The sequence below is a fragment of the Flagellimonas nanhaiensis genome, from assembly GCF_003382275.1.
Taxonomy (GTDB): Bacteria; Bacteroidota; Bacteroidia; order Flavobacteriales; family Flavobacteriaceae; genus Flagellimonas; species Flagellimonas nanhaiensis.
On the sequence record NZ_QTJX01000002.1, the window covers coordinates 634,387 to 865,072 of the forward strand.

A 230,686-nucleotide genomic window follows, 5' to 3' on the forward strand; every position below is an offset into this window, starting at 1 on the left:
ACCAAAAGTGGTGCGTTGTACGTGAACAGAATTGATGATCTGGAAAATTATATTGCCACCAAACAGTTGTTCAACAAGAAAACAAAAAGCACTAAAGATATGCCAGAATTGGAAGCAGAGTTTATTACTGGTGATCATGCCCTTAAAACTGTTGCGGATGAAAATTCGACCATTTTTATATTGGAAGATTTGCAGGGAAACGACCTAAAGGAGTTGGGGCGGGTTCCCTATAAGGGAATCATGTTTACCGTGCTAGATGAAGCGCTAAAATATATAGCCTACAACACCAGTTTTGAGGACGGTGCTGAAATTCACTTAATGGAAGTAGCCACAGGAAAAATCACCAAGCTCACACAAAATTGATCATCATGAATTTCTACAAAACAAAACGACTTTTTCTGTGTCTGCTATTTGGGATCATCTCCTATCAAATGTCGGCCCAACAAAAGGTCATGGAGCTTGGAACGGGAACTAACAAACTGTTGGTTCGCATCACAATGCCAGACAATTATTCTCCTACTAAAAGCTACCCCGTATTATTGGGGCCTGGATTGGATGGAGGAAATCTTGAAACAGGATGTAGGTTTTTTGGTCCAAATCCGGAGAAACATGGGTGGATTTTGGTGGAGAGCCTTGTTCATATGAAATCTAGAAAAATGGTCAATGTTCTACTGAACCATTTAGAGGCACATTACAAAATAAAAGCCACCGTCATTCTTGGATTTTCTGCTAATAGCGTTGCTATGTTTGAGATTGCCTCACAGTTCCGTGACCGCATACACGGAGTGGTGGGAATGCCAGGAAATCCAGCTATTGGAGCCTCCGAAAAACTGAAGCTGTTCGCTAAAACCAAAATAACAATGATTGTTGGCGAACGAGACACTTATTGGAAAAAAAGAGCACAAAAGGCCAACAAAGCCATGGATGAACTTGGAATTTGGAACAATCTTGTCATTGTGCCCAAAGGAGGGCATATTTTGGATGAATTTGCTGGAAAACCTCTTTTTTCGGTATTGAACAAGATGGTTTATGCAAAATGAAACGCCGCTTCACATTGCGATCCCTATAAATTATACATGGTGTTTTATTCAAAAAAAAGTAACCCTGTCCGAAATGGACAGGGTTACCAACCTTTAAACTTTATGTTTATCTGTTATTTTGCTACAACACGGTTTACTTAAAAAGAGCTTTAAATTCGTTGGTGGTGTACACGTGGCTTGCCACGAATCTGTAGTTAATTTCAGCTGCAACGTTTCCATCATAGCCGGGAGCAACAGCTGAAGCTGTGGCATCCTTTACAACTGCCACTTCAAAACCATCTTCAAGTAATTCTCTTAGGTGCGATTCTACACAAAGGTTTCCTGACATACCTGCCAAAACCACTTTGTCTATTTTTTGTTTTCTCAATTGAAGAGAAAGATCATTTTGCTCCGGTCCATAAACTTTGTGTGGGCCAACAACGGTTACAAAGTCCTTTTCGATATATTTTTTATACCGTGGCAACCAATCAGCGCCAGATCCTTCAAAACCTTTTTTATTCAATTGGTCACCACGGTCAAACATACCAATGTCGTGCATCAATTTTTCCAAAGCCCCTTCAAACTTCCATTTGTGGTCATGCTCATAATAATAATGTGGCGAAATGAATACTTTTACTCCATTGGCTTCTGCAATTTGAAACAAAGTTTCCAGATTTTCAACGGTCTTGTTTTTCATCACGCTTTCTCCTATCACGCCCCAGGTTACTCCATCTGGGCTTAAAAAGTCATTTTGGGGATCCGTGATTACAATTGCTGTGGTTCCATCAACTTCAAATCCAGGATCAGGTATTTGAGCAAACAATTCTGAACTTGAGCCAACAAGTACAGCTAGAATTAGTAAGGTTTTTGTAAGTCTGTTTTTCATCTTTTTTGATTTTGCGTTTTACTATATTTTTTTCGGTGTTTGATGGTTACTTGACATTTACTTCAGTAAAATGTCGTCCTACAAACATTACTTATTATATGATCCAAAAGTAGAGCTGGAAACTGGCCAGAATTGTGCAATCTTGGCCGGGATGTTCTATAATCGCTCTTTGATTATCATGTGTTTGGCATTGAAGTTGGGATGGCAAAAAACAATTGACCACCTAAGGAAAATCCAAAGGTGGTTTTTAAATAAAAGAATCAATTCTGCTATATTTTAAAGAGGCGAGCTTTTTAGAAAAGTAAGGTCTAAATGGCCAGTGCTATTCTCAAACAAACCAGCCATTTTCATCGCAATAGTATTCTGATTGGGTGCTGGGATCACAATAATTGCTGTTGTTGTAACTAGTATTTTTGCGACTGGCCGTCTTGAATCTGTTATGTAGATTTATTGCTAAGTTATTTGATATTTCCTTTATGATTCTCATAGTCTCTTATGCTGTGGTATGAAATAATTCCTTGATTAAGGCCTCTCGCTTATTTCTAAGTTATTTCCTTCTGGATCTTGAAACCAAGCTGACAAGCTACCATCCAAATTGAAAATCTTCTCTCCCTTGGCCTCAAAAAACTTTACTCCCTTGCTTTCCAGTTCCCCCACAGCTTCTTCAATACTTTCTACCGTAAAACTGATTGCTGTATGCTCCGCTTTGTTTTCATCATTCCTTTTGTATAGGAGAAATCTTCCATTATTGATTTTTGCCCAATACATTCCCATAGTTTCACTAAGTACTTCTAACTGAAACCCTAGGGTTTTCACGTAGAATTCTTTAGCCCTATTCACATCTAACACAGGAATTGCTGCAACAATTTCATTAATTTTCATGGGTTATTATTTTGATTTTCGTCTAATTCAGGCAAATGACACTATTGAACTTTGATTCATCAATGTGATTTTTAATACGCTTCATCAGCGGAGTGAAATCTTCATTGGTTTTGACCAATCTAAACTTGCTTTTGCTCATTCCGAGTCCGTTTCCATTGTACTTCATATTCTCTTTTTTTAAGATTGTTCTCTGAAGTTATGATGCAGCAAGCGTCATTTGCCGATGTGCTTTCCTAAATTTTAAGGGGGTTATTCCGTAACTGCTTTTGAATAATTGTGTAAAATGACTGGCATTGTCGCAACCAACACCCATACCCACTTGTATAATGTTATCCTCAGAGTATAACAGAAGCTCTTTTGCGCGTTGCATTCTCAAGCGCTTTGTAAACTGTTGTGGGGTTTCGCCAGTGGTTCTCTTGAACATTCTAATAAAATGGTGAACACTTAATTTTACCAATGACGCCAAATCGCTTGTACTAATTTGGTGGTCTATGTTTTCGGTGATATGATGCTTTATTTTTTGCATCTGAAATGGGGTTATGCCCATTTTAAGCTCTCCATTATTGGCCAGGTCCAGCGAAGTCTGCTTAACCAAATAATCAGTCATTGTGACTACCATATTCTCTAGATACCATTTATCATCAAGAGGGCGATACAAAAGTTCTTGTGTCAAATAAATGGCCAATTGGTTACTCAAGGCATCATCCAAAAAGGATTGCTTTTGAAAGCTGTCATAATCAAGGTCCAAGTTCATTTTTCCAAACACTCCATTGTACACACCAAGTACCAAAGGCCCATCCACGGTAACGCTCTCCGCAACGTCCAATTGGAAAATAAATTGATAGTCCTTGTTTCCAGAATTGAACTTTCGCTCGTTTTCCCTATTGTTTATCAGAAATAGAAAAACAGATTTCCTGTGAGCCAATGTCCTTACCCTTTGCTTCTCTTGTATAATCTCTTTAAGTCTCTTTACATATTCCATGGCAGTCGATTTATTGAATGTCTTGTTTATTGTTTCATTGACTCAAAACTAGGTTAGCTTTCACATCATTACTAGCTCAAGTATCTAAGCGTAGGTATTTTTCTAATAAGCGTGATAAGTGGTTGAAATCTCCAACAAACGGACCAAAATCAAGCGGTAATTCATCAAAATAGATCTTCTTAACGTAGCCGTTAAACTTCTTAACGTACCCATGTTTTACTATAAATTCACTACTTTGAAGTCTAAATAATACGCTATGATAGCGCCAAAAACCTTACATGTTGATCTTAGGAAAGATGCCCAATCCAACAGGGTTATTGTCGAAGAGAATTTGAATGAAGAAATTGGACCACATGCAATAGAAGCGCTAGAGAAATATGGTTTTTTTGAACTCACTTCTGCTCAGGACATAGCACTCTCCAATGGGAATAGACTTAGCTATACCGTGCCAGCTTACGATGAAAATCTGTTTTCACCTCCCAAAAACAAATCTGAATTTAGGTGCTTTCTGAATTTGGCGATACAGGTCACAAAGTCAATATCCGCGGTACACCAAGCTGGACATTGTTTTGGAATTATCAATGATGAACGTTTTTTAATTGATGAAAATGGAAATCTTGTTGTCATTGGGTTGGGGGCCATTAGAGAAGAATATGATGGGCTAAGCGTTACGGAATATGGCAGGTCTGCATACCGATATGTTGCACCCGAATTCAATTCAAGAACGGTCCATAAACCAGATCATAGAGCTGATTTTTATGGCTTGGGCATACTGTTGAATTTCTGGTTGACAGGAAGTTACTTCGTAGATGGAGCAGACGGTCAAGGAATAATGCATCAACATCTCACCAAAAATTACCAAGAACCCAAAAAGTGTCTTTGGAAGAATACAGGGATTTATGAGATAATTTCAGGATTGCTGCGAAAGAACCCTTCAGAGAGATATCAATCTGCCAATGGAATTATCAGGGATTTAACCACACTAAAGACAAATCAAGATTCTGGAAACAATTCCAAATTATCTGAATTGAGCATAAACCACAATCCTGGAATTTTAAGTTCAAACACATTTCTTTATGAACGGGAAAATGAATTGGCACAGTTAATCAAGTGCTATGAAAAGGTTCAAGAAGGTGCAGTTTCAATCGTATTCCTAGAATCGGACGAAGGACTGGGAAAAACAGAATTGGGGAATCAATTCAAAGATGCTGTTTCCGATTCTGACGGATCATTCAATTATGCCTGTTTAGATCAATTTCAATCCTCTGATTATTTAGCGTTTCACTTGGCGTTTCAGGATATAGTGAAGCGGATTTTCATGAAAACCGGTCGAAGTCATTCTGAATTGAGCGAGACATTTGAGAAAGGGGTGGGAACCGACCTGTCACTTCTCTTTGATGTTATCCCCGATTTAAAGGAGTTGACCGGATTTACCGATTCTCCAGAAAAATTGAATCCCATTGAAACGCAAAACCGTTTTCTAAATGTATTTGTTAGATACTGCAACACTATAGGCCTATTAGGATTAAAACGAGTTTTATTTTTTGATGATGCACAATGGTGTGATGAGCCCTCGTTAAAACTGATCAAGCATCTTATAAATTCAGAGGTTTCAGGGGTTATGTTCATTCTCTCCTACAACAAGAAATACCTGACGGCCAACCACCCTCTACAGGAATTTAAAAATGAAGTGCTAAAAAGTGCTAAGGATTCTTGTGTCATTGAATTGAAGGAGCTTTCAAAATCTGCCACACAAAAGATGGTTTCATCTATGCTCTCCGAGCAAAGTGAGTCCATTCACGATTTATCAGATATCCTTTACAACAAGACCCATGGCAACCCAAATCAAGTCAAAAACCTGGTGAAATCTCTTAGTGAAAGTGATGTTCTCTATTACAATCAAGATGAAAACAAATGGGATTATAGCCTGAACCAGGTGAAGTTGCAGGAAGTAACGGAAAATGTGGTGGGAGTTGTTGAGCGCCAAATTAAGCTGCAATCCTATCAAGCACAAGTATTGTTGAAGGTAGCAGCGTACAACAATGGCATATTTGATATGCCCCTGCTATCGGAAATTGGAGCTACCCCCCCACAAATCATAAATCTATTATTAGACGTTCTATCAGAAGCTGGTTTGTTGACCAAATTAGATCCAATTAAAGGTCCCTTTGTTTTCAATCACAAGAGAATTCAAAAAGTTGCTTTGGAGCTGCACATCCCAGAATTTGAATACGCCAGTAATCAGTTGCACCACAAAATTGCACTGTACAAACTGCAAAACGGCAACACCAGACACTCGGTTGAATTGAACCAATTGGTGCAGCATCTAATAAATTCAAGAGATCTGCTCACAAAACAGACAGCAGATAAATCGTTGGAACTCATAGTAAAAGCAGGAAACTTGGCCAATGCTTCCAATTCTTCTAATTCTGCAAAAGTGTTTTTGGAATTTGGGCTGGAGCTTGCGGAGAAATTCAAAATCCCCGCCTATAAGTTTAAATTGCTTTATGGCTTGGCCAAAGCGCACTTTTTAATGAATGATCTTGAACAAGGAAATGAATTCGCATTTCGAGCCAAATCTATTGCCAAGGACAACAATGAAAAAATCAAATTGTTGGAACTAACACTTGATTTTTACCAAGCTTTTGAGCTTTACAAGGAAAGTACAAATGCAGGTCTGGAGATACTAGCATTATTGGATGTTCCAATCAAAGAGAAGATTGTTGGAAACGACAAAGGTTTAACCCGTCTAATTGATGTCGAATACAAAATATTCAAAAGTAAAATCAAAGAAACGGATGTCTCAGAAGACCTTTTAAGGGAGCGGATGAATGATGAATTTGACACCACTCTCATGAGGGTGTTGGCAAATATGACAACCTCTGCAACCTATGTGAACAAAGATTTGTACGTCTGGACGGTGCTTAAAATGTCCAATCACACCTTAAACAATGGACTTACGGATTCCTCTTCATTTGCGTTGGTTCACCTAGGCTCAATTTTAATACACAGGTTTGAACAATTTCAATTGGGAATCAAGATTGCCGATGTTGGATGGAATATCATGAATCAATTGAAATCGGACAAATACCTCAACCGAACTGAACTTTGTTATTATGATTTGATTGGACATTTAAAAGAACCTTTTTCATCAATAGAGCAAGTATTGGAAAACCGGGTGTCTGTATTTGTGAGATCTGCAGACTACCTTTCTATAAATGCATTTTGTAGAATTAGTGTTCGAAACCAGCTTCTATCTGGAGTGGCCCTATTTGAAGCTTTGAACAATTGTGAAAAGGCCATCGAAGTAATGCCCTCAAATTATAGCGAATGTTTTGGTGCACAATTGACATTGATCAAAAATTCCATGACTTTATTAAAAGGTGAATACGACCATGAGAAGGAATTGGACGATGCCAACGCAATTGACTTATTACAGAAAAAGAAATGTTTCTTTATCCTATCCGAACAGTACGTTTTTAAGAGTCTGGTCTATTGTTTAAAAGGTGACTACGAAAAGGCGCTACACTTCTTAAAGACCAACGAAGAATTCATTGAGTTGGTAACTTCCCAGCCACAAATTGTTAGGCATAAAGTGCTAAGAGCAGTATACGAAATGATGTTGGAAATTTCCTCAAAAGAAATCCTTGTTAAGGAGTTGGAAACACTCCAAAAATCAATAGCACCATGGTCAGAACAAGCTCCAGAGAATTTTAAAGCCGAACATGAGCTGGTGGGCCTTTTAATCTGCTTGTGCAAAAATGATTTTAGAACTGCCTTTGTAAAACTTGAAGAAGGACTAAAATGGTCCGAAAAAGGTGGTCAATTAAGTGTAAAAGCGTTGTTGTGCGATTTGGGCAACAAATTAATGCCCCAAGACAGTTTTGGTTTCTTAACAAAGCATTTACGACAGGAGAGAAAAAGAATCTATAAAAATTGGGGAGCGCAAATTAAAGTCGAAGGTCCAAATGAAAAAACGAAACGCCTGACTCAAAAAGAGAAGTCAACATTAGCGAGTTTTGATACCCAGAGTCTTCTAAAAGCAACACAGGCAATTTCCGCAGAAGTAAATTTGGGAAGCCTCGTACAGCAACTATTGAATATTGTAATGGAGAATGCAGGGGCAGATAAAGGTGCGCTCATACTCATTAAGAACCAAATCCCTTATTTAGAGTCTTTAGTTAGCACCCATGATAAGAAAGCTTCAAACTTTTCTGAAATTGAATTACGTAAATGTAAAAACCTGCCCATTAATCTAATAGAGCATGTTATCTCTACAACAAAAGAGCTTAGCATTGATGATGTCAAAAAGACCAACTATCCAGAGGAAAGTTATTTTAGAAAGAATGGAATATCATCATTGGTCATTTTACCCTTGTTAAAGCAAAAGGATCTAGTGGGGGTGCTTTATTTAGAAAATTGCCAAGTTAAAGGGCTATTTACCGAAGGTGATCTTGAAGTACTGCGAATTATTGCATCCCAAGCTGCCATTTCAATAACCAACACAATGCTCTATGAACAATCCATGGAGTTAAATCAGGAGTTGTCGGCATCCAAAGAAGAATTGGGCAAAGTAAACGAAGTCTTGGAAGATCGCATTAAAAAAAGAACCGATCATTTACAGCAAGAAATCGAAATGAGAAAAGAGGCCGAGAAAAATCTGCTTTATGCAAAGAATGATGCAGATAATGCCAATAGTGCCAAAACACAGTTTCTCGCCAACATGAGTCATGAAATCAGAACACCGCTCAACGCTATTGTTGGTTTTTCCCAAATTCTTTTGAATCAAAGCAAAGACCTGGAACTAACTCAAAAATTTGAACGATATCTTAGCAATATTCACCAAAGTGCCGAATCACTATCGGAAGTGATCAATGATATTCTGGACCTTTCCAAAATTGAGGCAGGAAAATTTTCGTTAAGCAAAGAAGATGTCAATTTGAACCAAATTGTCACCTCTGTGTGCAGAATCAACAAAGGTTTGGGCAAGGTAAAGGAGGTCAGCCTCATAAGCAATTTCGATTCCAACGTACCTAAATATATCCACACCGATGGCAGCAAGCTTAAACAGATATTGATGAACATCATAGGCAACGCCATTAAGTTTACCCCTGAAAACAAGAAGGTTTATGTAGATGTAAGGCGTGAAGAATCTTGGATTGCGTTTTCAGTGGAGGATGAGGGCATTGGAATTCCGGAGGACCAACTACAACAAATCTTTAATCCATTTATTCAGGCAGATGCTGGAATAAATCGAAAATTTGGAGGAACAGGTCTTGGTTTGACCATTACCAAAAAACTGGTGGAAATATTAAAAGGAAAGATTGAAGTTAAAAGTCAAGTTGAAAAGGGCACATCATTTAGGATTTATCTGCCGTATCAGCAAGCTGAAAATTCATGGGGCGAGCACAAAGAACCATCAATTTCTGATTTCAGAATTCCACAATCCAAAAAAATCCTGGTGGTTGAGGATAATTCAATGAACCAAGAAATGATCCGAGCCCTTTTTGCAGAACTCGGTTCTGAAATAATATTGGCGAAAGACGGCAAAACAGGAATTGAAATCAGTAAAAAGTATAATCCTGATATTATTTTCATGGATATCCATATGCCGAATATGGATGGTTTTGAAACCGTAAAACGAATTCGAAAAATGAACGATAAAATTCCTATTGTTGGCCTTTCAGCTGATGCGTTTACCGAACATAGGGAAATTGCGCTCAATTCAGGGTTCTGCGATTACCTTACCAAACCAATTCAGTTTCCCGAACTGGTTAGGGTATTGAAAAAATATTTGGTAGAGGATATTGATGTGGGTAAGACTCAAGAAATTAAGCGACTGAATGAAGAAGAAAAACGCATAATAAAGGAGACAATCCAATCTCTTGGTCAACTGCCCATCTTTGAAACCGAAAAACTGGTTATTACGGCCGAACCGTTAAATTCAATTCTACCTCAGGATGAATTCAATAAACTAGAGGAAGCTATCTACTCTGGAGATGATGAAGCATTGAGAACACTCCTTTCAAATACAATAAATGCCCAATAACACTGCTAACATTTTGGTGGTGGATGATAACCGCCAAGTTCTGGAACAAGTCAATCACGTGTTGGCAGAAGAAGGATTTGACATCTCTTTTATTCCAAAAGGTGAATTCCTGTTCCAACGTCTGGAAAGACAAGATTTCGATTTAATATTGCTCGATGTGAACCTCCCCGGAATCAGTGGGTATGATTTATTACAAGAGCTCCGAAATCATGAGAAATACCATAATCTTCCTGTTATCATAATTACTGGCGAAGATGAGGACACCACACTGACCAAATGCTTTGCCCTGGGCGCACAGGACTACATTAGCAAACCTATAAACCATCTGGTCCTTAAGGTTCGTGTTTCGTCTGTAATCTCTGCTTCTCGATTTCACCAGAACCAATTAAAGAGTGAACGCGAGGAGGCCCTACAAGCACGAATGAAGATGTTATCCTCCCAAATGAACCCGCATTTCATTTTCAATGCACTTTCATCCATCCAAGAGTTCATCTTATCAAATGAAACAGACAAAGCCATTGATTATGTTTCTGAATTTGCAGGACTGATGAGACAAAATCTTGAAAATTCATTGGTTCCATACATTACTTTGGCAGAAGAATTACAATTCCTGGAAACCTATTTAAGGTTGGAACGAACAAGGTTCAACAATTCATTCGATTTTGAAATTATATTGGATATCGAGGAATATCAAGATATTATGGTCCCTCCAATGATCATACAACCTTATCTGGAAAATGCCATAGTCCATGGCCTTAGAAAGGTGAATCGAGTGGGAAAACTAACATTGCTGGTCAAAGAGCAGGATAACAAGATCCATTGTATAATTACGGACAATGGAATCGGTAGAAAGCAAGCTGAAAAAATCAATCCAACCAAACATAAATCAGTTGCTATGTCCAACATCGAGGCTAGGTTAGAGTTGTTAAATCTTGATGCAAAAATGAAAGAGTTCAAGGTAGAAGTCGAGGATATATACGAAGATAAAAAACCAACTGGGACTTCAGTATTGCTCTGTTTTCCGAACGATTTACATTAACCTTTTTAGAAATTTGTCCTTTTTACGGACCGAGACATCTACATTTGAACCATCTTTCATTATCACATAACCCCCTTTGCCCTTCACATATTTTACAATGTGGTCTAGATTGATCATGTGTGATTTGTGCACTCTAAAAAAATTGCAGGATTCCAACATATTTTCAAACTCGCCCAATGGCTTGGATACCAATATTTTTTTTCCATTTTGAAGGTAAAAGTTTGAATAGACCTGATTTGCTTCCACTCGAATTACATCTTTAGCTTCAACAAAATCGATTCCATCAGAAGACCTCAATGCTATTTTGGTTAAGCTCCTATCCTCCAATTGAATGTTGGATTTCAATGCCTGAATCTTTTCAATGTTTTCCTTGCTTTGCTTTGCAAGTACCTTCTCTGCCCTGGCCACCGCATTTTTTAATTCCTGAATGTTGATGGGCTTCAATAGGTAGTCCAATGCCGCATATTTTATGGCATTGATGGCATAAAGATCAAAAGCTGTAGTAAATATGACCTGAAACGGGGGTTCTTCAAAATGATCAAAGATTGTAAATCCATTACCCCCTGGCATTTCAATATCCAAGAACACCAAATCTGGTTTGTTTTCCTCAATCTGTGGTATTGCTTCACTTACGGAATGGGCATTTCCTACAACAACAATTCCGGGGCAAAAGTTCTTGAGCATTTTCCCCAGAATACTATGATGACGTTCCTCATCATCCACTATAACCGCACGAATCTCCACCTAATTTGAATATTTGAAATTTTTGTTTTTAAATATAAATTAAATAAAAGTATTATGTTAATTTAGAACTTATAATCAGAAGCTTACCATGGAATTAGGTTTGGAAAGCAAAGCCCCCAATTTTAAGGCTTTGACCACAAATGGACCAATTGATTTTTATGATTGGTTGGGGGAGTCCTGGGGCCTATTTTTTTCACATCCAGAAGATTATACTCCTGTTTGCACAACCGAATTGGGAACAGTTGCACAATTGGAACAAGAGTTCGACAAACGAAATGCTAAGGCAATCGCTTTAAGTGTTGATAGTTTGGAATCCCATAATGGCTGGAAGTTGGAAATAGAACAATCCATGAATGTCAAAATTGGGTTTCCCATTATTGCTGATGAAGGTGCTAAAATAGCACAGTTATATGGCATGATCCACAATGATAGTTCCGACAGGCACACCATAAGGTCGGTGTTCATCATTGGCCCGGACAAGAAGATAAAACTGCATTTGACCTACCCGATGTCCGTTGGCCGGAATTTTGACGAGATACTCCGCGTAATAGATGCCCTGCAGCTCAGCCACAACCACAAGGTTGTAACTCCCGCAAATTGGCGCCAGGGTGATGATGTTATTGTGGATGTTTCTTTGAGCAATGAAGAAGCAAAAAAACTATATCCGTATGAGGTTACGGATAACCCATCATACCTTAGGTATACTCCAAGTCCTTCCAAAGATTAGACTTGTTTTCCCTAAAGCAGTGTTTGAATTTTCATAAGTCATTCTTCCATTATCAAATGAGCAATTTTTTGATAGTTGAGCAGAATTCAAACGTATTGCCACCATTTATTTCTGGAGATTTGCTGTAGAAAATATTCGCTCAATAAAAAAAGCGCTTTACAATTGAGTTGCATATTAGTTTGAGTTAGTTGTTTGAATGGTTGTCCGGATAGCCAAATTATTTTACCTAAGTACTTGTTAATTAACCACTTGCGAACATGAAAAAACATCCTCTACCTCCTTTTAATAAGCAGAGTGCCCAAGAAAAAATAAAGCTTGCAGAAGATGCTTGGAACAGCCAGGACCCCTTTAAGGTCTCTATGGCCTATACTAAAGACAGTGAATGGAGAAACCGTTCAGAATTCATCAATGGGAGGGAAGAGATTCAAAGATTTCTTGCCAATAAATGGGAATCGGAATTGGAATATAAACTGAAAAAGGAATATTGGTCACATTCAGAGAATAGAATAGCCGTTCGATTCATATATGAATATAGAAATAGGTCCGGACAATGGTTTAGGGCCTATGGCAATGAAAATTGGGAATTTGATGAGGACGGCTATATGCGCAAAAGATTTGCGAGCATTAACGATTCACCTATTTCTGAAACCGAAAGAACTCTCTAAAACTTACAGGAAACAGAAAGACTACGTTTGCCAAAATGCAGGATGTTATTGACTTCCTGCATTTTTTGTTTTTGGCCTTCCCAATTTAACAATAATTCTTGTTGCAAAACCAGCCTTGTCAATCACATTTACCAGAAGATCAATTTAACAACATAACAGCACAATCAGCCAGATATGGGTTGCTTAATCTTCGGAGATTTACGGTATAGATATGAATTGAAAAAGTAAAGGTGATGTATGAAAATACTATTGTTCCGCTCATTTTTAGAAGTAGTGATAGCCAATTGTTTTACGAGTTTATTCTAAATGGGCAATCCGCTTCGATTGAATATCGATTTATTGATGAAACCCGATTGTTGCTTCTAAGAGCAACACGATCCAAATATCTGGGAGAGGAAGTAACATTAGCGCTCATTGAGCGCATAATTGACCACGCCCGCAGAATGGACTATGAAGTTTATGCCCAATGCCCGTTAATTCTCCAATATCTAAAAACCAATAAACGACTTGGAAAGTTCGTAGGAATCAAGCCAGTTGTTCGGCAACAATTCAGAGATACCTTAAATGAATCCAACATAAAACAATATCGTTCAAAATAAATCCAATAACTATGCAGATCAATCAATCAATTCAACAGTTAGAACCCCAAAATTGGGTGTGTAATCATAAAAGATACCTCCACAACGTAGCGTTTAAAAAACTTCCCCAAGATTTGGTGGAGGATATTGTCCAGGAAACCTTTCTAGCCGCGCTCAAATCGGCACATAGATTTAAGGGAAACTCAACTGAACGGGTTTGGTTGACCTCTATTCTGAAATTCAAGATCGCAGACCACTATAGGAGTGCTAGCAAAATGAAGAATTATCCGAAGGATAACCTAGAGGCCGCGTTGTCTTCCCCAAAGAACAAAAGCAGCTGGAGCGAATACACCTATGATCCCATTTTTGAAAGTATTAATGGGGACGACTTGAAATTGGTGCTCAATTCCGCAATGGGAATTTTATCCCCACGCGAACAGGAAATAATAAAGTTAAAAGAGGATGGGTATAACACCGAAGCCATTTGCGAAAAACTCCAGATCTCTAGATCTCATTGTTGGGTTCTACTCCATAGGGCCCGAAAAAAACTACAGCAACATCTGAGCAAAAATTGGTGAAATGGGTTTAAGTAACGATGTTATCTGGAAAACATGGTCCAACTTGCAATTATACATCTACTATGTGGGAATAAAGCTTATTGAACTTTTTCGCGGGATAAAGAAAAGATTAAAAAAAGTAAAACATTAGGGCAGAGGTTTTCTTCCAAAACTTGATTTCGCCAGGAACAACCTGTTTCCAGAATACAAAAAATCCCTCTAAACAAATATTTAGAGGGATTTTTAGTGGTCCCACCTGGGCTCGAACCAGGGACCCCCTGATTATGAGTCAGGTGCTCTAACCAACTGAGCTATAGGACCCGCAAAATTGCGGATGCAATATTAGTGTTTATTTTGCTATACCGCAAGGTTTTAACGCACCTAGCCTTCTTTTATTTCTTGGCAAAGCTCCACCAATACACCGTTGGTTCCCTTAGGATGCAAAAAAGCGACAAGTTTATTGTCTGCACCTTTTTTGGGTGTTTCGTTCAAAACCACAAAACCTTCTTCCTTAAGTCGAGCTATTTCCGATATGATATCTTCAACCGCAAAAGCAATATGGTGGATTCCCTCACCCTTCTTTTCCACAAACTTTGCAATGGGACTGTCAGGTTTTGTCGCCTCAAGCAATTCTATTTTGTTTGGTCCCGATTTAAAGAATGAGGTCTTTACGCCTTCGGATTCTACCTCCTCTACCTTATAATGAGGTGTGCCAAAAAGCTTGGCAAACAAAATATTGGATGTTTCCAAATCTTTAACGGCAATGCCAATGTGTTCTATTTTATCCATTGATATAAATTTTGTCTCTTGATGGTCAATTGTCCAAAATTACATACTGCATCGATACCAGATCATGAGGTTAGTCATTAATTCCCTTATTTTTGCATATATGGAAGAAACACAACGACAAAAAAAGATTGGAGGCATTATACAACAAGACCTGGCCGATATCCTTCAAAGGGCTGCCACGGATGGTGGCTTAAAAGGAACCTTGCTCTCTGTTTCCAAAGTATATGTCACGGTCGATCTCTCCATTGCAAAAGTTTACGTAAGCATCTTTCCAAATAAGGATGCGGGCACTCTGTTGGAAGGTATTAAATCCAATCAAGTGGCCATTAGGCACGAATTGGCCCAGCGTACCAAGAACCAGTTACGAAGGGTCCCGGAATTGGTTTTCTATTTGGACGATTCTTTGGAATATATTGACAAAATAGAGCAGTCTTTAAAGGGTGAGGAAGATCCCATTCAAAACCGAGACCTGCTTGATAAACGCAAGAAATCCTGATTTTGAATTTCCCCTTCTACATTGCCAGACGCTATTTAGTTTCCAAGAGCAATCAGAATGCTGTCAACATCATTAATTTCATTACTTTTCTGGTCATTGTAATCGGCTCAGCCGCCTTGTTTGTGGTGCTCTCTGCCTTTGCTGGCCTAAAAACATTCAGTCTTTCATTTACCAACACTTTTGATCCAGACCTTAAGGCTATTCCTGCTACGGGAAAGTACTTTTCATTCACTCCAAATCAAGAAAAGGAATTGCAAAATATTACAGGTTTGACCAGCTATTCCAAAGAGCTGGAAGAAAGAGCATATCTCACTTTCAGAGAAAAAAGTTGTATTGCCTATATCAAAGGGGTAGACGATAATTATCGCTCCGTTACTGGGGTCGACAGCACCTTGTATTTTGGCAACTGGGGTGTGGAGGAACCCAATACGGTCCTTGGCATCGGTATTTATAATCAACTTGAGGTTCCTTTGAACAACTATCAAAAGCCTATGACAATTCTGGTTCCCAAACCGGGAAAAGGCTCCATTACGCAACAAGGGTTCAATTCCAAGCCATACAATCAATTGAGCGTTTCTGTAAGTGGCGTTTATGCTGTGGAGGAGAACCTGGACAAAAAATATGCATTTGCCCAGCTTCCCTTGGTACAAGCTTTATTGGAAAAGGATAGCACACAGATTTCAGGAATAAATTTTAAAGTGGATAAGGGCGCTGATTTAAGTGAAATACAGGCAATCCTCAGAGATAGGATGGGGCCAAATGTCCTTGTGTTGACAAGGCAAGAGTTGAACAGTACTTTGTACAGAATGCTGAACACTGAAAACTTGGCCACATACCTCATTTTTACGCTCGTATTGATCATAGCGCTGTTCAATGTTGTTGGTGCAATCATCATGATGATCCTGGACAAGAGACAAAATTCAAACACATTGTTCAGTTTGGGCACCACCTTAAGTGAACTCCGAAGAATCTATTTTATTCAAGGATTGTTGGTAACCACCTTAGGCGGACTTATCGGAGTGTTGTTGGGTTCCTTGTTGGTTAGTTCACAGCTTGCCTTTGGTTGGCTCAAAATTACCCCGTCCCTGGCCTATCCTGTTGAGTACAATATCATGAATCTGTTGGTGGTGCTGGCCACGATTGTGGTCTTGGGTCTTATTTCTTCAAAGATTGCGAGCAGCAGAATAACCCGAAAGTTGATTGCTTCCTAAACAAATTGATGGTCTCCAAACTTCTGAAGTACCTCATCAAACGCAGCAAAAACATCTGATGATTCATCGCTGGTCACCATTTTCATACGATATTCCTTGAAGTGAGGAATACCCTTAAAATAATTGGTATAATGCCGCCTTGTTTCAAAAACGCCTAACTTCTCGCCTTTCCAATCAATGGCCATCTGTAGATGCCTTCTGGCTGCAATAACGCGTTCTTCCATGGTCGGCGGACTCAAATGCTCCCCCGTCTCAAAATAGTGTTTTACTTCTTTAAAAAACCATGGATTACCAATACTTGCGCGGCCAATCATAGCCCCATCCAAACCAAATTCATCCCTCATTTTTTCAGCAGCTTCGGGAGAGTCTACGTCGCCGTTCCCAAACACGGGAATATGCATTCTTGGATTGTTCTTTACCTCGGCAATTGGTTTCCAATCTGCAGAGCCTTTGTACATCTGCACCCTTGTCCTGCCATGAATGGCAATGGCTTGAATGCCCACATCTTGGAGTCGTTCTGCAACTTCCACAATTTTAATGGAATTGTGGTCCCATCCCAAACGTGTCTTTACAGTTACCGGTAAATTGGTGCGCTTAACAATAGCTTCGGTCAATTTTACCATCAATGGAATGTCCCTTAAGATTCCAGCGCCGGCATTTTTGCAAACTACCTTCTTTACAGGGCAGCCAAAATTGATATCAATTATATCAGGATTGGATTTTTCAACAATGTCCACGGCTTGCAACATAGAATCCAACTCTGCACCAAAAATCTGGATGCCCACGGGCCGTTCCTTCTCGTAGATATCCAGCTTTATGACGCTTTTGGCCGCATCTCTGATGAGTCCTTCGGAAGAAATAAACTCCGTATACACCACATCTGCGCCCTGCTCTTTGCAAAGGGCACGAAAAGGCGGGTCACTTACATCTTCCATTGGTGCCAGAAGTAGTGGAAAATCCGGGAGCTCTATCTTACCTATTTTGGGCAATTTCTTTGTTTTTAGGAATGCAAAATTACAAAATACCCCAATATCCGTTGATTACTCGTCGTTCTTGAGTCTCCCCCGCTCTCTCTTTTCTATGGTTCTTTGATTGTCTTGCAATCTAAAGTTTCCAAAATTATAGGTAAAGCCTATCCTTACAAACTGGGTTTCGCGACGTCTTCTGTAGAAATTATCTTGATTTAGATATCTTGATGTGTATGTGGGAACATATCTTTCCAAAATATCCTCTGAAGCCAATGAAATCACAGCTCTATTGTTGAACAGGGATTTTCTGAGACCTAAGGTCAAATTCAATTGCTCGTCTGAAACATATGACCCAAAAAGAAACTTTGATATATACGTCAACGCCACTTCTCCTGTTAAGGAACCATCTTTGGAAAGTGTCAGGTAATTTGCCAAATACCCATACAATCCATTTACTTCATTGGTATATTCCACATTGTTACTTTCCACTGCCAGAAAAGTTTCTTCTTCATGAAAAACAGAGGCGTTTGCAAACAAAAACCACGATGGCAATATGGTCTTGCTCACGGTGAAATCCAATCCATAGGATTTGCTCTCCAATACATTTTGCTTTAACTCCACCAAAGTCTGGTTCTCATTATCCTGAAAAACCAAATACGCAATGTTGGCGCCGTTATCTCGATAGTACAAATCAAAAAAATACTCGCTGTTCCAGGTATAGTTTAGATTAAAGTTGTTGCTGAAGCTGGGCGTTAATCTGGGATTTCCCTCTTCAAAATCATTTTCATTATAAAAAAAACGAAACGGGTTTAGGTCGTTGTACTTTGGTCTGTCCACATTTCTGCCATAATCAAATGAAAAACTATGTTTATCCGAAGGTGAATACAGCACATTAAGGGATGGAAAGGGTTCAAAGAAATCTTGCTTATTTATTTCGTTTAGCGTCAGGGAAGTTCCCGAGGCTTCTGTAAGCTCTCCCCTAAGACCTAATTTCATGGACCATTTTTCCCAGTTTTGTAGAAAACTGAAATACACTGCATAAACCTTCTCATCATATTTATATCTATCTGATAACGAGGGGTCAACTGTATTGCTGGAACCAGAAAAATTAAAAAAGTTCACATTACTTTCTGAATCAATGGATGAAATTTTTGCGCCGGTTTCCAGGGAAGCATTACCGATTGGAGTTGAGTAATCTACTTGCCCAGTAAAAATCTGGATGTCCTGTTCCGAGTCCGAATCGAACCCAAAATTCCTGAGGAAAGCTCCATTTCCATCAAGATATTCAGAATTTAAATTCTGAAAAGAAGTGCCATCATAATAGGTATAGTGGCCATTGAGAGACAGCCTTGCCCCAGGCTTTTTAAGCTTGTGGACATACAAAAGATCAAATGCCAAATTGGTGTTGTCCAACGTGGTATTATTGATGGTGGTAAAGGTGGAATCCAATTGACCGAGTCCATCTCTCATCTCATTGCCCAATCTAGTCTGTTGATCTTGGTCCAGATTAAACACCAAGTTTGATGTCAGGTTCAGCCGATTGCGTTCATTAAAATCATAATCCAAGATAAAATTAGCGTTTTGGGACTGGGACTCATCTATCCTTTGATATTGGGTGTCCCATTGGGAATAAATTTGGCTGTTGTTCTGAAAGTTGATTCCCTTAACGGTCTTAATAAGCTCTTTCCTGGGGCTTATGTTATAATTGGCAAACAGATTTAGTTTTTCCGTTTTATAATAATGGCTTGTTCCGGCGCTGAATTTAGGGAAAATGGCTTGGGTATAACTGCCATTTACGCTTCCCTTGTATCCGGGGACAATATTTTTACTGGTGACAATATTCAAGATGGGTCCCGTTTCGGCATCATACCGTGCAGGGGGATTAGCTATCACCTCCACAGATTTAATGTTTGTGCCCGAAAGCCCCTGTAGCAAATCCTGAACCTCCTGGCTTGACAGTTGTACCTTTCTATCATTCAAATAAACCGTGGCGTTCTGTCCTCGCACCATCAATTCGTCCTGGTTGACGATTACACCTGGAGTGTTTCTTAATATATCCCATGAAGTTCCGCTAGAGATTACTGTGTTTTCAACCGAAAAAACCAGTCTATCGGCCAACCGTTGAAGCTTAGGTCGTTGGGCCGTCACCACAACCTCATCCAGTTCGTTGGCCTGCAAGGGAATAATCAGTGCACCTAAAGAAATATCCTGAGTGATATCCAGAGCCAATGGCTTAGAGCCCCTGCCCACATAACTTGCCTGTAACAAATACAGGTCAGGCTCTACATCCTCCAAAACAAAAAACCCGTTGTCATCTGCAGAAGTTCCCTTAACAAAAGTGGTATCAGCAGCCTGAAGCAGTAAAATATTGGAAAAGGGGATTATCTCGTTCTGCTCGTCAACAACCTTTCCGGATATCTGATAGGTCTGTCCAACTAGTTGGTTAGATATTAAGAACAGCAAAGAGAGAACGTAGGTTATGCACTTCATTTGCAGATGGGGTTAGATATCAAATCTAAGAAAATATTTTTGAGCGAATAACCCCGCCTCTGTTCCATATTTTTAAAAAAGCCGGACTCAGGTGTTTAAAACAGCTATATTTGCAGATGCTTATTGGCCTTCGTTTAGGTTGAGCCACTGTTGTTATGGAGAAGATTAGGAATTTTTGCATTATTGCGCATATTGACCACGGTAAAAGTACCTTGGCAGACCGGCTGTTGGATTTCACGGGTTCTGTTTCTGAACGAGAAAAGCAAGACCAACTTTTGGACAATATGGATTTGGAAAGAGAGCGTGGAATCACCATTAAGAGCCATGCTGTCCAAATGGAATACGTACATAATGGGGAAACCTACATTCTCAACCTCATAGACACCCCCGGTCATGTTGATTTCTCCTATGAAGTTTCTCGTTCCATTGCGGCTTGTGAAGGGGCCCTTTTGGTCGTAGATGCCGCACAGAGCATACAGGCTCAAACCATATCCAACCTCTATTTGGCTTTGGAGAACGACCTGGAAATCATCCCTGTACTGAACAAGGTTGACCTTCCAAGCGCCAATCCAGAAGAAGTTACGGATGATATTGTAGATCTTTTGGGGTGCAGCCCAGAAGAGGTCATCCCCGCAAGTGCTAAAACAGGAATTGGTATAGGGGAAATACTATCGGCTATTATTGAACGAATTCCGCCACCGGAAGGAAATCCAAATGAATCTTTACAGGCTTTGGTTTTTGATTCAGTCTATAATCCATTCAGAGGTGTTGAAACATACTTTAGGGTGGTCAACGGAGAGATTAGCAAAGGACAAAAAATCAAGTTTGTGGCTACTGGCAAATCGTATGATGCCGATGAAATTGGTACCCTAAAACTAACCCAGGTTCCCAAGAATAAGATATCGACTGGCGATGTTGGATATCTGATAACCGGAATCAAAGATGCTCGTGAGGTAAAAGTTGGGGATACTATTACGGATGCTTCAAACCCAACACAAAATGCTATTGAGGGGTTTGAGGATGTAAAACCTATGGTTTTTGCGGGAATCTATCCTGTGGACACCGAAGATTTTGAAGAACTGCGCTCTTCTATGGAAAAATTGCAGCTCAATGACGCTTCCTTGGTCTTTACTCCGGAAAGTAGTGCCGCGCTTGGATTTGGTTTTCGTTGTGGATTCTTGGGAATGCTCCATATGGAAATTATCCAGGAACGCTTGGAGCGCGAGTTCAATATGACCGTGATTACAACGGTCCCCAACGTAAGTTACCACGCCTTTACCACCAAGGATAGGGAAAACGTGGTGATTGTAAACAATCCTTCAGACCTGCCCGATCCTTCAACCCTGGATAGGGTTGAAGAACCGTATATCAAGGCTACCATCATCACAAAATCAGATTTTGTTGGCAATGTAATGTCCCTCTGTATTGAAAAACGAGGACAAATAACCAATCAGACCTATTTGACCACAGAACGGGTGGAGCTCATTTTTGATATGCCCTTGGCCGAAATCGTCTTTGATTTTTACGACCGATTGAAAACCGTTTCAAAAGGGTATGCTTCTTTTGACTATACCCCAATAGGCATGCGAACCTCCAAATTGGTCCGAGTAGATATCTTATTGAATTCCCAGCCTGTTGACGCTTTATCTGCATTGGTTCATTTTGATAATGCACACACCATCGGAAAAAAGATGTGTGAAAAATTGAAAGAGCTCATTCCTAGACAACAGTTTGATATTCCTATTCAGGCAGCCATAGGTTCCAAGATTATTTCTAGGGAAACAATCAAAGCTTTGCGAAAAGATGTGACCGCCAAATGTTATGGTGGTGATATTTCGCGTAAGCGAAAACTGCTTGAAAAACAGAAAAAGGGGAAAAAACGAATGCGTCAAGTGGGGAATGTTGAAATCCCTCAACAAGCGTTTATGGCCGTCTTAAAGTTGAATGATTAAACCCTTGGAAATTACTTCTTCCATTATCTTTATTTAAAGATTATATCATCCGCTGCACAGGTCATTTCCTTTAATTCTTCAAAATTTACACCCCATTTTTCAAGTTCTTCGTAAGTAAGAAATTCTGTTTCCCCCATTGAAGACATACTGTATGTGCCGTCCCCATTATCACAAAACTTCACTCTTTGGTTTTGAATGATGCAAGAATCGCATTCTGGCGCATCTTCTTTACCACACCCCATCAAACATAATACACCCAACAATATTGGTATTACAATGGCCCTCATTGCCTCACGTTTTGGAATAAACCTATTACTCGTGAGGTAAAATTATATCCAACTAAAAGCTATAAAAGGTTACAATTGATATATGGCACCTATCAATTGACAAATACGGATTCTATGGGGACGAAGGTCATTTCTCCTCTGCTGTATTTAGGGCTTTGCCAAGGTACACAAGTTTGTAGCCTTCTCCTTTGGGATCAAAGTCCTTGCTGTTCGCCGGAATGATATCAATGCTCCCACTGGGCGATTTGGTAAACACAGGAACAATATCCCTGTCCTGTTTGGTGATGTCTATTAAGCTGTCATAATGTTTTTTATCCTTGAGGTCTATCTCATGGATTGTCGGATAGTTCCTGACCGTTTCCGTTAGTTTGATGAAATCGTCTGTATGGGAAAACAATCCTTCTTTTGGGTTTTTCTCAGGATTGTTCATTTCTTCAGTGTTCACCAACCTAAACGCCCCATTTTCCCCAAATTGTTTTTGGAACTTGTTGATGGCAAAATTATTGATGTCCGAGTTCCCTGTCAATGCCATTAAATATCCCATATCGTTCAATTCAATATTGTCCGTCAGAGTATCCGAAAAAACATTGGCGGTCATGGCCTCCAAACCTAGTTGTTTGGCCTTGTTCACGTTGGTCTGGTTGTTGTCAATCAACACTACGTGTCGTTTGTTCTTTTTCAAATAACTCCCAATTATCCTGGATAATCTTGATGCTCCAATAATCAAAATTCCCTCTGATTTTTTCAAGAAAACCCCAGCCACTTTCGCAAAAAGTCTGGCAGTTGTTGCGTTCAATAGAACCGTTCCCAGTACAATCATGAAAACCAAAGGAGTAATGTATTCGGCGCCCGGTTCTCCTTTTGCCAAAAGTTTAGATCCAAATAGGGAGGCAATACCTGCTGCAACAATACCTCGGGGGCCTACCCAGCCAATGAACAGTTTTTCATTAAATTTTAAGTTTGACCCCTGCGAACTCAGGAAAACCCCAAGGGGTCTAACCACAAATACTATTACTGCAAAAAGTATGGCCGAATTCCAAGTATAAATGAGCTTCATGTCATCAATATTGATATTGGCGGCCAATAGAATAAACAGAATGGAAATGAGCAATACACTCAGCGATTCCTTAAAGTAGAGGAGTTCCTTTAGGTTGGGAAGATTCATGTTGCCCATAACCATGCCCATAACCACAACTGCCAAAAGACCCGACTCATGAGCAAAAACATCAGATTCTACATAAACAAGCAGAACTACCGATAAAGACACCACATTTAAAAGATAATGGGGAATGAAATTCTTTTTTATGGCAAAAGCAAGGGCATGGGCAAACGTGAAGCCAAACGTGGTTCCAAACAACAAAATTTTACCAAACTCCACTAGTGCGGTTTTGGTGAAGGCCTGCCCTTCCCCAACACTTATAAATTCAAACACAAGAACAGCTACCAATGCCCCAATGGGATCTATTAAGATCCCCTCCCATTTCAATACTGCGGATACATCCTTTTTTAACGGAATGTTTCTAAGTATTGGGGTGATCACGGTAGGGCCCGTAACAATAATCAATCCAGAAAACAGAAATGAAATCTGCCATGTAAGTCCAAAAATGTAGTGTGCTGCAACCCCTGCCCCAAAAAACGTAACAAGGGATCCAATGGTAATCAGTTTTGTGATAACAGGTCCAACATTGGCAATTTCCGCTCTTTTGAGCGTCAATCCGCCCTCAAACAAGATGATACTAATCGCCAAGGAAACAAAATAATACAAGCCTTCTCCAGGGAAAAGTCCTTTTTCCCCATCCCAAATAGGTTCAATAAGCTTGGAACCATCCTCGGTAAACAATGTTGCAATAGGGCCAACCAATAGGCCTATTAAAATAAGAGGTAAAATTGCAGGCAGTTTAAACCTCCATGCCACCCATTGTGCAATAATGCCAAGAATAATGATTCCCGCTAGTTCAAGCATTGTTTTTGTTTTCTTGAAATTTACAGTTTTTCTTTTATATACCGTTCATTGTTCCTTTCCTGTTGCCCACTTTCCCCATTATGTGCTATATTGGCGCTCAATCTTTTAAAAAAGCTCCATTGTCAAAACCTTTTGAGACCATTTTATTTGGATTTGCCTTCTCACCTACCTTAAAGATGAATATAATGGAGACCTCAAGGATTGCACATTTTTTTGGGGCGAAGCTTATTTTGCTCCATGTGGGGGATAAAACACCCGATAAGGAAAATGAAATAAAGCAAATCCTAGCAAAGGTTAAACACCAAGGGGATAGAGTTTCAATTCAATGGAAACCTGGAAGGCCGGAAGCGGTGCTTCTGGAAACCTGTCAAGATTTGAAGGTAGACCTCTTGATTCTCGGTGCGCTCCAACATGAAAACCTATATCAATTCTATGTTGGTTCCATTGCACGCAAGCTCACAAGGAAGGTGTGTTGTTCAGTATTGCTTTTAATCAAACCATCCGAAGAAAGGATTCCATGCCAGCATGTTGTGGTCAATGGGCTTAAGGATGAGGACACTCCGCTTGCCATCTCCAATGCTTTTTATGTTTCCCATGCTCTAGGGGCGAAACAAATAACCATCGTAGAAGAAATTCGCTCTAAAGAAGTTGCCGTGGACATTAAAGACGACAGATCTCTTAAAAAAGCCACCATACTCAAGGAACGCCTAAAACATCGTGAAGAGTCGCGTGTAAACGGAATTTTGAAATCTGTCCCAAGAGAATTTGCTCAGGGAATCAAAGTTAAGACACAAAGTATTTTTGGAAAAAGAGGTTATTCCATTGGGCATTATGCCCAAGTTGCCAGAGCTGATCTATTGGTGATGAATGCCCCAAAGAAAACCGGACTCATAGATCGGGTTTTTCCACATGACATCGAATATATTTTATCTGATCTTCCAACCGACCTATTAATTGTACGAAAGAAAATTTGACGCCAAAAACCAACCATACCAAGCTTTTTGTTAAAGATCTGCCCAAAAACCTGTTTTCAGGTTTTGTGGTTTCGCTTGTGGCACTTCCTTTAGGTTTAGGGCTTGCCATTGCCAGTGATGCCCCACCCATTTCTGGAATTATTGCCGCTGTGGTCGGAGGTATGGTGGTTTCCCTTTTAGGGGGTTCTAATGTAACCATAGCCGGACCGGGAAATGGCTTGGTAATCGTTCTGCTTGGGGCCATAACATCCCTTGGGGCGGGCAACCTTTACCACGGTTATCTATTCACCTTAGGTGCAATCGTGGTTTCTGGGATTTTAATGATGTTGCTTGGCTTCTTAAAAATGGGTCGACTCGCCGATTTTTTCCCCGCCTCTGCCATTGAAGGCATGTTGGCCGCCATTGGATGGGGCATTTTTGCCAAGCAGTTTCATATTATGATTGGGCATAACAATGAGCACGGCAGCATTGTTTCGCTTTTGGCACAAATCCCAAATGGGATTATAGACTTGTTTCAGAATGGAAGCACAGAGGAGTTGGTAGCGGCCGGAATAGGCGTTGTGAGCCTCTTGATCATGGTCTTTTACGCAAAAATCAGGAACCCATTCTTTCATATGATTCCCGCTCCAATGTGGATTCTGATTCTATCTGTCGGATTCAGCTATTCCTTTGGGTGGCTCAATATTCCATTTCCAATGGATTCCTCCTATTTAATCTCTATACCCGAAAACGTTGCCTCCAATCTGGCCTTTCCCGACTTTTCAAAAATTTTGGAAAAGGATTTTATTATCAGTGTGTTTGCGATTACACTAATTGCCAGTATTGAATCCCTTTTGAGTATTAAAGCAGTGGACAAATTGGATTCTCAGGGAAGGCGGTCCAATGTAAACAAAGACCTTAAGGCCTTAGGGCTTGCCACTTCACTTAGCGGATTGGTAGGGGGGTTAAATGTTGTTACCGTTATTGCCCGAAGTTCTGTTAACGTGAACAATGGAGCAACCAATCGGTCGGCCAATTTTTTTCATGCTACTTTTTTGATCGTGTTCATCTTGCTGTTTCAAGAACAGCTTAAAAAAATCCCTTTGGCAGCTTTGGCAGCTATTTTGGTATACACTGGGTACAAGTTGGCAACTCCAAAGACCTTCAGAAAAGTTGCGAAGATTGGCAGGGAACAGATTATCATTTTCTTGACCACACTTTTGACCACGCTATTCACCAATCTCATTACTGGTATTGGTGTTGGAATCCTTACTACGCTTGTCATTCACATTATAATAAATAAAAGTGCTCTGCTTTTTCTGACCAATGTGTTCAAGCCCAATGTGCTTTTGTTCCAAGAGCATGAGGATAAAAACTACTACGTAAGCGTGAAGTACTTCTGTAGTTTTTTAAACTTCTACAAACTCAAGAACAAATTGGATGCTGTTCCTGAGGACCAAAACTTGATTGTTGATTTCTCTCTTTGCAGTTTTGTGGACCATACTGCAATGGAGGGGCTTGAGGCATATATGGGGACCTTCGAGAAAAAAGGAGGGAGTATGGAAATTGTCGGGTTGGACAAACACGGCGCAAAATCCAAACACCCCTTCGCCATCCGTAAAATAATTCCGCTGGAAAACCTGGGGCCTATAGAAAAGTACTTTACCAAAAGACAAAGTCATCTAGAAACAACAGCAAAGGAATATGATTGGTTATACACCCCAAAAAAAGATACCAATACAAACTTTCTTTCGGGGTTTATTTTTTTCAAATCCAGGGAAATAAGCTATCTGTACAATCGTCTTGAAGACCAAAATGGGGACACTTCCGTTTTCGACCTTGAGTTTACCGAAGGTGCATTTGTGGCCAAAGAAGTAATTAAGGCAACTGTTATGCATATTGAAATGAAAGAGGAAATTCCTGCTTTCACGCTGGATAAAGAAGGCCTTCTGGAAAGAATTTACAAACTGGCCGGATTTAAGGATATCCCGATTGATAACCATCCAGATTTCAATCGAAGATTCTTTCTGAGTGGAGAAAGAACCACTGAAATTCAGACCCTCTTTCATGATGGGCTCATTATGTTTTTGGAAAGCACGCCATATTACCACATAGAGTCCAATGGAAAATCCCTCTTCATTCTAAAAAAGGAGCGCCTGCTCAGTGTTCAGGAAATAAAGGCCATGATCTATTTTGGGCAACAGTTACAAAAATTACTGGAAAGAACGCGAGAGCCTCAAATATTGTTAAAATAGCCCAAATAAAACCCTATTTTATAACCAATTGCGTTGTGCTTTTCTTATTTTGCATGCCATTTGTTTTCTGAATGACAATTTATCCCATAGAGACAGGTAATTTTAAATTGGATGGTGGTGCCATGTTCGGCGTGGTTCCCAAATCACTGTGGAATAAAACCAATCCTGCTGACTCCAATAACATGATTGATTTGGCGGCCAGATGCCTACTCATTGAAGATGGTGAAAGACTCATTTTGATTGATAATGGCCTGGGAAACAAACAATCCGAGAAGTTCTTCAGTTATTATTATTTGTGGGGAAATCATTCGTTGGATAATTCTTTAAAAGAATTAGATTTTCATAGAGACGATATCACCGATGTTTTCCTGACGCACCTCCACTTTGATCATTGTGGGGGAAGTGTGCAATGGAACAAAGACAGGACAGGTTATGAGCCCGCATTTAAAAATGCCAGGTTCTGGTCCAATAAAAACCATTGGGAGTGGGCCATTGAGCCCAATGCAAGGGAAAAAGCATCCTTTTTAAAGGAAAACTTGTTGCCTATGCAGGAAAGTGGACAGTTGAATTTTGTTGAGAATTCCAACAATGCATACGTCGATAGCTCGCCGCTGGGTTTTGGGATTCTGTTTGTGGATGGGCACACAGAAAAACAGATGCTTCCTCATATCAATTACAAAGGCAGAACCATAGTTTTTGTGGCGGATTTGGTTCCCACTGTCGGACATATTCCATTACCCTACGTTATGGGGTACGATACCCGCCCATTACTGACCCTCCAAGAAAAAGCACAATTTTTGAATACTGTTGCGGAAAACGATTGGCTATTGTTCTTTGAACATGATGCACACAACCAACTTTGCTCTCTTAAGCAAACAGAAAAGGGTGTGCGCTTAAACGAATCGTTTTCATTCAATGAAATATTCAAACCACAATAAAGTTTTACATTTCTATAATACACATTTTATGAATCGAAGATATACCGGAATGCCTTTTGCTGCGCTAGCCGCATCATTACTGTTAATGGGTTGTGGTGCCACAACCTTAGTTTCTACTCCCGTAGAAAATATTGATGCTGTACCACTTAAGGTTTCTGAGCTGAGTGAATCACAGAAAAAAACCTGGGGCCATGCCGACCTTATTGCCGATACAATCCCTGGCATGAGTGTAGATAAGGCCTACAATGAAGTCATTAAAAATAGAAAAGGAAAGACAGTTATTGTTGCAGTGATGGATTCTGGTATAGATCTGGAACATGAAGATTTAGATGATGTGCTCTGGACCAACAAAGGAGAGCGACCAAATAATGGGAAAGACGATGATGGCAATGGGTATATTGATGACATACATGGCTACAATTTCTTGGGTGAATCCTACAATGAACAATTGGAATATGTACGTATGCTCAGGTTGAATGAGGGAAGTGCTTCGGATAGGGCCAAAGCTCGTTTAAAACTGGATGAAGAGTACCCAAAAGCACTTCAAAACAAACAACAGTATGAGCAAATACTTCAGGTAGTAAAAAATGCCGATGAGGTGGTAAAAAAAGAACTGGGCAAAGACCAATACACCAAAAAAGAGTTGTTGGCCATAGAAGCAAAAACTGAAGAGCTTCAGCAAAGCATTGCCATTCTTTCCCAAATGTTCGCCTATGGCGATACTGTTCATGGTGTAATTGATGAATTAAACGAGGGCATAACCTATTTTGCCGACCAGGTCAACTACAACCTCAACAAGGATTTTAATGGAAGATCCGCGGTAGGAGATGACCCATATGACATTACTGATAAAAACTATGGCAACGGAAACCCTAAAAACAGGGTGGATACCGAAAGTCATGGAACTCACGTTGCAGGGATTCTAGCCGCCGAACGAAACAATGGCAAAGGCGTAAATGGTGTGGCCAAAAATGTACAACTAATGAGCGTTAGGGTGGTACCCAATGGAGATGAATACGATAAGGACATTGCCTTGGGTATTCGCTATGCGGTGGACAATGGCGCCAAAATTATCAACTGCAGCTTTGGAAAATCTTTTTCGCCAAAGGCAACATGGGTTTATGATGCCATTAAATATGCCGCATCCAAAGATGTGCTGATAGTCCATGCCTCGGGTAATGACGGTAATAATCTTGACAATCCTGAAAACCCCAACTTCCCCAACGATCATATGTACGGGGGAAAAGAGATTTCAAACAATGTCATTACGGTTGGTGCCATAACCAGCAGCTATGGATCCAATATGGTGGCAACTTTTTCCAACTACGGTAAACAGAACGTAGATGTGTTTGCCCCAGGGGATGCCATCTACTCTACCCTTCCCAACAATAAATATGATTTTCAAGGAGGAACTTCCATGGCCGCGCCAGCAGTTTCAGGTGTGGCAGCTTTGATTCGCTCCTATTACCCCCAGCTTTCCGCGGCGCAGGTAAAGCAAATATTGATTCAATCCGGATTGCGTTCAAAGACTTCGGTAATCGTTGCCGGTGACACTGCCCAATCCACTACGTTTGATCAAATCTCAAAATCTGGAAAAATGGTCAATGCCTATAATGCATTGATTATGGCAGACAACATTTCAAAAGGTAAAATGACACTCAACAATAATGCAAAATAATATGAAAAGTCTTCAATCGCTCTTTGTTTTTTTCCTGGCCGGTGTCTCACTGCTTAGCGCACAAAACAACTCATACTGGCAGCAACATGTGGATTATACCATGGATGTGGCTATGGATGTAAAAACCTTTCAATATACAGGAACGCAAAAGTTGGTCTATACCAATAACTCCCCTGATGTATTGAATCGAGTTTACTATCATCTTTACTTCAATGCTTTTCAACCAGGAAGTGAAATGGATGCCAGGCTCCAGTCAGTAAAAGACCCTGACGGAAGGATGATGGACAGCAAGAAAAGTAGGATTGCTTCGCTCAGTGAAAGCGAAATGGGTTATCTGCATGTCGAAACATTATCCCAGGATGGACAAGGTGTGACGTTTAATGAAGAGGGAACCATATTGGTGGTCGATTTGGCAAAGCCAATTCCTTCTGGAGGAAAAACCACATTGGAAATGACCTTTAAAGGTCAAGTTCCGCTTCAGATTCGTCGCTCTGGTAGAAATAGCCGGGAAGATGTGGCCCTTTCCATGAGTCAGTGGTATCCCAAATTATCAGAATACGATTTTGAAGGCTGGCACCCCAATCCGTACATCGCTAGGGAATTCCATGGCGTTTGGGGAGATTTTGATGTGAAACTTACCTTGGATAAAAACTATGTAGTGGGCGGAACAGGTTATCTGCAAAACCCAAATGAAATAGGTCATGGCTATCAAACCCCTGGAACTCAAGTAAAGACCAAGGGAAAAACGCTTACGTGGCATTTTAAAGCACCAAATGTGCACGATTTTATGTGGGCAGCAGACCCGGAATACATTCACGATACTGTAAAAATGGCTGATGGCCCCACCTTGCATTTCTACTACAAAAACAATCCGGAAATTCTGGAAAATTGGAAAAAACTTCAGCCCAAAACCGAAGCGGCCATGGAGTTTTTCAGTAAAAACATTGGTAAATACCCATATGACCAATATTCCGTGGTACAAGGCGGAGATGGCGGAATGGAGTATGCCATGAGCACATTGATCACTGGAAACAGGGAGTTTCCCAGCCTTGTTGGAGTAATGGTCCATGAAATGGCGCATTCCTGGTTTCAGCATGTTCTGGCGACCAATGAATCCAAGCACGAGTGGATGGATGAAGGCTTTACCACCTTTATCAGTAGTCTGTGTATGAATGAAATTATGGAGCAGAATAAGGAAAATCCCTTTGAAGGATCTTACAAAGGCTACTACGCCTTGGTAAATTCTGGTTTGGAACTTCCGCAGGCAACGCACGCTGATCGCTATGCCACAAACTTTGCCTATGGTATTTCAGCTTATAGCAAGGGTTCTATTTTCTTATCACAATTGGGTTATGTTATAGGGCAGGATAAGTTGATGGAAACCGTCGGGAAGTATTATGAAGATTTTAAATTCAAGCATCCGGTGCCCAATGACATAAAAAGAACCGCAGAAAAGATATCTGGGATAGAACTGGATTGGTATCTAACCGATTGGACCCAGACCACCAACACCATCGATTACTCCATCAAAAGTGTGGAGGCCCAAGACAATAAGACCAAAGTGGTTTTGGAGCGAATAGGGCTAATGCCAATGCCGTTGGATATTTTGGTTGTTGGTGCTGATGGAAACCAAGAAACTTACTATATCCCTTTACGAATGATGCGTGGAGAAAAAGCCAATCCTTATCCATCCTTAAATCGAACTGTTTTGGATGATTGGGCCTGGGCCTATCCTACGTATGAATTTATCATCGACAAACCTTTGAATGAGGTACAGGCCATTGTTTTGGACCCATCCCAACTCATGGCAGATGTTAACGGTGAAAATAATGTATATCAGTCCAATCCGTAGGTAATCCTGCGGATTGCATCCCTTTTTTCCCGTAACTTGTCATAGACAAACTAATTTGTCCCCTTAAGGGGACATTTTACTTATTCCCGTGGATAAACCAAAGGACCTTAGCTTCCCAAAGAACGAAAAGCTCAAGAGCAAAAAACATTTTGATGCTCTTTTTGAGGAGGGAAAAAGTGTTCTGAAGTTTCCCTTGAAGTTAATTTATCTTCGTTCGGACTTTGGTGATGATACCAAGGTGAAAATTGGAGTGGCGGCACCCAAAAAAAAATTTGGTAGAGCTGTAGATCGCAACCATATAAAGAGGCTATTGAGGGAAACCTACAGGTTGAACAAGGCCTTAATTTTTAACAACATGGAGGGAAACTTTGCGTTCTTATTTTTATACCTTGGTGATAAGATGCCAAACTTCCAAGAAATGGACGGGGCCATGAAACAGGTTCTTGAGGCTTTTCTAAAAAAGGAATTCCATGAAAAAAATCAATAGAAAAAAGATTTTGGTGCCCGTTCTGGCACTTTTGGTGCTGGTAGGTGCCAGTAGTTTTAGAAGCGACTTTTTTGAGATTGCCAAACAGATTGAAATCTTCACTACGCTCTTTAAAGAGCTCAACATGAACTACGTGGACGAGACCAATCCGGCCGAGCTTATGGATTCTGCAATCAAAAACATGTTGGATGAGCTTGACCCCTATACTCGTTTCCTGAACGAACAGGACGTAGAGGCCTACAAAATCAACAATTCTGGTGAATATTCCGGAATTGGAGCTTTGGTAAGGTCCTATGAAAGTAAACTTCTCATTGTGGAGCCCTATCAAGGATATGCCGCAGATAAAGCTGGATTAAAAGCCGGTGACGAAATAATTAAGATCGGTGAGACCAAAGTAGCTGACTTTGACGATGATGCAGGTGAATTGCTCAAAGGTGCCAATAATACCAAGGTCAATGTCACCTTTGTAAGGCAGGGAGAAACAAAGACAACTACCATAACCAGGGAAGGTGTAGAGGTAGATGCCGTTCCCTTTTATGATATGGTCGATGACAAAACGGGTTACATTGTCCTCTCCAGGTTCAACAGAAAAGCATCTAGCCAAACAAAATCAGCTATGCAGGACCTAAAGGGAAGAGGCGCCGAAAAACTGGTCCTTGATCTACGTGGAAATCCGGGGGGCCTTCTTTCCGAGGCCATAAACGTTACCAATCTGTTTGTTCCCAAAGGGGAATTGATCGTAACCACCAAATCAAAGGTTAGAAAGTTCAACCAAGAATATAAAACCAAAAGTCAGCCCGAAGATCTTGATATCCCATTGGTGGTACTTGTAGATGGAAGAAGTGCTTCGGCCAGCGAAATTGTTTCGGGCGGATTGCAGGATTTGGACCGAGCAGTGGTCATGGGTGCACGGAGTTTTGGAAAAGGATTGGTTCAAAGGCCATTGAAGCTTACCTATGGCACTCAATTAAAAGTCACCATTTCTAGATATTACACCCCTTCCGGTCGATGTATACAATCTTTGGACTATTGGAACAGGGATGAAGAAGGCAACGCGGTGCGCAACACCAATAATCAAGAATTCACCACAAGAAATGGACGTAAGGTCTGGGATGGCGGAGGAGTTATGCCCGATATAGAAGTTGCTTCATTAAAGTCCAATTCCCTCATTGAGGCCCTGCAGGGTAATAATATTATTTTTGATTTTGCCACCGATTTCCATTTTGATCATAATTACGCTTCCGTTGATGATTTTGTTCTCACCGACGCTGATTACAACGATTTTAAAACGTACGCCCAAACTGAGAATTTTTCGTTTCAGACCGAAACAGAAGAACTTCTGGAACAATCCATCAATGCAGATGAGCATCTTCTAGGGCCTGAGGTACAGGAAAAGTACAAGGATTTACTTTTGGCTGTCAATAGAGGGAAGGTTAACGCCCTTGAAAATTATGAGCGGGAAATTAGAAAAAACCTGGAGGACGAAATCATCAAGCGATATTTCTATAGAGAAGGTCTGTACCAATACTATTTAAAACATGATGATGCCATCTTGGCTGCCAAAACCTTGCTGGCAGATAAATCAAAATATGATGGTATTCTTAAGTAGGCCATGCGTTCCTCGTTTCTCTTTTTATTGGCATGTTTTTCCCTTGTTTTTTTAAGGGCACAACACATTCCTGAAAAAGGTGTTGTACATGATTCCGTTCAGGTTCCAGGAACAAATGGGGAAACCTATGCGCTCTACCTTCCAAAGTCATATTCTGAGAATACCCTGAGCCCTATATTATTTATCTATTCTCCCAACGCTCGTGGGAGCGAAGGGGTCAAGACTTTTTTAAAGGCTTCCGAAAAATACGGTCTTGTTCTGGCCTGTTCCAATAATTCTAAAAATGGGCCATATGACCGCAATTTTGCTATTGCCAATAACCTTTTTAACCACATCTTTTCCTTTCTGAACATTAAACAGGATGAAATGTGGGTTTCAGGTTTCTCTGGAGGATCTCGCCTAGCGAGTGCCATTGCATCACTGACCAATCAATTTGCAGGGGTTGTTGGCTGCGGGGCTGGATTTTCGGAACATATGCCTTCAACACAGAACTTTTTGTATGTTGGACTTTGTGGAAACCGGGACATGAACTATGGCGAAATGATTTCCAACAAAAATTATCTGGATTTAATCAAATTTAAGAACACCTTGATCACTTATGACGCAGATCATCGCTGGCCCACTCCGGAGCACATCGTAAGGGCATTTGACTGGTTGTATCTCCAAAAGTTGAAACAAAAAAATCCGCAACCCGTAAATCAAATCCAAACGTATTACCAATCTGATACGGATTTGTTGAATGGGTTTCTCGAAAGTGGGGACCTCATCCTGGCCAATGAACAATATGAACGCATTTTGAAAGATTATGAAACAGTAATCCAGGTGGATAGTCTTAAGGAAAATTATAGGTTGTTTCAAAAATCAAAAGCATTCAAGGAACAAAAGTCCGCTCTTGACAATGCGCTGGGTATTGAGGAAAAATTTATGACAAAGTTGCGGTCCCGTTTCTCAGAAGAATTTGAAAAAAACACCAAAGTCCATTTAAAATGGTGGGAAAAAGAACTCAATAATCTGGAGGGCTTTAAAGCAAAAGATGATGTTGAATTGCAAAAAATGGTTGATCGTGTAAAGTTTGACCTTTTTGTAAGAGCCTATGGGCAAAGACGTATGTTGTTACAAACCAACGGTGCGGAGCAATTGTCTTCCGTGAATAGACTGATCAAGATTATCTATCCTTCCAGTACCCTTACGGAGTAAGACACGTATGGATATTGGTCAACCTAAATAGATGGTTCATCAATTGTACTACAGCTCCGTTCCCAATTTTAGTATCTTTCAATCAATTACAAATTCTCAAAACCTCCTTTCCAATGGAAAAAATGGATAGAGAGCACATTCAAATCATAAGCAGACATAGTAATTGGTCAAGAAATTCCGTGGCAAGGGCACTGGGTGATCATGTATACAATGATTCCAATGCATGGAAAAAGTTTCTATCCTGGTTTTTGCTTGGGGTCGGGATTTCATTTACCATAGCCGGAATACTATTTTTCTTTGCCTATAACTGGAGCCAACTTCATAAATTTTTAAAATTTGGTCTAATTGAAGCACTCATAGTGGTTGTTTTAGTCATAGCCATGCTTGCCAAAACAAAAGCGTGGGTGAAAAAGGTGTTGCTCACCTCGGCTTCTGTTTTGGTTGGTGTTCTATACGCTGTTTTTGGGCAGGTATATCAAACTGGGGCCAATGCTTACGATTTCTTCCTCGGCTGGACCATATTTGTAACATTGTGGGTCTTAGTCTCCAATTTTGCACCTCTTTGGCTGTTGTTTGTTGTGTTGATCAACACCACTATTGTCCTGTATTCCGAACAAGTAGCGCATGGGTGGTCCGAAATCTTTGTTTTTACCCTGCTCTTTTTATTGAATGCTCTTTTCTTGGTCCTTTTTTATATAGTGCCAAAAATCCTAAACCTAAAAAAAATTCCAGATTGGTTCACAAACCTGGTGGCATTGGCTGTCATATCTTTTAGCACTATTGGAATTACCATGGGAATCTTTGAATCAAAAAAGAGCGCTTTCCCCATTTTGGTGCTTTCGTCCCTATTTGTTTACGGCCTTGGGTTGTGGTTTGGGCTAAAGGCCAGACGGGTTTTTTATTTGGCCATTATTCCTTTCAGTATAATCATCATTATCTGCGGCCTAATGTTGAGGTTATCGGTGGATGCGGGTATGGTCTTTGTAATGGGATTGTTCATTGTTTCGAGTGTGACCTCGCTTGTTCTGCTTCTCATCAAATTACAAAAGCGATGGAAAAACTAAAAGAGCTGATACAACAAATTCATGTATCGGAAGGCGGCCATTTTATGGTCAATGAAGAAACGCTTTTTGCCGAATATGGGAGGAAAAATGACCAGCAATCCAGTTTGGCCATTAAGGTGCTCTCCATTTTTGGTGGAATTCTCGCATCTTTAACTTTTTTGGGGTTCTTGGCCATTGCGGGAATCTATGATTCAACAACAGGCTTGTTGGTTGTAGGAATTACATTCCTTATTTTGGCCATCTGGCTGAATAGGTTATACCAGAAAGTCCTTATTGATACTTTTAGTATCTGTGTTTACCTTATTGGTATAAGCCTCATTATTTTTGCGCTTGCCGATTTAAAAGTCAATGAAGATCAAATCGCACAACTCTGCATTTTTATTGCCCTGTGCTGTCTTTTTCTGTCAAAGAGCTATATGCTTTCTTTTATTTCGATGCTTATTGTCAGTATATGTTTTTTGGTACTCATAATTTCCAATGATGTATATGATTTCATTCACCTATATGTTTGGGTTTATGCATGTCTATTGGTTTATTTCTTTCTTAATGAAGCCGATTTAATTAAGTATAAGCTATATGACCCTGTTAGGGTTGGGTTGCTGTTTTCTTTACTGTTTGGTTTAATTGCTATAGGTAAAGAAGGCTTGATGCCTATAAATCCAGATTACATTTGGGTTTCATCCCTAGTTTCCATTATCTCAATTCTATATCTGGTGGGTAAAATTGTTGCACTAATGGAAGCTGACTCATTAAAATTTAAAGGTTGGGTTTATTTACTCACAACTGCGGCCCTGTTGCCTACATTCTTTGCTCCTTCAATTTCGGGAGCACTGTTAATTATGTTGCTTTGCTTCTTGGTAAATTACAAAACAGGGTTTGCCGTTGGTATAATTGCCTTGGTATACTTTGTTGCGCAGTACTATTACGATTTGAATTTTACCTTGCTCACCAAATCCATAATCCTGTTTTCATCGGGAATTGTGCTCCTTCTGTTTTACCTGTTTCTTACTAAAAAATTCAACGCTCATGAAAAAGTATAGTTGGATACTGATTTTGGCTAACCTTTTATTGCTTTTGGGGTTGTTCAATTACTCTATCATAAAAAAAGAGCGCATCCTTTCAAGTGGTGATTTGGTATTGCTTGAATTGGCCCCTGTAGATCCCAGATCACTAATGCAAGGGGATTACATGCGATTACGATATGCCATTTCACAAAATACAGCTGATGACCGTGTCTTAAAAAGAGGGTTCTGTGTCGTGAAATTGAATGCTAAAGGCATTGGTGAAAAAGTCCGGCTTCAAAAAGAGAACACACCAAAAAATGCGAACGAACTTTTGATAGAATACACCGCCGGAAGATGGGGAAGCATCAACGTTGGGGCAGAATCATATTTCTTTCAAGAGGGAGAGGGTGAAAAATATGAAAATGCCAAATATGGCGGCATCAAAGTGGATGACAAAGGCAACAGTGTTTTGGTGGGACTGTATGACGCCGACCTTAAAAAGATAGAATAATCCTATTTTTGAACATGCAACAACTCAAGGTGTGTGAACTCTTTGCGGGAGTAGGTGGTTTTAGATTAGGTCTGGAGAACACGGGCCATTATAAAGTGGTTTGGAGTAACCAATGGGAGCCATCCACCAAGACCCAGCATGCATCAATGGTCTATGAAACACGTTTTGGAGCAAAGAACCACTCCAACACCAATATTGAGGAAGTCGCTAGTGATTTAATTCCCGATCATGATATTTTAGTAGGTGGTTTTCCTTGTCAGGATTATTCCGTAGCCACATCGCTTAAAAACTCCAAGGGACTCTTGGGCAAAAAAGGAGTGCTTTGGTGGTCCATCCATAGGATACTTTCAGAAAAAGAAAAGAAGCCCAAATATCTTTTTCTGGAAAACGTGGACCGACTTTTAAAATCGCCTTCCGCACAAAGAGGAAGAGATTTTGCGGTGATGCTCCGCAGTTTATGTGATTTGGGCTATGCCGTAGAATGGCGTGTGATCAATGCCGCAGATTATGGAATGCCGCAACGACGACGACGTGTTTTTTTCCTGGCTTATCATGAATCGACCAATATGTACGGGTCCATCTCAAATGCCAATCCTTTGGATTGGTTATTGAAAACAGGTACAATTCCAACCACTTTTCCAGTTAATTCTGCCTCACAAAAGATGGTTTCATTTGATTTGGAAAAGGATTTGGTTTCCGTTTCGGATTCCTTCAATGCAGAAAAAGGATTGTCTCCCTTTCTAAGCTCAGGAATTTGTGTAGATGGTAAGGTTTCCACATTGAAAACCGAGCCTTCCTATGATGGAAAACGGACGTTCCTTTCAGATGTATTGGAAAACGGAACAGCAAGTCCCGAGCTTTTTATTCCCGACAGCGATTTGCATAAATGGGAATATTTAAAGGGCTCAAAAAAAGAAATCCGCAAAACCAAAGCTGGTTTTGAATATAATTATAGCGAGGGAAGTATGACGTTTCCCGATGCTCTTGATCAACCTTCCAGAACTGTAATAACTGGCGAAGGAGGAAAATCTCCTTCCCGGTTTAAACACGTAATCCAAACCTCCAAGGGATTGCGAAGACTTTCTCCCATAGAATTGGAACGGTTGAACATGTTTCCAGATAATCACACCAAATTGGATGGCATTTCTGATGCAAAACGCGCATTTTTTATGGGAAATGCCTTGGTGGTGGGTATTGTGGAACAAATAGGTTCCGAACTGTTTCGGAAAATATCACAACTTGAAGAGTAGCTTCAAATCAGATTTACAACAAGAAAAGCGACTTACCAAATTATTGGATTCTTACTACAAAAAGTATTTGGTCCAATACAGCTTTAAAAGAATCTCATCGTACAAAGAACAACTGCAAGGCATTGATCTGGTATTGATTCATAAAGGTTCACAAGTGGAATATTTTGTGGATGAAAAGGCACAGTTGGATTACATCAACGAAAGCTTGCCCACTTTTGCTCTTGAACTTTTTTATGAAAAAAATAGTGTACACAAACAGGGTTGGCTGTTTGACCAGAGGAAAAAGACCCAATTCTATTCCTTGGTCACCAGTATTTATTCGGATGAGGAAAATGTATTTACTTCTTGTAACATCACCTTTGTGAATAGGTCAAAATTGATAGAGCATTTGAACCTTTTGGGATTGACTTCGGAAAATCTACAAAACACCATCAAAGAAAATCAGGAAGTTCATGGTAAATTAATATTGGAGCAGCTTCATCCGAGAAAAGAAGGTTATTTGTTTTTTTCAACTCAGAACAAGGCCGAAAAACCAGTAAACCTTATTCTAAAATTGGATTATTTGATTGAGATTGGAGTTGGTAAAAAGTTTATCTAATCCTCCTTTTTAACCATGAGGATATGTGGTATACCATCCTCTAAATATTCCTCTCCCTTAGTTTTAAAACCGAGTTCTTTGTAAAATTTGATGAGATAGGTCTGGGCAGAGAGTTCAATGGGGATTTTTGGAAATTCGTTTTCAACAACCTTCAATGCGGACTGCATAATTAGTTTTCCATAGCCAAACCTTCTTTGGCTTTTAGGCACCACAACCCTTCCAATGGCAACATTTTCAAAATAGTCCCCTGGCTTAAAAATTCTAACATAGCCGACCAATTCTTCATTCATTTTGCCTAAAACATGAATTGCTTTTTGATCTTTATTATCCAAATCTTGGTATACGCAATTCTGTTCCACTACAAAGACTTCGCTTCGTAAGCGCATTATTTCATAGAGCTCAGCGTTGGAAAGTTGATTAAATGATTTGACGGTGGTTTCCATCAATCTTGTACAATTACGCTTTTGGAATCACATTTATCAAATTCTGGCTGAATATTGACATGGTTGATGCCGTGTTTGTGATACACATGTTCCTCAATCCTTTCCAAAATTGAATCAAATTCAGAAAGTTTAATATCCTCTTTAAAATCGATATGGGCCTCCATATGCACCTCATCTTCGTTAAGCTGCCAGATATGTACGTGGTGCACATTCTTAACAGGTTCTATGGTACAGATAGATTCCACTATATCTTGAATCACTATACTTTTTGGAGTAAAAAGCATTAGCACTTTAGTGGATTCTTTTAAAAGATCATATCCCATATAAATCAAATAAATACCAATGGCCATGGTCAATACGGCATCTACCCAGTAAACTTGATAAAACTTCATGAGAATACCACCTATCAAAACCGCAACTGAGGCCATCATATCGGTCAATAAATGTAAGTAGGCCGATTTCATATTCATATTCTCCTTAGAGTCCTTTTTCAACAATAGGACACTAAAACCATTGGCTGCTATTCCAATCAAGGAAAGCCAGATTACCAGGTTGGATTCTATTTCTTGGGGTTCCAACAATCGTTCAACAGCTTCCTTCATCAGGACCACCGCAACTACAATCAATGTAGCGGCATTGACAAAAGCCGCCATAATCTCCGCTCTTTTATATCCGAATGTTTTATGGCTGGAGGCTTTCTTTTTTCCCAAGAAAGTGGCGATATAACTAATAATCAATGAAAGTACATCACTGAAGTTGTGAAGTGCATCTGATAACAGCGCTAGACTTCCCGAGATAATTCCACCAATTACCTGGGAAATTGTAATAAGAATGTTGAGAAAGATGGATATTAAAAGGTTTCTTCCCTTTAAATCATTATGAGAATGTGAATGACCATGATGATGGTGATGGTGGGCCATTGTTATCTGCAGGGTATTTTCTCAATTCTACGTTCATGTCTACCACCTTCAAACTCAGTATTTAAAAAGGTTTCCACCATTTCCAATGCTTGGGGAAGTGCAATGAACCTGGCAGGTAGACTAAGAATGTTAGCATCATTGTGCTCTCTTGCCAAAGCTGTAATTTCTTTGTTCCAACACAATGCTCCCCTAACTTTTTGATGTTTGTTTATGGTCATATTTGCTCCATTTCCACTTCCACAGACCACAATACCTATATCAACATTCCCTTGTTCCACATCATTTGCAACCGGATGTACAAAATCTGGATAATCAACGCTATCCGTGCCATCGGTTCCATAATTAATAACCTCAATGCCTTTGGATTTTAAAAGTCCAACTATGGCAAGTTTGTAGTCAGTTCCAGCATGGTCATTTCCTATGGCAATTTTCATAAGTCTTGTTTTAAAAATGGTGCTTTACAAAGGTACGATTCTTTTTTATGGAGCCCTGTTTATAAAAATTCCTAATTAACTCTATATAATTAAATATTAGGTAATTATAAATTATGGTGTTTTGTTGATCATTTGGTGAAAAGTAAAAACAAATGGATTTTGTTTTTTGGTTTTAAAGTTCCATTAAGCAATTTTTCCAAATGCCAATTGATATTTCATTAAAAATTAATCAACCAATATGAAACATAAAATGCTTGAAATTAACATTAATCTTACTTTTAGTTTTCAATAAATTGATGTTGAAAACACTTTTCAAACATCGTTCATAAAAAATACAACTCCCTGATTTCTAATTTAATTTATAAATGAAAAATTGTGTACAAAATCCTGAAGGTGTTCAAAGCAATTTTTTTTGAAATAATTATTGAACATATTAACAAGCAATAACCATTACCATTTTTATTTAAAATTTTTAAAAGTAAAAAAGTATATAGTTGATTATTGTTGATAAAATGAAACTATGAATTCATAATACTCTCTTTAAATGAAAGGTCAAGGATTATAATTCGTACTTTTCAAAAAAATATATTGGTATAAATGTCCAAAAAGAAAAAGAGAGCTAAAGGTCAGCGGAAGAATGAAATTACCAAAGGCATTTTTACAGTACTTGAAAAGGAACCTAATAAAAGCTTCAACTACAAACAAATAGCTTCAAAACTTGGGATAACAGACACTCAGGATAGAAACTTGCTCATTAAACGATTGGGGCAGTTGAAAGCTACAAATAGGATTCAGGAATCAGAACGAGGCAAATACAAAAAGAAACCTTCCATACATACGTATTATACAGGAAAAGTCGATTTAACCACAAGTGGGAATGCCTATATTATCATCGATGAGCTGGAAGATGATGTTTTTGTTCCCTACAATCGTTTGAACAAGGCATTCCATGGAGATTTGGTTGAAGTGTTTTTAAGACCAAGAAGAAATGGTAAAAAAGCCGAAGGTGAAATTTCAAAGGTTCTTGAACGTAAAAAGACAACTTATGTAGGCATTGTTGATAAACAAAAGACCTTTGCTTTTGTTAGACCAACAGATCCTAGAATGTATACGGATATTTTCATTCCCATAGAGAAGTTGAAAAAAGCTGATGATGGGGATAAAGTTTTGGTCAATCTTGGAAACTGGCCCGAGGATGCAGAATCTCCTTATGGAGAGGTAACCGATATTTTGGGTACTCCAGGTGAACACAATACCGAAATACATTCCATTTTGGCAGAATATGGATTGCCTTATGAATTTCCATATGAAGTGGAACAGTATGCCAAAACCTTGGATACTTCCATAAAGGAAACTGAAGTGGCGAAAAGGAGGGATATGCGTGAGGTGCTCACTTTTACCATTGATCCAAAAGATGCTAAAGATTTTGATGATGCCCTGTCCTTTCAAAAATTGGAAAATGGAAACTATGAAATAGGAATTCATATTGCCGATGTTTCGCACTACGTGCAGCCAAATACGATATTAGATGATGAAGCGTATGATAGGGCTACCTCTGTATACCTTGTGGATAGAGTGGTACCTATGCTTCCTGAAGTATTGTCCAATATGGCTTGTTCCCTTAGACCAAATGAGGAGAAATATACCTTTTCTGCCATCTTTGAGATAGATGACAATGCACATCTTATCAATCAATGGTTTGGAAGAACCGCAATCAATTCCAATGAACGTTTTGCATACGAAGAAGCCCAACATGTTATAGAAACAGGGCAACATACAATTCCAAAGGATATTTCTATAAGAAATGGGGAATATGAGATTTCCGATGAGGTAGTCGAAGCAATTTTGACCATGGATAAATTGGCCAAGATTATGCGAAAATCAAGAATGGATGCCGGAGCTATTTCATTTGATAAAGTTGAGGTAAGATTTAATCTTACAGAAAACAATGAACCCGAGAGTGTCTATTTTAAGGAGGCAAAAGACGCGAACAAGCTCATTGAAGAATTTATGCTTCTGGCAAACCGTAAAGTTGCCGAGTTTATAGGAAGACAGAAAAAAACTTTTGTTTATAGAATCCATGATGAGCCGGATGAGGAGAAATTAATGGCCTTAAATGGCGTAATATCCAGATTTGGACATAGTATTAACCTAAGGGATAAAAAGAGCATTAACAGCTCTCTAAACAAGTTATTGGAGGATGTAAAAGGTAAAAAAGAACAGAACTTGGTGGACACCTTGGCCATACGTAGTATGAGCAAGGCAATCTACACCACGGAGAATATTGGCCACTATGGTTTGGGCTTTGACTACTATACACATTTCACCTCGCCCATTAGAAGATATCCCGATGTTATGGTCCATAGGTTGTTGCAACATTATTTGGACAATGAAAAGCAACCAAAGGCTATAGTTTTCGAAGAAAAATGCAAGCATTCCTCAGATATGGAATTGTTGGCTGCAAATGCTGAACGCGATTCTGTGAAATACATGCAGATAAAATTCATGGAAGACCATAAAGACCAAGAATTTTTAGGAGTGATTTCCGGAGTAACAGAATGGGGGATTTATGTAGAAATCATTGAGAACAAATGCGAGGGAATGGTTAGGATTAGGGATATTAAAGACGATTATTATGTTTTTGATGAAAGACAATATGCCATTGTAGGGGAAAGGTTCAAGAAGATGTACCAAATGGGTGATGAAGTATACGTGATGGTAAAAGAAACGGATTTGATCAAAAGACACCTTGATTTTTCGTTGATTGGTAAAAAATAATGATACTATTTTGGAACAAAGTTTGTTATTCTATCTGTAACCAAATTTTATAGTATGAAACCACTTACAATATTTTTGTTTCTACTTACAACACAACTGTTTTTGGCTCAGGAACAAAAGATAACCCGTGAACTTGGCGAATTCCATGAAGTGAAAGGTTTTGATGGACTGTCCATTAATCTGATCAAATCAGATGAGAACAAAGTTGAAATTATCGGAGCAAACACCCATAAAGTGGCCATAGTCAATAATGATGGTGTATTGAAGATTAGAATGGAGATTGATAAAATTTTTAGTGGATATAGAACTTTTGTTGACTTGTACCATTCTGGAGAACTTAAGGTTGTTGATGTTAATGAAGATGCACGGATTACCTCCTCAGAAACCTATGTACAGGAAATGATGGAATTAAAGGCACAAGAAGGTGGGGAATTGGCTATTAACTGTCAAACGGAGCAACTTTTAATCAAAGCGGTGAGCGGTGGGGAAATCAAGGCCACCGGTTTTTCCCACAACCAAGATGTTATCATAAATACAGGGGGGAGTTATGATGGAAAAGAGTTTAAAACAAAGTTTACTACCATTACAGTAAATGCGGGGGGAAATGCCGAAATTTATGCTACAGATTATGTCAAGGCGAATGTTAAGGCAGGAGGAGAGGTAAATGTGTATGGTGACCCTGTGAAAATGGATGAAAAGACGGTTTTTGGAGGAAAAATCAAAAGAATGGAATAATAGATTATGATCGAGGATATTCAGGCAGCGGTTCCGTTGGGTTTTCTATTGAGTTTTATGATAGGACCCGTTTTCTTTGTTTTGTTGGAAACCAGTGCCATTAAAGGTTTTCGGGCCGGAGTCAGTCTGGATATTGGCGTTATCATTGCAGATATTGTTTTTTTATTGATAGCGTATTTCAGTAGTTTTCAATTGCTGGAAAATTTGAGCAATCAACCTGGATTGTTTGTTTTTGGAGGCATGATTCTACTGGTTTACGGACTGGTGATTTTTATCAAAAAGGAATCAAAAAAAGCAAGTTTAAAAGCATCTACAGGAACTTATCTTGGACTCATTGTAAAAGGTTTTTTACTCAACTTTATCAATGTTGGTGTTTTGGCATTTTGGTTGGGACTTATTGTTATTGTAGGACCAAGTTTGGACAATGACCCCAATAGAATATTGGTTTTCTTCAGCACCGTAATTGCGGTTTACTTTATAACCGATTTGGTAAAAATCATTTTGGCCAAACAACTTAAAAGATACCTTACCAAAGAACGTATTGTACTCATAAAAAAGGGATTGGCCGTTGTATTGATTATTTGTGGGATTATATTGATTACCAAAGGATTTTTACCAAAGGAAAGATTTGATATCAAAGAAGGCTTGGAGCGTATAGGAGAAACAAAAAAACCCAACAAAAAGTTGGGTCTTTCAGAGGCATCGAGCGGATTCGAACCGCTGTACAAGCTTTTGCAGAGCTGTGCCTAGCCACTCGGCCACGATGCCATTTTGGAGGAGCAAATGTACTACTTTTTTTAGCTAACCCCAACCCTATTTGGGTCTTTCGGACTCTATAACAACCGTTACGCTTTCAACATCACCACCAATGGGAGGATTAATTTTTGAAACCTCTACTCTTACATACTTTACTTCGGAAGCTTCAATGAAAATACGATTGGTTATACGCTTGGCCACATGCTCCAAAAGATTGGATCTGATGGCCATTTCTTCTTTTACAATATTGTTGAGCAGAACATAGTCGACAGTTTCACTAAGCTTGTCTGAGGCAGAAGGTAAGGATAGGTCTGCAGAGACTTCCAAATCTACACGGTAGTCACTTCCAATAAGCATTTCCTCCTTGAGACATCCGTGATTGGAATGTACTCGAATATTGTTCAATTTTATTTTTCCCACGGTACCAAATTACGCGGCAAAAATAGGAGAAAAACCCTCAAATCAATACATGCACCTACAATTACTTATTCCTTGGAATAGATCCATACCCACGGTCAAAACATGGGTACCCGTACTGTATCCTAAAATTTCATTGGTAATTACCTGATAAGAGTAACCAAAATAGAAATTACTCTTCTTCAAACCTGCTATAGGAGCTATGTACAAGGGCTCTCCAAGCTGATCATTCAAGAATCGGTAAGTTAAGCCTACGTAGTAGTAGTCCTCAAAATCATGAAACCGGAATTTTGCATTCAAATCGGTAACGGAACGCCCATCACTTTCAAACCATTGGAAGAAAACCGAAGGCTCCAGTTCCAATTTACTGTTTTTGTTTTTGGAGATACTATAACCGGTATATATGTAATAGTTTCTGAGCTTGTTGGGCTCTATTTGCACAATGTCCGTATTGAATTTGGACAAGTCCTTATTCAAAATGTTTGAAGCATTCAGGCTTAGATAAAACTTATTGTACCTATATAGAACTCCAAGGTCAAAGTTGTGGTTTGTAGTGGCCTTGTCATCTGTTGGAAGCTGTCCATTGAAATCGGTAAAATTTTCAACGTCTACCCTAAACTGGTTGAAGTTATAAGATATTCCAAAGGAAAGGAAAATGTCGTCATAGCGGTCCAATATCAAATGGTGGGCAAAGGAGACCCTCGCCCCACGTTGTTTGGTATGTCCGTTACTATCATTGTATAACAACATTCCCAATCCGGATCTGTTTCCAATTCTGGCATCGGCGGCCAAGGTTTGGGTATCAGGGGCATCTTCAATACCCACCCATTGTGTGAGTCCGTTGAGGCGCACTTTAATGTGATCTCCAATTCCCGCATAGGTTGGGGACATCAAAAAAGGATTGTCCGCAATATATTGGGAAAGCTGGGGGATGGTCAGCTCTTGACCCTTAACTCCAAGGGCCAAGAGTAACAGAAAGACAGAGGGAAATATTTTTTTAAACATGGTTCAGCAGGTTAAGCGTCAATCTCGATATAGGGTAAAATTGCTGATAAACTCCCGGTCATCATTTTCGCCTTGCAGCTTAATAATGTACCAGTAATCACCAGTTGGCAGTTCGTTGTTGTTGTAAATGCCTGTCCAGCCAGCATCGCCATATTCCATGCGATAGAGCTCTCTACCATAACGATCAAAAATGATCATTAGTACGTTCGGGAAGGCTTCTAGGTTGTCAGGCAACCAGGTATCATTTATACCATCACCATCAGGTGTAAAGAAGTTAGGAATCTCTATGTCTATGAACTCCATAAAGATTTCCATAGTGACTTCACAACCGTTTTGATCTACCACGGTAACGGGATAGGTATCGGTTCGGTTGATGATGAAGGTATTATCGGTTCCATTGTTGATATCGCCAAAATAGAAGGTATAGTCTTCCAGACCTCCTGAAGCAATAGCTGTAATTTCGTTGATGTTGCTGTTTTCCAGTTCCAAAGTCAGGGGTTCAAAACCTTGAATGGTGAAATCAACTGTATTTATACAACCATTGGAATGTGCAATGGTCAAGAAATGGTCACCAGGAGCAATATTGGTAAAGTTTGATGACAACTGCATGTCCGCTGGATCGGTTGAATCCAAGGCATAAAGTACATCGGCCATTACATTGGTGTCCTCAAACACTACCTCAAGAGCATTTGTAGGTAAAATTCCTGAACAAGTATATATTGGCGTAACAGTTGCCGCAAGGTTCACACCTGGATTGATTTCCACAAAAACAGTGGTCTCACATCCTTGAGCATCCCTAACAAAGACCACGTGGGTACCGGCCGTAAGGTTTTGGAATGCAATCTGATCCTGAACGAAATCGGTATCAAGGTTAGAATCCAAAGCAGTTTCAAATGGAGCAGTACCTCCCGTGATGTTCAATTCAAAAGATCCATCAGCACTATCGAAACATACCTCATGCATCACATTGATTGCATTTGCTTGTAAAGGAGCAGGTTGTTCAATTTCAAATTGGAATGTCATAAAACAACCATTTCTATCTTGGGCAATTACATCATAGATGCCTGGAGCCAGGTCAGTAAATGTGCTTACCGTATCAAATTGGTCAAGGTTAGGAGTAATAGCATAGAAAATATCGCCGGTTCCTCCAGAAACTTCAACGGTAATGGTACCATCATCAAGACCCGCACAGGTTACATCGGTAAATTCTTCTCTGTCTATTTGCAAAGGAGTTGGATCTACAATAGGGATTTCTGCGGAAACCTCAACACAGTCTTGACTGGTAACCCGTATGTAGTAACTTCCGGCAACAAGACCACTGAAAGTACCATCATTTTGTGGTCCTGACACTAAGTTGGTCAGAGCGGCATCACCGAATAGTTCATAGCTATAATTGCCGAGACCTCCTGTAGCTTGACCAATAATGGTAGCCGAAGCTTCTCCAGTACAATTGATCATTGCTGCAGAATCATCCACAGAAATGGTCAGCGCAGGTATGGCATCAATACTCACTTGGTTTGAGATTTGTGCCTCACAACCAAAGGAGTCCCTTACGTAATATTGATATACTCCAACCCCAACAGTGAAAGTATGTGTATTACCACCACTCATTGGAACATAGACAACACCATCTACACTAAACTCATAAGGTCCAGTTCCTCCAACAGCCGTCAGTTCTGTTTGTGCCTGGTTGGCGCAGGTCATTGCGCTTACTTCTATTAATGAAGCCATTACATCCGAAGGCTCAGAAATTGTAACCTGAATGGTTTCCATACCACAGCTCCATCCGTCAGAAACGGTAATGCTGTAGATTCCGGCCCCTAGATTATCAAAAGCAGGATTGCTCTGGGCCCCAGAAGTGCTCATTATTGTAGTTCCTGTTGGATCGTAGTAATTCAATTGATATTGATAAACTCCCTCTCCACCCAAAACATTGATTGCAGTAACCGTTGCATTGGTGTCACCGTAGCAAACCAAAGTGGTAGGAGTTGCGTCTATGTCAGCAGTGATTGGCGTAGGCTGTACTAGCGTGATGGGTTCGTTGATAACACAACCTGCATCATCGGTAATTTGAACATCGAACAATCCAGCAGACAGATTTGGGAACACTACGCTGATTACATCAGTAGCATTGTACACCTGTCCCGTAGTGGTGTTCGTAAGTTGAATATCATATGGGGTAAATCCACCTGTTGGGGAAACCTCAATTTCACCAAGGTCATTGCTACAAGTTACATTGGCCACCTCAACCGGAGTAGCTGTCAAAGGCATATCTGGTGAAGCAATGGTTATGGTGTTGGAATCTTCCACACATAGTGGATTTCCTGTTTCCGTAACCCTTACGAAGTAATTTCCACCTGAGAAACCAGAAATGGTCATCGGATTGGTCGCAGTGTTACCAGAACCAGTTGTTCCAGTGGTAGTACCGTCTGCATTGAATACCTCATAGTTATAAGCACCTGTATATCCTGTGATATTGATTTCAAGTGCTCCATTGGTGTCACCAAAACAAATAGCAGGAGCAGTTGGGGTAGCTACCACCTCTATTAAATCATATGGCAAGATTTCATATGGGGCAGTATCCACATAACAACCTGTATTGGTATCGGTTACCCTAAAGGTATAACTACCAGGAGCCGTCAATTCAAACGTTGAGGTAACATTTGTAGGAGTACTTGTTTGAGTGCCCAATGGATTTCCAACAGGCAACAACTCAAACGTATACACATTGCCAGGATTGCCATCATCGGTTACTGTCAATAGCACCTCTTCTGGATTGGCACAGCTTATGGCAACGTTTTGCGTTACAGCCACCGTAAAGGTGTTTATTGGCTGAATAACTACCGCATCAGTATTGGAACATGAATTGGCATCTGTTACAAATACAGTTATGTTTTGAACGGCACCGGTATCCAAGACATCAAAAGTGTTTGAAGTTTGGAAGTTTACATTATCGATACTGTACAAGTATGGTCCGGTTCCGCCTGAAGCAGTCACGGTTATTGTTGAGGTGTTCACCGTATTGCCTGGATTACAGACAAAGGCTGTAGCCGAAGCAGAAACATTCAATACTGTAGGCTCTGTCACGGTTTGATCAAAGAAATCCTCACATGCTCTGGATGAAATCACACGTACTCGGTAATCTCCCGCAGGAAGATTATCAAATACTGGACTAGTCTGTGCAAAGCGGTATGGAGTCACCAAATTGGACATTTGATACAACTCGTAGGTATATATTGGGTCGACAACTGTTACCGGGTCTAACTCTACTGTCAAACTTCCATCAGCTCCACCGTTACAGTTAACTGGGTCTTCAACAACATTGGCAATTACGGGATCTACCTTGTCATCCAATTCTTGTGTAACTACGGCCGTACAAGGTGTAACAGTATCTCCATCAGTTATGGTAAATGTATAGATACCAGGCTGGGTAAGTCCAGTAAATACGCCTGTAGCGTTGCTTGCAGTTGTAAATCCATCAGGGAACAAGACATCAAAGGACAAGTTGGCAGATCCACCAGTAACATTTACAGTTACATGTCCTCCTGGGTCAAGGGTACAATCAATCGGTTTTACAACAGTTGTGGTTGCAGTCATGGCATCCAAAAGAACAACAGGACCTACGGTAGTTGTACAAGACCATTGATCGGCAATCAACACTTCGTATGATCCAGCACCAAGTCCTGAGAAAACCGTTCCGGTCTGTGGAGAACCAACATTGGAACCATTTCTTATCAGTTGGTAGGTATAATTACTATTCTGACCACCAGTTGTTCCAACAACCTCAATTTCACCTTGAAGGGCTGTACAATTATCTTGATTGATTTGTAGTGTAGCAGTAATTGCTGTTGGGTCGACTAGGTTTACGTTGGCCAATTGGTGTTCACATCCAAACTGGTCGGCTACCCATACCTGATAGTCAGTGCCAGCTCCGGGACCACCTGCAAGACCTGTGAACAAAGGCGATGCTTGATAACTTCCAGGATATGTAGGCGCTGGATTTGAAGCCAAATCCACAAAATAGGTATAACCTCCCCATCCTCCGGCGGCATTGATAATTTCAATGGATCCATCATTAAGGGTACAGGTTACCGGGGTTACTTGTGTGGCTGCAGAAATTCCAACACTAGGACCGTTAATGCTAAAGGCTATGCCATATACACATGCGGCGCCTGGCGGATTGGTATCTGTAACCTCAACGTAGTAGTTTCCTGCGGCAAGACCGGAGATAGTGAAATTACCATCTGCATCAGAACCTGGAGATGTTACATCATCGGCCAAGTTACCTGGTGTGTTGTTAATGTCATGGTATAACGTATAGCTAGTTGCACTAGCATAGGTAATACTTCCTGCGTCTTGAAGATCTAGCTCAACGGTGCCGTTGGCATCTCCAAAGCAAGTAATATTGGTGGTGTTGACCACAATTAAATTCAGTACTTCAGGATCAGCAACCGTATGGGATGTTGAAATAATACATCCTGTTACTGTATTTCTCACTTCAAAATTATGTGTGCCTACTGCCAATCCAGTAAAACTTCCAGACGCCTGGAATACTCCAGCAGGTAACAACCTGAACTCATAGTTGGCAGGTGTAGTAGTTGAATTGGTAATTGACCCTGTTGCGGTAATGGTGATATCCTCACCCGTTACGCAGGCAGCCACGGCATCAATGGCGATGCTTGCAGACAACAATTCATCAAACGGCGCAATGGTTTCTGTTGTGGAACCAAGACAGCCGTTGTCATCATAAACATTGATGATATAACTACCGCCAGCAGTATTTGTTTCTGTGTAAACATTGTTGGATCCTGTTTGAACCACAACATCATCACCAGGAGCTGCGGTACCCTGATCGTTGATAAACTCATAGATAACGTAAGTCCCACTTCCTCCTGTTATGGAAGCAGTATCTACAGTAATAGTTGCATTGTCCATATTGTTACCCGCAGAACACCCAAATTCAACCACACTTGTATTAACATTGGCGATTACATCTGGTTCATTAATGGTTTGAGTCAACGTGGAAGTACAACTGTTGGATGCTGTTATTTCAATAGTGTATGTTATACCGGCAGCCAATCCTTCTAGTCCACTGAACGTAGCGGTGGTAGCAGTATTGGATGATGGGGCAATTGGGAACACCGCAGAGCTGCCAGGACCTGAAATTATTTCAAAAGTATAAGGACCTGTACCAGTGTCAACTGCACTAACCGAAATTGTACCATTATCATCTCCATTACAAGTGACATCCGTGAAGGAATCTATGTTGAAGGAAGGCATGATAATAGCTGGAACATCAACCACAATGCTGCCTAAACAGTTAGGCACAGAGGTGTTGGTGTCGTAGACAGTCACAGTATACGAACCAGCTACACTTGCTCCCGTCCAAACGATGGAACTTCCAACAATGGCCGTTCTTGCTTGATCTACAGCACCAGGACCGTCAATTTCATAGTCGTAGCTTCCAGAACCAGCTGTAATGTCAATTGTGATTTCCGCATTGTTTGCTGGTGCAATATCACAATCCAACAAAGTGGTTAGGGTTGCATTGAACTGTAACGGGGGTTGTATATTAAAAGTCTGGGTGTCGATACAACCATTTAGGTCCCTTACCGCAATGGTCTGACCCATTCCAGAGTTCAACCCGGAAACTGTATACTGATTACTTCCATCGAAAGTGAAGTTCTGATAAGCGGTACCGTTCGTGCTAATTTGGAATGGTGCTGAGGCCGTTCCTGGATTGGTTAGCGTAACCAGTACTTCAAAAGTTCCCTCATCAACACATTCATCAACAATAGCTAGGGAAATTTGGGGACTTGGGTCTTCAAGAACCGTTATTGCCCTTTGGAAGATACAACCGTATGCATCCATAACATAAACGATGTAATTGTCTGCTTCTACATTCACAGAGGTGGTGCTTACCCAACCTGGAGATGCAGCAGTTGGTGCTGGATCGGTGCTCAACAAATATTGATATTGATAAGGAGCAGTTCCAAATCGTCCAGTTGCTGTAATCACTCCAGCATTTGGATTACAGTTATCGTTTTGTGGGCTAGCCACATCAAGATCCAAAGCGTTGGCGGATTCACGTATTGTGAATTCTCCTCCATTTACAGAACACCCGTTTACGGCACCACCTACTTCGGTGAGCAATAAATAGTATTCCCCTGGAGGCAATGTAGCAAAGTTGTTCACAGTGACTGATGCAGGTGGATTAACCGAAGCCGTACCAGTATGTCCTGTGGTTACATTGGATTGTCTGTTGAAAATTTCATATTGAACGTCAGTGGCTCCTCCATCAAATCCTGTGAAAGTAAAAGAAATGTTACCATCCGCAGACCCTGTACAACTAACATTATTCACCGCATCCAATGTTGCTGTCATCAAAGATGGGGTATTGATAGGCGCAGCTGCCTCTTCAAAGTAATAACAGTTGGTAGTTAAATCGTAAACCACAAAGGTGAACGTAATACCAGGAGTAAGTCCTGTAAAAGTAGCGGTATCTCCTCCAGGAACATCAGGTGCTTGATAGCCGCTAGAATAAGGAGCGGAATAAGTTTCCAAAATGGCAAACTCATAGTTTCCACTACCTACGGCAGAACCAACAGTTACAATTGCCGTACCACCCGAGACACAGTCGGCTGTGGCGGTAGTTACGTCAATATCCAAATCATTAGGAGGGGATGCAATGATTTCTGTTGTAAAAGAAGCACATCCATTGGCATCAACAACATCAATTTGATAGATACCAAACTCCAATACTGTAAATGTGTGATCTCTTGTTGCAGGAGTGGTAACATGCGTTTGAGGTGGAATACCATTGTTTGCAGTTAAGATGTAAGTGTACTCGGCAGTTCCTCCAGCTACTCCTGATACAGTAATGGAACCAGGATTGGTTACACCTGACATGGAATCACAAGTAATAGGCACATCAGAAGTAGTATAGGTAATAGCATTGGGTTCCGTAATAACTACTGGGAACGGAACTGAAACACAACCTTTATCATCAGTAATGGTCACCTCGTAAGAACCTGCTGGAAGCCCCGTAGTTTGTGTACCATAATTGGTAGGGCCACTTGTTTCAACCACATTGATGGTATAAGGCGCAACTCCAACTGAAGTATCGATTACAACATCTAGAACGCCGGTGCTTTCACCATTACAAAGGATGTTTGTTGGGGTCACACTACTAATTATTGGCGTATCGGCAGGGGTAACAACAATGCTGCTTGTTACTACGGTACATGCCGCTGGCAGGGTAGTATCGGTAATACGGAATTGATAGGTTCCATCTGTGTTTGTTGTAAAGACATTGCCCACAAATCCAACAGCGCTATACGTTGCTCCCGCATCATCAGACCATTCGTAAGTATAAGTACCTGAACCGCCTGAAGCATTAATGGTAATATTGGCATCAACCAAACAAGTAAGGTCGTTGTTGAGCACTGGGGTGGCCAACAATTGTGGATTAATGGTCACATTTTGAAGCGTTCCAGTACAACCAAATCCATCTCTAACATTGATTGTGTAGTTTCCAGCTGCAAGGTTTGTGAAGGTATGGGTTACTGCAGAAGCAGGTGTTGGAGTAATCCAAGGGCCTCCATTTAGGCTAAATTGGTAATCTCCGTTTCCGGCAGTTACATCTACTTGAATAGTTCCATCGTTGTTCCCGCTGTAACATGCGGTAGGGGTTGAAGTAAATGTTATAAGCGTTGGAGCAACTACTGTAAGAGCTACATCGATGGGGTCCTCACAAAGGTTGGTATCCCGAACTCGTACAATGTAATCTCCAGCAACAAGGCCTGTAAAAGTTGTAGATGGCTGATAAGCAGTAATCACACCTCCAACTCCATCTTCCAATTGGTATTCATAAGCCGGTGTTCCTCCAGTAGCGGAAGCTATGATGGTAGCCCCTCCGTTTACACACGTCATGGCTTCGGTTATTGAAGCTGAAGCAACCAAGGCATTGGGTTCAGCAAGTGTTTGGTTTAGCGTAATGCTACAGCTGTTATCCAGCACGTCCCTTACTTCAATAGTATAGTTTCCAGCAGTCAATCCTGATATGGTAACAGGGCTTGAAGTCTGTGGAGCAGAGAAACCACCACCGTTAACCTGGTATTCAAAACCGTTAACAGCATCGAAATTATCAACTTCAAAAGTGATGGAACCATCAGCTCCGGCATTACAGGTTATGTCTTGAAATGCAGTAACAGCCGCATCAAAAGCATGCCCATCTTCAATGTTGACATCTACCGTCATTGAGCTTGAACATACCTCTGGATTTTGAATAGCCTGAATATCATCAATAGCGATATCGTTACCGTTGATTACGGCAGAGTTAGTTCTAATTACAATATCAAGATTGCTATTTGCTCCAGGGTTAAGGGTAACCGAATAGTTGTGCCAATCATTGGCATTGTTGTTTTTGGGTACATTTCCAGTGGTAGTGCTTGCAATTACAGCACCCAGTCCATCCACCAATTGAATTTCAATTGAGGGATCACCTCCACCGGTACCATTTCTTAATAGGTTGAAAGCCCATAAGGATACGGTAATATCCCTGTTTGGAACTACTTCAACACCAGTTTTTTGATAAACAATTCCTCCTACCCCGGCAACTCCGCCAACATTGATGGCCAAGAACCGTCCGCCGGCATTTCCGGTATGATCATTGGGGTCTTGCCAAGATCCATAAGGACTCACAATAGATTGAGTAACGGAGTATTCCCCATCTTGGATACGATTATTAATTGCCCATCCGCAGGAATTGACAGAACCGTCTTGAGGTTCATAACAATAGGCCGGGTCAATTTCGGGAATACTAGTATTGGGACCAGAACCAAAGTCTTCAGATAATAGAATACTTGGAGCTGGTGGAATGTTACTGGTATAATTTACCGTGATAGTATGAGGCCCGACACCAACATTACTGAACACATTGGAAGTGGCAGGTGTATTTGGGGTTCCATCTAAGGCATACGTATAATCAAATGCAGCGCTGCTTGGTGTAATGGTTACGGTACCTTCTCCATCGCATTCGTAACTAACGGCTGTAGTTACATCTGGAGCACTGGGTTCTGGCTCAACTGATACAGACATGGGGAAGGTACAGTTGTTCGCATCCCTAATATAGACCGTGTGCGTTCCTGGTAACAAATAGCCAATGGAAGTGGCTGCATAATTGGAGCCTCCGTCAAAACTGTATTCATATGGAGCTGTTCCCCCTATGGCATTGGTAATTCTTACTTCTGCCCCTATTCCAGGATTACATTCTGCAAGCTGGGTTACGGCAGCAGATGCGGACAACGTCAACGGTTCTGTGATAGTATATATTTGAGTGATGTCACAATTATTGGCATCTCTAACTCTTATGTTATAGCTTCCCGCAGTTTGGTTTACAAAAGTGTTTGAAGTTTGATAGGTTGCCCCGTTGTTTATGCTGTATTCATAGGGAGCTTCTCCTCCACTAGCAGTAATTGTAATTGTTGCTTGAGCTTCTCCACTACACAAGATACCTGTATCGGACACTGAAAGAGATAACGCTGGGTCTTGAACTATGGTAATATCATAAGAAGCTTCACAATATCCAGCGCCACCATTGTTGTCCCTGACATAAACGTCGTAGTCACCGGCGCCTGTTACTGTTTCCGGATTAGTTGTGGAAAAATCCCCCGGAACAGGAGCAACCCCATCTGCTACAACTGCGTAGACATAACTGCCATCTCCACCAGTAGCTGTGATATTGATATCCGTATCTGTACCACAAGCTGTAATGTTTGGAGCGGATGCTATTACGCTTAACTCGGGATTTATCGTTATTGATGCAGAATCTGTACAATCGTTTCCATCCCTAACATCTATAGTATAGGTTCCAGAAGTAAGACCAGCAAATACATTGGTAGCTACAAAAGGACCTCCATTTAGACTGTACTCATAGTTACCATCTCCGCCAGAGGTTACATTGGCCGTAAGTGTTAGTCCAACAGCATCATCGTAGCAGGTATCGTTGGGCACAATGGCCAAAACGGGTGCCACCGCAGCACTTAGGGCAAAGGTAGTAGTAACAACACATCCATTGGAGTCGGTTACAGAGGCAGTATATGTGCCAGTTTGTGTTAAGCCAGTAAATAACCCTGTTGCGTTAGTGCCGAATGTCGTAGTATCTGGATTGGTAAGGGTAAACGTATTACCGCCCCATCCTCCAGTTGAGGTCAAGGTCACAGCACCATCAGCGATACAAGTTGGCTGTGTTTCGGAAGCACTTAAAGTCAATGCAGCTGTTGGAGCGCTGATAGTAACATTGGCAGTATCCGTACAATTAGTAAGGTTGTCGGTTACGGTGATGGTATAGGTTCCATCATCCAATCCGGTTAGGGAAACCGTTCCACTACTCTCATTGGTTCCTGAGAAAGTTGCAGGTCCTGTAACGGAGTAATTGTAGTCTGTATTAAAATCGGTAATAGTAAATAGCAGTTCGCCATCGGTATCATTAAAGCAGGTAACGTTGCTTATCAATTGCCCGGTAACATCAATTTCAGAAACAGGGTTTATGGTGAAGGATTCATCATAGGTACAACCCTTATCATCTGTTACACGGAATGTATAGGTTCCAGGGGATAAAGCATCAAAATCGGCAGTGTTTCCACTAGTAGAAGTTGCGGCTACTGGAGCTGGAGCAATAATCTCAAATGTAAATGGGGCGTTACCATCTACTGCGGTTACAGTAACATCTGAAGTAAGTGCAGGACAGCTAGGCGTTGTGGCGCTAAAAGTTAAATCCGAAGGAGGATTTAGAGGGTCGATGGTTATCGTATTGGTTGTGAACGTACAATTGTTCGCATCCCTAATGGTAATGGCATACGTACCGTTGGTCAAATTTGAAAAGGTTTCTGCCCCGGCGCCACTGAAAAAGTTAACGCCGTTTATGCTGTACTCATAAGGAGCGGTACCTCCGGCAACGTTCTGAGCTTCTATAATTCCATTTTGCAAACAGGTGTAATCTTGAAGCAACACAGCATCACCACTGATTCCTGATGTTGGTCCGCCAACAGTATAGGTTTCAAAATAATCACAAGAAGCACTTCCCTTTCTTTGGTTAAGTCTTACGGTATAGTCACCTTGGGGAAGGTTGGTGAATGACCCAGATGTATTTGTTGCTATTTCTACCCCATTGGAATCAATCAAGAAGAAGGTTACTTGATATCCATTGGTGTTGGTCATGTTGAAGGAAATTGTTCCATCATCATATCCAAAACAAGTCTCATCGGTGCTTGCAGTGGTATATTGCACCGCAGGCTCAAAGTAGATGGTTACGGTATTGGAAAACGCGTGACAATTGTTTCTATCAACGACAACAAAAGTATAATCTCCAGGGTCTAGGATATCAAAAATTACGCTTGTTTGATATTCACTTGGCGGGATATCATTTACAGATGGATACGAAGTAATGGTAGTCCCACTTTCGTTCACATAAGACCAGATGGCGTAAGTGTGAGGGGTTTGTCCGCCGGTAGATTCCATTTGGATGTTTCCTTCCCTACAAGTGATATGTTGTGATACACGGGCCTCTAAATCAAGGTCTGTAAGATCGTTAATGGTTACTTGTTCTGTATACGAACAACCATCATCTGTGGTTACCAAGACATCGTACACACCATCGTTCAAGTTTTCGAAGGTGTAATTATTATCGGCAGATGGACCAAAGGTATCCACCGTAGTGCCTCCTTGGGAGATTTCGTAGTAGTATTGTGGCTCTACATTTAGTACAGATATGGCTATTTCACCTAACCCATTGCAATCTGTATCCTGAGGAATAACATCAACCTGAAAATCTCTTTCCAATATCCCGATATTGTCCAAAATGAATACACACCCATTAGAAACGCCTTGTTGACGCATTTCTACAGTATAGGCACCATTGTTGGTGATATCAAAGCTTGGGTTGGAGTTGTAAGGAACCAACACATTGCCAGTAGCCTGATCTATTAATTGGAATTCATAGTTCAATGGCATGTTGGTCACGGTAATATTTCCATCGGTATTACAGATGATATCCCTACTAGTATATTGCGGATCTAGAGGGTTCTTGTAGATGTTGAAGTAAAATCTACTAAAACAACCATTTTGGTAGTTGATAACCAACCTGTACTGTCCAGCGTCCGAAGCCAAAAAGTCGTTTCCGGCACCTACGGCATTCCAAGTACATGAATTGTTGGTGTTGGCACAATCAGGTGTGGAAGCCGCACAACTTGATTCGTCCAACTGTTCCCAAACAATGCTGTCAGCATCAGGGATATTTACTTGAATAAGTTCAGTGTCATTTAATCCACAAAGGAATACTTCGGGTAGTTCACTACCATCATTTGGACACACTACAATTTCACCATCAACCGTATTGGAAACGTCATTGATAAGTGCAGTAATTGGGTTTGATTGTGTGGCACCAAAAAGCTCAACAGTAATAATCTCTTGAAAGCCTTTACATGGGTCAGCAACTTCTTTGTCTACAATGTAAATTCCCGTATCACTTACCAAAAGTGTACTTGGATCGTTGTCTGGATCACCATCATTCAATACGGTATCTCCAGCATCAATAAGTCCATCACCGTTGTTGTCCAGATACCAGGTATAGGCATCAAAATTATCTCCAGCATCCAGTAGAACGTCATCACCACAAAGCTGAACAGTTCTGTTGAAGTCACAGTTTTCTAGGTCATCCAAAAGAAAGTTGGTGGCTCCTGGTGTGGTAAATCCACAATTGTCAAAATCCGATACACTGGGGTCATCGGTTATTTGGTTATCGTTGATGATGCCTTCATATGTGGAATAGGCCAAATTTTCAATTTGGTCTGTACAGGCATCAATAAAATCAAAACAGTTTTGGGCAACCTGCACCCGCATACGGATTTCGGCAACCGGATCTCCTTCTTCCACTAGATTATCTGGAATGGAGAATGTTATCTCTCGAGATACAGCGTCATAAACGTAGGTAACTCCTGCAGGAACGGTGATGCTGGATTCCTGTAATGTTGTATTCGTAGGAAGAACATCTCGAATAGTATAGTTGGTGGCGTCATCATTGCCATTATTTACAAAGGACAGTACATAGTCCAAAAGTTGCCCCAGGTTTACACCAGCACCGGTAATATCATTACCTCCAATATCTTCTACACGTTTTTCAAGAACAATTTCAGGTTCAATGATTTCAACGTTGAATGAGTTGAAAAATGGATAGTATTGATCTCCGCTAGAGGTGAACCGAAAGGTAGCATCGGTTTCACTGTTCGGAATCACCGAGTTGAGAGGATTGCTCAACAAGAATATATCCGTGTCATATCCCAAGGTGTTGACGCTGTTCACATTTCTGTTGGTAGTGACAACCCCATCAAGGGTAATATTACTGTTAAAGAAGTTATTGGATGGGTTGGTGGTGTTACTAATAGTAGTAAATGAACCATTACTGGCAGCTCGTATTCTTACCCTATCTCCTGTAATTCTGTTATCTCCTTCCAAAGCCGCAACACCGATGTTTGCGTTCACGGGACCAGCTGGAATCGTATTGAATCCGCTGTAATTGATATCCACATTTGGGTTTGAGCTGTTTACACGAGCAAATCCGTCAAAAGTGGTAATAAGTTTTCCTGTTAGGGTTGGGTTTTCATAAACGATGATTAAGGTCCAACCTGCAGAAGCACCCCCTCCAGGAGAGAGTGAGCCGGTGACCGACCTAACATTGGCTATGGTATAATCCCCTTGAGGGTCTGCCTGGGCCGTTACCAAAGCGGTTACATCAGCATAACAGGCATAGGGACTATTTTGTCGCATAGAGGAATCACCACTGGTAAAGCCATCGTACAAGACCTCATCAGCGGTAATATCTACATAAGTTCCTCCAGGCACCATGAATTTTACCTGGTTGAAATCGTTTTGTCTGTTTGTACCTACCGCTTGTCCCGCTTGCTCACTGGGATAAGTCCCCGACCAATAAAGCCCTGCATATCGAATTAAGCTACAATTGGCTTGAGGATAGGTAAATGTTGCAGTACTGGAACTAAAAGTTGTGGGATCACTGTCCACGTCCACATATTGCATGTTCAACCAATCGTTATAGGTGGATGAACTTCCGGTTAAATCATAAGGGTCCTCAGGCTCTGTGGAACTTGTTCCGCCATCACGGTTAACTATGTTGTTGGCTATAAAAGTAAGGTCACCTTTGATATTGTTCTGATAACGAATATCAAACGTGTTGTACTGCTGGGATAGTCCTACAAATGAAAACAGTCCCAATGAAAGGAACAAAACCGTTTTAAGTATACGATTGGTCATTTTAGCTGTTGTAGTTTGGTTTCACACGCATGATCCACATTTCGTCATCATACGAAGCATTTAGTTTGGAATAATATGAGGTCAGGGCGTTGCTCCAGGTTTCATGTTTCTTGAGGTATACATACCTCAGATTATCCTCTGGATTTATGAAATAACTGGCACTTAGCCCCTTGGCATTTAGGTCTTTTACAAAACGGTTTGCATCGTAGGCTCTTTCAAACACATTGGCAATGATGTAATAGCCTTCTGGCAGACCGTTGATCCTATGTGATGCATAGGATACTTTTGGCACATTTCCTTTGGATTGAGCCACGTTTTTGTGAAGGATGTTGTCTCCATACTTTGATTTTGAACGACTCTTGACCGCCACAAAGTTGATGTGGGAGTCCATATTGTTCACGTTCATTATCCAAGCATCACCATGATAGTTTCCATCAAGTTGGGTCTGGTGTGCTACGATGGCGTCCTTTTTATCTTGATAGCTTTCTAAATAAACATAGTTGAGCCCATTTTTTGGGTTTTCAAAGTAATCGGCATTGATTCCTTGGGCATGTAGTTTATTCAAGAAGGCAGTAACATTTTCTGGGTTTCTGAACACATTGGCAATCAAGTAATGGCCGCTTTGAACCTGTGGAATACTAAATGTCTTGAAGCGTTTGTTGCGCTTGGTAGAATACCGAGTGGTTTTATCTCGACTAACAGCAGTGTTTTTGGCAACTTTTGTGTTCTTGGTATCGTCCAGTCTAATAACTTTTTTGGCCGAAGTGGTATTGGAAAGTCCGTGGTTAGCCAAAGGCTGGGTTTTTCTTCTGGCGGACATATCTACACTGTCCATGTTGGCAAAGTATACCTCTTTGGCTTTTTCCTCGAGTTCAGGCCTATCCCCGCTGGTCTCACGTCGGACCATTTTCATGACGTTTTCAAAGCGTCTTTCCAAGTCGTTTCTTCGGGTGCTTTCAATGGAATCTTGTCGCAACAATAGCTCATCCAAAATCGCATCGTTTTCGGCAAGTTTGTCCTTGAGTTCAGCTATTTGAAGATCTTTATCCGTAAGGTTCAAATCCTCTTCAGGTGTAGTATCGGCATCAACCAAATCTTCGTTTTCCTTTTCAAGGAGAACGCGGTCTTCAGTTAGGTTAGGCGTAAAGGAATAGGCCAGGGAAATTTCGTGGCTTACCCCAAAGTTTTCAAAATTATTGCTCAACCCTTTTTCAACCGTGTAACCCAAAGAAAGGTTTTTGTTCAGGTTGAAACCTAAACCAGCTGAAGCCCCGTAGAAATCGTCATAACCGGCTTGAATCCAGCCTAGTTTGGGTAAATCAAGAATAAGATTTCCTCCTAGCACAACGTCTTCTTCCCCTACTTTTCTTACTCTTGCAAGAGGCATTAATCTACCTTGTTCCAATATGCCAGCAGCATTTTTAAACTGATGGGTATATTGAAGGTGTCCAGAGTAGGTTTTTTCATTGAATTCCGTAACGGATTCACTGGTTTTAAGATTGTAGTCGAAAAGGTTTTCTGCAAAACCACCGATATCAAATTTCCCAAAAGAGATATTGAAACCGGGCTGGAATGTTATCAGAGAGCTGCTTTCCAAATCATTTAGGAAAGGATCTTCTTCCAGGGCATTTGCCCTATCTTGATTAAAGGCACTTTGGTAATACGAGAAATTGGCACCAAAGGTGAAGTTACTTTTGGGGCTCAATCGTACACCATACGCATAGTTTGCATGTACCCCAAAGTTGTTGAACAAGCCTTCCCTGTTGGTAAATAGACTTAGACCTACCCCACTTCTATCACTTACCCTACCACTATAGCTCAGAAAGTATACTTGATTGTTGTCATCAAAAGATACTGATTGGTTTCTGTGAAATAGATTGATATAGGACTTATCTTCCCTTACCGTGGAAAATGTTGGATTGATCAAAAACCTATTGAACTTCAACAGGTTTTGTGACGGAACATCATAATCCACATAAGGATCCTCTTCCTGGGCCTGAAGACCGGAGAAGATCAATAGCAAGATAAATAGTAATAGATGAGGTTTTTTAAATTGCATTCGGTCTATCTGATAACAGTTATGGTTCCTTGTTTTAAACTTGACCCTGCTTTAGTAATCTTGTAATAAAAGATCATGCTCGGCTTATTGAAGGCCGTGGTTGATTGGGGCCAATTGTTTTCGTAATTGGTCTGACTAAAGACTTCCTTGCCTCTTTCATTATAAATAGTGACCAAGATGTCGGTATGTCTTGAATAGGTATTTGGTAAAATCCATAGATCGTTTATTCCATCACCATTTGCAGTAATCACATTTGGAATGGCAAACGTATCCCTGAAGACTACTGTGATGACCCTGCTTATGGTACAGTTACCAAAGTTTGCAACCAACAAATACTCTCCTTCCTCTTGGAATCCGAAGGAATCCTGTGAGGAAATCAGGTTGTTGCTAGCATTGAACCACTCATAGGATTCTGCTCCACTTGCAGTAACGGTTTCAGTTTCTCCTTCAATAATAATCAAGTTTTCAGGCTTATCAAGTACCAGCAAGGACTCATCAAAGGCCCTAACAGTGATTTCATTTGAAACCAATGGACAATCGTGGGTAGTAATCGTAAGTCGGTATACCCCTACTTCATTGGCTGTTATACTTTCTGAAGCGGTTTCAATCACCTGTCCATCTTTTGACCATTCAAAAGTTTCTGTGCTAAGATCCATAGAGCTATTTAGCACAATAGGATCAGCCCCATCGCATAGAATAGTTCCGTTTGATGTAAGCTGCAAGGTTTCGTCAACAGGTAACTTTACCGTTAAGTTGTTGGAAGAAGTATTGAAGCTGTCCAGAGAACCATCCAATACATAGGTTCCGTTGTTTTCAAAGTTGGAAACGGTGATGGTTTTGGAATTTTCACCACTTAACGAACTTCCATTGTGCCTCCACTGATAAGAAAATGAAGATTGAAGTTCCGAGGTAACATCTGTTTTGGCTCCGGTATCACTAACGGCATTGATTACAGTAAGACTCAATGTGGCGTCCGAGCTTTGACAAGCAATGTAAGAACCTGCATATGCAATTACGAACTCAAAAGAATCGGGAGAAACAACAGCGGTGATTTCTGAATCAATAGGTGAACCAGTACATCCTCCACTAGTTTCCGTTACACGGGCGAAATAATCTCCAATCGCATTGATTTCCAACGAGCTACTGGTCTCACCAGAAATAGGACTACCATCTTTGTACCATTGAAAGGTTGGCGTTGTTGCTGAAGTGGTAACCGAAAGCGTTCGGGTTTGCGCAGGAAGCAATACAATGCTCGCTTCGTTTTGTCTTGTAACCTCAAAATCTCCTAGGTTTCTTATAGTAACGGCCGAAGAACGCTCTAAACATGCACCGGCTCCTTCCACCTCTACTTGATATTCTCCAGCAAAATCACTGGCGCCTGTGTTAATATTATAGGTATAGCCTTCAGAGGTTGGTCCCGCTATGGCAACACCATCTTTATACCAGGTATAATTCAGTCCCATACCGCTGATATTAGCTTCCAAAGTATGAGCGTCGCCGGCACATAGTCCAATGTCAGCAGAACCGTTTATGGCGATGCCCTGGCTAGTACCGGTGGTAATTTCAATAGTATTGGATAGTGTATTGGCCGACCCGGAACAAATAGAACCGTAGTCTAGCTCAACATAGTACATACCTGGAGTAGAGACAGTAATACTTTGGGATTTCTGTGCCAAAAGCGTTCCGCTTCTGTACCAGTTGTATTGATAAGTTCCCGCATTTGGAATGTTATGGGGGGCCAGGGTTACTGAAGCTCCTCCACACAACTGAAAAGTTCCGGATGGGGGAATACTACCGTTTCCATCTGGGCTTATTAGCAATGGGGAATTAAAATCAACAAAATGCATCGGATAAGGGTCAGATGGAGGGCTGGTCTTAGCTGGGCTAGTACTTCGCACCCTCATTCTGTAAGTTTCTCCCCTTACGTCATTGGGAACTGCAAATTGGAATTCAAAATCGAACTCGGTGTTTTTGTCACTGGCACGGGCCAGTTCTACGGGAGAACCAAAGTTTCCATTGGAATCGGAAAGCTCAAGAACGAATTCGTTATCGGAGTTTACCAATGGAGGGCTCCAAGTGAAGTTGACAAAATACTCGTTGAAATCAACGGACGCACAGGCTGCGGTCCATGCAGAACCACCCCCAAGATTGGGATTGCCAGTTGCAACCGGTTTGTTGAGAACTTGGGCTCCTAGGAAGGAGGTTCCAAGAAGCATACATGCGCACGTGAGGACAAGAATGCTATAGAGTGAACTTTTTTTCTTCATCAGCGTTAGTTTTAAGAGGTTGTGGGCAATAATGCCCTATAGTTTGTGCCCCTTAATGTTGTTCAGTTCGTTTTCGGTGCTTTTCACACCTTATTTTTCATATAGCTTTCCAATAACAAATATGATTTTATTTTCGACGAACAGAAAGATATTGTTGTGGGGTATACCAAAAGTGTTGTGAAATGGCTTACTTTGTATACACCGTTACTTTTAAACTGGCTATAAACGCTGGTTTTTACTACATTTGCGCTTCAAAAATTGGGTATGGAGGAAGAAGTTAAATCCTTGAATTTCATAGAGCATATTATTGAGGAGGATCTAGAGGAAGGATATACCAAAAACGACCTTCGTTTTAGGTTTCCTCCGGAACCAAATGGATACCTGCACATTGGGCATGCGAGCTCAATCTGCTTAAATTTTGGTTTGGGGCTCCGGTATAATGCCCCCGTGAACCTTCGTTTTGATGATACCAACCCCACTAAGGAGGAGCAGGAGTTCGTGGACGCCATAAAGGAAGATGTTTCTTGGTTGGGATATAAATGGGATACCGAATGCTACGCGTCGGATTATTTTCAGCAATTATACGACTGGGCAATTCAGTTGATCAAACAGGGAAAGGCTTATGTGGATAGTCAATCTTCTGAAGAAATAGCGAGTCAGAAAGGCACTCCTACTGAACCGGGAAGCGAAAGCCCTTTTCGAAATCGTTCTGTTGAAGAGAACCTGAAGCTGTTCGAAGGGATGAAGAATGCGGAGTTTGAGGAAGGCGCACATGTTTTAAGGGCGAAAATTGACATGTCCTCTCCAAACATGCTCATGCGTGACCCAGTAATGTACAGGGTACTCCACAAGGCACATCACAGAACAAATACCGATTGGTGTATTTACCCCATGTATGACTGGACACATGGCGAAAGCGATTACATAGAACAGGTATCACATTCTCTGTGTACTTTGGAGTTTTTACCACACAGAGAACTTTACGATTGGTTTTTAGACCAATTGGTAGATTCTGAGAAATTAAGACCAAAACAGCGAGAGTTTGCCAGAAGAAACCTGAGTCATACCGTTGTGAGCAAGCGAAAGTTGTTGCAATTGGTCCAAACTGGAGTGGTTTCTGGTTGGGACGATCCTAGAATGCCAACAATCTCTGGTTTACGAAGAAGAGGATATACTCCTGAGGCCATTAGGAATTTTGCTGATACGATTGGGATTGCCAAAAGGGAAAATGTTGTGGATGTTTCGCTATTGGAGTTTCATGCGCGTGAACATCTGAATAAGATTGCACCTCGTGTCATGGCGGTACTTAATCCATTAAAATTGGTGATTACCAATTATGAAGAGGGCAAGGAAGAATGGCTGGAAGCAGAAAATAATCCCGAGGATGAATCGGCAGGAAGCAGACAAGTTCCATTCTCTAGAGAGCTGTACATTGAAAAGGAGGATTTCAGGGAAGAGGCCAATCGCAAGTTTTTCAGATTAAAATTGGGTGGAGAGGTACGATTGAAAAACGGTTATATAATTAAGGCTGAAAGTTGCACCAAAGACTCGGAAGGCAATATCACGGAAGTACAGTGCACCTACGACCCTAAAAGTAAAAGTGGTTCAGGTACCGAGGAGAGCCTACGCAAAGTTAAGGGCACCTTACATTGGGTTTCTATTCCGCATGCTTTTGCTGCCGAGGTCAGAGTGTACGATCGTCTCTTTACTGACCCAACACCAGATGGCCATAAGGACAAAGATTTCATGGATTTCGTAAATCCCGATTCATTGACAAAGGTAACGGGCTACATGGAACCTAGTATTAAGGAAGCCAAAATTGGAGATAGATTTCAATTTCAACGCTTAGGTTATTTCAACGTGGATACAGATTCCTCAGAAGAGAAAATCATTTTTAACAGAACGGTTACTTTGAGGGATACCTGGGCAAAATTGGAGCAAAAAAAATAGAATAAGCAATATCTATTTTATCACAGAGCACTATTGATTCCGACTATTTTTGATAGCCTCACAAGAGCTCTTGTAATGCGATTTTTTTCAAAGGCAACCCAAATTCCATAACACTTCGGCCATAAAGGCACTGAGGGAGCTAAAAAGAAGAAATACGTAGTTGGAAATGAAATTTTAATGGAATAGCCGTTATTTCAGATTTGAGCATAAAAAAAGGAGACTTTAGGGCCTCCTTTTTTATTTTATCTGAACAGTTTGGACTACTCCTCTTTTTTGTTTTGTTGTTGCTTCATTGCTTCACCGATTTGGTTGCTAGCTGTAAAAGAGGCAACCATGTTGTTTAGCATATCACTTCCTGCTTGTGGAGAATTTGGCAACAGAATTAAATTGGTATTGGTTTCTTCGCCAATAGCCTGCAAGGTGTCATAATGTTGGGTGACCACGATCAAGGCGGAAGCTTCTTGCGAATTGATGCCCACTTTGTTCAATACCTCTACAGATTCTTCAAGTCCTCTTGCAATTTCACGACGCTGGTCTGCTATACCTTGACCTTGCAGTCTTTTGCTCTCTGCTTCGGCCTTTGCTTTTTCCACAATCAATATTCGCTGGGCGTCCCCTTCAAATTGTGCTGCTATTTTTTCCCGCTCAGATGCATTGATTCGGTTCATAGCCTCTTTAACCTGAGCATCTGGGTCAATATCGGTCACTAGGGTTTTAATGATATCATACCCATAGGCCAACATGGCATCTTGTAGTTCAGATTTTACGGCTATCGCTATATCATCTTTTTTAACAAAGACATCATCCAATTTCATTTTTGGGACCTCTGCCCGTACCACATCAAAAACATAGGAGGTAATTTGATCATGCGGATATTCCAGCTTATAGAAAGCTTCATAGACTTTGTCTCTTATAACAACGTATTGCACGGACACTTTTAGCTTAACAAAAACATCATCCAGGGTCTTGGTTTCCACGATTACATCCAGTTGCTGAATTTTAAGACTTAAGCGACCGGAAATACGGTCTACAATGGGAATTTTCATTTGTAAGCCTGAATTACGGATGCTTTGGAATCTACCAAATCGTTCTATGACCACAGCGGTCTGTTGTTTCACAATAAAGAAAAACTTGAAAAGGATAATCAGTCCTACAAATACAATAGGAATCAAAAAATAGTTGCCCATAGTTAATAGGTTTTATGTTAGAAAGGGAAATTACAAAACTCTACAACATATTTGTAGCCAGGAGTCAAGTTTTGTTACAAGTGTTCATTTGGATAAAGGCAATCTAAGTTGAATCCCAGTTTGAAGGTCGGGAGTATTATTGACCAACATATCCTGCTGTAGATAAATGGAAATCACCATTTGTTTTGAAAAGGAATAGATCAACGACCAGTAACTAGGGAATTTGTAGAGATGTCTTGCAGCTTCATGCCAGCGTGCTATCCTATCCTCTGAAAAAGGCACATAATAATCCTCTTCCTTTTTGTTGTTGTAGGGGGTTTGGATTCTGTAGTTTAGACCAAATGAATGAAATCCCCCTGTTCGATTTTTAATGGCGTATTCAAAGTGCCCTTCAAAGCTTCCAAAATAATTACTTGTACCCAAGTCACTTTGAGTGGTATTAAACTTGTGAATGGATTTTCGGAGAAGATTGACACCAAGCCCCACAGATAGTTCACTTAGGGATCTCAAATTGAACTTTTTAATTCCCGCCAATGATACTCCTAGGTCTAATGATGAATTGTAGGCACTCAAGTTTGTTCCAACATGAAGTCCATAGTTTAGATAGATGTGATGATTTTCTAATACGCTTGGATAATAATAATAGGCCACCTCAATTCCTGAAAAGACAAATTCTCCTGCTTTAATATCCAATGTATTACCATTACGGTCCACATAATTGACTCCGGATTGATTGGATGCATTCACTTTTCTTCCGAAAGGGTCTTCTCCCCCAGCTATATTGCTGTGGAAGTATTCAATAAATTGATCACTGGTGATGGTGGAAAACGGAAACTTTCCATCTGTCAACAAAAAGGAACGGGTGCTTAGTCTGATATCACTTTTTTTGCCCAATGGAAAAGAATAGGCCAGCCTGATGTCCTTGATTACACCATCATATTGAAAACTGTAAAATTCGTGTTCACTCTGGGAAGGGTCAAATTCAAATGTTCTACTAAAAAAGTCTATGTTTTGCATCCTTTCCCTTTCCGTAGCCCCACTGGGAACATAGGTTAGCACAGGTTGTCCCCAAATGTTCCCACTGCTTATGGATAAGTCTAAAAAGGGTTTGCTTTCGGCATGCGAATTAAAATTATGTGGCAGAGTGTAGAACAGTATCCCAAATGGATGGGTGGCCAAAGTGTTTGGTTTGGTTATGCCATTTTTGGTGGTTGTCAAGTCTTGACTCTGGGATTGGACAGTATGGAATGCAAAAAGCAGAAAAAAGCAGAAACAACAAATCTGATGGCGAAAGTAACTGGCCATGAGGAGGTTAATAGGTTGGTTGACCTATTAAAAATAAGAAATTAAGTTGATTTTTCCTTTAGCTTAGATTTGCTAGCGCATACTGGATTCTGCCGATGGCCTCTTCCTTTCCCAAAAGTTCCAAAATATCAAAGAGGTGTGGACCTTTCATATCGCCCACAATAATAAGACGTAAAGGGCCCATGATTTTTCCAAAGCCCAACACATTGGAAGTAATCCACCCCTTTACTGCGGTCTCAATGGTTACGGAGTCAAACTTCTGGACATCGGATAGGATTTTGATTACCTCTTCCATCAGTTTTGGAGTGTCCTCTTTCCATTGTTTCTTCACCGCTTTTTCATTATAGGAGCTGGGAGCTTGAAAAAAGTAATGCCCTAAATCCCAGAAATCCTTAACAAAGTCTGCACGTTCCTTAATCAAAGAAACAACGGTTTCCAGGTAATCCAGGTTGAAATCGGGGCTATCTTCGCTCAGGTGATTTGACAGGCCCTTGGCAAAGAGCGCTGTAAGTTCAGAATTGTCTTTAGCTTGAAGGTACTGGTGATTGTACCACTTTGTTTTTTCTGGATCAAAACGCGCCCCAGATTTATTTACACGCTCCAGACCAAAGGAATCCACTAATTCATTTAAGGAGAACAGTTCTTGCTCTGTGCCTGGGTTCCATCCTAAAAGAGCCAAAAAGTTGACCACTGCTTCCGGAAAATAACCAGCTTCACGGTATCCTTCTGATTCTTTCCAGGATAGAGGAAAAACGGGAAAGCCGCCTTTTTCCCCATCACGTTTGCTCAATTTACCCTTGCCCACAGGTTTCATGATCAAGGGGAGATGTGCAAATTGCGGAGCTTGCCACTCAAAGGCATCATATAGCATTTGGTGCAGGGCCAAAGAGGGCAACCATTCTTCACCACGAATTACATGGGAAATTTTCATTAAATGGTCATCAACAATATTGGCAAGATGATAGGTGGGCATGCCGTCACTTTTAAAAAGGATTTTATCATCGAGTACGTTAGTGTCTATTTTGATTTCTCCACGAATCATATCATTTAACTTAAGTTCTTCATCTTGTGGAGACTTAAACCGGATTACATAATCTGCACCACTTTGTAATTTTTTCTCGACATCCTCTTGAGTTAAGGAAAGGGAGTTGGAAAGTTTTAGTCTGTTATGCCAGTTGTAAATAAAGGTCTTTCCTTTTGCCTCGTGGTCCTTTCTATGAAAGTCCAGTTGTTCAGGTGTGTCAAAGGCATAGTATGCCTTCCCTTTTTCTACAAGCTCCATGGCGTATTCTTTGTAGAGGTGCTTGCGTTCACTCTGGCGATAGGGACCATATGAGCCTTCCTTGCCAGGGCCTTCATCAAAAGGAATACCGCACCAATTCAGAGCTTCAATTATATAGTCTTCTGCTCCTTCCACGTATCTATTTTGATCGGTGTCTTCAATCCGAAGCACAAAATCACCATTATGTTTTTTTGCAAATAAATAGTTGAAAAGGGCGGTACGTACTCCGCCAATATGAAGTGGTCCTGTTGGGCTGGGGGCAAATCGCACCCGTACTTTTTGACTCATGCTTTAGCTCTTGAGCGGCAAAGATACGGTGCATTATTAGATGAAAAAAGGTATTTGCTATGTAGCATTTTTCATTTCAGAAGGAATTCTGGGATTCATGATTTTAAACCACAAAGGAGGTAGAAAGGAAAGGACCATGGAGGTGGGATAGCCGTAGGGCATTTGAGGTGATGAATCATGGCAATCCAATAATTGATATTTTTTAGAGGACTTATAATGGTGGTCGCTGTGGCGCGTTAGCTCGTACAAAACAATTCTACCAATAATGTGGTTACTGTTCCAGGAATGGCTTTCCCTAACACGTTCATATCTTCCGGAGGAAAGCTTTTTTCGGACCAACCCATAATGCTCAATATAGTTTACGGTTTCGAGCAATAAAAATCCTATTAAGCCTACTGAAAGTGCAAAATAGAGGGTGTTGAGTCCAAGAAACAGGTAGACTAAAATAGCATAGCAAATCTGAAAAAGGGTATACCACAACATGTCATTTTTTAAACTGATAAAACCTTTTTGTTCCCGTTTCAGTATTTGGGATTGCAACTTCCAGGCGCTGAAATATTGACCCACAATTGAGGTTATCCAAAAGGAATATAGACTCTGATTGTACTTTGCTGTGGCAGGATCTTCTTTGGTGGCGGCATTGGCATGGTGACCAAAATTATGCTCAATGTAAAAGTGCATGTAGAAAGAAGGCAACAAAAGAAGCTTTCCCAGATGGCGTTCATTGGACGATTGCCTATGACCTAGCTCATGGCCCACGTTTATGCCATTTACACCTAGGACTATGCCCACTGAAAGGGCCATGCCAATTGTTTCAGAAACCCCGTAGGTGTGCGATGAGATATCCCAAAGTGCATAAAAGAGTATGGAAAATACAATGGGAATGTTGACGTACAACACCCAGTCAAAAAACCGATTTTGTGATTTACTCGAACGTTCTTCTGAGGTCAGATTGGAAGGGTCCTGAGGGACCAGGAGTTCCAAAATGGGTATAATAACAAATGCATAGATAGGGGTGAGGTAGCTCCAGAATCCCTTGAGGTAGATACTGACAACAGCCGCTATGGGGATGGTCATTGCTGCCAAATATTTGAAATCTTTCATCATGGGTTTTAACAAAAAATTTTCAGCCGAATTGGCTGGTATCGGGTATCTTGGTAATAAATATAGTGGAATTTGGATAGTTATCAGAAAATCCTGGACAAGCTTAATGGCTTCATTAAGAAGTATTACACCAAGCGTTTGGTGAAAGGAATCCTACTTTTTTTAACGCTTGGATTACTTTTTTGGATTGCTGTTACGTCAATGGAACACCTCTTTTGGCTAAATCAGAAATGGCGTTTGACACTCTTTGTGCTTTTCCTTGGCGTGGAGATATACTTGCTGTACAAGTTCATTGGTGAACCGTTGGCATATTTGTTCAAGCTAAAGAAGGGCATAACACATATGGAGGCTTCCCGATTGATTGGGTTGCATTTTCCCAAGGTCAACGACAAGCTTATGAATTTGATGGAGTTTGCAGATGACAGTGATAAATCGGAACTCTTATTGGCCAGTATTGACCAAAGGGCCAGGTTACTTGGTCCGGTACCTTTTACTGAGGCGGTTGATGTTAAGGAGAGTCTCAGATATGCAAGATATCTGTTAGCACCGCTAGCAGTCTTTGGTTTGTTGATGCTTTCTGGAAATGTTGCTTCGTTCTTTGAATCGCATCAGAGAGTATTGAATTACGATATGGCATACGAACGCCCTGCACCTTTTAGCTTTCGTTTGCTCAATGAGGACTTGGAGGTTTTGGATAATGAATCGCTTACGATAGCAGTGGCAGTTGATGGAGAAATGCAACCAGAGAATGTTTATATGGTGGTTAATGGTGAGCAGTTGTTGTTACAAAAGAATGAAGGGGTATTTTCCCATAATTTCAGTGCCCCGGTAGAAACAAGCTCATTTTATTTAACGGCCAATGGGTGGGATTCAAAAACCTATTCAATAGTGACCCATAGGACTCCGAGGCTGGTTGATTTTAAGATGCAACTTAAATATCCATCTTATCTCAATCGGGAGGCTGAGATTATTTCTGGATCTGGGAATGCGGTTGTTCCCGAAGGTACCAGGGTGACTTGGAACGTAAAGGGAAATAATGTGGAGGAGATTGGTATTGCAAGCAAGGATACCATGAGTTTATTTGAAAAAGACGATAGTGATTTTACACATAGCCAGAACATTTATGCTGATCTACGTTATGAGCTTAGAACATCCAACGAGTTTATAAAAGATTACGAGAAACTTTCTTATTCCATCGATGTTGTTAATGACGATAGGCCGACTGTTGTGGTGGAACAGTCCCTTGATTCTTTGAGACCCAATCAATCTTTTTATAGAGGAGAGGCAAAAGATGATTATGGAATTAATCGTCTTCATTTGGTATGTTATCCCGTTGATGACCGAAGCAGTAGTCAAAGGATTTTGTTGGAAACACCAGGTTCAGATTTTCATCGGTTTTATTATACGTTCCCTTCGGGATTGGACTTGGAGGAAGGAAGAAGCTACAGATTGTACTTTGAAGTGGTTGATAATGATGGACTTAGAGGTGGAAAAGTGGCTAGAAGTAAGGAGTTTGATGCAAACTATTTTGATAATAACCAACTGATTAAGAGAGAGTTAAGCATTCAAAACAGTGTGGTAAAGAGTTTTGAGGGAACACTAAAGAAATATAAGGAGCAGAGCAAAACGCTTAAGGAAATACAAAGGGAACAGAAGGAGTCCAAAGCTCTCAATTTCGAGGATAAGAATCAAATTAAGGATTTTATTAAGAAGCAGGAGCAGCAGGACGAACTTATGGAGAAGTTCAGCCAACAATTGAAAGAAAGCTTGAGCCGAGAGAGTGAGAATGAGGAAACGAGGAAAATGCTTCAAGAGCGACTGGAACGTCAAGAATTGGAAGCGAGAAAAAATGAAAAACTGCTAGAGGAATTGAACAAACTTACGGAGAAGATAAATGAAGAAGAATTTAAAAAGAAGTTGGAGGAACTTGGAAAGAAACAAAGCTCAAATGCAAAGAGTCTTGAACAAATTTTAGAATTAACAAAGAGGTACTACGTTACTGAAAAGGCTTCCCAATTATCGAAAGAATTGGAAAATATGGCCAAACGCCAGAAGTTGTTATCTGAGCTTAAACTTGGTGAAGACTTTTCGGATAAGGAACAGAAAAGGTTAAATGAGGATTTTGAGGAATTGTCCAAAGAACTTGATGAATTAAAGAAGGATAATGAAGGCCTGCAGAAACCCATGGATTTGGAAATAGACAAGAAAAAGTCTGAGGAGGTTAAACAGGACCAGAAAGACGCCTTGGAAGAAATAAACAAGCATCAAGGAAGTGAAGAATCATCTACGAAGGATGAAAAGAAGGAAGCTGGTGATAAGGCGTCTAAAAAACAGAAATCAGCTGCTGACAAGATGAAGGAAATGAGCGAATCTTTAAAACAGGGGGCCATGGGCGGTGGAGGCTCCAGCATAACAGAAGATGCTGAAATGTTGAGACAGATTTTGGATAATCTGGTTACATTTTCATTCAAGCAAGAAGCTTTGTTTGATAAAGTGGAGAATATAGACATTGATATTTCACAGTTTTCAAGAACCGTTAAAGAACAGAAGGAGCTTAGAAGGTTGTTTGAGCATGTAGACGATAGTTTGTTTGCACTTTCATTAAGAAGAGCGGAGCTTTCCGAATTTGTAAACGAACAGATTACAGAGGTGTATTACAATATTGACAAAGCCTTGGAGAGTATTGCAGACAATCAGGTTTTTCAAGGGGCATCCTATCAGCAATATGTTATGAACGCCACGAATTCACTTGCTGAATTTTTGGCTGATGTATTGGATAATATGCAGCAAAGTATGAATAAAGGACAAGGCAGTGGTTCAGGTTCGGACTTCCAACTTCCAGATATTATCCAAAGACAACAAGACGTGCAAGAAAAAATGAATGGTAAGGGTCAGCAGGGGCAGAAGGGCGGTCAAGAGGAGAAGGGATCTGGAGAGGGCAAAGAAGGTGAAGGTGAGCAAGGCAAACAAGAAGGTGGCGGCAAAGAGGGCGGCAAGAAGGATGGCGAACAAGGAGGAAATGAAAGTGGACAAGGGTCGGAAGGCAATGATGGTTCTAGTGGCTCTGAAATGGGATTACAGGAGGTATATGAAATATATAAAGAGCAACAATTTCTAAGACAGCAGTTGGAGAAACAGTTGGAAGATATGATTAATAATCAGGAGAGAAATTTGGCCAAGAAGTTGGTCAAGCAGATGGGGGATTTCGAAAATGACTTATTGGAAAATGGGATAACAGAACGAACAAAGAATAAAGCAAATTATATACAGCATCAATTACTCAAACTGGAAAATGCTTCGCTACAACAAGGCGAAACAGAGGAAAGAAAGAGTGACAACAGCCAGGAACTTTTCACTAATCCTATAACTACAAAACCGGAGATCTTTGAGGATTATAAAATTGATGTTGAGATTTTAAATAGACAAGCACTACCTTTGCGCCGAAATTATGAAAAGAAGGTAAAGGTCTATTTCAAAGATGATTAGTTTCCATTTCGAATCCGACTATAGAATTCTGGATTTGTCCGAGTACTCCGATTGGGTAGCTAGGATTATTGAGTCTGAAGGCTTCACTCAAGGGGACATCAGCTATATCTTTTATACTGATGAAAAACTTTTGGAGCTGAATCAGGAGTATCTAAAGCACGACACATTTACTGATATTATCACCTTTGATTATTGTGATGGCAAGGTGGTTTCGGGGGATATTTTTATATCCACAGATAGGGTCAAGGATAACGCAAAGACTTTTGAAGTGCCTTTTGAGATGGAGATGAAAAGAGTTATGAGCCATGGTTTGCTCCACTTGTTGGGGTACGGCGACAAGACTGATGAAGAGACTGTGGTTATGAGAGCAAAAGAGGAAGAAAAAATTAAAATGTTCCACGTGGAACAATAGCTATGTTTGAAAAGGAGTATGACGTTATTGTAGTTGGGGGAGGTCACGCTGGAGCCGAGGCTACTGCTGCCGCAGCCAATATGGGTTCACGGACTTTGTTGGTTACCATGAATCTGCAGACCATTGGGCAGATGTCGTGCAACCCCGCCATGGGAGGCATTGCCAAAGGACAGATTGTGCGAGAAATTGATGCTCTTGGCGGATATAGTGGGGTCATTACGGACAAGTCTGCTATACAGTTCAAAATGCTTAACAAGTCAAAGGGTCCCGCTATGTGGAGTCCAAGAGCACAGAACGATCGTATGCGTTTTGCTGAAGAGTGGAGGTTGGCTTTAGAGAATACACCCAATGCTGATTTTTATCAAGAGATGGTGTCTGGTTTGTTGGTGGAAGGAGAAAAAGTTGTCGGTGTAAGAACATCACTTGGCATAGATATTCGGGGTAAGGCAGTGGTGCTTACCAATGGAACTTTCTTAAACGGACTTATCCATATTGGAGAGAAACAATTTGGTGGAGGTAGAGCGGGTGAAAAGTCAGCAACTGGAATTACGGAACAACTTGTTGATATTGGTTTCGATAGTGGCCGTATGAAAACCGGAACACCTCCTAGGGTGGATGGTCGCTCTTTGGATTATTCCAAAATGATTGTACAACCGGGCGACGACAACCCTGATAAATTTTCGTATTTGGACACCCCTGTTCTTAAAGAACAGCGCGACTGCTTTATGACGCATACCAGCAATTTGGTGCATGATCTTTTGCGAGAAGGGTTTGATAGGTCTCCAATGTTCAATGGAAGGATTAAAAGTATTGGACCCAGATATTGCCCATCTATTGAGGATAAAATACACCGTTTTGCGGATAAGGACAGGCATCAGATTTTTGTTGAACCAGAAGGATGGCATACCGTTGAAGTTTATGTGAATGGTTTTTCAACTTCACTTCCAGAAGATGTTCAGTACAAAGCTTTAAAGTCTGTAAAAGGATTCGAAAATGTGAAATTCTTTCGGCCTGGATATGCCATAGAGTATGATTATTTTCCACCTACACAGTTGAAGCATACCCTAGAGACCAAACTATTGGAGAATCTCTATTTTGCCGGTCAGATTAATGGAACTACAGGATATGAAGAAGCTGCCTCTCAGGGTTTGATGGCGGGAATTAATGCCCATCTGAAAATTCAGGAAAAGGAAGCTTTTGTGCTGAAAAGGGATGAGGCCTATATCGGCGTTCTAATAGATGACTTAATTACAAAGGGCACGGAAGAACCATATCGCATGTTTACCTCTAGGGCTGAATATAGAACTCTGTTAAGACAAGATAATGCGGACTTAAGACTTACCCCAAAGGGGTATGAACTTGGCCTCGCCAAAGAAGAACGCATGCAGAGAATGGAGCAAAAACAGGAAAAATCTAAAAACTTTGTCGATTTTTTCAAAAAAACAAGCTTTACCAAAGAAGAAATCAATCCAATTTTAGAGTTGGTTGACTCTGCAAAGGTGACACAATCCGATAAACTTTTTAAGGTTTTTTCCAGACCGAGGGTCACCATGGATCACATGCTTCAAATTGACTCCGTAGCAAATTATGTTGAAGAAAACAAACTAGATTCTGAGGTATTGGAGCAAGCGGAAATTCAGGTTAAATACTCTGGATATATTGAAAAGGAAAAAAACAATGCTGATAAATTACACCGCTTGGAGAGTGTGAGAATCCCGGACAACTTCGATTATTCTAAACTGAAGTCGCTTTCATTCGAGGCCAGGGAAAAATTGGAGGCCATAAGGCCAGTGACTATATCCCAAGCGTCAAGAATTAGCGGAGTTTCACCTGCGGACATTAGTGTTTTATTGGTTTTTCTCGGGAGATAATCACTTTTTGTTCCACGTGGAACAAAACCCCAGTTAAATTTATGTTGTGGTCTGATTTTTGATTTGAAATGTCAAACCAAAAATCAATGAAAAAAGCTTTATTGCTCATCGGAATGCTTGCTGCTTTTCATTCCTGTATTCCAATTCGAATTGCTCCTAAAATTCAAGACTACAAAGTTGTCAAAGGAAAAAGATTTAGAAGAAGTTTACCAAAAAAGACCGTGTTCGTCTTTGAAGACCCAAAAGATGCCAATGAGTTTTATAATTACGTCAACACCAAATTTGGACTGCAAGATTATTATGTAGATGTTGAAGTCCCTTTTATTATAGATCAGAAAGAATATTTCTTTTCCTTCTATGAAGTTGAAATACCCAACAAAGCTTTAAATCTGTTTCCCTTTATTTTTGATGCTGCATTTAGTGCTGCGGTTGGAAATGATGGAGTTGAACCTATTTTATCTGATGATGCGGAATCTGTTATCCGGGTTGGAAGTTGGTATATTGCAATTGAGGTTTTCAGTGATTCGGAGAAAGACTGCCTACACGAAGATTCTATTTCAAGGGACAAAGTTTTGACATATCTTCGAGAACTCAAAAACGAATACTTGTCCACACAGAATTATAATGAAATTGTTTTTAAAAACTAAAGACTTTTCAGTATCAGGTGAATCCTTTGAATTGCATTGGGATGAGGAGTTTCAAATGCTTCGTACATCTCCAGTACCGGAAAACTTGGAGGGTTACTACGATAGCGACAACTACATTTCCCATACCGATTCCAGCACCGGTTTGGTAGATCAATTATATCAAAAGGTAAAACGCCTAAATCTAAAGAAAAAGCTTCAACTGATTGATAATCAGATAGATATATCCAGAAATCTACTTGATATTGGCGCAGGAACAGGGGATTTCCTCTTATATACCCAGGAGAACGGCTATACTATAACTGGAGTTGAGCCAAATGAAAAAGCAAGAACGCTTGCCAAGGATAAAGGATTGGATTTGAAACCCGGACTGAACAATTTGCGTGGACAGCAATATGATATCATTACGTTATGGCATGTGCTGGAACACCTCCCAGAATTGGAAAAACAGATAGTAAAGATTGAAGAACTGTTGGCAGCGAAAGGAACCTTGATTATAGCCGTTCCAAATTTTAAATCTTTTGATGCAAAACACTATGGGCGATATTGGGCGGGTTATGATGTCCCCAGACACTTATGGCATTTTTCAAAGGAGTCAATTGCAAAACTTTTTAAACCACATAACTTAGAGGTGGTCCAAATACGTCCCATGTGGTTCGATGCATTTTACGTTTCATTGCTCTCGGAAAAATACAAAGGCAATAAGTTATATCTCTTAAGTGCTTTTTTCGTAGGACTATGGTCAAATATTAAAGCTTGCTTTACAAAAGAGCACTCTTCCCTTATTTATGTGCTCAAAAGAGCCAAATAATCCATTTGATGACGCCTAAGGAACGTACTACGCTCTTCCTAATGGGTTTGTCATAGTGTTGGAAAAACGCTGCTCACAGGGCGTTTAAAAAAGCCGTTTTTTATAAATAAATCAAATCAATGAGTACAATCCATATAAATTTTTCTTATGGCTTAGTTTATTGACTTTTTTGGCTTAATGGAATGATAATGACAACCATTAGAAAAGCTTTCCTATTTTTGCGCATCATTAAAAAGAGAAACATGAAAAAAATACTAGTGTTGGCAATCGCAATGGTTGCTATGGCATGTCAGCAAAACAAAATTGGTTATGTAGACAATGTGAAGTTGTTGGATGGGTACCAAGAGAAGATTGATGTTGAGGCCAAGTTCAAGACCAAAGCTGATGCACTGGCAAAAAAGAGAGACAGTATTTCGCAAGCTTTTCAATTGGAGCTGCAGGAATTCCAGACCAAAGCTCAAAAGATGTCCCAAAAGAGTGCCCAGGAGGAATATTCGCTTTTACAACAGAGAGGACAGTTTGTTGGTCAGCAGTTACAACAAGAGGAGCAACAGTTGCAACAATCAAGTCAGACTGAAATAGATTCTTTGGTAAGTAAAGTGAAGAAAGAAATCAATGACTATGGAAAGGCAAACGGATATACCTACATACTTGGAGGTGGAGATGGTGGATCCGTTTTATATGGTGAGGAAACACAAAACTTGACAGATGCCATTCTTAAAATCTTGAACGACAAGTACAAAAAGTAAGCAAACTGTTTATCATATATAAAGGGGACAATTCTAAAATTGTCTCCTTTCTTTTTGGATAAATATTGAATAATATGGTTTACTGGAATAAGTAAATCAGGAATAGCGTGGGCATAAAATAGATAACAATGGTCCTGGCACCATCATAATCCTTGGCCACTCTTTGTCCAAAGAGCAACAACAACAAAGTTATGGCAGAGAGAATCGCACCATAAAGTCCCATGTCGGTTTTTCCATCAAATACCAATTGAAAAATTCCAACAGCACAAAGAACACCCGAAATCATCTCCAGGAACAAGACCACTCCCAATAGAACGGGAACCGTACCCTTGAAAAAGGTTTTGGAAAAATGGTCATTCAGCCAACCAACGTTGCCTTTCCAATCAAATATTTTGTCCAATCCACTCTGTAAAAAGGTAATCGCCAGAAAAGCTAAAAGCAAAATCTGCGCGGTGTGTGCCATAAAGTTTTCCATAGTTGATATTTATGCGGCCTTGGCATGCAAGAGCCGGGTGAGTTTAATAGACAAATCCGTAAAGATGAGCTTAGAATTTCCATTTCGTTCCACATGAAAAATCGCTGTTTCCAATTCTTCCACAATGTCCTCAATATTGTTTTCATGAACAAATGGCGCAAATTTTTTCAGGTCAAAACCTTCAAGATGAATTCTGGCATAGACCAGTTCCTCCGCCTTATAATTTAGCAGCAAGGCTTGTCTCATCATGGCGAGGCAGTAGTTTAAGAACTGTTTCTGCACCTCTCTTCCCGTTTTGGCCACCTCATCGCTCCATAAGATCAATTCTTGAACGGCCCCTTTGTTCCCCTTGGCCTTAAAAGCACTTCTGACCCATTGCACAAACCAACGTTCGAACACCAGGTCTTCGGAGTCTTTGTTGAGCAAGTCCAATGCCTTGTTAAAGTTGCCGTTGGCTTCTTGAGCCATCGCATGGGCTTCCGAGGTTTTGACTCCCCGCTCCACCAAAGCTGCAGAAATATCTTGTTCAGATAGCGGTGGGAAATGCAAAATTTGACATCTGGAACGAATCGTATTGATAATCTGTTCTTCCTCTTCGGCCAATAGCAACAACACTGTTTTTGGGGGAGGCTCCTCGATCAATTTCAAAAGCTTGTTTGCCGAGGAAATGTTCATTTTTTCGGCCATCCAAAGTATAAGGACCTTGTACCCTCCCTCATAAGATTTAAGGGATAATTTTTTAACGATGTCCTGGGCCTCATCTACACCTATTTGGCCTTGTTTTTTTTCAATTCCAATATATCGGTACCAATCAAACAGATTGCCATAAGGCTGTTCCTTTACAAAGTGGCGCCATTCCTCCAAATAATTATCGCTAACAGCATGTGACTTTACCTTATCGGAATTGGAAACCGGAAAAGCAAAATGAAGATCAGGGTGTGTGAGTGAATTACACTTAGCATTGCAGTCAACGTTATCTCCTTCATTCTCTCCACTACTGTTTCCACACAACAAATATTGTGCGTAAGCTACTGCCATGGGCAAGATGCCAGACCCCTCCGGACCCACAAACAATTGGGCATGTGCCACCCTTCCGGTTTCTGCTGTGGTAACCAGATGATTTTTTATATGCTCAAGCCCTAAAACATTTTTGAACAGCATGCACCAAAGATACAGTTTTTAGGTTCCAAAACTTTTACGCCTTTTTTTGTTGAAACCCTAAAAATATAACGATAGCTTTCAAGGCAAAAAGCAGGAAATCTTTACATTTGAAGTCTCATAAATACAGGCGAATGAAAACTATAGATGACTACAATTTCGAAAATAAAAAAGCACTGATCCGTGTAGATTTCAATGTACCGTTAGATGGTGATTTTAATGTAACCGATACCAGCCGGATTGAGGCTGCAAAACCTACAATCTTAAAAGTTCTGGAAGACGGAGGATCTGCGGTTTTAATGAGCCATTTGGGAAGACCAAAAGGCAAGGCAAATCCAGATATGTCCCTTTCCCATATCTGTGATACTGTTTCCGAAATCATTGGAGTGCAGGTGAAGTTTGCTGAAAATTGTGTTGGTGATGCCGCCGAAACTGCGGTTTCAAACTTGGAAAATGGAGAGGTATTATTGTTGGAAAACCTTCGGTTCCATGCAGAAGAAGAACAAGGGGACCAGGACTTTGCAAAGGCGCTTTCAAACCATGGGGACATTTATGTGAACGATGCTTTTGGAACAGCGCACCGAGCACATGCTTCAACCACCATTGTGGCCCAGTTTTTTCCAGGGAACAAATGCTTCGGGTATTTGTTGGCCAAGGAAATAAAATCCATCGAAAAAGTAATGCAGACCGGGGAAAAGCCAGTAACTGCCATTCTTGGAGGGGCCAAAGTGTCCTCTAAGATTACCATCATAGAAAATATTTTGGACAAGGTGGACAATCTCATTGTAGGAGGGGGAATGACCTATACTTTTATCAAGGCCCAAGGAGGAAAAGTTGGGGATTCCATTTGCGAGGATGATAAGATGGAACTCGCCCTAGAGATTTTAAAACAAGCAGAAGCAAAAGGAGTCAAGGTACATTTACCTGTTGACGTATTGGCCGCTGATGATTTTGACAATAATGCAAACACCCAATATGTGGATGTAAACGAAATTCCTGATGGCTGGCAAGGACTGGATGCAGGTCCAAAAACGCTGGAAAATTTCAAACAGGCAATTTTGGACTCCAAGACCATATTGTGGAACGGTCCCGTAGGTGTTTTTGAAATGGAAAATTTCGCCAAAGGCACTATCTCGGTCGGAAATTACATAGACGAAGCTACCCAAAAAGGAGCCTTTTCATTAGTTGGTGGAGGCGATTCCGTAGCGGCAGTAAAACAGTTCGGTTTTCAAGACAAAGTGAGCTACGTCTCCACAGGAGGAGGGGCAATGTTGGAGAGTCTTGAAGGACGCACACTGCCGGGCATAGCGGCAATATTGGACTAGACGGGACGTTATCAATTAGTGGGAGTTACCCACAGATTTTACTGTTTTGGGCCAAAAAACTTTACTATTTCGGAAAAAAACATGATTTTAGCTGGTCCCTACAGCCAAATCCTCTATCCGAATGAACCAAAAATTGAACATAGCCGTCTGTGCAGTATCACTCTTTGTGGTAAGCATTTTAGGTGCTCAAGAAGCTAATGAAACTGCTACCCTTACCAAGGATACGATCAGTATAACCTCACCACAAGAATTAAATACCGAACCTGCGTCACAAGCTCTGGATGGAGGCATGGTGACCTTGACCAAGAGTTCCGAAGGGAAGTACCAATTAAATGATCTGGAAGCAGCAGCGGAATATGACCGTCTTTGGTTGAAGGAACTCTACGAAAGTGCCCAGTTGTTCAGTGATATGCAATTGGAAATTCAATCTCCATCGGCGGTGGAAGATGTTTTGGTTGAATTGCCCACCGATACCTTAAAGGCAAGGTTGGCCAGAATGGATGAAAAAACCCCGTTCAATATTTCCTATAACCCTTCTTTGGAAAGTGTGATAAAATCTTTTTTGGTGCGCAAGAAAGACCTAATGCAGCGGATGATAACTGCAAGCCAGTTCTATTTTCCACTATTTGAACAGGAATTGGACAACCAAGATATTCCACTTGAAATCAAGTATTTGGCCATAGTGGAATCTGCTCTGAACCCAAGGGCGCGATCACGGGTTGGGGCCAAAGGACTATGGCAGTTTATGTACAGTACTGGAAAAATGTACGGTCTGGATGTGAGCAGTTATGTAGATGAGCGTCACGATCCTATTATGGCCACTAAGGCCGCAAGCATGTACCTATCCAAACTCTATGACATTTTCGATGATTGGGATTTGGCCCTGGCGGCATACAACTCAGGTCCGGGAAATGTAAACAAGGCCATCCGTAGATCTGGCGGTTACAAGAACTACTGGAACATTAGACCATTTCTTCCACGTGAAACAGCAGGCTATCTTCCAGCATTTTTGGCTACCATGTACATTTTTGAATACGCCGAAGAACATGGCCTTCAGTATAAAAAAGCTGAAAGACCTTATTTTGAAACGGATACAGTACATGTTAAAGACCTGATCACTTTTGATCAGATTTCCAAACTGGTAGATGTGAGTGTGGAGGAATTGGAAATGCTCAACCCAGCATATAAACTGAATATTATCCCAAAAATTGAGGGCAAGAACTATGCCTTGCGATTGCCAACTTCCAAAATTGGGAAATATGTGGCCAACGAAGAGGCAATTTATGCCTTCGTGAAAAAGGAACTGGATTCCCTTGAGAAACCCCTCCCGGAACTGGTGCAGACCAAAAATCAGATTCGCTACAAAGTAAGAAGCGGGGATTATCTGGGCAAAATTGCGGAACGCTATGGGGTTGGGGTTAGCCAAATAAAAAGATGGAACGGATTGCGAAGCAATAATCTAAGGATAGGACAGCGATTGACCATCTTTCCAAGAAAACCGTACATTCCCAAAAAGAGTACATCAAAACCTAAGGACTCCAAATCATCTTCAGGAGCGATAGCAAGTGGTTCAAAGGTACATACGGTTCAAAAAGGAGATTCTTTATGGACCATTTCCCAAAAATACCCTGGAATTTCCGTTGAAAATTTACGAGAATGGAACGGTCTTAGTGGCAATAATCTTAAACCGGGCACAAAACTTAAATTGTGCGATTGTTCTTCGTAAATTTAACTCGTATGAAAAAAATTGGAACACTATGCTGCACCATACTTTTAATGGTGCTATGGTCCTGTAAGGATTCCGGACCAAAACCGCGATTTCTCCCACCTTCCACTGGAGGCATTAATTCCCTAATGGTGGTCATGGATACTGAACTTTGGAAAGGCACTGTTGGAGATAGGATAAGACAACATTTTGCCGCACCTGTATTGGGACTTCCACAAGGAGAACCCAAGTTTACCATCACCCAGATTCCACCTCAGGTGTTCAGGGGAGCAACAACCTATTCAAGATCTGTTCTGTTTGTGGAACAGGATTCGGCATCACTAGCACATATTAAAACGGATGTGTATGCCAAACCGCAAAAGGTAGCGGTGGTAAAAGGGGTTGAAGATACAGATTTGCTCAATGGGCTAGATTCCTTAGCTTCAATGGCCATTTCCTCCTTTAAAAAGGTGGAGATTGCTGAAGCCCAAAAACGATTTACAAGATCCTTGAGCAAGGACAAGGCGTTTCAAGAGGAATTTGGCATCCAACTGAAGGTGCCTTCGCTTTACACCGTAGGGAAACGGGAGAAAAACTTTGTTTGGATGGACATTCAGATTCCCAAGGGAACCATGAACATTATTGCGTACACCATGCCCAAAAACAGTTTCTCCAATGATTCCACTTTTGTGGAGGATATTGTGAAAATGCGAGATTCCATCGGAAAGAAATACGTTCCCGGACCATACGAGAATACGTTTATGATGACAGAGAAAGCTTTTGCCCCTTATGTTTTTCCTGCCAGAATAGGAGGTAAAAAGGCGGCAGAAGTACGAGGTATATGGGAAATCAATGGTTATCCCATGGCGGGCCCGTTTCTTACCTACATCATAAATGATGAGGAGAACGACAGAAAATTAATTTTGGAGGGATTCACCTTTGCTCCATCAGAAGAAAAAAGAAACTATATGTTTGAGCTGGAGGCAATATTAAAAACAATAGATTTTAACAGCCAACCCGAAGGCTGATTTTGTATACAAGCAACAAAGCAAAAAAGCCCCTGTGCGCGCTCAGTGCACGGGGCTTTTTTGTTCTTTAAATGCTTAATAAGGGTTCGTTAGTTTTCAATCGAATGCAAATCCAGTTGCTATTCTGTATATAAAGGCGTAGAGCACAATAAAGAACATTACGAAGCTAAACCATGCAAATACTTTAAAGTATTTTTCTACTATAACATGGCCCAAATTTCGAAAAGCCTCAATATAAATTTCTTTTACAAGTAATAGTTTTTTCATAAGTCAGATTTTAAGATTTAAAGACAAGACAAAGATTATCTTTAGCGGGGAGCATGAAAAAACAATGGGACAAAGGGGATGAAAAGAAGGATGAAAGTTTATTTTATTGTTAGATTTCCATGAAGCGATTATTTTATTCGATATAACACACTTTGCAATGTGCAGAACATCGAACCCAATACTCGACGAAAGGTAGTTTACACTTATTAAAGGGTATAAAAAAACCCCTCTGAAGGGGTGTTTTGTATGATTTGTGTTTTTATTGCGAAACAATAATGAACTCGGATCGCCGGTTTTCTTGGTGTTTACTCCGTGGGCAGCGATTACCGTCTGAGCAATTGTTCAACAAGCGCTCTTCTCCATAACCTATAGCACTTTCTATCCTGGAGGGGTCTATACCTTTAGATATAAGGTAGGCCCTAGTGGATTTTGCCCTTTTATCGGACAGATATTGATTATAAGCCTTTTTCCCAATGGCGTCTGTGTGCGATTCAATCTTAATGACCATATTCTTGTATTCGGTCATAACAGCAACCAACTTGTCAAGCTCCCGGGCTGCTTCGGGTCTAATGTTGAATCTGTCAAAGTCAAAGTAGATGGTCTCAGTTTCAAGTTTGAGAATGCCTTTGTCCTCAACAATGATTTCCTCTAAAGGCTTTATGGATTGGGTTATTTCAACACCCACGTTGCTCTTTGTCATCACAGGGGAATTGGCCTCAAAATAACCTTTTTTAACTGTTCTAATCGTGTATTTGGACTTGGGCATGAGCTCCTTGAAGACAAATTTACCATCTGCAGAAGTCCGTGCCTCTGCAACCTGTATTTTGTCCTTATCAAACAACAACACCTGAGCATCCGCAACTGTCTCCCCATTGGTCACATCCTCAATAACCCCCGAAATGGCGTTTAAGTTCTGAAGATACTTAAAGGAATAGATGTCATCATCTCCCCTGCCTCCTTTTCTGTTAGAAGCAAAGTAGCCTTTTTCTCCTCTTGTATCGATAATGTATGAGAAGTCGTCCCTGTTGCTATTGATAGGTTCGCCAAGATTTATTCCAACCCCAAAAATGCCTTCAGCATGATCGGCCTTATAAATGTCCAATCCGCCCATACCCATACTTCTGTTTGATGAGAAATAGAGAGCATCTTCCGTGATATAAGGGAACATTTCCTTTTTGGAAGTATTTACCGTTCTACCCAAGTTTTTCGGTTCGGTAAAATTACCATTGTCTAAAATGTCGACTACGTAGATGTCGGTTTCTCCGTATCCCCCTGGTCGGTCCGAAACAAAATATAGTTTCTTACCATCCGGACTGATGGAGGGGTGCCCTGTGGAATAATCTTCGCTGTTGAAGGGAACTTCCACTGCTTCTGTCCAATCACCATCAACAAAGTTTGAGCGGTATATTTTTAGATGGTTGATTCCGTTCTTACCCCGCTTGAGTCTTTTACCATAGTTGTTTCTTGTAAAGTAAATGGTTTTCTCATCTGGTGAAAATGCCACGGAAGCCTCATGATACTTTGTATTGATGGTTTTTGAGAACTTTTTGGGATTTGTTAGGTCCTCACCTTCGTTTTTTGCATCGGCTACATAAAGATCCAAGAAGGGTTGATTTGTCCAACGGTATCTGCGTGTAGTGATAAAAGCGGAATCGTGGGCCGAGGCAAAGACAATACTTGAGTCTTTGTGGAACATGGGGGAAAAATCCGAATACTTGGAATTGATAGCCATATTCTTGATTTCAACCAGGGCAGGACCTTTCCAGTCATCACCAGCTAAAGCTCTTTTATTTGAAGGAACCCCGTTCTTTTCCTGAAATAACTGGGTAAGCTTGGCCGCTCTTCTATACCGACCGGTACCTTTTAATGCATGGGCATATCTAAAGAACTTATCTTCAGTAATTTCGTTTTTGTAGGTTTCATAGAGCTCATGGTACCATTTAAAGGACTTTTCCAAGTTACCGCTGTAGTAATGGGAATCCCCTGCCTGGGACAATAGTCTGTAACTATGATCTGCTTCGGTCTTTTCAAGAACAATGTCATAAACCCTTGCAGCTTCTGCATACCACATCTTGTCAAAGTATTCATCCGCCATTCTAATAAGCTTTGCGGTTACTCCTTTCTTTCGCACATATTGCATCAGCTTTCTGTTGCTGAGCCCTTCAAGATGTTTGATGTAACTATTGTTCACAGCAGTACCACCCTCGTCATTTGAACTAGTGAGATGAGTTTCATCATCACTAAAATCCAAAAGGGTTACTTCTTGGGATTTGATTCCAAGGGAAATTAAAAGAAGAGAGATTAGTATCAGTCTTTTCATTATAACTCTAGCTGCACAAAAAATCACCATGTGATTCATTGGAGGCTAAGCGATAAGAGCCTAACGTCTGTTTCAAATGCTAAAATAGGATAAGACTAAGGGGAGAGTAATTTTTTGTTGTGAAAGGGGAAATTTATGGCGTGTACGCTATAAAAATGTGGTTTTTCATCGAGAAACCCTTTGAAGATGGGGGATTGTTGGCGTAAGAAAATACCTAAACAAGAACCGATTTAAGATTCGGTTTCCTTGCCTCCCTCCAATTTTTCATCTTCCTTGGAAGCATCTTTGAACTCCTTGATTCCACTCCCAAGACCTCTCATTAATTCAGGAATCTTTTTGCCACCAAATAACAAAAGGACTACCACTACAATGAGGACAATTTGCCATGGTCCGAGCATTCCAAGTAAAATAGTTTGAGCAATCATAAGAACAAATGTCTTTAAATGAAACGTAAAATTACTAAAAAGAACCTTAAACGACTGTGCTATTAACGAAAATTAGCAAATCTAATTGCCGGTAGGGCACAAATAGAGCGTGTATTTTAAAAAGCTTAACACCTTAATTAAAATCTAAGGTTATCTTTGTTGATTATGGCAAAGGACAAGAAAAAACGTAAAGAGATCAAGCGCAAGCTGTTGCACAAGTATCGCTTGGTCATTCTCAATGAAAGCACTTTTGAGGAGAAAATATCCTTTAAGCTTAGTAGATTGAACGTTTTTGTTACCGGCACACTTTTTATCATTGTTCTTATTGGGCTTACCACGCTTATTATAGCTTTTACCCCACTTCGGGAATATATACCGGGATATTCTTCCACCAGATTAAAGCGACAAGCCACGGAACTGACCTATAAAACGGACTCTTTGGTCAACGTTTTGAATTATACCAATGGGTATTTAGAAAATGTCAGAATGGTACTCAGAGGAGATGTTGAGAATAATGAAGCCAATAGGGATTCTCTTTTTGAACAATATAAGTTGGATCCTTCCACTGTGGACCTGACTCCAATCCGAGAAGACCTCCTATTACGGGAAGAAGTAGAGTTGGAGGATAAATACAACCTGTTTGAACGAAATATTGAAGGTCTTGGCAACTTGTTGTTTTCGCCTGTAAGTGGAACCTTGTCCCAAACATTTGACCTTAAGAAGAAACACTACGCTGTTGATGTGGTAGCCCCAAAGGATACTCCGGTAAAATCAATTGCTGATGGAACGGTCCTCTTTTCGGAATGGACCTCTGAAACAGGATACGTAATCATAATTGAACACCAGGAAGGGCTAACATCGGTCTACAAACACAATGGTTCTTTGAGCAAAGTTCAAGGAGACCGGGTCAAGGCTGGCGAAGTTGTGGCCTTTATCGGAAATACTGGGGAACTCACTACCGGGCCCCATCTACATTTTGAATTGTGGAAAAAAGGACAACCCGTGAATCCTTTGAATTATATTGACTTTGATTGATAATGTCTTTAAAAGCATTTGCAGCAAAAATTTTTGCCAGAACTATTGCCCAGAAAACCAAAAAATGGGCGTCCAATCCTATTGAAACACAAAAACAGGTTTTTAAAAAGCTTGTTTCTGAAGCCGAGTCTACCCATTTCGGAAAAGACCATGGCTTTGATCAGATAACCTCCTATAAAGAGTTTGCCGAAAAAGTACCTATTAGGGACTATGAAGAAATTAAGGCTTACGTCCAAAGAATTTTGAATGGGGAAAGCAATGTTCTATGGCCTGGAAAACCGGTTTATTTTGCAAAAACCTCGGGCACAACTTCAGGTGCCAAGTACATTCCCATAACAAAGGTTTCAATTAAGAATCAGGTAGAAGCTTCCCGAAATGCCATCTTAAATTACATTCATGAAACAGGGAATGCAGATTTTGTGGATGGAAAAATGATTTTTCTACAAGGAAGTCCCATTTTGGAAGAAAAGGGAGGAATAAAACTGGGAAGGCTTTCAGGAATATCCGCGCATTATGTTCCCAATTATCTACAAAAGAACAGATTGCCTAGTTGGGAGACCAATTGCATAGAGGACTGGGAAACCAAGGTAGATAAGATTGTGGAAGAGACGGAAAATGAAAACATGACCGTTATCGCCGGAATCCCCTCTTGGGTACAGATGTATTTTGAGAAGCTCAAAGCAAAATCTGGAGAGAAAGTTGGTGAACTTTTCCAAAACTTTCAACTTTTCATTTATGGAGGAGTGAACTATGAGCCGTATAGGGCCAAGTTTGAAAACCTTATTGGGAGAAAGGTAGATAGCATAGAGCTGTTTCCGGCCAGTGAGGGATTTTTTGCTTATCAAGACAGTCAGCAGGAAAAGGGAATGCTGCTGTTGTTGGATGCTGGAATTTTTTATGAATTTGTAAAAGCGGATGAGTTTTTCTCTGAAAACCCAAAACGGCTGACGATAGCGGATGTTGAACTCGATGTGGACTACGCAATGGTCATCTCGACCAATGCAGGGCTTTGGGCCTATAATTTAGGAGATACCGTTCGGTTTGTTTCAAAAGATCCGTACAGGGTGATTGTTTCAGGTCGCATTAAGCATTTTATTTCAGCTTTTGGCGAACATGTAATAGCCAAAGAGGTGGAAGAAGCACTAAGAACTGCGGTAGAACAATCAGATGCTTTGGTAAATGAGTTCACCGTAGCACCGCAGACCGATCCGCAACAAGGAGAATTACCTTATCATGAATGGCTGGTGGAATTTGAAAAAGCTCCTTCTGATCCCGAAGGATTTTCTAAAGATATTGAGGAAAGTATGAAGCGGCAGAACAGCTATTATTTTGATCTAATAGAAGGAAACATTCTTCAGCCTTTGAAAATAACCAAGATCAAACCCAATGGTTTTCAAAACTACATGAAGACCATAGGTAAATTAGGCGGACAGAACAAGGTGCAACGACTCTCCAATGATCGTAAGGTGGCCGATGGGCTGCAATCCTTTAAAGTATAGAGCGGAAACCAGTTCATCTTTCTTAAGAATTCCTGTATTTTTGCCAGAACATATGATGGCAACCAAAGTAAAACAGACTACAAGGGCCCAGGAATCCACTAACGCAATTGAGCGCTTGTACATTACCATGAGGCACCTACTAAACCGTGGGTTCTATAAACCCTCTGGTGTTTCTGGCAATGCCCTAAGAAACGCATTATTGTCGTTGCAACCAGAAATTTATGGGACCGTCGCAGAGGACAAGGCCGAACTCAACGGTCTTATTTATGTGCTTGAACGGTTACCCCAAGGGATTGAAGAGTGCCGGTTCATAAACCTGACCTCCGATGAAGGATTTTCCAAATCCCATTTGAAGGCAATTGTCCCACCAAAACGAAGAAGAAACTGTTATCGAATAGATGACGAGCAAATGAACATTGAGATTACTCGGGGTAGAAGTGATATCTATGATATCCTTACCCACCTTACCTTTTTGTTCATCGAATCCGGAAAAATATGCAAACGGGTCTTGGTAGAGGATGGAAATGCAACGATCAGGGATTGGGACAAACTCACAGATTTTGTTCAGAGCGAAGAAAAGAATCATGCCGAAAGAGAGGTCGCATTGATCCATGCCGCAAATATCTTGGGAAGGACTTTTGATGAGGTGGTGGAAATGCAGGATAAGCTTAAAACCACAAAAGACCCAGACCGATTTTTAAATGTCATCTATTGGCTTGGCACATTGGCCATTCAAGAAGAAACCACCGGAAACAAAAGGACCATTACTTTTAGTCCGCTGTTACGGGAAAGATTGGGACACCATATTCATGGCGAGCGATGGGCAGATAACATAAAGCGGACTCTGATTAAAAATAATCTCCATCAGAGACCTATTCATATCATCAGCGCAAATATGCACAGCGTAATGAATTCGTTGTTTGCAAAAAAGGCATTGGTAAAGGAATTTCCGAATGTCAAATCCTTGGAGATTTATGAAGAGTTGAGTTCTTCTAAGAACGAATCGCTCAGAAAGAAAATTGAGTCTGTTGGCAAGAAAAACGGGATGATATTTTTGGATGATGAATCTGGGGCCAACATTGACGTTCAGATTTTTGATTCCGCCAAGTTTGGTAAGGATGCCTGTTGTTATGATTTACCTGAAAGCACCTCCGAGGAAAAGAAACCCATTATCTTTGTAATGGACTATGCCTTTGGAGAACAGGCCTATGAGACCATTGATGAACTGTTGAAACCACTTGATGTGGACGGACAGAAGAGGTTTTTGAATGTTGAATCCCTCTCTATTATGGGTAAAGCAGGAATTTTGGAAGGAGGCAAAGGAGACTTGATGATTCCCTCGGCACATATTTTTGAGGGAACCGCAGATAACTATCCCTTTAAGAACGAGCTTTGTGCTGCGGACTTTGAAGGATATGGATTAAAAGTTATGGAGGGCACCATGGTCACAGTATTGGGGACCTCTCTTCAGAACAAGGACATACTACGGTTTTTTCATGAATCAACTTGGAACGTCATAGGCCTTGAAATGGAAGGGGTTCATTATCAAAAAGCCATTCAATCGGCCTCTAAAATTAGGAAGAGCATCAAGAAAGATGTAAAAGTACGGTATGCGTACTATGCATCGGACAATCCTTTGGAAACTGGGAGTACATTGGCTTCTGGGGGGTTGGGAACAACAGGGGTAAAACCCACTTATTTGATTACGGACAGGATTTTAAAACAGATATTCAATTCATAAAGGTATGTCAAACCAACCAACAAATCAGAACACCTCGGATGAGATAGATTTGGGACAGTTGTTTCAGGTTATCGGTAAAGGATTTCAAATTTTTTTCAATTTTATTGGCCGTATCTTTAAAGGGCTTTTTCACTTGCTCATTCTTCTTTTACTTTTTGTCCAGAAGAATTTCCTGCTTCTTGCGGGAGCCGTATTGGTCGGTGGAGTTGCTGGGTATTTTTTGGATAAATCACTGCCGGAAAAGTATATTTCCAAAATGGTTGTCGAACCCAATTTCAATAGTGTACAGCAGCTATATAACAACGTAGACTTCTATAACGACTTGGCCAAAGCAGAAGATTCCACAGCATTGGCAACAGCCTTGGACATTACTGAACGGGAAGCTGCTAGCATCAAGGAAATATTTATGGATTCATATTCTGATGAAAACCAAAAAATCAAACTTTTTGACAATTTCATAAAAGAGTTGGATACGACAACAATCAAGACCATCGATTTTGAGAATTACCTTAAAAACTTCAATTCTTTGGACGCCAGATTTCATCAGGTTTCAGTGATCAGTACGGACAATAGCGTTGCAAAAAAAATGCAGTCGGCAATTATCAATTCCATTTCCGTAAATGATTACTTCAAACTGCAAAAGAAAATAAACGAGGAAAACATGGCATTGCAAGATACCATTTACAGACAACAATTGGCGGAAATAGATTCGCTACAAAATCTATATAGGAGGGTATTGGTAAAAGAAGCGGACAAACCCATGCAGGGAACCAATATCAATCTGGCCGAAAATGGGGAATCGCAAAACAAGGAGTTGGCTTTGGTACAAGAAAGGGATGCTATTAAGGAAAAATTGGTAGAACTGAATGAAGAAAGGGCCAATAAGTCAGCGATTTTGAACGTTATCAGTGATTTCCCAACAAGAGGGGTTGAACAAAAAGGTTTTTGGAAGAGTTATAAGTTTGTGTTGCCTTTGGTTTTATTAGGGGTTGTGTTCTGGGCATTGTTGATGCTCCAAATAAATCGTTTTTTAAAGAATTATAATAAGTAAAATAAAAATACTTATTACTGGGAGGGGAGATTTCATGGTTTCTCCATGGGATCTGTAGGCCGGTGAAGTATTATCTGGCATTCTATTTTTAGCTTAGATGCCCTAAGTCATGTGAAGTATATTCTTAAGGTAGTTCATAACAAAAACCCAATTACAACCTGAGGATTTAACAATAAAATTTAGCGGTAGCTTGGACTATCAGAATAAATGAAGACCGCCAAATACTATAGTGTGTTTATAATGAAGTTATTGAGGAACCTATTCTTCAAGAACGTATTAAAAATATTTACAGGAACTTTTTTGGCCCAACTTATTATGTTGGCAGGGATGCCCATAATAACAAGAATCTACGAGAAAGAAACTATTGGCTTATATGCTCTTTTTATCTCAACGATTGGAATAACGAGTTCTTTTGCATCATTGGCCTATGACAATACCATTGTATTGCCAAAAAAAGACAAGCATGCCTTTGTTCTGTTGAAAATAACTTTGACAAGTGCTTTTGTAATGTCTTGTTTAATAGGTCTGGTCCTAAAAGTACCCATTGGATTTTTTGATGAGTATAGGGAAATTGCATTTTTCGTTGCAATCGCCACCTTTGTTCAAGTATTTATCATCTCACTAGGGTACTGTAAAATAAGATTCAATGATTACAACAGACTAAGTTGGTCCAAAGTGCTCAGAAATTTAGTGTTGATTTTATTACAGATCGGGTTGTTCTATGTTACCCCATATGGAATGGAATGGGGTTTTATAGTCTCCGGCTTGGCAGGGGTGTTCTTTTTGATATATAAGGACCAAAAAATATTGAATGGTCTGTTCAGTAAGGTATCAAAGAAATCAATAAGGAAAGAACTTTTGAAATATAAAGAGTATCCTAAGTTTTTCTGTTGGTCAAACTTGGTGTTGGCGCTTTCCGCAGGCATGCCTATTTTAGTATTCACGGAATATTATTCCTTGGCACAAGTAGGGGTCTATTCAATTGCACTGAGCTTAATAGTTCAACCGGCCAGTTTAATATCATCTTCAATAAGGCCAGTATTGCTCTCCAAATTGGCACAAAAGAAAAACAACAACAAGACCATTGTCCCTATTTACAACAAAGCATTTGTGACCCTAATGGTTGGCAGTATATTCATATCAATTGGAATATTTGTTTTTTTTCCACCCATTGTTGAATTTGTATTTGGAAAGGACTGGTCGCAAAGTGGGGTTTTGACGCGATATCTGATTCCCATATTTATATGGTATTTTATTTCCATACCTTCTTCCGTATCCATGAAAGTATATCCGTTTCAAAAATATGCCTTTTGGTATACGATGGTCAGTTTTGTTTCCATTACTTCCATGGTCTTGATAAGTTCCTATTATAATTTCACATTTCATAATGTTGTTTTGTTGTACGCAATAGCATCCTTGAGTTTTTCTTTGATAAATCATCTATTGGTAAAAAGAAAAATTTCAATATTTGAAAAACTACAGATAAAACAGGTTGAGTATGATTCAAAGATTGTTTAGAAGTATAAGATTAAGGGCACTATCCCCCAATTCATTTGCAAAAAAGGAAGGGGTTAAGTTTGGTAAGAACTGTGTTTTTAGAACAAGGTTTTTCGGTACAGAACCATATCTGATAGAAATAGGGGATAATTTTGCAACGGCCCCCAATGTACATTTTATTACACACGATGGTGGGCTTCATGTAATTAGAAATCTTAAAAAAGAGTATCGGAATATCGATCTGATTAAAAAAATTGTTATTGGCAACAATGTTTTTATCGGATTGAACACCATAATTCTACCTGGCAGTGTAATTGGGGACAACATAGTAGTGGGCGCCGGAAGTATCGTAAAGGGTGTTCTGGAATCCAACTCCATCTATGCCGGTTCACCTGCAAAACTAATATGTAGTATTGAAGAATACTTTGAAAAAAACAAACCAGATTACGACTTTGTCTATGGAATGGAGTTATCAGAAAAAAAGGAATATCTTGATAAGAAGTTCAGAAATCAAGACTAGTACATCCATTTCTACTTTCAGTTAAGAGAACATAACGATGACGATTCAACCAAGACTGGCCATAAAAAAATACAATGTTGTTTCTTTATTAACCCTATTGGTTAGTCCCTGGCTTTCGGCACCGTTCATTTTTTTTGGTGTTTTTAAAAAAAGTAGGGGCGCATTAACTCTTTTGGCCATTTTTTATGCGTTACTGAGCTATCATATTATTCCTTTGGAAACCAATGATTTGGCAAGCCATTATCGTTTTTTTGAGCAGATTGAACAAATGAACCTTGATCAACTTGGGGTTTTATTGGAATCAAGAGCAGATTCTATGTTCTATATTCTGATGTTCGTTTTTTCCAAACTGGGACTTTCTGCTCAAGTTTTATTTGCCTTTATAACTTTCTTAACCTTGGAAAACTTTTTTAGGGTTTATTACAGCATGTTTAAGTATAGCGACAAAAAAACTTACGGTATTGGCATTGTTTTTCTACTACTTTCATTTTTATGGTCCTTCATTTTTTTGGGGGTAAGGAATTATTTTGCCTTTTCTTTTGTATTGGTGGCTTTTAATCAAGGAGTTTTTAAGAAAAAGCACTTACAAGGGTATTTATGGCTTCTTCTTTCAAGCACAATCCATTTTAGCTCAATAGTTTTTTTCCCCATATATATGGCATTGCTATACGGTAATAATAATCGAAACTATGCGAGAAATATGTTTTTGATATCCCTCCTATTTGTCTTTTTGACTAAAAAGACATTATTGGGAATAGCATTGTTATTGCCATTCCCTGAGCAGATACAGGAAAAGCTTCTTTGGTATCTGACTGGTAAGGACATTGTTGAAATTGGGATTGAAAATTCGATTTCGGGTAGAATTTTATATATCATTTTAGGTTTGTGGATGTATTTGGGTTACATATACTTGTTCGTGACAATTCGAAGAAAATCTATTTTAAGAAACCTGACATACTTCCTTTTTTTTTTATTGAACGTGCTATCTGTTGCACCCGATCCACAAAAAAGGTATGCATATATGGCAAGGCCCATCCTTCTCTTTTTGGTGGTATATGAATACGGCATCTACAAAAACAAATTATTTATTTATTTGTTCATGGTCGCAATGCTTTTGTTTTCTCTTGTGGACATCTATGTAACAAAAAACATTTATATGGAGAGTTTTTTAAATTTTGGCTCACTGACCACCATCGGAATACTTAGCAAACAAATTGAAATAGTAAATTAAATGGCTACAGAAGTCTTAAAATTAGGTTTGGTGATACCTACATTTAAGCAGGGAGGTATGGAGCGGGTAATGAGTGAACTTGCGGACCATTGGTCGGAAAACAACCAATGTATTAGTTTAATATTTTTGGTGGACCATGAACCTTTCTACAAAATAAATGACAAAATACAGAATGTGTTTTGGCCAAATTTCACATATAATCCAAACGTTCTATCAAAACTCGGTTATAAGATTAGGCTGTTTTTTCATCTTAGAAAAGTGTATAAAGAATCTGGAATAAACACCTTATTGAGTTTCGGGGAGGGGTATAATGCCTTTGTAATATTGAGCACGATCGGCACAGATATCAAGGTCTATGTTTCTGATCGAAGCAATCCCTTAAAAAAAGTCTCATTTTCCAGGCATATTTTTCGAAAAGTGCTATATCCCAGGTCTAGGGGCATATTGGTCCAGACCTCTTTGTCTAAGCAGGAGCTGTTCAAGAAGACCAAGCACCCAAATCTTATTTTAATGCCCAACCCCGTCAAAATTATTCCTAGAGAAGAAGTTCCAAAGGAAAATATCATAGTGAATGTAGGAAGATTGGTCCCGGAGAAAGATCAAATTACCTTAATAAGGATTTTTGACAAAATTGACAACGAAGGATGGAAATTGGAAATCATTGGGGAGGGGCCACTTACAACAGTACTGGAAAAGGAAATAGCTGAAAGAAATTTAGAGGAAAAGGTAAAACTTTTGGGAAGTAAAAAAAATCTGAGCCCACATTTGTCCAAAGCAAAAATTTTTGCTTTTACCTCGATATCGGAAGGCTATCCCAATGCATTGTGCGAGGCCATGGCCTTTCCACTTCCGTGTATTAGCTTTGACTGTGATGCAGGCCCAAGGGATGTCATTGATGATGGGGTAAACGGGTATTTAATTGAAAAAGGCAACACGGAATTGTACAAAGAAAAACTGCTTAAACTTATGAATGACAATGCCATCAGGGATCTTTTTATGGCCAATTCGGCCAAATTGGGAAAGGAACAATCTACAGAAGTCATTGCACAGAAGATTTTAAACCATTTAAACGATTGATAACCAGGCACAAACACAAATTCATTTTTGATGCACAAAGCTAGTTTGTTAAATATAGAAGATTCCCGAAAAATCATTGAACCATCCTCTATTCTTGGTGCACTGTTTTTCCTATTACCATTTGGAGGGAAAATAGTTCCCCCGGTAATAATCCTTTTGGTGTTAAGTGTACTGGTTTTTTCTAACAAGAGGAACTGGATGGCGAAAATAGCAGAGAGAAAAAGTTTCTATTTGCCATTGCTTGTTTTTTTCCTTCTTTACATAGTAGGTGTTCTATGGTCCAGCAACATAAACAGTGCTTTTGAAAGGATTGAGCATAAGATGGTTTTTATGGTTTTGCCGATAATTGTTCCTTTGATAAAATTGGATAAAGGACAGATTTTAGGGATGTTCAAGATTTTCACCTACAGCTGCCTTTTGATTTTGACCCTTTCATTTATCGATTTTGCTATCGTTAGTTTAACCCATGATGAATATATTATATTAGGTGAAATCCCAGCAGGGAACAGACCAGGGTCAGTATATGAGTATATGAGCCAACAATTTTTGATAGTCGATGTCCATAGAACCTATTTTTCACTCTACTTGATTATCTCACTGTCATACGTCTTATCTTATTTCTCGGATTATATAAAGTTGCGCGGCAAATCGGCAAATTGGATAGGATACCTTAGTTTGTTGTTGATCATGTCCGGGTTGATCGTAATTCAATCAAAAACAGGCTGGATATTGGCCCTAGGAGTGATTTTCAGTTTTCTTTTGGTTAAAAGTAAGCACAAATTGAAGTCCACTATTATATTAACGGCTGCACTGACCTTGATTTCCATTGCCCTCAAACCATTTATGGAATATAGGCTGGCGCCTTTGGTGGAGGAAATCCAAAATATTGCATCGCCTGGAACTGATAAGGAAAAAAGTTTTGCCATAAATCTTCGCCCCGGCAGTGCGGAAATTCGATACATGGTGTATAAATCTTCCCTTCAATTAATAAAAAAAAGTCCGTTTTTGGGATATGGAACCGGAGATGTCAAGGATGTATTGAGAGCACAAAACGAGCAAAATGGGTTTAAAAGTATCGCACATTTGAATTATGGCCCCCACAGTCAACTCTTGGATGTCTTTTTATCCTTTGGAACGGCAGGGGCATTGGTTTTCCTATCGGTATTTCTATTGCCCGTAGTCGATTTATTGAGGAACAGCAATTATTTTGCTGCCACGGTACTCCTAATGATTTTGTTGAGTTCATTAATCGAGTCAGTTCTTTCTAGGCAGGAAGGCATAATACCCCTAGCTTTGCTAATTACAGTTTTTGGAAAATTCATAGGGAATTCAAATTGCAGTAATGGGCACATTGAATAATCAACCTAAAATGGGTATTCCAATAGTTGTAGGAATTGACGCGACCAATATTGGCGGCGGCGGCGGGATAACTCATTTGAAAGAGGTTCTTAATTCATTTGATCAAGAGTTTTTCAAGGATAAAATAGCAAGCATTGTTGTTTTTGCCTCAAAGAACACTTTAAACAGGTTGCCAGAACTAGAGGTTCTTCAAAAAAAGACATTTAAAAACCTAAATGGGAATTTGCTCAAAAGGGTGTTCTTTCAAATCAGGCATTTTGATACACACATCAAGGAGTCCGGAGTGGACGTTTTATTTTCAGTAACGGGCGACTATATCGGAAATTTTGCCCCGGTTGTGGCTATGTCTCGTAACATGTTGCTCTATGAGAGAAAAATATGGAAGGACATCAATTCCATCAAGGAGATTGTTCGTTTCTGGTTAAACTATAAAAAGCAAAGGAGATGCTTTAAAAATGCAAGTGGGGTAATATTTATTTCCAACCATGCTAAAACCGTCATATGTGCAGATTTAAATCTAAAAGAAAAAAATATTGTGACCATTCATCATGGTTTATCCTTGAAGTTTTTGAAGGAGCCGCGTGCTCAAAAGGAGATATCGGAATATTCCTTTGAAAAACCCTTCAGAATGCTTTATGTATCAACGGTACATGTATACAAACACCAGTGGAATGTAGTAAGGGCCATAAATGTCCTTAGGCATAAAGGACTGCCCGTATGTTTGGATTTAATTGGGGGAGTCATTTTTGAACCTGCAGGAAAAAGACTGAAAAGCACAATACAACAAGTTGACCCAGAGGGCAACTTTATCCAATACCATGGACATGTAGATTATGACATGATTCAAAATATTTATAGTATGGCAGATGGTATTGTATTTGCATCAACATGTGAGAACATGCCCAATATCCTACTGGAATCAATGGCATCCGGTCTTCCAATAGCCTGTAGTTCCACTTTGCCCATGCCCGAGTTCTTAAAGAACAATGGTTTTTATTTTGACCCGCATAATGTGGACTCCACTGTAAACGCAATCGAGTGCATGCTGGTCAATAAGAGCCAAAGGGAAAAAATGATCAAAGAGAATATTGAGGAAGCGAAAAAGTATTCATGGAACAAAACAAGCAAGGACACTTTTTTAAATTTAATTGAAAATTATAATCATATATAAAATGTTTGAAGGGAAAAAATTATTGATTACAGGCGGGACAGGATCATTTGGAAACGCTGTACTTGAAGGGCTTCTGAACTCTGAAATTGAAGAAATTAGGATTTTTTCAAGGGATGAAAAAAAGCAAAACGACATGAGGACCCAGTACCAGAACGATAAAATAAAGTTTTATATTGGTGATGTAAGGGATTTTGACAGCGTGAACATGGCCATGAAAAACGTGGACTTTGTCTTTCATGCGGCGGCATTGAAACAGGTCCCATCCTGCGAGTTTTTCCCGTTGGAAGCCACAAAGACCAATGTTCTTGGAACGGCAAACGTAATCAAGGCCGCAACGATCAATCAGGTAAAAAAGGTGATATGTCTGAGCACGGACAAAGCAGCGTACCCCATAAACGCCATGGGAATATCAAAAGCATTAATGGAAAAAGTGGCGGTTGCCGAATCAAGAAATATTGGTGAGGGCGGAACGATTATATGCGTTACAAGATATGGTAATGTAATGGCCTCAAGGGGCTCAGTAATCCCTTTGTTTTTTGATCAGATTAAAAATGCGGACAACATGACGGTAACCGACCCGAACATGACCAGGTTCATGATGTCCTTGGAGGAAGCCGTTGATTTGGTATTATATGCCTTTAAACATGGGAATCAAGGCGATTTATTTGTTCAAAAGGCCCCAGCAAGCACTGTGGGAGACCTGGCAGTGGCCATCCAAGAAATTTGTAGGGTTAAAAAAGAGGTGAAAATTATTGGTACCAGGCACGGAGAAAAGCTTTATGAGACACTTTTGACCAAGGAAGAATATGCAAAAGCGGAAGATTTGGGAGACTACTTTAGGGTGCCGGCAGACAACAGGGACTTGAATTATAGCAAGTACTTTGAGAAGGGAGACCAAGCTTTTTCCCAAAATGATGAATATCACTCACATAATACGGAGCGATTGACAATAAACGAGGTGAAAGAAAAAATTTTGAAACTCTCCTATTTTAGCCAGCTCAATGAATATGTGGGAAAACAGTAACCCTAAACTAATAAAAGGGGGCATACACCAAGACCATAGGGGTTCCATTTCTTTTGTAAATGATTTTTCATTGGGAAGGATAAAAAGATTTTACACCTTGTCGCATCCCAACACATCCATTGTTAGGGCATGGCAAGGGCATAAAAAACAAACTAGGTGTTTTCATGTGACTAAAGGTGTTTTTTTCGTAGCATGTGTCAAGATTGACGACTGGGAGAACCCTTCAAAAAGTTTGCAGGCAGAGACATTCATTCTTGACAGTAAGGAACCTTCGGTCCTATTTGTTCCAAAAGGATATGCCAATGGAATTAAGGCGCTCCAGAACGATTCCATACTTTTGTCATTCAGTGAAACCGCCTTTGACGACAAGATAGAAGATGACGAATTCAGATATGATAGTAATCTTTGGGTGGATTGGAAAAGTATAAATTAATCGGATATGATAAAAGTGATGACCCTTGTGGGCACAAGACCGGAAATAATAAAATTGAGTGAAGTTATCAAAGAACTTGACAGGCACACCGATCACATATTGGTGCACTCCGGACAGAATTATGACTATGAACTAAATGAGGTTTTTTTCTCGGATTTAGGGATTCGGAAACCTAACTACTTTCTGAATGCGTCTGGACAAACGGCCATAGAAACTATTTCAAATGTGATTTCAAAATCGGACGAGGTGATCTCCAAGGAAAATCCGGATGCCTTTTTGATTTATGGAGACACCAACAGTTGTCTGTCGGTAATCGCTGCCAAAAAACGTCAAATCCCCATTTTTCACATGGAAGCGGGAAATAGGTGTTTTGACCAAAGGGTCCCGGAGGAGATTAACCGGAAAATAGTGGACCATTTGAGCGATATAAACATGCCATTGTCCGAACATGCAAGACGTTACTTGGAGAATGAGGGGATTAGACCGGAAACCATCATAAAAACGGGATCTCCAATGAAGGAGGTGTTGTCTAAAAACATGGAGAAAATAGAGGCATCCACTATTCTTGATGATGAGAACTTGGTAAAAGATGGTTATTTCATTGTAAGTATCCATAGGGAGGAAAATGTTGATTATGCCGAAAATTTCAATGCACTATTGGAAACCCTTACCGTCATTGTTGAGAAGTACAAAAAGAAAGTTTTTATATCAACACACCCAAGAACCAGGAAAAAGCTGGAAGCCATGGGGTATGTCAATGATAATCCATTGCTCATGTTTTCCAAACCCTACGGGTTCCATGATTATATCAAGCTACAAAAAAATGCTTACTGTGTAATTTCCGATAGCGGAACCATTACAGAAGAGGCATCCATCTTGGATTTGCCCGCCATTATGATAAGACAGGCACATGAGAGACCCGAGGGAATGGATGAGACAACCGTGGTCATGTCAGGACTTAAAAAGGATAGGGTACTGGAAAGTATTGATTTGATCAGAGGACACAATACTACCTTGGATAGGGAATTTGATTTGATTGAAGATTACAATACCACAAATGTTTCAAAAAAGGTGGCACGAATTATTTTATCATATGCAGATTATATAAACAGAACGGTTTGGAAAAAGAAGATCTAAAAAAAAACGTATTGATCATTGGATCATCTGGGATGCTTGGACATCAGGTATATAGACGGTTTAAAATCAATGAACATAAATACAATGTCTGGGATATTACGCGATCAATGCCAAGATCTGAAGACAGCATTGTTTTGGACGTAATGGACAAATCCAAGCTAGAGGAGACCATTCTTCGGCTTAAACCAGATTTCACCATCAATTGTGTTGGAATTTTGATCAGTAAATCCTACTCGGATATTTCCAGTGCCATTTATGTGAACAGTTATTTGCCGCACCAATTGGCCAAAACATGCTCCCTTATCAATTCGAAACTCATTCATATATCAACGGATTGTGTTTTTTCTGGGGAGAAAGGCCAATATAGAGAACTGGATGAAAAGGACGGAAAGGACAACTATGCAAAAACAAAAGCCCTTGGAGAAGTAGGCTACGGAAAGCATTTAACAATCAGAACCTCAATCATTGGCCCAGAACTCAAGGAGCATGGAGAAGGTCTACTGCATTGGTTCTTAAACCAAAAGGAAGATGTAAATGGATTTGCAAATGCAATTTGGTCAGGGGTCACTACTTATGAACTTGCCAGGTTCATAGAAAAGGTTATTCATAATGATTTAAGCGGGATCTATCATGTGACGAATAATCAATCCATCAACAAATATGAACTTCTGAAGCTTTTTGCCGAGCACTTTAAAAAAGATGTTCAAATAAACAAAGTTCCTGGAAAAAACGTGGACAAAAGTTTTTTGGACACACGTAAAGAAACGGAATACGAGGTCCCCGGTTATGGAGAAATGGTCCAAGAGATGGCAAAGGACGTTGCCGCAAATTATGCAGAGTACGCCCATTACAACTTGTCGTTATGAAAATCCTCATACTTGTCGATGATTTTTTGCCCGACTCCATTAAAATAGCGGCAAAAATGATGCACGAGCTGGCCATGCAATTTGTTAAAGAAGGGCATAAGGTTACAGTCATGGCGCCGGGCAAAAGAGAGTTGTCAACCAAAGAGGGAAACCTAAGAGTGATCAGATACAATGCGGGCAGGATTAAAAATACTTCAAAGTTGAGAAGGGCGCTCAATGAAAGCCTTTTATGGATTAGGGCCCTGCCCATTTATTTCTTTGATTTATGTAAGGATAGGCACGATTTGATTATTTATTACTCTCCCACCATATTTTTCGGTCCATTGGTACAACTCCTTAAACGTACATGGAAATGTCCAAGTTACTTGATTCTTAGGGATATTTTTCCGCAATGGGCCATCGATCAGAAAATTCTCAAAAAGAAATCTCTGATAACATCTTATTTTAAACTTTTTGAGAAAATTAATTATGCCGCCGCCGATATCATCGCATTACAATCACCTAAAAATCTCGAATGGTTTGGAGCGCACTTCTCAACCAATAAAAAGTTGAGTGTTCTCTATAATTGGACCAACGTTTTGGAAAGGAATAATTTGCCGGAAGATTCTAACAAGTACCGGAAAAAATTGAAATTGGAAGGAAAAACCGTGTTTTTTTATGGGGGCAATATGGGAAAGGCCCAAGATATGATGAACTTGATTAGACTTGCTAAAAACATGTCACAAAACACAAATGTTCATTTTGTTTTTGTTGGATTAGGAGATGAAGTGGACCTGGTAAAAAAGGCGATTATTGACTATGGACTGACAAACACAACCTATTTGGGGACTGTTGATCAATCCGAGTACTTAATATTGCTGAGGGAATTTGATGTAGGAATGTTTAGCCTGCACAAATCACATGCGAGCCATAACTTTCCCGGCAAATTATTGGGCTATATGCAAAATGGGTTGCCGATATTGGGAAGTGTAAATCCCGGCAATGATGTTAAGGAACTTATAAACAGCCATAGTGCAGGTTATATTGCAATAAATGGACAAGATGAAGAACTGGCATCTTATGCTCAAAAGCTTTCAAGTGACCCAATCTTACGGAATAAGATAGGAGATGCCGCCAACCAGCTTTTAAAATCTCATTTTTCAGTACAGCACTCCACCAAAAAAATTCTTGAAGAAATTAGGGAGTATTGAGCAGTAAAGAAATTTTAATGAATCAAATGATAGGATTCTTCGACCTAATGTTTACCTTTCGATAACTTTCAGCACCCGAGATGAGGGTTTATTATATTCCGCCATTTTGGGTTTAATTTGATTTGAAATCGACATGAACTTTCTTGAAACTGCAGTGGTTATCTTCATAGGTTCATTCCTATTGGTCTATCTTACAATACCAAAAATAATTGGGGTGGTGGAGTATAAACGACTTATGGATGACCCCAACCATAGAAGTTCTCATTTAAGAAAAACACCAACCCTCGGTGGAGTTTCTTTTTATTTTACAATGATTATTGCATTGTTCTTCATCAAGAATTGGCATGGCCACTCCGAGGATATTTATATCATCCCTGGGCTGACAATATTGTTTGTCATTGGACTAAAAGATGATTTGGTTGTGCTGTCTCCTGGAACAAAGTTAGTCGCCCAAATTGTTGCAATCGTATTTGTTTTGGTTAATCCGAGTTTCACGATAGAATCATTGAATGGATTTCTGAACATTTATGAAATCCCGTATTTTTTGTATTTGGCCATTGCCGGCTTTGTAATGTTGACAATTATTAACTCCTACAACCTGATTGATGGGATTGATGGTTTGGCTTCAATTGTCGGCATAGTGATTATGATAATCTATACCACAATTTTTTACTTATCTGGTGAGTACTTTTTTGCTTTGATAAGCATCACGATGAACGCATGCTTAATGGCCTTTTTTGGGTTTAATATATCATCGGACAAAAAAATTTTTATGGGAGATACCGGGTCACTGATAGTAGGGTTCATTATTAGTGTTCTTACCCTAAAATTCTTGGCGTTAAAACCAGAATCTTACGAAGGACTTCCTTTTTTGTTGGAAAACGCACCTCTTATCGCAATAAGTATTTTGATTGTACCACTTTTTGACACGGCCAGAGTGTTTGCTATTCGCATTGCGAATAAAAGGGGGCCATTTTCTCCAGACCGGAATCATGTGCACCATGTGCTAATAGATTATTGGGGTCTATCCCATAAACAAGCAAGCTTCATCATTGGATGTTTTAATCTCATTTTTGTAGTACTCTTTATTATTTTGGGGAGCAAGGCAAAAAACTTAGGAATGGTCATTATGTTGGTGAGTGTGGTAATTCTTCTCAGTTATATTTTCTTTAAATACAACTACAATTTCACCACCTTGAAGCAAAAAATATTGCTGCGACGGAAAATTGACTCGTTGAAGAGAAAAACAGATACACCTTCGCAAAAAAAGAAAAAAAATAAAGATTGAAAAAAACCCTAATAACAGGAGCGGCTGGCTTCCTTGGCTCACACCTTTGCGATAGGTTTATTGCAGAGGGACACCATGTCATTGCCATGGATAACCTCATCACTGGCGATCTTAAAAATATTGAGCATTTGTTCCCTCTAGAGCGCTTTGATTTTTATCACCACGATGTAACCAAGTTTGTTCATGTGCCGGGGAAAATGGACTATATTCTTCATTTTGCATCACCTGCCAGCCCAATAGACTATCTTAAGATTCCTATTGAAACCTTAAAGGTAGGTTCTTTGGGCACTCTTAATTTGTTAGGGTTGGCCAAGGACCATGGAGCCCGAATTCTTGTGGCTTCCACATCCGAGGTGTATGGAGACCCATTGATACATCCTCAAAACGAGGACTATTACGGCAATGTTAGCCCCATAGGGCCAAGAGGGGTCTATGATGAGGCAAAGCGCTTCATGGAATCCATTACCATGGCTTATCACAGACATCACGGTCTGGACACCCGGATTGTTAGGATTTTTAATACCTATGGCTCAAGAATGCGTCTGAATGATGGTCGCGTGGTACCCGCTTTTATGGGACAGGCCTTAAGAGGGGAGGATCTGACCGTTTTTGGGGACGGCTCTCAGACGAGGTCCTTCACTTATATTGATGATCAGATTGAAGGGATTTATCGGTTGTTGATGAGTGACTACGTTGAACCCATCAATATTGGAAACCCAGATGAAACAACTATTCTGGAATTTGCCCAAGAAATCATCAAACTGACCAAGACCGATCAGAAAATTATTTTCAAGCCATTACCACAAGATGATCCGTTGCAAAGACAACCTGATATTTCGCGAGCAAAAGAAATATTGGATTGGGAACCTAAGGTGCATCGTTCCGAAGGACTTAAAAAGGTGTTTGAATATTTCAAATCATTATCACCGGAAGAGTTGCATAGAAAGGAACATCGTGATTTTTCACATTTAAACGGCAAATAAAAATTGATATAGGGCACCAGATGCCCTAATTGGATTATTTTTGCCAAAATTTCTTCCATGAATATTCTTGTTTTGGGGTCCGGCGGACGGGAACATGCCATTGCCCTTAAAATTTCAGAAAGCCCAAAAACTACCCATCTTTTTGTTGCCCCTGGTAATGCTGGGACCGCTTCAATTGCCACAAATATTGAAATAGGTGTCAATGATTTCGGGGCTATTAAGGACTTGGTCCTCAAAGAGGACATCAAATTGGTGGTTGTAGGACCGGAAGATCCTTTGGTAAAAGGCATCCATGATTTTTTTCTAAACGATTCAAGTCTTAAAGAGATTGCGGTAATAGGGCCGCAACAATCTGCTGCGGCATTGGAAGGAAGCAAGGAGTTTGCCAAGGAATTTATGATGCGCCATAATATTCCTACGGCGGCATACCAAAGCTTCACAGCGGAAAACTTGGAAGAAGGATACGTTTTTTTGGAAACATTGACTCCTCCTTATGTTCTTAAGGCCGATGGGTTGGCTGCCGGGAAAGGAGTTTTGATATTGGAAGACCTGGATCAGGCCAAGGAAGAGCTGAAATCCATGTTGCTGGATTCAAAATTTGGAGATGCGAGCACCACCGTGGTCATAGAAGAGTTCTTGGATGGTATAGAACTGAGCTGTTTTGTATTGACTGATGGTACACATTATAAAATCCTTCCTACCGCAAAAGATTACAAGCGTATTGGCGAAGGAGATACCGGGCTGAATACGGGAGGTATGGGAGCCATTTCGCCTGTTCCTTTTGCCGATTCAGCTTTTATGGATAAGATAGAGCAGCAAATCGTAATTCCAACGGTAGAGGGCCTAAAAAAGGATAAGCTTCCCTATGTTGGCTTTATTTTTATTGGTTTGATTAAAGTAAAAGGAGAACCTAAGGTAATTGAATACAACGTTCGTATGGGGGATCCCGAAACCGAAGTGGTGATGCCACGCATTAAGACCGATTTGGTTGAGGTTCTTGTTGCCATGGCCGAGGGGAAACTCAACGAAATTGACCTGGAAATCGATTCAAGGGCTGCGACTACGGTAATGGCGGTATCTGGAGGTTATCCCGAAGCATACGAAAAAGGAAAGGAGATTTCAGGAACAGAAGCCATAACCGATTCACTGGTTTTTCATGCTGGCACTAAATCAACAGATGGAAAAGTGCTTACCAATGGAGGTCGTGTTATTGCAATCACCTCCTACGGCAAGGATTTTAGGGAAGCCCTGCAAAAATCCTATCAAAATATGGAAAAGCTCCATTTTGATGGAATGTACTACCGAAAAGATCTTGGATTTGATCTATAGATAAGAATGGGAGCTTATGCTCTTGTCTTCTTCGCCACGGTCGTTGAAAAGTTTCAACTCTTTCATCCAATAAATCATGGCGACAAAACCGATAACAAAGAAAATCCAGTTTACTGAGTTGGAAGACCACCAATTCTCCATAAAACGGAAAAAATCATAGGGTGCAAACAGGTAGTTTACAAATAAGTCTTCAATGCCGTAAAAAAACTTGCTCATCTTATGCTATATTTACTCTGCAAAAGTAGCAAAAGATAGGATGTTTTCAAGCTTTTTCGGAAAAACAAAACCCATAAACTATATTGTCCTATCCGTTTTCTTGTTTCTTTTCTATTTACTGGACTTACTTTTTCAGGTTGATGGTAAAATAGGGGAAGTGGATATTGCCGTTGAACTGATGGCTTTTGTGGCATTGCTTCTATCGATTTTTGTCATCAATCAAATTGTGAGAACGGAAAAGGTCACGGACTTTAATTCCTATGCCATGCTGTTCTTTGTATTGCTCATAGTGGCGTTCTCGGATGTCCTTATGGACAAAAAAGCAATTTTCGCAAATCTGTTTTTGCTCATTGCAGTCTGGCGCTTACTTGCGATAAAATCAATTCGCAATGTAAAACACAAGGTTTTTGATGGGGCATTTTTAATAACAGTGGCAAGTCTTTTCTACGATTGGGCCCTAATATTCATGATTCTTGTCTTTGTGGTCATCAACGTGTACGATAGAAAGACTTTTAAAAACTGGCTTGTTCCCTTTTTGGCCATGATTACGGTTTTTATTTTGTCCTTTACCGTACTTAAGCTTTTGAATGCCCTTTCCTTCTACAAAGAACATTACCGGTTTACATTTGACTTTTTAAATGATGGATTTTTCACCAGACCGGATATTATTAAATTCCTGATCTATGCCTCGTTGATTTTTGTTGTGGTCTTCTTTGTTTTTCTTAGAACCAGAAAAATTGGTGGGGGAAAATTGATTGTGTTACGTCTTGTTTTTCTGGCTTTTATATTTGCCACTACCATTACTTTGTTCAAGTCCGGAAATGCTTCTCCCGTATTGCTCACCTTCTTTCCCGCTTCGGTTTTTTTGGCCAATTATCTTGAAGGAATCAAGAGGGCCAAATTACAGGAATTGGTCACGGGATTGTGCCTGGGCATTTCGTTGTTGCTTTTTCTTCTGGAGCTCAATCTTTAAGACAGAATGCAATATCTTTGTTTAAAATATTTGTGCCCATGTTCAGTTCGTTTGCCTTCAAAATTTTTCAGGAAAGTATAGACACTTATCATATCAAGGATAATGTTTCCCAAGAATTCTCAAACCCTTATCCGAAGGATAAAGTAGAGCACTTGCTTTATCGAAAAAATTGGATAGATACGGTACAATGGCATTACGAGGATATTATCAGGGATCCAGAAATAAATCCTGATGATGCTCTGGAACTTAAGCGAAAGATTGATGCAAGCAATCAGGACAGAACCGATTTGGTGGAATACATAGACAGCTATTTTTTGGACAAGTACAAGTCTGTTGAGATTAGGCAAGATGCCACGATCAATACAGAAAGCCCGGCTTGGGCCTTGGACAGATTGTCAATTTTAGCCCTGAAGATTTACCATATGCAAGAGGAAGTAGATCGAAAAGACGCTTCACCAGAACATATTCAAAAGTGCACGGAAAAACTGAATGTGTTGTTGGAACAGAAAAAGGACCTTTCGTCCGCTATTGATCAATTACTCAAAGATATTGAGTCGGGGAGCAAGTACATGAAAGTCTACAAGCAGATGAAAATGTACAATGACGATGAATTAAATCCCGTTCTCCGTGGACAAAAAGGGTAAAGCCGCCCGTGTTTTGGTCATTCGCCTATCTGCCATGGGCGATGTCGCTATGATGATTCCCGTGTTGCGGGCCCTTACCGAAAAATATCCTGGTCTTCAACTGACCATACTTACCAAAAGACTGTTCTTGCCCATTTTTTCCGGATTGGAAAATGTGAATGCCATTGAGGCTGATGTAAAAAATGCACATAAGGGATTGGTGGGTCTTTGGCGATTGTATCAGGAATTAAAAAAACACCAATTTGATGCCGTAGCAGACCTGCACAATGTGTTGAGAAGTCGAGTGCTGAAAAAGTACTTTTCCCTAGATCGAATTGCTTTTGCCCAAATTGACAAAGGGCGGAGCGAAAAACGTGCACTCACACGAAGCCGAAACAAGAAATTTGAGCAATTAAAAACTACCCATGAGCGGTACGCCGAGGTTTTTACAGCGCTTGGGTTTCCTGTGGAGTTGTCAGGTGCAAAACTGCTGGAAAGAAGACAACTTTCAGATAAAGTACTTCAGCTGGTAAAACAGGATGCCAAAAAATGGATAGGAATTGCACCTTTTGCAGCTCATGAAGGTAAAATGTATCCGCTTCACCTCATGAAAGAGGTCATAAAGAACCTAAATAATACCGAAAAGTATAAAATACTTCTTTTTGGAGGAGGTAGCAAGGAGGTTGTGCAGCTAGAAGAGTTTTCCGGGGAATTTGACCACACTTTGAACATGGCAGGAAAACTCAACTTATCGGAAGAACTGGAACTGATTTCCAATTTGGACATTATGTTGTCCATGGATAGTGGCAACGCGCATTTGGCAGCCAATTATGGGATTCTTGTGGTAACGCTGTGGGGAGTTACCCACCCTTATGCTGGCTTTTATCCGTTTGGTCAACCCATGGATTATGCATTGATGGCCGATCGGGAGAGGTTTCCCTTGATTCCCACCTCGGTTTATGGAAATAAGATGCCAAAGGATTATGCAATTGCCATGGAGTCTATTGAACCAAAAGCGGTCGTGGAAAAGCTTCAACATATTTTAGAGGCCTAAATTACGGGTGCTTGCTCGGCGATAATTTTAAAATATTGCTTTAACTGTTGGATGTACTGGTATTTCAATTGCCTATTGGAACTTCCCATCAACAAGGACCGCATCCCCAAGTAAGAAGCAATGATATAGGTGGCCACACCTTCACAGTCTACATGTCTGGCAATATGCCCGTCCACTTTTCCGCGTTTCAGTACAGATACCAGATTAACTTCCCAGACATTGAGAATATCTTTTAAATATCTGCTTATCTCTGTATTGCGTTTGTTGAACTCAGTTAAGAAATCATTGAGCATGAAACCATAGGCCATCTCATTTCCTTTTCCGGGTTCCAATGCGTTTTCGAGACTTTCCGCAATAATTGGGAGTGGATTGTCATGCGTGTTCAATGGTTCAATGAGCAAGGCATATACCTTTTGCACAATAAGATTTTGAATAATGTTAATGAAGAAATCTTCTTTTGATCTAAAGTGATGATAAAATGCTCCTTTGGAAAGGGAGAGTTCCTTTAAGATATCATCCAGACTAGTGTTGTGATACCCTTTGGCGTGGAATACCTCCAGGCCTTTGGCACATAGTAGGTGCATGGTCTCACGTTTTTTTAGTGTGGTTTGCATAAGATTTGGGTTTTGGGTTCAATTAGACCGTTAAGTCTGTTACAAAGATTTTCCGCTTTTGACTCGAAATGAAGAATTTGGGACGTATTTGTAAGAAAAATCGGTGAAAAACCTAAAAAGAGCCAAAAATGCCCATCTCAAAAAAATAAAACCGACTCGGCGGTCGGTTTAAGCGATGGTTTATTGGGGTGAAATACATATCAATCCAAAACCATGATTTGTCAATTTAACAAGAACTTCTACATAAAACACTGCAACTTTATCCATATATGGAAATTAACCATTGAATGATTGATAGAGAGACAGCAAAAAAAGAAGTTGAGGAGAGTTGTGGTAAAGGTTGGCTAACTTTAGTAGAGATTCTTTATGATAATATTCCAACCGAAGTTAGTATAACAGAAATATTTCAAAAGTATGGAAAGTTAGAAATTAGATATGAAGGTGAAAGCAAGCACTTTGAAGAATTGGCTAGAAACCTAAGCTATATAAGTGAAAAAATCTGTGAAATTTGTGGAAAAAGTGGAGGCTATTCAATAATAGATGGGTGGGAAACGACGCTTTGTGATTTCCATTTTAATACTTCAAAGGCAAAAAAGAAATACAGGAAACAGGAATAATGCCTTGACATTTTGGCAAACAACAACCTAAATGTATCCAAACTTCTTTTATTTGGCACTCTTATGCCACCGTCCCTTGGCAACTACTCCCTGCTCCAGCAGTACAACCATAACAATGTTGGGAGATAATGATATTTCTATCGTTTAAGATGTCCTCATTATAGTCCTTAATGTGTTTCACCTTGCTGGCCACCTTTAGGTCCAGCATTTGGTTAAAGTCACAGTCGTACAACCAGCCATCCCAACTCACCGAAATGGTATTGGTACACATAACATTGGAAACAGCAGCCGGATTATAGGCTTCCACAAGGGCGTACATATAATCTTCATAGTTATCTGAGGCAATCAAGTAATCCAAAAATCGTGATATGGGAAGATTGGTAATCGCAAACAGATTATGAAAATCAATATCGAAATCTTCTTTGAGCGCTTTTTTAAAATCTCGTTCCATGGCAGCTTGATCTCCTGGCAAAAATGCACCTGAGGGATTATAGACCAAATCCAGTCGCAAACTACTGTCTGGCATGCCGTAGCCCACCGCATTCAATTCTTGCAAGGCTTTTATGGATTTATCGAAAACTCCATCACCACGTTGTTTGTCCGTTTTTCCACGGGTATAGTGTGGCATGGATGATACCACATGCACGTTGTGCTTCTTAAAGAACTCCGGGAGATCATAGTATTTTTTGTTTGCTCGAATAATGGTCAAGTTGGAGCGTACAATGAAATCTTGGATTCCCGCTTTAGCGGCTTCCTCCACAAACCACCTGAAATTAGGATTCATTTCGGGAGCACCTCCGGTGAGGTCCAAGGTATGGGCTCCGGTGTTTCGGATGACCTCTAAGCACTGTTCCATGGTTTCCCGGGTCATGATTTCCTTTCGGTCCGGTCCCGCATCCACATGGCAGTGTTCGCAGACCTGGTTGCACATATACCCCACATTGATCTGCAGTATCTCCAACTTTTGCGGTCTTAGGGGAAACTGACCGATTTCAGCGATTTTATCCTTGAAGAAGGGCAATTCGCCATCCGCGAAGATTCCTCCATTGAGGATTTCAAGTTGTCTACTGGTTTCAGCCAACTCGTTCTCTCTGGATTTCAGTGACTTTTTTGCAGCTTTTTTTATTTCGGGCAAAATACTTTGTTCCATAGTCTACATGGATAATTTGTTGTACTTGTTCATCATTTGTACGCCGTGTACGAGCGTGGCGCCACTTTCAATAGCGGCCCCAGCATGGACGGCCTCCATCATTTCTTCTTTGGTAATACCTTTTTGTAGGCCATCTTTAGTATAGGCGTCTATGCAATAGGGGCATTTTACCACGTGTGAGACAGCGAGGGCAATCAAGGATTTTTCACGCGCGCTTAGTGCGCCTTCCTCGAAGACTTTACCGTAATAATCAAAGAATTTGTTACCAAGTTCTTCGCTCCATTCTGTGATTTTTCCAAATTTTCTAAGATCCGCAGGATCATAATATGAGTTTGCCATTTGTAATGCTTTTATGGTTGTGATAAATAGGCTATGGATTGCTTCAATGGAATCAATAGCTAAAAAATTGGATTGTGAGAATCCCTTACTAGATAGAATTGGAAATGGCAAAAGGAGACCCTTTGTTGAAAGGAACCTGTTTAAGAATTTGAATATGCACCTCTAGGGTACGGGTAAGAATTTCTATGTTTTTATGCCACAGACCGGAGAATAATGAAATCCAGCTTTTGGACAATGTTCGGATATAGTTGGAAAGTAATTTTACATCTTCAATTGAGTCGATGTCTATTAATCTATCCAGTGTATTTACAATACAGCCGTTGGACCTGAAATAGCTTAATGTTTCCTGATAAAGATTGACCGTTTGCCAGGGAAGGGCCTCAAAAGAAACCTTGTCAAAATGATTGTAATGGATGCCCAACAAATAAAACCCGCCATCCAAGGTTGGCCCCAATACAATATTTTCCTTTGATAGTTTTTGTTTTGCAAGTAAAAGATGCTTCACCGTCAAATGAGGACTATCATTACCAATGGAAATAACCTGTGAATATCCCGAAGAGAAGACTTCTTGTATAGCATTGGAAAAGCGTGCTGAAAAGGTAGCTCCATACTGATTCCTTTCCGTTAGAAGGAAATAGGGCAGTCCGCTGGCCTTGACAGTTTCCAGTGTTTGCTGGGTAAGTCGGTCGAACAAAGCGGAAGACCCATCAATTCTTTTGACATGGGCATCCTTTTCTGCAGAGTTTGCAAAAATGAGGACGGCTGTATTTTGGACTAGACTTGTTTGCACAGAAATTATCAATTACCCTAAACTTACAACAAAAAAACAGTATACATTTGGTCGATTGTTGACCATTACGATTACAAATTATTTCATTTAATGGCAATTTTAACATTCCGACCCGCCGGTCGGTTTTGAAAATGAGGGGACTATCTTTTAAAGGATTAAAATCGATAAGACATCGATAAGTTGTAAAAAAGAAGTGATTTTTTAAGGATTCCAGACCCGGGAGTCTGTTTTGATGCATGAAAAAGTGGGTTCAAGATTGTACTTTTTAAGACGTTCACTCTAATTTTGCATTGGATTTTGCACGCCTCAATGAAACCATGAATATTTCCGAAGCAAAAAATATGGGATTGGTGCTCTCCGGAGGGGGAGTTAGGGGAATGGCCCATATTGGCCTGATCAAAGCCATACAAGAATATGGCCTTAAGGCAGACTTTGTGGCCGGCTCTAGCGTAGGGGCCCTTGTGGGAGCTCTTTATGCCAATGGGAACAGCATTGAAGAAATGTTACAATTTTTTAAAGAGACCCCGCTGTTCCAGTACAGTTTTTTTGCCATCAACAAGCCTGGGTTTATAGACACCGAACGCTATTTCAAGATTTTTGAAAGGTATTTTCCGCAAAATTCCTTTAAAAGCCTGAAAATGCCCTTGTGTGTATTGGCGACGGATCTTTTGAAGGGTGAGGAAAAGGTTTTTCAAGAAGGGCCTTTAATTAAGCCTTTACTGGCATCAGCAGCTTTAACACCGGTTTTCAGTCCGGTTGAAATTAATGGGACCTTGTACGCAGATGGAGGAATTATGAACAACTTTCCGAAGGAATATTTGGAAGACAAAACGGATTTCATCTTGGGAAGTAATGTCTCCATAGCCGCGGAACTTCAAAAAAAGGACCTAAAAAACTCCTTACAGCTTGCAGGAAGGGTCACCGGATTGATGATCTATGCATCAAGCCACAAAAAACTTCACGAATGTGACCTCTTTATTGAGCCCATGGAACTGGAAGAAATTGGTGTGTTGGACAAAAAAGGTATTGAAAAGGCATTTGCCATTGGCTATGACCATGGGCGCTCCATGCTGGAAAAGGCCTTGGCTTAAAATTACCAACCCAGTTTAGACATCGTCATAGTCTACAGTAAGTGTTGGGGTCAGAGGATGTGCCTGACAAGTTAAAATCAAACCTTCTGCAATTTCCCCATCGGTCAAGATTTGATTTTTCACCATTTCCGCTTTTCCTTCCTTTATTCTGGCAATGCAGCTACTGCAGACCCCACCTTGACAAGAGTAAGGCGCATTAATATCTTCCTTCAAGACTGCATCAAGAACCAGTTGTTTTTTGTCCATGACCAATGAAAAGGCTTCATCATCTACAATAACCTCTACCTTGGTTTTACCTTCTAGGTCGTCGGCAATGGTATCCTCTTCGGATGAGCTGGTAAATAGCTCGAACAGTATTTTCTGTTCCTCTACGCCGATTTTCTTTAAACTGTCTTTTACGGTCTCGATCATTTCCTCAGGACCACACAGATAGAAAGCATCAAAAGAGGTGTCCTTGAACTTGTTTTTGACGACATAATTAACCGTTGAGGTCTCTATCCGTCCAAAAAGAGCTCCTTCTTCTTGAGATCGGCTATAAAGACGTTGAACAAAAAACCTATTGGTATATTTATCGTGGAGGTCCTGAATCTCTTTTAGGTACATGGTTTCTGAGGGAGTCTGGTTCCCAAAAACCAGAACAAACGTACTTTCTGGATTGCTTTCCAATACGGTTTGGGCAATACTCATTATGGGAGTGATACCACTTCCTGCTGCAAAAGCGGCTATGTTTTTTGGAGTGGAATCATTGTTGAAAACAAAACGTCCTTCGGGTAGCATCACCTCTAAAGTGTCTCCCGTCTGTAATTGCTCGTTGGCGAATACAGAAAAAGTACCATTCGGCATTTTCTTGATTCCCACAGTAAGCTTTTCTGAGGATGGGGCAGAGGAAATGGAATATGCCCTTCGAACCTCCTCACCATTGATGGTATGTTTTAGGGTAATATATTGGCCTGGGACAAAAGAAAATGTTTCTTTAAGATTTTCTGGGATTTCAAATGTCAGGGCAACAGCATTTGGTGTTAAGGAGTCAACAGCAGAGATTTTTAATGCGTGAAATTCGCTCATGAAAACAATTTTGGTGCAAAACTAAGGATTCGGAATATCTTTTTCATTCGATTTTAAAACTTTGGCCTTTATAAACTTCGTTCTACACCAATCAAATTCAAAAACTACCATCTACAGTCAGTTTGAGGTATAAAAAAAGCACCGCTATGCGGTGCTACAATTTTAGATTATCAAGGTTTCTAGAACATAGCAGAGGGATCGTAAAAGAACTGGGCCTTTTTGATTTTCCCACCTTCTACTTGATACATACAAAACTCTTCCATGTTGACTCTTCCTCCTTGTTTGAAGGTGACATCGCTGGTCATGGGCACCACAAAGTGATTGCCGACTACCATGGGGTCTCCAACAGTTCCTCCGTGGGCTTCTTCAATGTTACTGGCCCATTGGGCATATCCTTGAATAATGTTCGGCAGGCCTTCGGTACGTTCGTTGGGTACACCGGGCATTTCCATGCTTACTGCATCATCTGCATATAGGCCATATGCTTCTTCATATTTACCTTCTCTACAAAGGCTTACCAATTTGTCTGCGACTTCTTGTGTTGTCATTTTAGTTGCTGTTTTTATGATTAATAAATAAACTCTTGGGTCAATTGAATGCTTGGTTCAGATAGGCGTTCAGTGGTTTTATTGCTTCAAAATGAACCATAATTTCTTCACTTAGTCCATTGCCATTGTAAAAAGGTTCCAAAGGAAATTCGGCCATGGCATAAAACTGTTTGTTGTAGATCAAATCCGTTTTTTCAGCAATGGGCAAAAAACCCTTGTCCAATCTTTTGGCTTTTTCACCTCGGAGCCTTCCAAAATTTTGTACAAAGTTGGTGGCCTCCACTATGTTGTTTATTTCTTTCGGGTCGCAAGAAATAAGTTCACGTATCTTCTTAAGTTCTGGTCCGCGTAACATAAACAGCCCACCACCCACATGGATATTGGCGGCATCAATCCCCAAATAATATCCAGGAAGGACGGATTTCTTACCAAATGGTGAAAACCCAGCTTTTACGATAGTGTGGTAAGGCGTTTTGTCTTTTGAAAATCGGATATCCCGATTTATTCTGAACATGGCCTTTTTGGGATCGGGGAGAATTCTTGAATCCCATTCACAAAGGCTGGGCAATAATTCTTCCAGTAAATTCAAAAACGGAGTTTTTAGCTCATTTTCGTATCGTTTTTTATTGGCTTGAAACCAATCTTTATGATTGTTTTTGGCCAGGTCCAATAGAAAGGAACTAAAATCCTGGGTAATCATGATGCTCTCATTATTTCGGTTAAAGCCACCTGGGTCAGATTGTCCCAATGGTGATGCTGGCCAAAACCAACCTCATACCATCCTGAAAGCGGTTTCTTGCTCTTAAAAGGACTGAACTCGGTCATTTCCATATCAAGCTTGTCAACTGGGTACTCTTTTCCCAATCTAAAAACCATATTGTTGGTTCTGGAATAAAAGGCAAAAACCTTTCCTTTATAATGTATGGCAGGTGAGCTCATCATTTTCCCTTCTGTCACAAATTCGTGCTTTATGCACATGGTTGACCGTATTTCCAAAAACTTTTCGTATTCCATTTGTTCCAAAACTACAAAAGAGGAAAAAGCACCGTAAAGGGCAAATAAGACACTTTTAAGGGTTGATTCTGCCAAGTTTTACCGCTACATTTATACCTCTAAAACCGCTGATAATGAAACATGTAAGCATATTAGTCCCTAAAGGGAATGCCATTTTAAGTAATGTTGTGGGGCCATTTAAGATATTGATGGCCGCCAACCAGTTTTTAAAACAAGCGGAACAGAGGACAGATGATTCTTATGACATTCATTTAGTTGGGTTGGAAAAAGAATATTCCCTTTACAACGGAATGTTCAGCATTCACTGTGAGAAGAGCCTTGATGATATTGAAAAAACAGACTTGGTATTGATTCCGGCGTTAAGGCCCGATAAAATGATTGAGGACCTGGATGCAAACAATGATTTTATTCCATGGATTTTAAATCAGCGCAACGTGCATGGCGCAGAGGTGGCCAGTATGTGCATGGGTGCGTTCCTGTTGGCACGTACAGGTTTGGTTGATGGTAAACAATGCGCTACCCACTGGGCAGGAATGGAAATGTTCAGAAATATGTTTCCCCAGGTCAATCTGGTGTCGAATAAGATTGTAACCGAAGAGGACGGCATATACACCAGCGGGGGCGCCTTTTCATTTTTGAACCTTATGCTGCACCTTATAGAAAAATATAGCGGGAGAGCTGCTGCAATTTATATCTCCAAGTTTTTTGAAATTGATATGGACCGGGTGGACCAAAACCAATTCGCCATCTTTCAAGGTCAAAAGGATCATGGAGACGAAGCAATAAAAGAGGCGCAGAAGTATATTGAGAGCAATATCCAACACAAGATATCCGTGGAGCAATTGGCAAAAAAATATGCCATAAGTAGTCGCAACTTTGTCCGAAGATTTAAGAAAGCCACTCAAAATACTCCTTTGGAGTATATACAACGGGTAAAAATAGAAGCCGCTAAAAGAAGTTTGGAATCTACCCAGAACAATGTCAACGAAGTCATGTACCAAGTGGGCTATGCCGACCAGAAAGCCTTTCGTACGGTTTTTAAAAAGTATGTAGGGATATCACCTGTTGCTTATAAGGCAAAATACAACCGGAGCAGGACAGTTTTTGAACGTCCCACTGCCTGGTAAATATCCGTAAATGTCCAATGTTTCTTCTGGTAGGTGAAAAAATTGCATTTTATCGATGAGCCTTATAATATTCTGGATGTTTTTTAGTTAAGGTTAGATACGATCAGCAATAGTTTTGAAGCTTCAGCATAAAATTTTATCGGTAGTTACCTTATCAACCTTGATTCTTGGTTCCTGTTCCACTAAAAAGGATGCCTTTATCAATAGAAATTGGCATGCTCTCAATACCAAGTACAATACCCTATATAATGGTAACATAGCCTTTGAACTAGGACGCGAGGAATTGAATTCCAGTTATCGTGATGACTACTGGGAAGTGCTTCCCGTGGAACGCCTTCAGGTAACGGATGAGATTAAACTGGATTCTGAGGACAATAACCCCAACTTTATACTTGCCGAGGAAAAGGCCACAAAGGCCATCCAAAAGCACAGTATGGACATTAAAGATGAAGAGCGCAATCCACAAACGGATGAGGCCTTTCTTCTTTTGGGCAAGGCACGGTACTTTGACCAACGCTATATTCCGGCACTGGAAGCCTTTAATTACGTACTTCGAAAATATACGGAGAGCAACAAGCTGAACGAAGCTACCATCTGGAGGGAAAAGACCAATATGCGTTTGGACAATCCAGAAGTGGCGATCAAAAATCTAAAAAGGCTTTTTAAGTTTGAATCACTCAAGGACCAGGAATATGCAGATGCAAATGCGGTTTTGGCGCAGTGCTTCATCAACCTTAAAGCTCCAGATACTGCAATTCAAAAACTAAAGATTGCCCAGGCATACACCAAAAAGAGCGCGGAAAAGGGAAGATACCTATTTATTATAGGGCAATTGTATAATAATTTGGGGTTCAAGGACAGCGCCAATTATGCATATGACAAAGTAATTGCCCTGAACAGAAGATCTCCAAGGGTCTATATGATCAATGCGCACCTCAAGAAAATTCAGAATACCGAGATTACTTCAACCAACAAAGAGGATTTGTTGGAGTATCTGACGGATTTGGAAGAAAATCGAGAGAACAGGCCCTTTTTGGATAAGATCTATAGGGAAATTGCCCAATTCCATTTGGCGAACCAATCAGATAGTATAGCATTGGCCTATTACAATAAATCTCTTAGGGCCACTCCTCAGGAAGAACGAAAACTAAATGCCCTGAACTATCAGAGTCTTGCCGATTATTATTTTGACAAGGATGAATATAAAACCTCAGGAGCATACTATGATAGTACATTGACCAATCTTGTTGTAAACAGCAAGAAGTATAGGAACATCAAAAAGAAATTGGACAATCTTGAGGACGTCATCAAGTATGAGGATATTGTCCAGCACGCGGATAGCGTAATCACCATTTATGAAATGCCCGAGGCAGAGCGCAAGGCATATTTTGAAGATTATATTGCCGAACTAAAACGCAAACAAGAAGAGGAAGCAGAAGCAGAATTGAAAAGAACCAACGCAGGGTTCGCGGCTTTTGCGGAAAGCCAAGGGGGCAAACAGAACAAGGGAAAGTTCTATTTCTATAATATTACCAGTTTGGGATATGGAAGGAATGATTTTAAAACCCAATGGGGAGACCGAACACTGGAAGATGATTGGAGATGGAGCAATAAAGCTCGTACTTTGGTTTCCGAGGCAACCGGAACAGAAGTAACATCTACAGGTCAGAATGTGGAAGACCTTACCGATGACCAAAAATTCTCTTTAGATTTTTATCTGGAACAAATACCTACCGATGTAGCAGAGATCGACAGTTTAAGGACCGAAAGAAATTTTGCGAACTATCAGTTGGGATTGATTTACAAAGAAAAGTTTAAGGACAATCTTTTGGCAGCGTCCAAATTGGAACGAGTATTGGCCTCAAATCCAGAAGAACGATTGGTTTTACCATCAAAATACAACCTTTACAAAATTTATGAGGAGTCGGGCAGTCCATTAATGGACAATATGAAACAGGACATTATTGCCAATCATCCTGACACAAGATATGCAGAGATTCTTCTGAATCCACAGGCAGTTTTGGAAGGAAATACGGACAGTCCCGATGCGCACTACACTTCCCTCTTCAAGCTATATCAACAACAAGAATACCTGCAGGTAATAACAGGTTCAGAAAATTATATCAGCAGATATACCGGAGACCCCATTGTTCCTAAGTTTGAAATGCTAAAAGCAAATTCCATAGGTCGCCTACAAGGGTATGAGGCCTTTAAAGAAGCCTTAAACTATGTAGCATTGACCTATCCAAACAATCCGGAAGGAAAAAAAGCGGAAGAAATGGTTTCGGAACAATTACCAAAATTGGAGAACCAGCAATTCTCACCAGAGACCGACACCGCTTCCAAAGGAAATTGGAAAGTAGTGTTCCCATTTAAAATAAGGGACAACGAAAAAGCGTTAGAACTAAAGAAGCGACTGGAAGAGGTCGTTAAAGATCTAAACTATAAGAACATAATTTCAAAGGATATCTACAACCTGGAAGATCAGTTTGTTGTAGTGCACGGATTTAGATCTAAAGACTTTGCCCTGGGCTTTGCGGAGCTCATAAAAAACAACAGGGATTACCGGATCAAAGATGAGAATTTTGTAGTTTTATCAAACAATTACAAGATCATTCAGGTCCATAAAAACTTAAAATCATACAAAGCACAAATTTTAACCCCAAAACCCTAGAACACGATGTTTTCTGACAACAAAAAACCACGACCTATGACAGAATTTGGAGGACAGCCCAACAGAATAGAGAAGAACACAAAAATAAAAGGTGATATTACTTCAGAGGCTGATTTCAGGATAGATGGCAAACTGGAAGGCAATGTAACCACTTCAGGCAAGGTGGTCATTGGCAAAGATGGCTATATCAACGGAAAAGTTGAATGTGTAAATGCAGATATTGAAGGAAAGTTCAATGGAGAACTTCATGTTAAGGACCTGCTTTCTCTTAAATCCTCAGCTGTTATTGAAGGCACCGTGAGTGTGTCCAAATTGGCCGTGGAACCGGGTGCAACCTTTAATGCGGCCTGTACCATGGGCAAGGGAGTTGGCGCTCCTACCCACAAAATACAGCCCTCTAAAGCTAATGAACCAGCAAAAGTCTCCTAAGAACAGCGGTTTCAAGAACGCTGCCATTCTTTCGGGCATCGCGTTTGAAATGGGCATCATAATCTATTTGTCCGTTCAGGGAGGAAAATGGCTCGACGCTGAATATCAAAACGAGAAAAATATTTTTACGGTAATTGCCACTCTGTTAGGGGTGGCAATTTCAATTTGGGTAGTTTTGCAACAGTTAAAACGGATAAAATACTGATGTCAAAACTCAATTTGCTCACCAAGTTCATTCTACTTCTTATTGTATTGCTGACTATCTCCTTTGGAGCCCACCTTTTTGTAATGTCGGCAAAAGGCCTTCCCCTTTTTGAAAACCTTATTGTTAGATCCTATGTGGTCAATGGCATTTTGGCCGTGATCATTTATGGGCTGTTGTATCGTTTTCGCGAAAAATTCAAAAATCAGATTGGATTTTTGTTCATGGGGGGTAGCTTTATAAAGTTCATCTTTTTCTTCCTGCTTTTCTACCCTACCTATAAGAGCGATGGAGAAATGTCCAGTCCCGAATTTGCTGCTTTTTTTGTTCCTTATGCAATTGCACTTTTTTTGGAGACCTATTTTACTTCTAAAATGCTCAAAAGCCTAGAGGAATCCAATAAAAAATAAAGCACTCAAGATCCTCAAAAATAAAAGTTTGAAAGCTTTTTTCTTTTTAAGAGAATGGCTTACATTTGCACCGATTTTGAGAGACCGATATTTTTGAGCGAAATGCGAAAAACTTTTTTTACAAGATTTCTTCTTGTCGCCGCACTTTTTTTGTCCCAGACCACTTTCGCCAGTGAAAAAGAAAACGAGCACAACGAACACGGCAAGGATTTAAAAACAGAAATTAAGGAATACATCGCCCATCACCTTCAGGATGCACATGATTTTTCTTTGTTTTCCTACACCAAAGAAAATGGAGAACACAAGTATGTTGGTTTTCCGTTGCCTATTATTTTATGGGACAATAATGGGTTAAAGGTCTTTTCCTCTTCAAAATTCCATCACGGTGAAACTTTGGCTGAAGTTGATGGCAACTATTACAAGCTTTATCATAGCAAGATATATAAAACAGATGCAGAAGGGACCATCCATTATGATGAAGACCACCATGCTACCAATGTAAAGCCTTTGGACTTTTCCATAACTAAAAACGTGGTGATGATTATCGTGACCGGCTTGTTGATGTTGTGGTTGTTTTCCAGTTTGGCAAAATCCTATGGCAAGAACAACGGTATTCCAACTGGAGCTGGCCGTTTCTTCGAACCCATAGTCCTATATATAAGGGATGACATTGCAAGACCCAACATTGGGGAAAAACGATACAAGAAATATATGCCCTTCTTGTTGACCATCTTTTTCTTTATCTGGTTCTTGAACATTTTTGGGTTAACACCACTTGGGGTCAACGTGACAGGAAACATTGCCATTACAGTTTCTTTGGCAATCATGACTTTCTTGATTACCAATTTTACAGGAACCAAGGATTACTGGATGCACCAGTTCGATCCTCTTGGAAAGTCATTGCCCTGGTATGGTAAAATCCCATTGTATATTATTTTGGTCCCAATAGAATTGTTGGGGTTGATTATTAAGCCGTTTTCATTATTGATACGTTTGTACGCAAACATGCAGGCGGGACACATTGTATTGATGAGCTTGATTGGTTTGATGTTCATATTTAAAAGTTGGATAGGTAGCCCGTTGTCCTTTGGATTGGCATTTGCCATTTCATTGATTGAAGTATTGGTGGCCTTGTTGCAAGCTTATATTTTCACCATGTTGTCCGCGCTTTACTTTGGATTTGCCTCCGAGGAACATGAGCACGACCATGAACATGAGGCAGAGGTTGCCCATTAATTAAAAGAATGTCACCCTGAGCTTGTCGAAGGGTCTAAATATTGAATATTTAATTTTTAAACTAGATAGATATGGAAATTCCAGTAATGGTAGGTGCAGGTTTGGTAGTAATTGGTGTAGGTCTTGGTATCGGTAGAATCGGTGGTTCTGCTATGGAGGCTATCGCCCGTCAGCCTGAAGCTTACGGAAAAATCCAAACAGCGATGTTGATTGCAGCAGCGTTGATTGAAGGTATTGGTTTTGCTGCCCTATTTGCAGTATAATCAGACCCACAAAGTAAAGGCTGTAACGGTTGGTTACAGCTTTTGCTTGGTTTAAGAATTCAAAGTATAAAAGCACAGATTAGATTATGGAAAAGTTATTGGAAGAGTTTTCGTTGGGATTGTTTTTCTGGCAGACTTTATTGTTCGGACTATTGTTGTTCCTACTTTGGAAGTTTGCATGGAAACCAATTCTCAATGCCATCAACGATCGTGAGGAAGGCATCAAAAATGCCTTGGATGCTGCAGAAGAGGCCAAAAAGGAAATGCAGAACGTTACGGCCGATAGCGAAAAGTTATTGAAAGAAGCAAGAGCGGAAAGGGAGTCCATGCTCAAGGAAGCCAGGGAAATCAAAGATAAGATTGTTGCCGATGCCAAAGAGCAGGCCCAGGTAGAAGGAGATAAGATGATCAAACAGGCCCAGGCTACCATAGAAAGTGAAAAGAAAGCCGCAGTTGCCGATATTAAGGAACAAGTGGCCAATCTTTCCATTGAGATTGCTGAAAAGGTGATTAAAGAAGAACTGTCCGACAAGAAGAAACAACAGAAGTTGGTGGATGATATGTTGGGCGACATCAAATTGAACTAAGAGCACATGAACCAAAATAGGGCAGCCGTACGCTACGCAAAAGCAACCTTGGATTTCGCTATCGAAAAGAAAGCAGCAGACGCTGTTGAAAAAGATATGCGTGACATTGCTGCTGTGATCACGGATAACGCTGATTTGCAAAATCTTTTGGAAAGCCCCGTTGTAAAGGCCGAAGTGAAGAGGAATGCATTGATGGAAGTGTTTAAAGGGTGCAATGAAATTTCAAAAGGCTTGATCGGCACATTGACCGACAACAAAAGAATTGGAATGCTTCAAGAAGTAGCTTATAAGTACATCATTCTTCATGAAAAACTTAAGGGAGAAGATGTGGCCTATGTGACCACGGCAGTTCCCTTGACGGCGGACCTTGAAAAGAAAGTACTGGCCCAAGTGGCCAAAATGACAGGGAACAAAGTCTCTGTTGAAAATAAAATTGACGAGAGCATCATCGGAGGATTTGTGTTGCGTGTAGGAGATTTGCAATATGATGCAAGCGTCTCGAACAAATTGAACGGATTAAAAAGAGAATTTACAAATAGTCTATAAAAATGGCAGGAGTAAAAGCCGCTGAGGTATCAGCAATTTTGAAAAAACAATTATCTGGTTTTGAAGCTACCGCTTCATTGGACGAAGTAGGTACCGTATTGCAGGTGGGTGATGGTATTGCCCGTGTGTATGGTCTTTCCAATGCACAATACGGAGAGCTTGTGGAGTTTGATGGCGGAATGCAGGGAATTGTTCTGAACCTTGAAGAAGATAACGTTGGTGTGGTTTTGTTGGGTCCGTCCAAAGAAATTGTGGAAGGCGCAACGGTAAAAAGAACACAACGTATTGCATCTATTAATGTTGGAGAAGGCATTGTAGGTCGTGTAGTGGATACTTTGGGTACTCCCATTGACGGAAAAGGACCAATAGCCGGAGACACATTTGAAATGCCATTGGAACGTAAAGCTCCTGGGGTAATTTACCGTCAACCGGTAAACGAGCCATTACAGACTGGAGTTAAAGCTGTTGATGCAATGATTCCGATTGGTAGAGGACAGCGTGAGTTGGTAATCGGTGACCGTCAGACAGGTAAGACAACGGTTTGTATCGATACCATTTTGAATCAGAAAGAGTTTTTCGATGCTGGTGAGCCAGTATACTGTATCTATGTTGCAGTTGGACAAAAAGCATCAACTGTTGCGGCCATTGCCAAGACTTTGGAAGATAAAGGTGCTTTGGCCTATACCACAATTGTTGCGGCTAATGCTTCTGACCCTGCACCTATGCAGGTATATGCTCCTTTTGCCGGTGCAGCGATTGGAGAGTACTTCAGGGATACAGGTCGTCCAGCTTTGATTATCTATGATGATTTATCAAAACAAGCGGTTGCCTATCGTGAGGTATCCTTGTTGTTAAGAAGACCTCCAGGACGTGAAGCTTACCCTGGTGACGTATTCTACCTACACTCAAGATTGTTGGAGCGTGCTGCCAAGGTCATCAATGACGACAATGTGGCAAAAAACATGAACGACCTTCCAGATGCGCTGAAATCCAAAGTAAAAGGAGGAGGTTCACTTACCGCACTTCCAATTATTGAAACACAGGCAGGTGACGTATCAGCATATATCCCAACCAACGTAATTTCCATTACCGATGGTCAGATTTTCTTGGAGCAAGATTTGTTTAACCAAGGTGTTCGTCCTGCAATTAACGTAGGTATCTCCGTTTCCCGTGTGGGTGGTTCGGCTCAGATTAAGTCTATGAAAAAAGTGGCAGGTACCCTGAAATTGGACCAGGCCCAGTTCCGTGAATTGGAAGCCTTTGCCAAGTTTGGTTCCGATTTGGATGCTGCGACCTTGAACGTAATTGAAAAAGGACGTAGAAACGTTGAGATTTTGAAGCAGGCCCAAAACGACCCATACACAGTTGAAGATCAGGTTGCGATTATTTTCGCTGGATCTAAAAACTTGTTGAGGGATGTTCCTGTAGACAAGGTAAAAGAATTTGAAAGAGATTTCATCGAGTTCATGAACGCTAAGCACAGAGGTATTTTAGATACGCTAAAAGCTGGTAAATTGACCGATGAGGTTACTGATACGTTGACCTCGGTTTGTAAGGACCTTGCAGGGAAGTACAAAGCATAATAATTGTCATTCCCGCTGTCATCCTGAGCGTAGTCGAAGGAAAGCGGGAAATCCATAACAAAAAAGATTCCGCATCAAGTGCGGAATGACAAAGTAGAATATGGCAAACTTAAAGGAAATACGAAATAGAATAGCTTCGGTTTCATCAACGATGCAGATTACCAGTGCCATGAAAATGGTATCTGCTGCCAAGTTGAAAAAAGCCCAGGATGCCATTACGGCCATGAGGCCCTATGCTAATAAGCTTACCGAACTCTTGCAGGGATTGAGCGCAAGTTTGGATGGTGACGCAGGGAGCAAGTTTGCTGATAATAGAGCCGTCAACAAAGTGCTGATTGTTGCCATTACCTCCAACAGAGGTCTTTGTGGTGCCTTCAATTCAAACATCATTAAACAAACGAATGCATTGGTAGAAACTACCTATGCAGGCAAGCAGGTTGATGTTTTGGCCATAGGCAAGAAGGGGAACGATATTTTGGCAAAGAGGCATAATGTTGTTGCCAATCACAGTGAAGTTTTTGACGACTTGACCTTTGACGTGGTTTCAGAGATTGCCAAGGACCTTATGGAACATTTTACCGAAGGTAAATACGATAAAATAGAGTTGGTCTACAACAAGTTCAAGAACGCGGCTACACAAATCATTATGACAGAACAGTTTTTACCGATTGTTCCTGTTGAAGGAAACACTTCCGGTGCTGCCGATTATATTTTTGAACCATCCAAACCTGAAATCGTTGAGCAATTAATTCCGAAGTCGTTAAAGACCCAATTGTACAAGGCGGTGCGCGATTCGTTTGCCAGTGAGCACGGTGCACGTATGACAGCCATGCACAAGGCAACGGATAACGCAACAGAGCTTCGAGATCAATTGAAGTTGACCTATAACAAAGCAAGACAAGCAGCCATTACCAACGAAATCCTTGAAATTGTTGGTGGTGCTGAAGCGCTTAACAATTAATAAGAAAGTAAAATCATATAAAAAGGGCCGCTTCTTTAGAAGCGGCCCTTTTCTTTTGGCACAATCAAGCACTTTTATACTAAAGGGTTTTACGTAACTTGTAACCACCTTTAAGGCATACCTATTTGAATCCGTTAAAAAAGCTTTTTAAACAAACCTTTATCTATGGCCTGGCCACGGTATTGCCACGGGTCATTTCCTTTTTCTTGCTTCCCTTGTATACTAGTGTTTTTGAGAATGCGGCAGGATATGGGCAGTATACCAACATCTATGCATGGATAGCAATCTTCAATGTGTTTTTGGCCTATGGTATGGAAACTGCCTTTTTCCGTTTCTACCATAAAAGCGAGGACAAAAAAAGAGTTGTTTCTACTTCATTGATTTCTTTACTAGGGAGTTCCTTGTTGTTTTTGATTTTGGCACTTTTGGTCCAGGAAAGCTTGGCCAATTTCACAAATATCAATCCTGATTATATAAGGTTTACTACATATATTTTGGTATTGGATGCTTTGGTCATTATTCCTTTTGCCTTGTTGAGAGCAAAGGAAAAACCAATGAAGTATGCAGTGCTAAAGACCATTAATGTGGCCATAAACCTAACTTTCAACGTTTTCTTTTTACTTGTTCTGCCCAAAATGGCCCAAGAATCCGATGGAAGCTTTTTCAGCTCCATTTACAAAGAAGGATGGGAAATCCAGTATATTTTCATATCAAATATCATAGCAAGTGGATTCACGCTGTTGATCTTACTGCCAACATACTTTAAAGTTTCCTATAAGTTCGATGCTGCGTTATGGAAACAAATGATGAAGTACGCTGGTCCGGTCATGATTGCGGGTGTTGCTTTTACCGTTAACGAGGTCTTGGATAAAATCTTACTGACAGAAATATTGCCTTCGGATATAGCGGAGACCGAAGTGGGCAAGTATGGAGCCTGCTATAAATTGGCCCTCTTCATGACCTTGTTCGGAACAGCATTTAGAATGGGTGTTGAACCCTTTTTCTTCAGCCATGCCAAAACCGAAAAGCCACAAAAAACATATGCCCAGATAACCAATTACTTCGTTATTCTTGGAAGTGTAATATTGCTCGGAGTGGTGGTATTCATCAATCCACTGGGAAAACTTCTTATTAGAAATTCTACATATTGGGAAGCATTGGAAATAGTTCCAATAATTTTATTGGCAAGCTTCTGTCTGGGAGTTTATCACAATCTTTCGGTTTGGTATAAAATAACAGACCAAACCAAATTTGGGGCTTATATTTCCTCAATAGGGGCATTGATTACTTTGATCATCAACATTGGCCTTATTCCCACTATAGGATATATGGCATCAGCCTTAGCTACTTTGGCAGCCTATGGTAGCATGATGGTTTTGTCCTATTACTTTGGAAGAAAATACTATCCCGTGCCCTACAACATGCGAAAAATAATCTTCTATTCCTCGGTTTCCATTGTGTTTTCTGCTCTTTCTTTCTACGTTTTTAATAGAAATTTAATAGCTGGTGGCCTACTACTTTTGTTATTTTTGATGTTAGTTTATAAAATGGAAGGAGATAAACTGAAGACCATACTGTTACAACGTGAAAATTAAGATCATAAACAAATCAAGTCATGCTCTACCAGGCTATGAAACCATTGCCTCTGCTGGAATGGACCTAAGAGCAAATATAGATACTTCAATAACCCTAAAACCTTTGGAAAGGACCATTGTACCTACGGGACTATACCTGGAACTTCCTGTAGGTTATGAGGCCCAAGTACGCCCCCGAAGCGGATTGGCGGCCAAAAAAGGAATTACGGTGCTCAATGCCCCAGGAACCGTTGATGCCGATTATCGTGGCGAGGTGGGCGTAATATTGGTCAATCTTTCCTCCGATGATTTTGTTATCGAAAATGGAGAACGGGTGGCCCAAATGGTCATAGCCAAACACGAACGGGCCGAGTGGGAAGAGGTAGAAGCCCTTTCAGAAACAGATAGGGGTGCTGGTGGATTTGGAAGCACCGGTAAAAATTAACACATTATGAAATACTTTTTTCTGATTTTTTGTGTGTTTCTAACCAGCGCAAATTCCTTTGCGCAGAATCAAATTGAGCAAATCTCCAAAGAAGCATGTCCATGTATTGGTGGAATCAGCACAGGTATAAAGGAAAAGAAGAAATTCAAAAAAATAAAAGAATGTATTTCATCATCAATTTTGACCGTACAGATGAAAAATAGTCTGTTGAAGATGACTTCAAAAGTAAAAGATACGCTTGACCATTACGCTTCGAGTGAATTACCAGATTCTTTGCAAATTAAAGATGAGAACAACATCATCATTGAGATGGATAAGGATTACGATGAGGTAGAAGAACACCTTCTTCGCAATTGTGATGCTATGAAGACTTTAATGGCTTCCAGTGATGTTGAAAGTAGAAATTCAGTTTCAAATAAGAAAAATGCTAAAGAGCATTATGATAAAGGTCAAATGTTTTTTTCAGAAGGAAAATATGCCATTGCAATTGAACACTACAAAAATGCTGTTGAAGAAGATTCCAAGTTTGCTTTTGCATGGGATATGATAGGGTACAGTTATAGGAAACTTGAAGAATATGATAAAGCAATCCACAACTATGAAAAATCACTCGAAATAGACCCTAAAGGAAAAATGCCGTTGATCAATATTGCATATGCATATGAATATAAAAATGACTTGGACAATGCAATAAAAGCAATGAACAATTACATTGAGGTTTATCCAGATGAAGCGGAGGGATACTATGGGAGGGGACGGTTATATCATCTTGAGGGAGATTATGAACAAGCTCTGGATGATACTATGAAAGCCTATATAATATATTCTAAAATGAACTCACCATATGCTAGGGATGCGGAACATAACCTAGGGATGTTCTATAATGAACTCAAAGAAGCAGGAAGACTAGAAATTTTTGAAACAATTGCGAAAAAACATAATATCCAAATCAATTAAAATATGAAAATAATTGTCCCGATGGCGGGAAGAGGTTCCCGATTGAGACCACATACCCTAACAGTACCTAAACCATTGATTCCGGTTGCGGGCACACCCATTGTGCATCGTTTGGTAAGCGATATTGCCAAGGTCTTGGGAGAACCCATTGAAGAGGTGGCCTTTATTTTAGGAGACCCCGCCTTTTTTGGCGATGATGTGGTGAAAAGTTTGATGAACCTCGCAGAAAGTTTGGGTGCCAAAGGATCCATTTACAGACAGGATGAACCTTTGGGAACCGGACATGCCATTATGAGTGCTAAAGAATCCTTGAGCGGACCTGCAGTAATTGCCTACGCGGATACTCTGATTAGGGCCGATTTTGATTTGGACAAATCTGCCGACAGTGTCATTTGGGTAAAACAAGTTGAAAACCCAGAAGCATACGGGGTAGTCAATTTAAATGCAGAAAAGGAGATTGTGGAATTGGTAGAGAAGCCCAAGGAGTTTGTTTCTGATTTGGCGGTTATAGGCATCTATTATTTTAAAGATGTTGGAGTATTGAAAAATGAACTACAATATGTATTAGAAAATGATATTACCCATGGCGGAGAATATCAGATCAATGATGGAATCAAACGGATGATGGAGAAGGGCATGAAATTTGTGCCTGGAAAAGTAGATGAATGGATGGATTGCGGTAATAAGACTGTGACCGTGGAGACCAATCAGCGAATGTTGGAATTTTTGGAAAAAGATGGAGAAGATTTGATTGCAAATTCCGTTATAAAAGAGAATGCCAATATTATTGAGCCCTGTTTCATAGGGGAGAATGTAGTGGTCAAAAACAGTACCATAGGACCCTATGTTTCGGTAGGAGCAAGTACGGTAGTTGAGAATTCCACGGTCAAGAATAGCTTGATCCAAGCCAACACCAAAATCTCCAATGCCAATTTGGACAACGCCATGATTGGCAACCATGTTGTTTTTGATGGTAACTTTGAAACCATAAGCATAGGAGATTATAGCGTTTTGGAATAGAGAATACTAAGTCATGAAAAAGAGGTTTCTTCTTTTGGGATGTTTGGCCTTATCAATATTGGTAGGACAGTCACTTTATGCCCAAGAAGAACAGAGCGCTGAAGTTTTTCTAGAAGAATATACCGATGAGTTCCAAGAGAATTTTTTTGAAGCACTCAAACAAAAAGGAATTCAAAACTACGACCGCGCAATCAATTTACTGATAAAATGCAAGCAGCTAGAACCCTCAAATAGTGTAATTGATTACGAACTGGGCAAGATGTATTGTCTGGACAAACAATACATCAAAGGTGAAGAATACGCCATTGAAGCCTTGATAGCTCAACCCACAGATTTTTGGTACTTGGAGAGCCTCATCAATGTCTTGGAAAAACAAGGAAAACCCTTGGAATCAGTCCAGGCAAGTATTCCCTACGAAAACAGGAAACTGAAAGAAAACTTGGCCGTGGTTTACTTCAGGAAAAAGAATTACGATGACGCCAAAAAGGTATTGCTCGAATTGGGTAAATCTAAGTTTACGGACCAATTAACGGCCAAAATCAATGATTCCATACAACAAAAAGAAAAGAAGCTTGTTGTGCACCCAACTAAACAAGACCCGGGTATTGCCAATGAAGATGACCCTGTTGCTGACTATAGTGGCAGGATAGAACAAATGCTTTTGGAATCTGATTATGAAGAAATGAAGGCCATTTCCAAGGAAGCTTTGGATGCATATCCTTTGCAACCGTATTTTTACTATGCTTATGGCACTGCGCTAAATAGAACTTCGGACGCAACTAAAGCAATAACCGTTTTGGAGAGCGGGTTGGATTATTTGTTGGATGACGGCCAATTGGCCAATAAAATATATGGGGAACTTTCCAATGCCTACAGAAGTATCGGGAATGCAACAAAGGCTAATGAGTATGCCAATAAAATAAAACAAGGACTATGATCATGGACCGATTTATGCCGAACATAGGAACATGGATGCGATATATTTTGATAGTAGTATTGGTGGTAGTGCTTGGTGCTTGTAAAAGTGCAAAGACAGTTGTCGGAGGCGAAGTTGATTCTAGACTGTCCGTAAAAAATATTATTGAAAGTCATTACACTAATCAATCAGATTTTAAGACGTTACGGGGAAGGGTGAAAATTGACTATTCAAATGGCAAGGAAAACCAAGGAGTGAATGTGAGCCTTAGGATGGAGAAGGACAAAGTTATTTGGATGAGTGCTCCCCTCGGCATGGTAAAAGCACATATTACACCCCAAAGGGTTTCATTCTATAACAAGTTGCAAAACGAATATTTTGACGGGGATTTTAGCTATTTAAGTCATCTCTTGGGGACAGAACTGGATTTCGACAAAGTGCAAAACCTTTTACTGGGCAATGCTGTTTTCGATTTAAGAGAAGAAAAGTACAATTCGGATATAAGTGATGGGAACTATCAGCTGAAACCGAAAAGACCAATGGAATTGTTCAAGACACTGTTCCAATTGGAGCCCAAAAATTTTAAAATTGCGGCCCAAGAAATCTCGCAGCCAGAAAATGAAAGGCAACTATCAGCTAAATATACCTATCAGAATATTTCAGGAAACGTCCTTCCCGAAGAAATTCAAATTGTGGCGGCTGAGAATGGCGACAAGACTACTATTGAACTCAGTTTTCGTAATATGGAATTGAACCGAGCATTGAGTTTTCCGTACAAAGTTCCCGAGGGTTACGATAAAATTGTATTAAAGTAATATGAAATGTAAGGCTTCATATTTATTTTATTTTCTTCTACTTACATTATTTGTAACCACTCCACTGTCTGCACAAACTAGCGAACAAAAAGCTTTAGAGGCCAAAAGGGCACGTTTACAGGAAGAGATCAAAGAAATTAATAGATTATTGTTTGCCGAACGGAAGGAAAAAGGGAATGTATTGGACCAAATGGAGGCTTTGGACCATAAGATCAATGTGCGTCAAGAGCTAATCCGAGTCACCAATCAGCAATCGAATTTGCTTAACAGACAGATTAATGTCAATATCAGGAGTATTAGTAAGCTTCGTGAAGATCTTCGGATTCTAAAAGAGGATTATGCTAACCTGATTCGAAAAACATATCAAAACAAGTCACAGAACAATAGATTAATGTTTCTTCTTTCGGCCGACAATTTTTTTCAGGCGTTTAAGCGTTTGCAGTATATGCAGCAATATGCAAAACACCGAAAAAAGCAGGGAGAGGATATCGTCAAGAAAACCGATGAGTTGACACAATTGAATCAGCAATTAGTGGAACAACGAAAGGTCAAAGAGCAATTGTTGGCTGAGAACAAGAAAGTAAAGGAAGAGCTGTACAGTGAAATTGAATCGCAGAAGACCTTGTTGAGGAGTATTCGACAAAATGAGACCAAATACACCCAGGCTATTTCCAAAAAACAAAAGGAGGCCAGAAAAATTGATAGGGAAATTGAGCGGTTGATCAAAAGCGCTATTGCAAGCACCAACAGAAAGGCAGGAAGGTCCGGAAGTGCCAAATTTGTGCTTACACCCGAGGCCAAAATGGTGGCAGACAACTTTTCGGCCAATAAGGGGCGCCTTATTTGGCCTGTGGAAAAAGGAATAAAAAGTCAGGGCTATGGGGTTTACAATGATAAATTATACCCTGGAATAAAGCACCGCAACAACGGTGTCACCATTACTACAGATGAAGGAAGCCAGGCCCGAGCAATTTTTGAGGGTGAGGTAATAGCAATTTTATCGGTACCAGGGGGAAACAAGGGCGTACAGATCAAGCATGGAAACTACATTAGCACGTACTACAACCTATCCAAGTTGTATGTAAAAAAAGGAGATAAGGTTGTTGTTAAAGAGGTCTTGGGCGACATTAATACCAATCGGTTTGATGGAAGTACCAAACTGAAGTTTTACCTTTATAGAGATTCCAATCGTTTGAATCCTGAGGATTGGATTTATCAACTTTAGCACATGAGAAAAATTACAGATTTACAAGGGACCTTTGAGTTGAACAACGGGGTCCAAATGCCCTATTTTGGCTTGGGAGTATATCTCTCAAAAGATGGCAACGAGGTAATTAATGCAGTAAAGGATGCCTTGGACCATGGGTATCGCCACATCGATACTGCTGCTATCTACAACAACGAACAAGGGGTTGGAGCAGGAATCAGGGAGAGCAATGTGGACAGAAAGGACATTTTTCTGGTCAGTAAGGTCTGGAATACGGACCAAGGATATGACAGCACCTTAAAGGCATTTGAAGCAAGTCTGGAGCGCCTGGGCACCGATTACTTAGACCTTTATTTGATCCATTGGCCCAAAGGTGAGATCTCTAAAGAGACCTGGAAGGCGATGGAAAGACTGTATGCTGAGAAAAGAGTTCGGGCCATAGGGATCAGTAACTTTATGAAACATCATATAGAGGATTTGCTAACTACTGCAGAAATTGTTCCCATGGTCAATCAAATGGAATTTCATCCGTATCTGGTGCAGCAAGATTTGGTTGAGTTCTGCCATAAAAAAGGAATCCAATATGAGGCTTGGTCACCCTTGATGCAAGGAAACGTATTTGATCTTGATGTTATGAAGCAATTGGCGGCCAAATACGGCAAAACCATTGCACAGCTAGTTCTTAGGTGGGATTTACAAAAAGGAGTGGTCACCATTCCCAAATCATCTAAAAAAGAACGCATCATTTCCAACGCCGATCTTTTCGACTTTGAAATTAGCCAAGAGGATATGAATTTGTTGGACGGTCTGGATAGAGGGCAGCGTTTTGGGCCCGACCCGGATAATTTTGATTTTTAACAGGCTACACCGTAAACACTTTCTACTGGGAAGATTTAGAAAACCCTAAAAATTTTAAGATAAACCCCATCCGTCAACCCAAACTTGGCATTCATCAAGTTAAGGGTGAATAGGTAACGCTAAACACTGAAATTGTCTCTCAATAACATAAAAATGAGAGATATGGAAAAAGTTTTAAAGTTTGGATGCGTGCTTATGATGGTTTCAACATTGGCTGTGACTTCTTGTAGTGGCTCCGATGACAGTGTTCCGGACAATCCTAATACATGTACAAAAGAGACCTTTTATTTGGATAGTGATGGAGATGGTTTTGGTGACCCAAACAGCACAAAATCTGAATGTACCCAACCAAACGGGTATGTAAAAGATAAGACCGATCCCGATGACGGTAATGCCTTGATCTTTCCTGGTTGTGAAGCAAAATATTTTGTAGATAATGATGAGGATGGCTTTGGAGATGCAAACGGAGCAACATCTTGTGTTCTTTTGGACGGCTATGTGGACAATGATGATGATTTGGACGATGGGAACGCCTCAATTACAACTTGTACCGAACCCATGTATTTTTTGGACAGTGACAATGATGGGTATGGAGACCCGTCTGTGCCTTCATGCACACAATTGGAGGGATATGTTATGGACAACAGCGATTGTAACGACCAAGAACAAAATATGAATCCAGGGATAATGCTCATATATGGGAGGGATTTTGATGAGGATGGATTTCCAGGAGATGTGGATACCGTCGAAGTTAATGCGTGCGATATAGAATCCGTTCCCAATGGCTATTATTTGATTTGGGAAAATTTGGATTGTGATGACCAAGATTCATACTTTGGAGGGGTTCAGTTTTTAATGGGGAAGGATGCCGATGGAGATGGCTATGCTGATCAAACAACTGTCCTATACGTCAGTGAGTGTGATTTTCAATACTATTACAACGACCTTCAATATGTAGAGGTTGATTATAATAACCCCATTTTCGATTGTAATGATAACGATGCGGAAGTTTATCCTGGCAGCGGTTGTTGATTTGTTCCTAAAATGACTATGGTTAAGGGCCTTTTTGGTCCTTAACCCATATTATATTGTTATTGTGCCAGAAAAAGAGCCTTCAATTCTGTAGCATCCGAAGGTTTCATTTTTCCGGCCAATACCAAACTCAACTGTTTTCTTCGCAAGGCCGCTGCAAACCCCCAATCCGGATAATTTTGATTTCTGACATTACCTAACATTTATTTAATATTAAAGGATGCCACCAAATGAAACCGAGGGTATCTATTGAAGCATGAATAGAACTGTTTTTACTTTTTTCTTGGGCTTGCTCCTAATTTCTTGCGAGCTCACCTATGAAGATAATAGGCGTCTCTTGCTGAGAGGCAATATCAACGATCCAGAGGAAAGTACCATGCCCGATCTACCCGTTGAGGTTTATGCTTCAGGACATTTCATTACTCCTTTGTTCTTTTTCCCTTTTGTAAATGGAACAAAAGAAGATGTGGACCTAATTGGGGCTTCTAAATTGTATCCAGACGGCACATATAAAATAGTGACAATTTCCCCAGAAAATGAGAGCAATATTTTGGTGATCGTCAACAGGCAAGGAAATGAAGATTATAAGAATGACTGGCCCTCTCTTTTTATTAGTGGAGCAAACTATCTTCCTTTGGAAGATTCCACCTATGATTTACCACAGGTTGAATTGGACAAAATAATACAGACAAAGCTCACCATCACAAGGCAAACAAACTTAACGGACACCTTATATTTTAATATCAACTACAATTCATCCTATAAAGAACTGGATTTAGGGGAGGCAAAGGGCCTTTACCATCCTTTGCCAGAGTATTCATCCACTATACTGGATCCAGATGAAGATGAGGCGGTGATCACTTTCAAGAACATTAAAAGTGGAACAGTACGGGCATCATATCAATTGGTGAACAAAGGAATTGTAGATGAAAAGATTTTTGAAATGGAGTTTGACCAAGAGCAAAATGGCTATGAATTCAAGTTTTAGAAATTGGTTTTGGCCATTACTGTGTTTTTGTTCCATGTTGGTTCGTGGGCAGAAAGAAAAACCAGTGTTTGATGACGATATACTTGGGGAAATAGGAGTTTCTTATGTGCTTCCACAGGCCTGGGGCGATAATTTTGTTTCTAAGGGGTACGATCTCAAGAATGGATTGAATGTGGAAGGCCTTGTTTTGATCACCAAAAAATGGCAAGTAGGGGCACAATATGGCTATTTTAAGGGGAATGTCACAAATATTGATGCTGTTGGGGCAATTCTTAGTAGTAGGATAACACATATACACGCCGTTGGGGGGTATTCAATTTTGGGAACTACCAAATTTGGAATAAGGACAGGATTGGGTATTGGATACGCCAAATACAATCACAAGCAGAGCACCACTAAACTTATGGATGACGGTTTTTCCATTGCCACGAACGTTTCGTTCTCTTATAGACTGGGAAATTCAATGGGAATTTATGCCAAATTGGACCACTATTGGGATTTTTTGAGCATAGATACGGCCCCAGAGCTTACTGATTATTTTAGAAGAACACAGATTTTTGCCCTCTCAATTGGGATAAAATTCTACGTTTTTTAATCGCCTACGAACAAAGTCCTCAATTCTGAAGCGTCCGAAGGCTTCATTTTTCGGGCCAATTAGTGAAATTCTTATTGAGTGAGCTTGTCATTCCGAACCCTGTCCTGAATGAAATGAAGGAGCTGAGAGGAATCTCTCGATCATAAGATTTCTCGTCGCTCGTATCTCGCTCTGTCGAAATGACGAAGACATTGGTGCCAATTAGTGAAATTTGTGTCCAACCCCTAAACCCGCAACTTTTTCATTTAGGGTAAGGTTGGAAAAGGCAAAGACATTCGTGTCAATTAGTGGAATTCGTGTCAAAACCCCTAAGGGATTTTCAAAAAATTAAACAGGAATCAACCCATAAACAAGGCCTTCAATTCTGATGCATCCGAAGGCTTCATTTTTCCAGCCAATACCAAGCTCAGCTGTTTTCTGCGCAAAGCTGCTGCAAACCGCTCCTTTTCAAGTTCGGTTTCCGGCTCCAAGGGAGGTACTTCGGTAGGCTTTCCAGTATCATCAACCGCTACAAAAGTGTAAATGGCCTCATTGGCCTTGGAACGTTCCCCTGTGAACCGGTCTTCGATCCAAACATCGATAAAGATTTCCATGGATGTTTTAAAAGCCCGAGAAACAGAAGCCTCTACAGTTACCACACTTCCTAAAGGAACCGCCCTGTTAAAGGCCACATGGTTCACAGAAGCTGTTACGGTAATCCTTCTGCTGTGTCTTCTGGCCGAAATACTGGCCGCCCTATCCATTCTGGCCAAAAGTTCCCCACCAAAGAGGTTGTTCAATGGATTGGTCTCGCTGGGAAGAACCAAATCGGTCATTATAGTTCTGGATTCACTAGGAGTCTTAGCGCGCATAGCTATAAATTTTGCGCAAAGATATTGAAGCAAAAAATGGTTTTAAAGAAAAGGAAGTTATTTCTCAGATAACAACCAAGCATCAGCAGATTCAGTCGCTTTAACCTTTTTTAGAAAGACCAAAGCCTCTTTTGGATCCTCAAAACTGTCAAAGGCAACTTGATGGAGGCCATATTTGTTTGTACCAAGATAAAAGGCACTATACCCTTTCTTACGAAGTTGGGCCACCTTTTTTTCGGCATTGGCCTCAATTCGGAAAGCACCTGCGATTACATGGTGTTTTCCAAGTTGTTTTTTGGTGACATTGAGATTGATGGCTGGAAGCTCCAAAGGCGCACTTTCAAAGAAAGTAGCTTCCTGAATCAAACGTGAAACCTCTTCCTGGGCATCTTTTTGAACGGCCACTTGTTTTTTCTGAAGGTCTCCATAAGTTCTATAAGAAGTAATCCCAATAGAAACCGCCAATAATAGGACGGCAGCATACTTTAACCAAGGACGAAACGAGGATTGTTCCCGTTTTTCGGGAGTAATGATGAATGGAATTCGCTCTTCCATCTCCTCAACCTCTTCTTTCAGAACTTCTCGCTGAACCGGAGTCGCCGAAAAAGTGGAGAGTCCAAAGGAAGAGGTCAGATAGTTGACCTTGTTCTCAGGTTGAAATTGGATTTTGTTCTCCTTGTTCTTCCAAAGTTTCCCAATGTTGAAAAGCTCAATACTTTCACCATCCCACATTCTTTTTTTCCAAGTTTCAGAAACTTGCTCTACTTCCGATAACAATTCCTCATAAGCCAGATTCTTTTCCTTGGCAATATGCGAAACCAACAACCCATCATTCTTGGATAATTGGGCATTAAAGGAAATGGTTTTGGAAGGTGGAATCAAAGTATTGGTCACGGTATCGATTTCTGCCGACTTCCCATGTGCCAAAAAAGCCCCAAATCCTGGGACAACCACACAGTTATAATCGTAAAGCAGTTTTTCTATGTAGAAATCGATACGCATAGCCACAAATATTGTAAAAAAAGCAAGAGAACAAAATATGCGACATAACTTTTTATTAACATTTGAAAATCTGTATTTTGTGAACAACTTTGAGTCCCAAATCAAATGACTGAAACTGAAATTATTGCAGCACTTCGGCTGCAAGCCATTCCAAATATTGGAGATGTTACTGCTAAAAAATTAATCGCCCATTGTGGTAGTCCAACGGCAGTTTTTACGGATAAAATCCACCACCTTCTAAAAATCGATGGAATTGGAAAGTTCACTTTAAAAAATCTTCATGACCCGGTTTATCTTGATGAAGCTGAAAGGGAATACGTCAATGTTCTCAAGAAATCAACCCGGATTTCTTATTTCATGGATGAAGATTACCCCTCCTATCTAAAACATTGTATTGATGGGCCTATTTTACTTTTTCAGAAGGGAAACATCAACCTCAAGCAAAAGAAAATAATCAGCGTGGTGGGTACTCGGAACATTACGAGTTACGGTTCTGCGTTCTGCGAAGCATTTATTGAGGAAATCTCTCCTATGGACCCTATAATTGTAAGTGGTCTTGCCTACGGGGTTGACATTGCCATTCAAAAAGCCGCGATGGAAAAAGGACTACAGACCATAGCATGTTTGGCGCATGGTCTTGACCAGGTGTACCCCAAAGCACATAAAAAATATGCCCAACAAATGGAGGAAAACGGTGGATGTATTACAGAATTTTGGAGCGGGAGCAATCCAGACAGGGAAAATTTTTTAAAACGCAACCGAATCATAGCTGGAATAAGCGAAGCTACCGTGGTAATTGAATCTGCTGAAAAAGGGGGGAGTTTGGTAACCGCTGACCTTGCCAATAGCTATAACAGGGACGTGTTTGCGGTACCCGGGAGAAATACAGACAAGTTCAGTAAGGGTTGCAATGATCTGATTCGACAACAAAAGGCCCATTTGTTGACCTCGGCGGCCGAGTTGGTTTATCTATTAGGATGGGAAATTGAGGAAAAACCAGATCCAACTCCCGTTCAAAAACAACTGTTTGTGCAATTGGATGATATAGAGCAACAGATATACTCCTATCTGCAATTAAACGGAAAGCAGTCTCTTGACACTATTGCTTTGGAATGTAAACTTCCTGTATATAAAATTTCCTCGGTCCTTTTGAATATGGAAATGAAAGGAGTGATGCGCCCATTGCCCGGCAAATTGTTTGAAGTGGTTTAGTACCCCAATTTCTCACGTACTCTTCCAAGTACCTCTATGGCTACTTTTTTGGCTTTTTCCGCTCCTATGGCCAAGGCTTCGTCCACCTCGTTCAAATGGTTCATGTAGTATTCAAATTTTTCACGGGGCTCTTCAAACTTGTTCAGAATAACTTCAAACAAAGCTTGCTTGGCGTGCCCATAACCGTAGTTTCCTGCTAGGTAATTGGCACTCATCTCTTCAATCTGCTCCTCAGTGGCCAAAAGTTTGTAGAGCGCAAAAACGTTGTCTGTGCTAGGATCTTTAGGTTCTTCCATTGGGGTGCTATCGGTTACGATTCCCATGACCTGCTTTCTTAGCTTTTTGTCCGGTTGAAAAATATCGATGAGGTTCCCCCTGCTTTTGCTCATTTTCTCACCATCGGTGCCCGGCACGTACATGGTGTCTTCATGGACCTTGGCCTGTGGAAGCACAAAGGTATCTCCCATTTGATTATGAAAACGGGAGGCCACGTCCCGTGTCATTTCCAAATGTTGCAACTGATCTTTTCCTACGGGAACAATATCGGCATCATAAAGAAGTATATCAGCGGCCATCAACATGGGGTAGGTAAACAATCCAGCATTTACATCCTCTAATCTATCGGCTTTGTCCTTAAAGGAATGTGCCAATGTCAATCGTTGGTATGGGAAAAAGCAACTGAGGTACCAGGCCAGCTCAGAGGTCTGGGGAACATCACTTTGACGGTAAAAAACAGTCTTGTCAATATCAAGACCAAAAGCGAGCCATGCAGCTGCAATGGCATGGGTGTTTTGGCGCAACAATTCCCCATCTTTGATTTGGGTAAGGGAATGCATATCCGCAATAAATAGGAAAGACTCGTTATCGGGGTCTTGGGCCATTTGTATTGCTGGGACAATAGCTCCTAAAATATTTCCCAAGTGGGGTGTACCTGTACTTTGGATTCCGGTCAGAATTCTGGCCATGCTAAATTTTTGCCCGTAAAAGTAATCATCCGTTGGGGATAAAAAAAGAATACGAAGCGGCTATTTTATGTTGCTTTTCCTGGTAAGTGTTATTTCTTGAAAAGCCCCGCTAAAAATAGAATTAAGACGGCACCAATAACACCGGTCAATAGGTCCCCAATGATTCCAGTCCCGATATGAATGCCCAGTAAATTGAATACCCAGTTGCCCACAATACCGCCCACAATACCTAAAATTATATTCAAGAGTGTGCCAAAGCCCCCACCTTTCATAATTTTTCCGGCTAACCATCCCGCTGCGGCGCCTATCAGTAGTGCATAAATAATACCCATAATTTGAAGTTTTAGTGGTCAGTTTACTAAAGATATTCAAAAATTCTACTTTTGGCACATGCTTTCATTCTTAAAAAATATGGGCCATGCCATTTACAGGGTCTGGTTTTATATATTGGTGACCCTTCCCATTTTTTTATTCATGCCGTTTTTGATTCTTGCCACACTTTCGGAACGCACGTACCATCAGTTTTTTTGGTTGGCCAGAAATTTATGGGCAAAAATTATTGTTTACGGTATGGGCTGTTTCCCAGTGATTAAAAGGGAACAGCGCATGGAAAGGGGAAAGAGCTATATGTTGGTTGCCAATCATACAAGTATGCTGGATATTATGTTGATGCTCATTGTGAGTAAAAATCCTTTTGTATTTGTTGGAAAAAAAGAGCTTGTAAAAATTCCCATTTTCGGATTTTTCTATAAACGTGTCTGCATTATGGTGGACCGGGATGACATTAAAAGCAGAACAGGGGTTTACAGACGGGCACAAAGACGTTTGGACCAAGGGTTGAGCATATGTATATTTCCCGAAGGGGGAGTACCTGAAGAAGAAGTTGTGCTAGATGAATTTAAGGACGGGGCTTTTAAAATGGCTATTGCGCATAAAATTCCTGTAGTGCCGATAACCTTTCTGGATAATAAAAAACGATTCTCTTTTACTTTTTTTAGTGGAGGCCCTGGAAGGCTTAGGACCAAGGTCCATCGATTTTTTGAAACCGGTATTTTGGCCGAAGAGGACAAATCTACCCTTCGTGAAGAAGTGAGGGAGGTAGTTTTAAAAGAACTTAATAATTGAGATTGGGCAATCTTAAGGTAATTTCCCTGATGCCTGAAGAAATCTCATCTGAAAACGACAATCTTTTTTCTTGGGGATAATCCTTGGCTGTGTTGAGCAGTTCAATATGATCATACCACTGTAGAATACTGTCTTTGAACATTAATCTCTTATCAACCTCAGGCTCTCTGGTTTGTTGGTAGCGTATTGAAAGAATGACAGTTACCTCGGAGACATTGAATTCAATGTCAAAATGTCTTTTCTGTTCTTTACAAAACACATAATACTCAATAATGTTTTCCAAAAGAGTCTGGACCACAAAAGATGGAATACCTGCTTCTTCTGCTTTTAAGGAATTTTCATTGAATGAAATGGCATAATCAAATTTGTCGTCATACCGGAGCTTTTGTAGTTTCAGGTACCAATGTAGCATTTCAACTTCCGCCTTTAACCCAACAACTTCATTTTCAAGATGTTTTAAATAATAACGGATGAGTTTGCTGAACATGGACAAATATTCCAAAGCCCGTTTCTTTTTCTCTGACGTGATAAAATACTGAATGGCGTTCAAAGCGTTGAATACAAAGTGAGGGTTTAATTGGGAATTTAATGCCCTTAACTTAAGTTCCAACATTTCCTCCTTAATCTTGAAAAGCCTTTGCTGTTCGTCCATAAGCGCTTTGTTGGCACGTACACTCTTAATTTTTATAGCACAGATGGATGCAATGGCAGAAAGCATCCTAAGATGATGATTGGTAAAGAAGCCTTTATTGGGATGTTCGCAATCTATGACACCATAAATGGTGTTCTCATGAGCTATGGGAACGCAGATTTCAGAAAGACGCAAATCGTCATCCTCTATATATCGGGGGTCTTTTGAGGTGTCGTTAACAATTTCTGGAACTCCAGTTTTGGCCACATAGCCCGAAATCCCGTCTCCCACCAATATTTGTACAGGATTATATAATGTTTTGTCCTTAGGGCTCTTTGGCCCATATGCTGCTTTTTGGACCAATAGTTTGTTTTCATAATCTATTAGATAAATTACGCAGTCAACAAAACCAAGTTTAGCAATGCAGTTTTTGGCCAAATCCCAGAGAATATCCTCCTCGTTTTCTTTTCCAAGAAGGGATTTGGAAAAATAAATCAAAATGTCTTCAAATTGTCTGTTTTTCAACGAAGTACTGTTTTGTTTTCGGGTGTAAAATAGCAATTTTTGGAAAAACCTCTTTTTGGATTGACTGAAATGGTTATTGAATGTGCAGAGAAGGAATTAGCACAAAAACACCCCGCTTTTGAGCGGGGTGCTTAACTGATTGCCTAAAGGGGCAATCTTCCTAACCAACTTCTTTAATCCTAGAACTTAAAACTAATGCCGCTATAAACACCGACCGAGAAAGGTCTGAATGAACCTGAGGTTTCGGAAAACGTGTTCATTTGGTATTTAAAAACGGGCTCAAAGTTCAATTGGACTTTTGGAGTGAATTTATAATTGAGGCCAAGACCCACATTGGTACTAAAGTTTAAAGAGTTTGCATTGTTTGCCTCGCCTACTTCGGTTATTAGGTCTTGAGACTCAACAAGCACAGAGTTGTCCACAAGGAAGAGAGAACTGACCCCGCCAATTAAATCAACACCAAACTTCTTGTCAATCAACGTGTAATTAAGCTCCAAGGGAACTTCTATGTATCCCAATTGTTGGATCATTTTTCCTTCTAGAGCGGAAGCTTCATTGGCAGTCACTTCAAAAGAGGCATCGTTGGAAGATTTTCCCAGTGTCTCATTCTTGCTTTGTACTACCAAGGTCCTTGAGGTTCTACTATAATCTATGTTGTCAATCAACTCATCGGAAGATGCACGTAAGGAAGAAGAAAAGACAACATCATCGGTATCGTAACCATATTTTACCTTGTGTACCCCTGATCGTATTTTTAATCGTTTTCCAAGATCATAAGCCACAGTAAGACCATAGCTCAGGTTTACGTTCCCTGATTTTGAATTGGAGGCAAAACTAGAATGGATGGGTGAGCCGTCTCCCGTTGCATTGAAATATACCGGGGCCACTGATGGCCCTACCGACCATTTCCCTTTGGAGTTTTCAGCAATTTCAATTTCCTCCTCTTGCTCTTTGATTGCATCAAAAATGGATTTCTTTTCGAGTCCGTTTTCTTTTTCCTGAACTTCAGCAACTGCAGTATTCTCCTCATTGAGAGGCGATTCTAACTCAGTTTTTGTTTCTGCAACAGCTTCATTACTTTCTATTTTATCTAAAGCGACCTCATTCTCATTGCCAGTTGCAATCTTGTCTGCTTCTTTTTGATTTTGGGCATTCCCAGTTTCAGCAATCGCCAGAGCACTCTTGTCATTTTTCCCGAGTATGTCGGTTTTTTCGACATTGTTTCCGCCACTGATATTTTCTTTTTGGGCATTCTCACGATCAGCAACTGCCTGCTCGGTTTTTAAACTTTGGTTGATGTCAGTGAAGTTTTGAGTGTCTTCACTTTGATTGCTTTCGGTATTTTCTGAAGATTCAACTAGAGCTTCGGTACTCGTTTCTCCTAAAGGAGTACTATCCACTTCACTTGGTTGTTCCACATTTTTGGAAGGCTCGTCCTTGTTTTCAACCTCAGTAACTATAATTGATTCATCGGTTGGTGTATTTCCGAAAGGATTAACAACATAAAAGAGGATGGCCAAAAGAGCTGCCACACCTCCCAGACGCCACCAAATTGGAATGATGCGCCTTCTTTGTTTCTTTTTGTCCAAAGAATCTTCAATGGATTTCCAAACACTTTCGTCAGGAATTTCTTGAAAGTCCTTAAATTTTTCCTTGAACAATTGCTCTAAATTCTTTTTCCCCATTATTGAAATGATTAGGCAATGTTTATGTTTTCTTTTTCTATTTTCTCCCTCAAAATCATTTTAGCCCTGGCCAGATTAGATTTTGAAGTTCCAGTGGATGTCCCCAACATCTCACTTATTTCTTTATGGCTATAACCGTCCAATACATATAGATTGAATGTCAATCTATACTTGTTTGGCAGCTCTTGGATGTATCCCAGAAGCGTTGAAAGACTAATGTTCGTCTGCTCTATGTCTACATCCATTTCTTCTCCATAATTTTCGGAAACCACATTAAGGTGTTGTTCCTTCCTATATTTTTGGAGAACCGTATTTACTGTAATCCTTTTGATCCAACCTTCAAAAGAACCTTGAAAACCATACTTGTCTATTTTGCTGAAAATGGTCATAAAGCTATCGTGGAGGTTGTCCTCGGCTTCAGCCTTATTCCTGGAATATTTAAGGCACATACCGAAAAGAATACCGGAATATCTCCGGTATAATTCTGATTGGGCCTTTCTATTCCCTTTTTTGCAGTTATTTATTAGTTCCTCAAGATCCAAATGTTGGTCAATTTTGGATTGTTGATTTCTAGTTTGTAGGGTCAACCTCTACAGGGACCGTATATTCCAAATATATTGGATTTTCATTTTCATCCTGTCCGGCATAAAATCTAAAATTATAGTCTTCGGTAAAAATCACCTGAAAGGGCAACGTTGCCACAACCTCTTCAATCGCTTGCGTACAAGCGGTATCCTCATCAGTTATAACCGTACCAATAACGGCCACATCACGATCAGTTTGCCCAACTTTGGAGATATCAAACCCCTCAAAGTAAGTACAGCCGTCCGGCCTAATGTACGTAACGTCAATATTATACGTCCTGTTCAGCTCAAAAGACTCCGGCAATGAGGCCTCAACCACATTCAATGTTGTAAAATGAAAGTTTGGCGATTCATTGTCCAAGTCACATGAACTGAAAAGAAAACACACCACAAGAATTAACATGGGCATTCTCATCTTCCTCATCACTTAGCTACTTTTAACCCCTAGATGAGCAGGAAAGACAAGGGTTGCGTAAGATTATCACAACCTTTTGGCAATAGAATGTGGTTTAGGAATTTATTGCAGCGATTGCTTCCTTGATTTTCCCTTCCAATTCTTCAGAAAGTTCGGGGTTGTCCATAAGCAAAGCTTTTACTGCATCTCTTCCCTGTCCCAGCTTTGTATCGCCATAACTAAACCAAGAACCGCTCTTTTTGACGATTTCATAGGCCACTCCCAAATCCAATATTTCCCCAATTTTGGAAATACCTTCGCCATACATAATATCAAATTCCGCAGTTTTAAAAGGAGGGGCAACTTTGTTCTTGACCACCTTTACACGGGTTTTGTTTCCTTGGACATTTCCGTCTGTATCCTTGATCTGTGTAGATCTACGGATATCCAAACGAACGGAGGCATAAAATTTAAGGGCATTACCACCGGTAGTTGTCTCAGGGTTGCCAAACATTACACCAATTTTTTCACGAAGCTGATTGATAAAGATTACCGTACAATTGGTTTTACTGATTGTGGAAGTAAGCTTTCTAAGGGCCTGGGACATCAATCTGGCATGCAGTCCCATTTTGGAGTCCCCCATTTCTCCTTCAATTTCACTTTTCGGAGTTAATGCCGCAACAGAATCCACAATGACAATATCAATTGCTCCAGATCGAATCAAATTGTCAGCAATTTCCAGAGCTTGCTCCCCATGATCAGGTTGGGAAATGATGAGATTATCGATATCTATACCCAGTTTTTTGGCATAAAAACGGTCAAAGGCATGCTCTGCATCTATAAATGCTGCAATACCACCTGCTTTTTGCGCTTCGGCAATTGCGTGCAATGTCAACGTGGTCTTACCGGAAGATTCCGGACCATAAATTTCTATGACACGACCTCTTGGATAACCTCCAACACCCAAAGCAATATCCAGCCCAAGAGACCCTGAAGGTATGACCTCCACATCTTCAATAACACTGTCACCCATTTTCATTACGGCACCCTTGCCATAGGTTTTGTCCAATTTGTCCAGCGTTAATTTTAGGGCTTTTAGTTTTGCTTCTTTTTCGTTGCTCATGGTTAAAAATGTTAGGAAGGCTAAAAATACCATTTCTTTCTACATGCGACAAAAGCGACGCAACCTTTTTGCAATAATGAATCTTGGAGGTACTAACTCAAACTCTATATGCGGATTTGTCCTTAAGAATCCGCGAGTTCAGGGAATGGGAAAGAATGCGCTGTGAAAGCATTGGAAAGTTATGAGGGCTACATTAAAAATGTGGCCTTTTTTTGTTCTTGGACATCTCTGTGCGAACAAATTGCTGGTCAGGCTTTTACCTTGATTCCAAAAAAGACATATTTCAATGCTGCCACAAATTGTGCTATATTTACATCTAATAATTTTATGAACCCTTTTTAAGGAAATCGTGTTTTTTCCTTAAATCAAGATATTAAATATGGCATGTAGCAGTTGTTCAACCGGCAAGGATGGACAACCGCGGGGTTGCAAGAACAATGGTACTTGTGGCACAGATGGTTGTAATAAGCTCACAGTCTTCGACTGGCTTTCCAATATGTCGCTGCCCAATGGTCAAAAACCTTTTGACTGTGTTGAGGTGCGTTTTAAAAATAGCAGAAAAGAGTTTTTTAGAAATGTGGATAACCTTCCGTTGTCCATTGGGGATATAGTAGCTACGCAAGCCAAATCCGGACATGATGTGGGCATGGTGACCCTTACCGGGGAATTGGTGAAGGTGCAGATGAAACGGAAAAAAGTTTCCCCCGAGGATGATACAGTTCCAAAGATTTATAGGAAGGCCACCCAACGGGATATAGATGTTTGGCAAAAATGCCGAAACAAGGAGGAAGAGATAAAAAAGCGTTCCCGTGAAATAGCCATTGCCCTAAAATTGGAAATGAAACTCAGTGATGTTGAATTCCAGGGCGATGGATCTAAAGCCACCTTTTACTACACCGCGGAAGAGCGTGTAGACTTTAGGCAATTAATCAAGGATATGGCAAAGGCCTTCGGAATCCGGATAGAAATGAGACAGATCGGATACCGACAAGAAGCTCAAAGATTAGGAGGAGTTGGCTCTTGTGGGCGTGAGCTTTGCTGTTCTACATGGTTGACAGATTTTAGATCCGTAAGCACGGCTTCTGCCAGATATCAGCAGTTGGCCCTGAACCCTCAAAAATTGGCAGGGCAATGCGGTAAGCTCAAATGTTGTCTAAACTATGAGTTGGATATGTACCTGGAAGCACTAAAGGATTTTCCTTCCCAAGACAGTAAGCTCTTGACCAAAAAAGGAATCGCCTTTTGTCAAAAAACAGATATTTTCAAGGAAACTCTCTGGTTCTCGTACAAGGATGATCCAGCAACATGGCATGCACTCAACAAAGAGCAGGTTTTGGAGATTTTAGAGAAAAACAAGAAGAATGAAAAGATTGCCAGTCTTGAAGAATATGCCGAGGAAAACGTTGTTGAAGAGAAAATGGTTTTTGAAAATGTGGTTGGACAGGATAGTTTAACACGTTTTGATAGGCCCAAGAAGAAAAGGAAGAAAAAACGACGCAAGAACAGATCCAAAACCACATCAAATGCTTAAAAAAGTTTCACTTGTTTTGGTGTTGATTGTCGGATTGGAATCGTGCAACACCAATTTGGTTTTCTCGGAATTTAAATCAATGAAAGATGCAAAGTGGGACATGAGTGAGTCGGTCCATTTTGAGTTTTCAGGATTAGATTCCATTGCTGTCCATAACATGTTCATCAATGTTAGAAACGACAACACCTTTCCCTTTAGCAACCTTTTTTTGATCACTGAACTTGAATATCCCGATGGAAACACCATAAAGGACACTTTGGAATACAGAATGGCAGAACCCACCGGGGAATGGTTGGGGAAAGGCTTGGGAAGCATCAAGGAAAACAAGCTTTGGTTTCAGGAAAAAATCGTTTTTCCGGATTCTGGCGTATATAAAGTGAGCGTTGCCCACGCTATGCGCCGGAATGGTGAGGTAGGGGGCATAAATATTTTGGAGGGCATTACCGATTTAGGTTTAGAAATAGAAAAAAGTACCCAATAAAAAATGGCAAGGAAAAAACAAAAGAAGGAAAAAAGCTTCTTCCCCTTTATCAAATGGTTTTGGATTCTTTTTGGGTCCGGTGTAGTATTTGTTGCATTGATTTTCCTTCTGGCCTCATGGGGCGTGTTCGGAGAGATGCCAACTTTTGAACACTTAGAGAATCCTGACACGAACTTGGCCACAGAAATTATATCCTCTGATGGTGAGACTTTGGGCAAATTTTATTTGGATGACAACCGAACTCCTGTAGCCTTTGAAAACCTGCCCAAGAACCTGGTAGATGCCTTGGTGGCCACAGAAGATGCCAGATATTATGATCATTCTGGAATAGATGCCAGAGGAACGATACGTGCCTTTGCCTATTTGGGCACAAAGGGAGGAGCAAGTACCATATCACAACAGCTTTCAAAACAGCTTTTTACCGTAGAGAGAAATGTTGGAATAGTTAAAAGAGTGATTCAGAAGGCAAAGGAATGGGTTATTGCAATTAGATTGGAAAAGCAGTATACCAAGGAGGAAATCGTTGCTATGTATCTCAACATCTATGATTTTGGATATGCAGCAGATGGTATCCGGTCCGCTTCCCGTATTTATTTTGGAAAAGAACCTTCGGAGCTTAAGATTGAAGAATCAGCCGTATTGGTGGGAATGCTGAAAAACTCTTCACTATTTAATCCTATCAGGCGTCCCGAAAGAGTTTTGAATAGAAGGAATACGGTTTTGGGTCAAATGGCTAAATATGGATATATCTCGGAACAAGAAAAAGACTCACTCCAAAACCTTGAAATGGACCTCAACTTTAGTCCAGAATCGCATAGGGAAGGATTGGCAACCTATTTTAGGATGTATGCGCAGCGATGGCTCAATGGGTGGGTAAAGGAAAATCCGAAACCAGATGGAGAAAAGTACAATATCTATTTGGATGGGTTGAAGATTTACACCACGATTGACTCCCGAATGCAAAAAAATGCAGAGGAAGCGGTGGAGGAGCATATGAAAAATCTCCAGGCCGAGTTTTTCCATCAAAACACACCAAAGCGCAACCCAACAGCACCCTTTTTGGACATAACCAAAGGTGCTATTGATACCATTATGCGAAGTGCCATGAGACGTTCTGCACGTTGGCGAAGTATGTCAAGACAGGGTAAGTCTGAAGAAGAAATCAAAAAATCTTTCCATGAAAAAATTGAGATGACAGTTTTTGACTGGAACAGCGATTCCTATGAGAAGGACACCGTGATGACTCCAATGGATTCCATCCGATATTACAAAACATTCCTAAGAACAGCTATGATGTCCATGGAGCCCCAAACAGGGCACGTAAAAGCTTGGGTTGGAGGAATAGATTACAAGCACTTTCAATACGATAACGTAATTCAGGGAGCGCGGCAAGCAGGATCTACTTTTAAACCATTTGTGTACGCGGCAGCTATTGATCAATTGAGATATTCGCCCTGTGACTCGTTACCGGACAATCAATATTGTATTGAGCCTTTAAAACATGGAAACATGGAGGCGTGGTGTCCCAAAAACTCAGATGGGAAATACTCTGGAAAAAACCTGACCCTTAAAAATGCTCTTGCCAATTCGGTAAATACAGTTACTGCACAATTGATTGATAAAGTAGGACCAAGATCTGTAGTGGCCATTGCTAAAAACATGGGATTCTCTCGTGAAATTCTTGAAGTACCTTCCATTGCATTAGGAACCATAGATTTTAATGTTTATGAAATGGTCGGGGCCTATGGCACCTTTGCCAACCAAGGAGTCTACGTAAAGCCCATAATGGTCACTCGTATTGAGGATAAAAATGGAACGGTACTCTATGAGTACACTCCTGAGACCAAAGATGTTTTGAGCAAGGATGTCGCCTATGCTATGGTAAATCTAATGGAAGGGGTTACCCAAGGAGGCTCTGGAACAAGATTGCGCCATACTTTTGCCAAGGAGCAAACAGTATACAAGGATATTATTACGGGATACCCGTATCAACTCGCTAATCCCATAGCTGGAAAAACAGGGACCACACAAAATCAAAGTGACGGTTGGTTTATGGGCATGGTGCCCAATCTGGTAACTGGAGTTTGGGTTGGAGGAGATGACAGATCTATACATTTTAAAAGCCTTCTATACGGACAAGGTGCATCCATGGCCTTGCCTATTTGGGCACTGTACATGAAAAAGAATTATGAAAACGATGAACTTGGGGTCTCCAAAGAAGCTTTTGAAGAACCCGAGGAATTGTCCATTAATGTGGATTGTACCAAAATATTGCAGGACCTTCAAGAAGATCTTGATACCGAAGACGATTTAGATGATCTGGATTTTTGATCTAAATAATAAACCATAGAAGTGGCCCCAAGTGTAAATATCTCTTGGGGCTTTTTTATTTAAGTCGTAATTTCAGTCCATCATAAAATGGTGCTATATGATTAATAAAACAGTGGCAAATGTTGCAGAGGCCGTAGAAGGGGTTGCTGATGGAATGACATTCATGTTGGGAGGTTTCGGGCTATGTGGAATTCCGGAAAATGCCATATCGGAGTTGGTCAGACTCGGCATAAAGGATATTACCTGTATCTCCAATAATGCCGGAGTGGATGATTTTGGACTCGGACTGCTTTTGCAAGAGCGGCAGATCAAAAAAATGATATCCTCCTACGTAGGTGAAAATGACGAGTTTGAACGGCAGATGTTAAGTGGTGAGTTGGAAGTGGAACTGACCCCTCAAGGCACCCTGGCCGAAAAGTGCAGGGCCGCGCAAGCTGGTTTCCCTGCTTTCTATACTCCTGCAGGATATGGTACCGAAGTGGCCGAAGGAAAAGAAACCCGCGAATTTAATGGTAAAATGTATGTGTTGGAGCCCGCCTATGAGGCAGATTTCTCTTTTGTAAAGGCATGGAAGGGAGATGAAGCCGGCAATCTCATTTTCAAGGGAACCGCCAGAAACTTTAACCCTTGCATGTGTGGAGCGGCTCAAATTACAGTGGCTGAGGTTGAAGAATTGCTTCCGGCCGGTAGTTTGGACCCGAATGAAATTCATATCCCCGGAATTTTTGTACAGCGAATTTTCCAAGGAGAAAACTATGAAAAGCGAATTGAACAAAGGACAGTAAGGCAAAAAGGGTAAAGTATGCTGGATAAAAACGGAATAGCAAAACGAATTGCAAGGGAGGTTAAGGACGGATATTACGTGAATTTGGGAATTGGGATTCCCACTTTGGTCGCCAACTTTGTACGTGAAGATATAAGTGTGGAATTCCAGAGTGAAAATGGCGTTTTGGGTATGGGTCCATTCCCTTTTGAAGGAGAGGAAGATGCCGATATCATCAATGCAGGCAAACAGACCATAACGACATTGCCAGGAGCCTCATTTTTTGACTCTGCCCTGAGCTTTGGAATGATTAGGGGCAAACATGTTGACCTTACAATTTTGGGGGCAATGGAAGTAGCAGAAAACGGCGACATTGCCAACTGGAAAATACCGGGGAAGATGGTAAAAGGTATGGGAGGGGCCATGGATTTGGTTGCCTCGGCTGAAAACATCATTGTGGCGATGATGCATACCAATAAAGCAGGTCAATCCAAATTGCTCAAAAAATGTTCGTTGCCCCTAACCGGGGTGGCTTGTGTCAAGAAAATAGTGACCAATTTGGCAGTGTTGGAAGTTACTCCTGATGGCTTCAAATTATTGGAAAGGGCACCTGGTATTACGGTTAATGAGATTGAAAAGGCAACCGATGGCAGACTAATTGTGGAAGGGGAGGTTCCGGAAATGGAAATTTGATAAGAACTTTCTTTTGACTTGTCTTTTGCACAAATTTTTATAAACAATTATTTAAAGATACTTGAACACCAACAAATACTTTAAATTATCACTATTAGATGGGTTAGAATTATTGGATGCCAGAAACCATACATTGGACTTTCCTTTTCACACCCATGACTCCTATAATATTTCATTAATATTTAAAAATATTTTCAATATAAAACTAGGGGATAAAACATTAATGGCACCTAGGGGGTCAATTGCAATAACAAATCCTTCCGAGTTACATGCAACTCCTTGTGACCCAATTCATGGAACATCTTTTTTTACATTTTACATTCCTACGGATATCATAAAACACCTTAATGATAATCGCCCAGTTTTCTTTCGCAATAAGATTATTGAAAACCCCTCCATATTTAACCAGCTGTATTATTTGTCATTGAATCATCAAAATAACCTAATTGATTTTGAGAAGAAGCTTTTATTCATATTAAAAATTTTGATTCAAAAATATTCGCTAGTGGAAGAATTTTGCAGAACTAGTGTAAGATTATTGAATGATTGTATTGAAGAAATAGATATATGCGATAATTTTTCACTCGAAAAAACCGCTCAAAAATTTGGAGTAAACAAATTCAAATTTCTTAGATTATTTAAGCAGGAAACCGGATTAACCCCAACCAATTTTATTCTGCTAAAAAGAATCAATAGAAGTAAAGAACTGTTACTGAAAGAAGAGAGTATTTTAGACGTAGCAATTGCATCTGGCTTTTACGATTCTTCACACTTTCATAGGAATTTCATCAAATACACTGGCATTACACCTTCAGAATATCACAGAGTTGTTAAGTTGTGCAATAACGTACAATAGCCCAAACTACAATAGCAATACTTTTATACTTCAAAAATTATCCCCAGTGTTCGACCACTTGGGAAAGTTTGAACAGATTTCAATTAAATAGAGGTAAACTGGAAAACAGATTTTGCACAATTGCTTTTTATTTCATTAGCGTGCAAACCATAATTTTTAAAGCAGACAACATGAAGCTATTCAAATTTAATGACCTAAAACTTATTTCAGGATTTGTATTAGTATTCACTTTCACTTTTTTGGCATGCCAAACAGATAAGGAGGTACAAACCAACAAATATGATACATTTCTTTCTCAGGTATACGGACGAGGGCAGTTTAATGGGAATGCTCTTATACTTAAAGATGGGAAAATTGTATTTCAAGGCGCTTATGGTATAGGAAATATTGCCCCTATAGATTCATTAAAATTAAATTCTGTTTTTAGAATTGGATCCGTAAGCAAACAATTCACAGCAATGGGAATAATGATACTAAAAGATAAAGGAAAGTTATCCTACGATCAAGATATTAGAGATTTTATTCCTGAACTTCCATATGAGGGTATAACGATTAGGCATCTTTTGAACCATGTTTCTGGACTACCTGATTACACTGGGATGATGAACAAGAATTGGAAAACAGAATTGAAAAACAACGACCCCCAAAAACTAGTATCGGGGAATGATGACTTAATTAGGATGTTTGCCCAAGAGAAGCCAGAAGTGTACTTTAAGCCCGGAGAAAAATGGGAATACAGCAATACCGGATATGTGTTGCTTGCAACTATCGTTAGTCGTTCTTCAGGAGTTTCTTTTGGGCAATTTCTAAAAGAACACATATTTAAACCAGCGGGAATGGAAGACACATCGGTTTATAAGTATATTCCCGGTAGCGATCCACAAATGCCCATGCGAGTTTATGGATTTAGAACAGAATTGAATGGTGTTGATCGAGTTTCCACGGATTATCATTATTTAAACGGAGTGGCTGGAGATGGAGGAATATATTCCACATTAGCTGACCTTCTAAAATGGGATAGAATATTATACACGGAAAGACTTGTTTCAAAAAATACACTAAAAGAAGCTTTTGATTCTACAGTGCTTAATAATGGTGAAATCGAAAATTATGGTTTTGGATGGAGAATTACCCAATCGCCCAACGGAAAAAAAGCAGTTTATCATTCTGGTGGTTGGGTAGGATTTAGTTCTTATATCTACAGAGAAATTGAAGAGGATAATTGTATTATATTCTTGGCTAACAACTCTACTAAATATTTATGGGGAGTTACAGATCCTCTTATCAATATGCTTCATGATTTACCTGTTGAAATGCCAAAGTTGTCGATTCGAGAGGTTATAGGTAAAACTATTTTTAATACCGGTATTGAAGCAGCTATCAAACAGTATAAAGAGCTGAAGGACAATGAACCAGAGTCCTATGATTTCAAAGAAAAACAGCTTAATTTTCTAGGGTATCAGTTACTTCAAATGGATCTTATTAATGAGGCGGTTGAAATATTTCGCATTAATAAGGATGAATATCCGCAATCAGCGAATACATACGATAGTTATGGAGATGCACTACTGGCCAAAGGAGATGAAGTTAATGCGCTAATAAATTTTAAAAAGGCGTATGAGCTAGACCCTACTTTAAAAGAAACGAAGGAAAAAATCAATAGCATTGAAACTTCAATCACTAACAAAAAAGAAAAATAACTTTAAGAAAATTGTGAAATAGAATAAACACAATTTTCAGAAACAGACCAATCAGTCGGTTTTACAACAAAACAAGGCGGTTTTACAACAAATATTTTAACACATAATAATGTGTGTTAATTTTGTTTTTGTAGATTTTTTTACCCAAATTAACACCATAAAACAACAAACAACATGGCACCCGAATTAAACCGCACCACTATGGATGAAAATGTGCAGATTTACAGGAACGATTTCTTTGCTGGATTTGTACTTTTAGTGAAAAAGCTGTTCATGCTTTAGCAAACCAAACACTATCAAAAAAATTTAGGGCCTACAGAATTGTAAGGCTCTTTTTTTTGTGATATTCCGAACAACTAATGACATCCGTATCCTTTAAACGTTGCAAAGACTCTGATTTGGAAGCCCTGGTAAAAATTGCCAAGGAGACCTTTGTAGCGGCATTTGAAAAGGACAATGATCCAAATGATTTCAGGGATTATATTGAGAAAGCGTTCAGCAAGACAGCGTTGGAGGCGGAGCTGAACAATCCCGGGAGTCTTTTTTATTTTGTATTTGACAAAGAGGAACTGGTAGGCTACTTCAAATTGAATCTGGGCGCTGCCCAGACCGAAATAAATGATGATTCTTCAGTTGAATTAGAGCGCATCTATGTTGTTCCAGGAAATCAAGGAAAAAGTATTGGTCATCAAATGCTTCAAAAAGTATTGGCTTTGGCCAAAGAATTAAACAAGGCCTGTGTTTGGTTGGGGGTATGGGAGCATAACCCGGGAGCCATTAGGTTCTACCAAAGACAGGGGTTCAAAAAATTTGGGGAACACCCATACTTTATTGGAGAGGATGAACAAACCGACTGGTTACTACGTTTAGAACTTCAGTAGTCCATTTAAATATAACATGTCTCCTTCTGCCCTGAGCCGATAAGCAATAGAGTTTTCGTAAGCAGCATGTATCAGCAATAGAATGGCATTTGCGTTCACCTTTGTCAGGCTGTTGGTTCTATAGACCACATCACGTATTGTGGAGAAACTCACGTTGCTCCTGATGGCAATATTGGCGTAGTCATTTTTGTTGACGTTTCGTCTTAGAGCTTCAGAAAGCTTTTCACTGATTGGCTTTCCGTAATCGTCCTCTTGGAATATGTCTTCCGGCTTTAAAACTGGACCAAGGTTTTTAATTGTACCCATTTCAAATGTTTGAAGGTTAACTAATGTTTATTGGGGTCTGGTCCATTTTTCTATATTTGGCTTGTAATCCAATTACAGAAATGTGGTGGACTGCTGCGAAAAGCATTAAATGTGTAATAATATTACACAATATAGTAATTTTATGTACATACTTAAGCAATTAAGGCGTAAAAAAAATATCAGTCAAACAGATTTGGCAAAAGAAATTGGGGTAAGCCTTCGAACCATACAGCTGTATGAAAAGAAGAATGCCAATATTCCAATCAAAAATCTCACTAAGATTGCTGACTATTTTGAGATGACCATAGCCGAGCTTTACCTCTATGAGGTAAATGACTTTGAAGAGAGTTACATAAGAAAACAGCCTTTTGCCAAACATGGTAGCATCTTTTATCCGCTACAGCATGGTAAGTATTTAATTATGACGCCCCTGGTGCTTACGGAACATTACACGGAGTACATAAGGAATATTGATCTGACCAATAAAAAGATTCCCTTTAAAACGGGGTTTGTTATAGATTCCTTGGAAGAAGCACCTTGCATGGCCTTTGAAGTTTCGGGAGACTCTATGAACGATCAAACAATCAAGGCCATACCCAATAAGACCATTGTTTTGGGAATTGGTTTGGAGAAAGACCAATTTTCTAACACCAGTATGGAACTTTTGAACAAACCCTATGTGTTGGTATGTAAGGACAGGATTATTTGCAAACAGATTTCTGGATATGACGACCAGAAGAAGTCGGTGCGATGTCATAATTTGAACAAATCCCCGGAATATCAAGATTTCGACCTTCCTTTAGATGAAATTCTTCAGGTCTTTAAAGTTCTGAAAAAGCAACTTTGACCCTTTCCAGGTGGTCCAACACTTGTTGAAGGCAAGAATCAAGGTTCTTTTTTACCTCACCTTCCCAAAACCTAAAAACTGTATACCCTAAGTCCTTCAAACCAAGATTAACTTCTTGATCACGCTGAATGTTTCGTTCAATTTTTGGAATCCAAAATTCGCGGTTGGTCTTTATTTTATGCTTTCGTTCCTCCCAATTGTGACCATGCCAGAATTCGCCATCAATAAAGATGACTGTTCTGTACTTTTTTAGCGCGATATCCGGCTTTCCTATCAGTTTTTTATAATCGATGCGGTATCGGTACCCTGCCTGCCACAACGCCTTTCTAAAAGCCAGTTCTGGTTTGGTGTTCTTTCCCTGAATCTTCCCCATGATTTTGGAACGCTCAGGCGTAGTGTAAAAGCCTGATTCCTCATTAAATCTTGGCACTTTGATACGCTCCTGGGGATAATATTTGTCTTTTTCGCTAGTCATATGCCTGGTACAGGACCACCAAATCGTCCGAATGGTTGTCAACATTGATAGTAAAACCATCCGAATTAAAAGTGGTAACGCTGGCCGTGGTCAAACCCAATGAATCACCATTTTGGTTACCGTACCGGATACCTACGCAATGTGAACTGGATGCGTATCGGGAAATATCATTAATGGAATTTCCAGAACCTCCAATATAAATACTTTGTTGAACCACCGAACCGCTATCATCGCGGGCAAAACCATTAGCCGTTCCAAAAGAGTTGGGGAGGAACCTGTTATTGTTTCCAACGCCATTGTCAGAGTTCAGATTGTATGACTCCACATTGGCATGGGCTACAAAACTGATCTGCGAAGGTTGAAAAGGTAATCCGTTGATGGTTTGGTTTCCTGTTGAAGAGATAATAAAGGCACCAAAGTATACATTAGGCGTGTTTGATGCTGCAATTTCGCTCCAGTTGCTTCCGTTAAATCGGTAAACATTCTGTGTATCCGTTGCATAGGCCAAAGCTCCTTGCTGAGCATCGGTTATGGCGGTTATCTGTGCCAATGTTGCAGTTGGTAGGGTAAAAACAGAATTAGCGTCGAGTTGGGAGTGTAAGCAAATAGTGAATAGAAAAAATAGGGGTGGTATAAGAAGGTTTTTCATAAGCGGAGGATTTAGATAAAAATAAAAAAACCTGCCGGGGTATTGGCAGGTTTTTCGATATAATGTGTAGGACAATTAGCCTTTGATACTGGCAGAAAGGTATTCTCTGTTCATCCGTGCAATATTGGTAAGGGAAATACCCTTTGGGCATTCCACTTCGCAAGCACCGGTATTGGTACAGTTTCCAAAACCTTCCAAATCCATTTGCCTAACCATGTTCTGAACACGGTCCGCTGCTTCAACCCTACCTTGAGGTAGCAACGCGAACTGTGAAACTTTTGCTGAGGTAAATAACATTGCACTTGCATTTTTACAGGCTGCAACGCATGCACCACAACCAATACAAGCGGCGGCATCCATGGCTTCGTCCGCAGCATGTTTGCTAATAGGAATGGCATTGGCATCTATGGTATTACCAGAGGTGTTTACAGAAATAAAACCTCCAGCTTGCTGAATTCTGTCAAAAGAGCTTCGGTCCACGATCAAATCCTTGATTACAGGAAATGCTTTGGCCCTGAAGGGCTCAATTACAATCGTATCACCATCATTGAACTTTCGCATGTGCAATTGGCAAGTGGTGATCAATCTATCCGGGCCATGTGGTTCTCCATTGATTTGCAATGAGCAGGTTCCGCATATACCTTCTCTACAATCATGGTCAAACTCAACAGGTTCCTCTCCTTTGGACACCAATTCTTCATTAAGGATATCCAACATTTCCAAGAAAGACATGTCTCCTTCAACCCCATCAAGGGTATAGTCTACCATTTTACCTTTGGACTGTGCGTCTTTTTGACGCCATATTTTTAGATATAATTTCATAGCTTTCTATTTGTAGGATCGTGTCTTCAATTCGATGTTTTCATAAACCAAATCCTCTTTGTGGAGTTTGGCATCTTTTGGTTCTCCCATATATTCCCAAGCGGAAACAAACTTGAAGTTTTCATCATCCCGAAGGGCTTCACCTTCTTTAGTTTGATATTCTTCCCGGAAGTGACCTCCACAAGACTCATTTCTAAGGAGGGCATCTTTAGCAAACAGCTCACCCAATTCTAGGAAATCAGCAACCCTAGCGGCCTTTTCCAATTCTTGGTTCTTGGAATCCATTGTGCCTGGAATTTTTACGTTTTCCCAGAAATCTTTACGAAGCTCGGCAATCTCCTTGATGGCTTCTTCAAGATCCTTGGCGTTTCTGGCCATACCACATTTGTTCCACATGATCTTACCCAATTTTTTGTGGTAATGATCCACAGAGTGGATTCCGGAGCCGGACATCAATTTTTCCAATTTCTCCCTAACTTCTTTCTCAACGGCTTCAAACTCTTCCGCCTCTGTTGATATTGGTCCTGTTCGGATATCATCGGCAAGATAATCCCCGATGGTATAAGGAAGCACAAAATAGCCATCGGCAAGTCCCTGCATAAGAGCGGAGGCTCCTAAACGGTTGGCGCCGTGATCACTAAAGTTGGCTTCCCCGGCACAATAGCAGCCTGGAATGGTGGTCTGAAGGTTATAATCTACCCAAAGACCTCCCATGGTATAGTGTACCGCTGGATAGATCATCATTGGGGTTTTATACGGATTCTCATCCACGATTTTTTCATACATCTGGAAAAGGTTACCATATTTGGCCTCAATGACCTCTTCACCTAATTTGATGATTGTAGACTCATCGGGATTTTTAATTCCTGAGGTCATGGCCTTCTCCTTTCCATAGCGATGGATGGCTGCAGCAAAATCCAAGAATACGGCTTCTCCGGTCTTGTTTACACCAAAGCCGGCATCGCAACGTTCTTTCGCAGCCCTTGATGCCACATCACGAGGCACAAGGTTACCAAAGGCAGGATATCTTCTTTCTAGATAATAATCGCGTTCTTCTTCTGAAAGTTGCGTAGGCTTCAATTTTCCTTCTCTAATGGCCACAGCATCTTCTTTTCTCTTCGGCACCCAAATACGTCCATCATTCCTCAAGGATTCCGACATCAAGGTCAGTTTGGATTGGTGCTCTCCAGATACTGGAATGCAGGTTGGGTGGATCTGTGTAAAACAGGGATTTGCAAAAAAGGCCCCTCTTTTGTGCGCTTTCCAGGCAGCCGTTACATTACTTCCCATGGCATTCGTGGAAAGGAAAAACACATTACCATAACCACCAGTGGCCAAAACCACGGCATGGGCAGCATGTCTTTGAATTTCACCAGAGACCAAATCGCGGGCTATAATTCCCCTGGCTTTTCCATCTACCAAAACAATATCCAGCATTTCATGACGGTTAAAGGCCTGAATCTTACCACGATTGATTTGCCTGTTCATAGCAGAATAGGCGCCCAACAAAAGTTGTTGCCCTGTCTGACCTTTTGCATAGAACGTTCTGGAAACCAATACACCTCCGAAGGAACGGTTATCCAAAAGACCACCATATTCCCTTGCGAAAGGAACACCTTGGGCCACACATTGATCTATAATATTTCCTGAAACTTCAGCCAAACGATACACATTGGCTTCTCTTGAGCGATAATCACCCCCCTTAATTGTATCGTAAAAAAGACGATAATCACTATCTCCATCACCTTGATAGTTTTTTGAAGCATTGATTCCACCTTGAGCTGCAATGGAGTGCGCTCTACGTGGGGAATCTTGGTAGCAGAAAGTCTTTACATTATACCCAAGTTCGGCCAAGGTTGCTGCAGCAGCACCTCCCGCCAATCCAGTTCCAACAACAATGATATCTATGTTTCTTTTGTTGGCAGGGTTAACCAGGTTAATGTCATTTTTATGTTTAGTCCATTTATCGGCCAGTGGCCCCGATGGAATTTTAGAGTCCAATACTGCCATAATTAATGTGTTATTGGGTTAAGGTGATGATATATTGCGATGAATACAAAGGCCAAAGGAACGACCACTGCAAATATTTTTGCGAATTTCTTGAAACCTTCCGTGTATTTGTTGTTCACTCCCATAGACTGAAGGGAGGATGCAAAGCCGTGCCATAGGTGAAGGCTAAGCAATACAAATGCTATCACATAGAGTATGGTTCTCCAGAAAGGCTCAAATTTTTCAACTGTTTCAGCGTAGTACCTCGTAGGGTCTTCTGGTTTGACCTCTACATATTTGTAGGCCATTTCATGAATCCAAAAATCATAGAAATGAAGGAATAGAAATGCCAAAATCACCAAACCGGAATAAATCATGTTTCGTGATACCCAAGAGGCATTTTCACTCCCCTTGTATTTTACATAGGCCATTCCTCTTGCATTTTTGTTCTGAATCTCAAGAACAAATCCCATAACAAAGTGTACAATTACGCCTGCAACCAGAATAGGTTGCATAAGAAACTGAACAATTGGGTTGTACCCCATAAAATGGGAAGCTTCGTTAAAGAAGTCCGGTGAAAATACGGACGCAAGATTAATTGTTACGTGAAGTACCAAAAAAATGACCAAAAAAAGACCCGAAAGTGCCATGACAACTTTTCGGGCAATTGAAGATTTTATTAATCCACTCATCAGTGCTGGTTTTATCAGCAAATTTACAGCACAGACAAGTTTTTAACAAACTTTAAATAAGGGAAAGGCTCTTATTTAGAAGGGTTATGATCAAGGAGTTTTAAAGGGTGGTCAATCCCACTGCAAATGGAAATTACCGCGCAATTGAGAAGAGTCGGGATCAAACCGAATAACATACCATTGACCACTTATGGAAGCAATGATCGGTTCATTGGTCAAAGTCCCTTCATAGTAGGAATGTTCATCGGTATTGGGTATATCCTGGGGGTTTGCATCCTCGCAATAGGTACAATAATGCATGCTGAAGGTATTTCCATCAAGAGACCAAACCCCAACTCCTTTGGAACCGGCCACCCCTATAATTTCTACCTCCAAGGTCCCGTCTTCAAATAACCAAAACTGTCTATCGTAATCGATTTCATCAGACATGGGATCATTGTTATGTCCACCCGACCAGAAGGAATCCTTAAGGACATTGTTCAGTTCAAGACTGGTTTCCCAGCTTTTTTCACCGCTGATGGCATTGACTACAATTTCATGGGTGCCTAGGGGCAAGTGCCTTTCTATTTCTATGGCTCCGGTATTTTGATTTATGCTAAGTCCTTCCAAGTCTTCTTTCAGGGAAAAGGTGCCTTTATCCCCTGGCCACTCCATGGTCGGGGCTTGTAATGTAACCGTAGACCTGAATTCCACCTCAAAAACGTCCGAGGCATAAGCGAAGGTTACCGGTGGGTCATTTGCATCCTTGGAGCAGGCTGTACCCAAAAGAAATAGAAGTCCAAAAAGGCATAGTATAGTTCTAGAGTGATCTTTTTTCATAACTGATGGCGTATTTTATGTTAGTTCCACTTAATCCGGTAGATCTAAAATCAAAGGACAGAAGATTGCCCTCCCCATCCCGGATCTTGTTTTGATATTGATAATTATAATCCCCTATTTGGACTGCTTCAAGGTCGTTTTGATTGAAAAAATACAATTCGTAAGGAGTATAGAAAAAGAACAAGCCATTCCACAGGGACAAGGCGGGTTGAAGTGCCATATCTGCAAAGATACCCCTACTGTTTTCTGAGGTTTCCAATTGTATGTGGTTAATTCCTATGTACATCTCTGTTAGGTTGTTTTCTGCATCAAAACGGCACGAAGTGGGCAGGTTGCCCAAATCGCCATTCACACCATATATCAATTGATCTTCATTGTAAAAAACCGTGGTTTCATGCGCTGTGGCATTTATTTCCATATCTATTCCGGTTATGATATTGTTGCCTCCATAGGTGAAGAAAATGTCATAACCGATTCCGTTCAATACATCTTCCGTGAGCACTTGCATCAATTGCCCTTCGGGGCTATAATGAAATTCCGATTGCATGTGGGACACATCACCATTGGAGTTTCGCTGTTGGTCGATAAAGGATATATTGTTGTTCAAATCATAGGAGAGTTCATACTCTATAGTTTCTCCAGTGTCGTGCTGCAACGAAATAGTCTTTGGAAAAAAGCCTCGTTCCATTTCTGGGACCGTGCTGTTACCGCCATCGTTATTCTTGGAACATTGCACTATGATTGTAAGGGCAGCGCAAAGGAATAAGAACTTCAAAATTTTCATGATTTCTACGGATAGATTTTTCTTTTACTTCAATGTAAAAATGACTTCAATGTCATATCGAATGGCACCCAAGGGTTGGTCATAATAAACACTGACCTGTTGTGGAATGTTTATTTGATTATTATCTGTAACCTGAACAATTTCAAGGTGATTTTTTCCTTGAATCTTCGCTATTACCATGGCCTTGCTCCTTGCATTTTGGAGTGCGTCCTGCATCAAGTTTTGTGCCTCGTTCTCCTCTATTACAACAGTTGCCCCATAGGTGAGCCGTTGCACTCCCCTAGATTTTGTGTTCAAAAACCGACTAAATTCTTCAAAAGAGGATGATCTGTACTCGTATATAGTACCTTCCTTTTCATGGCCAAGGATAATATAGGCCGTCTGGTTTTCCGTAAGCATGTCAAGAGATAAGTTGTTCTTTTGGAGAGCATTATTGTATTTGCCCTTCATCTGATCCAGTGTCATGGCATCTTCTGGGTAACTGGAATAGGTTCCGCTCACTGTAACCGAACCATAGAAATCCGGAGTGCTATCTATGTGCATGGCCCTACCCAAAACCTTAATGGTCAATGGTTCTTGAGCATGTAAACAACAAGCAAGGAATAGTGATATGATTGGAATGATCTTCATGGTAAAATGGGATTAAAAAATAGGTATTGAATTGTATTGCAGTCATCCGCTTATTTAATGTTGCATAGGGATGACTTAAAAGAAATCGAAAGACGACAAAAAGTAGTTCCCAGCCATTTGACCGGGAACTAATGGGTTCAATTATTCTTCGAAATTGAAGTGTTTGGCAACTTGCTCATAGGTCATTTTTGAATAATCTACAGCTTTGCTGCCCAAGCCTCCAGGAGGTCCTGAGGTTACAGGAGTTCCACCAGGAATGAGAACATATCGATATTGCTCCAAGAAAGAACCATCACCTGCGGACTCGCCTTCTTCATTGGTAGCGACCGAAATTCGAATTTCTCCATCCTGAGCTCTAAAATAGTACGATTGTTGTCTGGCTGCTCCGAATACTACAGGAAGGGGATATACCAAACTGCCTAAGGATACATCTGTTCGTCTGGCGTAAACCAGAATAGTCCCGAAGTCCAACATGTCTTCGTCTATGTCGGGAGCGTCAATCACAAAAGAGGCAGATGCACCAACTATGTTGTTTCCCAATTCCGTATCTATCCAATCTGAATACATCACATTGGCTGTTCCAGGATCTCCCTGCTCTCCTTGTTCTCCCTGGGCACCATCAGCACCGTTTGCCCCAGCTGGGCCTTGCTCGCCTTGTGGCCCTTGAGGACCAGCGGGTCCTGTTTCACCATCCTCTGCTGAACAGGAGGCTATTAATGAGCCAATGAACAAGATGGCCAATGTGTAAATAAGCTTTGTTTTTGTCTGCATAACGTAATGAGGTTTAAATTTATAGCCCCAAAACTAAGACCGGGCTGGAGTTGAGATGAATGTATAGGTATGACACGGTTAAACTATTTTGTTGCTCTACACTTTTAGTGTGTGAACTGTTTTTTTTCAGGTAAAAAGGAATTTTTGCATGCTATACATCAAAACAGCGGTTTATACACTAAATTGATCAGTCCATAACAAATTGGACATTCCCTCTTTAACAAGGATGTAATTTGTTCTAAAGATCAACCTCATGATAAAAGCGATCATAGTAGATGACGAATCTGCAGCTATAAACAGCTTGTCCTGGGAGCTTCAGAAATTTCCGGAAGAGATTAAGATCATAGAAACATTTACTTCGGCTACTGAGGCCATATCCGGAATCAACTACTTAAAACCGGATTGTGTTTTTTTGGATGTTGAAATGCCTGAGATGAATGGGTTCACATTACTTGGGAACCTCTCGTATCGCAACTTCGCCATTGTCGTCACCACGGCCTATGATCAATACGCCATACAGGCAATCAAGGAAAACGCATTGGACTATGTCCTGAAACCTGTGGATGAGGAGGACATCAGAACCATAATTGAAAAACTGAAAAGACTTAGTCTTTCCAACAGCTTTCAAGAACAGTTTCAAGAAACCTTAAATGCACTGACCAAGGCCAGTACCAAACAAATGGTGCAGTTTCCTGTTAACGGCAAAATACTTTTTGCCCGGGTAGAGGATATTATCCATTGTGAATCGGATGGGAATTATACCAACATTTTTTTGGAGTCTGGCAAGAGCTTTTGCGTTTCCAAAAAATTAAAGGAGATAGAAGGATTATTGCCAGAATCCATTTTTTTCAGGGTTCACAATTCCTTTGTCATCAACACCCTAAAAGTAACGGAGTATATCAAGTCCGAGGGATATGTGGTTTTGTCCAACCAAAAACGGATATCAGTTTCCCGAGTAAAAAAAGATGCTTTTCTAAAGAAAATGGCCCAGTGCTAGAAAGGTATGGAGGCTAGCGGGTCAGTGCTCCGGTTTTTGGAGAACAGTAGTGAAAATGGATTGGGGTTCTTGGTGGTCGTGGTCCTTTTTTACCTTTTTATCTTTTTTTTGATACAATACTTTCAGCACAAGAAACTGTTTTTCTTGCTTTACAGCCTGTACACTTTCGTAGTGGGATTGGGCCTATTACGTTTTATAAAGGGCGTTTTCTTTTCTGGTTTTTTTGAATCTACTGCAGGAAGGGCATTCATCCGTTTTATCCACTATCCTTCACAACTGTTGGGAACCTTGCTGTTCACCTACTTCATTATCAACATCATGAAGTTGGGCAAGAAACATCCCAAATCAATAAAAATAATAAACCATTACTATGTCATCACATCAATTATTTATCTGATACTATGGGCGGTACAGGTGGCTTCGCCAAGGTCTTATCTCATTGATTACTTTCATGGTTTTGTATACATCCCTACGGGCTATGTTGTTTTTTTCTGGGTGTTTTTTCTGGTCTACAAGCAAAAAATGGTCATTAAGAAGTACATATTCACTGGCATGCTTGTGCTTGGGGTTACCTACTTGTTGATTTTTGTTTCAACCATAAAGAACATTCGAGTAAATGACGATTACCTCTACATACTTTATATTGGAATCTTGATTGAGAGCCTGTTGTTTGCACTGGCCATTGGGTTGGAGCAAAAACTGGTCTATGATGAGAATACCGAAATCCAGAAAAAATACATTTCACAGCTTGAGGAGAATCAAATCATAAAGGACAGTATAAACAGAACACTCTCCGAGGAGTTGGCCCAGACCAAGACCAGCGTTGTGGAGCTCACCGAGGAGGCTAACCGGGAAAGAACCGAAAAACTGACCATTGCCTTTGAAAATAAATTCTCCCAATTACGTTTGGACGCCCTTCGAAGTCAAATGAGTCCGCATTTCATTTTCAACGCAATGAATTCCATTAAATCCTATTTTATTGAGAACGAAAGGGAGAAGGCTATTTATTTTCTGACCAAATTTTCCAAACTGATCAGAAACATCTTGGAAAGCAGCAGGAAAGAACAGATTACTTTGGCTGAAGAATTAAAAATTCTGGAGGTTTATGTTGAGATTGAAAGCAATCGATTCAAAAATGACATTCAATTTTTGATTAATGTGGATAATGACGTGGACACGGAAAAGATTATGGTCCCGCCATTGTTTTTACAGCCGTTTGTGGAAAACGCCATTTGGCACGGGTTGTTGACCAAGGAAGGGGAGAAGCTCTTAACAATCAATGTCACTCGGGGCAATGGCCCCAAAACCATTGAAATCCAAATTAAGGACAATGGAATTGGAAGGGAGGCATCCAAACTAAAAAATACCAAGAATGTATTCAAAAAGGAATCTCTTGGGTTGGTATTGACCAAGGACAGACTGGATCTCTTCACCAAAAAACTTGGAAAACCCCACTCTTATGAGATTCGGGATTTGACCGAAAAAAAGAGTGGACAATCAAGGGGCACTTTGGTTGTAATCCATGTGCCTGAAGTGGGATAAAATAGAGCTTCTCAAAAAAGATATTGCAATATTGACATAAGCCAACCTCTTAAATCCCAATTTTTATCCGATATTACGGAGTAAATCTTAATCGGTCCCTGTCAGGTATGGACATTGCAATTTTATCGGTTAGTCTTGCGGTACATTCTACACGAAGAATTGTTGAGGAGGCACAAAATGCTGGACACTATGTGGAGCTCATTGATCATACCAGGTGCTCAGTGAAGCTTGGTGAAGATAAACCCCAAATCTATTTGGGAGAGGAAAATGTCACGGATGAATTTGATGCAATTATCCCGAGGATAGGTACCAAAGTAACCCGTCATGGTGCTGCCATTGTAAAGCAGTTTGAAATGAACAATGTTTTCAGCACCGCACGATCATTGGGAATAACCAGGGCAAGAAACAAAGTGCGGACCCTTCAGATAATGGCCAGAAAAGGCATTCCTATTCCCGAAACTGTTTTTTCGATAAATCCAGATAATATTGAAGAGCAAATCAATCTTTTGGGAGGGCCGCCGGTCATCATCAAATTGCAAGAAGGTACGCACGGCCAAGGGGTTATTTTGGCGGAAAGCAGAAAATCTGCTAAATCCATCATTGATACCTTCTACAAAATGGATACCAGCATTCTTTTACAGCGATATATAGAGGAGGCACATGGAGAGGACATTCGGATTATAGTTGTTGGGAACAAAGTAGTGGCCAGTATGAAAAGGACCAGTGACCTGGACGACTTTAGGTCCAATGTGCATCGAGGAGCGCAAACCGAAGCCATAAAGCCCACGGCCAAGGAACAGTACATAGCTTTGAACGCCACAAAATATTTAGGCCTGGGAGTAGCGGGAGTAGACCTGATGCGGTCCAAAAAGGGACCCGTTCTGCTGGAAGTGAATGCCTCTCCCGGATTAAAGGGGATAGAGGCCGCGACCAATGTTAATGTAGCCAAGCACATTATTAAGTTTGTTGAACGAAATGCGTACCGAAGAAGAAAATAAGACCATTTATATTAGTGGAGAGGCCATTGCCCCAGGGGAACAAAAAATGGTGCAAATCAATATTGCCCGGATTCCTACGGGGACTTTGATTGATATTCCGGTTCATGTGTTCAATGGAAAAAAACCGGGCCCAACAGTTTTGGTACAAGCGGGATTGCACGGTGATGAAATAAATGGAGTGGAGACCTTGCGAAGAATGTTACAGGAAAATCTCTTCAACATTAAAAAAGGAGCGGTTATAGTAGTTCCGATTCTCAATATTTTTGGATTTATCCATTTTTCAAGAGATGTCCCGGATGGCAAAGATGTAAACCGAAGTTTCCCAGGTAGAAAAACAGGTTCGTTGGCCAGTAGAATCGCACATACCTATACTTCTCAGGTACTGCCACAGGTAGATATTGGTATTGATCTTCATACCGGAGGTGGTCAGAGGCATAACCATCCTCAGGTCAGGTATACTGCAGATGACCCCAAAAGCAAAGAATTGGCAGAGGCCTTTGGTGCGCCATTCCATTTTGCATCCAGGCTGATATCTGGCTCCTTCAGGAAGACTACCTTTAAGATGGGGATCCACACCGTGGTGTACGAAGCAGGAGAGAGCATGCGCTTTAATGAAAAAGCCATTGAAAAAGGGATGAGTGGCATTCAAAATATTTTGGTGTCACTGGGAATGCTTCCAAACAGCCAATTTTTAAAACCCAAAAAACCAATCCATTTGGAATACGCCAGATGGGTGAGAGCTCCCAAAGCGGGAATGTTCATTCCGCAGATCAATAATGGAGAAAAAGTGGTAAAAGGCAAAATCTTGGGGCTTATTGCCGATACGTATGCCAAGAAAAACAAAAAGATAAAGGCTCCGTTTGATGGTTATGTGTTCTGCATCAATCACCAAGCGGTGGTCAATCAGGGTGATGCATTATTCCACTTGGGCCGCTAGGCTAGCTTTTTTATCGCTGATTTTTTCCAAGCTCCATGTAACGGCCTCTTCCAAATTGGAGAATTGCCTAATGTTGTTTCGGAAGAACATTCGCTCCAAAACAATACTGGAAAAACCACTTTTGCTATGGGCTACAACAGAGTAAAATTCCAACTGGTGCCTATTCTTATAAAACTTTAGCCAATCAATGGGGACGACGGAGTAATTATTCACTCTATTTGAAATATAGGCAATAGGCGTATCCCTACCAATTACTTCATAGGCAATATCAATAATTTTTTTGGCCATGCCCCAGTTGAAGACCACTCCTTCGCCAATTTCAGAAATGACCAACCCATCAAAGAAGTAGAAAATGCCAAATTCGCATTCCCGAATCTCCTTTATGTTCTTAAAAAAGTCTATGTCCTTTACCCGTTGCATGCCAAAAACAAAATATCCCCTATTTAAAATTGGAGGGATGTAAAAATACTAATATTAAGTTGTTTGGATTGTAGGAAATTATGACTACAGGGCAATTTTAACGTCAGTTTTCCATGTTTTTCAGTTGGATTCCGAGGGCTTTTGTGGAAAGTTGAACCTCTAAAAGTGAGAGAATTAAGGAGATCACCAAGAACACCAGGCTTATGCCAAATACTATATTGGCCCAAACATTTACTTCCACATAGATCAAGAACATGGTAACTGCGGCCAATAAAAAACTGATGATTGCAGTGGCCTGCATATTTTTAATGATTCCCAACCGTTTTCTAAGTTGATTGATTTGTTGTTTCAAGGGTTGGGCAGAAGTTTCTTCAAATTGCTTGTGAAGTTGCCTGATGAGGGCAGCGATGGCCAAGTACCGTGCATTGTAGGCCAACATGGTGAGTGATATGGCCGGAAACAAGAGGGCTGGGATGCTTAAAGAAAGTTGCAAGGGCTAGGAATTTTCAATTATGGCGTTTTCAGGATCAGAGATATAGTTGAACCAACCGTTGAACCTTCGTATTACTTCCTGACCGCCAAAATCGTCATTTTTATCATAAACAAAATAATCCGTGCCACCGGCTCTTAAGGTCATTTTCCCATGAAGGGTCTCCCAAAAAGAGTAGGTCACGAACAAATAGTTGTCGTTGACCAGAAATCCCAACATGTTGGGCATATGGTCATAGTGGTAGAGTTGGAGTTCAGAACCGGCAACAGAAAACTCTGGAATGTGCAAAGCTGCATTTTCAATTTGTTCCGAAATGTCCCCAACCGTTCCAAATCGTTTAAAATCGCTGTTCTGGTTTTGGACTTTTGGATCCAGTAGTGCTACTTGCACCTTGAACTTGGTCCTATTGGCCACCATGGAATCTGCATCATTCTCGTTGAGTAGTTTGGCAAGAACGTTGGTCCAACCAATTCTTCCAGCCACCCCAATATATTTGATGGAAACGTTCTTTTCGTTCAAAACAATAGCCAAGATGGAATTGTACAAATCTCCGGCCTCAATAATATTGAGTGTGGCTTTTTCTTCAATTGCTTTTTCGTAGACGGTAAAGAGCATTTCCATAAGAATAAGCGCCAAAACCAAAATCATCACAGTATATGTGGTCTGTTGGATACTGGCAGGCATGAATTCCGTAGGAATCGACTCCAACAGTAGGGCTACGAACATAATGATATATGCTATGGGCTTCTTGGCAGCTTCGTACCCCTCCTTTAATCTTTCTAAGAATGTCTTTTTATCTTCTGGCGCTGGCATTTGGTCTGTTATTTTTAAGGTTATTCAATCTTAAATTGTACACTAGCGGTATTTCCGTTTCCTGATATCTCCACCACATAACTCCCTTTGGGTAGATAGGTCTTTCCGTCTTGTGCCTCCGTCAGTTTCATCTTGTTCTTTTTAAGAAAATTGCTCTTTCCTTTTTTGGAAAAGGCCACATCATAGGATAGGATGTTAAGGCCCTTTTGGGCATCAATAACGGTGGAGCTTACCTCAGTGCCGTTGGCTGTGGTCACTTTGGCTGTATAGCTGCCTTGGGTGCTACTAAAAAAGTGGACGTCCAGACCTGGAGTTTGTGGTTTGTCCCAGGTATAACTGCTGTTTCCCCATTTGGGCGAGTGTTTAATATTGTCGACATCAAAAGCAACAAGGTTTTTGGAGAATACATCTGTGGTCATTTGTTGCAGAATTGAGATGTCGGCTTTATAGATGCTTCGCCCATGGGTGCCTACCAACAGGTCTTTGGCTTGGGGCTGAACCACAAGATCGTGTACCGCAACATTGGGCATTCCATTTTGGAAAAGCTCCCAGGTTTCCCCACGATCAAAACTCACATATAGCCCGTTATCGGTGCCAACAAAAAGAAGGTTTTGATTTTTTGGGTCTTCTACAAAAGCGTTTATGGGAGAGTCGGGGATGTTGTTAGAAATGCTCTTCCAGTTTTTACCATAATCTTCACTCATAAATAAATATGGCGTAAAGTCGTCCCAACGATATCCATTGAGAGCAACATATACCCGTTCCTTTTTGTGTTGGGATGCGGCTACTTCACTTACCCATAAATCTTTGGGAAAAGAGGCCGATATATTTTCCCAACTTCCACCTCCGTTATGGGAAACATGAACCAAACCATCATCACTTCCAACGTAAAGTAATCCAAATTTGAATGGCGATTCCGAAATTGTAGTAAGGGTGCCGTAAGCAACGTTACCCTGCTTCCCTCCTTTGGTTAGGTCTCCTGAGATGGCTTCCCAATCTTCCCCTTGATTTAGAGAACGATGTAGTTTGTTGCTCCCCAGATAAAGAATGTCCTGATTATGTTTGGACAACAGGATAGGTGTCTGCCAATTGAATCGATATGGAGATTCACCAAGTTTATGTTTTGGTTGAATGGCGGTGGATTTACCTTTGCTTAAATCCAACTTGTAATAGTTGCCAAACTGAAATCCAGTATAGACCGTGTTGGAATTTCTGTTGTCTATCTGAACCTGCATCCCATCACCTCCCATGATACGTTGCCATGGATTTTTCCCCGTTTGAAGCCACTGACTGTTTTCTACGTTGTTGTGAGCCCCTTTCCAAACACCATTATCCTGAAGGCCTCCATAAACATTATAGGGCTCTTCATTATCCACATTGATGGCATAAAACTGCCCAACTTTTGTGGAGTTATTCTTGGTCCAATGCTTGCCATCATCGTACGTAATGTTGATTCCGCCGTCATTTCCATTAATAAGATGCCCGGGTCGTTTAGGATTTATCCAGAGCGCATGATGGTCTGCATGTACATTCTCCTTGCCAATGCTTGAAAATGTTTTTCCGCCATCCGAAGAGGCCAATAAAGGTACTCCGGCAATGTAGATTTTTTCCTTATCGGAAGGATCTACCCTAATCTGAGCAAAATAGTAACCATAGCTATAAAATAGATCATCAATGTACTTTGCGTTCATTTTCTTCCAAGTGGTTCCCGCATCATCGCTTCGGTAGACCTCGGCACCGACTACTGGGGTGTCAAATAAAAGGGAGTTGGCATTCTCAAGATATTTTGCTAGGTCAATGGGTTTTACAGCTCCATCCCTAACCATGTTTTTTACATTTTCTGCGCGGTACTTCTCCTGGAATCCATTTGTTTTAAGATAGTCGTTCAATTTTTTGTTGTCCAAAGCCAAAAAAGAAGCTTGGTCCATGGTCTTAAAATCGTCTTTGGTAAGCTTGTCCTTTTTTACTTCTTGCTTCTTTTCTCTCCTAAACTGACTGTCATGGATGGCGTAAACCGTGTTGTCATCAAAAACAGCCAATCCTATTCTGCCCACACCATTGCCTGTGGGGAATCCACTTTGTGGGGTGGTCACTAAAGTCCAGCTGCTACCACCATCCACACTTTTGTATATGCTAGAAGCAGGACCATTGCCAGAAAAGTTCCAGGCTTTTCTGTCCTTTTCCCAGGCTGCCGCATACTGAATGTTAAAGTTGTCTGGTGCAGAAGCCATATCAATAATACCGGTGGTGCCGTTTACAAACAATGTTTTTTGCCAGGTGTTACCACCATCTGTGGTCTTGTAAACACCTCTTTCTTCATTTGGAGAATAGAGATGCCCGGTCACTCCAACCACAACTTCGTTGGGATTATTGGGATTGATTAATATACGACCAATATGGTGAGAGTCTTCCAGTCCCATATTTTGCCAGGTCTTTCCACCGTCAGTGGATTTTAGGATTCCAATACCAGCATAAGATGAACGGGAAGAGTTATTTTCCCCGGTTCCTACCCAAATGATATTGTTGGACCAGTCCACAGCTATATCCCCAATGTTCTGGGTGTTGGAATTATCCAATATTGGTGTGAACGATGTACCATTATTAGAGGTGTGCCATAACCCCCCGGATGCGTATGCCACATAAAACTCTGTAGGGTCAGTTGGATTGACATCCAGATCTACAACACGACCGCTCATTATGGAGGGGCCAATATTTTCCAAGACAATGTTTTTTACCACTGAATTTTCGGCCATCTCCTTCTTTTGTTTTAAACCTTCCAAAACCTGCGCTGAGGTTGTTGGGGCATGTTGGGCGAAAATGGTTTGAAGGATTAAAAACGAGCAAAAGAATAAGGTTTTTTTCATCAAGGATAAAGTTTGGTTCTCCTTGGTCAAGGTATGAATAAGTAATTACTGGCGCAAACCCTAAATAAACTTTGTAAAATTTGTCAGAATGAAACCCTTGAAACCCGTTTTTTGTTTGTAGTGCGATGGCCAAATACCTACATTTGGGGAAATATAATTTCGATGAAGTACGACCAAATCAATAACCAGCTCTTTATCAAAAACCGTAAAAAATTTACGGAACAGATGAAGCCCAAAAGCATTGCGATATTCAATTCCAACGATATTTATCCGGTAAGTGCGGATAGCACCATGCCTTTTGAACAACATCGAGATATCTTTTATCTGAGTGGGGCCGATCAGGAAGAAACCATTTTGTTGCTTTTTCCAGATGCCATGAATCCAAAGCACAAAGAAATTTTGTTCGTGCGGGAGACCAATGAACATATTGCTGTTTGGGAAGGGGCCAAACTCACCAAAGAACAAGCAACTTCTGTTTCGGGAATAGAGACCATTTATTGGCTTTCTGATTTTGACAAAGTGTTTTTTGATTTAATGACCGAGGCAGAAACCATTTATTTCAACACTAACGAACATTATCGTCAGGCTGTAAGCACCCAGACCCGAGAGGACCGTTTTATCCTGAAGTGCAAACAAGATTTTCCGGCCCACCAATGGGCAAAGAGCAACCCTATATTACAGCAAATAAGAGGTGTAAAGGAACCTGAAGAACTTGAGTTGATGCAACAGGCCTGTGATATCACGGATAAAGGATTTCGCAGAATCCTGGAGTTTACCAAACCCGGAGTTTGGGAGTATGAGATGGAAGCGGAATACCTTCATGAATTTATTAGGAACCGATCTAAAGGGTTTGCCTATACTCCAATCATTGCGTCTGGAAACAATGCCAACGTACTTCACTATATAGAGAATAACCAACAGGTGAAAGATGGAGATTTAATCTTGATGGATGTTGGAGCGGAATATGCCAATTACTCAAGTGATATGACACGGACCATCCCTGCCAACGGAAAATTCACCGAAAGACAAAAAGCTGTTTACAATGCTGTTCTTCGAGTAAAGAATGAAGCGACCAAAATGTTGGTGCCAGGAACAATCTGGGCAGAATACCACAAGGAGGTTGGCAAGATTATGACTTCTGAGCTATTAGGGTTGGGATTGTTGACCAAGGGCGATGTGCAAAATGAAAACAAGGATTGGCCGGCCTATAAGAAATACTTTATGCACGGGACGAGTCATCACATAGGGTTGGATACCCATGATTATGGAGAACTTAAGACTCCAATGAAACCCAACATGGTCTTCACTGTGGAACCGGGAATTTATATTCCTGATGAGGGAATGGGAATCCGTATTGAAGATGATGTGGTCATTCAAGAAACCGGGGAACCCGTTAATCTGATGAGGAACATTCCCATTGAGGTAGAGGAGATAGAAGAACTTATGAATACTTGATTTTATGGGATTATTAGCAATACTTCAACAACCAGATATTGAAAAAAAGATACAAGAGGCACCGGACAGCTCCTATGAAATAGGAGTGGTGATTGGAAGCTATCTACCATTTGTGGCGTTGGTTGCCATTGCATACGGAATCTATTATTACAACAAAAAGAAACGGGGATCAGAGTAAACAGATTGTGTTTTAAAAAAGCTTATGTCAGAAGAAATGAAACCTTGCCCAGTTTGTGCATCGCCATATGGTTATGCAATGGGCAACCATTTATATGTATGTCCAGAATGTAGACATGAATGGAATCCTGCTGAGTTGGAAGAAGAACTAGGCTTGGTTGTAAAGGATTGCAATGGTAATCGATTGAGTGACGGGGATGTTGTAGTGGTCATTAAGGATTTGCCAGTTAAAGGAGCACCAAAACCGGTGAAGGCAGGAACCAAGGTCAAAAATATTCGGTTGAGAGAAGGAGAACATAACATTGACTGCAAAATAGATGGTTTTGGAGCTATGGGGCTTAAATCAGAATTTGTGCGAAAGGCGTAAGCTGTTAAGCACACCATCAAAATATCGACTCAAGCAATATCATGGAAAATAAAATAAGAAGTTTAGAAGAACAACGAGAAGAATTCTCAAAGGGAAAATTTTTGGCCACGCCACTATCGGGATTAATAGTTTGGTTGTTGGTAGGTGTGGCCGGACTGTTTCTATCAGCACGGATTACAGTTTGGGTACTGTTCATTGGAACAGGCAGCATAGTTTACCTAGCCTTGTTCCTTTCAAAATTCACGGGAGAGAATTTTTTGGACAAGCAAAAACCAAAGAATGAGTTCGATAAACTTTTTTTCTTTACGGTTGGTCAGGCTGTTTTGGTCTATGCCATTGCCATTCCCTTCTTTATAATTGACTATACCTCATTGCCCATGACAGTCGGAATTTTAACCGGAACCATGTGGCTGCCCTTTTCTTGGATAATAAAACATTGGGTGGGGGTGTTTCATGCCATAAGCCGGACGATAGTTGTAGTCTTGCTTTGGTATTTATTTCCCGAACTACGCTTTGTGGCCATTCCTTTTGCCATTGTATTGATCTATATTTTGACCTTGGTGATTTTAAAAAACAGAAAAGGTTGATATCCCTGCCTGAGCTTCAAAAAGGATGAGGCTTACAAAACTAATTTCCCATATATTCCCCAATAAAGGAAAGCATATTCATAATTCCATGTGCCAAAATGAGAGGCCAAAGGTTTCTTCGAAACTTAATGTATAGAAAACCGAGAACTAAGGAGATACTAAAAATAATCAAGGCCCCAACAATTCCCCGGTTGTAAAAATGAACCAGTCCAAAAAGAAATCCTTGGGATAAAACTGCAACGGTAGTCGGGTATTTGAAATTTTCCATTAGTTCTTCAACAACATTTAGTACAAACCCCCTAAAAATCATTTCTTCCAAGAATGCTCCAACCACCCAACTAATTAGAACCCATTTTATAAACATGGGTAGATTGCCCTCCATCCCTTCAAAGCGGGATTGATCTGGAATGGGATCTCCAAAAACCATTGAAAAAAGATAAGAGCTGCCGGCAGCGGCCAAAATTGTTAAAACAAAAGTCATGGGTACTTGCCAAAGCAACCTAATGGGTTTTTCCATTTTTCTCAAACCAAAGTCGGACCACCCCATTTTGTTTTGTGCCAGTATCCATGTACAAATTAAGGCTATGCAAATGGCTGTAATTGGACCAGCGTAATCTTGTGTTAATTGGTAGGTTGTGAAATTAATTATGGCACCTGCTATAATTACAAATAGAATGCTTGTTCTAGAGAACACTTTAATTTTTAACATGTCTAAAAAGTTTTATTAGATGCGATAAATCATGGGTTTTCTTATGAGTGCTTTTTTTGCCTTTATCAAAGATTCAAATAGGTCTACGCCAATTTCATCGAATAGATCTTTATAGGCAATTTCCGCAGAGGCCATTACTTTTTCAAGTCGGGCCACTACCTTTTCACCTTCTTTGGTTAGCTTGTAAAGAGTCCTTCGCCCATCCCTTGAATCGCTAATCTCATGGATATACTTTTCTGATTTCAATGGCTTAATGCGATGAGCGATTAACTGATGGGACATGTTCAAAAGACTTCCTAGCTCAGTCACACTCAAAGCTCCTTTTGTTTTGAGTAACATCAAGGTTGATGCAGTTCGAGATGGGATGTTAAGCTCTTCGCCACCTATCATTTGGTTTCCTTGCTCATTGATTATGCTGAGAAGTTGATATAGCTGTAAACCTAAAAACGAAAGGCCAAGCCCATCAATGGATTCGTTGGAGAGTAATATTGTTTTCTTCATTAATGCAAATATATGCGCAAATTTTTACATATTAATGAATGATAATTCCCAATCAAGATGATTAATGTAATCCTTAGATTACTCTTTAGCTCTCCCGGCTAAGTTTCCTACTATAAAAATTACCAAAGTGGGGAATGCCCATCCCATTCTAATTTGTTATTTCTCTTAGTCGTCATCTACCATTCAACATCCGATGGACTTATATGAAATTTAACATGCATATTAATATCATTTTTAATGTTATTATATGAGGGTTCTTGGATACATCAATTGATAAACTGTATTCATCAATCAGTATTAGATTTCCATTTAGAATCTCATTTGTTTTGATTATTCATTTAATCAAACTTGAGAGAAGATGTTCTTAAAAAATATAATTCCAGGAAACTTTAAAGAGAAATACAACAGGTATAAAACAAGGGAGGTGGAGCAGATTTACAAAGGGAATAAAGTTACATGTCCCATTTGCAATTCTAGCTATAGTGAGTTTGGCACTTTTGGAAAACGAACAAGAAAGAATGCAAAATGCCATAAGTGTGGTTCTTTGGAGAGACATAGATTAGTTTGGTGCTATCTCAATAAAAAAAGAATTTTAAGAGAAGGAATGTCAATTTTACATTTTGCTCCTGAAGAGGTTTTCTATAATATATTTTCCAAATTAGATTATATAGAATATTTTCCTTGTGATCTTAAACCTGATAGTTTTACCTTTGAAGGCAATATACCAATTGCCAAGGTAGACATTACTGATATTCCATATAAGACCAATGCCTTTGATTTTATTCTATGTAATCATGTATTGGAGCACATACCAAACGATGAACGAGCCTTATCTGAATTATTCAGAGTAATGAAAGAAGGGGGATCTGGTATTTTTCAAGTTCCAATAGATTACTCAAGGGAAACAACCTATGAAGACTTTTCAATAAAAACAAAGAAAGGAAGAATGAAAGCATTTGGGCAACATGACCATGTAAGATGGTACGGAAGAGACTATGTAGATAGACTGTCCAATGCTGGCTTCATGGCCGAAGAGGATAATTTTGTTCAAGAATTTTCTGAAGAAGATCAATTTAGAAATGGCTTTGAAAAATCAGAAAGGATATATTTCTGCAGCAAACAAAAGACCAATCAATAAGGATTGGGATATGTTATAATCTTTTGTGTCCAATTTTTTCTAACAAATCAAGTTCACCCTTTAGGCCTCTCAGCCAAGTTTCCCACAATAAAAATTGCCAACGCAGGTAAGACCCATCCCATGTGATATTCCCTTAAGGGAATCCATTGGGTATATGCAGCTATACTTTCTCCATGACCAAGACTACCAATAAAGTCAGGAATACTGAACAGGATAGTTATATGCACCACTAACCTAAACACTTTTGGAGAGGCCCACTTGTCAGGAATTACATTCAACAGAATCAAAATAATGGTTATTGGGTAGATGAACATTAAGGCTGGCAGGGCCACGGCAATAATATAACCTACATTGAATTGCCCAACCAGTACGCCCAAAATGCATCCAACCAACGCAGTGATGCGATACGCCAATTGCGAATCGTTGAAACGACCTTTAATAAAATCGGCGGTACCAGTAACAATTCCAACGGCAGTGGTAAAGCAGGCCAAACTCACCAATATACTGAGTAGCACAGTGGCGTTGTTACCTAACGTCTTCAAGCTAATGCCCGTCAAAATTGCAGTTCGGGAAATATCACTTTCAAATGAATCACTGAACAAAGCCCCAGTCAAAATGAGCCCAGCGTAGACAGTGAACAGCCCGAGCCCTGCCAAAATACCTGCTTTTCCAATAACACTTTTCTTGGTCTCATAAGAGGCGGACTTTTCTTTTAAGTTGATGGAGATTATTATAACACCACCCACTACCACGGCCCCAATGGCATCAAAAGTTTGATAACCTTCCAGAATACCATGGCTGAACGGACTCTTGAATTCCGAAGGCCCAAAGTTAAAATCCAGAGAGAAAACCGCAGTGGCCACAATCAAAAGAAGAATAATCAATATGCCAGGAGTGAGGAATTTACCCACTACATCTAAAATCTTAGATCGGTTGATGACAAAAATATAGACCAATACAAAGTAGATAAGACTGGTTACCAATGAGGAGGAATCCCAAAGAGGCTCAACGGCCATTTCATGGGTAACGGATGCAGTTCTTGGGGAGGGAAGAGCTATGGAAATAGCATATACCACATAGCAGTAGACCAGACTAAAGGTGGGGGATACCTTTTTTCCAAAATCATACATGGTGCCCTGTAGTTTAGCGTGGGCCAATATTCCCAATATGGGAATTAGTACTGCCGATAAACAAAACCCAAGGGCGACCCACCACCACAGATTTCCAGATTTAAAACCCAATTGCGGGGGTAAAATAAGATTGCCGGCACCAAAAAAGAGAGAAAACAGGGCAAACGCGGTAACTGCAGTGATTTTTTTGTTCATAAGGTGTTGATAATTATTTCCTAAAGTAGTATATTTCGAAGGTGAGTTTAACGAAGAAACACAACTTTTAGCTGAGAAACATGCATTTCATCGAAAATTTTTTTTTGTCGGGATGTTTTCAAAAATAAAAAGTTATTAACATTCGTTGTTTTATTAACCATTCAACTAAAACTAAACGTATAAAGAATAATTACCAGTAACTGTTTTGCATTCTTCGATCCCCAAATCGTATCAATGCCTCCCAAACAACAAGACCAAACTTATGAAGACATCCTCTACGCAACATGGCAACAAAATCACTTCCCTATTCTGCAATGTATTTGGACATCATTATGTAGTCTCCAAAAAAGTAACAAAGCATATCAAGGAATACAAATGTATTCATTGTCAAAAGCAGGTCACCACGGACGCCAGTGGAAAACTGTCCGAGTTGACCCCTCAAATGCAGGAAATTAACGACACTTTGGAAGACATGTACCAAAAAAGAAGGAGCAGGGTTGTACAACACGTGGCTTAGCCCCATCTTTCGGTTTTATTAAGAAGTTTTAGGTTTATCCCGAAAACTTAAGTTCGTATCTTATGCTATGCGTCGCGTGCCCCAAGACCTACTAGTGAAGTTGCGCTTGATTTTCGGGATTTTTTATTGAATCCCATCAAAGGAGTTCCATCCTTGTGCTTTTAAAGGAATCTTTGTTTCTGCCCGGGTAATCAAATGTACACCTTCCTCTTTAGAGGTTATATGGCCAATGACCGTTAAGTTCGGATTTGCTTTGATTTTTGGATAATCAGCTTGATCTATAGTGAACAAAAGCTCATAATCCTCACCTCCGCTCAAGGCAATCATGGTAGAGTCCATTTTAAATTCCTCTGCTGTTGAAATCACGGTTGGGTCCAACGGAATTTTATCTTCAAAAAGATTACAGCCAACCCCACTGTTCTTGCACAAATGCAAAATCTCGGAAGAAAGACCGTCACTGATGTCGATCATGGCAGTTGGATGCACCTCTAATTTTTTGAGTAGATCCACCATATCTTTTCGGGCCTCGGGCTTTAACTGTCGTTCCACGATATAGGAGTAGGGGTCCAAATCGGGTTGACTGTTTGGGTTCACCTTAAAAACTTCCTTTTCTCTTTCCAGGACCTGTAAGCCGAGATAGGCTCCGCCAAGATCTCCGCTCACCACTAATAGGTCGTTGGCCTTGGCACCATTTCGGTAGACCAAATCATCTGTATTGGCAACACCAATGGAGGTGGCACTGATCAACATTCCGGTTTTGGAGGAAGTGGTGTCACCACCTATCAAATCTACGTTGTAGAATTCACAAGCTGTTTGTACACCAGCATAAAACTCTTCAAGAGCTTCCAAGGGAAAACGGTTGGAAACTGCAATGGACATGGTGATCTGTGTGGCCACGGCATTCATGGCATAGATATCAGAAAGGTTTACTATGACAGCTTTGTAACCCAGATGTTTCAATGGCATATAGCTCAAGTCAAAATGAACCCCCTCCACCAACATGTCCGTTGAAACCACCACCTTTTTATCCTTAAAATCAAGAACGGCAGCATCATCTCCAATTCCTTGAATGGAGGTTGATTGCTTCAGCTCAAAATTTTTGGTGAGGTGTTCAATAAGGCCAAATTCACCCAGTTCTTCCAATGATGTCCGTTGCGGATTCTTGTCTTCTAGCATTTGGCAAAAGTAAACAGGATAATTATAAATTGTATCTTTAGTAGAAACTTAAAATTGCCATGCTATGAGGAAATTAGGCCTTTTGGTACTCCTTTTTTCTTTTCTTTTTTTAGGATGCTCTAGTGACAATGATAGTCCCCCAAATGGAGATAACGATAACAACACCCCTCCAGACAATGAACCCAACATAGGAAATGGAGCTGTAACCAATGGATTATCCCCTTGTGAAAATGGAAGTGCGGCGGGCTTTCCATGTCAAGGGTACGACCTTCTTTTTCAAATGGATTTACAAGCTTTTGCAGGAAATGCTGGGAATGATATTTGGGGTTGGACCGATGCATCTACCAATAGGGAGTATGCCATAATCGGTTTGGATAATGGAACGGCATTTGTGGATATTACGGACCAAGCAAACCCTGTTTATTTGGGCAAATTATTGACTGCTACCGTTCCGAGTGGATGGCGCGATGTTAAAGTTTATTCAGACTATGCACTCATTGTTTCCGAAGCGGATAACCATGGGATGCAGATTTTTGATCTTAAAAGACTTAGAAATGTTGCCGATCCGCCAGAAGTTTTCTCTTCAGATGCTCGGTATACTGGAATAGGAAATGCCCATAACATTGTAATCAACGAAAACGAAGGTTTTGCCTATCCCGTTGGAACAGCACGGAGCGATGCCTTTGGCGGAGGAGTTCATTTTGTAAACATTCAAAATCCGCTAAACCCGAATGGGGTTGGAGGTTATGGGGCCAATGGCTATACTCATGATGCCCAGGTGGTCACATACAATGGCCCCGATGCCGATTATACCGGAAGGGAAATTTTCATTGGAGCCAATGAAGACCAGATTGCCATTGTGGACATAACGGATAAGAGCAACCCAACTGAGATAACAACATTGACCTACTCCAACATTGGATATACCCATCAAGGGTGGTTTACTGAAGATCATCGTTATTTTATTTTGGGGGATGAGTTGGATGAAACCGGTTTTGGCTTTAACTCAAGAACGCTGATTTTTGATTTTAGTGATTTGGATAACCCTACTTTGCATACCACCTATTTGGGACCCACGGCAGCTATTGACCACAACGGATATGTGGTAGGAGATGAATTTTTTCTAGCCAATTACACTGCCGGCATGAGAGTACTTGACATTTCAGATATTGAAAATGAAAACATAGCAGAAACAGCATTTTTCGATTCGTATCCGTCCAATAACACTGCTGGATTCAATGGCGTTTGGAGCGTCTACCCCTTTTTTGAAAGTGGAAAGATCCTTATCAATGACATCAATTCAGGATTGTTCGTCGTTCAAAAATCCAACTAAGCAATGAAAAGAATCATACTGTTTTTGTTGCCTTTTGCTTTTTGGTGCTGTTCCGAGGATGCCATCTCAACTGACACTTTGGATCAGATTACTTTTTTGGGAGAGATAGAATGGGTCAAAACCTATGGAGGAAGTGGTGAGGATACAGCCCAGTCCATAATCCAAACTTCTGATGGGGGCTATGCAGTTTTGGGATATAGCAATAGCATTAATGGAGATTTGATGGGAAAGACTCAAGAGGTAAACGATTATTGGCTCCTTAAACTGGATGCAAATGGAGATTTGGAATGGAGCAAGACCTATGGAGGCAGCAAGGATGACAAAGGTCAATCGGTTATCCAGACTTTAGATGGTGGTTATGCCATTGTTGGCTATGCCATGAGTGATGATGGGGACGGAACTAACAACCAGGGCTTTCATGATAACTGGATTTTACGACTGGATGCATCTGGAAATATTCTTTGGGAAAAGAGTTTTGGATTTGCCGGACATGATCATTCCTATGATGTTGTGCAGACACCAGACGGAGGATTTTTCTTTGCAGGATTCCTCGACGTAACCCTATCCAATGGAGAAGGAAATTTTGGGAAAGGTTCTTATCTGACCAGACACGGAGTAGGGGAGTTTTGGGGCACCAAGTTAGATGCCAATGGCAATTTGCAATGGCGAAGATATTTTGGAGGAACCAATAATGACCGGGCCCATGGAGTAGTACAGGCTAATGACGGTGGATTTGTAATGGCTGGCTTCTCAGAAAGTGATGACTTTGATATTTCAAATACCAAAGGGAGCTACGATTTTTGGGTAGTTAAAGTCGATAGTTCAGGAAACATGCTGTGGGAAAGGTCTTTTGGGGGCACCGGGATAGAAATTTCCTATGACATTGTAAAGACCCAAGATGGTGGGTATGCCATAGCAGGCAACACTTTTAGTACAGATACCGATGTATCAAAAAACAACGGGGAATCTGATGTATGGCTTATCAAAATTGATGATAGTGGTAATTTGCTTTGGGAAAGAACTTTTGGGGGCACCGGATTTGATGCTGCAAGGGGACTGAGTACAACTTCGGATGGAGGTTTTGTACTGGCAGGAAATTCTAAAAGCTTAGACGGGGATGCCTCAGAAAGCAATGGAGAAAATGACCTTTGGGTAATTAAAACTGACGCCCAGGGCAACCTTACCTATCAGCAATCTTTTGGAGGGGCAAATCTCGATTTCGGATTTGATGTTCTTGAAAATTCAAATGGAAGTTTGGTGGTGGTCGGAGAAACAGCAAGCGATCTGTTTCAAGATATTGGATCCAAAGGAATGACCGACTTGGTCATCATCAAAATAAAATAGCTCTTCCTGTCCATAGAAAACCCCTATGGAATCATTCGTTATTATAATGTTAGGAAATATGGTAAAACCCTACAGATAACCTATATTTGTACGCTATTTAGAATAAATCCAAGTAAGAATGATTAAAGTTTCGGAGACTGCCAAGAAGAAAGTGGTATCACTTATGACTGAAGAGGGCTTTGACGCATCCACAGATTTTGTTCGGGTGGGAGTAAAAAGTGGAGGCTGCAGCGGATTGTCCTATGAGTTGAATTTTGACAAGATGGCCTCTGACACGGACAAAGTTTTTGAGGATAATGCAGTGAGGATCATTGTGGATAAAAAGAGCTTTCTGTACCTGGTAGGGACCACCTTGGAATATTCTGGAGGATTGAACGGTAAGGGTTTTGTTTTCAATAACCCCAACGCTCAAAGAACATGCGGTTGTGGAGAGAGCTTCTCGCTGTAATGATACAAATGTTGCCAATTGACTAACTGAGAACACATGGCTTACACAGAAGAAGAGTTAAAAAAAGAACTGGAAACCAAGGAATATGAGTATGGTTTCTACACAGATATTGAGTCGGATACCTTTCCAAAGGGATTGAACGAGGACATTGTTATTGCCATTTCAAAGAAGAAGGAAGAACCAGAATGGATGACGGAATGGCGGTTGGAAGCCTTCAAGGTTTGGAAGGAGATGGAAGAACCAGAATGGGCCAATGTTACTTACGAAAAACCAAATTTTCAGGAGATATCATATTATTCAGCCCCCAATAAAAAACCCAAATACGATAGTTTGGATGAGGTGGACCCGGAATTGTTGGATACGTTCAAAAAGTTGGGCATACCGTTAGAGGAGCAGAAAAAATTGGCCGGAGTTGCTGTGGATGTGGTCATGGATTCAGTTTCAGTAGCCACTACGTTCAAGAAAACCCTCGCAGAAAAAGGGATTATTTTCTGTTCTATTTCCGAAGCGATCCAAGAGCATCCTGAACTGGTCAAGAAATACATCGGTACAGTGGTTCCACAAAAGGACAACTTCTATGCCGCGTTGAACTCGGCTGTCTTTTCAGACGGATCTTTTTGTTACATACCTAAAGGAGTTCGTTGTCCTATGGAATTATCCACCTATTTCCGAATCAATCAAGCGGGAACAGGACAGTTCGAACGCACCTTGGTCATAGCCGATGAAGGAAGCTACGTAAGCTACCTGGAAGGTTGTACCGCGCCATCACGTGACGAAAACCAATTGCACGCCGCAGTGGTGGAACTTATTGCTTTGGACAATGCCGAAATCAAGTATTCCACAGTACAAAACTGGTTTCCTGGAGATAAGGAAGGTAAAGGAGGCGTTTTCAATTTTGTGACCAAAAGGGGAATTTGCGAAAAGAATGCAAAGATTTCCTGGACACAGGTAGAGACCGGATCAGCCGTTACTTGGAAATACCCTTCCTGTGTTTTGAAAGGAGACAACTCAATAGGAGAGTTTTATTCCATTGCTGTTACCAACAACTTTCAACAAGCAGATACTGGCACCAAAATGATTCACTTGGGAAAGAACACCAAGAGTACGATTATTTCCAAGGGAATTTCCGCAGGACAGTCACAAAATAGTTATCGTGGATTGGTGCAGGTGAACAGTAGGGCCGAAAATGCCAGGAACTTTTCACAATGTGATTCTTTGTTGATGGGTAATCGATGTGGAGCGCACACATTCCCGTACATCGAAGCCAAAAACAAAACGGCTCAGATTGAGCACGAGGCCACCACCAGTAAAATTGGAGAGGACCAGATTTTTTATTGCAACCAACGAGGTATTGATACAGAAAAGGCAATTGCCCTCATTGTTAATGGATTTAGTAAAGAGGTCTTGAATAAACTTCCGATGGAGTTTGCCGTAGAGGCCCAAAAATTATTGGAAATAAGTTTAGAAGGTTCAGTAGGATAACCAAATCATTCGAAATAATATCGCAAAAAAATGCTAGAGATTAAAGATTTACACGCAAGTGTTGAAGATAAAAAAATACTGAATGGGATCAACCTTCAGGTGAACCCCGGCGAAGTACATGCCATTATGGGTCCAAATGGTTCCGGAAAAAGTACCTTGGCCTCGGTGATTGCCGGAAAAGAGGATTTTGAGATCAAAAAAGGGAATATTTCCTTGGACGGAGAGGACCTAGAAGAGCTGTCCCCAGAGGAAAGGGCACACAAAGGTATTTTCCTTTCGTTTCAATATCCTGTTGAGATTCCAGGGGTTTCGGTGACAAATTTTATAAAAACAGCCATCAACGAATCAAGAAAAGCAAGAGGATTGGAGGATATGCCCGCCAATCAAATGTTGAAATTGATTCGGGAGAAGTCTGAACTTTTGGAAATAGACCGTAAGTTCTTATCGCGTTCCTTGAACGAAGGTTTTTCCGGAGGAGAGAAAAAGAGAAACGAAATATTCCAAATGGCCATGATGGAGCCCAAATTGGCCATCTTGGACGAAACAGATTCTGGATTGGACATTGATGCCCTTCGTATTGTTGCTAATGGGGTCAATAAATTGAGAGGTAAAGACAACGCCATTATCGTGATTACACACTACCAAAGATTGTTGGAATACATAGTTCCGGATTTTGTGCATGTGCTTCATGAAGGTAAGATTGTAAAATCTGGTCCCAAGGAATTGGCTTTGAAGTTGGAAGAAAAAGGATACGATTGGATCAAGCAGGAGACTGTGGTTTAAGTATTGCATGATGGATTTAAAAGATAAATTGCTTTCATCGTTTTTGGCTTTTGAAAACACCGTGGACTTGGACCATCCGGTTCATGAGGTCCGTTCAGAGGCCATAAAGAACTTTGAGATAAAAGGCTTTCCTTCCAAAAAAGAGGAAGCTTGGAAATATACATCCCTGAACAACCTTCAGAAGGTGGACTTCAGCATTTTCCCAAAACGGGAAAGCGCTTTGGAATACAAGGATGTCAAAAAATATTTCATCCATGACATTGACACCTATAAGATCGTCTTTGTGGATGGGGTCTATAGTTCCTACCTCTCTGAAACCACTCATGACGGAGTGGATGTTTGTTTGATGAGCTCCGCTTTCAGCAAGCCCATGTTCAGACAGGTAATTGATGTGTACTTTAATAAGGTGGCATCTAAAGATGAGTCTCTGACGACTTTGAATACAGCTTTTAGCAAAGAAGGGGCGTACATCTATATTCCCAAGAACAAGATGCCCAAAAAGCCTATCCAAATTTTGCATTTGGCCACAGGCAATGAGGCTGCGTTGATGCTTCAACCCAGAAATTTGATCGTTGCTGAGGAAAATGCAGAGGTTCAGATCATAGAACGTCATCAAAGTTTAACGGAAAATGAGGTCTTTACCAATTCCGTGACCGAGATATTTGCGGCCAAGGATGCCCATGTGGATTACTATAAGGTTCAGAATGATGCTGACACAGCTTCATTGGTGGACAACACCTATATTTCCCAAAAAAACAATAGTGTTGTTAAGGTGCACACTTTTTCATTCGGTGGAAAGTTGACAAGAAACAATCTGAATTTCTATCAGAATGGCGAACGAATAGATTCCACCCTAAAGGGTGTTACCATATTGGGAGAAAAACAACATGTGGACCACCATACCTTGGTACACCATGCGCAGCCCAATTGTGAGAGCCATCAAGATTACAAAGGAATTTTTGGGGAAAAGTCTACCGGGGTTTTCAATGGAAAGATCATCGTGGACAAGATTGCTCAAAAGACGAATGCGTTCCAGCAGAACAACAACATCTTGTTGAGTGACAAAGCTTCTATAAACACCAAACCTCAGCTGGAGATTTTTGCTGACGATGTAAAATGCTCCCACGGGTGTACCATTGGTCAGTTGGATGATGATGCTTTGTTCTATCTAAGATCGCGGGGAATTCCCAAAAAAGAGGCCACTGCATTGATGATGTACGCTTTTGCCAATAATGTATTGGAAAGTGTGCGTATACCGGAGTTGAAGGCAAGAATCAACAAGATCATTGCCAACAAGCTTGGGGTTCGTGTGGGATTTGAGCTGTAGTCGAACCTAATTTCATTGGCATTTTCATGACACAAACCTCTATGGACATAATAACCATCAGAAAGGACTTTCCTATTCTCGAAAGAGAGGTCAACGGACAGCCTTTGGTGTATTTGGACAATGCGGCCACATCGCAAACACCTCGACAGGTAATAAACACTATCGTGGATTATTACGAAAGGTACAATGCCAATATCCACCGTGGGGTGCACAGTCTTTCGCAAGAGGCTACCGATGCCTATGAAATTGCTCGAAAAAAGATTCAGGAACATTTCAATATTGGACATTCCCATGAGGTAATCTTTACTTCGGGAACCACCCATAGCATCAATTTAGTGGCGACAGGGTTTACCTCCTTTCTAAAGAAAGGAGATGAGGTTTTGGTGTCGGCCATGGAACACCACTCCAACATTGTGCCTTGGCAAATGTTATGTGAACGTACCGGAGCTACCCTAAAGGTAATTCCCATGAACTTGGAAGGTGAATTGGTTATGGAGGAGTACCATCAATTGCTTTCGGAAAAGACCAAATTGGTATTCTGTAACCACGTCTCCAACGCATTAGGGACCATTAATCCCATTCAAGAGATTATTGATGCGGCCCATAAAGTAGGTGCAGCAGTGTTGATAGATGGAGCCCAGGCCGCTGCCCACATTCAGGCAGACCTAAAGGCTCTTGATGTGGATTTTTATACGGTTTCTGCACATAAAATGTGTGGCCCTACGGGAGTGGGAATACTATATGGAAAGGAAGAGTGGTTGAAAAAACTTCCGCCCTATCAAGGAGGGGGAGAAATGATAGCAGAGGTAACTTTTGAAAAGACCACTTATGCGGACCTTCCCCATAAGTTTGAAGCAGGAACTCCCAATATCTGTGGTGGAATTGCATTTGGTGCCGCCCTGGATTATATCAATTCAATTGGCATGAATGCCATTGCCCAATATGAAGATGAGCTTGTTCAATATGCAACAGAACAGTTGTTGACCATTGAAGGACTGCGGATTTATGGAACCGCAAAGAGGAAAACATCTGTGATTTCATTTAATATTGATGGTATCCATCCGTATGATATTGGAACTATTTTGGATAAGTTGGGGATTGCGGTACGAACTGGACACCATTGTGCACAACCCATTATGGATTTCTACCAAATTCCGGGAACTGTAAGGGCCAGTTTTAGCTTTTACAACACCAAAGAGGAAGTGGATAAACTGGTAGAGGGTGTAAAGAGGGCCAGGAACATGCTGCTATAAAACAGTAGTTATCTTTGTCTTGAAGACTTGATGAGCATTCATCCGAGTTGTACTTTTGAACAAAATTGAGATATGACCATACCGGAAATACAGGAGGAGATTGTTGATGAGTTTTCCATGTTTGATGATTGGATGCAACGCTATGAATACATGATCGAGCTTGGAAAATCCCTTCCTTTGATTGACGAACAGTATAAGACAGATGAGAATATCATCAAAGGTTGCCAGAGCAAGGTATGGGTGCATGCCGAACTAGAAGATGATAAATTGGTTTTTACCGCGGACAGCGATGCCATCATCACCAAAGGTATTATTGCCATATTGATTAGAGCTTTTAGCAATCAAAAGCCACAAGATATCATCGACGCGGACACCATTTTTATTGATGAAATAGGGTTAAAGGAGCATTTGTCTCCAACCCGGGCAAATGGATTGGTCAGCATGATCAAGCAATTGAAATTGTATGCGGTGGCCTATCAAACACAATTAAACTAAAGAAAATGAGCGAAGAGCTTACCATAGACACACAAGAATTGGGAGAGAAGATCGTACGGGTTCTAAAAACCATTTATGATCCGGAAATCCCTGTTGACATCTACGAATTGGGACTGATCTATGATGTTTTTGTGAACACGGATAATGATGTCAAGATATTGATGACCCTGACCTCGCCTAATTGCCCAGTTGCTGAAACTTTACCTGTTGAGGTAGAGGAAAGGGTGAAATCCTTGGACGAGCTCAATGATGTTGAAGTCGAAATCACCTTTGATCCTCCATGGACCCAGGATTTAATGAGTGAGGAGGCCAAGCTGGAATTGGGACTATTATAAATAGATGTTAGATATTAGTATTGAGTAGTTAGAAAATCTCAATACTCAAATCTCAATACTTAAGTCTGATGGATGAAATTGTAAATAGAGTGGCCCAAAGCAAGTTAATCACTTTTGATCTTGAGGAATTATACCCTGAAGGTCCAAGAATGGTTTTGGACATTAAGGATTGGCTTTTTGAAGGCATTATTTTAAAAGAAAAAGATTTCAGAAAACATGTTGAAGACCATGATTGGTCAGTTTACAAAGATGTTTACGTAGCCCTACACTGCTCCACAGAAGCCATAATCCCTGGGTGGGCATTTATGTTGGCGGCTTCCAGACTAAATCCCTACGCCAATAAAGTAGTTGTTGGAGACCTAGAAGATTTGGAGACAGCACTTTATCTTGCCCTACTTGAAAATTTAGATGTTTCACAATTCAAGGATATGCCTGTGATCATCAAAGGATGTTCTAACAAACCTGTACCTGAAAACGCTTATATCACAGCTATTTCCAAAATACAGCCTGTGGCCAAAAGCGTGATGTACGGAGAAGCTTGTTCTTCAGTACCCTTGTACAAGAAAAAATAGCACACAATTTTCAATGTGACATTTCCTATTTTTGGGGTCTAAACACTAAACTCCATACTATGAAAAAACTATTTATTGCTATTACATTGTTTACAGCCTCTTTCAATTTACTTTGGGCACAAACTGCGGAAGAATTGAAAGCCCAAATCGCCCCTAAGAAAGATTCCATTGCTGCCATACAGGGTCGGGTAGATGCGCTTCAGTCTCAATTGGACGCCTTGCCCGGATGGAAAATTGGTGCCTTCGGCACCATTGGAGGAAGTATTTCCGAATTCAACAATTGGTTTGCCCAGGGAATTCCGAACAACTCTTCAGGAACCATAGGTTTTTCGGTGAACGCCTATGCCAATCAACAAGAGGAAAAATTCTTCTGGAGAAATGCGGCCACCGTCAATTTAAATTGGGTGAAGTTAGACGACCAGGATGACCCCAATGACGATTCTGGTTTTAGAGAGTCCACCGATGTGTTCAACATTTCCTCATTGTATGGAAGAAAGTTGAGCGATAAGTTTGCCGTATCCACCTTGGGGGAATATAGAACTACGATTTTAAGCAATTTTAATGACCCAGGGTATTTGGATCTTGGGGTTGGTGCTACGTGGACACCCATCGCTGATTTGGTCGTGGTGATTCATCCGCTTAACTACAACTTTGTGTTCAGCAGTGAGGATACCATTTTTGAGTCTTCCCTTGGTGCAAAGATCGTTGCTGACTATACCAAGAAAATTGGAGCGGTAAACTTTAAGAGCAACCTTTCCATGTTTCAAAGCTATAAAAGCGGGGATTTGAGCAATTGGACCTGGACCAATTCTTTTGCTTATACCTTATGGAAAATGATTGGGGTAGGTTTTGATTTTGGATTGCGGAACAACAAACAGGAGACTCTCAACTACATTGTAAACAATGCACCCACTCCTGATCCAGATGCGACATTCGACACCATTGACAACGAACTGCAGACGTACTGGACATTGGGCTTGAGCTACTCGTTCTAAAAGAAGTGAAAATAAAAAAAAGCCCTCATTAATGAGGGCTTTTTTATGGGGTTAAATTATGATTTGAGGTTGTTTTTAAAGCCATGGTCTAAGTAGGTTAAGTTCATAAAAGACTTGGCGAGACACTAAGACTTAAAAACAGCATGAAAATAGTTTTTCTGTGGTTAGACCTTAAATTTTTGTTGTGAATCCACAGAAAGTTGTGGTGGAAAAAGTTAAGTACTACCGTTCATCGATGAAGCAGACAGATGGTCGGATAGTTGTCTAATACTGATCTAGATGCTCTGGATATAAAAAATTGTTGTAAGGGAACCGGGTAACATGGATGTCTCTCACCTCATCGTAGACTCGTTTTCTAAATTCATCCAGATTTTGCTTGTTCAAAGCCGAAATAAAAAGCGCCCGATCCCCAATTTTATTGAACCAGGTATTCTTCCAATCCTCAATGGTAAAATGGGCCTTGGTGCGCTCAGTTACCAGGTCATCCTCATCAATGGTTTCGGGTTGGTACTGATCTATTTTATTGAAGACCATTATGGTCTTTTTGTTGGCGCTTTTAATTTCATCCAGAATGTTGTTCACTGAGTCGATGTGCTCTTCAAAATTAGGATGAGAAATATCGACTACATGCAACAGTAGGTCAGCTTCCCTGACTTCATCCAAGGTGCTTTTAAAACTTTCCACCAATTGTGTGGGCAGTTTTCTGATGAAACCTACGGTATCGCTCAACAAAAACGGAAGATTGCCAATCACTACTTTTCGAACCGTGGTGTCCAGAGTGGCGAACAACTTGTTTTCCGCAAAAACATCGCTCTTACTGATTACGTTCATTAAAGTGGATTTGCCAACATTGGTGTAGCCCACCAAGGCCACTCTTACCAAGGCACCTCTGTTGCCACGCTGGGTTTCCATTTGCCGGTCAATCTTGGAGAGCTTTCTTTTTAGCAGCGCAATACGATCACGAACAATCCTTCTATCCGTTTCAATTTCCGTTTCACCGGGACCGCGCATTCCAATACCCCCTCTTTGCCGTTCCAAGTGTGTCCAGAGTCCGGTCAAACGGGGAAGCAGGTATTCGTACTGTGCCAGTTCAACTTGCGTTCTTGCGTAACTGGTTTGGGCGCGTTGGGCAAAAATATCTAGGATAAGACTGGTCCTGTCCAAAATTTTGCAGCGTAATAGTTTTTCAATATTGTTCTGCTGGGCAGGCGAAAGTTCATCATCAAAAATTACAGAGCCAATTTCGTTCTCTTTTACATAACGCTGCACCTCCTCCATTTTACCACTGCCTATATACGTCTTGGGATTGGGTACTTCTACCCTTTGGGTAAACCTTTTTTGAACCTCACCACCAGCGGTGTAGGTTAAAAACTCAAGTTCATCCAAATATTCGTTGACCTTGTCCTCGTTCTGATTCGTATTGACAACTCCAATAAGAACCGCTTTTTCATACTGTATGGCCTTCTTTTCTAGCATTGAATCAATTAAAGTGCAAATCTAAACAATGTTTTGGAAGCTGTTTTTTGTACTTTGGATTTTATATTGCCTGAAACACTAACTCATTTTTGAATTGAAGAATAAAAACAAGCATACCATAGCGTTCTATAATCTTGAGAATTTTTTTGATACCAAAGATGACCCCCATACATTGGATGATGATTTCACCCCCAAGGGGTTTAAAAAATGGAGCACGTCCAAATTCAGAAAAAAGGTCAAGAAAATTGGGAAGACCATTTCCCAGATAGGTTTTGAAGAAAGCAAAAGGCCCCCAGCTTTGATTGGGATTGCCGAAGTGGAAAACAAAGAGGTGATAAAAGCCCTGTTGAAAAGCAAATCCTTACGTGATGAGGAATATGATTTTGTCCATTTTGATTCACCCGATGAACGTGGGATTGATACTGCTCTTATCTACCACAGCGAACATTTTAAGGTGCTGGGGTCGGAGATCCTTCCTTTGTTAGTTGAGGATGATGATGGGAATCGGGATTTCACTCGAGATATTCTATATGTCAACGGAAAACTGAACGATGAGGAAATTCATGTCTTTGTAAACCATTGGCCATCCCGAAGGGATGGAGCTGACGAGACCAGTTATAAACGAATTAAGGCGGCGGAGACGGTTCTTCAAAAATTGGATCGTTTAAATGTAGATTTGCCCAACATCATTGTTATGGGAGATTTTAATGATGACCCCAATTCTGAGAGTATTCAGACCCTAATGGGTTCGGGCAGGTTCATCAATCCCATGCAAAAATTGTTATCTCCAGTTTCAGGCAGTGCCAATTACAAAGGAAAGTGGAGCCTTTTTGATCAAATATTGGTTTCGCATACCTTTTTGAATTACGAACCAGGTACACACAGTTTTGAAAAAGCTAAAATATTTGCTCCGAAATTTTTAACGGAATGGAAAGGTAAATACAAGGGCAATCCGTTCAGGACTTTTGTAGGAAGAAAGTATCTGGGAGGTTACAGCGACCACTTTCCGGTGTTTGTTATTGTTGAAAAAAACTAAACAAAACAATAGGGAAAAATACTACAAACCACAAAAATCTTTGTTTTCACAACAGCACTAGGTAAAAATCTGTGTAATTCATCGAAATAAGGTGGGCTTTTGTCGAAGATTTTAGGGTTGAGCTTAAATTTGTAATCCAAATCTTACTTAAACTTAACCTAATGGATTACAGAAATTCCTTCTTCAGAATCGGATTCTCTTCTTCGCTACTGTTTTTGCTGTTAGGTACTTTTACAATTTACGGACAATCTTCAAAGGCCAAGGCCAATATTCGTGCTAAATATGACCAACAAAAAATGGCTTCATTGATAGCAGAAATGGAGCGTGATTATGAATCCCAGACTTCTAAAATGGCACTTTTGGCCAAAGCTAAAAATGGAAAAACTCTAGAGAAACTTCAAAATGGTTCCGTGGTTGGGTTGTCAGATTTGGGTTCTGATGGAACACTTTTGTACTACACTACATTGAACGATCCAACAAACCAGGCTTGTAGGGCCAATGCCCTTTACACCAATGGTTTGTTGAACTTGGGCTTGGATGGCAAAGGAATGGAAGTAGGTGTCTGGGATGCCGGTGTGGCGTTAACGACCCATCAGGAATTTGGTTCCAGGGCTAAGAACGCAGATAACTCTGATGAGATTGGTTCGCATTCTACCATGGTAACCGGTAACCTTATTTCTTCTGGAGTAAAAGCCAATGCAAAAGGAGTGGTTTATGGTGCTGAGGCTTTGACCTACGATTGGACACGAGATAAAATTGAGGTGGCCGAGGCGGCATCCAACGGGCTATTGTTGAGCAATCATTCCTATGGAATTATGTCGGACAGGGTTCCAGATTGGTATTTTGGGTCTTACATTAAGGTTACCCAAGATTGGGATAAGATCATGTACAATGCACCTTACTATTTAATGGTAACCGCGGCAGGGAATGCGCAGAATTCTGGAGATAATGCAACTCCTAATTTTGGAAAGACGCAGGATGGGTTTGATTTATTGTTGGGGTTTGCGACTTCCAAAAATGGACTTACCATAGCAGGGGCCAATACCAAAATAGGAAACGAAGGGGAACTGGAAGAAGCATGGGTTACTGGATACAGTAGTTTTGGACCTGTTGACGATGGACGTGTTAAGCCAGATTTGGCTGGTGATGGTTCTTCCATTCTTACGACAACTTCAACCTCTAACTCAAGCTATGAGTCCTCAGCAGGAACTTCCATGGCGGCACCTGGTGTTACCGGGTCTCTACTATTGTTGCAACAATATTACGAGGAGCTTTACGGAGACTTCATGAAGGCAGCAACCCTAAAGGGTTTGGCTTTGCATACTGCGGATGATGTTGATGCACCAGGACCAGATTATAAAATGGGTTGGGGCGTTATGAATGCCAAAACTGCGGCAGAGGTGTTGCAAAATAGAGAATACACTACTTTGGTCAATGAAGAGAGCCTGCAAGATGGTCAAACGTTTTCAATAACTGTAAACGCCAATGGGGCGGAAACTTTGATGGCTTCCATTTCATGGACAGACCCTGAGGGGGAATACATCAATCGAGGTGAGTTGAACAGTACAACCCCGGCCTTGATCAATGATCTTGATATTCGTGTAACTAAAAATGGAGAAACCCATCTACCTTGGAAATTGAATCCGGCAAAAGCCAATAACGCTGCAACTCGGGGAGATAATAGAGTTGATCCTTTTGAGCGTATTGAAATTGCCAATGCCCAGGGGGAATATACCATCACGGTATCACATAAGGGAATGCTAAAAGATGGATTTCAAGATTTTTCTTTGATAGTGAGCGGTGCCCAAATATCCATGTGTTCCATTGAAACACCTTCAGATATGGAATTGGTTTCGTCAACAACAGCAAGTTCAACAATTTCTTGGTCCGAAGCGGAAGAAACTCTTTTTGAGGTTCAATACAGGGCCGTTAGTGAGGATATTTGGAAAAGTGAGTTTGTGTGGAACAACAGTTTTGAAATTCAAGATTTGGAAGCAGGCATTTTTTATGAAGCTCAGGTGCGATCTATTTGTACAGAGAATGCAGTATCTGATTTTTCGGATGTCATTGAATTTCAATTCAATGGGGAAGAAACCGAGATTTATAGCTATGAGACTTTCACCCATAACGAGGGGTTGGAGGTTATGGTTTATCCAAATCCAGCGGTCAACTATTTAAGTGTTGAAGCTGAATTATCTAAAGATGCAGTGTATTCTGTTGTTACCGCTTCTGGGAATATTATCAAGAGGGGCAATATCAATGGAGACATAGATGTGTCATGTTTGGCTTCAGGGCTATATGTTCTTGTGGTTCAAGATTATTCAGGGATAAAGAGCAGTAAGTTTTATAAAAACTAAGTTTTTAAAGTGACGATGATGAAAGTAATAGACCGAGGTATAAATCGCACCAAAGTATGGGGAACATTGCTGTTTCTGCCCATTATATTTTTTTGATTTCCTCTTCCATCAAAAGCTCTTCGTTCCTCAATCTTAAAAAAACCTGTGCCGTGGTCACCACATCCAACTCGCAGTAGGTAACGATGCGGTCCAAATCCTTTTCTTCGTAATACACATCCCTTACCATACTTCCGTCCATATCTTCCTTGGGTGATGGAATGCCCAAAACGTTGGCCAATAATTTCAGTGAGGTGTAATGTTTGTAATCTCCAAACTTCCAAAGTTCCATGGTGTCCAGATGAGGAACCTCCCACGGTTTTTTGCCAAACAAGTCCAGTTTATAGGGAAGGGTAATCCCGTTGATCACCATTCTCCGGGCAATGTATGGAAAGTCGAATTCCTTTCCATTATGCGCACAGAGCAGATGTTTGGGTTGATTGAAATGATCTCTTAAAAGACTTTTGAAATCTTTCAGAATGGTGACTTCGTCACCATGAAATGAGGTGACCCTAAAACTTCTTTGCCCTCCTTTCGTGGTAAAATAGCCAACAGAAATGCAAACTACTTTACCAAATTCGGCCCAAATTCCAGCGCGGTCATAAAACTCTTCAGGGGTGAACTCCTCTTTACGCTGATATTTGGACTTTTGTTCCCAAAGAATTTGGGAGGCGGGTTCCAAATCTTCAAAGCTTGGCGTTAAAGGTACTGTCTCTATATCCAGAAAAAGGATATGCTCCAAAGGTATCTTTTTGATCATGCAGGAAAATACTAATTCAGAAGGTAAAATAACCCTATGAAACAATAAATCGTATATTGTAATTGACGAAAAGGGCTTTGAAATTGAAAAATTGGATATTGACATTGGTAATCCTAGGGTTAATGGGATGCTCTTCTGACCTTGAAAGGGAGAAAACCTCGACAACAAAGATCAGCGCGGATTTTTTAGTGATTGGGGAGGATTTGACCAGCGTTTTTCAATATTCCCATGATTCTGAATCCGATTCTGGGACCACTTTCAATTTAACCGATGAACTTGGGGTGCCACCAAACTATTTAACACTTGTTCAGCAAAATGAAGTGCTGTCCTTTTATTCCTTTGCCCAGGGATCTTTTACGTTGGCCATAAAAAATACTTCCACAGGAGAAACCAAGATATTTGAGAATTTCTACACCAACACTCCTGAGAGGTCCATCACCTGGGGAATAAACAACGAGGCCAATGTCTTCTTCGGCTATTTTGGAGCTCTTGGTGGGGGCAATTTTGCTCTTCATGATTTGCAACTCGAAGGTACCGACAGGGAGGATGTTACGGTTGATTTTAATGTTGGGGCAACTTTTCGCCCGCTTTTGTACAAAGAAAAGGTCTATATAGCTTTTAGGGATAACCAAGGAAACTATAAGCTTACATTTTATGACCCCATGACAATGTCCACGGGCCGGATTTTAAATTTCGGAACTGTGCCCATCAGTTTTTTTAGCACTGAGTCTGGAAACATCGCGGTTGTCAAGAACGAGCTAAATGGCGATATGGAAATCTATAACCCTGAAGATCTTTCCTTTAAGGAAAGTTATGAAATGGATATTTCTTTGGGCTTTGCCCCGGGAATGATAGACGATGCCGTTCTAGTGGGAAACGAACTGTACTTTAATATAATCTACCCCCAGCCCTCCAGATTTGTAAAGGGACCGGCAATATATAATTTGGCCACTAGGGAAACCACTGTTTTGAACTTACCAGATTTGGTGGGACAAGTAGAAACTGAAATTGGAAAGGCCATTAATTTTACCGTTCAGGTGTATGACCCCTCACATGATGTATTTTTAATGGGGTATGGCACTTTTGGTGATGATGCTGAAGGGGGTGTGGTTGCAACCTCGGTTGATGGGGAGTTGTTACAGCAAACTTCTTTGCCATTTTTCCCCACATATTTCTTGAAGAACTAAAAGAGTGACTGTTGAGGTGAAGGACTTTCATGTTCCAACAACCACTTTTTTCTATGGAGTCCACCGGCATACCCTACCAAATCACCGTTAGACCCGATGACCCTGTGACAAGGAACCACGATCCATAACGGATTTCTTCCATTGGCTGCAGCTACTGCACGAATTGCTTTGGGATCCCCCAACCTTTTTGAAAGCTCAAGATAAGAAACGGTTTTCCCATAAGGGATTTTCTGAAGCTCGACCCATACCCGTTTTTGAAAATCGGTGCCTTTGGGGTTTAGTTTGAGGTTAAATTGCTTTCTGGAACCCTCAAAATATTCCTTTAGTTGGTAAACAGCGTCTTCTAAAACCTCTGGAATTATACCTAAAGGTTTATTTTCTTCCAATACCGAGATGGAACACAGTCCATTTTCATCACCTTGAAGCTCTGCAAAACCGATAGGAGTTTGTAAATAAGTAAGTTCCATTTTGTTATTTAACCTTCATCTTCAATAATTCCTAATCGCTTGGCGCGGGTTTCCCAGTTCTTTCTGGCCAGTACCTGAAGGTCTTCCACATTGTCACTTTCATCCATAATCTCCAATCCCAACAAAGTTTCAATTACATCTTCCATGGTAACAAGGCCGCTCACTGAGCCATACTCGTCCACAACCAGGGAAATATGATCCCGTTGCTCAACAAATTTTTCAAAAAGCTCCGGAATGGGTTTGTTTCTGTTGGTGACCAAGAGTTCACGTTTCAATGTAGAAAGTTTTTCTTCTCCGTGGTTGTTGATTATCGCTTCAAGCAACTCATCTTTTAGAAAGAAGCCAGTAATGTTGTCCATGCGATCTTTATACAGCGGAATTCTTGAGAACCGTAATGGACGGTTGGATTCAAAAAAGGTTTGGATGGTAGTATCCTCGGAGGCAACTTTCATCACCGTTCTGGGAGTCATTACATCTTTGGCTAGAATTTCATCAAACTTTAAAAGGTTCTTTATGACCTTGGATTCAGATTCTTGGAAGACTCCTTCTTCATGGGCGATGTCCGTCATTGCCGTAAAATCCTCTCGGCTCAACACACTGCCGTGATGGCCCTTTTTGCCAATTAACTTGGTGAATAATTGTAATAGCCACAACAGTCCGGTCCATTTCAGTACAAAGACCATGACCTTTAAAGCTTTAGCTGTAAAATTTGCGAGTTGTCTCCAATAGGTTGCCCCAATGGTCTTTGGTATGATTTCCGAAGCGACCAAAATCAAAATGGTCATTACCGTGGAAACAATACCAACCATTAAATCTTCAGTAAATTCCAATCCGAAGAACTGGCGACTTGTTGAACCATACAGCTCTGCATAAGCCACTTTGGCCTGTACACCTACCAAAATGGCGCCAACAGTATGGGCAATGGTATTAAGTGTAAGAATGGCTATAAGTGGTTTGTCGACGTCTTTTTTTAGAGTTTCCAGTGTATCGGCATATTCTTTCCCTTCTTGCTTTTTTACATTGATAAAAGTTGGGGTGATGCTCAGAAGCACAGCCTCCAAAATGGAACATAGAAATGAAAAGAAAATGGAAATAACGGCATAAAACAGTAGCAGTCCCATGAATCTGTGTATTGATTCAAAAGTAACCAAAAATGCATACAACAAGGTGTTGCTGAGTGCTTTTTATGCCAGTTTTACTTTACATCCAAGAAGACACCCACGGCAAAAGAGGGGTCTGCATAGATGATCCTACCGTCCAAAGCAGTACCATAAGTGGCAGATACTCCAAGTTTTGGAGTAATGTAGTAGGCTGCTTCAAAACTTAGCCCAACAAATTCGATATTATTGGCAAAAAGACTCCCTTGATCGTTTTGGACATTCAATGACCCATTTTGTAATGATTGGACAACATCCAATTTGCCCGCTACCCATAGACTATTGAAAAATTGGATGCCAAGCTCGGCTCCAACCCGTAGCTCATCTGAAAAGTCCTGGGTGCGGTTGTTAAAACCAAGATATGTTTTTGCATAGGAGGGATGGTTCCCGATATTGAAAGGAGTGCCCGCATCAACTTTCAATAATTGATTGAATTCACCATCACCTGTTTGAAAAGTGCCATCGATACCTCCTGAGTCATTTCCTGAAGGAATACCAAATAGCAAGGTCGCTGATACCGCCAACGCATCTTTTTTGATGATTCCGTAGGTGACACCCAAATCTATATCTCCAATGGAGTTTACAGATTCTCCTTCAGCAATAGGTTCATTTGTGATCCCAGAAAACACATCATCTTGGTGGGCCCTTGCAAAAAAAGGGATGTAGCCGATCAAATTCCATCTATCCGTCAAACCGTATTCTGCATAAAGGTTAATATTGAATTGACTTCTGGTTGTATTGGGTTCTATTTCACCGGTGTCGGAAAAATGCTGGTCGGCTTCCAGATACCAAGCTGAAAGCTTGTAATAACCGTCTCCGGCCTTCCGGGTCCATTGGCCAAATGAAAGATGGGATGATACAAGAAACACAAACAGAACTAATGGGGATATTCTCATGATTACTTCTTAATCTTTTAATAGATAGTTCCTCAATTAGTTACAGTTAGAAAATAAAACTTACAATTGAGAAAAAAAGAAAAAGCAGGAACAGTGAAAATTTAAGAATTCAAGATTCTATTTACTGCTGCTCGACTGAGCTTGGTAAAAAATGTGCTGCAATGCAGTTCTGATATTCAAATTGTAGAGCTCTCTATGGCTCCGCGAAGGATAAACACGATTAGAGAGAAAAATAAAGACCATATCGTTTTCCGGATCGGCCCAAACAAAGGTTCCGGTAAACCCGGAATGGCCAAAACTGCTTTTGCTGGCCATGGGAGAGGGGTAGGCCTCTTTCAGGACTAAAGTATCGTTACCTATTAACGGTTTGTCAAAACCTAATCCCCTACGGTTATTGTTTTCAGGATACTGTATTGTTGTGAATTCTTTGACAACCTCTTTTGAGATCAATTGCCTGTTTCCAATAGCACCATAATTTTTATAGAAGAGCATAATTTTGGCCAAATCCTCTGCCGTTCCGAACAATCCCGCATTTCCTGAAACACCTCCCTTTAATGATGCATTTTCATCATGAACCCATCCTTTAACCAAAGTTTTTCTGAAAAGTGTATCATTCTCGGTGGGGACAATCTTATTAGGAAAACTTCTATTGCTCGGATTAAAACCTAAGGTTTTACATCCCAAGGGATCATAGAAATTCTGTTTCAAATAGGTTTCATAATCAGTATGGGTCAATTGCTCGATCAACTGAGGATAGATTAGAAAGGAAAGACCTGAATAACGATATTTTTTTTCATCAGATACTTTGGAACGATTGATTATTCGGTCCATTTTTTGCTCAAATCGGTTGTTGAGATAAAGGCCTTCGTATACCTGGATTTGGAATTTTTTGCTGGACTGGGGTCTTAAAAATCTTTTTTTAAGCTTTCCTTTTTTGACGACCTTTTGCAAGAAGACAATGTAGGGAATCAATCCAGCCTGGTGACTTAAAATTTGGCGAATGGAGAGGTCCTTTTTGTTTTTTCTGTTACTCCAGGGTTTCCAATAGTTGCTGAAGGGTTTGTCCAAATCCAATTTGCCCTCATCTACCAGTTTCATGATTGCTGGCAAGGGACCGGTAATTTTAGTGACCGAAGCCAAATCATAAATATCGTTGGGAGCAACAACTTGGACGCTATCATAGGTGTGGTAACCATAGGTTTTATGGAAAACTACGGTATCGTTTTTGGCCACCAATACTTGAGCTCCCGGAAAAGCTTGGTTTTGTATGCTAAACGCCATAATGGAATCCACCTTTTGGAAAATATAGGTTTCGTCCATTCCAAGTTTGGATGGAGAGGCATGGACGAGTTCATTTTGTGCACTTATGCTATCCAAAAAAAAGACAGTGCAGATAGAAATCAAAAGGAATTTGTTCCACAAAATCATAAGTTAACCCATAACTCTAATGAAATCCTTGGCAAAATAGCTGGCTATGATATTGGCTCCGGCTCTTTTGATAGCGGTCAATTGTTCCATCATCACGGCATCATGGTCCAACCATCCTTTTTCTGCTGCAGCTTTTAACATCGCATATTCTCCAGAAACCTGGTACACTGCAACAGGGACATCCACTTCGTTTTTGATTTCCCGAACGATATCCAGGTAGGGCAAGCCTGGTTTTACCATTACAATATCCGCTCCTTCATCTACGTCCATCTGGGTTTCACGGATGGCTTCAAAACGATTGGCAAAATCCATCTGATAGGTTTTTTTGTCCTTGGGCACATTGGCAATATCAACTGGAGCGGAATCCAAAGCATCCCTAAAGGGACCATAAAAAGCACTGGCGTATTTGGCCGAGTAACTCATAATACCTGTATTCTGAAAACCTTCATCTTCCAAGGCTTCACGAATGGTGAGGATGCGACCATCCATCATATCACTAGGGGCAACAAAATCTGCCCCGGCTTGGGCGTGGGACACACTCATTTCTGCCAATACCTCTGAAGTCTCATCGTTAAGGATTTGTCCTTCTGCCACAATGCCATCGTGCCCGTAGGAAGAAAATGGATCTAATGCGACATCTGTCATCACCAACATTTCTGGGCAAGCATTTTTTACTGCTTTGATGGCTCTTTGCATCAATCCGTTGGGGTTCAATGCTTCGGTACCTTTGTTGTCCTTCAGGTTGTCGGGAACCTTAACAAAAAGTAGTACAGCACAAAGTCCCATTTTCCAAAGTTCCTGAACTTCTTTTTCCAGATTGTCCAGGCTAAGTCGATAGTAATTTGGCATGGAAGGGATTTCTTCCTTGATGCTTTTTCCTTCAACGACAAAGAGAGGAACCAAAAAATCGTCAGGGGTCACAATAGTTTCCCGAACCAGTCTTCGGATGGATTGGGAGGCTCTGAGTCTTCTATTTCTAATTAAAGGGTACATGATATTAGTTTTAAGCTCTAAGCACTCAGTTTTATGTTTAAAGCGATATTTTTATTGTATTGATTAATGCTGCTAGCATTTTTTTGATTTCGTCTATTTCAGATATAATGTTTTTTGATGTTTCTGATTCAATATACCCTAATTCCGAAGCTAAAAGTAAAAGATAATCCAATTCGTGAGCAGAACCTGAAGCAAAGTATAAAAATCGAATAAATTCTTTTTGGGTTTCTCTTCCACAACCTTCTGCAATATTTGTTGGAATAGAAACGGAAGCTCTATTCATTTGAGAGGTTAGATTGTATAGTTCTGATTTTGGAAAATCTCTGGTTATTCCATAAATACTGATTACAAGTTGGTGTGACTTTTCCCAGACCTTATAATTTTTATAGTTTGCCATAGCTTGGAACTTATTGCTTTGGACTCTAGGCTAGATATCAATTTCACCAATTAGATAAGGCATAGCCTTGCCAGATATTTTAACGCGATCGCCCAAATGTTCACAAACCAAATCGCCTCCTCTTTTGGAAAGCTGCTTTGCGGTCATTTTGTTTTTGTTCAATATTTGGGACCAATATGGTGTCATGGAGGTATGGGCAGAACCGGTAACCGGATCTTCAGGGATGCCGCATTGGGGAGCAAAAAAGCGGGACACAAAATCTACTTGGTCGCCTGGCGCGGTGACGATAACACCTCTACAATCCAGTTGGTCCAAAAGGTGATAATCTGGATCAATGGCCTCTATTTCTTGCTGAGAATTAAAGACCATCATGTAGTCTGTTTTTCCTTTTAAAGTCTTGATGGGTGTCAAACCTATAGCAGCATCCAGTTCAGGAATGTTTCGGATGGCCACAATGGTATCTGTTGGAAAATCCATGGTCATCCATCCATTGGACTTCTTTTCTACCAATAACTCCCCACTTCGTGGAGAATAGAATTTAATGATCTTGTCCGTAACTCCATGGTAGTTGAAGAGCACATATGCTGATGCCAGTGTGGCGTGCCCGCATAGGTCAACTTCTGTTTCAGGAGTAAACCATCGAAGTTCAAAGATGTTGTTTTGTTGAACAATGAATGCGGTCTCGGCCAAGTTGTTTTCCTGTGCTATTTTTTGCATGGTGTCGTTCTCCAGCCATTTGTCCAGAATACAAACGGCGGCTGGGTTTCCACCAAAAACATGGTCGGTGAACGCATCTACCTGATATAGTTTCAATTTCATATTGTAAAACTAAGGATTAAACCCATTTCTTGGGCTTTTTAAGCACCTTGATCAACTTTTCTTCTTCGGTTCCCGGCTCGGGTTGATGGTCATACCGCCATTGCACATGTGGGGGAAGGCTCATAAGGATACTTTCTATTCGACCATTGGTTCTTAATCCGAAGAGTGTTCCTTTGTCATGCACCAGATTGAATTCAACATATCTTCCCCTCCTGATTTCTTGCCAATCTCTGTGCTGTTGGCCGTAGGTTATTTCTTTTCGCTTTTCAACAATGGGCACATAGGCATCGAGGAAACTGTCTCCGACTTCGGTGACAAAACTGTACCAAGCTTCCATGTCCATTTGGTCTGTTGCTTTGCAATAATCAAAGAAAAGTCCACCAACTCCCCGTGCTTCATTTCGATGTGCGTTCCAGAAATAATCGTCACATTTCTTTTTGTAGGTTGAATAGAACTCTGGATTGTGGTTATTACAGACTTTTTTACAAACGGTATGAAAATGGGCTGCATCCTCATCGAACAAATAATATGGGGTAAGATCCTGTCCTCCTCCAAACCATTGATCTACAATATTCCCAGCTTTGTCATACATCTCAAAATATCGCCAGTTGGCATGCACCGTTGGGACCATGGGACTTTTAGGATGAATCACCAAGCTTAGTCCACAGGCAAAGAAATCGGCATCTTGTACGCCAAAATATTGCTGCATGCTCTTGGGCAACTCTCCATGTACCGCTGAAATATTGACTCCTCCTTTTTCAAATACAGCACCATTTTCAATTACCCGGGTCCTTCCGCCTCCACCACCTGGTCTTTCCCATAGGTCCTCTCTAAATGTTGCCTCGCCATCCACTTCTTCCAATTTGGAAGTGATGGAATCTTGAAGTTGTTGAATGTACTCGTAAAATTTATCCTTCATGATTTCTCGGTGATATGAACAAGTTGGTCATCTAATTTATCTAAAGAGATGCTACTATCTATTTTTAGGGAATTTGCTGTCATATTTTGGAAAAGCGCGATAGCTTCATCTTCTGTTATTTGAAAGTTGGTCATAAAAAACAAGCGTCCAACTTTGTTGTTGTGCAGATCCATTTTCCGGGCCAATTCATTGTTTGGAAATGCATTCTCATGCCAATCCGTAATTTTTTTTGTCCAACTGAGCACCTTTTTCTCATTCTTCTTGAATGCAAAACACCTTTTTGCGATCAAATAGTTCCAAAGTACATGCCTAAAGGCATTGGCAGGGCCATTTTTAAAGTGCGACCGACCATAGAGGTCATTTGATATCTTTAGACATTCCCTAGTGGCCCGTAATGTTGGCAAAAGAAATCTGGGATGGCCCATTCCAATAATGGTTACCTTCAGGATGTTTTTAAAACTTACCCTCTTCAGGACTTTAAACGGGTTCACGCTCCATATTCTTTAACAGCTTCTATAAAAGCTCCAGCATTTTCCACTGGGATATGGGGTAAAATTCCATGCCCCAGGTTCACAATGTATTTGTCTTTCCCAAACTCGTTTATCATTTGGGTTACCATTTTTTTGATTTCCGCAGGAGGCGAAAGAAGACGTGCAGGATCAAAATTACCTTGTAAAGTCACCTTTCCGCCAGTTAAATAGCGTGCGTTCTGGGCAGAACATGTCCAATCCACTCCAACTGCGGAAGCTCCTGATTCAGCCATTTCCTTTAAGGCAAACCAGCAACCTTTTCCAAAAACAATGACGGGGGCCACTTCTTTCAAAGCGTCCACAATTTGTTGAATGTAGGGCCATGAAAACTCAAGATAATCCTTTGGAGAAAGCATGCCTCCCCAGGAATCAAAAATCTGTACTGCATTTACTCCAGCTTTTACCTTCGCTTTTAGATAGGCAATTGTGGTATCCGTGATTTTTTGGAGCAGTTGATGGGCGGCTTGTGGCTGCATAAAGCAAAAACCACGGGCCTTATCAAAGCTTTTGCTTCCTTGACCTTCTACGCAATAGCACAAAATAGTCCAGGGAGAACCTGCAAAACCGATCAATGGAATTTCGTCGTTCAATTTTTCCTTGGTCATGGTAATGGCCTCCAAAACATAGCCCAGGGAATCTTCAATGTCGGGAACAATCACTTTGTCCAGATCTTCTGTAGAACGGATAGGATTGGGAAGGTAAGGGCCAAAATTGGGTTTCATTTGCACCTCAATGTCCATGGCTTGAGGAATGACCAAAATGTCGCTAAAGAGTATGGCGGCATCCATACCAAAACGTTCAATGGGCTGTACCGTAATTTCGGAAGCCAACTCTGGAGTTTGACAGCGGGTGAAAAAGTCATACTTCTTTCTGAGCTTCATAAATTCTGGAAGGTAACGTCCCGCTTGTCGCATCATCCATACGGGTGGGCGTTCTACACTTTCTCCTTTTAAGGCCCGAAGGAATAAATCGTTTTTAATCATTTTGGGTATAGTGTTTTATCGCTTGGACCAAAACGTTTTCAACGGTCGGCCTGTTAGCTATTGTTATATTTTGTGTGTGTTTTTTAGCTTCTTCAGCTGTTGTATCTCCGATGCAGAAAGCTCTACTTTTGCCCAATGCATTCTCTTGGAGAAAAGATTGTATACCGCTGGGACTGAAAAAAAGTATCCCATCAAAGTTTCTTCTGAATTGTTTTGAATCCAAATGGGTCTTGTATAATTCTACTTCTTTATAACAAATGTTATTTTTTGATAGTTTTGTCGGGAGTTCATTCCTTCTAAGGTTTCCACAAAAAAACAGAAAAGCTTCATTTTTATGGAATTTTGCGATAAAAGTGGCCAAATCAGAAGCATTTTTGCTCGTTTCCAGCACTTTTAAGCCATTTTCTTCCAAAAGTGCCCTTGTTTTTATGCCTACGCAAAAACCACTGAATTTGGAATAATCAGTTCCTTTAGTCAGCTTTAAAAAAGCTTTTACCGCATTTTGACTTGTGAATATCAGATTGCCATGATTCAATGGAACTGCCACCTTGAGGTATTCGATTTTTATAGCATCGTATTCGACCAAACCCAGACCCGAGTTCAGGAACAATTCTCTTTGAGAAGGTGTAAGTACTTTAGTGGAGAGCACTGTTTTCATTTCTAATTTCCTTCATCAAAGTTTCTCCTCCTTTTTGCAGGACTTCTTGAGCACATTTTTGACCAAGCTTGGCGGTTTTGGATAATGGAACATTTTTTTCAATTTCAATTTTCTGTTTGCCATCCAGGGAAAACAATGCTCCTTTAAAATGTACCGATTGGTCATTTACTTCAGCTAAAGCACCTATTGGTGCAGTGCAGCCGCCTTCCAAGGTTCTGAGGAACTCCCGCTCAATCGTCGTTGTTATCTCGGAATCTTTGTGGTTGAGTTTGCCAGCAGCTTCCGTGCAGAACAAATCGTCCTCATTTGATACGACTACCATAGCACCTTGGGCCGGTGCGGGAACCATCCAGTCCAGTACCAGGGCATCTTTTGGCATTAGTTTGATTCTTTCTAGTCCTGCCTGGGCAAAAATTGCCCCGTGCCAATCATTTTCAATGAGTTTAAGGAGCCTAGTGTTGACATTTCCTCTTAAATCCACCACATGATGATTGGGGTATTGGTGCAACCATTGTGCTTTTCTTCTTAAACTTCCAGTTGCGATGGTCGCGTTGTCGTTTGAGTTTAAGAAATTCAAACCTTTATGTACCAATATGTCATGGGTAATTGCCCGTTCCAGTACGGCCACCTGAATTATTCCTTTAGGAAGTTGTGTAGGAACATCTTTCATGGAGTGGACAGCAATATCAATTTGGCCTTTGATCATTGCCACGTCCAAGGTCTTGGTGAATATTCCTGTAATTCCCAGTTCGTAAAGTGGTTTGTCCAGAACTTGGTCGCCAGTAGATTTTATGGGAACCAAAAGCGTATCGTAACCTAGGGCCTCGAGTTTCTGTTGCACCGTGTTTGCCTGCCACAATGCCAACTCGCTATCGCGAGTACCAATCCTTATGACTTTGCTCATTTTGAATTGATTTCTAGCTGGAAGACTTTTTGTATGAGTTCTAGGCTGTCTTCGGTATCTACCTCAGAGCGTTTGAGATGGTTGGCAAACTGTTTGGTTATTTTTTGAATGATACGTTCCGAGATGATTTCTGCTTGATCTTGATTGAAATCAGATAGCTTTTTGGAGTGAAAATCAATCTCCTCAGCTTTCATAACGGTTAGTTTTTGCTTAAGAGCATTGATCACTGGGGCAAATTTTCTGGTTTCCAACCATTTTAGAAAGTCTTTTTTCACTTCGTCAATAATGATTTGGGCTTTTGGAACATCTTTTTTTCGCTGAACCAAGGTTTCATCGGTTATTTGCGAAAGTTGATCTAAGTGCACCAAGGAAACATTTTCAAGTTCCAAAACATCATCGGAAACATTCTTGGGAACAGAAAGATCCAGAATCAACAATGGTTTCTTGGCATAGATAAGGTTCTTGGAAATTGTGGGCAATTGAGCTCCAGTAGCAACAACCAAGATATCCGTTTTTCTTATTTCGGTCTGAAGATCCCCATAATCCTTCACGGTAAGCTTGAACTTCCCTGCAATGGCCTCCGCTTTTTCCCGGGTCCTGTTGATCAGTGTAATGTGGGAATTGTTGGAATGTTTTATGAGGTTTTCACACGTATTCCTTCCTATTTTGCCAGTTCCAAACAACAAAATATTCTTGTTGGAGATGTCGGTAACATTGTCCAAAATATATTTTACTGAAGCAAATGCCACAGAAGTTGCCCCGGAAGATAGTTCCGTTTCATTTTTGATTCGCTTGCTTGCCTGGATTACCTGGTTGCATAAACGCTCTAAAAAAGGATTGGCCATTTCATGCTTTTTGGAACGGTAGAAACCTTGCTTGATTTGGCTAATGATTTCAAAATCTCCTAAAATCTGACTGTCAAGACCTGTACCTACCTTGAACATGTGCGAGATTGCGTCATGGTTTTTGTACACATAGGCCACTTCCTGGAACTCCTCAACGGTACCTTGGGTTTCCTCGCACAACAATTTGATCAACTGATAGGGATGTTGGGCAAAACCGTACAATTCTGTTCTGTTGCATGTGGAAATTGCCAAAAGGCCATCTATTCCAAGGTCCTGAGCCTTGACCATGATATGGTCTATGGAAGGAACATCCAAGCTAAACTTTCCCCTGACCTCAGCATCTGCCTTCTTGTAACTTAGCCCAATGGCGTAGAAGGAATTATGTTTTGATATGTGATAGTTCCTCATATAAGGATGAAATCGTGCCACAAAAATAACAGCATTGTTTATTAAAAAATAACGCCAGCGGAACTATTAGTGATAAATAAGACGACTTTATCCTTTATTTTTCTTAAAAACAGCGAAAAAGGCTGTATTTATTGGTATATTTGATGTGTAAATATATAATTTAGAGTCATTCTAAATAGAATTTTTTGATTTTCATACCACAATTCTACCATGGAAAACATCGCTAAAGGTTCATATGAGGAAATTTATGTACAAGAAGGGTTTTATGTGCTTAAAATTCAAAATGATACCGAAGAATCCAAAGTCATAGAACGGGAAATTGACAGTTCTTTCATTCAATTCCATTTTTGTTTGAAAGGAGAATCTAAATTTCATTTTAACCAGGGCAATTATTACCTGGAAGTTTCCGAGGAAAACTCACTATTGCTTTATAACACCCAAAAGAATCTTCCTTTACACTTGGTTGTTTCCCCCAGGACATGGCTTTTGTCCGTGGTAATGACCATCAGAAATTTTCATTCGCTTTTCTCTGACGAAGCGGGCTACATTCCTTTTTTAAGCGAAGAGAACAAGGAGAAAAAATACTATTCCCAAGAGGGGGTTTCCCCAGCCATAGCGGTAGTGCTAAGCCAGTTGATGAGTTATAACCTTCACCCTTCCATAAAGCAGCTTTATATTAAGGGAAAGGTCTACGAGCTCATTTCCCTTTACTTCAACAAGACGGAAGATGCTGATTTAGAACAATGTCCCTTTTTAGCTGATGAAGACAACGTGCGACGTATAAAACTGGCCAAGGAGATTATTATTTCAAGGATGGCGGAACCTCCTTCACTTGCTGAGCTTTCAAATGAAATTGGGTTGAGTCTCAAGAAACTCAAAGAGGGTTTCAAACAGATTTATGGAGACTCTGTTTATAGTTTTTTGTTCGACTATAAAATGGAATATGCACGAAAAATGTTGGAGACAGGGAGACATAATGTCAATGAGGTCGGCTTAAAGGTTGGGTACAGCACTTCAAGTCATTTCATAGCCTCTTTTAAAAAGAAGTATGGCACCACGCCAAAAAAATATTTAACTTCCAATTCCTAAAATCAAATACATGAAATTTTTAAAATTCACCCTTTTGTGGGCATTGTGTTTTGTGGTTTCCACAAACGCACAGAATAAGCCAAAATCTGAAGAAAATAAGGAGGTAAAAATGCCGGAATTGGTCATGGTCTTTACCAAAACAGCAGGGTATCGTCATCAATCTATTGAGAAAGGTGTGGAGACGTTACGGGAGTTAGGTCGGGAAAATGGATTTATAGCATTGCAGACCGAATCTTCCGAAGATTTTAATCCCCAAAACCTGAAAAATTATAAGTTGGTTGTCTTTTTGAGCACCACAATGGATGTTTTGGATAACAATCAGCAAAAAGCATTTGAAGGTTATATCAAAAATGGAGGAAGCTTTTTGGGCATCCATGCTGCTGCGGACACCGAATACGACTGGGCTTGGTACGGGAAAATGGTAGGAGGTTATTTTGAGAGCCATCCCAATAACCCCAATGTGCTGGATGCAACAATTGAAGTTTTAAATAAAACGCATCTATCCACCAAGCATCTTCAGGATACTTGGAGAAGAAGTGATGAGTGGTACAATTACAAAAACCTTAATCCAGCTGTCACGGTATTGCTAAATCTGGATGAGGATAGTTATAAAGGAGGCACCAACGGAGAAAATCATCCCATTGCTTGGTTTCATAAATTTGATGGTGGAAGAGCTTTTTATACAGGGGGGGGACATACAGAGGAATCCTTTGATGAACCTGAATTTAGACAACATTTGCTTGGGGGCATTTTATGGTGCTTAGCGAGAAAGTAGTGTAGGCCTAGCTACAATTATCCCAATATTGTGTTTGATTCCCTTGAGGTAATCCACCAATGGTTTTTGGGTAATCTCTACTTCACCATTTTTACTTGAAGCGTGCAGAAAATGCAATCTTCCATCAGGTTGGTGTATGGCAATTCCGGTGTGGGTCACATCCAATCCTTTAATAGAGGTGGCTAAGGCAATAATGTCCCCGGACTGAATCATCTTTTCCTTTTCCTGAATTTGATTTTGTGGCAAAATGCAAAGGTTTTCTATGGCCAATTTTTTTTCCACTTCCAGGATGGCTTCGAAGTTTTCATCAGTGCTTAAAAACGGATATAAAGAGCGGTGCGTTCCCATAAAATTAATGGCCTTGTTATGCTCCTCTCCTCCCAGTTCCGAAGTAATGTCCTTTACCAAACCCTTTTGTTCATTATTGCTGATCCATTCCGTAAAATAGTGTAAACGAGAGGGGTATCCGTCTAATTTTCCGTTTCTATACCGAATGGTTTCTAAATTTTCAGAGAAGTCTTCAAAGGAGTCTTGTTTCTTTTTCAGTATCAGACTAAAGGCCAATACATTTTCAACAAAAGTGGTACAGTCCAAACCTCTTAGATTGACGACTAAAGTTTCCTTGTCACCTACCTCCAAAGTTTTTTCCACATAAGGTGTTCCCATAAAAGATTTACCAATGCTAACAATGGAATCTCCCAAGGAAGTCCCTTGTGTTTTTTGAAGCATGGCAAATTTACTTTCAAAAAGTGGCTTGTCTTCCGGAGAACAGGTTATATGTTGAGCATTGACCATTGCTCCATAGAGGAATATGAGAAGAAATTTACTGTAGATTTTCATTGGCATCGGTTTGTTGTAAAAGTACCCTGGTCCTAGCAAGACTTTCTGGGTGGGTTTCTTGTAAATAAACAATCAATTTTTCCCTTACAAGGACCCGAAGTTCCCAAAGTGCTGAGGAATCCTTTGCACTCATAAGGGCCCTTGCCTCTACATAATTGGGTTTGGAATCTGTTACTTGAAGCGAATTTACCTGACCGTCCCACAGAGTTGTATTGCTCAGAATTCTTGTTAGTTCATCACGGAGTTTATCAAAGGGAACTGTATAATCAACATAAAGAAAAACGGTCCCCATAATATCGGCTGAGGATTTGGTCCAGTTTTGAAAGGGTTTATCAATAAAATAGGGTGTGGGAACAATCAATCTTCGTTTGTCCCAAATATTTACGACCACATAGGTGAGGGTGATTTCTTCGATTCTTCCCCATTCTCCCTCTACAATAACCACATCATCCAGTTTTATGGGTTGGGCAATGGCAATCTGAATGCCCGCAAGTATAGTACCAATGAGTTTCTGGGCCGAAAAACCGATAATGATTCCGGCAACACCTGCCGAAGCAAAAATGCTGATGCCGATTTCCCGTATTTCTTTAAAGCTCATAAGCGCCAAGCCTATGGCCAGTAGGATCACAATAAAAATAATGATACGTTCCAGTACAGTAAATTGGGTGTAGACTTTTCTGGCCTTCAAATTGTCCGTTTCAGCTATGTCATAGGTTTTAAGAACAATATGTTTTACGATTTTCAATAGGGAAATAATCAACCAGGTCATTGAAAGTATGAACAACAGTGTGCTGGTTTTCTTAAACCAAAACCCATAATCTTCAAGATTCAATAAATCCCTCAATGCGTTCATCCTAAGGAGGAAAGAAAGGAAAATCAAAATCAAAGGAGAGGCAAGCCTTTTAAAGGCAAGAGGGGGCAATAAGTACTTTGGATTTTTACCCAATCTTTTGACTAAAATGGAGGCAATTAAATACAACAAAACCAATCCAACTATGGCAATTGCCAAATAGATCAAGGATTGTTTTGAAACATGGTCAAAAAAAGTGTCCATATACAAAAATAGGCCAGAAAAACATATAGGTGATGGCAAAGCCACAGTTTTTAATTGAATATCGTTATCCGGCCATAAGAAACTATTTTGAATATGGAAATGCCAAGTCAACCCCAAGTTGTATTTTTAGGCCCTAAAATGAGCAGCTGTGAAAAAAGGAGTTTTGTTGGTCAATTTGGGCTCTCCAGATAGCCCTACGCCCAAAGACGTAAAACCATATTTGGATGAATTTTTGATGGATGAACGAGTGATTGATGTCAATCCAGTGCTTAGGAACATTATTGTCCGAGGAATCATTCTAAATACACGTCCCAAAAAGTCCGCTAAGGCCTATGCCAAAATTTGGTGGGAAGAAGGTTCTCCGCTGATTGTACTTTCTGAACGATTTATGGCCAAGGTGAACAAGGATATTGACATTCCGATAGCTCTTGGAATGCGATATGGTTCTATGAGCATCAAAAATGCATTGCAAGAACTCAAGGACCAAGATGTGGATGAGGTGCTGTTGATTCCTTTGTATCCGCATTATGCCATGTCATCTTATGAAACAGTGGTGGTCAAGGCTATGGAGGTCCAAGAAGAGCACTTTCCAGAAATGCATCTTACCACATTGCCTGCCTTTTACAGCAATGAAGATTATATCAAAGTGCTTTCAAAAAGTATATCCGAAGGACTTCAGGGCTTCGATTATGATCATATTCTCTTTTCTTATCACGGTATTCCCGAAAGACATATCAGAAAGTCCGATCCCACAAAGTTTCATTGTAAGTTGGATGCCAAATGCTGTACAACCAATTCCGTTGCACACCACACCTGTTATCGCCATCAATGTTATGATACCACAGAATTGGTAAAAAAGGAATTGGGATTGGAAGAAGGAAAGGTCAGTACTTCGTTCCAATCTAGATTGGGAAGCGACCCTTGGCTACAACCTTTTACCGATAAAGAGTTTGAGCGTTTGGCCAAGGAAGGTAAAAAGAGATTGGTGGTTATAACCCCTGCATTTGTCAGTGATTGTTTGGAGACTTTGGAAGAAATTGCCATGGAAGGCAAGGAAGAATTCATAGAGGCAGGAGGGGAAGAGTTCAGACATGTTCCATGTTTAAATGATCGTGATGATTGGGCAAAATTGATGTCCAATTGGATCAACGAGTGGCAGGCCAACGAAACCCTGCCCGTCTAAATGGCAAAGGTTTCTTCAGATCAATTAGGGACCGAGCCCATTGGCAAATTGCTGATTAAGCAGGCAGTGCCAGCTTCCATTGGTATTTTGGTAATGTCCCTCAATGTTTTGGTGGATTCCATTTTTGTGGGAAACTGGATTGGCTCCATAGCCATCGCTGCCATTAATGTGGTACTGCCCGTATCTTTTTTTATTGCCGCCTTGGGAATGGCCATTGGTATAGGTGGTTCCAGTATTATTTCCCGAGCCCTAGGTTCTGGAAACAAGGAGAAAGCCCTTAAGACATTTGGAAACCAGATTACCTTAACACTCCTGGTCACCATATCCATGGTGACCTTGGGACTGTACTTTGTAGATGATCTCATACCTGCTTTTGGCGGAAAGGGAGGCATATTTGATCCAGCCAAAATATACTATACCATAGTACTTTACGGAGTTCCTTTTTTGGCACTTTGCATGATGGGGAATACCGTTATCAGGGCCGAAGGTAAACCTAAGTTTGCCATGATTGCCATGATCATACCCTCTGTGGGAAACCTGTTGATGGACTATGTTTTTATCTACGTTTTTGACTGGGGAATGCACGGTGCCGCGTGGGCCACTACTGGTGGATATTTGCTCTGCTTTGGGTACATTTTTTATTTTTTCCTTTCCAAGAATTCCGAGTTGAAAATTAATCCGAGCCACTTTGGATTAAGCTCTTCAATTTTAAAGGAGATTGGCTCCCTGGGATTTGTGACACTGGCTAGGCAAGCCGTAACCAGTATAACCTACTTGTTGTTGAACAATATATTATTCAATTTAGGAGGTGAGGCCTTAGTGGCAGTGTATGCCATTATTGGCCGAATGTTGATGTTCGCCCTGTTCCCTGTATTTGGAGTTACACAGGGATTTTTGCCCATCGCCGGCTTCAATTACGGCGCGGTAAAGTACGATCGGGTAAAAGAATCAATTTATACCGCCATAAAGTATGCCGCCTTGGTGGCGACACTCGTTTTTGCAGGATTGATGATTTTTCCAACGGAAATAGCATCACTTTTCTTGAGCAATAGACCCAATTTGCCTGCTGAGGAATTGGCGGCCAACACCTTCGTACTTCAACATGCACCTTTGGCCATACGATTGGTTTTTGCGGCCACCCCAATTATTGCATTGCAATTGATCGGGGCAGCATATTTTCAAGCTGTTGGAAAAGCCATACCGGCTTTGCTGCTCACTTTGACCCGGCAAGGCTTCTTCTTTATTCCCTTGGTCTTGTTACTCCCTAGTTTTTTTGGTGAAATTGGCGTTTGGCTATCCTTTCCTATCGCCGATGTATTGGCAACCATTGTAACAGGATTCTATTTGAGAAAAGAGGTCAAGACAAAGCTTATAGGATAGCTCAACTTTTTTCATTGGGCAACAAAGTGGCAACCTTGCTAATGATTTTCCATTCTCCTGACAGTTTTTTCAGAAGGAACAGATCAATAAACACCATGTCTCGAGCGGGAATTCGAATTTCAGCCTTGGCCATGGCAATATTGTTTGAAATATCAATGTTTAGAATTTTTCCAAAACGACCATTATGCTCTCCTGATTTTCTATTCTTAAAAAGTTCAGCATATTCTTTTGGAGTAAGCACCCACAATTCTTGGTCTTTTTTTGATAAATATAAAGGCGCTTCTTCATAAAAGGCTTCTTGAATTTGTTCCATATCACTATATGAAGACCCATTGAGATAGGTTTCAATGGTTTTACCAATGGCTTCAACTTCGGTTTGTGCAAATGACAAAAAGGTAAAAAATGCGAACGCTATGGATAAATAGGCTTTTTTCATAAGTAAAATTTATTGTGTTTTGATTTCAATTAGTTTTCCGTTGTCCTCATCGGTGAGGATATAGAGTTTACCATTGGGACTTTGTTTGACTTTTCGGATTCTGACCCTGTCATCTATAAAAAGCTCCTCGGCACTCTTAATGGTTTCATCTTCAATTCTGAATCGCCAAAGACTGCCCCTTGACAAGCCCGGGACAAAAAGGTTGTTTTTCCAAATGGGAAATTCTTTTCCAGTATAAAAAGTAAGGCCTGTTGGCGCCACGGTATGGGTCCAAAACCATGTTGGAGCAGTAAAGGTCACATCTTCCAGCTTTGGTGGATTATAATCGTTGCTACGCAATCTACCAGTGGTTACATTGGGCCACCCATAGTTGGCCCCAGCTTTCAGAATGTTGATTTCATCCCCTTGGATTGTGCCGTGTTCGGTAAACCAAATTTTTCCCGTTTCAGGTTGTACTGCTATACCTTGGGTGTTTCGTATCCCTAGGGCGTAGATTCCCGGAACGGCATTGGGGCCAAAATCAGGATTGTCCTCAGGAATGCTTCCGTCTGGATTGATGCGATAGATTTTTCCTCGTTTGTCCGTTACATCTTGGGCAATTGGAATTTCAGGCTCATCACGTTCCCAGAAAAGTCGCTCCCCAATGGTGATGTAAAGTTTTTCATCTGTACCAAAGGTCATGCCACCCCCGTAGTGAAAATACTCTTTGGTATATGGCTCGGCAACTAAAAGCGTTTCATGATTATAGAGGGAATCTTTATCAAATTTAGCCCTGACAACTTTGGTTGTAGTCCCCAACCCTTTCTTTTTTGCCGTATATGCTAGATATATCCATTGGTTTTTTTTGAAATCATTGTCTAGCAACACTTCAAAGATTCCCGAATTATCCCCAAAATGGATGACACGGATGCTGTCTGTTAAATCAGTTGGAAAACCCTTGACAATATGTTTTTCCTTGGTTTCTAGATCAACCCTAAGTAGATTTCCATCCTTTTCGGATATCAAAGCTTCGTTTTCAGAAAGGAATGAAATACTCCAAGGATGATTGAGGCCTTCAAGGGCAATATGCTTAGTGGGCAAATACAATTGGTCCTTAGCCTTAGGCTCATTCTTTTGCGAACAAGAAACGAGAGCAAATAGAAAAATAATGAATATCCGTTGCATCATGTTTTTTGAGCAAATGATGCAAGAAATCATCAAAAACTCTTTAATAAACATGTTTCCTATAACGAAAACTGCTATTTACCGTGCGTTTTTCGGAACTGGGAAGGTGTCAATCCTGTTTTGGCCTTAAAGGCCAAGTTGAACGAGGTGACATTTCCAAAACCGCAATCGTAAGCAATGGAAAGGATTTTTTCTTGATTGTGCTCAGGATTGGAAAGCAGGTCTTGGGCTTTTTTAATACGATAGCCATTCACAAAATCTGAAAAGTTCTTTTGCTCATTTTCGTTAATGGCCTGTGACAATTTCCTTGGCGTGACGTTTAGTTTTTCAGAGATTTTTTCAAGAGAAATGGAGTTATCCAGAAAAAGCTCTTCGTTGACCAAGAGGTTTTTGACCGTTACCATTAATTTTTGGGAAGAAGATTTGTCCAGGTTGGAGGTGTTATATTTTCCCAGCCTAAAAGCGTGCCTTTTAAGAAATAGAAAGGAAAAGATGTAGATGAGCAGTGAAAAGAAAATAGCTCCCCCAATGTAAAGTGAGAACAATCCTGCCAAATGCCCCATATAAAAAACCCATACCAAGCCAACCCCAATGGTGAGGTTACGGTACCATGTCAATCGTTGGGCATGTACTTTGCCCCGAAACTGATATGCAAGGACCAATGAGAGCACAACATAAAAAGCCAGGTGAAAAAATACCAAAAAGTATATTATGTAAGCCAGGCGGCTGGCGTCATTAGGAATGAAATAACATCCTAGCACCAAAATTGCAAAGGGAATCAAATGCCATGAGATTTTTTTCAAGGATACTTTTTCATCTGCAATCAATACTTTTCCATAGAACCACAAGAAAGGTCCAGTGAGCAAAATTCCCGAGAGACCTAGGTTGCGTTGCCAAGGTTGCAGATCCAAATAAGTGTTGAGAATAGACTTTCCAACCCGGATGGTAATGCCGAGGATTGCCATCGCCAAAAAAACATTGGCTTTTCTATTCCCTGTCTTTAAAGTGAGTAGGTAAACTGAAAGAAATAGGGCTTGCGCAACTCCAAGACAGCTTAAGACTAATATAATGGCATCTCGATCCATGGGTCAAAAATAAAAAGATAGCCAAAAGAAAATCCAGATATACAATGAAGTTGGTATTTTTAGCAAAACAAAGGTAAGCGATGAGACTTTTTTATTTGATTTTAGGTGTTTTGCTGGTAGCAGTAAGTTGCTCAGAAAAAAAGGAAACAACCAAACCCTACACCTTATTTGTGGGGACCTACACCGATGGGGAGAGTGAGGGCATTTATGGGATGAAGTTTGATTCTGAAAATGGAATTTTGGATTCCATTGAACTCAAAGCCGCTTTGCCCAATCCATCTTTTTTGGCAGTTTCCGGGGATAAAAAGAACCTCTATGCAGTTCAGGAAACATCAGATTTTGATTCCTTGGGCGGAGGCGTCACTGCATTTACTTTGAAAGATGGAATTTTAAAAGAGCTCAATAGTAAAGGAAGTGGGGGAGCTCATCCATGTCATATTGAGGTCTCGGAGGATGGTCAATTGGCCATTTCAAACTATACGGGTGGAAATCTGGCCATTTTTGACTTAAATACGGATGGAAGCCTGGGACAAACACCTCAAATTGTGGACCACAAGGTGCTAGATACTGCCAAAGCGGCACATGTTCATAAAGCGCATTTCACCAAAGATGGGTTGTTTACTTCGGATTTGGGTTTGGATGCCCTTAAACGATATCAAAAAGTTGAAAATAAGTGGATTCCTGCCCATCAAAATTCTCTGGATTTGCCAGAAGGTGCAGGACCAAGACATTTTGAGTTTGACAAAACCGGAAATTTCCTGTATGTCATCAACGAATTGAATGCAACGGTTACAGTTTTCGAAAGAGACGATGAAGGAAGCTATAACCCCATTCAAACTGAAGGCACCTTGGCTTCCGATTACGAAGGAAACAATTCATGCGCGGATATCCACTTATCACCAGATGGGCGTTTCTTGTACGGATCTAATCGTGGAGAAAACACTATAGTCATTTTTTCTGTTGATGAGGAAACAGGAAAAATCAGTTTGATCGGACGTAAATCGGTACATGGTGATTGGCCTCGCAATTTTACCATTGACCCATCGGGTAACTTTTTACTGGTGGCCAACCAGAAGAGCAGCAACATTACCGTGTTTAGACGAGATCAAACCAATGGAACTCTGGAATTTTTAAATGAAACTTCCTTGCCCAATCCAGTTTGCCTATTGTTTTTGGATTAGTCTAAATGTTTTTGTTTCATCCTTTGGATGAAATCCGTGGACATATAAAATAGGTTTAGTTGCCCTGTGTTATAAGATGCCACCTCATGTACTTTTTGAATAGGGTCTGTGGGCCCTGCACTCAAGGATTCAGGTCTTCGGCCACTGGCAAAAACAAACAACTTTCCGTCCTGACTCACCCATGGACACATTTCATGTTCAGTTGAATTGATTGGTTCACCCAGATTCTCAGGAGCAGTCCATTCGCCATTTATGTTGTAGGTGATGAAAAGGTCTCCTTTTCCTAAGCTATTGTCATACCCTCTAAAAATCAGATACTCTTCGTTGGGGTCAATAAAGGGGTCACCTTTTTCACCTCCGGTGTTAATGATTTCAGGAAGAAGAGTAACCTCAAAAATTGAATCTTTGGGAACGGCTTTATACATATCGCCTTTGGACCATATATTGAAATAAATGGTGCCATTGTGGGTCAAAGAACTATAATATTCATTGTCTTCTTCCCCCGTTAAAACTATCCGTGTAGGTTTACTCCAACCCTCAGCTTGCCGTTCCACATACCATATTTTGCTGTTCTCGTTATCACCTTTTGGTCTACTTGAACTAAAATAAATTCGATTGCCGTCTGGCGAAAAAAGAGGGTCAAAATCTGAAAACTCTCCAGAGAACGATGCAATTCTAGACGGACTCCAAGTACTGTCTTCCTGCATTTGGGTGTAGGTGATGTAGGCGTTGGAGGGGATATCGGTGGTATAATAGAATTCAGTCCCCTCTGGATTGAAAGTTCCATTGTATTCTGTTACCGGGGAAGCTAAAAGTTCCGGCGCCAGGAGCTGAGGTTCTTCAGTAGGGGCAACTCCAAAAAATGGCCCTTTGTTTAAGGCTTCTGGTTCCGGGTTTTCAATTTGAGGTGTTTGCTTGCATGCTGAAAAAATCAATATCAGCAAAAGGAAGAGAGGTCTAAGTTTATTCACAACGATAGGTTTTACCATTAAAGTCAAAGCTGTTTTCAGAAGTAGTTCGTAATGCCCCATGCCAAGAATCTTTATACCATTTTTCGGGCTCATCGTCACTTCGATAATCCGCCGTAAAAAAGGAAAAATCATTCGTAAAAGTGATGATGATGTCCCCTTTTCCATCTGCATCGTGCCATGTGCCTTTCATTACATGATCGGTGAGCCTTCCCCAAACACCTCCAAGGGCATTTTTATGGCTGAGGTAATATGCACCAGCAACTTCATCTTTATCAATTAAAAGATCAAACCGGCCAATTTCAGTGCAATAATTCTTGGCCAGCACTACATTTTTTTCTTGGGCCGAAACAAATGGTCCGATCATAGATAGAACCAAAAAACGGATTACAATAGTAAGTTTCATGGGTTTTGATTTTTGCGATGTTTAGAATGGATAGGCTGCTTTGTCAGAATGTAATCTTTCAATTCCGAAGCGTTCAGAATTTCATAGTTTTCTTGGTTCAACATGTCCAATTGAGAATCGGAAACATAAAACATTTGATTGTTGAAAAGGGCAAATGTGGTCGGAATATCAGTAGGGTTTTGAAAGCTGGCCAGTTTTTCTTCGCTAACGATTTTTGACAAATTTTTGTCCAGATAAAAACGGAATAATCCATTCTGAGTCGCATCCCTTTTTCCATTTACAATGGCCAATAAACTGTTTTGGTAGAACTTCATTCCATCAATTCCTTTAAAATCATTGTTATGATTTATCAGTTTTTGAGAACCAATGTCCAAAACACGTATTCCGCTGGTGTAGGTAGCCAAGAAAAGTGTCTTCCCATCTGGCGAAATGGCAATACCGTTGGGATGCTTTATCTCAGGATGGGAAAAGAAGATTTCCAATGCATCTTTCTGTGGGTTTAAGGTATAAATGTTGTCACTTTCGGAATCGGTGATGTACAATTTCCCTTTAGGGCCTACCGCAATATCATTCAAATAGATAAAATCAGAATTATCAATAGTATAGGATTTTATCAATGCTCCTGTTTGTGTATTGAGCAACAGCAAAACAGATTTGTTACTCGATTTGGGCAGATTGTTTCCCAAAGCAAAAAGAGTATCTCCTTTAATGGTCATTCCAAATCCAGGCAAGTAACCGTACTGATTACTTTTGACAAAATCCTCCTGGTTTTTCCCATCAAAATCGCAGCGAACAATTTTGTTGTGCTTAAGACTGTTGACATATATTTTTCTGGAGATGGAATCAATGGCAATGCCTTCCGGGATAAGGTCTTTCTGAAAAGGTAGTTCAACCTGTTCAATTTGGTTTTGTGCCGAAGAGGCAGAGACCATTAAAATTAGGATAGTATATAAAAGACAAAGCTTTCGTTGGCAAACCAAAAAGAGGATACTACCCATTCAAACTATTTTTGAGTATAAGATTTGATAGAAAAGTAAAAAATTAACCAGTTCTAGAGGGTAGCATTCTTAAGATTAAGAATTATTTAACTTAAAATCAATCGGTTATGCTTTTTATGCCTGATACATGGGAGGCCACCGCTTTCCAAGCTCCCTTGCGTTTGACCAAGATGTTGCTTGACTGGTAAATGGTCTCTGTTGAATCGTTAAAAATATGGCCGGTTCCACAGATGAGGGCAGTTCCATTATCCAAGACATCCAATCTTTTTATCTCGTAATAAAAGGAATCGTTCTGCATGGCGTGTTCTTTGATCCATTCCAGTTCGCCCATTTTGTCAGACCATGTTCCGCTGGCATCAATCATTTGAAAATCGTCACCAAGGATAGCATCTAACAGAAGAGTGTCTTGTTCTCTATAGGCTTTGGGCCATTCCACTTCTTTCAGATGTTTCAAAATAGCCCCATCTTCTTCAGATACAATAGAAGGTATTTGTGGAGTTTCTGATTTGGAATTGCAGGAAATCAAAAAAACTAGAAGGAAAGGAATTAGATATTTTTTCATTTGTTTTTTGTTTGGGATAGTCATGACATTAATTGCAATTTGAGCAAAACTATATTTACAGCCGAAAGTCGCTAAGGAAACTATTGCGAGTTGCTGATAAAAAAGGGTAAGTTGATGGAGATTAGATTTGCCGCACCTCCTCTTGATAGGTTCTACTGAATCGTATTTGGTCACCCGTGCTCAAATACAATCGTCCATCCCCACTATGGTTTTTTTGAATATGCTCTACAAAAGCTGCATTAACAAGATAGGACCTATGCACCCTTCTAAAGGACTTGGAACATAGTTCATTTGAAAAGGATTTCAAACTTTGGTATTTCACAAACTTCCCCTTTTCGGTATGTAGGACCACGCAGTTATTGCTTGTTTCCACATAAACTATTTGTTGAGGCTCCAGCAAAAATTGCAGCCCTCTTTTAGAAACAGAAACACGGTGTGGTCTTTCAGTGCCTTCCATTTCTTCTTCTGCTTCAGGGTCTTTTTTATCAATATGGATGAAATAAAAAAGTAAGGTAAAGTAGCAAAGTAGGTTCACACCAATGTTGTTGGTCAACGAGGCATTTAGCATACTGAAACTCGGGGAAGTACATTGGTAGACTTGGGTCATCAGTACGATTACAAGTAACTGCCCTATTATGATGTTAAGTGCAGAAACGGACAAACCCAACCCACCTTGAATGAATAGATTCCTGCCCGAGGAGGTCAACAACCATTTTGCCCCCAATTTTTTTATCTGTCTGGCGGAAGAATTCCAAAAAAAGAAACTGGTGATAGCCAAAATCGACAGTTCTGAAAAACAACTAGCACCCAAACTTTCTTGGAACATACGACCAATGCCCATATTGAACAAAACAAAGATGGTTACAAGAGAAATGCGTTTGGCCATACGTTAAATGTACTAATTCCGTTGTTTGACCCGGTAAACTTTATGATTTAGTTAATGATCAGCAAAAAAACCGCCCTCCATATCTGAAGGGCGGCCTAGTGTTTATAGAAATAGGTTAAGAGACACTATCTCGCAAAGTTCTTTGCTTCTATATACGTTTGGAAACCACTAAAAGGATTTGGTCACATGATTTTGGGGCAATTTATTTCTGGGTAAAAAAAACAAAAATGGCTATCAGCGCTATCCCAAACAAAATGGCCAATATGATTTTCCAAGCACTATAAGGTCTAGAGCCCGAAATAGATCCATTCTCACCGTTGATGAAAAAGTTATACTCTTTGCCTTTATAACGATAGGCACTGACATATACCGGCAAGAGAATATGCTTGAAGGTCTCTTGGGTCAAGTTCATATCCATGCTGGACACCCTTTGGGTATCGCCTCCAATATCCTGTCTGCACCAGCGTTCTGCAATATCCCGAGCCACATCTTTGGCCAACATATGTCCCTGTTGTAAAGGAATGGTATACTTTTCAGTAACAAAACCTGACAAAAAACTACTGTTGAAGGGCTGAAGCTTTTTGAGGTTCCATCTCGCTATTTTTTTGGGCACCCTGCCTGCTTTTTGTCGTGAAGCTTTTATCAGGGTATCATCCACAAAACCGGAAACCTTTCCAGAGGCGGGATACCAACGCGTTTTTCTTACCTGCCGAGTTTGCGTTTTGCCATTGCTGTCCCTATATCGTTGGGTTTCATAGTAATATTCCCCTCGCTGACCGGTATACGAAGCTGCCAATTGTGCATCAAATGTCCAATACGGCAAATACAGCCCCTTGGTGAATTGAGGGTCTAGAGCTGCTTTTTTTAGTTTGTTGGGAGCCCACCATAATCCATCTACCCATTTTTTAAAAATACCAAAGGACTTTTCCTTTTCAATTTGAAACGGAAGCACGGCTCCAGGCAAGATCCACTGTTCTTTATAGGCATCCTCAACAACTAAGGGCATACTGCAATACACACAATGGAGTGATTTGTAGTTTTCTTCTACATGTTGGTCCGCACCGCAGTTTTTACAATGTAACATAGAGATTTCCTCACTATGTTTTTGAGCCCCCATTTCTTTGAGATAAGGGTAAAGTTCCAGCTCTTCAAATCCTTGTTCGTCAATATTTATGGACTCTTGATGTCCGCAATACTCGCAAGCAATACTTGTGGTGCCAGGTTTGTAGGTAAGCTCAGCACCACAGTTGACACAGGATTTTTTAAGCTCTGTTTTTTGGATTGATGGTTCCAAGAATTAAGAATTTGGCAATGGAGGCGGGGTATTTCCGCCCAAGAAAGATTTTAACTCTTCAACATCCTTTAGCGGGGTCCAAGCGGCCATGCCTTGTTTCCATACCAAACTATCCCTGTTGATGGTCCGTCCGGCAAAAAGGGCCTGTAGTTGCTCAAAGGAAACGGGTCCCTGTTGAGTTCCATTTACCGCATAAAAATATTGTACTTGAACTGGCATAGGTGGTGGAACTGGAGATGCAGCTTGCTGCATTTGATTGCTTCCACCCATTTGCGGACTCATCATTCCACCCATTTGTTGTGCCAGAACAAAGCCCATTCCCATTCCCATTCCGGCGCCGGCGGTTCCACCTTCATTCTTAGCAGCGGCCTCAATAGCTTTTGCGGTTTTGAACTTGGTCAATTTGTCCAGGTCGAGCTTGTCAATTCTACTGTACTCAAAAATTTCCTTTTTGAGGTCTTCCGGCATGGAAACATTTTCGATATAGAATTTCTCCAGGGAAATCCCAACCGTTTCAAATTCAGGAGCCATTACCTCCTGACAGGTATCCGAAAGTTCCGAAGTGTTGGCCGCATACAGTTCTATAGGAAGATTGGCCTCACCCACGGTATCGGTAAAACGGGTGGCGATCAAACTTTTTAGGTGTTCGTTGATTTCAAAATTGGTAAAGTTGTTATCGGTACCAACGATATCGATGATAAACTTCCCCGCATCAGAAATCTTAAAAGCGTAGGTTCCAAATGCACGTATCTCGACCAACCCAAAACGTTCATCACTTAAAGTGATTGGGCTTTTCGTTCCCCACTTTTCATCTGTGAACAAGTGGGTGTTTACAAAGTAAACCTCTGCTTTAAAAGGAGAGTTGAACCCATATTTCCATCCTTTCAAGGTGGCAAGTATGGGCAGGTTCTTTGTGGTAAGGTCGTACGTCCCCGGCTCAAATACATCGGCCAATTGGCCCTCATTTACAAAAACGGCGGTCTGACCTTCACGAACAATAAGTTTGGCACCGTTCTTTATTTCATTTTGGTAACGCTCAAAACGATGGGCAATGGTGTCATCGGTATAATC

The 230,686-nt window shown here is 40.5% G+C and carries 213 protein-coding genes, 2 tRNA genes and 2 pseudogenes (2 of these 217 running past the window's edge); 123 read left to right on the forward strand and 94 right to left on the reverse strand.

Annotation, left to right across the window (positions count from 1 at the left end; genetic code table 11):
• Together DX873_RS10400 and DX873_RS10405 are read left to right on the forward strand one after the other, a co-directional pair.
• Nucleotides 1-363, forward strand: partial view of a TolB family protein gene (locus DX873_RS10400; RefSeq protein ID WP_116184377.1) — the 3' end only. Its footprint begins 594 nt before the window's first position; only the last 363 of its 957 coding nucleotides appear in the window; its start codon lies off the left edge, out of view; it ends in the stop codon at nucleotides 361-363.
• Nucleotides 364-368: 5 nt separating this feature from the next.
• Nucleotides 369-1,040, forward strand: a complete 672-nt coding sequence (locus DX873_RS10405) for an alpha/beta hydrolase (RefSeq protein WP_147296645.1) — start codon at nucleotides 369-371, stop codon at nucleotides 1,038-1,040.
• Nucleotides 1,041-1,173: 133 nt separating this feature from the next.
• Here DX873_RS10405 and DX873_RS10410 read toward each other — a convergent pair whose 3' ends face one another.
• The 4 genes from DX873_RS10410 to DX873_RS10425 all read right to left on the reverse strand — a co-directional run bounded on the left by DX873_RS10410 (nucleotide 1,174) and on the right by DX873_RS10425 (nucleotide 3,769).
• Complete coding sequence (locus DX873_RS10410; RefSeq protein ID WP_116184379.1) at nucleotides 1,174-1,905, reverse strand: isochorismatase family protein; 732 nt, start codon at nucleotides 1,903-1,905, stop codon at nucleotides 1,174-1,176.
• Nucleotides 1,906-2,427: 522 nt separating this feature from the next.
• Nucleotides 2,428-2,787 (reverse strand): VOC family protein, encoded by a 360-nt coding sequence (locus DX873_RS10420; RefSeq protein WP_116184381.1) that lies wholly within the window; start codon nucleotides 2,785-2,787, stop codon nucleotides 2,428-2,430.
• A 22-nt stretch (nucleotides 2,788-2,809) separates the two neighbouring features.
• Entirely contained in the window at nucleotides 2,810-2,953 is a 144-nt protein-coding gene (locus DX873_RS18880; RefSeq protein WP_181899474.1) for a hypothetical protein, read from the reverse strand.
• Nucleotides 2,954-2,983: 30 nt separating this feature from the next.
• Nucleotides 2,984-3,769, reverse strand: coding sequence for a helix-turn-helix domain-containing protein (locus DX873_RS10425; protein WP_116184382.1), 786 nt, complete (start codon nucleotides 3,767-3,769; stop codon nucleotides 2,984-2,986).
• A 256-nt stretch (nucleotides 3,770-4,025) separates the two neighbouring features.
• On the opposite strand from DX873_RS10425, the gene DX873_RS10430 reads away from it, so the two are divergent.
• Nucleotides 4,026-9,818: an ATP-binding protein gene (locus DX873_RS10430; protein WP_116184383.1), complete on the forward strand. Its 5,793-nt coding sequence runs from the start codon at nucleotides 4,026-4,028 to the stop codon at nucleotides 9,816-9,818.
• Nucleotides 9,808-10,857, forward strand: a complete 1,050-nt coding sequence (locus DX873_RS10435; RefSeq protein ID WP_116184384.1) for a response regulator — start codon at nucleotides 9,808-9,810, stop codon at nucleotides 10,855-10,857. The genes DX873_RS10430 and DX873_RS10435 overlap by 11 nt, the downstream gene beginning before the upstream one ends.
• On the opposite strand, the gene DX873_RS10440 is transcribed toward DX873_RS10435, so the two are convergent.
• A complete protein-coding gene (locus tag DX873_RS10440) occupies nucleotides 10,849-11,601 on the reverse strand; it encodes a LytR/AlgR family response regulator transcription factor (protein ID WP_116184385.1) in 753 nt (250 codons plus the stop codon). The two genes, DX873_RS10435 and DX873_RS10440, sit on opposite strands and share 9 nt — an antisense overlap.
• 88 nt (nucleotides 11,602-11,689) lie before the next feature.
• Here DX873_RS10440 and DX873_RS10445 point away from each other — a divergent pair, with 88 nt between their 5' ends.
• The 4 genes from DX873_RS10445 to DX873_RS10465 all read left to right on the forward strand — a co-directional run bounded on the left by DX873_RS10445 (nucleotide 11,690) and on the right by DX873_RS10465 (nucleotide 14,149).
• Nucleotides 11,690-12,328, forward strand: coding sequence for a peroxiredoxin (locus DX873_RS10445; protein ID WP_116184386.1), 639 nt, complete (start codon nucleotides 11,690-11,692; stop codon nucleotides 12,326-12,328).
• Between the two features lie 257 nt (nucleotides 12,329-12,585).
• The gene (locus tag DX873_RS10455; protein WP_116184388.1) at nucleotides 12,586-12,993 is read left to right on the forward strand and encodes a nuclear transport factor 2 family protein; all 408 of its coding nucleotides are present in this window, start codon (nucleotides 12,586-12,588) and stop codon (nucleotides 12,991-12,993) included.
• A gap of 233 nt (nucleotides 12,994-13,226) precedes the next feature.
• A complete protein-coding gene (locus DX873_RS10460) occupies nucleotides 13,227-13,592 on the forward strand; it encodes a hypothetical protein (RefSeq protein WP_116184389.1) in 366 nt (121 codons plus the stop codon).
• Between the two features lie 11 nt (nucleotides 13,593-13,603).
• Complete coding sequence (locus DX873_RS10465) at nucleotides 13,604-14,149, forward strand: RNA polymerase sigma factor (RefSeq protein WP_116184390.1); 546 nt, start codon at nucleotides 13,604-13,606, stop codon at nucleotides 14,147-14,149.
• Nucleotides 14,150-14,375: 226 nt separating this feature from the next.
• Here the strand turns inward: DX873_RS10465 and DX873_RS10470 are convergent.
• Nucleotides 14,376-14,449: transfer RNA gene (locus DX873_RS10470), tRNA-Ile, on the reverse strand.
• Between the two features lie 60 nt (nucleotides 14,450-14,509).
• Nucleotides 14,510-14,917: a methylmalonyl-CoA epimerase gene (gene mce, locus DX873_RS10475; RefSeq protein WP_116184391.1), complete on the reverse strand. Its 408-nt coding sequence runs from the start codon at nucleotides 14,915-14,917 to the stop codon at nucleotides 14,510-14,512.
• A gap of 100 nt (nucleotides 14,918-15,017) precedes the next feature.
• Here mce and rbfA point away from each other — a divergent pair, with 100 nt between their 5' ends.
• The gene (gene rbfA / locus DX873_RS10480) at nucleotides 15,018-15,413 is read left to right on the forward strand and encodes a 30S ribosome-binding factor RbfA (protein WP_116184392.1); all 396 of its coding nucleotides are present in this window, start codon (nucleotides 15,018-15,020) and stop codon (nucleotides 15,411-15,413) included.
• A gap of 2 nt (nucleotides 15,414-15,415) precedes the next feature.
• On the forward strand, nucleotides 15,416-16,624 hold the full coding sequence (locus tag DX873_RS10485; RefSeq protein WP_116184393.1) for an ABC transporter permease: 1,209 nt from the start codon (nucleotides 15,416-15,418) through the stop codon (nucleotides 16,622-16,624).
• Here the strand turns inward: DX873_RS10485 and dusB are convergent.
• Nucleotides 16,621-17,613 carry a tRNA dihydrouridine synthase DusB gene (gene dusB / locus DX873_RS10490; RefSeq protein WP_116184394.1) on the reverse strand — a complete coding sequence of 331 codons (993 nt, stop codon included), beginning with the start codon at nucleotides 17,611-17,613 and terminating at the stop codon, nucleotides 16,621-16,623. The genes DX873_RS10485 and dusB overlap by 4 nt on opposite strands.
• A gap of 51 nt (nucleotides 17,614-17,664) precedes the next feature.
• Nucleotides 17,665-20,082, reverse strand: coding sequence for an outer membrane beta-barrel family protein (locus DX873_RS10495; RefSeq protein WP_116184395.1), 2,418 nt, complete (start codon nucleotides 20,080-20,082; stop codon nucleotides 17,665-17,667).
• A gap of 155 nt (nucleotides 20,083-20,237) precedes the next feature.
• On the opposite strand from DX873_RS10495, the gene lepA reads away from it, so the two are divergent.
• A complete protein-coding gene (gene lepA / locus DX873_RS10500) occupies nucleotides 20,238-22,034 on the forward strand; it encodes a translation elongation factor 4 (RefSeq protein WP_116184396.1) in 1,797 nt (598 codons plus the stop codon).
• Nucleotides 22,035-22,063: 29 nt separating this feature from the next.
• Here lepA and DX873_RS10505 read toward each other — a convergent pair whose 3' ends face one another.
• Together DX873_RS10505 and DX873_RS10510 are read right to left on the reverse strand one after the other, a co-directional pair.
• A complete protein-coding gene (locus DX873_RS10505; protein WP_116184397.1) occupies nucleotides 22,064-22,321 on the reverse strand; it encodes a hypothetical protein in 258 nt (85 codons plus the stop codon).
• A 127-nt stretch (nucleotides 22,322-22,448) separates the two neighbouring features.
• Nucleotides 22,449-24,284 (reverse strand): cation:proton antiporter, encoded by a 1,836-nt coding sequence (locus DX873_RS10510; protein WP_116184398.1) that lies wholly within the window; start codon nucleotides 24,282-24,284, stop codon nucleotides 22,449-22,451.
• 119 nt (nucleotides 24,285-24,403) lie between these two features.
• Here DX873_RS10510 and DX873_RS10515 point away from each other — a divergent pair, with 119 nt between their 5' ends.
• From DX873_RS10515 to DX873_RS10575, 13 genes are all read left to right on the forward strand, one after another.
• Nucleotides 24,404-25,258: a universal stress protein gene (locus DX873_RS10515; RefSeq protein WP_417935330.1), complete on the forward strand. Its 855-nt coding sequence runs from the start codon at nucleotides 24,404-24,406 to the stop codon at nucleotides 25,256-25,258.
• A complete protein-coding gene (locus DX873_RS10520) occupies nucleotides 25,255-27,492 on the forward strand; it encodes a SulP family inorganic anion transporter (protein WP_116184400.1) in 2,238 nt (745 codons plus the stop codon). The genes DX873_RS10515 and DX873_RS10520 overlap by 4 nt, the downstream gene beginning before the upstream one ends.
• A 71-nt stretch (nucleotides 27,493-27,563) precedes the next feature.
• Nucleotides 27,564-28,430, forward strand: a complete 867-nt coding sequence (locus DX873_RS10525; protein ID WP_116184401.1) for an MBL fold metallo-hydrolase — start codon at nucleotides 27,564-27,566, stop codon at nucleotides 28,428-28,430.
• 28 nt (nucleotides 28,431-28,458) lie between these two features.
• Nucleotides 28,459-30,108, forward strand: a complete 1,650-nt coding sequence (locus tag DX873_RS10530) for a S8 family peptidase (protein WP_116184873.1) — start codon at nucleotides 28,459-28,461, stop codon at nucleotides 30,106-30,108.
• 1 nt (nucleotide 30,109) lies between these two features.
• Entirely contained in the window at nucleotides 30,110-31,960 is a 1,851-nt protein-coding gene (locus DX873_RS10535) for a M1 family metallopeptidase (RefSeq protein WP_116184874.1), read from the forward strand.
• A gap of 88 nt (nucleotides 31,961-32,048) precedes the next feature.
• The gene (rnpA, locus tag DX873_RS10540) at nucleotides 32,049-32,447 is read left to right on the forward strand and encodes a ribonuclease P protein component (protein WP_181899475.1); all 399 of its coding nucleotides are present in this window, start codon (nucleotides 32,049-32,051) and stop codon (nucleotides 32,445-32,447) included.
• Complete coding sequence (locus DX873_RS10545) at nucleotides 32,431-34,056, forward strand: S41 family peptidase (protein WP_116184403.1); 1,626 nt, start codon at nucleotides 32,431-32,433, stop codon at nucleotides 34,054-34,056. The genes rnpA and DX873_RS10545 overlap by 17 nt, the downstream gene beginning before the upstream one ends.
• A 3-nt stretch (nucleotides 34,057-34,059) precedes the next feature.
• A complete protein-coding gene (locus DX873_RS10550; protein ID WP_147296646.1) occupies nucleotides 34,060-35,253 on the forward strand; it encodes a hypothetical protein in 1,194 nt (397 codons plus the stop codon).
• Between the two features lie 113 nt (nucleotides 35,254-35,366).
• Nucleotides 35,367-36,317: a DUF2157 domain-containing protein gene (locus DX873_RS10555; protein WP_116184405.1), complete on the forward strand. Its 951-nt coding sequence runs from the start codon at nucleotides 35,367-35,369 to the stop codon at nucleotides 36,315-36,317.
• Complete coding sequence (locus DX873_RS10560) at nucleotides 36,305-37,357, forward strand: DUF4401 domain-containing protein (RefSeq protein WP_116184406.1); 1,053 nt, start codon at nucleotides 36,305-36,307, stop codon at nucleotides 37,355-37,357. Before DX873_RS10555 ends, DX873_RS10560 begins: the two co-directional genes overlap by 13 nt.
• Complete coding sequence (locus tag DX873_RS10565; RefSeq protein WP_116184407.1) at nucleotides 37,344-37,832, forward strand: GDYXXLXY domain-containing protein; 489 nt, start codon at nucleotides 37,344-37,346, stop codon at nucleotides 37,830-37,832. The genes DX873_RS10560 and DX873_RS10565 overlap by 14 nt, the downstream gene beginning before the upstream one ends.
• 14 nt (nucleotides 37,833-37,846) lie before the next feature.
• A complete protein-coding gene (dcm, locus tag DX873_RS10570) occupies nucleotides 37,847-39,082 on the forward strand; it encodes a DNA (cytosine-5-)-methyltransferase (RefSeq protein WP_116184408.1) in 1,236 nt (411 codons plus the stop codon).
• The gene (locus DX873_RS10575; protein WP_116184409.1) at nucleotides 39,072-39,680 is read left to right on the forward strand and encodes a hypothetical protein; all 609 of its coding nucleotides are present in this window, start codon (nucleotides 39,072-39,074) and stop codon (nucleotides 39,678-39,680) included. The genes dcm and DX873_RS10575 overlap by 11 nt, the downstream gene beginning before the upstream one ends.
• On the opposite strand, the gene DX873_RS10580 is transcribed toward DX873_RS10575, so the two are convergent.
• The 3 genes from DX873_RS10580 to DX873_RS10590 are packed head-to-tail and all read right to left on the reverse strand — an operon-like array spanning nucleotide 39,677 to nucleotide 41,477.
• Nucleotides 39,677-40,123 (reverse strand): GNAT family N-acetyltransferase, encoded by a 447-nt coding sequence (locus DX873_RS10580; RefSeq protein WP_116184875.1) that lies wholly within the window; start codon nucleotides 40,121-40,123, stop codon nucleotides 39,677-39,679. The genes DX873_RS10575 and DX873_RS10580 overlap by 4 nt on opposite strands.
• Nucleotides 40,123-41,043 (reverse strand): cation diffusion facilitator family transporter, encoded by a 921-nt coding sequence (locus DX873_RS10585; protein WP_116184410.1) that lies wholly within the window; start codon nucleotides 41,041-41,043, stop codon nucleotides 40,123-40,125. The genes DX873_RS10580 and DX873_RS10585 overlap by 1 nt, the downstream gene beginning before the upstream one ends.
• 2 nt (nucleotides 41,044-41,045) lie before the next feature.
• Nucleotides 41,046-41,477, reverse strand: coding sequence for an RpiB/LacA/LacB family sugar-phosphate isomerase (locus DX873_RS10590; protein ID WP_116184411.1), 432 nt, complete (start codon nucleotides 41,475-41,477; stop codon nucleotides 41,046-41,048).
• Nucleotides 41,478-42,074: 597 nt separating this feature from the next.
• Here DX873_RS10590 and rnr point away from each other — a divergent pair.
• A complete protein-coding gene (gene rnr, locus DX873_RS10595; protein WP_116184412.1) occupies nucleotides 42,075-44,255 on the forward strand; it encodes a ribonuclease R in 2,181 nt (726 codons plus the stop codon).
• 54 nt (nucleotides 44,256-44,309) lie between these two features.
• A complete protein-coding gene (locus tag DX873_RS10600) occupies nucleotides 44,310-44,990 on the forward strand; it encodes a head GIN domain-containing protein (protein ID WP_116184413.1) in 681 nt (226 codons plus the stop codon).
• A gap of 20 nt (nucleotides 44,991-45,010) precedes the next feature.
• Here DX873_RS10600 and DX873_RS19155 read toward each other — a convergent pair whose 3' ends face one another.
• On the reverse strand, nucleotides 45,011-45,136 hold the full coding sequence (locus tag DX873_RS19155; protein ID WP_262511002.1) for a hypothetical protein: 126 nt from the start codon (nucleotides 45,134-45,136) through the stop codon (nucleotides 45,011-45,013).
• On the opposite strand from DX873_RS19155, the pseudogene DX873_RS10605 reads away from it, so the two are divergent.
• Nucleotides 45,090-45,653 (forward strand): annotated as a pseudogene (locus DX873_RS10605) (LysE family translocator); the annotation flags it as partial. The gene DX873_RS19155 and the pseudogene DX873_RS10605 overlap by 47 nt on opposite strands.
• Before the next feature lie 34 nt (nucleotides 45,654-45,687).
• Here DX873_RS10605 and DX873_RS10610 read toward each other — a convergent pair.
• From DX873_RS10610 to DX873_RS10640, 6 genes are all read right to left on the reverse strand, one after another.
• Nucleotides 45,688-45,758, reverse strand: a tRNA-Cys gene (locus DX873_RS10610).
• A gap of 45 nt (nucleotides 45,759-45,803) precedes the next feature.
• Nucleotides 45,804-46,166 (reverse strand): dihydroneopterin aldolase, encoded by a 363-nt coding sequence (gene folB / locus DX873_RS10615; RefSeq protein ID WP_116184414.1) that lies wholly within the window; start codon nucleotides 46,164-46,166, stop codon nucleotides 45,804-45,806.
• A gap of 42 nt (nucleotides 46,167-46,208) precedes the next feature.
• Nucleotides 46,209-47,168, reverse strand: a complete 960-nt coding sequence (locus DX873_RS10620) for a PorP/SprF family type IX secretion system membrane protein (protein ID WP_116184415.1) — start codon at nucleotides 47,166-47,168, stop codon at nucleotides 46,209-46,211.
• Nucleotides 47,169-47,186: 18 nt separating this feature from the next.
• The gene (locus DX873_RS19085) at nucleotides 47,187-61,493 is read right to left on the reverse strand and encodes a T9SS type B sorting domain-containing protein (protein WP_232520896.1); all 14,307 of its coding nucleotides are present in this window, start codon (nucleotides 61,491-61,493) and stop codon (nucleotides 47,187-47,189) included.
• A 1-nt stretch (nucleotide 61,494) separates the two neighbouring features.
• The gene (locus tag DX873_RS10635) at nucleotides 61,495-63,552 is read right to left on the reverse strand and encodes a PorP/SprF family type IX secretion system membrane protein (protein ID WP_116184416.1); all 2,058 of its coding nucleotides are present in this window, start codon (nucleotides 63,550-63,552) and stop codon (nucleotides 61,495-61,497) included.
• Nucleotides 63,553-63,557: 5 nt separating this feature from the next.
• Complete coding sequence (locus tag DX873_RS10640) at nucleotides 63,558-65,819, reverse strand: T9SS type B sorting domain-containing protein (RefSeq protein ID WP_116184417.1); 2,262 nt, start codon at nucleotides 65,817-65,819, stop codon at nucleotides 63,558-63,560.
• A gap of 264 nt (nucleotides 65,820-66,083) precedes the next feature.
• On the opposite strand from DX873_RS10640, the gene DX873_RS10645 reads away from it, so the two are divergent.
• Entirely contained in the window at nucleotides 66,084-67,769 is a 1,686-nt protein-coding gene (locus DX873_RS10645) for a glutamine--tRNA ligase/YqeY domain fusion protein (RefSeq protein ID WP_116184418.1), read from the forward strand.
• A 260-nt stretch (nucleotides 67,770-68,029) separates the two neighbouring features.
• Here DX873_RS10645 and DX873_RS10650 read toward each other — a convergent pair whose 3' ends face one another.
• From DX873_RS10650 to DX873_RS10665, 4 genes are all read right to left on the reverse strand, one after another.
• On the reverse strand, nucleotides 68,030-68,956 hold the full coding sequence (locus DX873_RS10650) for an SPFH domain-containing protein (RefSeq protein ID WP_116184419.1): 927 nt from the start codon (nucleotides 68,954-68,956) through the stop codon (nucleotides 68,030-68,032).
• Between the two features lie 84 nt (nucleotides 68,957-69,040).
• The gene (locus DX873_RS10655; protein WP_116184420.1) at nucleotides 69,041-70,174 is read right to left on the reverse strand and encodes a hypothetical protein; all 1,134 of its coding nucleotides are present in this window, start codon (nucleotides 70,172-70,174) and stop codon (nucleotides 69,041-69,043) included.
• Nucleotides 70,175-70,319: 145 nt separating this feature from the next.
• Complete coding sequence (gltX, locus tag DX873_RS10660) at nucleotides 70,320-71,831, reverse strand: glutamate--tRNA ligase (RefSeq protein WP_116184421.1); 1,512 nt, start codon at nucleotides 71,829-71,831, stop codon at nucleotides 70,320-70,322.
• Between the two features lie 57 nt (nucleotides 71,832-71,888).
• Nucleotides 71,889-72,938, reverse strand: coding sequence for an alkane 1-monooxygenase (locus tag DX873_RS10665; RefSeq protein WP_313777745.1), 1,050 nt, complete (start codon nucleotides 72,936-72,938; stop codon nucleotides 71,889-71,891).
• Between the two features lie 69 nt (nucleotides 72,939-73,007).
• Between DX873_RS10665 and DX873_RS10670 the strand changes: the two genes are divergently transcribed.
• The 6 genes from DX873_RS10670 (at nucleotide 73,008) to DX873_RS10695 (ending at nucleotide 80,908) form a co-directional block, all read left to right on the forward strand.
• On the forward strand, nucleotides 73,008-76,421 hold the full coding sequence (locus DX873_RS10670; protein ID WP_116184423.1) for a hypothetical protein: 3,414 nt from the start codon (nucleotides 73,008-73,010) through the stop codon (nucleotides 76,419-76,421).
• On the forward strand, nucleotides 76,414-76,833 hold the full coding sequence (ybeY, locus tag DX873_RS10675) for an rRNA maturation RNase YbeY (protein WP_116184424.1): 420 nt from the start codon (nucleotides 76,414-76,416) through the stop codon (nucleotides 76,831-76,833). Before DX873_RS10670 ends, ybeY begins: the two co-directional genes overlap by 8 nt.
• Nucleotides 76,834-76,835: 2 nt before the next feature.
• On the forward strand, nucleotides 76,836-78,704 hold the full coding sequence (gene mnmG, locus DX873_RS10680; protein WP_116184425.1) for a tRNA uridine-5-carboxymethylaminomethyl(34) synthesis enzyme MnmG: 1,869 nt from the start codon (nucleotides 76,836-76,838) through the stop codon (nucleotides 78,702-78,704).
• An 86-nt stretch (nucleotides 78,705-78,790) separates the two neighbouring features.
• Nucleotides 78,791-79,351 carry a hypothetical protein gene (locus DX873_RS10685; RefSeq protein ID WP_116184426.1) on the forward strand — a complete coding sequence of 187 codons (561 nt, stop codon included), beginning with the start codon at nucleotides 78,791-78,793 and terminating at the stop codon, nucleotides 79,349-79,351.
• Entirely contained in the window at nucleotides 79,329-80,159 is an 831-nt protein-coding gene (locus DX873_RS10690; RefSeq protein ID WP_116184427.1) for a class I SAM-dependent methyltransferase, read from the forward strand. Before DX873_RS10685 ends, DX873_RS10690 begins: the two co-directional genes overlap by 23 nt.
• 242 nt (nucleotides 80,160-80,401) lie before the next feature.
• Nucleotides 80,402-80,908: an OmpH/Skp family outer membrane protein gene (locus DX873_RS10695; protein WP_116184877.1), complete on the forward strand. Its 507-nt coding sequence runs from the start codon at nucleotides 80,402-80,404 to the stop codon at nucleotides 80,906-80,908.
• A 79-nt stretch (nucleotides 80,909-80,987) separates the two neighbouring features.
• Here the strand turns inward: DX873_RS10695 and DX873_RS10700 are convergent, their stop codons facing one another.
• Together DX873_RS10700 and DX873_RS10705 are read right to left on the reverse strand one after the other, a co-directional pair.
• Complete coding sequence (locus tag DX873_RS10700) at nucleotides 80,988-81,383, reverse strand: DoxX family protein (protein ID WP_232520897.1); 396 nt, start codon at nucleotides 81,381-81,383, stop codon at nucleotides 80,988-80,990.
• Nucleotides 81,384-81,392: 9 nt separating this feature from the next.
• Entirely contained in the window at nucleotides 81,393-82,544 is a 1,152-nt protein-coding gene (locus DX873_RS10705; RefSeq protein WP_116184428.1) for a DNA polymerase III subunit, read from the reverse strand.
• A gap of 131 nt (nucleotides 82,545-82,675) precedes the next feature.
• Here DX873_RS10705 and DX873_RS10710 point away from each other — a divergent pair, with 131 nt between their 5' ends.
• The 3 genes from DX873_RS10710 to DX873_RS10720 all read left to right on the forward strand — a co-directional run bounded on the left by DX873_RS10710 (nucleotide 82,676) and on the right by DX873_RS10720 (nucleotide 86,599).
• Nucleotides 82,676-83,866, forward strand: coding sequence for a phosphoglycerate kinase (locus DX873_RS10710; protein ID WP_116184429.1), 1,191 nt, complete (start codon nucleotides 82,676-82,678; stop codon nucleotides 83,864-83,866).
• Between the two features lie 121 nt (nucleotides 83,867-83,987).
• Nucleotides 83,988-85,592: a lytic transglycosylase domain-containing protein gene (locus tag DX873_RS10715; RefSeq protein WP_116184430.1), complete on the forward strand. Its 1,605-nt coding sequence runs from the start codon at nucleotides 83,988-83,990 to the stop codon at nucleotides 85,590-85,592.
• Nucleotides 85,593-85,603: 11 nt separating this feature from the next.
• Nucleotides 85,604-86,599: a DUF4837 family protein gene (locus tag DX873_RS10720; protein ID WP_116184431.1), complete on the forward strand. Its 996-nt coding sequence runs from the start codon at nucleotides 85,604-85,606 to the stop codon at nucleotides 86,597-86,599.
• Nucleotides 86,600-86,695: 96 nt separating this feature from the next.
• On the opposite strand, the gene DX873_RS18885 is transcribed toward DX873_RS10720, so the two are convergent.
• The 3 genes from DX873_RS18885 to tatA form a co-directional block, all read right to left on the reverse strand.
• On the reverse strand, nucleotides 86,696-86,866 hold the full coding sequence (locus tag DX873_RS18885; RefSeq protein WP_181899476.1) for a DUF6747 family protein: 171 nt from the start codon (nucleotides 86,864-86,866) through the stop codon (nucleotides 86,696-86,698).
• Nucleotides 86,867-87,125: 259 nt separating this feature from the next.
• Nucleotides 87,126-89,186, reverse strand: coding sequence for an OmpA family protein (locus tag DX873_RS10725; RefSeq protein WP_116184432.1), 2,061 nt, complete (start codon nucleotides 89,184-89,186; stop codon nucleotides 87,126-87,128).
• Nucleotides 89,187-89,416: 230 nt separating this feature from the next.
• On the reverse strand, nucleotides 89,417-89,611 hold the full coding sequence (tatA, locus tag DX873_RS10730; RefSeq protein WP_116184433.1) for a twin-arginine translocase TatA/TatE family subunit: 195 nt from the start codon (nucleotides 89,609-89,611) through the stop codon (nucleotides 89,417-89,419).
• Between the two features lie 165 nt (nucleotides 89,612-89,776).
• Here tatA and DX873_RS10735 point away from each other — a divergent pair, with 165 nt between their 5' ends.
• The 18 genes from DX873_RS10735 (at nucleotide 89,777) to purD (ending at nucleotide 110,042) form a co-directional block, all read left to right on the forward strand.
• Nucleotides 89,777-90,646 carry a M23 family metallopeptidase gene (locus DX873_RS10735; protein WP_116184434.1) on the forward strand — a complete coding sequence of 290 codons (870 nt, stop codon included), beginning with the start codon at nucleotides 89,777-89,779 and terminating at the stop codon, nucleotides 90,644-90,646.
• 2 nt (nucleotides 90,647-90,648) lie between these two features.
• Nucleotides 90,649-92,145 carry a GH3 auxin-responsive promoter family protein gene (locus DX873_RS10740; RefSeq protein WP_116184435.1) on the forward strand — a complete coding sequence of 499 codons (1,497 nt, stop codon included), beginning with the start codon at nucleotides 90,649-90,651 and terminating at the stop codon, nucleotides 92,143-92,145.
• Nucleotides 92,146-92,197: 52 nt separating this feature from the next.
• Entirely contained in the window at nucleotides 92,198-93,886 is a 1,689-nt protein-coding gene (locus DX873_RS10745) for a DUF6909 family protein (protein ID WP_116184436.1), read from the forward strand.
• A gap of 4 nt (nucleotides 93,887-93,890) precedes the next feature.
• On the forward strand, nucleotides 93,891-94,937 hold the full coding sequence (locus tag DX873_RS10750; RefSeq protein ID WP_116184437.1) for a hypothetical protein: 1,047 nt from the start codon (nucleotides 93,891-93,893) through the stop codon (nucleotides 94,935-94,937).
• Nucleotides 94,938-95,177: 240 nt separating this feature from the next.
• Nucleotides 95,178-96,455, forward strand: coding sequence for a lipopolysaccharide biosynthesis protein (locus DX873_RS10755; RefSeq protein WP_232520898.1), 1,278 nt, complete (start codon nucleotides 95,178-95,180; stop codon nucleotides 96,453-96,455).
• A complete protein-coding gene (locus tag DX873_RS10760) occupies nucleotides 96,436-96,954 on the forward strand; it encodes an acyltransferase (RefSeq protein WP_116184439.1) in 519 nt (172 codons plus the stop codon). The genes DX873_RS10755 and DX873_RS10760 overlap by 20 nt, the downstream gene beginning before the upstream one ends.
• A gap of 37 nt (nucleotides 96,955-96,991) precedes the next feature.
• Nucleotides 96,992-98,185 (forward strand): EpsG family protein, encoded by a 1,194-nt coding sequence (locus tag DX873_RS10765; RefSeq protein ID WP_116184440.1) that lies wholly within the window; start codon nucleotides 96,992-96,994, stop codon nucleotides 98,183-98,185.
• A complete protein-coding gene (locus DX873_RS10770) occupies nucleotides 98,186-99,262 on the forward strand; it encodes a glycosyltransferase (RefSeq protein ID WP_116184441.1) in 1,077 nt (358 codons plus the stop codon).
• A gap of 30 nt (nucleotides 99,263-99,292) precedes the next feature.
• Nucleotides 99,293-100,621: an O-antigen ligase family protein gene (locus tag DX873_RS10775; protein ID WP_116184442.1), complete on the forward strand. Its 1,329-nt coding sequence runs from the start codon at nucleotides 99,293-99,295 to the stop codon at nucleotides 100,619-100,621.
• Nucleotides 100,605-101,792 carry a glycosyltransferase gene (locus tag DX873_RS10780; RefSeq protein WP_116184443.1) on the forward strand — a complete coding sequence of 396 codons (1,188 nt, stop codon included), beginning with the start codon at nucleotides 100,605-100,607 and terminating at the stop codon, nucleotides 101,790-101,792. The genes DX873_RS10775 and DX873_RS10780 overlap by 17 nt, the downstream gene beginning before the upstream one ends.
• Nucleotide 101,793: 1 nt before the next feature.
• The gene (locus tag DX873_RS10785) at nucleotides 101,794-102,816 is read left to right on the forward strand and encodes a polysaccharide biosynthesis protein (RefSeq protein WP_116184444.1); all 1,023 of its coding nucleotides are present in this window, start codon (nucleotides 101,794-101,796) and stop codon (nucleotides 102,814-102,816) included.
• Nucleotides 102,794-103,249 carry a WxcM-like domain-containing protein gene (locus DX873_RS10790; protein ID WP_198412974.1) on the forward strand — a complete coding sequence of 152 codons (456 nt, stop codon included), beginning with the start codon at nucleotides 102,794-102,796 and terminating at the stop codon, nucleotides 103,247-103,249. The genes DX873_RS10785 and DX873_RS10790 overlap by 23 nt, the downstream gene beginning before the upstream one ends.
• A 6-nt stretch (nucleotides 103,250-103,255) precedes the next feature.
• The gene (wecB, locus tag DX873_RS10795) at nucleotides 103,256-104,386 is read left to right on the forward strand and encodes a non-hydrolyzing UDP-N-acetylglucosamine 2-epimerase (RefSeq protein WP_116184446.1); all 1,131 of its coding nucleotides are present in this window, start codon (nucleotides 103,256-103,258) and stop codon (nucleotides 104,384-104,386) included.
• Nucleotides 104,368-105,252, forward strand: a complete 885-nt coding sequence (locus DX873_RS10800) for a dTDP-4-dehydrorhamnose reductase family protein (protein ID WP_198412975.1) — start codon at nucleotides 104,368-104,370, stop codon at nucleotides 105,250-105,252. The genes wecB and DX873_RS10800 overlap by 19 nt, the downstream gene beginning before the upstream one ends.
• The gene (locus DX873_RS10805) at nucleotides 105,249-106,442 is read left to right on the forward strand and encodes a glycosyltransferase family 4 protein (protein ID WP_116184447.1); all 1,194 of its coding nucleotides are present in this window, start codon (nucleotides 105,249-105,251) and stop codon (nucleotides 106,440-106,442) included. The genes DX873_RS10800 and DX873_RS10805 overlap by 4 nt, the downstream gene beginning before the upstream one ends.
• A 133-nt stretch (nucleotides 106,443-106,575) precedes the next feature.
• On the forward strand, nucleotides 106,576-107,730 hold the full coding sequence (locus DX873_RS10810) for a glycosyltransferase family 4 protein (RefSeq protein WP_116184448.1): 1,155 nt from the start codon (nucleotides 106,576-106,578) through the stop codon (nucleotides 107,728-107,730).
• Nucleotides 107,727-108,713 (forward strand): UDP-glucuronic acid decarboxylase family protein, encoded by a 987-nt coding sequence (locus tag DX873_RS10815; protein ID WP_116184449.1) that lies wholly within the window; start codon nucleotides 107,727-107,729, stop codon nucleotides 108,711-108,713. Before DX873_RS10810 ends, DX873_RS10815 begins: the two co-directional genes overlap by 4 nt.
• A 57-nt stretch (nucleotides 108,714-108,770) precedes the next feature.
• Nucleotides 108,771-110,042: a phosphoribosylamine--glycine ligase gene (purD, locus tag DX873_RS10820; RefSeq protein ID WP_116184450.1), complete on the forward strand. Its 1,272-nt coding sequence runs from the start codon at nucleotides 108,771-108,773 to the stop codon at nucleotides 110,040-110,042.
• Here the strand turns inward: purD and DX873_RS10825 are convergent.
• Nucleotides 110,037-110,258: a DUF6341 family protein gene (locus DX873_RS10825; protein WP_116184451.1), complete on the reverse strand. Its 222-nt coding sequence runs from the start codon at nucleotides 110,256-110,258 to the stop codon at nucleotides 110,037-110,039. The genes purD and DX873_RS10825 overlap by 6 nt on opposite strands.
• 40 nt (nucleotides 110,259-110,298) lie before the next feature.
• On the opposite strand from DX873_RS10825, the gene DX873_RS10830 reads away from it, so the two are divergent.
• Genes DX873_RS10830 through DX873_RS10840 form a run of 3 tightly spaced genes read left to right on the forward strand, consistent with a single transcriptional unit; the run spans nucleotide 110,299 to nucleotide 112,908 of the window.
• Nucleotides 110,299-111,231 (forward strand): DUF6427 family protein, encoded by a 933-nt coding sequence (locus DX873_RS10830; protein WP_116184452.1) that lies wholly within the window; start codon nucleotides 110,299-110,301, stop codon nucleotides 111,229-111,231.
• A 38-nt stretch (nucleotides 111,232-111,269) separates the two neighbouring features.
• Nucleotides 111,270-111,875, forward strand: a complete 606-nt coding sequence (locus DX873_RS10835) for a DUF4254 domain-containing protein (RefSeq protein WP_116184453.1) — start codon at nucleotides 111,270-111,272, stop codon at nucleotides 111,873-111,875.
• A complete protein-coding gene (locus tag DX873_RS10840) occupies nucleotides 111,859-112,908 on the forward strand; it encodes a glycosyltransferase family 9 protein (protein WP_232520899.1) in 1,050 nt (349 codons plus the stop codon). The genes DX873_RS10835 and DX873_RS10840 overlap by 17 nt, the downstream gene beginning before the upstream one ends.
• Here the strand turns inward: DX873_RS10840 and DX873_RS10845 are convergent.
• Nucleotides 112,905-113,522 carry a TetR/AcrR family transcriptional regulator gene (locus tag DX873_RS10845; RefSeq protein WP_116184455.1) on the reverse strand — a complete coding sequence of 206 codons (618 nt, stop codon included), beginning with the start codon at nucleotides 113,520-113,522 and terminating at the stop codon, nucleotides 112,905-112,907. The two genes, DX873_RS10840 and DX873_RS10845, sit on opposite strands and share 4 nt — an antisense overlap.
• Before the next feature lie 287 nt (nucleotides 113,523-113,809).
• Between DX873_RS10845 and DX873_RS10850 the strand changes: the two genes are divergently transcribed.
• A complete protein-coding gene (locus DX873_RS10850; protein ID WP_116184456.1) occupies nucleotides 113,810-114,139 on the forward strand; it encodes a hypothetical protein in 330 nt (109 codons plus the stop codon).
• 61 nt (nucleotides 114,140-114,200) lie between these two features.
• Here DX873_RS10850 and arsS read toward each other — a convergent pair whose 3' ends face one another.
• From arsS to DX873_RS10865, 3 genes are all read right to left on the reverse strand, one after another.
• Nucleotides 114,201-115,289, reverse strand: a complete 1,089-nt coding sequence (gene arsS, locus DX873_RS10855) for an arsenosugar biosynthesis radical SAM (seleno)protein ArsS (protein WP_116184457.1) — start codon at nucleotides 115,287-115,289, stop codon at nucleotides 114,201-114,203.
• 3 nt (nucleotides 115,290-115,292) lie between these two features.
• Nucleotides 115,293-115,628, reverse strand: coding sequence for an arsenosugar biosynthesis-associated peroxidase-like protein (locus DX873_RS10860; RefSeq protein WP_116184458.1), 336 nt, complete (start codon nucleotides 115,626-115,628; stop codon nucleotides 115,293-115,295).
• An 88-nt stretch (nucleotides 115,629-115,716) separates the two neighbouring features.
• The gene (locus DX873_RS10865; protein ID WP_181899477.1) at nucleotides 115,717-116,418 is read right to left on the reverse strand and encodes a TIGR04282 family arsenosugar biosynthesis glycosyltransferase; all 702 of its coding nucleotides are present in this window, start codon (nucleotides 116,416-116,418) and stop codon (nucleotides 115,717-115,719) included.
• 317 nt (nucleotides 116,419-116,735) lie between these two features.
• Between DX873_RS10865 and DX873_RS10870 the strand changes: the two genes are divergently transcribed.
• Nucleotides 116,736-117,509 carry a patatin-like phospholipase family protein gene (locus tag DX873_RS10870; protein ID WP_116184880.1) on the forward strand — a complete coding sequence of 258 codons (774 nt, stop codon included), beginning with the start codon at nucleotides 116,736-116,738 and terminating at the stop codon, nucleotides 117,507-117,509.
• Nucleotides 117,510-117,524: 15 nt separating this feature from the next.
• Here the strand turns inward: DX873_RS10870 and DX873_RS10875 are convergent, their stop codons facing one another.
• The 4 genes from DX873_RS10875 to DX873_RS10890 form a co-directional block, all read right to left on the reverse strand.
• Nucleotides 117,525-118,574, reverse strand: a complete 1,050-nt coding sequence (locus DX873_RS10875) for a ferredoxin--NADP reductase (RefSeq protein ID WP_116184460.1) — start codon at nucleotides 118,572-118,574, stop codon at nucleotides 117,525-117,527.
• Between the two features lie 179 nt (nucleotides 118,575-118,753).
• The gene (locus DX873_RS10880; RefSeq protein WP_116184461.1) at nucleotides 118,754-119,122 is read right to left on the reverse strand and encodes a SnoaL-like domain-containing protein; all 369 of its coding nucleotides are present in this window, start codon (nucleotides 119,120-119,122) and stop codon (nucleotides 118,754-118,756) included.
• A gap of 40 nt (nucleotides 119,123-119,162) precedes the next feature.
• Nucleotides 119,163-119,822 (reverse strand): DUF2461 domain-containing protein, encoded by a 660-nt coding sequence (locus tag DX873_RS10885; RefSeq protein ID WP_116184462.1) that lies wholly within the window; start codon nucleotides 119,820-119,822, stop codon nucleotides 119,163-119,165.
• Nucleotides 119,819-120,211 (reverse strand): hypothetical protein, encoded by a 393-nt coding sequence (locus DX873_RS10890; RefSeq protein ID WP_116184463.1) that lies wholly within the window; start codon nucleotides 120,209-120,211, stop codon nucleotides 119,819-119,821. The genes DX873_RS10885 and DX873_RS10890 overlap by 4 nt, the downstream gene beginning before the upstream one ends.
• A gap of 38 nt (nucleotides 120,212-120,249) precedes the next feature.
• Here DX873_RS10890 and DX873_RS10895 point away from each other — a divergent pair, with 38 nt between their 5' ends.
• The 20 genes from DX873_RS10895 (at nucleotide 120,250) to DX873_RS10990 (ending at nucleotide 138,978) form a co-directional block, all read left to right on the forward strand.
• Nucleotides 120,250-121,263 (forward strand): GlxA family transcriptional regulator, encoded by a 1,014-nt coding sequence (locus DX873_RS10895; protein ID WP_116184464.1) that lies wholly within the window; start codon nucleotides 120,250-120,252, stop codon nucleotides 121,261-121,263.
• Nucleotides 121,264-121,378: 115 nt separating this feature from the next.
• The gene (gene porW / locus DX873_RS10900) at nucleotides 121,379-123,937 is read left to right on the forward strand and encodes a type IX secretion system periplasmic lipoprotein PorW/SprE (RefSeq protein ID WP_116184465.1); all 2,559 of its coding nucleotides are present in this window, start codon (nucleotides 121,379-121,381) and stop codon (nucleotides 123,935-123,937) included.
• A gap of 6 nt (nucleotides 123,938-123,943) precedes the next feature.
• Entirely contained in the window at nucleotides 123,944-124,366 is a 423-nt protein-coding gene (locus tag DX873_RS10905) for a bactofilin family protein (protein WP_116184466.1), read from the forward strand.
• Nucleotides 124,344-124,571, forward strand: a complete 228-nt coding sequence (locus tag DX873_RS10910; RefSeq protein ID WP_116184467.1) for an AtpZ/AtpI family protein — start codon at nucleotides 124,344-124,346, stop codon at nucleotides 124,569-124,571. The genes DX873_RS10905 and DX873_RS10910 overlap by 23 nt, the downstream gene beginning before the upstream one ends.
• The gene (locus DX873_RS10915) at nucleotides 124,571-124,978 is read left to right on the forward strand and encodes a hypothetical protein (RefSeq protein ID WP_116184468.1); all 408 of its coding nucleotides are present in this window, start codon (nucleotides 124,571-124,573) and stop codon (nucleotides 124,976-124,978) included. The genes DX873_RS10910 and DX873_RS10915 overlap by 1 nt, the downstream gene beginning before the upstream one ends.
• Nucleotides 124,979-125,080: 102 nt before the next feature.
• On the forward strand, nucleotides 125,081-126,214 hold the full coding sequence (gene atpB, locus DX873_RS10920; protein ID WP_116184469.1) for a F0F1 ATP synthase subunit A: 1,134 nt from the start codon (nucleotides 125,081-125,083) through the stop codon (nucleotides 126,212-126,214).
• Between the two features lie 71 nt (nucleotides 126,215-126,285).
• A complete protein-coding gene (gene atpE / locus DX873_RS10925; protein ID WP_045801726.1) occupies nucleotides 126,286-126,477 on the forward strand; it encodes an ATP synthase F0 subunit C in 192 nt (63 codons plus the stop codon).
• An 86-nt stretch (nucleotides 126,478-126,563) separates the two neighbouring features.
• Nucleotides 126,564-127,064: a F0F1 ATP synthase subunit B gene (locus tag DX873_RS10930; protein ID WP_116184470.1), complete on the forward strand. Its 501-nt coding sequence runs from the start codon at nucleotides 126,564-126,566 to the stop codon at nucleotides 127,062-127,064.
• Nucleotides 127,065-127,070: 6 nt separating this feature from the next.
• On the forward strand, nucleotides 127,071-127,610 hold the full coding sequence (gene atpH / locus DX873_RS10935; protein WP_116184471.1) for an ATP synthase F1 subunit delta: 540 nt from the start codon (nucleotides 127,071-127,073) through the stop codon (nucleotides 127,608-127,610).
• Nucleotides 127,611-127,612: 2 nt separating this feature from the next.
• Complete coding sequence (gene atpA, locus DX873_RS10940; protein ID WP_116184472.1) at nucleotides 127,613-129,193, forward strand: F0F1 ATP synthase subunit alpha; 1,581 nt, start codon at nucleotides 127,613-127,615, stop codon at nucleotides 129,191-129,193.
• A gap of 100 nt (nucleotides 129,194-129,293) precedes the next feature.
• Nucleotides 129,294-130,154 (forward strand): ATP synthase F1 subunit gamma, encoded by an 861-nt coding sequence (gene atpG / locus DX873_RS10945; RefSeq protein ID WP_116184473.1) that lies wholly within the window; start codon nucleotides 129,294-129,296, stop codon nucleotides 130,152-130,154.
• A 125-nt stretch (nucleotides 130,155-130,279) separates the two neighbouring features.
• Nucleotides 130,280-131,749 (forward strand): lipopolysaccharide biosynthesis protein, encoded by a 1,470-nt coding sequence (locus tag DX873_RS10950; RefSeq protein ID WP_116184474.1) that lies wholly within the window; start codon nucleotides 130,280-130,282, stop codon nucleotides 131,747-131,749.
• Nucleotides 131,739-132,173 (forward strand): dUTP diphosphatase, encoded by a 435-nt coding sequence (gene dut, locus DX873_RS10955; RefSeq protein WP_116184475.1) that lies wholly within the window; start codon nucleotides 131,739-131,741, stop codon nucleotides 132,171-132,173. The genes DX873_RS10950 and dut overlap by 11 nt, the downstream gene beginning before the upstream one ends.
• Nucleotides 132,174-132,179: 6 nt before the next feature.
• Entirely contained in the window at nucleotides 132,180-133,130 is a 951-nt protein-coding gene (locus tag DX873_RS10960) for a tetratricopeptide repeat protein (RefSeq protein WP_116184476.1), read from the forward strand.
• A 3-nt stretch (nucleotides 133,131-133,133) separates the two neighbouring features.
• A complete protein-coding gene (locus DX873_RS10965; protein WP_116184477.1) occupies nucleotides 133,134-134,150 on the forward strand; it encodes a sugar phosphate nucleotidyltransferase in 1,017 nt (338 codons plus the stop codon).
• A gap of 13 nt (nucleotides 134,151-134,163) precedes the next feature.
• The gene (locus tag DX873_RS10970) at nucleotides 134,164-135,087 is read left to right on the forward strand and encodes a tetratricopeptide repeat protein (RefSeq protein ID WP_116184478.1); all 924 of its coding nucleotides are present in this window, start codon (nucleotides 134,164-134,166) and stop codon (nucleotides 135,085-135,087) included.
• Nucleotides 135,088-135,101: 14 nt separating this feature from the next.
• Complete coding sequence (gene lolB1, locus DX873_RS10975) at nucleotides 135,102-135,881, forward strand: lipoprotein insertase outer membrane protein LolB1 (RefSeq protein WP_116184881.1); 780 nt, start codon at nucleotides 135,102-135,104, stop codon at nucleotides 135,879-135,881.
• A gap of 1 nt (nucleotide 135,882) precedes the next feature.
• Nucleotides 135,883-137,106 (forward strand): murein hydrolase activator EnvC family protein, encoded by a 1,224-nt coding sequence (locus DX873_RS10980; protein ID WP_116184479.1) that lies wholly within the window; start codon nucleotides 135,883-135,885, stop codon nucleotides 137,104-137,106.
• A 3-nt stretch (nucleotides 137,107-137,109) separates the two neighbouring features.
• Nucleotides 137,110-137,946: an aldo/keto reductase gene (locus DX873_RS10985; protein WP_116184480.1), complete on the forward strand. Its 837-nt coding sequence runs from the start codon at nucleotides 137,110-137,112 to the stop codon at nucleotides 137,944-137,946.
• 162 nt (nucleotides 137,947-138,108) lie between these two features.
• Nucleotides 138,109-138,978, forward strand: a complete 870-nt coding sequence (locus tag DX873_RS10990; protein WP_147296647.1) for a hypothetical protein — start codon at nucleotides 138,109-138,111, stop codon at nucleotides 138,976-138,978.
• Between the two features lie 59 nt (nucleotides 138,979-139,037).
• Here DX873_RS10990 and DX873_RS10995 read toward each other — a convergent pair.
• A pseudogene (locus DX873_RS10995) lies at nucleotides 139,038-139,139 on the reverse strand (acyl-CoA thioesterase); the annotation flags it as partial.
• Between the two features lie 95 nt (nucleotides 139,140-139,234).
• Here DX873_RS10995 and DX873_RS11000 point away from each other — a divergent pair.
• Both DX873_RS11000 and DX873_RS11005 read left to right on the forward strand, forming a co-directional pair.
• Nucleotides 139,235-139,966 carry a hypothetical protein gene (locus DX873_RS11000; RefSeq protein WP_116184482.1) on the forward strand — a complete coding sequence of 244 codons (732 nt, stop codon included), beginning with the start codon at nucleotides 139,235-139,237 and terminating at the stop codon, nucleotides 139,964-139,966.
• Complete coding sequence (locus tag DX873_RS11005) at nucleotides 139,905-140,561, forward strand: hypothetical protein (protein WP_147296648.1); 657 nt, start codon at nucleotides 139,905-139,907, stop codon at nucleotides 140,559-140,561. The genes DX873_RS11000 and DX873_RS11005 overlap by 62 nt, the downstream gene beginning before the upstream one ends.
• A 338-nt stretch (nucleotides 140,562-140,899) precedes the next feature.
• Here DX873_RS11005 and DX873_RS11010 read toward each other — a convergent pair whose 3' ends face one another.
• Both DX873_RS11010 and DX873_RS11015 read right to left on the reverse strand, forming a co-directional pair.
• Nucleotides 140,900-141,412 (reverse strand): acyl-CoA thioesterase, encoded by a 513-nt coding sequence (locus DX873_RS11010; RefSeq protein WP_116184484.1) that lies wholly within the window; start codon nucleotides 141,410-141,412, stop codon nucleotides 140,900-140,902.
• 57 nt (nucleotides 141,413-141,469) lie between these two features.
• The gene (locus DX873_RS11015; RefSeq protein ID WP_116184485.1) at nucleotides 141,470-142,414 is read right to left on the reverse strand and encodes an HU domain-containing protein; all 945 of its coding nucleotides are present in this window, start codon (nucleotides 142,412-142,414) and stop codon (nucleotides 141,470-141,472) included.
• A gap of 105 nt (nucleotides 142,415-142,519) precedes the next feature.
• Between DX873_RS11015 and dprA the strand changes: the two genes are divergently transcribed.
• Nucleotides 142,520-143,626, forward strand: a complete 1,107-nt coding sequence (gene dprA / locus DX873_RS11020) for a DNA-processing protein DprA (protein WP_116184486.1) — start codon at nucleotides 142,520-142,522, stop codon at nucleotides 143,624-143,626.
• Here the strand turns inward: dprA and trpS are convergent.
• Complete coding sequence (gene trpS / locus DX873_RS11025; protein ID WP_116184487.1) at nucleotides 143,623-144,591, reverse strand: tryptophan--tRNA ligase; 969 nt, start codon at nucleotides 144,589-144,591, stop codon at nucleotides 143,623-143,625. The two genes, dprA and trpS, sit on opposite strands and share 4 nt — an antisense overlap.
• 89 nt (nucleotides 144,592-144,680) lie before the next feature.
• A complete protein-coding gene (locus DX873_RS11030; RefSeq protein ID WP_116184488.1) occupies nucleotides 144,681-144,923 on the reverse strand; it encodes a GlsB/YeaQ/YmgE family stress response membrane protein in 243 nt (80 codons plus the stop codon).
• Between the two features lie 58 nt (nucleotides 144,924-144,981).
• Between DX873_RS11030 and DX873_RS11035 the strand changes: the two genes are divergently transcribed.
• A complete protein-coding gene (locus DX873_RS11035; protein WP_116184489.1) occupies nucleotides 144,982-145,716 on the forward strand; it encodes a lysophospholipid acyltransferase family protein in 735 nt (244 codons plus the stop codon).
• On the opposite strand, the gene DX873_RS11040 is transcribed toward DX873_RS11035, so the two are convergent.
• The 5 genes from DX873_RS11040 to recA all read right to left on the reverse strand — a co-directional run bounded on the left by DX873_RS11040 (nucleotide 145,706) and on the right by recA (nucleotide 150,658).
• Nucleotides 145,706-146,872 (reverse strand): histidine kinase, encoded by a 1,167-nt coding sequence (locus DX873_RS11040; protein WP_232520900.1) that lies wholly within the window; start codon nucleotides 146,870-146,872, stop codon nucleotides 145,706-145,708. The two genes, DX873_RS11035 and DX873_RS11040, sit on opposite strands and share 11 nt — an antisense overlap.
• A gap of 179 nt (nucleotides 146,873-147,051) precedes the next feature.
• Nucleotides 147,052-148,557 carry an outer membrane beta-barrel protein gene (locus DX873_RS11045; protein ID WP_116184491.1) on the reverse strand — a complete coding sequence of 502 codons (1,506 nt, stop codon included), beginning with the start codon at nucleotides 148,555-148,557 and terminating at the stop codon, nucleotides 147,052-147,054.
• A gap of 11 nt (nucleotides 148,558-148,568) precedes the next feature.
• A complete protein-coding gene (locus tag DX873_RS11050; RefSeq protein ID WP_116184882.1) occupies nucleotides 148,569-149,099 on the reverse strand; it encodes an RNA polymerase sigma factor in 531 nt (176 codons plus the stop codon).
• Nucleotides 149,100-149,127: 28 nt separating this feature from the next.
• Nucleotides 149,128-149,565, reverse strand: coding sequence for a hypothetical protein (locus DX873_RS11055; protein WP_116184492.1), 438 nt, complete (start codon nucleotides 149,563-149,565; stop codon nucleotides 149,128-149,130).
• Nucleotides 149,566-149,650: 85 nt separating this feature from the next.
• Complete coding sequence (gene recA, locus DX873_RS11060) at nucleotides 149,651-150,658, reverse strand: recombinase RecA (RefSeq protein ID WP_116184493.1); 1,008 nt, start codon at nucleotides 150,656-150,658, stop codon at nucleotides 149,651-149,653.
• A 379-nt stretch (nucleotides 150,659-151,037) separates the two neighbouring features.
• Here recA and DX873_RS11065 point away from each other — a divergent pair, with 379 nt between their 5' ends.
• From DX873_RS11065 to DX873_RS11100, 8 genes are all read left to right on the forward strand, one after another.
• Nucleotides 151,038-152,189, forward strand: a complete 1,152-nt coding sequence (locus DX873_RS11065; RefSeq protein ID WP_116184494.1) for a PSP1 domain-containing protein — start codon at nucleotides 151,038-151,040, stop codon at nucleotides 152,187-152,189.
• The gene (locus DX873_RS11070; protein ID WP_116184495.1) at nucleotides 152,182-152,670 is read left to right on the forward strand and encodes a gliding motility lipoprotein GldH; all 489 of its coding nucleotides are present in this window, start codon (nucleotides 152,182-152,184) and stop codon (nucleotides 152,668-152,670) included. The genes DX873_RS11065 and DX873_RS11070 overlap by 8 nt, the downstream gene beginning before the upstream one ends.
• 3 nt (nucleotides 152,671-152,673) lie before the next feature.
• Entirely contained in the window at nucleotides 152,674-155,001 is a 2,328-nt protein-coding gene (locus DX873_RS11075) for a penicillin-binding protein 1A (protein ID WP_116184496.1), read from the forward strand.
• A 97-nt stretch (nucleotides 155,002-155,098) separates the two neighbouring features.
• Nucleotides 155,099-155,800: a CoA transferase subunit A gene (locus DX873_RS11080; protein ID WP_116184497.1), complete on the forward strand. Its 702-nt coding sequence runs from the start codon at nucleotides 155,099-155,101 to the stop codon at nucleotides 155,798-155,800.
• A gap of 3 nt (nucleotides 155,801-155,803) precedes the next feature.
• Entirely contained in the window at nucleotides 155,804-156,457 is a 654-nt protein-coding gene (locus tag DX873_RS11085; RefSeq protein WP_116184498.1) for a 3-oxoacid CoA-transferase subunit B, read from the forward strand.
• A 61-nt stretch (nucleotides 156,458-156,518) separates the two neighbouring features.
• Nucleotides 156,519-157,313, forward strand: a complete 795-nt coding sequence (locus DX873_RS11090) for a helix-turn-helix transcriptional regulator (RefSeq protein WP_116184499.1) — start codon at nucleotides 156,519-156,521, stop codon at nucleotides 157,311-157,313.
• A gap of 170 nt (nucleotides 157,314-157,483) precedes the next feature.
• Complete coding sequence (locus DX873_RS11095) at nucleotides 157,484-159,013, forward strand: serine hydrolase domain-containing protein (RefSeq protein ID WP_147296649.1); 1,530 nt, start codon at nucleotides 157,484-157,486, stop codon at nucleotides 159,011-159,013.
• Nucleotides 159,014-159,372: 359 nt separating this feature from the next.
• Nucleotides 159,373-159,894 carry a GNAT family N-acetyltransferase gene (locus tag DX873_RS11100; RefSeq protein ID WP_116184501.1) on the forward strand — a complete coding sequence of 174 codons (522 nt, stop codon included), beginning with the start codon at nucleotides 159,373-159,375 and terminating at the stop codon, nucleotides 159,892-159,894.
• Here the strand turns inward: DX873_RS11100 and DX873_RS11105 are convergent.
• Complete coding sequence (locus DX873_RS11105) at nucleotides 159,880-160,200, reverse strand: hypothetical protein (protein ID WP_116184502.1); 321 nt, start codon at nucleotides 160,198-160,200, stop codon at nucleotides 159,880-159,882. The genes DX873_RS11100 and DX873_RS11105 overlap by 15 nt on opposite strands.
• Nucleotides 160,201-160,342: 142 nt before the next feature.
• Here DX873_RS11105 and DX873_RS11110 point away from each other — a divergent pair, with 142 nt between their 5' ends.
• Nucleotides 160,343-161,047, forward strand: a complete 705-nt coding sequence (locus DX873_RS11110) for a helix-turn-helix domain-containing protein (RefSeq protein ID WP_181899478.1) — start codon at nucleotides 160,343-160,345, stop codon at nucleotides 161,045-161,047.
• Here DX873_RS11110 and DX873_RS11115 read toward each other — a convergent pair.
• The 9 genes from DX873_RS11115 to DX873_RS19175 form a co-directional block, all read right to left on the reverse strand.
• Entirely contained in the window at nucleotides 161,022-161,522 is a 501-nt protein-coding gene (locus DX873_RS11115) for a very short patch repair endonuclease (RefSeq protein WP_116184504.1), read from the reverse strand. The two genes, DX873_RS11110 and DX873_RS11115, sit on opposite strands and share 26 nt — an antisense overlap.
• Nucleotides 161,515-162,171 (reverse strand): hypothetical protein, encoded by a 657-nt coding sequence (locus DX873_RS11120; protein WP_116184505.1) that lies wholly within the window; start codon nucleotides 162,169-162,171, stop codon nucleotides 161,515-161,517. The genes DX873_RS11115 and DX873_RS11120 overlap by 8 nt, the downstream gene beginning before the upstream one ends.
• Before the next feature lie 75 nt (nucleotides 162,172-162,246).
• A complete protein-coding gene (locus DX873_RS11125) occupies nucleotides 162,247-162,993 on the reverse strand; it encodes a succinate dehydrogenase/fumarate reductase iron-sulfur subunit (RefSeq protein ID WP_116184506.1) in 747 nt (248 codons plus the stop codon).
• Nucleotides 162,994-162,999: 6 nt separating this feature from the next.
• Nucleotides 163,000-165,003, reverse strand: a complete 2,004-nt coding sequence (locus DX873_RS11130; RefSeq protein WP_116184507.1) for a fumarate reductase/succinate dehydrogenase flavoprotein subunit — start codon at nucleotides 165,001-165,003, stop codon at nucleotides 163,000-163,002.
• A 2-nt stretch (nucleotides 165,004-165,005) separates the two neighbouring features.
• Nucleotides 165,006-165,674 (reverse strand): succinate dehydrogenase cytochrome b subunit, encoded by a 669-nt coding sequence (locus DX873_RS11135; RefSeq protein WP_116184508.1) that lies wholly within the window; start codon nucleotides 165,672-165,674, stop codon nucleotides 165,006-165,008.
• Nucleotides 165,675-165,785: 111 nt separating this feature from the next.
• The gene (locus DX873_RS11140) at nucleotides 165,786-166,493 is read right to left on the reverse strand and encodes a hypothetical protein (RefSeq protein WP_147296650.1); all 708 of its coding nucleotides are present in this window, start codon (nucleotides 166,491-166,493) and stop codon (nucleotides 165,786-165,788) included.
• Nucleotides 166,474-167,277 carry a hypothetical protein gene (locus tag DX873_RS11145; protein WP_116184510.1) on the reverse strand — a complete coding sequence of 268 codons (804 nt, stop codon included), beginning with the start codon at nucleotides 167,275-167,277 and terminating at the stop codon, nucleotides 166,474-166,476. Before DX873_RS11145 ends, DX873_RS11140 begins: the two co-directional genes overlap by 20 nt.
• A gap of 24 nt (nucleotides 167,278-167,301) precedes the next feature.
• Nucleotides 167,302-167,907 carry a hypothetical protein gene (locus DX873_RS11150; protein ID WP_116184511.1) on the reverse strand — a complete coding sequence of 202 codons (606 nt, stop codon included), beginning with the start codon at nucleotides 167,905-167,907 and terminating at the stop codon, nucleotides 167,302-167,304.
• 141 nt (nucleotides 167,908-168,048) lie between these two features.
• On the reverse strand, nucleotides 168,049-168,678 hold the full coding sequence (locus DX873_RS19175; protein WP_116184512.1) for a collagen-like protein: 630 nt from the start codon (nucleotides 168,676-168,678) through the stop codon (nucleotides 168,049-168,051).
• 253 nt (nucleotides 168,679-168,931) lie between these two features.
• Here DX873_RS19175 and DX873_RS11160 point away from each other — a divergent pair, with 253 nt between their 5' ends.
• The 4 genes from DX873_RS11160 to DX873_RS11175 all read left to right on the forward strand — a co-directional run bounded on the left by DX873_RS11160 (nucleotide 168,932) and on the right by DX873_RS11175 (nucleotide 173,152).
• Nucleotides 168,932-169,675, forward strand: a complete 744-nt coding sequence (locus DX873_RS11160; protein ID WP_116184513.1) for a LytR/AlgR family response regulator transcription factor — start codon at nucleotides 168,932-168,934, stop codon at nucleotides 169,673-169,675.
• A gap of 6 nt (nucleotides 169,676-169,681) precedes the next feature.
• The gene (locus DX873_RS11165; RefSeq protein ID WP_116184514.1) at nucleotides 169,682-171,217 is read left to right on the forward strand and encodes a sensor histidine kinase; all 1,536 of its coding nucleotides are present in this window, start codon (nucleotides 169,682-169,684) and stop codon (nucleotides 171,215-171,217) included.
• Between the two features lie 107 nt (nucleotides 171,218-171,324).
• Nucleotides 171,325-172,215, forward strand: coding sequence for a RimK family alpha-L-glutamate ligase (locus DX873_RS11170; protein ID WP_116184515.1), 891 nt, complete (start codon nucleotides 171,325-171,327; stop codon nucleotides 172,213-172,215).
• Nucleotides 172,193-173,152, forward strand: a complete 960-nt coding sequence (locus tag DX873_RS11175; RefSeq protein ID WP_116184516.1) for a succinylglutamate desuccinylase/aspartoacylase family protein — start codon at nucleotides 172,193-172,195, stop codon at nucleotides 173,150-173,152. The genes DX873_RS11170 and DX873_RS11175 overlap by 23 nt, the downstream gene beginning before the upstream one ends.
• Here the strand turns inward: DX873_RS11175 and DX873_RS11180 are convergent.
• From DX873_RS11180 to DX873_RS11195, 4 genes are all read right to left on the reverse strand, one after another.
• Nucleotides 173,132-173,572, reverse strand: a complete 441-nt coding sequence (locus tag DX873_RS11180; RefSeq protein WP_116184517.1) for a hypothetical protein — start codon at nucleotides 173,570-173,572, stop codon at nucleotides 173,132-173,134. The genes DX873_RS11175 and DX873_RS11180 overlap by 21 nt on opposite strands.
• 103 nt (nucleotides 173,573-173,675) lie before the next feature.
• Nucleotides 173,676-174,065, reverse strand: coding sequence for a DUF2721 domain-containing protein (locus DX873_RS11185; protein ID WP_116184518.1), 390 nt, complete (start codon nucleotides 174,063-174,065; stop codon nucleotides 173,676-173,678).
• A 3-nt stretch (nucleotides 174,066-174,068) separates the two neighbouring features.
• Nucleotides 174,069-174,875: a hypothetical protein gene (locus DX873_RS11190; protein WP_116184519.1), complete on the reverse strand. Its 807-nt coding sequence runs from the start codon at nucleotides 174,873-174,875 to the stop codon at nucleotides 174,069-174,071.
• Between the two features lie 20 nt (nucleotides 174,876-174,895).
• The gene (locus tag DX873_RS11195) at nucleotides 174,896-177,739 is read right to left on the reverse strand and encodes a VPS10 domain-containing protein (protein ID WP_116184883.1); all 2,844 of its coding nucleotides are present in this window, start codon (nucleotides 177,737-177,739) and stop codon (nucleotides 174,896-174,898) included.
• Nucleotides 177,740-177,901: 162 nt separating this feature from the next.
• On the opposite strand from DX873_RS11195, the gene DX873_RS11200 reads away from it, so the two are divergent.
• The 4 genes from DX873_RS11200 to DX873_RS11210 are packed head-to-tail and all read left to right on the forward strand — an operon-like array spanning nucleotide 177,902 to nucleotide 180,325.
• Complete coding sequence (locus DX873_RS11200) at nucleotides 177,902-179,194, forward strand: aminopeptidase P family protein (RefSeq protein WP_116184520.1); 1,293 nt, start codon at nucleotides 177,902-177,904, stop codon at nucleotides 179,192-179,194.
• A 4-nt stretch (nucleotides 179,195-179,198) separates the two neighbouring features.
• Nucleotides 179,199-179,372, forward strand: a complete 174-nt coding sequence (locus tag DX873_RS18890; protein ID WP_181899479.1) for a hypothetical protein — start codon at nucleotides 179,199-179,201, stop codon at nucleotides 179,370-179,372.
• 24 nt (nucleotides 179,373-179,396) lie between these two features.
• Nucleotides 179,397-179,738 carry a zinc ribbon domain-containing protein YjdM gene (locus DX873_RS11205; RefSeq protein ID WP_116184521.1) on the forward strand — a complete coding sequence of 114 codons (342 nt, stop codon included), beginning with the start codon at nucleotides 179,397-179,399 and terminating at the stop codon, nucleotides 179,736-179,738.
• A 41-nt stretch (nucleotides 179,739-179,779) separates the two neighbouring features.
• Nucleotides 179,780-180,325 carry a DUF7010 family protein gene (locus DX873_RS11210; protein ID WP_116184522.1) on the forward strand — a complete coding sequence of 182 codons (546 nt, stop codon included), beginning with the start codon at nucleotides 179,780-179,782 and terminating at the stop codon, nucleotides 180,323-180,325.
• 40 nt (nucleotides 180,326-180,365) lie between these two features.
• Here DX873_RS11210 and DX873_RS11215 read toward each other — a convergent pair whose 3' ends face one another.
• Together DX873_RS11215 and DX873_RS11220 are read right to left on the reverse strand one after the other, a co-directional pair.
• On the reverse strand, nucleotides 180,366-181,034 hold the full coding sequence (locus tag DX873_RS11215; protein ID WP_116184523.1) for a CPBP family intramembrane glutamic endopeptidase: 669 nt from the start codon (nucleotides 181,032-181,034) through the stop codon (nucleotides 180,366-180,368).
• A gap of 15 nt (nucleotides 181,035-181,049) precedes the next feature.
• Entirely contained in the window at nucleotides 181,050-181,535 is a 486-nt protein-coding gene (locus tag DX873_RS11220; protein WP_116184524.1) for a MarR family winged helix-turn-helix transcriptional regulator, read from the reverse strand.
• Between the two features lie 358 nt (nucleotides 181,536-181,893).
• On the opposite strand from DX873_RS11220, the gene DX873_RS11225 reads away from it, so the two are divergent.
• Nucleotides 181,894-182,673 carry a class I SAM-dependent methyltransferase gene (locus DX873_RS11225; protein WP_116184525.1) on the forward strand — a complete coding sequence of 260 codons (780 nt, stop codon included), beginning with the start codon at nucleotides 181,894-181,896 and terminating at the stop codon, nucleotides 182,671-182,673.
• Between the two features lie 53 nt (nucleotides 182,674-182,726).
• Here the strand turns inward: DX873_RS11225 and brnQ are convergent, their stop codons facing one another.
• Nucleotides 182,727-183,998 carry a branched-chain amino acid transport system II carrier protein gene (gene brnQ / locus DX873_RS11230; protein ID WP_116184526.1) on the reverse strand — a complete coding sequence of 424 codons (1,272 nt, stop codon included), beginning with the start codon at nucleotides 183,996-183,998 and terminating at the stop codon, nucleotides 182,727-182,729.
• A 262-nt stretch (nucleotides 183,999-184,260) separates the two neighbouring features.
• Here brnQ and DX873_RS11235 point away from each other — a divergent pair, with 262 nt between their 5' ends.
• Nucleotides 184,261-184,515 (forward strand): hypothetical protein, encoded by a 255-nt coding sequence (locus DX873_RS11235; RefSeq protein WP_116184527.1) that lies wholly within the window; start codon nucleotides 184,261-184,263, stop codon nucleotides 184,513-184,515.
• Between the two features lie 123 nt (nucleotides 184,516-184,638).
• On the opposite strand, the gene thiL is transcribed toward DX873_RS11235, so the two are convergent.
• The gene (gene thiL, locus DX873_RS11240; RefSeq protein ID WP_116184528.1) at nucleotides 184,639-185,691 is read right to left on the reverse strand and encodes a thiamine-phosphate kinase; all 1,053 of its coding nucleotides are present in this window, start codon (nucleotides 185,689-185,691) and stop codon (nucleotides 184,639-184,641) included.
• A 64-nt stretch (nucleotides 185,692-185,755) separates the two neighbouring features.
• Here thiL and DX873_RS11245 point away from each other — a divergent pair, with 64 nt between their 5' ends.
• The 11 genes from DX873_RS11245 (at nucleotide 185,756) to DX873_RS11295 (ending at nucleotide 196,058) form a co-directional block, all read left to right on the forward strand.
• Nucleotides 185,756-187,024: a choice-of-anchor B family protein gene (locus DX873_RS11245; RefSeq protein ID WP_116184529.1), complete on the forward strand. Its 1,269-nt coding sequence runs from the start codon at nucleotides 185,756-185,758 to the stop codon at nucleotides 187,022-187,024.
• 3 nt (nucleotides 187,025-187,027) lie between these two features.
• Nucleotides 187,028-188,368, forward strand: a complete 1,341-nt coding sequence (locus DX873_RS11250; protein WP_181899480.1) for a hypothetical protein — start codon at nucleotides 187,028-187,030, stop codon at nucleotides 188,366-188,368.
• 118 nt (nucleotides 188,369-188,486) lie between these two features.
• Nucleotides 188,487-188,816, forward strand: a complete 330-nt coding sequence (locus DX873_RS11255; RefSeq protein ID WP_116184530.1) for a HesB/IscA family protein — start codon at nucleotides 188,487-188,489, stop codon at nucleotides 188,814-188,816.
• Nucleotides 188,817-188,852: 36 nt separating this feature from the next.
• Nucleotides 188,853-190,298, forward strand: coding sequence for a Fe-S cluster assembly protein SufB (gene sufB, locus DX873_RS11260; RefSeq protein WP_116184531.1), 1,446 nt, complete (start codon nucleotides 188,853-188,855; stop codon nucleotides 190,296-190,298).
• A gap of 30 nt (nucleotides 190,299-190,328) precedes the next feature.
• Nucleotides 190,329-191,081 (forward strand): Fe-S cluster assembly ATPase SufC, encoded by a 753-nt coding sequence (sufC, locus tag DX873_RS11265; RefSeq protein ID WP_116184532.1) that lies wholly within the window; start codon nucleotides 190,329-190,331, stop codon nucleotides 191,079-191,081.
• Between the two features lie 10 nt (nucleotides 191,082-191,091).
• Complete coding sequence (gene sufD / locus DX873_RS11270) at nucleotides 191,092-192,408, forward strand: Fe-S cluster assembly protein SufD (protein ID WP_116184884.1); 1,317 nt, start codon at nucleotides 191,092-191,094, stop codon at nucleotides 192,406-192,408.
• A 26-nt stretch (nucleotides 192,409-192,434) separates the two neighbouring features.
• Entirely contained in the window at nucleotides 192,435-193,661 is a 1,227-nt protein-coding gene (locus DX873_RS11275) for an aminotransferase class V-fold PLP-dependent enzyme (RefSeq protein WP_116184533.1), read from the forward strand.
• Nucleotides 193,662-193,733: 72 nt separating this feature from the next.
• Nucleotides 193,734-194,156, forward strand: a complete 423-nt coding sequence (locus DX873_RS11280; protein ID WP_116184534.1) for a SufE family protein — start codon at nucleotides 193,734-193,736, stop codon at nucleotides 194,154-194,156.
• A gap of 5 nt (nucleotides 194,157-194,161) precedes the next feature.
• Nucleotides 194,162-194,491: a DUF59 domain-containing protein gene (locus tag DX873_RS11285; protein WP_116184535.1), complete on the forward strand. Its 330-nt coding sequence runs from the start codon at nucleotides 194,162-194,164 to the stop codon at nucleotides 194,489-194,491.
• A gap of 68 nt (nucleotides 194,492-194,559) precedes the next feature.
• The gene (locus tag DX873_RS11290) at nucleotides 194,560-195,063 is read left to right on the forward strand and encodes a DUF2480 family protein (RefSeq protein WP_116184536.1); all 504 of its coding nucleotides are present in this window, start codon (nucleotides 194,560-194,562) and stop codon (nucleotides 195,061-195,063) included.
• 59 nt (nucleotides 195,064-195,122) lie between these two features.
• Nucleotides 195,123-196,058, forward strand: coding sequence for a DUF3078 domain-containing protein (locus DX873_RS11295; protein ID WP_116184537.1), 936 nt, complete (start codon nucleotides 195,123-195,125; stop codon nucleotides 196,056-196,058).
• A 264-nt stretch (nucleotides 196,059-196,322) separates the two neighbouring features.
• Here DX873_RS11295 and hflX read toward each other — a convergent pair whose 3' ends face one another.
• Nucleotides 196,323-197,534 carry a GTPase HflX gene (hflX, locus tag DX873_RS11300; protein WP_116184538.1) on the reverse strand — a complete coding sequence of 404 codons (1,212 nt, stop codon included), beginning with the start codon at nucleotides 197,532-197,534 and terminating at the stop codon, nucleotides 196,323-196,325.
• 94 nt (nucleotides 197,535-197,628) lie between these two features.
• Here hflX and DX873_RS11305 point away from each other — a divergent pair, with 94 nt between their 5' ends.
• Together DX873_RS11305 and DX873_RS11310 are read left to right on the forward strand one after the other, a co-directional pair.
• The gene (locus DX873_RS11305) at nucleotides 197,629-198,570 is read left to right on the forward strand and encodes an endonuclease/exonuclease/phosphatase family protein (RefSeq protein WP_232520901.1); all 942 of its coding nucleotides are present in this window, start codon (nucleotides 197,629-197,631) and stop codon (nucleotides 198,568-198,570) included.
• Between the two features lie 161 nt (nucleotides 198,571-198,731).
• Nucleotides 198,732-200,927 carry a S8 family serine peptidase gene (locus tag DX873_RS11310; protein WP_116184540.1) on the forward strand — a complete coding sequence of 732 codons (2,196 nt, stop codon included), beginning with the start codon at nucleotides 198,732-198,734 and terminating at the stop codon, nucleotides 200,925-200,927.
• Between the two features lie 82 nt (nucleotides 200,928-201,009).
• On the opposite strand, the gene DX873_RS11315 is transcribed toward DX873_RS11310, so the two are convergent.
• On the reverse strand, nucleotides 201,010-201,723 hold the full coding sequence (locus DX873_RS11315; protein ID WP_116184541.1) for a 3'-5' exonuclease: 714 nt from the start codon (nucleotides 201,721-201,723) through the stop codon (nucleotides 201,010-201,012).
• Nucleotides 201,724-201,845: 122 nt separating this feature from the next.
• On the opposite strand from DX873_RS11315, the gene DX873_RS11320 reads away from it, so the two are divergent.
• Nucleotides 201,846-202,910: a hypothetical protein gene (locus DX873_RS11320; protein WP_116184542.1), complete on the forward strand. Its 1,065-nt coding sequence runs from the start codon at nucleotides 201,846-201,848 to the stop codon at nucleotides 202,908-202,910.
• Here the strand turns inward: DX873_RS11320 and DX873_RS11325 are convergent.
• From DX873_RS11325 to hemA, 13 genes are all read right to left on the reverse strand, one after another.
• The gene (locus tag DX873_RS11325; protein ID WP_116184543.1) at nucleotides 202,907-203,377 is read right to left on the reverse strand and encodes a methylated-DNA--[protein]-cysteine S-methyltransferase; all 471 of its coding nucleotides are present in this window, start codon (nucleotides 203,375-203,377) and stop codon (nucleotides 202,907-202,909) included. The two genes, DX873_RS11320 and DX873_RS11325, sit on opposite strands and share 4 nt — an antisense overlap.
• An 8-nt stretch (nucleotides 203,378-203,385) precedes the next feature.
• A complete protein-coding gene (locus DX873_RS11330) occupies nucleotides 203,386-204,498 on the reverse strand; it encodes a CNNM domain-containing protein (protein ID WP_116184544.1) in 1,113 nt (370 codons plus the stop codon).
• A 74-nt stretch (nucleotides 204,499-204,572) separates the two neighbouring features.
• Nucleotides 204,573-205,430, reverse strand: coding sequence for a hypothetical protein (locus DX873_RS11335; RefSeq protein WP_116184545.1), 858 nt, complete (start codon nucleotides 205,428-205,430; stop codon nucleotides 204,573-204,575).
• A 117-nt stretch (nucleotides 205,431-205,547) separates the two neighbouring features.
• On the reverse strand, nucleotides 205,548-206,858 hold the full coding sequence (locus DX873_RS11340) for a serine hydrolase domain-containing protein (protein ID WP_116184546.1): 1,311 nt from the start codon (nucleotides 206,856-206,858) through the stop codon (nucleotides 205,548-205,550).
• A gap of 3 nt (nucleotides 206,859-206,861) precedes the next feature.
• Nucleotides 206,862-207,851 (reverse strand): porphobilinogen synthase, encoded by a 990-nt coding sequence (gene hemB, locus DX873_RS11345; RefSeq protein ID WP_116184547.1) that lies wholly within the window; start codon nucleotides 207,849-207,851, stop codon nucleotides 206,862-206,864.
• Between the two features lie 37 nt (nucleotides 207,852-207,888).
• Entirely contained in the window at nucleotides 207,889-208,248 is a 360-nt protein-coding gene (locus DX873_RS11350; protein ID WP_116184548.1) for a four helix bundle protein, read from the reverse strand.
• Between the two features lie 30 nt (nucleotides 208,249-208,278).
• The gene (locus DX873_RS11355; RefSeq protein ID WP_116184549.1) at nucleotides 208,279-209,067 is read right to left on the reverse strand and encodes a PhzF family phenazine biosynthesis protein; all 789 of its coding nucleotides are present in this window, start codon (nucleotides 209,065-209,067) and stop codon (nucleotides 208,279-208,281) included.
• A gap of 16 nt (nucleotides 209,068-209,083) precedes the next feature.
• On the reverse strand, nucleotides 209,084-209,986 hold the full coding sequence (hemF, locus tag DX873_RS11360) for an oxygen-dependent coproporphyrinogen oxidase (protein ID WP_116184550.1): 903 nt from the start codon (nucleotides 209,984-209,986) through the stop codon (nucleotides 209,084-209,086).
• Nucleotides 209,983-210,477 carry a DUF6973 domain-containing protein gene (locus DX873_RS11365; protein ID WP_116184551.1) on the reverse strand — a complete coding sequence of 165 codons (495 nt, stop codon included), beginning with the start codon at nucleotides 210,475-210,477 and terminating at the stop codon, nucleotides 209,983-209,985. The genes hemF and DX873_RS11365 overlap by 4 nt, the downstream gene beginning before the upstream one ends.
• Nucleotides 210,474-211,499, reverse strand: a complete 1,026-nt coding sequence (gene hemE / locus DX873_RS11370) for a uroporphyrinogen decarboxylase (RefSeq protein WP_116184552.1) — start codon at nucleotides 211,497-211,499, stop codon at nucleotides 210,474-210,476. Before hemE ends, DX873_RS11365 begins: the two co-directional genes overlap by 4 nt.
• Nucleotides 211,492-212,157, reverse strand: a complete 666-nt coding sequence (locus DX873_RS11375; RefSeq protein ID WP_116184553.1) for a uroporphyrinogen-III synthase — start codon at nucleotides 212,155-212,157, stop codon at nucleotides 211,492-211,494. The genes hemE and DX873_RS11375 overlap by 8 nt, the downstream gene beginning before the upstream one ends.
• Nucleotides 212,135-213,061 (reverse strand): hydroxymethylbilane synthase, encoded by a 927-nt coding sequence (hemC, locus tag DX873_RS11380; RefSeq protein ID WP_116184554.1) that lies wholly within the window; start codon nucleotides 213,059-213,061, stop codon nucleotides 212,135-212,137. The genes DX873_RS11375 and hemC overlap by 23 nt, the downstream gene beginning before the upstream one ends.
• Nucleotides 213,058-214,314 (reverse strand): glutamyl-tRNA reductase, encoded by a 1,257-nt coding sequence (gene hemA, locus DX873_RS11385; RefSeq protein ID WP_116184555.1) that lies wholly within the window; start codon nucleotides 214,312-214,314, stop codon nucleotides 213,058-213,060. The genes hemC and hemA overlap by 4 nt, the downstream gene beginning before the upstream one ends.
• A gap of 210 nt (nucleotides 214,315-214,524) precedes the next feature.
• Between hemA and DX873_RS11390 the strand changes: the two genes are divergently transcribed.
• Nucleotides 214,525-215,403, forward strand: coding sequence for a helix-turn-helix transcriptional regulator (locus tag DX873_RS11390; RefSeq protein ID WP_116184556.1), 879 nt, complete (start codon nucleotides 214,525-214,527; stop codon nucleotides 215,401-215,403).
• A gap of 10 nt (nucleotides 215,404-215,413) precedes the next feature.
• Nucleotides 215,414-216,178 carry a ThuA domain-containing protein gene (locus DX873_RS11395; RefSeq protein WP_116184557.1) on the forward strand — a complete coding sequence of 255 codons (765 nt, stop codon included), beginning with the start codon at nucleotides 215,414-215,416 and terminating at the stop codon, nucleotides 216,176-216,178.
• On the opposite strand, the gene DX873_RS11400 is transcribed toward DX873_RS11395, so the two are convergent.
• Together DX873_RS11400 and DX873_RS11405 are read right to left on the reverse strand one after the other, a co-directional pair.
• Nucleotides 216,164-217,018, reverse strand: coding sequence for an N-acetylmuramoyl-L-alanine amidase-like domain-containing protein (locus DX873_RS11400; protein ID WP_232520902.1), 855 nt, complete (start codon nucleotides 217,016-217,018; stop codon nucleotides 216,164-216,166). The genes DX873_RS11395 and DX873_RS11400 overlap by 15 nt on opposite strands.
• Entirely contained in the window at nucleotides 217,002-218,072 is a 1,071-nt protein-coding gene (locus DX873_RS11405) for a mechanosensitive ion channel family protein (protein ID WP_116184559.1), read from the reverse strand. Before DX873_RS11405 ends, DX873_RS11400 begins: the two co-directional genes overlap by 17 nt.
• Before the next feature lie 148 nt (nucleotides 218,073-218,220).
• Between DX873_RS11405 and hemH the strand changes: the two genes are divergently transcribed.
• Nucleotides 218,221-219,255, forward strand: coding sequence for a ferrochelatase (hemH, locus tag DX873_RS11410; protein WP_116184560.1), 1,035 nt, complete (start codon nucleotides 218,221-218,223; stop codon nucleotides 219,253-219,255).
• Nucleotides 219,256-220,635, forward strand: coding sequence for an MATE family efflux transporter (locus DX873_RS11415; protein WP_116184561.1), 1,380 nt, complete (start codon nucleotides 219,256-219,258; stop codon nucleotides 220,633-220,635).
• 1 nt (nucleotide 220,636) lies between these two features.
• On the opposite strand, the gene DX873_RS11420 is transcribed toward DX873_RS11415, so the two are convergent.
• From DX873_RS11420 to DX873_RS11430, 3 genes are all read right to left on the reverse strand, one after another.
• A complete protein-coding gene (locus DX873_RS11420; RefSeq protein WP_116184562.1) occupies nucleotides 220,637-221,071 on the reverse strand; it encodes a nuclear transport factor 2 family protein in 435 nt (144 codons plus the stop codon).
• Nucleotides 221,072-221,080: 9 nt separating this feature from the next.
• Nucleotides 221,081-222,238: a PQQ-dependent sugar dehydrogenase gene (locus DX873_RS11425; protein ID WP_198412976.1), complete on the reverse strand. Its 1,158-nt coding sequence runs from the start codon at nucleotides 222,236-222,238 to the stop codon at nucleotides 221,081-221,083.
• 71 nt (nucleotides 222,239-222,309) lie between these two features.
• The gene (locus DX873_RS11430) at nucleotides 222,310-223,320 is read right to left on the reverse strand and encodes a helix-turn-helix domain-containing protein (protein WP_116184564.1); all 1,011 of its coding nucleotides are present in this window, start codon (nucleotides 223,318-223,320) and stop codon (nucleotides 222,310-222,312) included.
• Nucleotides 223,321-223,400: 80 nt separating this feature from the next.
• On the opposite strand from DX873_RS11430, the gene DX873_RS11435 reads away from it, so the two are divergent.
• On the forward strand, nucleotides 223,401-224,501 hold the full coding sequence (locus DX873_RS11435) for a lactonase family protein (RefSeq protein WP_116184565.1): 1,101 nt from the start codon (nucleotides 223,401-223,403) through the stop codon (nucleotides 224,499-224,501).
• Here the strand turns inward: DX873_RS11435 and DX873_RS11440 are convergent.
• From DX873_RS11440 to DX873_RS18900, 5 genes are all read right to left on the reverse strand, one after another.
• Nucleotides 224,498-225,472, reverse strand: coding sequence for a TolB family protein (locus tag DX873_RS11440; protein ID WP_181899482.1), 975 nt, complete (start codon nucleotides 225,470-225,472; stop codon nucleotides 224,498-224,500). The two genes, DX873_RS11435 and DX873_RS11440, sit on opposite strands and share 4 nt — an antisense overlap.
• On the reverse strand, nucleotides 225,465-225,875 hold the full coding sequence (locus DX873_RS18895) for a hypothetical protein (protein WP_181899483.1): 411 nt from the start codon (nucleotides 225,873-225,875) through the stop codon (nucleotides 225,465-225,467). Before DX873_RS18895 ends, DX873_RS11440 begins: the two co-directional genes overlap by 8 nt.
• Nucleotides 225,872-226,873, reverse strand: coding sequence for an SMP-30/gluconolactonase/LRE family protein (locus DX873_RS11445; protein ID WP_116184567.1), 1,002 nt, complete (start codon nucleotides 226,871-226,873; stop codon nucleotides 225,872-225,874). Before DX873_RS11445 ends, DX873_RS18895 begins: the two co-directional genes overlap by 4 nt.
• Nucleotides 226,874-226,970: 97 nt before the next feature.
• Nucleotides 226,971-227,435, reverse strand: a complete 465-nt coding sequence (locus DX873_RS11450; RefSeq protein ID WP_181899484.1) for a nuclear transport factor 2 family protein — start codon at nucleotides 227,433-227,435, stop codon at nucleotides 226,971-226,973.
• Between the two features lie 121 nt (nucleotides 227,436-227,556).
• On the reverse strand, nucleotides 227,557-228,042 hold the full coding sequence (locus DX873_RS18900; protein WP_181899485.1) for a LytR/AlgR family response regulator transcription factor: 486 nt from the start codon (nucleotides 228,040-228,042) through the stop codon (nucleotides 227,557-227,559).
• A 70-nt stretch (nucleotides 228,043-228,112) separates the two neighbouring features.
• On the opposite strand from DX873_RS18900, the gene DX873_RS18905 reads away from it, so the two are divergent.
• Complete coding sequence (locus tag DX873_RS18905; protein WP_181899486.1) at nucleotides 228,113-228,328, forward strand: hypothetical protein; 216 nt, start codon at nucleotides 228,113-228,115, stop codon at nucleotides 228,326-228,328.
• Between the two features lie 195 nt (nucleotides 228,329-228,523).
• Here DX873_RS18905 and DX873_RS11460 read toward each other — a convergent pair whose 3' ends face one another.
• Nucleotides 228,524-229,615: a TFIIB-type zinc ribbon-containing protein gene (locus tag DX873_RS11460; protein WP_116184570.1), complete on the reverse strand. Its 1,092-nt coding sequence runs from the start codon at nucleotides 229,613-229,615 to the stop codon at nucleotides 228,524-228,526.
• A gap of 3 nt (nucleotides 229,616-229,618) precedes the next feature.
• Nucleotides 229,619-230,686: the 3' portion of an SPFH domain-containing protein gene (locus tag DX873_RS11465; RefSeq protein ID WP_116184571.1), read on the reverse strand. The gene runs 66 nt beyond the window's last position; 1,068 of the gene's 1,134 nt are visible here — the last part of the coding sequence; its start codon lies off the right edge, out of view; the stop codon is at nucleotides 229,619-229,621.

What these genes read in the sequence shown, in the direction of transcription:
- DX873_RS10405 (WP_147296645.1), top strand. Translation starts at nt 369, where the DNA reads ATGAATTTCTACAAAACAAAACGACTTTTTCTGTGTCTGCTATTTGGG.
- DX873_RS10410 (WP_116184379.1), bottom strand. Translation starts at nt 1,905, where the DNA reads ATGAAAAACAGACTTACAAAAACCTTACTAATTCTAGCTGTACTTGTT.
- DX873_RS10420 (WP_116184381.1), bottom strand. Translation starts at nt 2,787, where the DNA reads ATGAAAATTAATGAAATTGTTGCAGCAATTCCTGTGTTAGATGTGAAT.
- DX873_RS18880 (WP_181899474.1), bottom strand. Translation starts at nt 2,953, where the DNA reads ATGAAGTACAATGGAAACGGACTCGGAATGAGCAAAAGCAAGTTTAGA.
- DX873_RS10425 (WP_116184382.1), bottom strand. Translation starts at nt 3,769, where the DNA reads ATGGAATATGTAAAGAGACTTAAAGAGATTATACAAGAGAAGCAAAGG.
- DX873_RS10430 (WP_116184383.1), top strand. Translation starts at nt 4,026, where the DNA reads ATGATAGCGCCAAAAACCTTACATGTTGATCTTAGGAAAGATGCCCAA.
- DX873_RS10435 (WP_116184384.1), top strand. Translation starts at nt 9,808, where the DNA reads ATGCCCAATAACACTGCTAACATTTTGGTGGTGGATGATAACCGCCAA.
- DX873_RS10445 (WP_116184386.1), top strand. Translation starts at nt 11,690, where the DNA reads ATGGAATTAGGTTTGGAAAGCAAAGCCCCCAATTTTAAGGCTTTGACC.
- DX873_RS10455 (WP_116184388.1), top strand. Translation starts at nt 12,586, where the DNA reads ATGAAAAAACATCCTCTACCTCCTTTTAATAAGCAGAGTGCCCAAGAA.
- DX873_RS10460 (WP_116184389.1), top strand. Translation starts at nt 13,227, where the DNA reads ATGTATGAAAATACTATTGTTCCGCTCATTTTTAGAAGTAGTGATAGC.
- DX873_RS10465 (WP_116184390.1), top strand. Translation starts at nt 13,604, where the DNA reads ATGCAGATCAATCAATCAATTCAACAGTTAGAACCCCAAAATTGGGTG.
- mce (WP_116184391.1), bottom strand. Translation starts at nt 14,917, where the DNA reads ATGGATAAAATAGAACACATTGGCATTGCCGTTAAAGATTTGGAAACA.
- rbfA (WP_116184392.1), top strand. Translation starts at nt 15,018, where the DNA reads ATGGAAGAAACACAACGACAAAAAAAGATTGGAGGCATTATACAACAA.
- DX873_RS10495 (WP_116184395.1), bottom strand. Translation starts at nt 20,082, where the DNA reads ATGAAGTGCATAACCTACGTTCTCTCTTTGCTGTTCTTAATATCTAAC.
- lepA (WP_116184396.1), top strand. Translation starts at nt 20,238, where the DNA reads ATGGAGAAGATTAGGAATTTTTGCATTATTGCGCATATTGACCACGGT.
- DX873_RS10505 (WP_116184397.1), bottom strand. Translation starts at nt 22,321, where the DNA reads ATGAGGGCCATTGTAATACCAATATTGTTGGGTGTATTATGTTTGATG.
- DX873_RS10510 (WP_116184398.1), bottom strand. Translation starts at nt 24,284, where the DNA reads ATGCTTGAACTAGCGGGAATCATTATTCTTGGCATTATTGCACAATGG.
- DX873_RS10525 (WP_116184401.1), top strand. Translation starts at nt 27,564, where the DNA reads ATGACAATTTATCCCATAGAGACAGGTAATTTTAAATTGGATGGTGGT.
- DX873_RS10530 (WP_116184873.1), top strand. Translation starts at nt 28,459, where the DNA reads ATGAATCGAAGATATACCGGAATGCCTTTTGCTGCGCTAGCCGCATCA.
- DX873_RS10535 (WP_116184874.1), top strand. Translation starts at nt 30,110, where the DNA reads ATGAAAAGTCTTCAATCGCTCTTTGTTTTTTTCCTGGCCGGTGTCTCA.
- DX873_RS10545 (WP_116184403.1), top strand. Translation starts at nt 32,431, where the DNA reads ATGAAAAAAATCAATAGAAAAAAGATTTTGGTGCCCGTTCTGGCACTT.
- DX873_RS10550 (WP_147296646.1), top strand. Translation starts at nt 34,060, where the DNA reads ATGCGTTCCTCGTTTCTCTTTTTATTGGCATGTTTTTCCCTTGTTTTT.
- DX873_RS10555 (WP_116184405.1), top strand. Translation starts at nt 35,367, where the DNA reads ATGGAAAAAATGGATAGAGAGCACATTCAAATCATAAGCAGACATAGT.
- DX873_RS10560 (WP_116184406.1), top strand. Translation starts at nt 36,305, where the DNA reads ATGGAAAAACTAAAAGAGCTGATACAACAAATTCATGTATCGGAAGGC.
- DX873_RS10565 (WP_116184407.1), top strand. Translation starts at nt 37,344, where the DNA reads ATGAAAAAGTATAGTTGGATACTGATTTTGGCTAACCTTTTATTGCTT.
- dcm (WP_116184408.1), top strand. Translation starts at nt 37,847, where the DNA reads ATGCAACAACTCAAGGTGTGTGAACTCTTTGCGGGAGTAGGTGGTTTT.
- DX873_RS10580 (WP_116184875.1), bottom strand. Translation starts at nt 40,123, where the DNA reads ATGGAAACCACCGTCAAATCATTTAATCAACTTTCCAACGCTGAGCTC.
- DX873_RS10585 (WP_116184410.1), bottom strand. Translation starts at nt 41,043, where the DNA reads ATGGCCCACCATCACCATCATCATGGTCATTCACATTCTCATAATGAT.
- DX873_RS10590 (WP_116184411.1), bottom strand. Translation starts at nt 41,477, where the DNA reads ATGAAAATTGCCATAGGAAATGACCATGCTGGAACTGACTACAAACTT.
- rnr (WP_116184412.1), top strand. Translation starts at nt 42,075, where the DNA reads ATGTCCAAAAAGAAAAAGAGAGCTAAAGGTCAGCGGAAGAATGAAATT.
- DX873_RS10600 (WP_116184413.1), top strand. Translation starts at nt 44,310, where the DNA reads ATGAAACCACTTACAATATTTTTGTTTCTACTTACAACACAACTGTTT.
- DX873_RS19155 (WP_262511002.1), bottom strand. Translation starts at nt 45,136, where the DNA reads ATGATAACGCCAATATCCAGACTGACTCCGGCCCGAAAACCTTTAATG.
- DX873_RS10620 (WP_116184415.1), bottom strand. Translation starts at nt 47,168, where the DNA reads ATGTTTAAAAAAATATTTCCCTCTGTCTTTCTGTTACTCTTGGCCCTT.
- DX873_RS19085 (WP_232520896.1), bottom strand. Translation starts at nt 61,493, where the DNA reads ATGACCAATCGTATACTTAAAACGGTTTTGTTCCTTTCATTGGGACTG.
- DX873_RS10635 (WP_116184416.1), bottom strand. Translation starts at nt 63,552, where the DNA reads ATGCAATTTAAAAAACCTCATCTATTACTATTTATCTTGCTATTGATC.
- DX873_RS10640 (WP_116184417.1), bottom strand. Translation starts at nt 65,819, where the DNA reads ATGAAGAAAAAAAGTTCACTCTATAGCATTCTTGTCCTCACGTGCGCA.
- DX873_RS10645 (WP_116184418.1), top strand. Translation starts at nt 66,084, where the DNA reads ATGGAGGAAGAAGTTAAATCCTTGAATTTCATAGAGCATATTATTGAG.
- DX873_RS10650 (WP_116184419.1), bottom strand. Translation starts at nt 68,956, where the DNA reads ATGGGCAACTATTTTTTGATTCCTATTGTATTTGTAGGACTGATTATC.
- gltX (WP_116184421.1), bottom strand. Translation starts at nt 71,831, where the DNA reads ATGAGTCAAAAAGTACGGGTGCGATTTGCCCCCAGCCCAACAGGACCA.
- DX873_RS10665 (WP_313777745.1), bottom strand. Translation starts at nt 72,938, where the DNA reads ATGATGAAAGATTTCAAATATTTGGCAGCAATGACCATCCCCATAGCG.
- ybeY (WP_116184424.1), top strand. Translation starts at nt 76,414, where the DNA reads ATGATTAGTTTCCATTTCGAATCCGACTATAGAATTCTGGATTTGTCC.
- mnmG (WP_116184425.1), top strand. Translation starts at nt 76,836, where the DNA reads ATGTTTGAAAAGGAGTATGACGTTATTGTAGTTGGGGGAGGTCACGCT.
- DX873_RS10685 (WP_116184426.1), top strand. Translation starts at nt 78,791, where the DNA reads ATGAAAAAAGCTTTATTGCTCATCGGAATGCTTGCTGCTTTTCATTCC.
- DX873_RS10690 (WP_116184427.1), top strand. Translation starts at nt 79,329, where the DNA reads ATGAAATTGTTTTTAAAAACTAAAGACTTTTCAGTATCAGGTGAATCC.
- DX873_RS10695 (WP_116184877.1), top strand. Translation starts at nt 80,402, where the DNA reads ATGAAAAAAATACTAGTGTTGGCAATCGCAATGGTTGCTATGGCATGT.
- DX873_RS10700 (WP_232520897.1), bottom strand. Translation starts at nt 81,383, where the DNA reads ATGGAAAACTTTATGGCACACACCGCGCAGATTTTGCTTTTAGCTTTT.
- DX873_RS10705 (WP_116184428.1), bottom strand. Translation starts at nt 82,544, where the DNA reads ATGCTGTTCAAAAATGTTTTAGGGCTTGAGCATATAAAAAATCATCTG.
- DX873_RS10710 (WP_116184429.1), top strand. Translation starts at nt 82,676, where the DNA reads ATGAAAACTATAGATGACTACAATTTCGAAAATAAAAAAGCACTGATC.
- DX873_RS10715 (WP_116184430.1), top strand. Translation starts at nt 83,988, where the DNA reads ATGAACCAAAAATTGAACATAGCCGTCTGTGCAGTATCACTCTTTGTG.
- DX873_RS10720 (WP_116184431.1), top strand. Translation starts at nt 85,604, where the DNA reads ATGAAAAAAATTGGAACACTATGCTGCACCATACTTTTAATGGTGCTA.
- DX873_RS18885 (WP_181899476.1), bottom strand. Translation starts at nt 86,866, where the DNA reads ATGAAAAAACTATTACTTGTAAAAGAAATTTATATTGAGGCTTTTCGA.
- DX873_RS10725 (WP_116184432.1), bottom strand. Translation starts at nt 89,186, where the DNA reads ATGAAAAGACTGATACTAATCTCTCTTCTTTTAATTTCCCTTGGAATC.
- tatA (WP_116184433.1), bottom strand. Translation starts at nt 89,611, where the DNA reads ATGATTGCTCAAACTATTTTACTTGGAATGCTCGGACCATGGCAAATT.
- DX873_RS10735 (WP_116184434.1), top strand. Translation starts at nt 89,777, where the DNA reads ATGGCAAAGGACAAGAAAAAACGTAAAGAGATCAAGCGCAAGCTGTTG.
- DX873_RS10740 (WP_116184435.1), top strand. Translation starts at nt 90,649, where the DNA reads ATGTCTTTAAAAGCATTTGCAGCAAAAATTTTTGCCAGAACTATTGCC.
- DX873_RS10745 (WP_116184436.1), top strand. Translation starts at nt 92,198, where the DNA reads ATGATGGCAACCAAAGTAAAACAGACTACAAGGGCCCAGGAATCCACT.
- DX873_RS10750 (WP_116184437.1), top strand. Translation starts at nt 93,891, where the DNA reads ATGTCAAACCAACCAACAAATCAGAACACCTCGGATGAGATAGATTTG.
- DX873_RS10755 (WP_232520898.1), top strand. Translation starts at nt 95,178, where the DNA reads ATGAAGTTATTGAGGAACCTATTCTTCAAGAACGTATTAAAAATATTT.
- DX873_RS10760 (WP_116184439.1), top strand. Translation starts at nt 96,436, where the DNA reads ATGATTCAAAGATTGTTTAGAAGTATAAGATTAAGGGCACTATCCCCC.
- DX873_RS10765 (WP_116184440.1), top strand. Translation starts at nt 96,992, where the DNA reads ATGACGATTCAACCAAGACTGGCCATAAAAAAATACAATGTTGTTTCT.
- DX873_RS10770 (WP_116184441.1), top strand. Translation starts at nt 98,186, where the DNA reads ATGGCTACAGAAGTCTTAAAATTAGGTTTGGTGATACCTACATTTAAG.
- DX873_RS10775 (WP_116184442.1), top strand. Translation starts at nt 99,293, where the DNA reads ATGCACAAAGCTAGTTTGTTAAATATAGAAGATTCCCGAAAAATCATT.
- DX873_RS10780 (WP_116184443.1), top strand. Translation starts at nt 100,605, where the DNA reads ATGGGCACATTGAATAATCAACCTAAAATGGGTATTCCAATAGTTGTA.
- DX873_RS10785 (WP_116184444.1), top strand. Translation starts at nt 101,794, where the DNA reads ATGTTTGAAGGGAAAAAATTATTGATTACAGGCGGGACAGGATCATTT.
- DX873_RS10790 (WP_198412974.1), top strand. Translation starts at nt 102,794, where the DNA reads ATGAATATGTGGGAAAACAGTAACCCTAAACTAATAAAAGGGGGCATA.
- wecB (WP_116184446.1), top strand. Translation starts at nt 103,256, where the DNA reads ATGATAAAAGTGATGACCCTTGTGGGCACAAGACCGGAAATAATAAAA.
- DX873_RS10805 (WP_116184447.1), top strand. Translation starts at nt 105,249, where the DNA reads ATGAAAATCCTCATACTTGTCGATGATTTTTTGCCCGACTCCATTAAA.
- DX873_RS10810 (WP_116184448.1), top strand. Translation starts at nt 106,576, where the DNA reads ATGAACTTTCTTGAAACTGCAGTGGTTATCTTCATAGGTTCATTCCTA.
- purD (WP_116184450.1), top strand. Translation starts at nt 108,771, where the DNA reads ATGAATATTCTTGTTTTGGGGTCCGGCGGACGGGAACATGCCATTGCC.
- DX873_RS10825 (WP_116184451.1), bottom strand. Translation starts at nt 110,258, where the DNA reads ATGAGCAAGTTTTTTTACGGCATTGAAGACTTATTTGTAAACTACCTG.
- DX873_RS10830 (WP_116184452.1), top strand. Translation starts at nt 110,299, where the DNA reads ATGTTTTCAAGCTTTTTCGGAAAAACAAAACCCATAAACTATATTGTC.
- DX873_RS10835 (WP_116184453.1), top strand. Translation starts at nt 111,270, where the DNA reads ATGTTCAGTTCGTTTGCCTTCAAAATTTTTCAGGAAAGTATAGACACT.
- DX873_RS10845 (WP_116184455.1), bottom strand. Translation starts at nt 113,522, where the DNA reads ATGCAAACCACACTAAAAAAACGTGAGACCATGCACCTACTATGTGCC.
- DX873_RS10850 (WP_116184456.1), top strand. Translation starts at nt 113,810, where the DNA reads ATGATTGATAGAGAGACAGCAAAAAAAGAAGTTGAGGAGAGTTGTGGT.
- arsS (WP_116184457.1), bottom strand. Translation starts at nt 115,289, where the DNA reads ATGGAACAAAGTATTTTGCCCGAAATAAAAAAAGCTGCAAAAAAGTCA.
- DX873_RS10860 (WP_116184458.1), bottom strand. Translation starts at nt 115,628, where the DNA reads ATGGCAAACTCATATTATGATCCTGCGGATCTTAGAAAATTTGGAAAA.
- DX873_RS10870 (WP_116184880.1), top strand. Translation starts at nt 116,736, where the DNA reads ATGAATATTTCCGAAGCAAAAAATATGGGATTGGTGCTCTCCGGAGGG.
- DX873_RS10875 (WP_116184460.1), bottom strand. Translation starts at nt 118,574, where the DNA reads ATGAGCGAATTTCACGCATTAAAAATCTCTGCTGTTGACTCCTTAACA.
- DX873_RS10880 (WP_116184461.1), bottom strand. Translation starts at nt 119,122, where the DNA reads ATGACAACACAAGAAGTCGCAGACAAATTGGTAAGCCTTTGTAGAGAA.
- DX873_RS10885 (WP_116184462.1), bottom strand. Translation starts at nt 119,822, where the DNA reads ATGATTACCCAGGATTTTAGTTCCTTTCTATTGGACCTGGCCAAAAAC.
- DX873_RS10895 (WP_116184464.1), top strand. Translation starts at nt 120,250, where the DNA reads ATGAAACATGTAAGCATATTAGTCCCTAAAGGGAATGCCATTTTAAGT.
- DX873_RS10905 (WP_116184466.1), top strand. Translation starts at nt 123,944, where the DNA reads ATGTTTTCTGACAACAAAAAACCACGACCTATGACAGAATTTGGAGGA.
- DX873_RS10910 (WP_116184467.1), top strand. Translation starts at nt 124,344, where the DNA reads ATGAACCAGCAAAAGTCTCCTAAGAACAGCGGTTTCAAGAACGCTGCC.
- DX873_RS10915 (WP_116184468.1), top strand. Translation starts at nt 124,571, where the DNA reads ATGTCAAAACTCAATTTGCTCACCAAGTTCATTCTACTTCTTATTGTA.
- atpB (WP_116184469.1), top strand. Translation starts at nt 125,081, where the DNA reads ATGCGAAAAACTTTTTTTACAAGATTTCTTCTTGTCGCCGCACTTTTT.
- atpE (WP_045801726.1), top strand. Translation starts at nt 126,286, where the DNA reads ATGGAAATTCCAGTAATGGTAGGTGCAGGTTTGGTAGTAATTGGTGTA.
- DX873_RS10930 (WP_116184470.1), top strand. Translation starts at nt 126,564, where the DNA reads ATGGAAAAGTTATTGGAAGAGTTTTCGTTGGGATTGTTTTTCTGGCAG.
- atpH (WP_116184471.1), top strand. Translation starts at nt 127,071, where the DNA reads ATGAACCAAAATAGGGCAGCCGTACGCTACGCAAAAGCAACCTTGGAT.
- atpA (WP_116184472.1), top strand. Translation starts at nt 127,613, where the DNA reads ATGGCAGGAGTAAAAGCCGCTGAGGTATCAGCAATTTTGAAAAAACAA.
- atpG (WP_116184473.1), top strand. Translation starts at nt 129,294, where the DNA reads ATGGCAAACTTAAAGGAAATACGAAATAGAATAGCTTCGGTTTCATCA.
- DX873_RS10960 (WP_116184476.1), top strand. Translation starts at nt 132,180, where the DNA reads ATGAAATACTTTTTTCTGATTTTTTGTGTGTTTCTAACCAGCGCAAAT.
- DX873_RS10965 (WP_116184477.1), top strand. Translation starts at nt 133,134, where the DNA reads ATGAAAATAATTGTCCCGATGGCGGGAAGAGGTTCCCGATTGAGACCA.
- DX873_RS10970 (WP_116184478.1), top strand. Translation starts at nt 134,164, where the DNA reads ATGAAAAAGAGGTTTCTTCTTTTGGGATGTTTGGCCTTATCAATATTG.
- lolB1 (WP_116184881.1), top strand. Translation starts at nt 135,102, where the DNA reads ATGCCGAACATAGGAACATGGATGCGATATATTTTGATAGTAGTATTG.
- DX873_RS10980 (WP_116184479.1), top strand. Translation starts at nt 135,883, where the DNA reads ATGAAATGTAAGGCTTCATATTTATTTTATTTTCTTCTACTTACATTA.
- DX873_RS10985 (WP_116184480.1), top strand. Translation starts at nt 137,110, where the DNA reads ATGAGAAAAATTACAGATTTACAAGGGACCTTTGAGTTGAACAACGGG.
- DX873_RS10990 (WP_147296647.1), top strand. Translation starts at nt 138,109, where the DNA reads ATGGAAAAAGTTTTAAAGTTTGGATGCGTGCTTATGATGGTTTCAACA.
- DX873_RS11000 (WP_116184482.1), top strand. Translation starts at nt 139,235, where the DNA reads ATGAATAGAACTGTTTTTACTTTTTTCTTGGGCTTGCTCCTAATTTCT.
- DX873_RS11005 (WP_147296648.1), top strand. Translation starts at nt 139,905, where the DNA reads ATGAAAAGATTTTTGAAATGGAGTTTGACCAAGAGCAAAATGGCTATG.
- DX873_RS11010 (WP_116184484.1), bottom strand. Translation starts at nt 141,412, where the DNA reads ATGCGCGCTAAGACTCCTAGTGAATCCAGAACTATAATGACCGATTTG.
- DX873_RS11015 (WP_116184485.1), bottom strand. Translation starts at nt 142,414, where the DNA reads ATGCGTATCGATTTCTACATAGAAAAACTGCTTTACGATTATAACTGT.
- dprA (WP_116184486.1), top strand. Translation starts at nt 142,520, where the DNA reads ATGACTGAAACTGAAATTATTGCAGCACTTCGGCTGCAAGCCATTCCA.
- trpS (WP_116184487.1), bottom strand. Translation starts at nt 144,591, where the DNA reads ATGGCCAGAATTCTGACCGGAATCCAAAGTACAGGTACACCCCACTTG.
- DX873_RS11030 (WP_116184488.1), bottom strand. Translation starts at nt 144,923, where the DNA reads ATGGGTATTATTTATGCACTACTGATAGGCGCCGCAGCGGGATGGTTA.
- DX873_RS11035 (WP_116184489.1), top strand. Translation starts at nt 144,982, where the DNA reads ATGCTTTCATTCTTAAAAAATATGGGCCATGCCATTTACAGGGTCTGG.
- DX873_RS11045 (WP_116184491.1), bottom strand. Translation starts at nt 148,557, where the DNA reads ATGGGGAAAAAGAATTTAGAGCAATTGTTCAAGGAAAAATTTAAGGAC.
- DX873_RS11055 (WP_116184492.1), bottom strand. Translation starts at nt 149,565, where the DNA reads ATGAGGAAGATGAGAATGCCCATGTTAATTCTTGTGGTGTGTTTTCTT.
- recA (WP_116184493.1), bottom strand. Translation starts at nt 150,658, where the DNA reads ATGAGCAACGAAAAAGAAGCAAAACTAAAAGCCCTAAAATTAACGCTG.
- DX873_RS11065 (WP_116184494.1), top strand. Translation starts at nt 151,038, where the DNA reads ATGGCATGTAGCAGTTGTTCAACCGGCAAGGATGGACAACCGCGGGGT.
- DX873_RS11070 (WP_116184495.1), top strand. Translation starts at nt 152,182, where the DNA reads ATGCTTAAAAAAGTTTCACTTGTTTTGGTGTTGATTGTCGGATTGGAA.
- DX873_RS11075 (WP_116184496.1), top strand. Translation starts at nt 152,674, where the DNA reads ATGGCAAGGAAAAAACAAAAGAAGGAAAAAAGCTTCTTCCCCTTTATC.
- DX873_RS11080 (WP_116184497.1), top strand. Translation starts at nt 155,099, where the DNA reads ATGATTAATAAAACAGTGGCAAATGTTGCAGAGGCCGTAGAAGGGGTT.
- DX873_RS11085 (WP_116184498.1), top strand. Translation starts at nt 155,804, where the DNA reads ATGCTGGATAAAAACGGAATAGCAAAACGAATTGCAAGGGAGGTTAAG.
- DX873_RS11095 (WP_147296649.1), top strand. Translation starts at nt 157,484, where the DNA reads ATGAAGCTATTCAAATTTAATGACCTAAAACTTATTTCAGGATTTGTA.
- DX873_RS11100 (WP_116184501.1), top strand. Translation starts at nt 159,373, where the DNA reads ATGACATCCGTATCCTTTAAACGTTGCAAAGACTCTGATTTGGAAGCC.
- DX873_RS11105 (WP_116184502.1), bottom strand. Translation starts at nt 160,200, where the DNA reads ATGGGTACAATTAAAAACCTTGGTCCAGTTTTAAAGCCGGAAGACATA.
- DX873_RS11110 (WP_181899478.1), top strand. Translation starts at nt 160,343, where the DNA reads ATGTACATACTTAAGCAATTAAGGCGTAAAAAAAATATCAGTCAAACA.
- DX873_RS11115 (WP_116184504.1), bottom strand. Translation starts at nt 161,522, where the DNA reads ATGACTAGCGAAAAAGACAAATATTATCCCCAGGAGCGTATCAAAGTG.
- DX873_RS11120 (WP_116184505.1), bottom strand. Translation starts at nt 162,171, where the DNA reads ATGAAAAACCTTCTTATACCACCCCTATTTTTTCTATTCACTATTTGC.
- DX873_RS11125 (WP_116184506.1), bottom strand. Translation starts at nt 162,993, where the DNA reads ATGAAATTATATCTAAAAATATGGCGTCAAAAAGACGCACAGTCCAAA.
- DX873_RS11130 (WP_116184507.1), bottom strand. Translation starts at nt 165,003, where the DNA reads ATGGCAGTATTGGACTCTAAAATTCCATCGGGGCCACTGGCCGATAAA.
- DX873_RS11135 (WP_116184508.1), bottom strand. Translation starts at nt 165,674, where the DNA reads ATGAGTGGATTAATAAAATCTTCAATTGCCCGAAAAGTTGTCATGGCA.
- DX873_RS11140 (WP_147296650.1), bottom strand. Translation starts at nt 166,493, where the DNA reads ATGAAAAAAGATCACTCTAGAACTATACTATGCCTTTTTGGACTTCTA.
- DX873_RS11145 (WP_116184510.1), bottom strand. Translation starts at nt 167,277, where the DNA reads ATGAAAATTTTGAAGTTCTTATTCCTTTGCGCTGCCCTTACAATCATA.
- DX873_RS11150 (WP_116184511.1), bottom strand. Translation starts at nt 167,907, where the DNA reads ATGAAGATCATTCCAATCATATCACTATTCCTTGCTTGTTGTTTACAT.
- DX873_RS19175 (WP_116184512.1), bottom strand. Translation starts at nt 168,678, where the DNA reads ATGCAGACAAAAACAAAGCTTATTTACACATTGGCCATCTTGTTCATT.
- DX873_RS11160 (WP_116184513.1), top strand. Translation starts at nt 168,932, where the DNA reads ATGATAAAAGCGATCATAGTAGATGACGAATCTGCAGCTATAAACAGC.
- DX873_RS11165 (WP_116184514.1), top strand. Translation starts at nt 169,682, where the DNA reads ATGGAGGCTAGCGGGTCAGTGCTCCGGTTTTTGGAGAACAGTAGTGAA.
- DX873_RS11170 (WP_116184515.1), top strand. Translation starts at nt 171,325, where the DNA reads ATGGACATTGCAATTTTATCGGTTAGTCTTGCGGTACATTCTACACGA.
- DX873_RS11175 (WP_116184516.1), top strand. Translation starts at nt 172,193, where the DNA reads ATGCGTACCGAAGAAGAAAATAAGACCATTTATATTAGTGGAGAGGCC.
- DX873_RS11180 (WP_116184517.1), bottom strand. Translation starts at nt 173,572, where the DNA reads ATGCAACGGGTAAAGGACATAGACTTTTTTAAGAACATAAAGGAGATT.
- DX873_RS11190 (WP_116184519.1), bottom strand. Translation starts at nt 174,875, where the DNA reads ATGCCAGCGCCAGAAGATAAAAAGACATTCTTAGAAAGATTAAAGGAG.
- DX873_RS11195 (WP_116184883.1), bottom strand. Translation starts at nt 177,739, where the DNA reads ATGAAAAAAACCTTATTCTTTTGCTCGTTTTTAATCCTTCAAACCATT.
- DX873_RS11200 (WP_116184520.1), top strand. Translation starts at nt 177,902, where the DNA reads ATGAAGTACGACCAAATCAATAACCAGCTCTTTATCAAAAACCGTAAA.
- DX873_RS18890 (WP_181899479.1), top strand. Translation starts at nt 179,199, where the DNA reads ATGGGATTATTAGCAATACTTCAACAACCAGATATTGAAAAAAAGATA.
- DX873_RS11205 (WP_116184521.1), top strand. Translation starts at nt 179,397, where the DNA reads ATGTCAGAAGAAATGAAACCTTGCCCAGTTTGTGCATCGCCATATGGT.
- DX873_RS11210 (WP_116184522.1), top strand. Translation starts at nt 179,780, where the DNA reads ATGGAAAATAAAATAAGAAGTTTAGAAGAACAACGAGAAGAATTCTCA.
- DX873_RS11215 (WP_116184523.1), bottom strand. Translation starts at nt 181,034, where the DNA reads ATGTTAAAAATTAAAGTGTTCTCTAGAACAAGCATTCTATTTGTAATT.
- DX873_RS11220 (WP_116184524.1), bottom strand. Translation starts at nt 181,535, where the DNA reads ATGAAGAAAACAATATTACTCTCCAACGAATCCATTGATGGGCTTGGC.
- DX873_RS11225 (WP_116184525.1), top strand. Translation starts at nt 181,894, where the DNA reads ATGTTCTTAAAAAATATAATTCCAGGAAACTTTAAAGAGAAATACAAC.
- brnQ (WP_116184526.1), bottom strand. Translation starts at nt 183,998, where the DNA reads ATGAACAAAAAAATCACTGCAGTTACCGCGTTTGCCCTGTTTTCTCTC.
- DX873_RS11235 (WP_116184527.1), top strand. Translation starts at nt 184,261, where the DNA reads ATGAAGACATCCTCTACGCAACATGGCAACAAAATCACTTCCCTATTC.
- thiL (WP_116184528.1), bottom strand. Translation starts at nt 185,691, where the DNA reads ATGCTAGAAGACAAGAATCCGCAACGGACATCATTGGAAGAACTGGGT.
- DX873_RS11245 (WP_116184529.1), top strand. Translation starts at nt 185,756, where the DNA reads ATGAGGAAATTAGGCCTTTTGGTACTCCTTTTTTCTTTTCTTTTTTTA.
- DX873_RS11250 (WP_181899480.1), top strand. Translation starts at nt 187,028, where the DNA reads ATGAAAAGAATCATACTGTTTTTGTTGCCTTTTGCTTTTTGGTGCTGT.
- DX873_RS11255 (WP_116184530.1), top strand. Translation starts at nt 188,487, where the DNA reads ATGATTAAAGTTTCGGAGACTGCCAAGAAGAAAGTGGTATCACTTATG.
- sufB (WP_116184531.1), top strand. Translation starts at nt 188,853, where the DNA reads ATGGCTTACACAGAAGAAGAGTTAAAAAAAGAACTGGAAACCAAGGAA.
- sufC (WP_116184532.1), top strand. Translation starts at nt 190,329, where the DNA reads ATGCTAGAGATTAAAGATTTACACGCAAGTGTTGAAGATAAAAAAATA.
- sufD (WP_116184884.1), top strand. Translation starts at nt 191,092, where the DNA reads ATGGATTTAAAAGATAAATTGCTTTCATCGTTTTTGGCTTTTGAAAAC.
- DX873_RS11275 (WP_116184533.1), top strand. Translation starts at nt 192,435, where the DNA reads ATGACACAAACCTCTATGGACATAATAACCATCAGAAAGGACTTTCCT.
- DX873_RS11280 (WP_116184534.1), top strand. Translation starts at nt 193,734, where the DNA reads ATGACCATACCGGAAATACAGGAGGAGATTGTTGATGAGTTTTCCATG.
- DX873_RS11285 (WP_116184535.1), top strand. Translation starts at nt 194,162, where the DNA reads ATGAGCGAAGAGCTTACCATAGACACACAAGAATTGGGAGAGAAGATC.
- DX873_RS11290 (WP_116184536.1), top strand. Translation starts at nt 194,560, where the DNA reads ATGGATGAAATTGTAAATAGAGTGGCCCAAAGCAAGTTAATCACTTTT.
- DX873_RS11295 (WP_116184537.1), top strand. Translation starts at nt 195,123, where the DNA reads ATGAAAAAACTATTTATTGCTATTACATTGTTTACAGCCTCTTTCAAT.
- hflX (WP_116184538.1), bottom strand. Translation starts at nt 197,534, where the DNA reads ATGCTAGAAAAGAAGGCCATACAGTATGAAAAAGCGGTTCTTATTGGA.
- DX873_RS11310 (WP_116184540.1), top strand. Translation starts at nt 198,732, where the DNA reads ATGGATTACAGAAATTCCTTCTTCAGAATCGGATTCTCTTCTTCGCTA.
- DX873_RS11315 (WP_116184541.1), bottom strand. Translation starts at nt 201,723, where the DNA reads ATGATCAAAAAGATACCTTTGGAGCATATCCTTTTTCTGGATATAGAG.
- DX873_RS11320 (WP_116184542.1), top strand. Translation starts at nt 201,846, where the DNA reads ATGGGATGCTCTTCTGACCTTGAAAGGGAGAAAACCTCGACAACAAAG.
- DX873_RS11325 (WP_116184543.1), bottom strand. Translation starts at nt 203,377, where the DNA reads ATGGAACTTACTTATTTACAAACTCCTATCGGTTTTGCAGAGCTTCAA.
- DX873_RS11330 (WP_116184544.1), bottom strand. Translation starts at nt 204,498, where the DNA reads ATGGGACTGCTACTGTTTTATGCCGTTATTTCCATTTTCTTTTCATTT.
- DX873_RS11335 (WP_116184545.1), bottom strand. Translation starts at nt 205,430, where the DNA reads ATGAGAATATCCCCATTAGTTCTGTTTGTGTTTCTTGTATCATCCCAT.
- DX873_RS11340 (WP_116184546.1), bottom strand. Translation starts at nt 206,858, where the DNA reads ATGATTTTGTGGAACAAATTCCTTTTGATTTCTATCTGCACTGTCTTT.
- hemB (WP_116184547.1), bottom strand. Translation starts at nt 207,851, where the DNA reads ATGTACCCTTTAATTAGAAATAGAAGACTCAGAGCCTCCCAATCCATC.
- DX873_RS11350 (WP_116184548.1), bottom strand. Translation starts at nt 208,248, where the DNA reads ATGGCAAACTATAAAAATTATAAGGTCTGGGAAAAGTCACACCAACTT.
- DX873_RS11355 (WP_116184549.1), bottom strand. Translation starts at nt 209,067, where the DNA reads ATGAAATTGAAACTATATCAGGTAGATGCGTTCACCGACCATGTTTTT.
- hemF (WP_116184550.1), bottom strand. Translation starts at nt 209,986, where the DNA reads ATGAAGGATAAATTTTACGAGTACATTCAACAACTTCAAGATTCCATC.
- hemE (WP_116184552.1), bottom strand. Translation starts at nt 211,499, where the DNA reads ATGATTAAAAACGATTTATTCCTTCGGGCCTTAAAAGGAGAAAGTGTA.
- DX873_RS11375 (WP_116184553.1), bottom strand. Translation starts at nt 212,157, where the DNA reads ATGAAAACAGTGCTCTCCACTAAAGTACTTACACCTTCTCAAAGAGAA.
- hemC (WP_116184554.1), bottom strand. Translation starts at nt 213,061, where the DNA reads ATGAGCAAAGTCATAAGGATTGGTACTCGCGATAGCGAGTTGGCATTG.
- hemA (WP_116184555.1), bottom strand. Translation starts at nt 214,314, where the DNA reads ATGAGGAACTATCACATATCAAAACATAATTCCTTCTACGCCATTGGG.
- DX873_RS11390 (WP_116184556.1), top strand. Translation starts at nt 214,525, where the DNA reads ATGGAAAACATCGCTAAAGGTTCATATGAGGAAATTTATGTACAAGAA.
- DX873_RS11395 (WP_116184557.1), top strand. Translation starts at nt 215,414, where the DNA reads ATGAAATTTTTAAAATTCACCCTTTTGTGGGCATTGTGTTTTGTGGTT.
- DX873_RS11400 (WP_232520902.1), bottom strand. Translation starts at nt 217,018, where the DNA reads ATGAAAATCTACAGTAAATTTCTTCTCATATTCCTCTATGGAGCAATG.
- DX873_RS11405 (WP_116184559.1), bottom strand. Translation starts at nt 218,072, where the DNA reads ATGGACACTTTTTTTGACCATGTTTCAAAACAATCCTTGATCTATTTG.
- DX873_RS11415 (WP_116184561.1), top strand. Translation starts at nt 219,256, where the DNA reads ATGGCAAAGGTTTCTTCAGATCAATTAGGGACCGAGCCCATTGGCAAA.
- DX873_RS11420 (WP_116184562.1), bottom strand. Translation starts at nt 221,071, where the DNA reads ATGAAAAAAGCCTATTTATCCATAGCGTTCGCATTTTTTACCTTTTTG.
- DX873_RS11425 (WP_198412976.1), bottom strand. Translation starts at nt 222,238, where the DNA reads ATGATGCAACGGATATTCATTATTTTTCTATTTGCTCTCGTTTCTTGT.
- DX873_RS11430 (WP_116184564.1), bottom strand. Translation starts at nt 223,320, where the DNA reads ATGGATCGAGATGCCATTATATTAGTCTTAAGCTGTCTTGGAGTTGCG.
- DX873_RS11435 (WP_116184565.1), top strand. Translation starts at nt 223,401, where the DNA reads ATGAGACTTTTTTATTTGATTTTAGGTGTTTTGCTGGTAGCAGTAAGT.
- DX873_RS18895 (WP_181899483.1), bottom strand. Translation starts at nt 225,875, where the DNA reads ATGAAACTTACTATTGTAATCCGTTTTTTGGTTCTATCTATGATCGGA.
- DX873_RS11445 (WP_116184567.1), bottom strand. Translation starts at nt 226,873, where the DNA reads ATGGGTAGTATCCTCTTTTTGGTTTGCCAACGAAAGCTTTGTCTTTTA.
- DX873_RS11450 (WP_181899484.1), bottom strand. Translation starts at nt 227,435, where the DNA reads ATGAAAAAATATCTAATTCCTTTCCTTCTAGTTTTTTTGATTTCCTGC.
- DX873_RS18900 (WP_181899485.1), bottom strand. Translation starts at nt 228,042, where the DNA reads ATGACCCAAGTCTACCAATGTACTTCCCCGAGTTTCAGTATGCTAAAT.
- DX873_RS18905 (WP_181899486.1), top strand. Translation starts at nt 228,113, where the DNA reads ATGAATAGATTCCTGCCCGAGGAGGTCAACAACCATTTTGCCCCCAAT.